General features: G+C 63.6%; 213 protein-coding genes, 6 tRNA genes and 1 riboswitch. Of the genes, 108 read left to right on the top strand and 111 right to left on the bottom strand.

What is annotated here, in order from left to right:
- The first annotated feature begins 119 nt into the window (after positions 1 to 119).
- Both LB520_RS02410 and LB520_RS02405 read left to right on the top strand, forming a co-directional pair.
- On the top strand, positions 120 to 419 hold the full coding sequence (locus LB520_RS02410; RefSeq protein WP_224543752.1) for a DUF3572 domain-containing protein: 300 nt from the start codon (positions 120 to 122) through the stop codon (positions 417 to 419).
- The gene (locus LB520_RS02405; RefSeq protein WP_224636297.1) at positions 416 to 1069 is read left to right on the top strand and encodes a hypothetical protein; all 654 of its coding nucleotides are present in this window, start codon (positions 416 to 418) and stop codon (positions 1067 to 1069) included. The genes LB520_RS02410 and LB520_RS02405 overlap by 4 nt, the downstream gene beginning before the upstream one ends.
- 9 nt (positions 1070 to 1078) lie before the next feature.
- Here LB520_RS02405 and LB520_RS02400 read toward each other — a convergent pair whose 3' ends face one another.
- Positions 1079 to 2656, bottom strand: a complete 1578-nt coding sequence (locus LB520_RS02400) for a hypothetical protein (RefSeq protein ID WP_224636295.1) — start codon at positions 2654 to 2656, stop codon at positions 1079 to 1081.
- A 149-nt stretch (positions 2657 to 2805) separates the two neighbouring features.
- Positions 2806 to 3381 (bottom strand): GNAT family N-acetyltransferase, encoded by a 576-nt coding sequence (locus LB520_RS02395; protein WP_224602668.1) that lies wholly within the window; start codon positions 3379 to 3381, stop codon positions 2806 to 2808.
- Between the two features lie 65 nt (positions 3382 to 3446).
- Here LB520_RS02395 and LB520_RS02390 point away from each other — a divergent pair, with 65 nt between their 5' ends.
- Positions 3447 to 4775, top strand: coding sequence for a DNA polymerase IV (locus LB520_RS02390; RefSeq protein ID WP_224636294.1), 1329 nt, complete (start codon positions 3447 to 3449; stop codon positions 4773 to 4775).
- 4 nt (positions 4776 to 4779) lie between these two features.
- Here the strand turns inward: LB520_RS02390 and LB520_RS02385 are convergent, their stop codons facing one another.
- On the bottom strand, positions 4780 to 5283 hold the full coding sequence (locus LB520_RS02385; RefSeq protein WP_095765098.1) for a hypothetical protein: 504 nt from the start codon (positions 5281 to 5283) through the stop codon (positions 4780 to 4782).
- 177 nt (positions 5284 to 5460) lie between these two features.
- Here LB520_RS02385 and LB520_RS02380 point away from each other — a divergent pair, with 177 nt between their 5' ends.
- On the top strand, positions 5461 to 6348 hold the full coding sequence (locus tag LB520_RS02380; protein ID WP_224543741.1) for a DMT family transporter: 888 nt from the start codon (positions 5461 to 5463) through the stop codon (positions 6346 to 6348).
- Between the two features lie 146 nt (positions 6349 to 6494).
- Here LB520_RS02380 and dnaE read toward each other — a convergent pair whose 3' ends face one another.
- Positions 6495 to 10019, bottom strand: a complete 3525-nt coding sequence (dnaE, locus tag LB520_RS02375) for a DNA polymerase III subunit alpha (RefSeq protein ID WP_224636293.1) — start codon at positions 10017 to 10019, stop codon at positions 6495 to 6497.
- A 112-nt stretch (positions 10020 to 10131) separates the two neighbouring features.
- Positions 10132 to 12144, bottom strand: coding sequence for an acetyl/propionyl/methylcrotonyl-CoA carboxylase subunit alpha (locus LB520_RS02370; RefSeq protein ID WP_224636292.1), 2013 nt, complete (start codon positions 12142 to 12144; stop codon positions 10132 to 10134).
- Between the two features lie 248 nt (positions 12145 to 12392).
- Here LB520_RS02370 and LB520_RS02365 point away from each other — a divergent pair, with 248 nt between their 5' ends.
- From LB520_RS02365 to LB520_RS02335, 7 genes are all read left to right on the top strand, one after another.
- On the top strand, positions 12393 to 13520 hold the full coding sequence (locus tag LB520_RS02365; RefSeq protein WP_140627385.1) for an S-(hydroxymethyl)glutathione dehydrogenase/class III alcohol dehydrogenase: 1128 nt from the start codon (positions 12393 to 12395) through the stop codon (positions 13518 to 13520).
- Positions 13521 to 13585: 65 nt separating this feature from the next.
- On the top strand, positions 13586 to 14155 hold the full coding sequence (gene gfa / locus LB520_RS02360) for an S-(hydroxymethyl)glutathione synthase (protein WP_224636291.1): 570 nt from the start codon (positions 13586 to 13588) through the stop codon (positions 14153 to 14155).
- Between the two features lie 65 nt (positions 14156 to 14220).
- Complete coding sequence (locus LB520_RS02355; RefSeq protein WP_224636290.1) at positions 14221 to 14691, top strand: YaiI/YqxD family protein; 471 nt, start codon at positions 14221 to 14223, stop codon at positions 14689 to 14691.
- Positions 14692 to 14717: 26 nt separating this feature from the next.
- The gene (locus LB520_RS02350; protein WP_095765091.1) at positions 14718 to 15389 is read left to right on the top strand and encodes a DUF1345 domain-containing protein; all 672 of its coding nucleotides are present in this window, start codon (positions 14718 to 14720) and stop codon (positions 15387 to 15389) included.
- A 98-nt stretch (positions 15390 to 15487) separates the two neighbouring features.
- Positions 15488 to 16360 (top strand): cytochrome b/b6 domain-containing protein, encoded by an 873-nt coding sequence (locus LB520_RS02345; protein WP_224636289.1) that lies wholly within the window; start codon positions 15488 to 15490, stop codon positions 16358 to 16360.
- A gap of 1 nt (position 16361) precedes the next feature.
- Positions 16362 to 17153, top strand: a complete 792-nt coding sequence (locus LB520_RS02340; protein ID WP_095765089.1) for a molybdopterin-binding protein — start codon at positions 16362 to 16364, stop codon at positions 17151 to 17153.
- Entirely contained in the window at positions 17153 to 17584 is a 432-nt protein-coding gene (locus tag LB520_RS02335) for a GNAT family N-acetyltransferase (RefSeq protein WP_224636288.1), read from the top strand. The genes LB520_RS02340 and LB520_RS02335 overlap by 1 nt, the downstream gene beginning before the upstream one ends.
- Here LB520_RS02335 and LB520_RS02330 read toward each other — a convergent pair.
- Positions 17581 to 18585: a hypothetical protein gene (locus LB520_RS02330; protein ID WP_224636287.1), complete on the bottom strand. Its 1005-nt coding sequence runs from the start codon at positions 18583 to 18585 to the stop codon at positions 17581 to 17583. The genes LB520_RS02335 and LB520_RS02330 overlap by 4 nt on opposite strands.
- A gap of 223 nt (positions 18586 to 18808) precedes the next feature.
- Positions 18809 to 18895, top strand: a riboswitch (glycine riboswitch).
- 149 nt (positions 18896 to 19044) lie between these two features.
- On the opposite strand from LB520_RS02330, the gene gcvT reads away from it, so the two are divergent.
- The 3 genes from gcvT to gcvP are packed head-to-tail and all read left to right on the top strand — an operon-like array spanning position 19045 to position 23348.
- Positions 19045 to 20145 carry a glycine cleavage system aminomethyltransferase GcvT gene (gene gcvT, locus LB520_RS02325; RefSeq protein ID WP_224636286.1) on the top strand — a complete coding sequence of 367 codons (1101 nt, stop codon included), beginning with the start codon at positions 19045 to 19047 and terminating at the stop codon, positions 20143 to 20145.
- Positions 20146 to 20152: 7 nt separating this feature from the next.
- A complete protein-coding gene (gene gcvH, locus LB520_RS02320) occupies positions 20153 to 20521 on the top strand; it encodes a glycine cleavage system protein GcvH (RefSeq protein ID WP_095765085.1) in 369 nt (122 codons plus the stop codon).
- 16 nt (positions 20522 to 20537) lie between these two features.
- On the top strand, positions 20538 to 23348 hold the full coding sequence (gcvP, locus tag LB520_RS02315) for an aminomethyl-transferring glycine dehydrogenase (RefSeq protein ID WP_224636285.1): 2811 nt from the start codon (positions 20538 to 20540) through the stop codon (positions 23346 to 23348).
- Positions 23349 to 23355: 7 nt separating this feature from the next.
- Here gcvP and LB520_RS02310 read toward each other — a convergent pair whose 3' ends face one another.
- The 9 genes from LB520_RS02310 to cpaB form a co-directional block, all read right to left on the bottom strand.
- Complete coding sequence (locus LB520_RS02310; protein WP_095765083.1) at positions 23356 to 24528, bottom strand: GGDEF domain-containing protein; 1173 nt, start codon at positions 24526 to 24528, stop codon at positions 23356 to 23358.
- Positions 24529 to 24702: 174 nt separating this feature from the next.
- Positions 24703 to 25176 carry a hypothetical protein gene (locus LB520_RS02305; protein WP_095765082.1) on the bottom strand — a complete coding sequence of 158 codons (474 nt, stop codon included), beginning with the start codon at positions 25174 to 25176 and terminating at the stop codon, positions 24703 to 24705.
- Positions 25177 to 25404: 228 nt separating this feature from the next.
- A complete protein-coding gene (locus LB520_RS02300) occupies positions 25405 to 26367 on the bottom strand; it encodes a type II secretion system F family protein (RefSeq protein ID WP_224631835.1) in 963 nt (320 codons plus the stop codon).
- Between the two features lies 1 nt (position 26368).
- Positions 26369 to 27334, bottom strand: coding sequence for a type II secretion system F family protein (locus tag LB520_RS29240; protein WP_095765080.1), 966 nt, complete (start codon positions 27332 to 27334; stop codon positions 26369 to 26371).
- A 4-nt stretch (positions 27335 to 27338) separates the two neighbouring features.
- Positions 27339 to 28760: a CpaF family protein gene (locus LB520_RS02290; protein ID WP_140840376.1), complete on the bottom strand. Its 1422-nt coding sequence runs from the start codon at positions 28758 to 28760 to the stop codon at positions 27339 to 27341.
- Positions 28757 to 29971, bottom strand: a complete 1215-nt coding sequence (locus LB520_RS02285; protein ID WP_140542187.1) for a CpaE family protein — start codon at positions 29969 to 29971, stop codon at positions 28757 to 28759. Before LB520_RS02285 ends, LB520_RS02290 begins: the two co-directional genes overlap by 4 nt.
- Positions 29972 to 29984: 13 nt before the next feature.
- Positions 29985 to 30257 carry a hypothetical protein gene (locus LB520_RS02280; protein ID WP_224636284.1) on the bottom strand — a complete coding sequence of 91 codons (273 nt, stop codon included), beginning with the start codon at positions 30255 to 30257 and terminating at the stop codon, positions 29985 to 29987.
- Between the two features lie 3 nt (positions 30258 to 30260).
- The gene (locus LB520_RS02275; RefSeq protein WP_224636283.1) at positions 30261 to 31700 is read right to left on the bottom strand and encodes a type II and III secretion system protein family protein; all 1440 of its coding nucleotides are present in this window, start codon (positions 31698 to 31700) and stop codon (positions 30261 to 30263) included.
- A 29-nt stretch (positions 31701 to 31729) separates the two neighbouring features.
- Positions 31730 to 32644, bottom strand: coding sequence for a Flp pilus assembly protein CpaB (gene cpaB, locus LB520_RS02270; RefSeq protein ID WP_224636282.1), 915 nt, complete (start codon positions 32642 to 32644; stop codon positions 31730 to 31732).
- A 255-nt stretch (positions 32645 to 32899) separates the two neighbouring features.
- Between cpaB and parE the strand changes: the two genes are divergently transcribed.
- From parE to LB520_RS02255, 3 genes are all read left to right on the top strand, one after another.
- Positions 32900 to 34954: a DNA topoisomerase IV subunit B gene (gene parE / locus LB520_RS02265; protein WP_224636281.1), complete on the top strand. Its 2055-nt coding sequence runs from the start codon at positions 32900 to 32902 to the stop codon at positions 34952 to 34954.
- A gap of 42 nt (positions 34955 to 34996) precedes the next feature.
- Positions 34997 to 37078 carry an FUSC family protein gene (locus tag LB520_RS02260; protein WP_224636280.1) on the top strand — a complete coding sequence of 694 codons (2082 nt, stop codon included), beginning with the start codon at positions 34997 to 34999 and terminating at the stop codon, positions 37076 to 37078.
- Between the two features lie 80 nt (positions 37079 to 37158).
- Positions 37159 to 37596, top strand: coding sequence for a VOC family protein (locus LB520_RS02255; RefSeq protein ID WP_224631831.1), 438 nt, complete (start codon positions 37159 to 37161; stop codon positions 37594 to 37596).
- A 16-nt stretch (positions 37597 to 37612) separates the two neighbouring features.
- Here LB520_RS02255 and LB520_RS02250 read toward each other — a convergent pair whose 3' ends face one another.
- Entirely contained in the window at positions 37613 to 38734 is a 1122-nt protein-coding gene (locus LB520_RS02250) for a DUF2336 domain-containing protein (protein WP_224636278.1), read from the bottom strand.
- A 152-nt stretch (positions 38735 to 38886) separates the two neighbouring features.
- On the opposite strand from LB520_RS02250, the gene LB520_RS02245 reads away from it, so the two are divergent.
- The gene (locus tag LB520_RS02245) at positions 38887 to 39339 is read left to right on the top strand and encodes a MaoC family dehydratase (RefSeq protein WP_224636277.1); all 453 of its coding nucleotides are present in this window, start codon (positions 38887 to 38889) and stop codon (positions 39337 to 39339) included.
- Positions 39339 to 40220: an HpcH/HpaI aldolase/citrate lyase family protein gene (locus LB520_RS02240; RefSeq protein WP_224636276.1), complete on the top strand. Its 882-nt coding sequence runs from the start codon at positions 39339 to 39341 to the stop codon at positions 40218 to 40220. Before LB520_RS02245 ends, LB520_RS02240 begins: the two co-directional genes overlap by 1 nt.
- Positions 40221 to 40222: 2 nt before the next feature.
- Here the strand turns inward: LB520_RS02240 and LB520_RS02235 are convergent, their stop codons facing one another.
- Both LB520_RS02235 and LB520_RS02230 read right to left on the bottom strand, forming a co-directional pair.
- Positions 40223 to 40897, bottom strand: coding sequence for a methyltransferase family protein (locus tag LB520_RS02235; protein WP_224636275.1), 675 nt, complete (start codon positions 40895 to 40897; stop codon positions 40223 to 40225).
- Positions 40898 to 40973: 76 nt separating this feature from the next.
- Complete coding sequence (locus LB520_RS02230) at positions 40974 to 41558, bottom strand: nitroreductase (protein WP_224636274.1); 585 nt, start codon at positions 41556 to 41558, stop codon at positions 40974 to 40976.
- Positions 41559 to 41720: 162 nt separating this feature from the next.
- Here LB520_RS02230 and LB520_RS02225 point away from each other — a divergent pair, with 162 nt between their 5' ends.
- Positions 41721 to 42686 (top strand): hypothetical protein, encoded by a 966-nt coding sequence (locus LB520_RS02225; protein ID WP_224636273.1) that lies wholly within the window; start codon positions 41721 to 41723, stop codon positions 42684 to 42686.
- Positions 42687 to 42695: 9 nt separating this feature from the next.
- Here the strand turns inward: LB520_RS02225 and LB520_RS02220 are convergent, their stop codons facing one another.
- The 5 genes from LB520_RS02220 to LB520_RS02200 form a co-directional block, all read right to left on the bottom strand.
- Complete coding sequence (locus LB520_RS02220) at positions 42696 to 43637, bottom strand: lysophospholipid acyltransferase family protein (protein WP_224543704.1); 942 nt, start codon at positions 43635 to 43637, stop codon at positions 42696 to 42698.
- Between the two features lie 83 nt (positions 43638 to 43720).
- On the bottom strand, positions 43721 to 45694 hold the full coding sequence (gene thrS / locus LB520_RS02215; protein ID WP_224636272.1) for a threonine--tRNA ligase: 1974 nt from the start codon (positions 45692 to 45694) through the stop codon (positions 43721 to 43723).
- A gap of 164 nt (positions 45695 to 45858) precedes the next feature.
- The gene (blaOXA, locus tag LB520_RS02210) at positions 45859 to 46671 is read right to left on the bottom strand and encodes a class D beta-lactamase (protein ID WP_224636271.1); all 813 of its coding nucleotides are present in this window, start codon (positions 46669 to 46671) and stop codon (positions 45859 to 45861) included.
- Between the two features lie 145 nt (positions 46672 to 46816).
- The gene (yidD, locus tag LB520_RS02205) at positions 46817 to 47191 is read right to left on the bottom strand and encodes a membrane protein insertion efficiency factor YidD (protein WP_411969850.1); all 375 of its coding nucleotides are present in this window, start codon (positions 47189 to 47191) and stop codon (positions 46817 to 46819) included.
- 71 nt (positions 47192 to 47262) lie between these two features.
- Positions 47263 to 47424, bottom strand: a complete 162-nt coding sequence (locus LB520_RS02200) for a hypothetical protein (RefSeq protein WP_224636269.1) — start codon at positions 47422 to 47424, stop codon at positions 47263 to 47265.
- A gap of 92 nt (positions 47425 to 47516) precedes the next feature.
- Between LB520_RS02200 and LB520_RS02195 the strand changes: the two genes are divergently transcribed.
- Positions 47517 to 48422 (top strand): LysR substrate-binding domain-containing protein, encoded by a 906-nt coding sequence (locus LB520_RS02195; protein ID WP_224636533.1) that lies wholly within the window; start codon positions 47517 to 47519, stop codon positions 48420 to 48422.
- A gap of 9 nt (positions 48423 to 48431) precedes the next feature.
- Here the strand turns inward: LB520_RS02195 and LB520_RS02190 are convergent, their stop codons facing one another.
- Positions 48432 to 48878, bottom strand: a complete 447-nt coding sequence (locus LB520_RS02190; protein ID WP_140627330.1) for an iron-sulfur cluster assembly scaffold protein — start codon at positions 48876 to 48878, stop codon at positions 48432 to 48434.
- A 237-nt stretch (positions 48879 to 49115) separates the two neighbouring features.
- Here LB520_RS02190 and folE point away from each other — a divergent pair, with 237 nt between their 5' ends.
- The 3 genes from folE (at position 49116) to LB520_RS02175 (ending at position 51300) form a co-directional block, all read left to right on the top strand.
- Complete coding sequence (gene folE / locus LB520_RS02185) at positions 49116 to 49748, top strand: GTP cyclohydrolase I FolE (RefSeq protein ID WP_095765060.1); 633 nt, start codon at positions 49116 to 49118, stop codon at positions 49746 to 49748.
- Positions 49749 to 49791: 43 nt separating this feature from the next.
- Complete coding sequence (gene hisI, locus LB520_RS02180) at positions 49792 to 50250, top strand: phosphoribosyl-AMP cyclohydrolase (protein WP_224631820.1); 459 nt, start codon at positions 49792 to 49794, stop codon at positions 50248 to 50250.
- An 84-nt stretch (positions 50251 to 50334) separates the two neighbouring features.
- Positions 50335 to 51300 carry a patatin family protein gene (locus LB520_RS02175; protein WP_140840548.1) on the top strand — a complete coding sequence of 322 codons (966 nt, stop codon included), beginning with the start codon at positions 50335 to 50337 and terminating at the stop codon, positions 51298 to 51300.
- Positions 51301 to 51326: 26 nt separating this feature from the next.
- Here LB520_RS02175 and recJ read toward each other — a convergent pair whose 3' ends face one another.
- From recJ to LB520_RS02150, 5 genes are all read right to left on the bottom strand, one after another.
- Positions 51327 to 53111, bottom strand: a complete 1785-nt coding sequence (recJ, locus tag LB520_RS02170) for a single-stranded-DNA-specific exonuclease RecJ (protein ID WP_224636268.1) — start codon at positions 53109 to 53111, stop codon at positions 51327 to 51329.
- A gap of 139 nt (positions 53112 to 53250) precedes the next feature.
- Entirely contained in the window at positions 53251 to 54234 is a 984-nt protein-coding gene (gene glpX, locus LB520_RS02165; protein WP_224543698.1) for a class II fructose-bisphosphatase, read from the bottom strand.
- 142 nt (positions 54235 to 54376) lie between these two features.
- Positions 54377 to 55690: a homoserine dehydrogenase gene (locus tag LB520_RS02160; protein WP_224636267.1), complete on the bottom strand. Its 1314-nt coding sequence runs from the start codon at positions 55688 to 55690 to the stop codon at positions 54377 to 54379.
- 57 nt (positions 55691 to 55747) lie between these two features.
- Positions 55748 to 56965 (bottom strand): LL-diaminopimelate aminotransferase, encoded by a 1218-nt coding sequence (locus LB520_RS02155; RefSeq protein ID WP_095765055.1) that lies wholly within the window; start codon positions 56963 to 56965, stop codon positions 55748 to 55750.
- Positions 56966 to 57006: 41 nt separating this feature from the next.
- Positions 57007 to 57411 (bottom strand): hypothetical protein, encoded by a 405-nt coding sequence (locus LB520_RS02150; protein WP_224636266.1) that lies wholly within the window; start codon positions 57409 to 57411, stop codon positions 57007 to 57009.
- A gap of 97 nt (positions 57412 to 57508) precedes the next feature.
- On the opposite strand from LB520_RS02150, the gene phaC reads away from it, so the two are divergent.
- The 3 genes from phaC (at position 57509) to LB520_RS02135 (ending at position 61352) form a co-directional block, all read left to right on the top strand.
- Positions 57509 to 59344, top strand: coding sequence for a class I poly(R)-hydroxyalkanoic acid synthase (gene phaC / locus LB520_RS02145; protein WP_224636265.1), 1836 nt, complete (start codon positions 57509 to 57511; stop codon positions 59342 to 59344).
- A gap of 325 nt (positions 59345 to 59669) precedes the next feature.
- On the top strand, positions 59670 to 60830 hold the full coding sequence (locus LB520_RS02140) for a YcbK family protein (RefSeq protein ID WP_224636264.1): 1161 nt from the start codon (positions 59670 to 59672) through the stop codon (positions 60828 to 60830).
- 447 nt (positions 60831 to 61277) lie between these two features.
- Positions 61278 to 61352 (top strand) — tRNA-Glu (locus tag LB520_RS02135).
- A gap of 464 nt (positions 61353 to 61816) precedes the next feature.
- On the opposite strand, the gene LB520_RS02130 is transcribed toward LB520_RS02135, so the two are convergent.
- A complete protein-coding gene (locus tag LB520_RS02130) occupies positions 61817 to 62002 on the bottom strand; it encodes a hypothetical protein (protein WP_141245283.1) in 186 nt (61 codons plus the stop codon).
- 1171 nt (positions 62003 to 63173) lie between these two features.
- On the bottom strand, positions 63174 to 63620 hold the full coding sequence (locus tag LB520_RS02120; protein ID WP_224636263.1) for a cupin domain-containing protein: 447 nt from the start codon (positions 63618 to 63620) through the stop codon (positions 63174 to 63176).
- A gap of 99 nt (positions 63621 to 63719) precedes the next feature.
- Here LB520_RS02120 and LB520_RS02115 point away from each other — a divergent pair, with 99 nt between their 5' ends.
- Positions 63720 to 64691 (top strand): LysR family transcriptional regulator, encoded by a 972-nt coding sequence (locus LB520_RS02115; RefSeq protein WP_140840422.1) that lies wholly within the window; start codon positions 63720 to 63722, stop codon positions 64689 to 64691.
- A 980-nt stretch (positions 64692 to 65671) separates the two neighbouring features.
- The gene (locus LB520_RS02110; protein WP_224636262.1) at positions 65672 to 66358 is read left to right on the top strand and encodes an aspartyl/asparaginyl beta-hydroxylase domain-containing protein; all 687 of its coding nucleotides are present in this window, start codon (positions 65672 to 65674) and stop codon (positions 66356 to 66358) included.
- 12 nt (positions 66359 to 66370) lie between these two features.
- Here the strand turns inward: LB520_RS02110 and LB520_RS02105 are convergent, their stop codons facing one another.
- The 3 genes from LB520_RS02105 to LB520_RS02095 all read right to left on the bottom strand — a co-directional run bounded on the left by LB520_RS02105 (position 66371) and on the right by LB520_RS02095 (position 67618).
- A complete protein-coding gene (locus LB520_RS02105) occupies positions 66371 to 66676 on the bottom strand; it encodes a DUF982 domain-containing protein (protein WP_224636261.1) in 306 nt (101 codons plus the stop codon).
- Between the two features lie 225 nt (positions 66677 to 66901).
- On the bottom strand, positions 66902 to 67138 hold the full coding sequence (locus tag LB520_RS02100) for a hypothetical protein (protein WP_224636260.1): 237 nt from the start codon (positions 67136 to 67138) through the stop codon (positions 66902 to 66904).
- Positions 67139 to 67249: 111 nt separating this feature from the next.
- The gene (locus LB520_RS02095) at positions 67250 to 67618 is read right to left on the bottom strand and encodes a hypothetical protein (protein WP_224636259.1); all 369 of its coding nucleotides are present in this window, start codon (positions 67616 to 67618) and stop codon (positions 67250 to 67252) included.
- A 197-nt stretch (positions 67619 to 67815) separates the two neighbouring features.
- Between LB520_RS02095 and map the strand changes: the two genes are divergently transcribed.
- The 8 genes from map (at position 67816) to LB520_RS02055 (ending at position 74714) form a co-directional block, all read left to right on the top strand.
- Positions 67816 to 68643: a type I methionyl aminopeptidase gene (gene map, locus LB520_RS02090; protein ID WP_140627307.1), complete on the top strand. Its 828-nt coding sequence runs from the start codon at positions 67816 to 67818 to the stop codon at positions 68641 to 68643.
- 34 nt (positions 68644 to 68677) lie between these two features.
- Positions 68678 to 69439, top strand: coding sequence for a RadC family protein (gene radC / locus LB520_RS02085; protein WP_224636257.1), 762 nt, complete (start codon positions 68678 to 68680; stop codon positions 69437 to 69439).
- Between the two features lie 148 nt (positions 69440 to 69587).
- Entirely contained in the window at positions 69588 to 70472 is an 885-nt protein-coding gene (locus LB520_RS02080) for a cytochrome c oxidase subunit II (protein WP_224636256.1), read from the top strand.
- 21 nt (positions 70473 to 70493) lie between these two features.
- Entirely contained in the window at positions 70494 to 72263 is a 1770-nt protein-coding gene (gene ctaD / locus LB520_RS02075; RefSeq protein WP_095765041.1) for a cytochrome c oxidase subunit I, read from the top strand.
- Complete coding sequence (locus LB520_RS02070) at positions 72260 to 72964, top strand: cytochrome c oxidase subunit 3 (protein WP_224636254.1); 705 nt, start codon at positions 72260 to 72262, stop codon at positions 72962 to 72964. The genes ctaD and LB520_RS02070 overlap by 4 nt, the downstream gene beginning before the upstream one ends.
- Positions 72965 to 72974: 10 nt before the next feature.
- Entirely contained in the window at positions 72975 to 73694 is a 720-nt protein-coding gene (locus tag LB520_RS02065) for a heme-copper oxidase subunit III family protein (RefSeq protein WP_095765039.1), read from the top strand.
- A gap of 27 nt (positions 73695 to 73721) precedes the next feature.
- Entirely contained in the window at positions 73722 to 74111 is a 390-nt protein-coding gene (locus LB520_RS02060; RefSeq protein WP_224636252.1) for a cytochrome C oxidase subunit IV family protein, read from the top strand.
- A gap of 129 nt (positions 74112 to 74240) precedes the next feature.
- Positions 74241 to 74714, top strand: coding sequence for an aminoacyl-tRNA deacylase (locus tag LB520_RS02055; RefSeq protein ID WP_224636532.1), 474 nt, complete (start codon positions 74241 to 74243; stop codon positions 74712 to 74714).
- Between the two features lie 345 nt (positions 74715 to 75059).
- On the opposite strand, the gene LB520_RS02050 is transcribed toward LB520_RS02055, so the two are convergent.
- The 3 genes from LB520_RS02050 to tig form a co-directional block, all read right to left on the bottom strand.
- Positions 75060 to 75440, bottom strand: coding sequence for a c-type cytochrome (locus LB520_RS02050; protein WP_224636531.1), 381 nt, complete (start codon positions 75438 to 75440; stop codon positions 75060 to 75062).
- A gap of 214 nt (positions 75441 to 75654) precedes the next feature.
- Complete coding sequence (locus LB520_RS02045; protein WP_224628202.1) at positions 75655 to 76164, bottom strand: hypothetical protein; 510 nt, start codon at positions 76162 to 76164, stop codon at positions 75655 to 75657.
- Positions 76165 to 76359: 195 nt separating this feature from the next.
- Complete coding sequence (gene tig, locus LB520_RS02040; RefSeq protein ID WP_224636249.1) at positions 76360 to 77874, bottom strand: trigger factor; 1515 nt, start codon at positions 77872 to 77874, stop codon at positions 76360 to 76362.
- A gap of 443 nt (positions 77875 to 78317) precedes the next feature.
- On the opposite strand from tig, the gene LB520_RS02035 reads away from it, so the two are divergent.
- A tRNA-Leu gene (locus LB520_RS02035) sits at positions 78318 to 78402 on the top strand.
- A 323-nt stretch (positions 78403 to 78725) separates the two neighbouring features.
- Positions 78726 to 79658, top strand: coding sequence for a hypothetical protein (locus LB520_RS02030; protein ID WP_224636248.1), 933 nt, complete (start codon positions 78726 to 78728; stop codon positions 79656 to 79658).
- Between the two features lie 46 nt (positions 79659 to 79704).
- Here the strand turns inward: LB520_RS02030 and LB520_RS02025 are convergent, their stop codons facing one another.
- The gene (locus tag LB520_RS02025) at positions 79705 to 80286 is read right to left on the bottom strand and encodes a GDYXXLXY domain-containing protein (RefSeq protein WP_224636246.1); all 582 of its coding nucleotides are present in this window, start codon (positions 80284 to 80286) and stop codon (positions 79705 to 79707) included.
- Positions 80283 to 81401 carry a DUF2157 domain-containing protein gene (locus LB520_RS02020; RefSeq protein WP_224636245.1) on the bottom strand — a complete coding sequence of 373 codons (1119 nt, stop codon included), beginning with the start codon at positions 81399 to 81401 and terminating at the stop codon, positions 80283 to 80285. Before LB520_RS02020 ends, LB520_RS02025 begins: the two co-directional genes overlap by 4 nt.
- A 235-nt stretch (positions 81402 to 81636) precedes the next feature.
- Here LB520_RS02020 and LB520_RS02015 point away from each other — a divergent pair, with 235 nt between their 5' ends.
- The 4 genes from LB520_RS02015 to LB520_RS02000 all read left to right on the top strand — a co-directional run bounded on the left by LB520_RS02015 (position 81637) and on the right by LB520_RS02000 (position 84305).
- Positions 81637 to 81777, top strand: coding sequence for a DUF1127 domain-containing protein (locus LB520_RS02015; protein ID WP_095765031.1), 141 nt, complete (start codon positions 81637 to 81639; stop codon positions 81775 to 81777).
- Positions 81778 to 81828: 51 nt separating this feature from the next.
- Positions 81829 to 81969 (top strand): DUF1127 domain-containing protein, encoded by a 141-nt coding sequence (locus tag LB520_RS02010; RefSeq protein WP_071031998.1) that lies wholly within the window; start codon positions 81829 to 81831, stop codon positions 81967 to 81969.
- A 404-nt stretch (positions 81970 to 82373) separates the two neighbouring features.
- Positions 82374 to 83783 (top strand): methylenetetrahydrofolate--tRNA-(uracil(54)-C(5))-methyltransferase (FADH(2)-oxidizing) TrmFO, encoded by a 1410-nt coding sequence (gene trmFO / locus LB520_RS02005; RefSeq protein WP_140840446.1) that lies wholly within the window; start codon positions 82374 to 82376, stop codon positions 83781 to 83783.
- 3 nt (positions 83784 to 83786) lie between these two features.
- The gene (locus LB520_RS02000; RefSeq protein WP_140840448.1) at positions 83787 to 84305 is read left to right on the top strand and encodes a hypothetical protein; all 519 of its coding nucleotides are present in this window, start codon (positions 83787 to 83789) and stop codon (positions 84303 to 84305) included.
- Positions 84306 to 84315: 10 nt separating this feature from the next.
- On the opposite strand, the gene LB520_RS01995 is transcribed toward LB520_RS02000, so the two are convergent.
- From LB520_RS01995 to yajC, 6 genes are all read right to left on the bottom strand, one after another.
- Positions 84316 to 85266: a sterol desaturase family protein gene (locus tag LB520_RS01995; RefSeq protein WP_224636243.1), complete on the bottom strand. Its 951-nt coding sequence runs from the start codon at positions 85264 to 85266 to the stop codon at positions 84316 to 84318.
- The gene (locus LB520_RS01990) at positions 85266 to 85691 is read right to left on the bottom strand and encodes a hypothetical protein (RefSeq protein ID WP_095765027.1); all 426 of its coding nucleotides are present in this window, start codon (positions 85689 to 85691) and stop codon (positions 85266 to 85268) included. Before LB520_RS01990 ends, LB520_RS01995 begins: the two co-directional genes overlap by 1 nt.
- Positions 85692 to 85768: 77 nt before the next feature.
- Complete coding sequence (locus LB520_RS01985; RefSeq protein WP_411969849.1) at positions 85769 to 86641, bottom strand: phytoene/squalene synthase family protein; 873 nt, start codon at positions 86639 to 86641, stop codon at positions 85769 to 85771.
- On the bottom strand, positions 86642 to 87031 hold the full coding sequence (locus LB520_RS01980; protein WP_224636242.1) for an Mth938-like domain-containing protein: 390 nt from the start codon (positions 87029 to 87031) through the stop codon (positions 86642 to 86644).
- 28 nt (positions 87032 to 87059) lie between these two features.
- Positions 87060 to 89600, bottom strand: coding sequence for a protein translocase subunit SecDF (secDF, locus tag LB520_RS01975; protein ID WP_224543651.1), 2541 nt, complete (start codon positions 89598 to 89600; stop codon positions 87060 to 87062).
- Positions 89601 to 89654: 54 nt separating this feature from the next.
- The gene (gene yajC / locus LB520_RS01970; protein ID WP_095765024.1) at positions 89655 to 89993 is read right to left on the bottom strand and encodes a preprotein translocase subunit YajC; all 339 of its coding nucleotides are present in this window, start codon (positions 89991 to 89993) and stop codon (positions 89655 to 89657) included.
- A 267-nt stretch (positions 89994 to 90260) separates the two neighbouring features.
- Between yajC and LB520_RS01965 the strand changes: the two genes are divergently transcribed.
- On the top strand, positions 90261 to 91133 hold the full coding sequence (locus tag LB520_RS01965) for an ATP-binding protein (RefSeq protein ID WP_140840456.1): 873 nt from the start codon (positions 90261 to 90263) through the stop codon (positions 91131 to 91133).
- A gap of 10 nt (positions 91134 to 91143) precedes the next feature.
- Here the strand turns inward: LB520_RS01965 and LB520_RS01960 are convergent, their stop codons facing one another.
- Positions 91144 to 91965: a helix-turn-helix domain-containing protein gene (locus LB520_RS01960; protein WP_411969848.1), complete on the bottom strand. Its 822-nt coding sequence runs from the start codon at positions 91963 to 91965 to the stop codon at positions 91144 to 91146.
- 111 nt (positions 91966 to 92076) lie between these two features.
- Between LB520_RS01960 and LB520_RS01955 the strand changes: the two genes are divergently transcribed.
- Positions 92077 to 92967, top strand: a complete 891-nt coding sequence (locus LB520_RS01955) for an NAD-dependent epimerase/dehydratase family protein (RefSeq protein ID WP_224636240.1) — start codon at positions 92077 to 92079, stop codon at positions 92965 to 92967.
- Between the two features lie 109 nt (positions 92968 to 93076).
- On the opposite strand, the gene LB520_RS01950 is transcribed toward LB520_RS01955, so the two are convergent.
- The 13 genes from LB520_RS01950 to LB520_RS01890 form a co-directional block, all read right to left on the bottom strand.
- On the bottom strand, positions 93077 to 94606 hold the full coding sequence (locus tag LB520_RS01950) for a peptidoglycan DD-metalloendopeptidase family protein (RefSeq protein WP_224636239.1): 1530 nt from the start codon (positions 94604 to 94606) through the stop codon (positions 93077 to 93079).
- A 136-nt stretch (positions 94607 to 94742) separates the two neighbouring features.
- On the bottom strand, positions 94743 to 95396 hold the full coding sequence (locus LB520_RS01945) for a protein-L-isoaspartate(D-aspartate) O-methyltransferase (protein WP_224636238.1): 654 nt from the start codon (positions 95394 to 95396) through the stop codon (positions 94743 to 94745).
- Positions 95397 to 95427: 31 nt separating this feature from the next.
- Positions 95428 to 96186: a 5'/3'-nucleotidase SurE gene (surE, locus tag LB520_RS01940; protein ID WP_224636237.1), complete on the bottom strand. Its 759-nt coding sequence runs from the start codon at positions 96184 to 96186 to the stop codon at positions 95428 to 95430.
- Positions 96187 to 96190: 4 nt separating this feature from the next.
- On the bottom strand, positions 96191 to 97495 hold the full coding sequence (gene serS, locus LB520_RS01935) for a serine--tRNA ligase (protein WP_224636236.1): 1305 nt from the start codon (positions 97493 to 97495) through the stop codon (positions 96191 to 96193).
- Between the two features lie 184 nt (positions 97496 to 97679).
- Positions 97680 to 98543 (bottom strand): twin-arginine translocase subunit TatC, encoded by an 864-nt coding sequence (gene tatC / locus LB520_RS01930; protein ID WP_224525243.1) that lies wholly within the window; start codon positions 98541 to 98543, stop codon positions 97680 to 97682.
- The gene (gene tatB, locus LB520_RS01925) at positions 98540 to 99247 is read right to left on the bottom strand and encodes a Sec-independent protein translocase protein TatB (RefSeq protein WP_224636235.1); all 708 of its coding nucleotides are present in this window, start codon (positions 99245 to 99247) and stop codon (positions 98540 to 98542) included. Before tatB ends, tatC begins: the two co-directional genes overlap by 4 nt.
- A gap of 83 nt (positions 99248 to 99330) precedes the next feature.
- On the bottom strand, positions 99331 to 99549 hold the full coding sequence (locus LB520_RS01920; protein WP_224636234.1) for a twin-arginine translocase TatA/TatE family subunit: 219 nt from the start codon (positions 99547 to 99549) through the stop codon (positions 99331 to 99333).
- A gap of 179 nt (positions 99550 to 99728) precedes the next feature.
- The gene (gene scpB / locus LB520_RS01915) at positions 99729 to 100484 is read right to left on the bottom strand and encodes an SMC-Scp complex subunit ScpB (protein ID WP_095765016.1); all 756 of its coding nucleotides are present in this window, start codon (positions 100482 to 100484) and stop codon (positions 99729 to 99731) included.
- On the bottom strand, positions 100481 to 101281 hold the full coding sequence (locus LB520_RS01910; RefSeq protein ID WP_095765568.1) for a segregation and condensation protein A: 801 nt from the start codon (positions 101279 to 101281) through the stop codon (positions 100481 to 100483). The genes scpB and LB520_RS01910 overlap by 4 nt, the downstream gene beginning before the upstream one ends.
- Positions 101282 to 101343: 62 nt before the next feature.
- On the bottom strand, positions 101344 to 102363 hold the full coding sequence (gene nagZ, locus LB520_RS01905; protein WP_224636233.1) for a beta-N-acetylhexosaminidase: 1020 nt from the start codon (positions 102361 to 102363) through the stop codon (positions 101344 to 101346).
- A 133-nt stretch (positions 102364 to 102496) separates the two neighbouring features.
- On the bottom strand, positions 102497 to 105985 hold the full coding sequence (locus LB520_RS01900; RefSeq protein ID WP_224636232.1) for an SPOR domain-containing protein: 3489 nt from the start codon (positions 105983 to 105985) through the stop codon (positions 102497 to 102499).
- A 103-nt stretch (positions 105986 to 106088) separates the two neighbouring features.
- Positions 106089 to 107846 carry an arginine--tRNA ligase gene (gene argS / locus LB520_RS01895; protein ID WP_224636231.1) on the bottom strand — a complete coding sequence of 586 codons (1758 nt, stop codon included), beginning with the start codon at positions 107844 to 107846 and terminating at the stop codon, positions 106089 to 106091.
- Between the two features lie 61 nt (positions 107847 to 107907).
- Positions 107908 to 109137 (bottom strand): deoxyguanosinetriphosphate triphosphohydrolase, encoded by a 1230-nt coding sequence (locus LB520_RS01890; protein ID WP_224636230.1) that lies wholly within the window; start codon positions 109135 to 109137, stop codon positions 107908 to 107910.
- Positions 109138 to 109207: 70 nt separating this feature from the next.
- Here LB520_RS01890 and erpA point away from each other — a divergent pair, with 70 nt between their 5' ends.
- The 5 genes from erpA (at position 109208) to LB520_RS01865 (ending at position 111631) form a co-directional block, all read left to right on the top strand.
- Entirely contained in the window at positions 109208 to 109555 is a 348-nt protein-coding gene (gene erpA / locus LB520_RS01885) for an iron-sulfur cluster insertion protein ErpA (RefSeq protein ID WP_042644753.1), read from the top strand.
- Positions 109556 to 109559: 4 nt separating this feature from the next.
- Positions 109560 to 110075, top strand: a complete 516-nt coding sequence (locus tag LB520_RS01880) for a hypothetical protein (protein ID WP_224636229.1) — start codon at positions 109560 to 109562, stop codon at positions 110073 to 110075.
- Positions 110072 to 110464 carry a VOC family protein gene (locus LB520_RS01875; protein WP_224636228.1) on the top strand — a complete coding sequence of 131 codons (393 nt, stop codon included), beginning with the start codon at positions 110072 to 110074 and terminating at the stop codon, positions 110462 to 110464. Before LB520_RS01880 ends, LB520_RS01875 begins: the two co-directional genes overlap by 4 nt.
- Positions 110465 to 110471: 7 nt before the next feature.
- Entirely contained in the window at positions 110472 to 111266 is a 795-nt protein-coding gene (gene xth, locus LB520_RS01870; protein WP_224636227.1) for an exodeoxyribonuclease III, read from the top strand.
- A 71-nt stretch (positions 111267 to 111337) separates the two neighbouring features.
- Positions 111338 to 111631 carry a hypothetical protein gene (locus LB520_RS01865; RefSeq protein WP_095765009.1) on the top strand — a complete coding sequence of 98 codons (294 nt, stop codon included), beginning with the start codon at positions 111338 to 111340 and terminating at the stop codon, positions 111629 to 111631.
- 323 nt (positions 111632 to 111954) lie between these two features.
- Here LB520_RS01865 and LB520_RS01860 read toward each other — a convergent pair whose 3' ends face one another.
- From LB520_RS01860 to LB520_RS01820, 9 genes are all read right to left on the bottom strand, one after another.
- Entirely contained in the window at positions 111955 to 112782 is an 828-nt protein-coding gene (locus tag LB520_RS01860) for a tetratricopeptide repeat protein (RefSeq protein WP_095765008.1), read from the bottom strand.
- Positions 112769 to 114493 carry a dihydroxy-acid dehydratase gene (gene ilvD / locus LB520_RS01855; RefSeq protein ID WP_224601726.1) on the bottom strand — a complete coding sequence of 575 codons (1725 nt, stop codon included), beginning with the start codon at positions 114491 to 114493 and terminating at the stop codon, positions 112769 to 112771. Before ilvD ends, LB520_RS01860 begins: the two co-directional genes overlap by 14 nt.
- Before the next feature lie 291 nt (positions 114494 to 114784).
- Positions 114785 to 116053 (bottom strand): OmpP1/FadL family transporter, encoded by a 1269-nt coding sequence (locus LB520_RS01850; RefSeq protein WP_224601729.1) that lies wholly within the window; start codon positions 116051 to 116053, stop codon positions 114785 to 114787.
- A gap of 361 nt (positions 116054 to 116414) precedes the next feature.
- Positions 116415 to 119198 carry a valine--tRNA ligase gene (locus LB520_RS01845; RefSeq protein ID WP_224636226.1) on the bottom strand — a complete coding sequence of 928 codons (2784 nt, stop codon included), beginning with the start codon at positions 119196 to 119198 and terminating at the stop codon, positions 116415 to 116417.
- A 210-nt stretch (positions 119199 to 119408) separates the two neighbouring features.
- A complete protein-coding gene (locus tag LB520_RS01840) occupies positions 119409 to 120206 on the bottom strand; it encodes a PopZ family protein (protein ID WP_224636225.1) in 798 nt (265 codons plus the stop codon).
- Positions 120207 to 120485: 279 nt separating this feature from the next.
- A complete protein-coding gene (locus tag LB520_RS01835) occupies positions 120486 to 121868 on the bottom strand; it encodes a TolC family outer membrane protein (RefSeq protein ID WP_224636224.1) in 1383 nt (460 codons plus the stop codon).
- A gap of 186 nt (positions 121869 to 122054) precedes the next feature.
- A complete protein-coding gene (locus LB520_RS01830) occupies positions 122055 to 122729 on the bottom strand; it encodes a protein-L-isoaspartate O-methyltransferase family protein (protein ID WP_224636223.1) in 675 nt (224 codons plus the stop codon).
- A 92-nt stretch (positions 122730 to 122821) separates the two neighbouring features.
- Positions 122822 to 122895 (bottom strand) — tRNA-Cys (locus LB520_RS01825).
- Between the two features lie 163 nt (positions 122896 to 123058).
- On the bottom strand, positions 123059 to 123319 hold the full coding sequence (locus LB520_RS01820; protein ID WP_095765002.1) for a hypothetical protein: 261 nt from the start codon (positions 123317 to 123319) through the stop codon (positions 123059 to 123061).
- 208 nt (positions 123320 to 123527) lie between these two features.
- Here LB520_RS01820 and LB520_RS01815 point away from each other — a divergent pair.
- A tRNA-Asn gene (locus tag LB520_RS01815) sits at positions 123528 to 123602 on the top strand.
- Between the two features lie 339 nt (positions 123603 to 123941).
- Here LB520_RS01815 and LB520_RS01810 read toward each other — a convergent pair.
- Positions 123942 to 124229: a hypothetical protein gene (locus LB520_RS01810; RefSeq protein WP_095765001.1), complete on the bottom strand. Its 288-nt coding sequence runs from the start codon at positions 124227 to 124229 to the stop codon at positions 123942 to 123944.
- Between the two features lie 251 nt (positions 124230 to 124480).
- On the opposite strand from LB520_RS01810, the gene LB520_RS01805 reads away from it, so the two are divergent.
- From LB520_RS01805 to LB520_RS01785, 5 genes are all read left to right on the top strand, one after another.
- Positions 124481 to 124738, top strand: a complete 258-nt coding sequence (locus LB520_RS01805) for a hypothetical protein (RefSeq protein ID WP_176476901.1) — start codon at positions 124481 to 124483, stop codon at positions 124736 to 124738.
- A gap of 24 nt (positions 124739 to 124762) precedes the next feature.
- Complete coding sequence (locus LB520_RS01800) at positions 124763 to 125533, top strand: AAA family ATPase (RefSeq protein WP_224631782.1); 771 nt, start codon at positions 124763 to 124765, stop codon at positions 125531 to 125533.
- Positions 125534 to 126577: 1044 nt separating this feature from the next.
- Positions 126578 to 127795 carry an HlyD family secretion protein gene (locus LB520_RS01795; RefSeq protein WP_224636221.1) on the top strand — a complete coding sequence of 406 codons (1218 nt, stop codon included), beginning with the start codon at positions 126578 to 126580 and terminating at the stop codon, positions 127793 to 127795.
- A complete protein-coding gene (locus tag LB520_RS01790; protein ID WP_224522632.1) occupies positions 127792 to 129408 on the top strand; it encodes a DHA2 family efflux MFS transporter permease subunit in 1617 nt (538 codons plus the stop codon). The genes LB520_RS01795 and LB520_RS01790 overlap by 4 nt, the downstream gene beginning before the upstream one ends.
- Before the next feature lie 69 nt (positions 129409 to 129477).
- Entirely contained in the window at positions 129478 to 129909 is a 432-nt protein-coding gene (locus LB520_RS01785) for a cupin domain-containing protein (RefSeq protein WP_140840507.1), read from the top strand.
- Between the two features lie 42 nt (positions 129910 to 129951).
- Here LB520_RS01785 and LB520_RS01780 read toward each other — a convergent pair whose 3' ends face one another.
- A complete protein-coding gene (locus LB520_RS01780; RefSeq protein WP_095764997.1) occupies positions 129952 to 130407 on the bottom strand; it encodes a carboxymuconolactone decarboxylase family protein in 456 nt (151 codons plus the stop codon).
- Between the two features lie 192 nt (positions 130408 to 130599).
- On the opposite strand from LB520_RS01780, the gene LB520_RS01775 reads away from it, so the two are divergent.
- The 4 genes from LB520_RS01775 to LB520_RS01760 all read left to right on the top strand — a co-directional run bounded on the left by LB520_RS01775 (position 130600) and on the right by LB520_RS01760 (position 132956).
- Positions 130600 to 131355, top strand: coding sequence for a copper homeostasis protein CutC (locus LB520_RS01775; protein WP_140840508.1), 756 nt, complete (start codon positions 130600 to 130602; stop codon positions 131353 to 131355).
- Between the two features lie 11 nt (positions 131356 to 131366).
- Complete coding sequence (locus LB520_RS01770) at positions 131367 to 131861, top strand: GNAT family N-acetyltransferase (RefSeq protein ID WP_140840509.1); 495 nt, start codon at positions 131367 to 131369, stop codon at positions 131859 to 131861.
- Positions 131862 to 132011: 150 nt separating this feature from the next.
- Entirely contained in the window at positions 132012 to 132374 is a 363-nt protein-coding gene (locus LB520_RS01765; RefSeq protein WP_140840510.1) for an Imm8 family immunity protein, read from the top strand.
- Between the two features lie 93 nt (positions 132375 to 132467).
- The gene (locus tag LB520_RS01760) at positions 132468 to 132956 is read left to right on the top strand and encodes an SRPBCC family protein (RefSeq protein WP_140840512.1); all 489 of its coding nucleotides are present in this window, start codon (positions 132468 to 132470) and stop codon (positions 132954 to 132956) included.
- Positions 132957 to 132962: 6 nt separating this feature from the next.
- On the opposite strand, the gene LB520_RS01755 is transcribed toward LB520_RS01760, so the two are convergent.
- From LB520_RS01755 to LB520_RS01740, 4 genes are all read right to left on the bottom strand, one after another.
- Complete coding sequence (locus LB520_RS01755) at positions 132963 to 133985, bottom strand: acyltransferase family protein (protein WP_140840514.1); 1023 nt, start codon at positions 133983 to 133985, stop codon at positions 132963 to 132965.
- Between the two features lie 206 nt (positions 133986 to 134191).
- Positions 134192 to 134989, bottom strand: a complete 798-nt coding sequence (locus tag LB520_RS01750; protein WP_224636219.1) for an FAD binding domain-containing protein — start codon at positions 134987 to 134989, stop codon at positions 134192 to 134194.
- A gap of 108 nt (positions 134990 to 135097) precedes the next feature.
- On the bottom strand, positions 135098 to 137443 hold the full coding sequence (locus tag LB520_RS01745; RefSeq protein WP_224636218.1) for a xanthine dehydrogenase family protein molybdopterin-binding subunit: 2346 nt from the start codon (positions 137441 to 137443) through the stop codon (positions 135098 to 135100).
- A 133-nt stretch (positions 137444 to 137576) separates the two neighbouring features.
- The gene (locus LB520_RS01740) at positions 137577 to 138077 is read right to left on the bottom strand and encodes a (2Fe-2S)-binding protein (protein ID WP_224636217.1); all 501 of its coding nucleotides are present in this window, start codon (positions 138075 to 138077) and stop codon (positions 137577 to 137579) included.
- A 262-nt stretch (positions 138078 to 138339) separates the two neighbouring features.
- On the opposite strand from LB520_RS01740, the gene LB520_RS01735 reads away from it, so the two are divergent.
- The 3 genes from LB520_RS01735 (at position 138340) to LB520_RS01725 (ending at position 141359) form a co-directional block, all read left to right on the top strand.
- Positions 138340 to 139524, top strand: coding sequence for an FIST signal transduction protein (locus tag LB520_RS01735; RefSeq protein ID WP_224636216.1), 1185 nt, complete (start codon positions 138340 to 138342; stop codon positions 139522 to 139524).
- A 6-nt stretch (positions 139525 to 139530) separates the two neighbouring features.
- On the top strand, positions 139531 to 140868 hold the full coding sequence (locus tag LB520_RS01730) for a hybrid sensor histidine kinase/response regulator (RefSeq protein ID WP_224636528.1): 1338 nt from the start codon (positions 139531 to 139533) through the stop codon (positions 140866 to 140868).
- 68 nt (positions 140869 to 140936) lie between these two features.
- Positions 140937 to 141359: a hypothetical protein gene (locus LB520_RS01725; protein ID WP_224636215.1), complete on the top strand. Its 423-nt coding sequence runs from the start codon at positions 140937 to 140939 to the stop codon at positions 141357 to 141359.
- 62 nt (positions 141360 to 141421) lie between these two features.
- Here LB520_RS01725 and LB520_RS01720 read toward each other — a convergent pair whose 3' ends face one another.
- Positions 141422 to 142105, bottom strand: a complete 684-nt coding sequence (locus LB520_RS01720; RefSeq protein WP_224636214.1) for a response regulator — start codon at positions 142103 to 142105, stop codon at positions 141422 to 141424.
- Positions 142106 to 142313: 208 nt separating this feature from the next.
- Here LB520_RS01720 and LB520_RS01715 point away from each other — a divergent pair, with 208 nt between their 5' ends.
- The 4 genes from LB520_RS01715 to LB520_RS01700 all read left to right on the top strand — a co-directional run bounded on the left by LB520_RS01715 (position 142314) and on the right by LB520_RS01700 (position 145887).
- Positions 142314 to 143012 carry a fumarylacetoacetate hydrolase family protein gene (locus LB520_RS01715; RefSeq protein ID WP_224636213.1) on the top strand — a complete coding sequence of 233 codons (699 nt, stop codon included), beginning with the start codon at positions 142314 to 142316 and terminating at the stop codon, positions 143010 to 143012.
- Positions 143009 to 143659 (top strand): maleylacetoacetate isomerase, encoded by a 651-nt coding sequence (gene maiA / locus LB520_RS01710; protein ID WP_224636212.1) that lies wholly within the window; start codon positions 143009 to 143011, stop codon positions 143657 to 143659. The genes LB520_RS01715 and maiA overlap by 4 nt, the downstream gene beginning before the upstream one ends.
- 18 nt (positions 143660 to 143677) lie before the next feature.
- Positions 143678 to 144718: a zinc-dependent alcohol dehydrogenase family protein gene (locus tag LB520_RS01705; RefSeq protein WP_224636211.1), complete on the top strand. Its 1041-nt coding sequence runs from the start codon at positions 143678 to 143680 to the stop codon at positions 144716 to 144718.
- Between the two features lie 107 nt (positions 144719 to 144825).
- Positions 144826 to 145887, top strand: a complete 1062-nt coding sequence (locus LB520_RS01700; protein ID WP_224636210.1) for a hypothetical protein — start codon at positions 144826 to 144828, stop codon at positions 145885 to 145887.
- Between the two features lie 32 nt (positions 145888 to 145919).
- Here LB520_RS01700 and LB520_RS01695 read toward each other — a convergent pair whose 3' ends face one another.
- Entirely contained in the window at positions 145920 to 146783 is an 864-nt protein-coding gene (locus LB520_RS01695) for a DMT family transporter (RefSeq protein WP_224636209.1), read from the bottom strand.
- Positions 146784 to 146885: 102 nt separating this feature from the next.
- Between LB520_RS01695 and LB520_RS01690 the strand changes: the two genes are divergently transcribed.
- Positions 146886 to 148307, top strand: coding sequence for a PLP-dependent aminotransferase family protein (locus LB520_RS01690; protein WP_224636207.1), 1422 nt, complete (start codon positions 146886 to 146888; stop codon positions 148305 to 148307).
- A 174-nt stretch (positions 148308 to 148481) separates the two neighbouring features.
- On the opposite strand, the gene LB520_RS01685 is transcribed toward LB520_RS01690, so the two are convergent.
- The 3 genes from LB520_RS01685 to LB520_RS01675 form a co-directional block, all read right to left on the bottom strand.
- Positions 148482 to 148976 (bottom strand): MaoC family dehydratase, encoded by a 495-nt coding sequence (locus LB520_RS01685; RefSeq protein ID WP_224636206.1) that lies wholly within the window; start codon positions 148974 to 148976, stop codon positions 148482 to 148484.
- Positions 148977 to 149155: 179 nt separating this feature from the next.
- Complete coding sequence (locus LB520_RS01680) at positions 149156 to 149584, bottom strand: phasin family protein (protein ID WP_140627182.1); 429 nt, start codon at positions 149582 to 149584, stop codon at positions 149156 to 149158.
- Between the two features lie 65 nt (positions 149585 to 149649).
- The gene (locus tag LB520_RS01675; protein WP_224636204.1) at positions 149650 to 150945 is read right to left on the bottom strand and encodes a DUF445 domain-containing protein; all 1296 of its coding nucleotides are present in this window, start codon (positions 150943 to 150945) and stop codon (positions 149650 to 149652) included.
- 200 nt (positions 150946 to 151145) lie between these two features.
- On the opposite strand from LB520_RS01675, the gene rirA reads away from it, so the two are divergent.
- A complete protein-coding gene (gene rirA, locus LB520_RS01670) occupies positions 151146 to 151607 on the top strand; it encodes an iron-responsive transcriptional regulator RirA (RefSeq protein ID WP_140543679.1) in 462 nt (153 codons plus the stop codon).
- Here rirA and LB520_RS01665 read toward each other — a convergent pair.
- The 5 genes from LB520_RS01665 to hemP are packed head-to-tail and all read right to left on the bottom strand — an operon-like array spanning position 151604 to position 155733.
- Entirely contained in the window at positions 151604 to 152392 is a 789-nt protein-coding gene (locus LB520_RS01665; protein ID WP_224636202.1) for a heme ABC transporter ATP-binding protein, read from the bottom strand. The genes rirA and LB520_RS01665 overlap by 4 nt on opposite strands.
- 7 nt (positions 152393 to 152399) lie before the next feature.
- The gene (locus tag LB520_RS01660; RefSeq protein WP_224636201.1) at positions 152400 to 153497 is read right to left on the bottom strand and encodes a FecCD family ABC transporter permease; all 1098 of its coding nucleotides are present in this window, start codon (positions 153495 to 153497) and stop codon (positions 152400 to 152402) included.
- Positions 153498 to 153503: 6 nt separating this feature from the next.
- Positions 153504 to 154397: a hemin ABC transporter substrate-binding protein gene (locus LB520_RS01655; protein WP_224636200.1), complete on the bottom strand. Its 894-nt coding sequence runs from the start codon at positions 154395 to 154397 to the stop codon at positions 153504 to 153506.
- A gap of 14 nt (positions 154398 to 154411) precedes the next feature.
- Entirely contained in the window at positions 154412 to 155473 is a 1062-nt protein-coding gene (locus LB520_RS01650; protein WP_224636199.1) for a hemin-degrading factor, read from the bottom strand.
- Positions 155474 to 155526: 53 nt separating this feature from the next.
- Positions 155527 to 155733, bottom strand: a complete 207-nt coding sequence (gene hemP / locus LB520_RS01645; RefSeq protein ID WP_040981784.1) for a hemin uptake protein HemP — start codon at positions 155731 to 155733, stop codon at positions 155527 to 155529.
- Between the two features lie 200 nt (positions 155734 to 155933).
- Here hemP and LB520_RS01640 point away from each other — a divergent pair, with 200 nt between their 5' ends.
- The 3 genes from LB520_RS01640 to LB520_RS01630 all read left to right on the top strand — a co-directional run bounded on the left by LB520_RS01640 (position 155934) and on the right by LB520_RS01630 (position 159716).
- Positions 155934 to 158150, top strand: coding sequence for a TonB-dependent hemoglobin/transferrin/lactoferrin family receptor (locus tag LB520_RS01640; RefSeq protein WP_411969847.1), 2217 nt, complete (start codon positions 155934 to 155936; stop codon positions 158148 to 158150).
- A 251-nt stretch (positions 158151 to 158401) separates the two neighbouring features.
- Entirely contained in the window at positions 158402 to 159358 is a 957-nt protein-coding gene (locus tag LB520_RS01635) for an energy transducer TonB (protein WP_224636197.1), read from the top strand.
- 43 nt (positions 159359 to 159401) lie between these two features.
- Complete coding sequence (locus LB520_RS01630; RefSeq protein ID WP_224601780.1) at positions 159402 to 159716, top strand: antibiotic biosynthesis monooxygenase family protein; 315 nt, start codon at positions 159402 to 159404, stop codon at positions 159714 to 159716.
- A gap of 348 nt (positions 159717 to 160064) precedes the next feature.
- Here the strand turns inward: LB520_RS01630 and putA are convergent, their stop codons facing one another.
- Entirely contained in the window at positions 160065 to 163673 is a 3609-nt protein-coding gene (gene putA, locus LB520_RS01625; RefSeq protein ID WP_224636196.1) for a bifunctional proline dehydrogenase/L-glutamate gamma-semialdehyde dehydrogenase PutA, read from the bottom strand.
- A gap of 165 nt (positions 163674 to 163838) precedes the next feature.
- Between putA and LB520_RS01620 the strand changes: the two genes are divergently transcribed.
- A complete protein-coding gene (locus LB520_RS01620; protein ID WP_040981793.1) occupies positions 163839 to 164291 on the top strand; it encodes an Lrp/AsnC family transcriptional regulator in 453 nt (150 codons plus the stop codon).
- Position 164292: 1 nt separating this feature from the next.
- On the opposite strand, the gene LB520_RS01615 is transcribed toward LB520_RS01620, so the two are convergent.
- Together LB520_RS01615 and LB520_RS01610 are read right to left on the bottom strand one after the other, a co-directional pair.
- Entirely contained in the window at positions 164293 to 165501 is a 1209-nt protein-coding gene (locus tag LB520_RS01615) for a cytochrome-c peroxidase (protein WP_224636195.1), read from the bottom strand.
- Between the two features lie 7 nt (positions 165502 to 165508).
- Entirely contained in the window at positions 165509 to 165952 is a 444-nt protein-coding gene (locus LB520_RS01610) for a FixH family protein (RefSeq protein WP_224609327.1), read from the bottom strand.
- Between the two features lie 158 nt (positions 165953 to 166110).
- On the opposite strand from LB520_RS01610, the gene LB520_RS01605 reads away from it, so the two are divergent.
- Entirely contained in the window at positions 166111 to 167028 is a 918-nt protein-coding gene (locus LB520_RS01605) for a sugar kinase (RefSeq protein WP_224636194.1), read from the top strand.
- Positions 167029 to 167073: 45 nt separating this feature from the next.
- Here the strand turns inward: LB520_RS01605 and LB520_RS01600 are convergent, their stop codons facing one another.
- The 3 genes from LB520_RS01600 to LB520_RS01590 form a co-directional block, all read right to left on the bottom strand.
- On the bottom strand, positions 167074 to 168099 hold the full coding sequence (locus LB520_RS01600) for an aldose epimerase family protein (protein ID WP_224636192.1): 1026 nt from the start codon (positions 168097 to 168099) through the stop codon (positions 167074 to 167076).
- Between the two features lie 184 nt (positions 168100 to 168283).
- Positions 168284 to 169741 (bottom strand): NAD-dependent succinate-semialdehyde dehydrogenase, encoded by a 1458-nt coding sequence (locus LB520_RS01595; protein WP_224636190.1) that lies wholly within the window; start codon positions 169739 to 169741, stop codon positions 168284 to 168286.
- 170 nt (positions 169742 to 169911) lie between these two features.
- Complete coding sequence (locus LB520_RS01590) at positions 169912 to 170862, bottom strand: AEC family transporter (protein WP_224636189.1); 951 nt, start codon at positions 170860 to 170862, stop codon at positions 169912 to 169914.
- 173 nt (positions 170863 to 171035) lie between these two features.
- Between LB520_RS01590 and LB520_RS01585 the strand changes: the two genes are divergently transcribed.
- A complete protein-coding gene (locus LB520_RS01585) occupies positions 171036 to 171584 on the top strand; it encodes a histidine phosphatase family protein (RefSeq protein WP_224609313.1) in 549 nt (182 codons plus the stop codon).
- 1 nt (position 171585) lies between these two features.
- Here LB520_RS01585 and LB520_RS01580 read toward each other — a convergent pair whose 3' ends face one another.
- Positions 171586 to 172050, bottom strand: coding sequence for a hypothetical protein (locus tag LB520_RS01580; protein WP_224609310.1), 465 nt, complete (start codon positions 172048 to 172050; stop codon positions 171586 to 171588).
- On the bottom strand, positions 172034 to 172300 hold the full coding sequence (locus LB520_RS01575; RefSeq protein ID WP_224601798.1) for a hypothetical protein: 267 nt from the start codon (positions 172298 to 172300) through the stop codon (positions 172034 to 172036). Before LB520_RS01575 ends, LB520_RS01580 begins: the two co-directional genes overlap by 17 nt.
- Before the next feature lie 253 nt (positions 172301 to 172553).
- On the opposite strand from LB520_RS01575, the gene LB520_RS01570 reads away from it, so the two are divergent.
- The 8 genes from LB520_RS01570 (at position 172554) to LB520_RS01535 (ending at position 179379) form a co-directional block, all read left to right on the top strand.
- A tRNA-OTHER gene (locus LB520_RS01570) sits at positions 172554 to 172628 on the top strand.
- Between the two features lies 1 nt (position 172629).
- Positions 172630 to 172695, top strand: a tRNA-Thr gene (locus LB520_RS01565).
- Between the two features lie 360 nt (positions 172696 to 173055).
- Entirely contained in the window at positions 173056 to 174198 is a 1143-nt protein-coding gene (locus LB520_RS01560; RefSeq protein ID WP_224631752.1) for a slipin family protein, read from the top strand.
- Between the two features lie 229 nt (positions 174199 to 174427).
- Positions 174428 to 174709, top strand: coding sequence for an acyl carrier protein (locus tag LB520_RS01555; RefSeq protein WP_027167184.1), 282 nt, complete (start codon positions 174428 to 174430; stop codon positions 174707 to 174709).
- Between the two features lie 55 nt (positions 174710 to 174764).
- The gene (locus tag LB520_RS01550) at positions 174765 to 175952 is read left to right on the top strand and encodes a beta-ketoacyl-ACP synthase (protein ID WP_224636188.1); all 1188 of its coding nucleotides are present in this window, start codon (positions 174765 to 174767) and stop codon (positions 175950 to 175952) included.
- Between the two features lie 77 nt (positions 175953 to 176029).
- Positions 176030 to 177301, top strand: a complete 1272-nt coding sequence (locus tag LB520_RS01545; protein WP_095764965.1) for a beta-ketoacyl-ACP synthase — start codon at positions 176030 to 176032, stop codon at positions 177299 to 177301.
- Positions 177302 to 177337: 36 nt separating this feature from the next.
- Positions 177338 to 178366: a zinc-binding dehydrogenase gene (locus LB520_RS01540; protein ID WP_224636187.1), complete on the top strand. Its 1029-nt coding sequence runs from the start codon at positions 177338 to 177340 to the stop codon at positions 178364 to 178366.
- 20 nt (positions 178367 to 178386) lie between these two features.
- The gene (locus LB520_RS01535; RefSeq protein ID WP_224636186.1) at positions 178387 to 179379 is read left to right on the top strand and encodes a lipid A biosynthesis lauroyl acyltransferase; all 993 of its coding nucleotides are present in this window, start codon (positions 178387 to 178389) and stop codon (positions 179377 to 179379) included.
- Between the two features lie 22 nt (positions 179380 to 179401).
- Here the strand turns inward: LB520_RS01535 and LB520_RS01530 are convergent, their stop codons facing one another.
- On the bottom strand, positions 179402 to 179833 hold the full coding sequence (locus LB520_RS01530) for a L,D-transpeptidase (protein WP_224636185.1): 432 nt from the start codon (positions 179831 to 179833) through the stop codon (positions 179402 to 179404).
- A 259-nt stretch (positions 179834 to 180092) separates the two neighbouring features.
- Between LB520_RS01530 and LB520_RS01525 the strand changes: the two genes are divergently transcribed.
- The 5 genes from LB520_RS01525 (at position 180093) to LB520_RS01505 (ending at position 186532) form a co-directional block, all read left to right on the top strand.
- Positions 180093 to 181370 (top strand): acetylornithine deacetylase/succinyl-diaminopimelate desuccinylase family protein, encoded by a 1278-nt coding sequence (locus tag LB520_RS01525; RefSeq protein ID WP_224636184.1) that lies wholly within the window; start codon positions 180093 to 180095, stop codon positions 181368 to 181370.
- Positions 181371 to 181487: 117 nt separating this feature from the next.
- Positions 181488 to 182969: an ABC transporter substrate-binding protein gene (locus tag LB520_RS01520; protein WP_224636183.1), complete on the top strand. Its 1482-nt coding sequence runs from the start codon at positions 181488 to 181490 to the stop codon at positions 182967 to 182969.
- A 28-nt stretch (positions 182970 to 182997) separates the two neighbouring features.
- Positions 182998 to 184047, top strand: coding sequence for an ABC transporter permease (locus LB520_RS01515; protein WP_224636182.1), 1050 nt, complete (start codon positions 182998 to 183000; stop codon positions 184045 to 184047).
- On the top strand, positions 184044 to 184913 hold the full coding sequence (locus tag LB520_RS01510; RefSeq protein ID WP_224625977.1) for an ABC transporter permease: 870 nt from the start codon (positions 184044 to 184046) through the stop codon (positions 184911 to 184913). Before LB520_RS01515 ends, LB520_RS01510 begins: the two co-directional genes overlap by 4 nt.
- Positions 184910 to 186532 carry an ABC transporter ATP-binding protein gene (locus LB520_RS01505; RefSeq protein ID WP_224636181.1) on the top strand — a complete coding sequence of 541 codons (1623 nt, stop codon included), beginning with the start codon at positions 184910 to 184912 and terminating at the stop codon, positions 186530 to 186532. Before LB520_RS01510 ends, LB520_RS01505 begins: the two co-directional genes overlap by 4 nt.
- Before the next feature lies 1 nt (position 186533).
- Here LB520_RS01505 and LB520_RS01500 read toward each other — a convergent pair whose 3' ends face one another.
- On the bottom strand, positions 186534 to 186965 hold the full coding sequence (locus tag LB520_RS01500) for a TerB family tellurite resistance protein (RefSeq protein ID WP_224636180.1): 432 nt from the start codon (positions 186963 to 186965) through the stop codon (positions 186534 to 186536).
- Between the two features lie 110 nt (positions 186966 to 187075).
- On the opposite strand from LB520_RS01500, the gene LB520_RS01495 reads away from it, so the two are divergent.
- The 4 genes from LB520_RS01495 to LB520_RS01480 all read left to right on the top strand — a co-directional run bounded on the left by LB520_RS01495 (position 187076) and on the right by LB520_RS01480 (position 189507).
- Positions 187076 to 187861, top strand: coding sequence for a TSUP family transporter (locus tag LB520_RS01495; RefSeq protein WP_224636179.1), 786 nt, complete (start codon positions 187076 to 187078; stop codon positions 187859 to 187861).
- A 53-nt stretch (positions 187862 to 187914) separates the two neighbouring features.
- Positions 187915 to 188085 (top strand): hypothetical protein, encoded by a 171-nt coding sequence (locus tag LB520_RS01490; protein ID WP_224636178.1) that lies wholly within the window; start codon positions 187915 to 187917, stop codon positions 188083 to 188085.
- Positions 188086 to 188169: 84 nt separating this feature from the next.
- Positions 188170 to 189003 carry a helix-turn-helix domain-containing protein gene (locus tag LB520_RS01485; RefSeq protein WP_224636177.1) on the top strand — a complete coding sequence of 278 codons (834 nt, stop codon included), beginning with the start codon at positions 188170 to 188172 and terminating at the stop codon, positions 189001 to 189003.
- Between the two features lie 84 nt (positions 189004 to 189087).
- Complete coding sequence (locus LB520_RS01480) at positions 189088 to 189507, top strand: VOC family protein (RefSeq protein ID WP_224636176.1); 420 nt, start codon at positions 189088 to 189090, stop codon at positions 189505 to 189507.
- A 274-nt stretch (positions 189508 to 189781) separates the two neighbouring features.
- Here LB520_RS01480 and LB520_RS01475 read toward each other — a convergent pair whose 3' ends face one another.
- On the bottom strand, positions 189782 to 191257 hold the full coding sequence (locus LB520_RS01475; RefSeq protein WP_224636175.1) for a cobyric acid synthase: 1476 nt from the start codon (positions 191255 to 191257) through the stop codon (positions 189782 to 189784).
- Positions 191257 to 191862 (bottom strand): dimethylsulfonioproprionate lyase family protein, encoded by a 606-nt coding sequence (locus tag LB520_RS01470; RefSeq protein WP_224636174.1) that lies wholly within the window; start codon positions 191860 to 191862, stop codon positions 191257 to 191259. Before LB520_RS01470 ends, LB520_RS01475 begins: the two co-directional genes overlap by 1 nt.
- A 138-nt stretch (positions 191863 to 192000) precedes the next feature.
- Here LB520_RS01470 and LB520_RS01465 point away from each other — a divergent pair, with 138 nt between their 5' ends.
- Together LB520_RS01465 and mmsB are read left to right on the top strand one after the other, a co-directional pair.
- Positions 192001 to 193167 (top strand): isobutyryl-CoA dehydrogenase, encoded by a 1167-nt coding sequence (locus LB520_RS01465; RefSeq protein WP_224636173.1) that lies wholly within the window; start codon positions 192001 to 192003, stop codon positions 193165 to 193167.
- Between the two features lie 20 nt (positions 193168 to 193187).
- Positions 193188 to 194072 carry a 3-hydroxyisobutyrate dehydrogenase gene (gene mmsB, locus LB520_RS01460; RefSeq protein WP_224636171.1) on the top strand — a complete coding sequence of 295 codons (885 nt, stop codon included), beginning with the start codon at positions 193188 to 193190 and terminating at the stop codon, positions 194070 to 194072.
- Positions 194073 to 194498: 426 nt separating this feature from the next.
- Here mmsB and LB520_RS01455 read toward each other — a convergent pair whose 3' ends face one another.
- From LB520_RS01455 to LB520_RS01440, 4 genes are all read right to left on the bottom strand, one after another.
- A complete protein-coding gene (locus tag LB520_RS01455; RefSeq protein WP_224636170.1) occupies positions 194499 to 195878 on the bottom strand; it encodes an aspartate aminotransferase family protein in 1380 nt (459 codons plus the stop codon).
- 51 nt (positions 195879 to 195929) lie between these two features.
- Positions 195930 to 196052, bottom strand: coding sequence for a hypothetical protein (locus LB520_RS01450; protein WP_040969798.1), 123 nt, complete (start codon positions 196050 to 196052; stop codon positions 195930 to 195932).
- 617 nt (positions 196053 to 196669) lie between these two features.
- Positions 196670 to 198733, bottom strand: a complete 2064-nt coding sequence (locus tag LB520_RS01445; protein WP_224636169.1) for a prolyl oligopeptidase family serine peptidase — start codon at positions 198731 to 198733, stop codon at positions 196670 to 196672.
- Between the two features lie 72 nt (positions 198734 to 198805).
- The gene (locus LB520_RS01440; RefSeq protein ID WP_224636526.1) at positions 198806 to 199966 is read right to left on the bottom strand and encodes an MFS transporter; all 1161 of its coding nucleotides are present in this window, start codon (positions 199964 to 199966) and stop codon (positions 198806 to 198808) included.
- 310 nt (positions 199967 to 200276) lie between these two features.
- Between LB520_RS01440 and LB520_RS01435 the strand changes: the two genes are divergently transcribed.
- From LB520_RS01435 to LB520_RS01420, 4 genes are all read left to right on the top strand, one after another.
- Entirely contained in the window at positions 200277 to 201854 is a 1578-nt protein-coding gene (locus tag LB520_RS01435; protein ID WP_224636168.1) for a trimethylamine methyltransferase family protein, read from the top strand.
- A gap of 50 nt (positions 201855 to 201904) precedes the next feature.
- Positions 201905 to 204487, top strand: coding sequence for an FAD-dependent oxidoreductase (locus LB520_RS01430; protein ID WP_224636167.1), 2583 nt, complete (start codon positions 201905 to 201907; stop codon positions 204485 to 204487).
- Between the two features lie 193 nt (positions 204488 to 204680).
- A complete protein-coding gene (locus LB520_RS01425; RefSeq protein WP_224636166.1) occupies positions 204681 to 206084 on the top strand; it encodes an ArnT family glycosyltransferase in 1404 nt (467 codons plus the stop codon).
- 16 nt (positions 206085 to 206100) lie between these two features.
- On the top strand, positions 206101 to 207441 hold the full coding sequence (locus LB520_RS01420; protein WP_224636165.1) for a M24 family metallopeptidase: 1341 nt from the start codon (positions 206101 to 206103) through the stop codon (positions 207439 to 207441).
- Here the strand turns inward: LB520_RS01420 and LB520_RS01415 are convergent.
- Together LB520_RS01415 and LB520_RS01410 are read right to left on the bottom strand one after the other, a co-directional pair.
- Complete coding sequence (locus LB520_RS01415) at positions 207409 to 208245, bottom strand: phosphate/phosphite/phosphonate ABC transporter substrate-binding protein (RefSeq protein WP_224636164.1); 837 nt, start codon at positions 208243 to 208245, stop codon at positions 207409 to 207411. The two genes, LB520_RS01420 and LB520_RS01415, sit on opposite strands and share 33 nt — an antisense overlap.
- A 76-nt stretch (positions 208246 to 208321) precedes the next feature.
- Complete coding sequence (locus LB520_RS01410) at positions 208322 to 209302, bottom strand: fatty acid desaturase (RefSeq protein ID WP_224636163.1); 981 nt, start codon at positions 209300 to 209302, stop codon at positions 208322 to 208324.
- A gap of 270 nt (positions 209303 to 209572) precedes the next feature.
- On the opposite strand from LB520_RS01410, the gene LB520_RS01405 reads away from it, so the two are divergent.
- Positions 209573 to 210430: a helix-turn-helix domain-containing protein gene (locus tag LB520_RS01405; RefSeq protein WP_224636162.1), complete on the top strand. Its 858-nt coding sequence runs from the start codon at positions 209573 to 209575 to the stop codon at positions 210428 to 210430.
- A gap of 155 nt (positions 210431 to 210585) precedes the next feature.
- Complete coding sequence (bmt, locus tag LB520_RS01400) at positions 210586 to 211608, top strand: betaine--homocysteine S-methyltransferase (RefSeq protein ID WP_224636161.1); 1023 nt, start codon at positions 210586 to 210588, stop codon at positions 211606 to 211608.
- A gap of 8 nt (positions 211609 to 211616) precedes the next feature.
- Here bmt and LB520_RS01395 read toward each other — a convergent pair whose 3' ends face one another.
- The 6 genes from LB520_RS01395 to LB520_RS01370 form a co-directional block, all read right to left on the bottom strand.
- Positions 211617 to 211901: a hypothetical protein gene (locus LB520_RS01395; RefSeq protein ID WP_224522689.1), complete on the bottom strand. Its 285-nt coding sequence runs from the start codon at positions 211899 to 211901 to the stop codon at positions 211617 to 211619.
- A 139-nt stretch (positions 211902 to 212040) separates the two neighbouring features.
- Entirely contained in the window at positions 212041 to 214248 is a 2208-nt protein-coding gene (locus LB520_RS01390; RefSeq protein ID WP_224636159.1) for a vWA domain-containing protein, read from the bottom strand.
- A 2-nt stretch (positions 214249 to 214250) separates the two neighbouring features.
- On the bottom strand, positions 214251 to 214811 hold the full coding sequence (locus LB520_RS01385; RefSeq protein WP_224636157.1) for an RNA polymerase sigma factor: 561 nt from the start codon (positions 214809 to 214811) through the stop codon (positions 214251 to 214253).
- 211 nt (positions 214812 to 215022) lie between these two features.
- Positions 215023 to 215754 (bottom strand): dienelactone hydrolase family protein, encoded by a 732-nt coding sequence (locus tag LB520_RS01380; protein ID WP_224636156.1) that lies wholly within the window; start codon positions 215752 to 215754, stop codon positions 215023 to 215025.
- A 104-nt stretch (positions 215755 to 215858) separates the two neighbouring features.
- Positions 215859 to 216548, bottom strand: coding sequence for a 4Fe-4S dicluster domain-containing protein (locus tag LB520_RS01375; protein WP_224636155.1), 690 nt, complete (start codon positions 216546 to 216548; stop codon positions 215859 to 215861).
- A gap of 89 nt (positions 216549 to 216637) precedes the next feature.
- Positions 216638 to 218212, bottom strand: a complete 1575-nt coding sequence (locus LB520_RS01370; RefSeq protein ID WP_224636154.1) for a trimethylamine methyltransferase family protein — start codon at positions 218210 to 218212, stop codon at positions 216638 to 216640.
- 270 nt (positions 218213 to 218482) lie between these two features.
- Here LB520_RS01370 and LB520_RS01365 point away from each other — a divergent pair, with 270 nt between their 5' ends.
- Positions 218483 to 219181, top strand: coding sequence for a corrinoid protein (locus LB520_RS01365; RefSeq protein WP_095764935.1), 699 nt, complete (start codon positions 218483 to 218485; stop codon positions 219179 to 219181).
- 84 nt (positions 219182 to 219265) lie between these two features.
- Here LB520_RS01365 and LB520_RS01360 read toward each other — a convergent pair whose 3' ends face one another.
- Entirely contained in the window at positions 219266 to 219400 is a 135-nt protein-coding gene (locus LB520_RS01360) for an entericidin A/B family lipoprotein (RefSeq protein ID WP_041003961.1), read from the bottom strand.
- 53 nt (positions 219401 to 219453) lie between these two features.
- On the opposite strand from LB520_RS01360, the gene LB520_RS01355 reads away from it, so the two are divergent.
- Positions 219454 to 220095, top strand: coding sequence for a DUF1638 domain-containing protein (locus tag LB520_RS01355; RefSeq protein WP_224636153.1), 642 nt, complete (start codon positions 219454 to 219456; stop codon positions 220093 to 220095).
- 3 nt (positions 220096 to 220098) lie between these two features.
- On the opposite strand, the gene LB520_RS01350 is transcribed toward LB520_RS01355, so the two are convergent.
- A complete protein-coding gene (locus LB520_RS01350) occupies positions 220099 to 221010 on the bottom strand; it encodes an NAD-dependent epimerase/dehydratase family protein (protein WP_224636152.1) in 912 nt (303 codons plus the stop codon).
- Positions 221011 to 221248: 238 nt separating this feature from the next.
- Between LB520_RS01350 and LB520_RS01345 the strand changes: the two genes are divergently transcribed.
- From LB520_RS01345 to LB520_RS01320, 6 genes are all read left to right on the top strand, one after another.
- Positions 221249 to 221824, top strand: coding sequence for a DUF4893 domain-containing protein (locus LB520_RS01345; protein ID WP_224636151.1), 576 nt, complete (start codon positions 221249 to 221251; stop codon positions 221822 to 221824).
- Positions 221825 to 221918: 94 nt separating this feature from the next.
- Positions 221919 to 222701 (top strand): formyl transferase, encoded by a 783-nt coding sequence (locus tag LB520_RS01340; protein ID WP_224636150.1) that lies wholly within the window; start codon positions 221919 to 221921, stop codon positions 222699 to 222701.
- Between the two features lie 135 nt (positions 222702 to 222836).
- Positions 222837 to 223139 carry a virulence factor gene (locus tag LB520_RS01335; protein ID WP_041003951.1) on the top strand — a complete coding sequence of 101 codons (303 nt, stop codon included), beginning with the start codon at positions 222837 to 222839 and terminating at the stop codon, positions 223137 to 223139.
- Entirely contained in the window at positions 223132 to 223722 is a 591-nt protein-coding gene (locus LB520_RS01330) for a methylenetetrahydrofolate reductase C-terminal domain-containing protein (protein WP_224522699.1), read from the top strand. Before LB520_RS01335 ends, LB520_RS01330 begins: the two co-directional genes overlap by 8 nt.
- The gene (locus tag LB520_RS01325; protein ID WP_095764929.1) at positions 223719 to 224810 is read left to right on the top strand and encodes a methylenetetrahydrofolate reductase; all 1092 of its coding nucleotides are present in this window, start codon (positions 223719 to 223721) and stop codon (positions 224808 to 224810) included. The genes LB520_RS01330 and LB520_RS01325 overlap by 4 nt, the downstream gene beginning before the upstream one ends.
- A gap of 143 nt (positions 224811 to 224953) precedes the next feature.
- A complete protein-coding gene (locus tag LB520_RS01320) occupies positions 224954 to 225928 on the top strand; it encodes a methyltetrahydrofolate cobalamin methyltransferase (RefSeq protein WP_095764928.1) in 975 nt (324 codons plus the stop codon).
- A gap of 79 nt (positions 225929 to 226007) precedes the next feature.
- Here the strand turns inward: LB520_RS01320 and LB520_RS01315 are convergent, their stop codons facing one another.
- Entirely contained in the window at positions 226008 to 226250 is a 243-nt protein-coding gene (locus LB520_RS01315; protein WP_224636149.1) for a hypothetical protein, read from the bottom strand.
- Positions 226251 to 226326: the final 76 nt, after the last annotated feature.

Here is a 226326-nt window from a genome sequence, read left to right as displayed (position 1 = left end):
AAAGCTGCACCAATTCCACCTTCGGACGTTGCATGGGAAAGAGCGGAGGCTTGCCGCAAGCGACGCTTGCCGTTACTGCGGAAGGAGACTCGAAAAAATCCACCATTGCAAAGGTAACGATGGCGAACGCAGCGTCAATGCGCGAGGAAGCGGAAACCATTGCCGTCAAGGCCCTGGCCTTCGTCGCCGCCGACCCGGAGCTTCTGCCCCGCTTTCTGGCGATCACGGGCATCGAGGCGAACTCGATCCGCAGGGCCGCAGCTGAGCCGGGCTTCCTTGCCGGCGTTCTGCAATTCATCCTGGCACACGAGCCGACGCTTCTGCGCTTCGCCGAGGAAACCGGCACGCCGCCAGCCGCCGTCGGCAAGGCATTGCGCGCCCTTCCGCTCGGCGACGACGATCACGAGCGCTCGACATGAGCGACGATCCCGAGACGGCGCGGCAGATCGAAGAGCTTGCCGCGGATGACCGGCCGCTGCTGGTGCTCGACGTCGACGATGTCGTGCTCGAATTCGTCCGGCCCTTCCCGCATTTCCTGAAGTCGCGCGGCTTCGGGCTGACGCTGGCTTCCTTCCGCCTCACCGGCAACATCGCCGAGACGGCGAGCGGGCGGCTGATCGAGCAGCCGGAAGTGACGGCGCTGCTCGGCGATTTCTTCGACGCCCAGGCGGACTGGCAAAGCATCGCAGAGGGTGCGGCGGACGCGCTGGCGATGCTCGGCCGAAGCGCCGAGATCGTCCTGCTGACTGCCATGCCGCACAAGCACCGCGCCGTGCGCCGTGCGCATCTCGATGCGCTGGGGCTCAATTACCCGCTGCTGACGACGGAAATGGCCAAGGGACCCGCCATCGCGAAACTGCGCGGCGTCGGGGGCCGGCCTGTCGCCTTCGTCGACGACCAGCCTTCCAACCTGGTTTCGGCGCGCAACTCCGTGGCGGATGCCCATCTCTTCCATTTGATGGCTGACAACTCGCTGCGCGCCTTCCTGCCACCGACGCCGGAAGACATTATCTCGGTCGACGACTGGTGCGATGCGACGCCAAAGATCGCGGCCGCGCTCGGGCTTTAACTCAAGCACTCAGGGCTTCAGCTTCGCTCCGGCCCCACCATTGTCGCCGCCGTCCGAATCGTCTCCGCCGGTGGAATCATCCGTTCCGTCCGCGCCGTCATCGCCTGAGTTGTCATCCTGACCGGCGCTGTCGTCCTGGGCGGCGTCCGGTCCCTTCAGCATCGCGCCGTTGACCGTGACTGATCCATCGGCCTTGGTGTTGATCGTCCACTCCAGCCGGCCATCCGGCAGCGTCTTGCCAAAGCCTTTGACGGCCAGGGCAAAGGGGAAGGCCTGCGCCATCTGCTCATCGCTTTTGGCGGCTTCCTTCAAGGCATCGACGATCTTGTCATAGCCGGCGACATCGACGGTCACGCTCGCATCGGGTTTCTCGCCGGGAAAGGTCATCTCGCCTTCCAGCGCGACTTCGATGGCGCCGTTCTTCACCGTGCTGTGCCCGATCACGACCTTCGGATTCTTGGCCTTGAAATCGGCGACCAAAGCTTTGCCGAATTCGTCCGACAGCGGCGGATTCTTATTGAGATCAAAGCCTTCGATCGCCTTTTTCGCCATCGTATCGAGATCGATATTGGCGCCGCCGAAATGCAGGTCGATGTCGGTGGGCAGCAATGGGGCGGTCCATTCCGGCAGGGTCTGATGCGGGATCGTCAGACCGGCGGCCTTGATCGCGTAATCGACCTTGCCGTTCTGGGAGATGCCGTCCATGCCGAATGCGGTGCTGAATTGCGTGGCACCGAACTTACCGACAGGGCTGTCGACCTCGAAATTCTTGAAGCCGTAATTGCCGTCGATCCTTTCCCAGATGGGCAGCGCGGCCAGCATCAACGATTTGAGCTCAGCCTGGTTGGCCTTGAGCTTGGCTTCATCCTCATTGGCCACGGCAAAGGCAAGCAGGTCGAGCAGCGGCTTCGTCCGCACGCCCTTGCCGTTTGCGTCCACCGAAAGTTCCGGTGTTTTCAGCGTGACCGGGAAGTTCAATCCTTTTTCGGGATCATCGACCTTGATCATCTCGACGAAGTCCGAGACTTTCTGCGTGGCCGTGAAGTCGACGCCGCCATTGGCGGATTTGGTCGCGGTAACGGTGGCGGTGCCGGCGCCAGTCGAGATATCTGCCTGCTGCTTGGCTTGCCGCGACGTCATGGTCATTCCGGCCAATGAGCTGGTCGCGCTGGTGAAGGCGGCGAGGGCCGGATCGTAGATGCTGGTCAGCTTGCCCTCCTTGATCGTGAACTCCATGCTCTGACGGCCTTCCGGTCCTTCGAACTCGAAGGATGCGCCTTGCGAGAAATTCGACGAGACGTCCCAGGATCCGTCGCTGCGCGGCTTCACCATCAGCGCGTATGGCGCCATGTCGAATTTCAGGAGCTTCTGTTCCGGCAACGCATTGACGAGCGCCTTGACGTCAAGCGCAATCTTGTAGGCGTCGCCCTCGACCGAAACCTTGAGCACGCCCTTGTCGAACGCCTGCTTGCCGAAATAGCGCGCCAGATTGTCGGAAAGATCTTTGGCGCCTTGATTGTCGACGGTCTGGGCAAAAGCCGGCGCGCTGAGCGCGAGGGCAAAGGCAAATGGCAAAATACGCTTCACGTCAGTTCTCCGTGATTTCGGAAGACGAAATATTCATGCTTCTGGTAGGCAAGAAGCGTAACAGCCGCAAGACGCCGACTGTAGGCCAAAAGCTCATTCGGCTAAAGCGCCAGGCGCATCAGCGCCCAAAGCACAAGGCGCATCAGTACCTAAAGCACAAGGCGCATCAGCGGCCGGCCGGGCTTGCGCTCCACCAGCCTCTCGAAGCCGGCCTTCTCGAACACCCGCGACGAGCCTACGAAAAGCCCGATCGAGCGCGAATCGCGCGACAGATCGATCGGGCAGGCCTCCAGCAGCCTCGCTTTATTCTCGCGGGCGAAAGCGATGCCGCCCTCGACAAGGCGATGCGTGATGCCCCGCCCCCTCGCCCTGGGGCGGATGAAGAAGCAGGAGATCGCCCAGACGGCCGGGTCGCCGGCATCGGCGGGATCGACCGGGGCCGAGCCCCTGCCCTGATTGTTCCACTCGGGGATGTCGGCGCGCGGGCCGACCTGCATCCAGCCGACGGCCTTGCCGTCCTCGAGCGCCAAGAGCCCCGGCGGCGGGCCCGTCTCGATTCGCGCCTTGATGAGATCCTTGTTCCGCTCCTTGTCGCTGGCGCGGCGCTCCGCCGGCGACAACCGGAAATGCGTGCACCAGCAGCCGTAGCAGGCACCCTGCTTGCCGAACAGGTCCTCGAAATCAGGCCAGTGCTCAGGAGTCAGCGGTGCGATGGTCGTGCTCATGCGTTCTCCCCAAGCCAAGCTTGTTGCCGGCCCTGCGCTGTCGTACCATTGCGTTTGTTCTCTTTATGTTCGCAGCGATGGCGGCTCCTGTCAACAATCCCGAACACGGTTTTTGCCGTGACTGCCTGGCGCTCCAGCGCGGCGAGACGCGTCGCTGCGATCGCTGCGGCAGCCCGCGCCTTGTCCGTCACGCCGAGCTCTACCGGCTGCGGATCGCCCATATCGATTGCGACGCCTTCTACGCGGCGGTCGAGAAGCGTGACAATCCCGCGCTGAAGGACAGGCCTGTCATCATCGGCGGCGGCCGGCGCGGCGTCGTTTCCACCGCCTGCTATATCGCCCGCATCCAGGGCGTCCGCTCGGCCATGCCGATGTTCAAGGCGCTCGAACTGTGCCCCGAAGCGGTGGTGATCCCGCCCGACATGGAAAAATATGTCGGTGTCGGCCGCCAGGTGCGCGCGTTGATGCAGGCGCTGACGCCGCAGGTCGAGCCGCTGTCGATCGACGAGGCCTTTCTCGACCTCGCCGGCACCGAGCGGCTGCACGGCATGCCGCCGGCGCTGGTGCTTGGGCGCTTTGCGCAGACGGTGGAAAAGGAGCTCGGCATCACCGTTTCGGCCGGCCTCTCCTACTGCAAGTTCCTGGCGAAAATTGCCTCGGACTTCCGCAAGCCGCGCGGCTTTTCCGTGATCGGCGAAGCCGAGGCGCCAAGCTTCCTCGCCGCGCAGCCGGTGACGATGATCTGGGGTGTCGGCAAGGCGCTGGCCGCGACGCTGGAGCGCGACGGCATCCGCATGATCGGGCAGCTGCAGCGCATGGAGCGCGGCGACCTGATGCGCCGCTATGGCGTGATGGGCGACCGGCTCTACCGCCTCTCGCGAGGCGAGGACGACCGCCTGGTCGATCCGGACGGTGATGCCAAGAGCGTCTCGGCCGAAACCACCTTCGACAACGACATCGGAGCCCTGGCGGAGCTGGTGCCGGTGCTGCGCGGGCTGTCGGAAAAGGTCTCGGCCCGGCTGAAGAGATCCGGCATCGCCGGCCGCACCGTGGTGCTGAAGCTGAAGACGCAGGATTTCAAGATACGGACCCGCAATCGCCAGCTCGGCGACCCGACGCGCCTGGCCGACCGCATTTTCCAGACCGGGCTCGACCTGCTGCGCCGCGAGGCCGACGGCACAAAATTCCGCCTGCTCGGAATCGGCGTCAGCGACCTCTCCGACGACCAAAAGGCCGATCCGCCGGATCTGGTCGACGTGCAGTCGCGCAAGCGCGCGCTTGCCGAAGGCGCGATGGACACGCTGCGCGACAAGTTCGGCAGGAAAGCCGTCGAGACCGGCTATACATTCGGCAAGGGCCGCGCCGCCAATCCGCCCGAGCCGCTGGAAGATTGAAGGGTCAGGTCCGCTTGAGGTCGATCCGGCTCGTCACCACCATCTTGCCGGTTGCCGGATCCATGTCGGTCACCGTCATGCGCATATTGTCCGGCCCGATCTTTTCTACGGTCAGCTCCGCATTGCGGTCGCCATTGACGACTTTCGCCCAGTGGATGTCGAGGTTGATTGCGTCGCCCTTGCGGCTTCCGCTGAGCCCGGCAGGTCCGCTGCGCGAACCTATGTAAGTGCCAGTGTAGCTCGCCCCGTCGACCTTCAGGTCGGCGCGGATTTCCCGCGACATGATCAACAACGCACGACAGGTGCCGTCAAGCGAGAGCGAGTCCGCCGTCGCGTCCGAAGTGAAGTTGCAGTTGATATTCATCACCGGCGTGTTCGTTCTGATCCTGACCGTCCCCTTGCCGGCGAACTTCCCCTGCAGCGATCGCAGGAAGGCCGCCTCGTCGGCATGCGCGCCCGTCGCGCAGAAAAGACAGGCGGCGGCCAGCAAAGCGGCGGTGGATTTCATCAAGACGTTTCCCTCTCGCGATCATGCGCCCTCCGACGGAAGGCGTGGACTTAACGGATGCCCAGGCGCCAGGTTCCGCTGCGACGATGACGGTTTTGACGCTCGCTCCGCTGGCCCAGTGGAATGACGCCACTAACGGTTGCGGCCCGGGTCCGGGCTTGCGACATAGGGCCCCAAATGGCGTCCGCTCCCTCGATCCCAAAAGCCGCGTTCTGGATGGCTCTGTCAATCGCCTCGATGCTTGCGATGTCGGTTGCCGGCCGCGAGACGACGGCCGAGCTCAACGTCTTCCAGGTGCTGGAGCTGCGCTCGGTGATCGGTTTCTTCATCCTTTTGCCGCTGGTGATGATGAGCGGCGGTTTTGCCGCGATGCGCAGTGAGCGCCCGTTCGCCCATGTTGCCCGCAACATGATCCACTATACCGGCCAGGCCGCCTGGCTCTACGCGCTGACGCTCATTCCGCTCGCCGTGCTGATCTCGATCGAGTTCACCACGCCGATCTGGACGGCGATCCTGGCGGTCAGCTTTCTGGGGGAAAGACTGTCCCGGTCGAAACTCACGGCGATCGTGCTTGGCCTGATCGGCGTGGTCGTCATCGTGCGCCCCAGCGCCGGCTCGATGGATCCCGGCCACCTCGTCGTCTTAGGCGCCGCGGTCTGCTTCGGCATCTCGATGGTGCTGGTCAAGTCGATGACCAAAACCGAAAGCGTGGTGCGCATCATCTTCTGGATGCTGATCATCCAGTCGGCGGTTGGCCTGATCCCGGCTCTCTACAGCTGGCACAACCCTTCGCCAGGGCTCTGGCCATGGATCTTCGTCATCGCCTTCACCGGCATGTCGTCGCATTTCTGCCTGGCCCGTGCGCTGGTCCATGCTGATGCCACGATCATCTCGCCGATGGACTTCCTGCGCGTGCCGCTGACGGCGCTGGTCGGCTGGCTGCTCTACCATGAGCAGATCGACGTCTTCACCGCCGGTGGCGCGGCTCTGATTCTCGCCGGCAATTTGCTCAACCTGCAGAAGAAGACGCCGCGGGTGGCAGAGGCGGAGGCGGCAACGCCCTGAGCTCGGGTGTGTTGAGATTCAGGTCAGGCCAAGCCGAAAATGGTGGCTTTCGAGAACCGGAGCGGAGCGGACATTCGGGTCCGTGAGCACCGGAAGCGCAGAAAACCAGCATTTGCAGGCTGGCATCACCTGAATATCAACACAACCTAGACCAGCTCCACGTCCACCACGCCCTGCACCGCGCGCATGGCGGAGGCGATCTGCGGCGAGACGCGATAATTACCCAGGCCGATCTCAATCTCGCCCTGCGCCTCTCCCTTGAGAACGATGATGCTGACTTGACTGTCGCCACGCTGTTTGAGCTGCGATTGAATGATCGACGATGGTCCATCATCCCTGACAAATATGCGCAGCGCTTTCTGGATGCGGCTGGCTTCATCGTCCAGTGATTGCACCGAGTTGATGCGCAGGTTCACGCCCTCAGGCCTGTCTTCGGCTGCAACCATAATCACCACCGAACTGCCGGGCTCCAGCATGTCGCGATACTGCGCCAGGCCTTCGGAAAACAGTACGGCCTCATACTGTCCCGTCGTGTCGGAAAACTGCACCACGCCCATCTTGTTACCCGTGCGGGTCTTGCGCTCCTGCTTGGAGGTGACCGTGCCGGCAAGACGCCCGGCGGCGGCGCCGCGTTTGACCGCAGCCGAGAATTCCGCCCAGTTCTGCACCCGCATCTTCTGCAGCGCGGACTTGTACTCATCGAGCGGATGCGCCGAAAGATAGAAGCCGACGATCTGGAATTCACGGTGCAGCTTGTCGGCAGCAAGCCACGGATCGGTCGCCGGCAGGTTGAGAGCCTGCGACTGGCTCCCAAGCGAAGCGCCGAAAATGTCGGCCTGGCCGGAGATGGCGTTTTGCTGTGCCAGCGAGGCCAAGCCCATCATCCGCTCGACGCCGGCCATCATCTGCGCGCGGTCATGGCCGAAGCAATCGAGCGCGCCCGCCATGATTAGGCTTTCGAAGACGCGCTTGCCGACGATCTTGGGATCGACCCGCTCGCAGAAATCGGCAAGGTTCTTGAACGGCTTCTCGCCGCGTTTCTCGACGATGTGCTCGACCGCCGCGTCGCCGACGCCTTTCAGCGCCGCCAGCGAATAGAAGATCTTGTTCTCGCCGACCTCGAAGGGACGGAAACTCGACATCACTGACGGCGGCACCACCTCGATGCCGAGGCGCATGGCGTCCTGGCGGAAATCGGCCAGCTTGTCGGTATTGCTCATGTCCAGCGTCATCGACGCCGCAAGGAACTCGACCGGGTAATGCGCCTTGAGATAGGCGGTCTGGTAGGAAACGACCGCATAGGCCGCGGCGTGCGACTTGTTGAAGCCGTAGTCGGCGAACTTGGCCAGGAGGTCGAAGATGAAATCGGCCTGCGGCTTTGAGACGCCGCGCTCGACTGCGCCCGTGACGAAGCGCTCTCGCTGCTTGTCCATCTCGGCGCGGATCTTCTTGCCCATGGCGCGGCGCAGAAGGTCGGCTTCGCCGAGCGAATAGCCGGAAAGCTCCTGCGCGATCTGCATCACCTGTTCCTGGTAGACGATGACGCCTTGGGTCTCCTTCACCAGATGGTCGATCTTGGGATGGATCGAGGCCATCTCCTCCTCGCCATGCTTTCTGGCATTGTAGGTCGGGATATTCTCCATCGGGCCGGGGCGATAGAGCGCCACCAGCGCGATGATGTCCTCGATGCAGTCCGGCCGCATGCCGATCAGCGCCTTGCGCATGCCGGCACTTTCAACCTGGAACACGCCGACCACCTCGCCGCGCGACAGCATCGCGTAGGTGTCGGGATCGTCGAGCGGTATCTTGGCGAGATCGATGTCGACGCCGCGCCGCCGTATCAGCTTCACTGCCGTTTCCAGCACCGTCAGCGTCTTCAGGCCGAGGAAGTCGAACTTCACCAGCCCCGCCTGCTCGACATATTTCATGTTGAACTGGGTGACCGGCATGTCCGAGCGCGGATCGCGGTACATCGGCACCAGCTCGGACAACGGACGGTCGCCGATGACAATGCCCGCGGCATGCGTCGAAGCATGGCGATAGAGTCCTTCGAGCTTCTGCGCCGTGTCGAGCAGCGTCTGCACGATCGGCTCCTTCTCCGCCTCCTCAGCGAAGCGCGGCTCGTTGGCGATGGCGTCCGCCAGCTTGACCGGATTGGCCGGGTTCTGCGGCACCATCTTGGAGAGCTTGTCGACCTGACCGTAAGGCATCTGCAGCACGCGGCCGACATCGCGCAGCACCGCGCGCGCCTGCAGCGTTCCGAAGGTGATGATCTGCCCGACCTGATCGCGGCCGTATTTCTGCTGGACGTAGCGGATGACTTCCTCGCGCCGGTCCTGGCAAAAGTCGATGTCGAAGTCCGGCATCGACACCCGGTCCGGATTGAGGAAGCGCTCGAACAGCAACGAAAAACGCAGCGGGTCGATGTCGGTGATGGTGGTCGAATAGGCGACCAGCGAGCCGGCGCCCGAACCGCGCCCCGGCCCGACGGGAATGCCTTGCGCCTTCGCCCATTTGATGAAGTCGGCAACGATCAGGAAGTAGCCCGGGAACTTCATCTTCTCGATGATGCCGAGCTCGAATTCGAGCCGCTCGCGATATTGCTCCACCGTGTAGCCCGGCGTCGGCCCGTGCGCGGCCAGCCGCGCCTCCAGGCCTTCGCGCGCCTGCCGGGCAAGCTCGGCCGCCTCCGCCTTCTCGGCTGCGTCCTTGTCGGCAGCGTCGGCGCCGGTGAAGCGCGGCAGGATCGGGCTGCGGGTCTTCGGATAGTAGGAGCAGCGCATCGCGATCTCGACCGTGTTGTCGATCGCTTCGGGCAAGTCGGAAAAGAGGCGCGCCATCTCGGCCTGGCCGCGCAGGAAATTGTCAGGCGAAAGCCGCCGGCGGTTGTCGGCGGCAACCACCGAGCCTTCGGCAATCGCAATCAGCGCGTCATGCGCCTCGTAATCCTCGCGTTTGGAGAAGAAGGCCTCGTTGGTGGCGACCAGCGGCAGGTCATGCGTATAGGCAAGGTCGACGGTCGATTTCTCGACCATGCGATCGTAGCCGGCGACCCGCTCCAGCTCGACATAAAGCCTGTCGCCGAACAGGCCTTTGAGGAACAGCAACCGCTGTTCGGCGAGATCGCGCCGGTCCGCTTTGAGCGCACTGCCGATCGGACCGCGCGGCCCACCGGTCAGACAGATCAGCCCGTCGCACCGATCTTCCAGCATAGCGCTGGTCAGATGCACCGGCTCGCCTGGCGGCGTCTCCAGATAGACCTTGCTGATCAGCCGCACGAGATTGCTGTAGCCGTCCTCACTGGCGGCGATCAGCACGACCGGCGACATCTCCGGCCCATGGCGGCGGCGGTCGCGCTGGCCGTCGCTCGCTTCCCCGGAAAAGGCCAGATCGATCTGGCAGCCGATGATCGGCTGGATGCCGTCCTTGACCGCCTTCTGGGCGAATTCCAGCGCGCCGAACAGATTGTTGGTGTCGGTGACCGCGATCGCCGGCGCCTCGTCCTTGACCGCATGGCCGACGATCGCGCCAAGCTGAAGCGCGCCTTCGAGCAGCGAATAGGCCGAATGCACGCGCAGATGGATGAACCTACGCGCCGGCGTTTCGGGCCGGCTGGCCTTCACTGCCGCTTCGCGCTGCAAAGGATCGCGTGGAAGTCGTTCATCCGCCATGTTTTTTCACGCTGTGCCAAGACTCATCGGTGCAGATGTATTGTCCCGGACGGGGCCATGCCAGTCCAGCACAATCGACCGCAGACCACAGGCGGTCCCGCACCGCCCCTTCTCAGGCAAACTCCATGATCACCGCATCGACCGCCAGGCTGTCGCCGGGCTTGGCGTTGAGTTTTGCTATCGTTAGGTCGCGTTCGGCGCGCAGCACGTTTTCCATCTTCATCGCCTCGACCACGGCCAGAGTCTCGCCGGCCTTGACCTCCTGGCCCTCGGCCACGGCGATCGAGACGACGAGACCAGGCATCGGGCAAAGCAGCATTTTCGAGGTGTCGGGCGGCAGCTTCTCCGGCATCAGCCTTTCGAGCTCCGCGATGCGCGGCAGCATGGCGCGCGCCGTCACGGACATGCCTTTCCAGGCGATGCGCAAACCATTCAGCGTCGGACGGATCTGCGCCGCGACCTTGTCGGCGCCGATCGTGCCCTGCCAGATCGCGTCGCCCGGCCGCCAGTCCGAGGCGACGGTCAGCGGCTTGCCGCCGTCGATCGACAAATCGACCTCCATCGGGATGGAAATCATGCCGTCGACGACCTCGACCGGGAGATAGTCCGCGCCGATCTTCACTACCCAGTCGCGCTTGAGATGTCCGGAATGCGGTGCCAGCCGGCCGCTGAGGCGGTCGAGCCGGTCGCGGCGCAGCAGCTCGATCGCCGTTGCGACGGCGGCGAATACCGCCCTCTCCTCGCCATCCGGCCCGACCGGCGCAAAACCGTTAGGATATTCCTCGGCGATAAAACCGGTCGACAGACGCCCCTCGCGCCAGCGCGGGTGCTGCATCAGCGCCGAAAGGAACGGTATGTTATGCTCGATGCCGTCGACGATGAACCTGTCCAACGCCTCTGACATGGCGTCGATGGCTTCCAGCCTTGTCGGCGCCCAGGTGCAGAGCTTGGCCACCATCGGGTCATAGAACATCGAGATTTCCGAGCCTTCGGTGACGCCGGTGTCGTTGCGGATGACGGTGCCGCCGAACGTACCCTCCTCCGGCGGTCGATAGCGCGTTAGCCGGCCGATCGACGGCAGGAAGTTGCGGAAGGGATCCTCCGCGTAAAGGCGGCTCTCCACCGCCCAGCCGTTGAGCTTCACGTCGCTCTGCTTGATGCCGAGCTTCTCGCCGGCGGCAACGCGGATCATCTGTTCGACCAGGTCGATGCCGGTGACCAGCTCGGTCACCGGGTGCTCGACCTGCAATCGCGTATTCATTTCAAGGAAATAGAAATTCTTGTCCTTGTCGACGATGAACTCGACGGTGCCGGCGCTCTGGTAGTCGACGGCCTTGGCCAGGGCCACCGCCTGCTCGCCCATCGCCTTTCTGGTCTTGGCATCGAGGAACGGCGACGGCGCTTCCTCCACCACTTTCTGGTTGCGGCGCTGGATCGAGCATTCGCGCTCGCCGAGATAAACTGCCGTGCCATGCGCGTCGGCCAGCACCTGGATTTCGATATGGCGGGGATCAACAACGAACTTCTCAATGAAGACGCGGTCGTCGCCGAAGGAGCTTTTCGCTTCCGAGCGCGCCCGCTCGAAGCCGTCGCGCACCTCCGATTTGCTCCAGGCGATGCGCATGCCCTTGCCGCCGCCGCCGGCCGAGGCCTTGATCATGACCGGATAGCCGATCTCGCCGGCGATCCTTACGGCATGGTCGGCGTCTTCGATGACGCCCAGCCACCCGGGCACGGTCGAGACCTTGGCCTGGCTGGCAAACTTCTTCGATTCGATCTTGTCGCCCATCGCCTTGATGGCCTTGGGCTTCGGCCCGATGAAGACGATGCCTTCCTTCTCCAGCGCCTCGCAGAAAGAGGCGCGCTCCGAGAGGAAACCATAGCCCGGATGCACGGCTTGCGCGCCGGTTTCCTTGCAGGCGGCGATGATCTTCTCTGGCAGCAGATAGCTCTGTGCCGCCGGCGGAGGCCCGATATGCACCGCTTCGTCGGCCATTTCGACATGCATGGCATCGCGATCGGCATCCGAATAGACCGCAACGGTGGCAATGCCCATATTGCGCGCCGTCTTGATCACGCGGCAGGCGATCTCGCCGCGATTGGCGATCAGGATCTTCTTGAACATTCGGATGTCGTCCTCCGGCGAAGCGGTCCAGTTCTATGGACAATTCCGGTGCGCCTCAAGAGCCCACGGCCGGCTCCCACGGCTGGCACCGATTGCAGGAACCGCGCCGAAAAACGTCGCAAGAGACGTTGGCCGCCAGCGCGGAACTCGCTAATGTTATCCCAACACCAAAGGGGCGGCAGGCTGGCATTCGCTACCGACAGCTTGCCGTTAGCTGAAACTTACAGATCGCTTGGGAGGAGTGCCTCATGAAAACGCGTGCCGCAGTCGCCGTCGCCGCCGGAAAGCCGCTGGAGATCATGGAGGTCGACCTCGAGGGGCCGCGCGAAGGCGAAGTGCTGGTCGAGGTCAAGGCGACCGGCATCTGCCATACCGACGAGTTCACGCTGTCGGGCGCCGATCCGGAAGGGCTGTTTCCGGCCATCCTCGGCCATGAGGGCGCCGGCGTGGTCGTCGATGTCGGCAAGGGCGTGACCTCGGTCAAGAAGGGCGACCATGTCATTCCGCTCTACACGCCCGAATGCCGGCAGTGCCCGTCGTGTCTATCGCGGAAGACAAACCTCTGCACCGCCATCCGCGCCACGCAGGGACAGGGCCTGATGCCCGACGGCACCTCGCGCTTCTCGATGGGCAAGGACAAGCTGTTTCATTACATGGGCTGCTCGACCTTCTCCAACTTCACCGTGCTGCCCGAGATAGCGGTGGCCAAGGTCAATCCCGACGCCCCCTTCGACAAGATCTGCTACATCGGCTGCGGGGTCACCACCGGCATCGGCGCGGTCATCAACACCGCCAAGGTCGAGCAGGGCGCAACCGCCGTGGTCTTCGGCCTCGGCGGCATTGGCTTGAATGTCATCCAGGGTCTTCGCCTTGCCGGCGCCGACATGATCATCGGCGTCGATGTCAACAACGACAAGAAGGCCTGGGGCGAGAAGTTCGGCATGACGCATTTCGTCAATCCGAAGGAGATCGACGGCGACATCGTGCCTTACCTGGTCAACCTGACCAAGCGCGGCGCCGACCAGATCGGCGGCGCCGACTACACTTTCGACTGCACCGGCAACACCAAGGTGATGCGCCAGGCCCTGGAAGCCTCGCATCGCGGCTGGGGCAAGTCGGTCATCATCGGCGTCGCCGGCGCCGGCCAGGAGATTGCGACCCGGCCCTTCCAGCTGGTCACCGGCCGCACCTGGATGGGCACCGCCTTCGGCGGCGCGCGCGGCCGCACCGATGTGCCGAGGATCGTCGACTGGTACATGGAGAAAAAGATCCAGATCGATCCGATGATCACGCACACGCTGAAGCTCGAGGACATCAACAAGGGCTTCGACCTCATGCACGAGGGCAAGTCGATCCGCAGCGTAGTGGTTTACTGAGGAAACAAGCCGCCGACCTATGGCCAGCGACTGAAGTTGCACAGGTTCAACAAGGGAGGAACTCAATGCCTGAAAAACTGCATCCGAAGATCGACAACGGCTTGCCGAGGGAGAGCGCGAGCTTTGCCGGCGGCACGCTGGTCTGCGCCTGCACCAGCAATCCGGTGAAGGTGAAGGTCAAGGGCCAGATCGCCCACAACCATGCCTGCGGCTGCACCAAATGCTGGAAGCCGGACGGCGCTATCTTCTCGGTCGTGGCCGTCGCCGGCACTGGCGATGTCACCGTCACCGAGAATGGCGACAAGCTGAAGGTGGTCGATCCCTCGGCGCTGATCCAGCGCCATGCCTGCACAAGCTGCGGCGTTCACATGTACGGCCCGGTCGAGCGCGACCATCCCTTCAAGGGCCTGTCCTTCGTCCATCCCGAGCGCTTTGAGGAGGATGGCTGGTCGCCGCCGGGCTTCGCCGCCTTCGTCTCCTCGATCATCGAATCCGGCGTCGACCCGAGCCGCATGGCTGGCATCCGCGGCCAGCTGAAGTCGATCGGGCTTGAGCCCTATGACTGCCTCAATCCCGGCCTGATGGACTATATGGCCACTTGGACCGCCAAGAAGTCCGGAGCCTTGGCGGCCTGACAATTGCGAAATTTCATGCGAAGGGGCCGGCCTATGTCGGCCCCTTCGTACATTTGGAGATAAGGTTGCCTGCCCCCATCATCATTTATGTCGACGCGGATGCCTGTCCGGTCAAGGCCGAGGTCGAGAAGGTCGCGGAGCGCCACGGCGTCGTCGTCACCTATGTCTCCAATGGCGGCCTGCGGCCGTCGCGCGATCCGATGATCCGCAACGTCGTCGTCTCCAAAGGCGCGGATGCGGCCGACGACTGGATCGCCGAGAACGCCAGGGCAAACGATGTCGTGATAACGGCCGACATTCCGCTTGCCGCGCGCACGGTGGCGCTCGGTGCGCATGTGCTCGGCCCCACCGGCCGCCCCTTCACCCCGGAAACCATCGGCATGGCGGTGGCGATGCGCGATCTCAAGCAGCATCTGCGCGAGACCGGCGAAAGCCGGGGCTTCAATGCCTCCTTCACACAGAAGGACCGTTCCCAGTTTCTGGGCGAGCTCGACCGCATCTTGCGGCGCGCGCTCAAATCCGTCACACCGGGCTGATCCAACGTCTTCAAGGGCCTCGGGCCATGGGTGACGATCTCAAGACGCCGATGCATCGGCACATGCAGTTCGCCCTCGCCGCGGCCATCGGCATCGTGGCACTGCTGCTTGCCTTGTTGCTGCGCTGGCCGCTCCCCTACTCGATCGGCGCCAATGTGTTCTTTGCAAGCTATATCGCCCTGGTGCTGACCCTGATGCCGAGCCTTACCGGCCGCTATCTCCGCAAGAATGCGCGCGCGACCGACCTGCCCGTGCTGCTGATCTTTGCCGTCACGCTCTTTGTCGTCGGCGCGGCCATCGTCTCGCTGTTCCTGCTGATCAACCGCAAGGATGCCGCGCATCCGCTGCAGCTCGCCTTCGCCATATTGTCGATCCCGCTCGGCTGGTTCACAATCCACGCTATGGCGTCGCTGCACTACGCGCACGTCTATTGGAAGGATGGCGACGGGATCGACGAGAAAACCCACAAGAAGATGCCGGTCGGCGGCCTCGATTTTCCGGGCGGCAAAAGACCGGAAGGATGGGATTTCCTCTATTTCGCGACGGTCATCGGCATGACGGCGCAGACGGCGGACACGGCCGTCACCACCTCGCAAATGCGGCTGGTCGTGCTTGTTCATTCGATCCTGACCTTTTTCTTCAACACGGTGATCGTCGCGGCGGCAGTCAATCTCGCGGTCAGCCTGGGCTCTCCGTAATAAATCCGTGATCGCATGAAACATTGCCTTGTGCGGCGACGTATTGAGGGGGAGACAATGACCTGAGAAGCCGCTTGCTTGAGGCGGCCGGAGGCAAGATGGACACTGTTGCCAACAACCATTCCGCCGTCGAGGCGGACGGCAAGGACACGACCCTCATCTACCGGCAATCGCGCTGGACGCGGTTGACCCACTGGATCTGGGCTTTCTCGCTCTTCTTCATGCTGCTTTCCGGCCTGCAGATCTTCAACGCGCGGCCGCAGCTCTATGTCGGCAAGCAGTCCGGCTTCGAGTTCAACAACACGATCCTCCAGATCGGCGCCGAAAACACCGCCAACGGTCCGCGCGGCTTCACTGAAATCTTCGGCCATCGCTTCGACACAACCGGCGTGCTCGGCTGGTCGGGTCCTCCGGGACAAGAGACGCCCCGCGCCTTCCCTTCCTGGGCCACGATCCCGTCCTATTACGACCTCGGCACCGCCCGCGTGGTGCATTTCTTCTTCGCCTGGATCCTGACCACGACCCTGCTCATCTGGCTGATCGCCAGCCTGGTCAACGGCCATATCCGTCGCGATCTTGCCCCTCGCGTGTCAGACCTGCGCAAGCTGCCGCGCGACATCGTCGATCATGCGAAGCTGAAGTTCCACCACACGCGCGAATACAACACGCTGCAGAAAATGGCCTATGGCGGCGTGCTCTTCGTGCTTTTGCCGCTGATGATCGTCACAGGCCTCGCAATGTCGCCGAGCATGAATTCGGTATTGCCCTGGCTCAACGAAATCCTCGGCGGCAGGCAGACGGCGCGCACCATCCACTTCACCGTCATGGTGCTGCTCGTGCTTTTCTTCATCGTCCACATCCTGATGATCCTCGCCGCCGGCCCGATCAACGAGCTGCGTTCGATCATCACCGGCTGGTACCGCACCGACCCGCCTGCGAAGCACGTTGAGCCGACCGAGAGGAGCGCCTGACATGGCAAAATTCCAGATCAGCCGCCGCAAATTCCTCACCTCCGCCAGCCTCGGCCTGTCCGGCATCGCGCTGTCTGGTTGCGACGTATTCGACAGCGGCCTCGGCATCGGCGGCGGCCTGCGCAGCTTCCTCGAAAACGCCAATAGCCTGACCTGGCGCGCGCAGCGCCTGCTTGCCGGGCGGGACGCGCTGGCGCCGGAATTCACCGAGGCCGATATCCGCCAGCCGCAACGGCCGAACGGCGTTACAGCGCCGGACGACGACACCTACAAGGGCCTGCTGGCCAACAATTTCGCAGACTGGCGCCTCGAGGTTTCAGGCCTCGTAGAGAAGCCGCTTTCGCTGACCCGCGAGCAGCTTCAGAACATGCCGAGCCGCACGCAGATCACCCGCCACGACTGTGTCGAAGGCTGGAGTTGCATCGCCAAATGGACCGGCACGCCATTGTCGCTGGTGCTGGACCAGGCCGTGGTCAAGCCGCAGGCCCGCTATGTCATGTTCCACTGCCTCGACACGATCGAGCAAAGCCTGTCCGGCGACATAAAATATTACGGCACCATCGACCTGATCGACGCCCGCCACCCGCAGACGATTCTTGCCTACGGCCTGAACGGCAAGCCCCTGCCGGTCGAGAACGGCGCGCCGCTGCGCGTGCGGGTCGAGCGCCAGCTCGGCTACAAGATGCCGAAATACATCTACAAGATCGAGCTGGTCGACAGTTTCGCCAATGTCGGCGGCGGCCGCGGCGGCTACTGGGAGGACAATGGCTACGACTGGTATGGCGGGATTTGATGGCCCCTCGCCTGCAGGCCGAGCATAGTCTAGCAGCCGCCGAGCTTGGTGCCGTCGAGGAGCGTCTCGACAAAGACAACCGGCGGCTGACCGGTCGTGGCGACGACCGTGCTTTGGTCTTTGCGCTGCGGGATGAGCAAGGCCGCGCCGTCGGGGCGGCCGCCGGGTATTCCTGGGCCGGCATTGCCGAGCTCACGCTGATGTGGGTCGACGAAGCCTATCGAGGCCTTGGCCTCGGCAGGAAGCTGCTCGATGCCTTCGTCGCGGAAGCCGCCGCTCGCGGCTCGCTGCGGATATGGGTTTCGACCCATGACTTCCAGGCGCCGGGCCTTTACGAAAAGGCCGGCTTCGAGCGCATGGCCGAATTGACCGGCTGGCCCGAAGGCCATTCCAACATCATTCTTTGCAAGACGATTGCAGGAAACGCCTAAGCCACTTTCTCAAGCAGCGGCTTCAGCGTCGGATGGATTTCCGGCGCCGCGTGCTTGATCAGCGTCAGCAGCGCGCGCTCGTTGTCGCGCAGCGGCCGCCGGCCGCCGCCGACACGCTCGGCAAGCCATTCGGCCTCGCTGGCGTCGATCGTCTCGGCGCGGCGAGCAAGCGCTTCAGCAGCCCGGTTCCTGGCTTCCCATTCGGCCTCGATATCACCGGGCGAATGATAGGCTTCGAGGATCGCCGCGAAACCACCCGACACCATCCGGCTGAAGAAGCCGCCAAGCGTCGGCGCTGCCTCGTCGAGGAAGTTCTCGTGGCGCAGCGCCACTTCCCGCGTCGGCGGCTCGTAGCCGGTCGAGCACATGACGTAGTTGGCGATCGCCTTGACGAAGAGGTCGCTCCAGGACGGATCGTTGTCGGCTGCCGCGGTCCGGTCGTTGATCCTGAACAGGACCTCCGCCTCGGCCTTGCTGATGGCGATGTTGCCGTCGCCGCCATAGGCATAGAGGATGCGCCGCAGCAGATCGACCTCGGCCTTGGCGATATGGCCGGGAACCAGGCTGCCGCCATGCATCAGCGGACCCTTGCCGTCTATTACCGCATGCGCGACCTGTTCCAGCGCATAAGCCGAGAGCTCGCTGGGGGAGGACCTCGCTTCCTCCAGCACATGCACCAGCAGTTCAAGCTCGGTGCGGCCGTCGACTATGCCGTCGCGCGAGACGGTTCGGACCAGCCAGTCGGCATTCTGCTCGGAGATATAGCCCTCCGGCTTTTCCTGGTGGACGATGTAATCGGTCACCGCCTCGACGAAGAACGGCGCCCATTCGCCGCACTTGTCGCGTGCCGTCTGGTCGAGCGCGAACAGCGCCTCCGCCTCGCCGCGACTTACCACGCCGTCGGCGAAGACCTCTCGCCGCAGCATCGTCACGTCTTCGGCCGTGATCTTGTTCTTCGAGATCAGCCCCGCCACCGGAGCGCTCATGATCAATTCGCCCATTTGCAGTCCCTGCCCGTCGCCCGTTGCCGGCGAACTGAGTGCGTTACCCCGCCAAGCTTTATCAGCATTGTCTTGAGAAACCGGCAAACGGCGTGGTTAGCGAAGCCTTGTCGGCCAATCCATGTCGCTGAAAAGCAGGGCGCGCTTAAAATGTCGCTGGGAGGTGACAAGGTGTCGCCGACGGGCTATGGATGACACGTCGAGGACTCAGGCGACTGAGTCCTACCTGTTTGCGGGAGAGAGCAGCGCAAGCTGTCGCCGAAGGGGAAATCGCCCGAAATCTCTCAGGCAAAAGAACCGTGGACGGGAAAGACAACTCTGGAAAGTCGGGAATCTTCCCGCGCCGAAGGTGTAAGCGCTGCCGACAGAGTTACGGGGCGCGAGTCTCTCAGGCTTCAGACAGAGGGGCACGACTAGGCCGCCAATGGCGGTCGATCGCCGTGCGACTCTGGAGAAGACATGACAGGCCAAGACACCAGACACCTCCCCTTTGAGGATTTGCATCAGGCCGCGGGCGCGCGTTTCGGCGCCTTCGCCGGCTGGTCGATGCCGCTCACCTACCCACCCGGCGTGATGAAGGAGCATCTTCACACGCGCGAGCATGCCGGCCTGTTCGACATCTCGCATATGAAGCTGTTCGAGGTCTCCGGTCCGGGGGCCATCGCTTTGTTGAACCGCGCCTGTCCGCTCGATGCCGGCGCGCTGGAAATCTCGCAGTCCAAATACACCTTCTTCCTCAACGAGGCTGCCGGCATCATTGACGACCTGATCGTGACGCGCCTGGGCGATAACCGGTTCATGGTGGTGGCCAATGCCGGCAACGCGGTGGAGGATGAGAAGCATCTGCGCGCGCTTGCTGCCGGTTTCGATGCCAGGGTCGATCCGCTCGACCGCGTCTTCCTGGCGATCCAGGGGCCGGACGCCTGGGCAGCTTTGGCGCGGGCTGGCATCGAGACCGGCTCGCTGCTTTTCATGCATGGGGTCGAGCCCCGGCAAAACTGGTTCATGAGCCGCTCCGGCTACACCGGCGAGGACGGATTCGAGATCGGCCTGCCGGAAGCGGATGCGCGGGATCTGGTCGCCAGGCTGCTGGGGGATGAGCGCGTGCAGTGGATCGGACTTGCCGCCCGCGACAGCCTGCGGCTCGAGGCCGGGCTTTGCCTGCACGGCCAGGACCTGACGCCCGAGATAGACCCGGCAAGCGCGGGATTGATGTGGGCAATTCCCAAGGAAGTTCGCGCTTCCGGCCATTTCATCGGCGCCGACGCGCTGCACTCGATCCTCGAGCGCGGGCCGTCGCAGAAGCGCGTCGGCCTGAAGCCCGATGGACGCCAGCCGGTGCGCGCGGGCGCCGCGTTGATCGATGCCGACAGCCATCCGGCCGGTCATGTCGCTTCGGGCGGCTTCGGCCCCTCGGCGGGCCACCCGGTCGCCATGGGCTATGTCAACACCGCGCTGGCCAAGGCCGGCACGAAGCTCTTTGCCGATGTCCGCGGGACGAAAATCCCGGTGGACGTCACGCCCCTGCCCTTCACCCCACATCGCTACCGCAAAGGATGATTTCCAGATGGCAAAGACCTATTTCACGGAAGACCATGAGTGGCTGCGCGTCGACGGCGGCGTCGCTACGGTCGGCATCACCGACTATGCGCAGGAACAGCTCGGCGATCTCGTTTTCGTCGAGCTGCCGGAAATCGGCCGCAAGCTCGCCAAGGGCGACACCGCCGTCGTGGTCGAATCCGTCAAGGCGGCCTCGGACGTCTACGCGCCGGTCGACGGCGAGATCACCGAAGCCAACGCCTCCCTGTCGGCCGACCCCTCGCTGGTCAATTCGGCAGCGACCGGCGACGGCTGGCTCTGGAAGATGAGGCTGGCCAACGAAAGCCAGCTCGACAGCCTCATGGATGAAGCCGCCTACAAAGCCCATATTGGCTGATATCAGGATCCTGGAAATGACCGCAGCACCTATTCCCTTCTCGGCCCGCCACATCGGCCCAGGCGTCAACGACGTCAGGGCAATGCTCGCCGTCATCGGCGTTCCATCCGTCGAAACATTGATTAGCCAGGCCGTGCCGAGATCGATCCGCCTCGACCTGCCGCTCAATCTGCCCGCTCCGGCGAGCGAAGCCGAAGCGCTGGCCGAATTGTCGGCTATCATGGCGAAGAACACGGTGCTGAAGAGCTTCATCGGCGCCGGCTATCACGGCGTCTTCGTGCCGCCGGTCATCCAGCGCAACCTGTTCGAGAACCCGGCCTGGTACACGGCCTACACCCCATACCAGGCCGAGATCAGCCAGGGCCGGCTGGAGATGCTGTTCAACTTCCAGACCCTGGTCGCCGAGCTCACCGGCCTGCCGGTGGCGTCGGCCTCGCTGCTCGATGAAGCCACCGCCGTCGCCGAAGCCGTCGGCATTGCGCTGCGCCACCACCGCGACAAGCGCACCAAGGTGGCGCTTGCCGGCACGCCGCATCCGCAGACGCTGGACGTCGTGCGCACCCGCGCCGAGCCGCTCGGCATCGAGGTCGACGGCGAGACGATCGACGATAACACCGCCGCCTTGCTCGTCTCCTGGCCGGACACGTTCGGCGTCTATGGCGACCACAAGGCGGCGATCGAGAAGGCCCGCGCCGCCGGCGCGCTGGTCGTCTTCATCGCCGATCCGCTGGCGCTGACGCTGACGGATGCGCCGGCGAAGCTCGGCGCCGACATCGCCGTCGGTCCGATGCAGCGCTTCGGCGTGCCGATGGGCTTCGGCGGCCCGCACGCCGCCTATTGCGCCGTCTCCGACAAGCTGACCCGCCTGATGCCCGGCCGCCTCGTCGGCCAGTCGACCGACACCAAAGGCCGCCCGGGCTACCGGCTGGCGCTGCAGACGCGCGAGCAGCATATCCGCCGCGACAAGGCCACCTCCAACATCTGCACCGCGCAGGCGCTGCTGGCCAACATGGCCACGGCCTATGCGATCTGGCACGGCCCCGCCGGCCTGCAGGCAATTGCCGGGCAGATCCACGCGTTGGCCAGCCGCCTCGCCTCGGGCCTCAAAGCAACCGGTGTTTCGGTGCTCGGCGCGAGGCGCTTCGATACGGTCACGGCCGAGGTGAAGGGCAAGGCCGCTTCGATCGCAGAAGCCGCCGAGAAGACCGGCCGGCTGTTGCGCGTCATCGATGCCGACCATGTCAGCATCGCCTTCGACGAGACCTCCACGGAAGCCGATCTCGAGGCGATCGCTGCCCTGTTTGGCGCCAAGCCCGGCGCGGCTGAAGGCAGCTCCATGCCGGGCAAGCCGCGCGGCAAGGAGTTCCTCACCCAGCCGGTCTTCCACGACAATCATTCCGAGACCGAGATGATGCGCTTCCTGCGCAGGCTGGCCGACAAGGACCTGGCGCTCGACCGCACGATGATCCCGCTCGGCTCCTGCACCATGAAGCTCAACGCAGCCGCCGAGATGATGCCGGTGAGCTGGCCGAGCGTCGCCAATCTGCATCCCTTTGCGCCGGCCGGCCATTCGGCGGGCTATCGCAAGATGGCCGCCGACCTGGAGGCATGGCTGTCGGAAATCACCGGCTTCGACGCCGTCAGCCTGCAGCCCAATGCCGGCAGCCAAGGCGAATATGCCGGCCTGCTCGCCATTCGCGCCTATCACCGTGCGCGCGGCGAAGGCCACCGCACCATCTGCCTGATCCCGTCTTCCGCGCATGGCACCAATCCGGCAAGCGCCGCGATGGCCGGCATGAGCGTCGTCGTCGTGCGTTGCCTGGACGACGGCAATATCGACATGGACGATCTGCGCGCCAAGGCCAATGAGCATTCCAAGAACCTCGCGGCACTGATGTTCACCTATCCTTCGACGCATGGCGTCTACGAGGAAGGTGCGCGTCATCTGTGCGCGCTGATCCACGAGCATGGCGGCCAGGTCTATTTCGATGGCGCCAACCTCAACGCCCTGGTCGGCCTCGCCCGTCCCGGCGACATCGGTGCCGACGTCTGCCACATGAACCTGCACAAGACCTTCTGCATCCCGCATGGCGGCGGCGGCCCGGGCGTCGGTCCGATCGGCGTCAGGGCGCATCTGAAACCCTATTTGCCGGGCCATGTCACCGAAGGCTCGGCGCATGCCGTGGCGGCGGCGCCCTTCGGCAGCGCCTCCATCCTGCCGATCACCTGGATGTATATCCGCATGATGGGCGGCACCGGCCTGAAGCAAGCGACGGAGACGGCGATCGTTTCGGCCAACTATGTGGCGACACGGCTCGCGCCGCACTACCCGCTGCTTTACAAAGGCAGAAGCGACCGCATCGCCCATGAGTGCATCCTCGACACACGCGTGCTCAAGGATAGCGCCGGCATCAGCGTCGACGATATCGCCAAGCGCCTGATCGACTATGGCTTCCATGCGCCGACGATGTCGTTCCCGGTTGCCGGCACTCTGATGGTCGAGCCGACCGAGTCCGAGCCCAAGCGTGAGCTCGACCGGTTTTGCGAGGCGATGATCGCCATCGCCGCCGAGGCGGCGAAAGTGGCGAGGGGCGAGTGGCCGTCCAGCGACAACCCGCTGGTCAACGCCCCGCACACCGCGGCGGAAGCGCTTGCCGGCGAATGGAAGCATCCCTATTCGCGGCTGGAGGCGGCCTATCCGGCGGGCGATGCCGATCTGGCGGCGAAATACTGGCCGCCGGTCTCGCGCATCGACAACGTCGCCGGCGACCGCAACCTGGTCTGCTCCTGTCCGCCGCTGTCGGAATATCTCGGCGCGGCCGAGTAGCGTCTGCTCAGGCAGACTTCAGGGCCGGCCCGGCATCGGGCTGGCCCGCTCCGTCCTGAACGACGACACGGTTGCGCCCGGCACGCTTGGCCGCATAAAGCGCGGCGTCGGCCTGCGCCAGCACCTCATGGAGCGGACGGCCCGCGATCGACCCGAAACCCATGCCGCCGCTGACGCTGCTGCGCAGTGGCCCGCGATGGGTCGCGACGACCTCGGTGCCGAAAGCGACGCCGATCCGGCTTGCAATGTCGTGCGCTTTCTCCGGTGTCACGCGCGACATGACGAGCGCGAATTCTTCGCCGCCCAGCCGGAACGCGTCGATCCCTGTCCTGCCATATTTCCTGATCACCGCCGCGAAGCGGCAAAGAACTTGGTCGCCAACGGGATGACCGAAGACGTCGTTGGTCATCTTGAAATGGTCCAGATCGAACATGGCGATCGCCATGAACGGACCGAAGCTGCGCTCGCCATAAAGCTCGGTGAGCGCCCTGCGGTTCATCAGGCCGGTCAGCGGATCGGTCATGGTTTCGGCCTTGAGCTCGATCTGCGCTTGCAGATGGTGCAGTGAAAGCGTCAATGCGCCGAGGCCGGTCATGCAGGCGACCGCGACGACGGAGTTCAATCGCTCCGCCCAATTGTCGGGCGCGGCGCCGAGAACCCATTGCTCTTGCGTCAGCAACGCCAGGCCGCACAGCACGAAGGACAAGCCGCAGGCGCCGCTGAGGAACGAAACGACGAGCAATATCCGGCGGTCGTGATCCCCCTTCATCCAGAACATCGCCCCGATCGCCGCAAGCAACGCCGTCACGGCCGCATAGGTGATCTGAAAGCCGATGCCGTCGAAACCGAGAAAGGTGAAGATCGCGCAGGCAGCCATCGCGGCCAGCGTCGGCACGATGGCGCGGCGGTAGTCGCGAAAGCCGAGATACTGCATCGCCGACAGGCAGAGGACCAGGAAACCCAGGGTCAGCAGCGCGAGCACGACCTGGCACAGCCAGGGATCGGCATTCTTGGTATAGCGCCAGAACGCGACGACATGGGCGACGAGCACGAGGATGCCGCAGGCGACCGTGAGCACGAAGCGCGCCCTCGGTGTGGCGAGCCAGATCGCAAACATAGTGATGCTGAGGCATGTACCCGACAGCGCCGCCGCGAGCAGGAGCGAACTGAAATCCAACATCCTGAAGAACTGCCTCTAGCGGGTGCCCGTCGCTCCTCAATGTAGACTGGCGGCGCCCGGCGCAAACCGTTTTCGGCGGACACCCAACGCTACCTCGACACAGGGTTTACAAAGCGTCGACATGTGAGGCGAAATCCCATGACGGCACACGGAATACGCGAAGCGGGAGCAGGATCAGCCCTTGTCGAGCAGCGCCAGATTGGCATCGACCACTGTCTGATCGGCCATGCCGGCCTTGGCCTCGAGCAGCAGCGCGCGCGCTTTTTTCTTGTTGCCGCGCAGAAGCTGCGAATAGCCCATATTGTTGACGATCTGCGGCTTGCGCCCGGCGACCTTCAACAGCTGCATATAGGCGCGATCGGCGAAGTCGAAGCGGCCAAGCTCGTCATAGGATGCGGCAAGCCCCATCCAGGCCTCGGCATTGTCGGACTTGAGCTCGACCGCCTTGCGGAAATGCTGTTCGGCAAGGCCGAAATTCGCCTCGCGGAACTGCGCCTTGCCTTCAACGAGGTCGTTGGCGCTTACGTCCTTGGCTACCGGCTGGATCGCCGTGGTCTTGGTCGTGTCGACATCGTTGTTCGTCGTGCAGCCGGTAATCATCAAGACGGCCGCCAATGCCGCCGCTGCCCTGGGAAGTCTCTGACGCATGCCCCTGCCCCATCGCCCGATTTGCCGGGTCGTTCTTCAGGAAAAACGATACAGGACAGCGATTAAGCTTCGGTGCCGAAATGCAGATAAAATTCGGTTGCGCGCCAAGGAGGCGTTAACCACGGCTATGTCCTGGATTCAGGTCAGGCCGAGTCGAAAATGGCGGATTCCGAGAACCGGGGCGGAGCGCAGGAAGCTGCCGTTTGCAAACCGGCCTCAGCTGAATACTCAATGCGCGGTCAGCTTCACGATGATCGGAATGATGGCGATCATCAGCACCACCGGCAGGATACAGACCGTCACCGGGACCGACATCTTGGCCGGCAGGGCATGCGCCTTCTCCTCGGCCAGCGACATGCGCTTGTGCCGCATTTCGTCGGAAAAGACGCGCAGCGAGCCCGACAGGCTGGTGCCGAGCTCCTTGGATTGCTGCAGCAGCGTCGCGAAGGAGCGAACCTCGTCGAGGCTGAGGCGGTCGGCAAGCGCCTTCAGCGCGTCGTCGAGGCTGCGCCCGGCCCGCAACTCCAGCGACACCAGGATCAGGTTCTGGCTGAGCGACGGATAGGTCCTGGCAAGCTCTCTGGAGACCCGCTCGATGCCGGCCTCCATGCTCATGCCGGCATCGGAGCAGACGATCATCAAATCCATGAAATCGGGAAAGCCGTTGCGGTATTCGCGCATCTTTTCCCGAATTTTCTGCATCAGCACCAGGCCAGGCAGGAAATAGCCGCCGGCAGCCGACAGGATAATGAAGGTCCAGCGGCTGGTCATGGTCGACTCGGCGCTTGCCGCCCAGTGATTGACCAGGAATGCGCCGAGCGCCGCGCCGACCAGCGCGGCGAAACGGATGAGGAAGAACATGCCGACGGCGCGCGGTTCCATGTAGCCGGCCTGGATGAGCTTCAGGCGCAGCCGCGCGACATTTTCCGGATCGCTCTTGGCGTAGAACTCCTGTGCCCGTTTCACCGCCTTCTCGCGCACGGCATTGGTGCTCTTCTTGGGCGCGGGCTCCGCCTGCTCGGCCGGTTGCAATGTCTCCACCTTCAGCCGGCGCTTGACCTCGCCGCGATCGCCCTTAGCGAGCACCAGCGGCCAGGCGACGGCGCCGCCGCCCAGCACAAGGAGCAGCACGGCGAACGGCACCAGCGAGGTCGGCGCGAGCGAGGCGAGGAAGCGGATCACGTCTTCCATCTCAGAACCTGAAATTCGACATCTTGAACATGATGGCGTTGCCGAGCAGCAGCCAGATGATGGAGCCGCCCATCATGTACCAGGTCTTCGGCACGTCCCAGACATCCTGATAGAACTGCGGCATCAGCACCATGATGGCGGTGAACAGAAGCACTGGCACCGCGGTCAGGATGTAAGCCGACATGCGCCCTTCCGTCGAAATGGCGCGCACCTTGCGGCGCAGCTTGCCGCGGTCGCGGATCGTCGCCGACAGGCCATCGAGGATCTCGCGCAGATTGCCGCCCGAACTGCTCTGGATCGAGACCGCCGTGACGAACAGCGGCAAGTCCTCATGCCCCACCCGGTCGAAAAGATTGTTCAACGCCGAGACCAGGTCGGAGCCGTAGGTCACCTCGTCGGCCACGACGCCGAACTCGGTGCCGATCGGATCGGCCATCTCGCGCGACACCATGGCAATCGCCACCGGCACCGGATGGCCTGCCTTCAGCCCGCGCGTGATCAATTCAAGCGCCTCAGGCAGTTGCATCCCGAAACGCTTGTGCCGGCGCTTGCGCATCCAGCGCAATGCCATGACCGGCAACACCGGCAACAGCAAGAGAAGCAGGATAAGGCCGAACAGGAGCGGCAAGCCCTTCCAGATCGCCACGAGCGCCAGGGCGAGAGCGATCCCCGATGTGATCGTCAGGAATTTCGGCAGCGGCGTGCTTATGCCGGACTGCGTGCGCAGGGCGCGGAAGCGGTCGAGGGAAAAGATGGAGGTGCCGCCGTCGATCCCGCGTTCCTTGCGCAGTTGGATCAGCACCTGCTCCTGGCTGATCTTGTTCTCCGCGAGCTTCATGCGGCGGTTGATGGCCGTGCGCTTGTCGCTGCGCCCGGCATAGAGCAGATAAAGGCCCTCGGCGATCATGATGCCGGTGAGCGCCGCCGCGGCGTAGACGACGTAGACCGGGCTGAATCCCTCGAACACCGGCCTAGTCCTGCGGCCGGCCGGGTTCGAAATACTTGCCCGGGAATTCGATGCCCATGTTGCGCAGGTCCTCGAGGAAGCGCGGGCGGATGCCGGTCGCCTCGAAGTGGCCGAGGATCTTTCCGTCCGCCTCCATGCCGGTGCGCACGAAGCGGAATATCTCCTGCATCTGGATGACGTCGCCTTCCATGCCGGTCACTTCGGCGACGCTGGTCACCTTGCGCTTGCCGTCGGAAAGGCGCGTCAGCTGGACGATGATGTCGATGGCGCTGGAAATCTGGCTGCGGATCGACTGCACGGTCATCGGCATGCCGGTCATCCCGAGCATCTGTTCCAGACGCGAGATGGCATCGCGCGGCGTGTTGGCATGGATGGTGGCCATCGACCCTTCATGGCCGGTGTTCATCGCCTGCAGCATGTCGAAGGCTTCCTCGCCGCGACATTCGCCGAGGATGACGCGGTCGGGGCGCATGCGCAGCGCGTTCTTGACCAGGTCGCGCTGCTTCAATTCGCCCTGGCCCTCGATGTTGGCCGGACGCGTCTCCATGCGCGCGACATGCGGCTGCTGCAATTGCAGCTCGGCCGCGTCCTCGATGGTGATCAGGCGCTCGTCTTCCGGAATGAAGGCCGACAAAGCGTTGAGCATCGTCGTCTTGCCCGTGCCGGTGCCGCCGGAGATGATCGTGGTCTTGCGGGCATGCACCGCCGCCGCCAGCACCTCGGCCATGTTCTGGGTAATGGCGCCGAATTCGACGAGCTTGTGCAGGCCGAGCTTGTTCTTGGAGAACTTGCGGATCGACACCAGCGGGCCGTCGACGCCGACGGGGCGGATCGCCGCGTTGAAGCGCGAGCCGTCGAGCATTCGGGCGTCGACCATGGGCTGCGATTCATCGACGCGGCGGCCGACCGCCGCGACGATTTTATTAATGATTCTAAGCAGATGCGCCTCATCCTTGAACGGGATGTGGACCTGCTGCAGCTTGCCGCGCTTTTCGACGAAGCAGTTCTGGTGGCCATTGATCAGGATATCGTTGATCTCGGGATCCTTGAGCAGCGGCTCCAGCGGGCCGAGGCCGACCATCTCGTCGACGATGTCATCGACCAGTGCGTCGAGCTCGGCATTGTTGATCGCCATCCGCTCCTGGCGCGTCTTTTCCGAGACGAAATCATGCACCTGCCGGCGCATTTCATCCCGGGGCAGCCGCTCCAGCGCCACGAGGTTGATCTCCTCGAGCAGCATGCGATGGATGCGCACGCGTGCGTCCAGCACCTTGTTGGCGCTCTTTGCGGGGGCGGCCTCAGGCCTGGGCGGCGCCGGTTTGCGGGTCGTCGGGATGATCACTGCATTGTGCGTGACCGGCGCGGGTTCGGGCGCCCGCTGCGGGCGGACGTCGCGGCTCTGCAGGTTGGAGAAGCGGCTGGTCATCCTGCCTTCCTCTTCAGCAAGCCCTTGCCCAGGCCGAACAGCGACCTCGACTTGGCCATCGTCTGGACGGCCTCCTCGGGCAGGATGATCTTCTTCAGGTCGTTGACGACATTGGCGTTGGGGTCGATTGCGTGCAGCGGTACGCCGCGGTCGACCGCCTCGCGCACCAGCCGGTAATTGTTGGAGATGCCGCCGACGAAATGCTCGCCGAGTATCTCCTGAACGTCGGCCTGCTTGATGCCGTTGTCGAACATCTTCTGCTCGAAGCGGTTGACGATGACGTTGGGCTTCACTTCCTTGCCGGCGGTCTCATACACGGCCTGGATGAGACGCTGCGTATGGCGCAGGCAGGGCACCGTCATCTCGGCGACGATATAGAGCTTGTTGGAACCCAGCAGCACCGTCTCGGTCCAGGGGAACCAGGTGCGCGGCATGTCGATGACGACATTGTCGAAATAGGCCGCCACGAGGTCGAGCATGCGCACCACGACATCGGTCTTGAACGAGCGCATGTCCGAGGGTCGCGTCGGCGCGGCAAGCACGCACAGCCCGCTCGCATGCTTGGACAGCATCACGTCGAGCAGTTGCCGGTCGAGGCGCTCCGGCTGGTTCTCGATTTCGGTGATGTCGAACCGCGGTTCGAGATCGAGATATTCGGCGCAGGCGCCTTGCTGGAAATTGAGGTCGACGACGCAGGTCGAGGCGCCCCGCATCACCGAATGATGCAGCTGGAAGGCCGTCTGCAAGGCGAGCGTGGTGGTGCCGACGCCGCCGGCTGCCGGCATGAACGTATAGATATGCGATTCGGTATTCTCTTCTCGCCCCGGTCCTTGCAGCGCACGGATGACGGAACGCACGAGGTCGGCCGTGGTGATCGGCTTGACCAGGAAATCGGCGACCTTGAGCTGCACCAGGATGCGTACCGCCGCCGCGTTGAATTCCTGGGTGACGACGACCACCGGAACGCTGCCTTCCAGCCGCCGCATGACACGCTGCAGCGACTCGATTTCCTCGAGCTTGGCTGCATCCATGTCGACGATGACCGTGCCGAAGTCCGCCTCGAGGATCTCGCCGCGCAGTTCGTTGACGCTCTTTTCCAGAGTCAGAAGCTCGATGACCTCGGAGGCCGCAAAAGCCGTCCGCGTGTCCTGCAAGAACGTCCTGTCCGTCGAAACGAGCAGGATCTTCTTGGTCTTGCTACCAGATGCCATCCTCGCCAGCCCATCAATTCGATGTTGTTGATGATGTCGTCGGTGACGACACGGAGCTGGCCTTCGCACCGACGCCAGCGCTCTCGGAACCCTGACGCTGGGCCGGCACCAGAAGCCTTGTGTTTTGCACGCCATACTTCCAGGGATCGACCATCTGCATGGCAGTGTTGGATGCCTGCGCGTTGCCGGCCGCCAAGGTCACCCCTTCGGCGCGTACATAGTCGTCGCTGGTGCAACCGCCGGCGAAACCGGCGAGCAGCAAAGCGATGCAAACGGGGATGCGCATGCCTTAATCCTTTGGCAGATCGAGGAAGTGGCCGGACGTGGCGGCAGCCACCGGGCGGGCGGCGCTGCCGTCAGCCAGCGCCACCGGACGCTTTGACGCCGAGGCGTTCACTTCTTCGGTGTTGTTCAGGAAATAGTCGGCGGGACTTGCCGGCTGGGTGCCGTCGGTCGGCTCGACCATCTTCTTCGAGGGATCGACCGGCTTGACCAGGTAGGGCGTGACGATGATCACCAGATCGGTCTCGCGCCGCTGATAGGACTTCGAGGAAAACAGCGGGCCGAGCACCGGCAGCTTGCCGATCCCCGGCACCCGCGATGTCGTGATGTCGTTCTGCGACTGCAGGAGGCCGGCGATCATGAAGCTCTGGCCGTTCTTGAGGTCGACCGATGTCCTGGCGCGGCGCACGATGAAGGCCGGAATGGAAATGCCGCTGCTGACCTGGATGGAAGCGGACGGGTCGATCGAGGACACTTCCGGCGCGATGTCGAGGCTGACCAGCCCGTCCTTCAGCACCGTCGGCGTGAAATCGAGGCCGACGCCGTACTTTTTGTAGGTGACGCTGATCTTGCCATTGTCTTCGGAAACCGGGATTGGGAACTCGCCGCCGGCAAGGAAGCTCGCCGTCTGGCCCGAACGCGCGATCAGGTTCGGCTCCGCCAGCCGCCGCGCCAGACCGCGTTCCTCCAGCGCCTTGATGGCGATGTCGATGGAAACGCCGTTCGACAGCAGGCTGCCGATGATCTCGCCTGTTCCGGCAGCCGTCAGGTCTCCTCCATCCGGGTTCAGCACGACTTTGCGGTTGCCGATGCCATAGGCGAAATTGGCTGCGTATTTGGCGCCGAGGTCCTGGCCGGCCTGGCGGTTGATCTCGACGAAGCGGACATTGAGCTGAACCTGCTGCGAGGACGAGATGTTGACCGAGTTGATGACTTCCTCATTGCCGGAAAAGCGTGACGCGATCTTGCTGGCTTTGTCGGCGGCGACAGCATCATCGGCTTCGCCCGACAGCACGACGCGCCCGTTCGCCGAGCCAACCTTGATCTTGGCGTCGGGCACGCTGGCGCGGATGGTGCTGGCAAGCTGATCGGTGTCCAGCGTCACCTCGATGTCGATGGTGCCGACAAGCTGCTTGTTCTGGTCGAACAGGGCAATGCCGGTGGTACCCAGGTTGTTGCCCAGCACATAGAAGGATTTGTCGGTCAGCGGGTTGACGTTGGCGATCTCCGGGTCGCCGATGACGATCTGGTAGAAGGCGGCGCTCGTCATGATCGTCTTCGGCTTGCCCTTGGCGACCTTGATCGAGGCGTTCTTGTTCGCCGAGACATAGACGACGTCATTGCCCGCCCTTGCCGGCGCGGCGACGGCAAGCACTGTCGCCGCCAGCGCAATCACGCCGAGAAGAAGCCATCCCCCGGTCGTCCGAAATGCATCAAACCCGAACATCTTGCCCCGTCCCCGCCGGTCCCCACCGGCTATTGCTGCAGTTCCTGCGGCGGTTGCCGCGAAGGAACCTTGTATTCCTCGACCTTGTCGCCGCGCGTCACGATCACCGTCTTGAATTTCGGCTCGTCCTGGTCCTTCGTCACCGCATTGACGAGCGAGGCGGCGCTCGCCTGCGCATTTGCGGCAACCGAGCCGCCGAAGGACGAGATGGTCGTCAGCCCGCTTTCGCTGGCGCTGGCGTCGGCGGCCGACCGCAGCGACAACGACAGCGTGCCGACGGTGCGGGCAAGCGCCACCTTCTGCGCCCCGTCGTTGGTCACCTCGATGGTCACCGAATTGGCGACTTGCGGCTCGGTCTTGCGTTCATCGGCGCCCTGTCCGACCGAGAGCACCTTGGCATCGGAGACAACGATCTCGGACGTAACGGTCGAGCCGGCAGCCCCTTGAGCATTCTTGGACACTTCCTGGATGTCCCCAGCATCGCGCGTCAGCACGACGTCGACGCGGTCTCCCGGCGTGATGAAGCCGCCGACGCCGGCGATCTCGTCGGTGCGGATGGTGACGGCCCGCATTCCCGCCGACAGCATGTTGGAAAGCGTGGCGCGGCCGTTCGGTCCCGACAGCTTGGTGAGCAGCACCGGTTCGTTGACCTCGATCGGCGACAGCACGACCCGGCTGCCGTCCGCAAGCAGCTTGTCGATCGTCGGGAAAGCGCCCTGCGGCAGCGAATCCTGCGGCCACGGAATCTCGGCGAGTTGCGGCCGTCCAAGCTCCATGCCGTAGCGCAGCGGCGCGTGCGCCACCACGATGGTCTTGAACTCGACCTTGGGCTGCTGCGGCGCCACGACGACCTTGACCTCGGCCTGAGCCTTCGCCTGGCTCTTGACCCAGAAATCCGCCGCAAAGATCGAGATCGCGCCGAAAACGGCGGCGATGCCGATCATGGTTATGGCCTTGCCCCTCACAATGGAACCCCTGACGCCCGTGGTCTTTTGTTAGTTGGGTCTCACGCTAGGCGTTAATGTTAAAGAATCAGGAATCCCGCGACCCGCCGATCGCCCTATTTCGGCCGGCTTGGTTATCGAATGGTTTTGAAATAAGAGACAGTTTGAATCCCTGAACGGAACAGGAACTCGTTCGCCCGCCAAAAGCGTGGCAGTATCGAGGAATGATTCGCATTACCGGACGCTAGGCCCAGCATGGACGACAGCAACGACCTCTTCGGCAAGATGGAAAAGCCGGCACAGCCGGTGCGCGCGCCCTCACGGCCCGCCGATCCGCTGGTGCAGGCAGCGAAGCGTACGACCGCCACCCGCGACGGCAGCGAGGGCTACAGCGCCGCCGATATCGAGGTGCTGGAAGGGCTCGAGCCGGTGCGGCGCCGTCCGGGCATGTATATCGGCGGCACCGACGACAAGGCCATGCATCACCTGTTCGCCGAGGTCATCGACAATTCGATGGACGAAGCGGTGGCCGGCCACGCCACCTTCATCGACGTCGAGCTTTCTGCCGACGGCTTCCTGACCGTCACCGACAACGGCCGCGGCATCCCGGTCGATCCGCATCCGAAATTCAAGAAGCCAGCGCTCGAAGTCATCATGACCACGCTGCATTCGGGCGGCAAGTTCGACTCCAAGGTTTACGAGACCTCCGGCGGCTTGCACGGCGTCGGCGTCTCGGTCGTCAATGCGCTGTCCGACCACCTCGAGGTCGAGGTCGCGCGGGGTCGTCAGCTTTACCGCCAAAGATTCTCCCGCGGCGTCCCGGTCAGTGGATTGGAGCATCTCGGCGAGGTCCACAACCGCCGCGGCACGAAGACCCGTTTCCATCCCGACGAGCAGATTTTCGGCAAGGGCGCCGCCTTCGAACCGGCGCGCCTTTACCGCATGACGCGCTCGAAGGCCTATCTGTTCGGCGGCGTCGAGATCCGCTGGACCTGCGATCCGTCGCTGATCAAGGACAAGGATCAGACGCCGGCAAAGGCCGAGTTCCATTTCCCCGGCGGCCTCAAGGACTATCTCAAGGCGACGCTGGGCGACGAATTCCAGGTCACGCGCGAGGTTTTCGCCGGGAAGAGCGACAAGCAGGGCGGCCACGGTTCGCTCGAATGGGCTGTGACCTGGTTCGGCGGCGACGGTTTCCTCAACTCCTATTGCAACACCATTCCGACCCCGGAAGGCGGCACGCATGAGGCCGGCTTCCGCAACGTGCTGACGCGCGGGTTGCGCGCTTACGCCGACCTCATCGGCAACAAGCGCGCTTCGATCATCACCACCGATGACGTGATGATCTCGGCCGCCGGCATGCTGTCGGTGTTCATCCGCGAGCCGGAATTCGTCGGCCAGACCAAAGACAGGCTGGCGACGATCGAGGCAATGCGCATCGTCGAAAACGCCCTTCGCGACCCGTTCGACCACTGGCTGGCAGACAATCCGCAGGAAGCCTCCAAGCTTCTGGACTGGGTCATCGCGCGCGCCGACGAACGCGTGCGGCGCCGCCAGGAAAAGGAAGTCTCCCGCAAGAGCGCGGTGCGCAAGCTGCGCCTTCCGGGCAAGCTTGCCGACTGCACGCAGAACGCCGCCGCGGGCGCCGAGATCTTCATCGTCGAGGGCGACTCGGCCGGCGGCTCGGCCAAGCAGGCGCGCGACCGCGCCAGCCAGGCAGTGCTGCCGCTGCGCGGCAAGATTCTCAATGTCGCCTCCGCCGGCAACGACAAGCTTGCCGCCAACCAGCAGATTTCCGATCTCATCCAGGCGCTCGGCTGCGGCACGCGTTCCAAATATCGCGACGAGGATCTGCGCTACGACCGCGTGATCATCATGACCGACGCCGACGTCGACGGCGCGCACATCGCTTCGTTGCTGATCACCTTCTTCTATCAGGAGATGCCGAACCTGATCCGCGGCGGCCACCTCTACATGGCCGTGCCGCCGCTCTATTCGATCCGGCAAGGCGGCAAGGTCGGCTACGCCCGCGACGACGCGCACAAGGACGAACTGCTGCGCACCGAGTTCACCGGGCGCGGCAAGGTCGAGATCGGCCGCTTCAAGGGCCTGGGCGAGATGATGGCCTCGCAGCTCAAGGAGACCACGATGGATCCGAGGAAGCGCACGCTTTTGAGGGTCGACGTGATCGACGCCGAGCAGGCCACCAAGGATGCCGTCGACGCGCTGATGGGCACCAAGCCCGAGGCGCGCTTCCGCTTCATCCAGGAGCGCGCCGAATTCGCAGAGGCGGACGTGCTGGATATCTGATCGCCTGCCGGTCCATAACAGGCTCCGGCACGGAGAACCGGTGTGACCTGGACGCGGTTTAAAGAGCTTGTCGAGAGGCCCTTAAGCGGTCTGACGCAGCCGACCCGTTCGGACTGGATTTTTGCCCTGCGCACGGTTTCGGCCGGACTGGTCGCGCTGCTTGCCGCCTATGCGCTGAAGCTCGATCATCCGCAATGGGCGATGATGACGGTGTTCATCGTCGCGCAGCCGGTCGCCGGCATGGTGCTGGCAAAGGGCTTCTACCGGCTGCTCGGCACGCTGGCCGGCGGTCTCGCCGCAGTCGGCATCACTTCACTGTTCGGCGCCGACCCGTGGCTGCTTGTCACCGTGCTGGCGCTCTGGATCGGCGTCTGCACGCTGGTCTCGTCGCTGTTGCGCAATCCGGAAGCCTATGGCGCCGCGCTTGCCGGCTACACGGCGATGATCATCAGCCTGCCGGCCCTCGGACAACCGCATATTGTCGTCGACCTCGCCGTCGCGCGTTGCGCGGAGATCGTGCTCGGCATCGTCTGCGCCGGCGTCACCAGCCGGTTGATCCTGCCAAAGCTCGCGGCCGACGCTATCATTTCCAGGTTGAAGCGCAGCATCCTCGACCTTGCCGAATATGCCGGCGGCGCCTTTTCCGGCGGCGACCCGGCGAGCCTCGCCGCGCTCCAGCGCAAGCTGATCGCCGATGCCCAGACGCTCGCCGAGATGCGCACCTATGCGCGGCTGGAAGCGCCGAGCTTCGCCACCCGCGCCCATCCGGTGCGGCGCACGATCGGTCAGCTTCTGTGGGCGCTTTCGGCGGCGCGCGCATTGCACAGCCACCGCAGGCCGAAGAACGCAGCGCTCATTCCCATGCGCAGCGAATTGAAAGCCTTCGTCGGTGAACTGGCGGCGACGCCCGGCGCGCTCGATGACACAGGGCCATGGGTGGCAAGGCTCGACGCTATCGCGAGCAAGGCCAGGGAGATGCCCGAACTGCCCAACGATACCGGCTCCAACGATAACGGCGAAGACAAGGTCGGCACCATCACCCGACTGACCATCGCCGGCGATTTCGCCGAGGCGCTGAAACAGGTGATACGCGGGCTGGAGGCGCTTCGCTCGCCTGTCTCCAGCAAATCGAGCGAGCGGGGCCAGCCGGCGCTGGTTGTCCACCGCGACTACCAGGCCGCATGGCGCAATGCCGTGCGCGCAGCGCTGGCGACGTTGCTCGTGGCGATTTTTTGGCTGACGACCAGATGGTCGGAAGCCGCCGGCACCGTCATCCTGGTCGCCGTCGTCTCCAGCTTGTTCGCATCGCGCCCGGATCCCGTGCAGTCCGCCTGGGGTTTTTTCACCGGCACGCTGATCGCGCTGCCTTTTGCCTTCCTTGTCGGCCAGGTCGCGCTGCCGGCGCTGCCGGGCTTCGGCTGGTTCACCCTCTTCGTCGTGCCGATCCTGGTGCCCGCAGCGCTCGGCATGGCCAATCCGCGCCATGTCGGCGTCGCCACCGCCTTCGCCATCAACTTCCTCGCCTTCCTCAGCCCGCATCAGCAGATGATCTACGACCCCGGGCCGTTCTTCGCCGGCTCGGCCTCGATCCTGGTCGGCATCCTGATTGCCATCGGCGTCTTCATTGTCGTGCTGCCCGCCGATCCCTGGGTCACCGTGGAGCGCATCTCGCAGGCGATGCGCGAGGACCTGGCCCGGCTTTGCCTGCATGAGCGCATTCCCCGCCGTTCGGCCTTCGAAAGCCTCGCCTATGACCGGATCAATCAGTTGATGCCGCAGGTCCAGCGGACGGGCCGCAAGGGCGATCCCATTCTCGGCGGAAGCATCGCGGCCGTCACCGTCGGACTGGAAGTGCTGCGGCTGCGCCACGCGCAACTGAACTCCGCCGTTCCGCATGAAACAGTCGAGTCCATCGGCAATTTCCTGCGCGCCCTGGCGCGCGAATTGCTGTTTCGGCAACCGGGCGAGCCGCAGACCGCGACCATCGCGGTGGCGAGGCAATACGCCGCCAGCATCGCCCAACGCAGCGATCGGCTCGAAATACTGCAGATCGCCGCCTCGCTGCGCATCATTGCCGCGGCGATGGAAGATTACCCGGATTTCTTTGCGAAGGGTCGCGCTTAACCGCCTCGGGACGTGTCTGGTTTGGGCCTTCCCGAGAATGGGTCCTTGCTGGACTGGTCGACACCTTTTAGGGTGGACACATGGCGCTCAAGCGGATGGACAACATCGGAATCGTCGTTGAAGACCTCGACGCGACGGTTGATTTCTTTCGTGAGCTTGGCCTTGAACTCGAAGGGCGTGCCACGATCGAAGGAGAATGGGCCGGGCGTGTCACCGGGCTCGGCGATCAGCACGTCGAGATCGCCATGATGCGCACGCCCGACGGCCACAGCCGACTCGAGCTGTCCCGCTTCATCAAGCCGCCCGTCATCGCGGATCACCGCAATGCCCCGGTGAACGCATTGGGTTACCTCCGCGTCATGTTCGCCGTGGACGACATCGACGACACGATTGAGAGGCTCCGCAAGCGCGGCGCCGAGCTCGTCGGCGAAGTCGTCCGGTATAAGGACGCGTATCGGCTTTGCTATATCCGTGGGCCTGAAGGGCTTCTCATAGGACTCGCCCAGGAACTCAGCTGAGGCCTGATATGTGTCCCTAGGCCGCGGCGATGGCCAGCGCATGTCCGCGCGCGTTTTCGCGCAGCGCGTCGAGATGGATCGACTTCACCAGCCCTGCGAGATCGCCCTCGGCCGCTTGGCCGCCGAGTTCCTTCAGCATCAGCCAGCTCACTTCCTGCACGCCGGCGACACGCCGGCCATTGGCGACCTCGCGCCAGACTTTCAGCGCCCTCAGGATGATGCCATGCGTGGCCGGCGCAAGCCCGGCGCTGCGGAACAGCGCCTGCAGCGCAACGTCGTGCCCGCCGGCGAGAAGTGCCGTCACCCGTTGCTCGGATTGTCGGGCTAAGGCCACCAGCGTCGAGCCGAAGAAGTCCACCTTGCCATGCGCGATGGTGCGGATGATGAAACCGGCGGTGAGGTCGCCGCGCAGCCGCAAATGCTCGATCAGCGCCGCATGCTCCTCCATGCGCGTTCCCTCGATCAGCGTCACCGAGGCTTTCACGCAGGCATCACGCAGGACGCGATCGGCGCGCGCCGCCCCCATCATCGCCAGCACCAGCGGCGAACCTTTCAAGGTCTCGCCGAGCTTGACCAGCAACATGTGCCGGCAGTCGGCCGGCAGGCGCCGATCGGCAATCAGCGCCTCGCGCACCAGCGGCAGGTGGCCGTGCCGCTCGGCCATGCGGCGGAAGCTCAGCGAAGCGATCTCGGCGCCGCTGTTGCCGATCAGCGCGGCGCACGCTTCCGGTTCGCCGATCTCGGCGATCGCCGCCGCCAGCGACATCGAGACGACCGGACGGTTGGCGATCAGCTTCTGCGTCACCTTCTGGCCGCAGGCGACGCGCTCGACCAGATCGGCATCGGTAAGCAGCGGCGAACGCGCGAGCACCAGCGCCGCCACTTCCGGCTGGTCGGCGGCCAAGGCGCTGATCACCTGCGGCGGCGCGTGATGGCTCATCGACAGCGCCTCGGCAAGCGCCAGGCGCACCTTGGACGAAGCGTCGTCCAGAAGCAGAGTCAGCGCCGCCTCGGCGGCACAGCGATCCTCGAACGGCAGATCGGAGTTGATATAGGCGCGCGCCAGCGCGCTCGCGGCGGCGGCACGCTCGGAAACCCTTGCCGTATCAATCCATTTTAGAAAATGCGAAACAACCATACCGACCAGCTGCGCCCTTGCCGGAAAGGTCCCGGCCCCGTTGTGAACGGTAGGCTGCAAATGGTTTACGAACGGTTCACCATGTTTCTTAACCGGCTTGATGGGGGCGCAGCCAACGCCTATCAAGCAAGGACATCGGAGGAAATCGAACCATGGCCGGGCTTTATCTGGAAGAGTTTGTCGTCGGCCATGTCTTCCGCCACACGCTGCGCAAGACTGTGACCGAGAGCGACAACATGCTGTTTTCGGTAATGACGTTGAACCCGCAGCCGTTGCACATCGATTTCGACTTCGCGGCGAAAACCGAGTGGGGCAGGCCGTTGGTGAATTCGCTGTTCACGCTCGGCCTGATGATCGGCATCTCGGTGAACGACATCACCGTCGGCACCACGGTCGCCAATCTCGGCATGAAGGAAACGGTGTTCCCGCACCCCGTCTTCCACGGCGACACCATCCGGGTCGAGACGACGGTTGTCTCCGTGCGCGACTCCAAATCGAAACCCGATCGCGGCATCGTCGAGTTCGAGCACCGCGCCTACAATCAGAACGACATTCTTGTCGCCAAATGCACCAGGCAGGCGATGATGCTGAGGAAGGCGGCCTGATGCGCTCGCTGCTGTTCGTGCCCGGCGATTCCGAGCGCAAGCTGGAAAAGGGATTCGAGGCTGGCGCCGACGCGGTTATCGTCGATCTCGAGGATTCCGTTGCCGCCGCCAGCAAGGCGGCGGCGCGCGCGACCGCGGCCGGGTTCATCTCGAGCCAAAGAGACCGGACGGGTTCGGCAATCTATGTGCGAGTCAACGATCTTTCCACCGGCCTGGCAGACGACGATCTTGCGGCGCTCGTCGTGGCGAAGCCCGACGGCATCATGCTGCCGAAGTCGAACAGCGGGCAAGACGTCCAGCAGATGGCGGCAAAGCTGCGCGTGCACGAGGCCGAGAACGGGCTTCCGGACGGCGCCATAAGAATCCTGCCGATCATCACCGAGACCGCGGCGGGCGTGCTGGCGGCGGCGAGCTATGCCGGCGCAAGCGCGCGGCTTGCCGGCCTGACCTGGGGCGCGGAGGATTTGTCCGCGGCCATCGGCGCGCGCGCGACCCGCGACGAGAGCGGCCGCTACACCGACGTGTTTCGTCTGGCGCGGACCATGACCATTCTGGCGGCCGGCGCGGCCGAAGTCGCCGCCATCGACACCGTCTTTCCCGATTTCCGCGATATGGCCGCCCTTGGGAAGGAATGCCGCGAGGCCGAGCGCGACGGCTTCACCGGCAAGATGGCGATCCATCCGGCGCAGGTGCCGGTCATCAATGCCGCCTTCACGCCGTCCGCCGAAGCGGTCGCGCGATCGCGGGCGATCGTCGATGCCTTCGCGGCGGCGGGAAATCCGGGCGTCGTCGGCATCGACGGCAAGATGTACGACAGGCCGCATTTGCGTCTGGCCGAGCATTTATTGGCTCGCGCCCGAGCGGCGGGCAGCCTTGCCTGAGGTTACCAGACCATCGGGATCAGCTTGTAGCGCACGCGCGCGGCATAAACGTCATAGCCCTGCAGGCCGGTTCGCAACGTCTTTTCCTCGATGAAGGTGCGGATGCCGAGCAGGACGATGAAGACAAGCACCGACGCCAGTCCCCACCAGGAACCAAGCAGCAGCGCCGTGCCGGCGAAATAAAGTATGGCGCCTGCATACATCGGATGGCGGACATAACTGTATGGGCCGGTCGTGATCACCTTCTGCCCGCGCTCGTCCTGGATCTTTACGACAGGCGCCGCGAAGCTGTTTTCCAGCATCGTCAGATAGCAGACCCATATCCCGACAAGCAGGACCAGCGCACCTATCACCTGCACCCACACGGGAGCTGCCGACCAGCCGAAACGGTAGTCGAGCCCCATCAGGACCAGCCAGGCGAAGATGCCGAGCAGCAATATGCTCAGCAATATCTTGTCGGCGGCCGTCTGGGTCTTCTGGATCGGCGGGCGGAGACGCTCATTCATCAGGCCTGGATCGCGGCGGGCGAGCGCGACGCCCATGGTCAGGCTCAGCCCGACCATCACGACTATGTACACCCAAGCTCCGGTCCAGTGCAGCGTGCCGGCCGACAGAAACAGCAGCACGCCCATGATGCCGACCCATACGAATGTCTGGAAAACCAATCTCGAGATCATGACCAACTTTCCGTGACGTCCCCCACCACTATTGGCCGCCCGCTGCCGCCGTTCCTCCGAAAACCCGCAAAAGCACCTAACCGGCCCAGGGACCGGCGTAATCGCCATAGAGCTTTGCCGGATCGGGCCGCGGCCGCTCCGGCGCCGGTCCCTGATAGGAGCCGATATGGACGAAGCCGATGACACGCTCCTGCGGCGACAGCCCGAGGATCGCCCTGCCCTCCGGAACGTCGGAATACCAGTTGCTGATCATGTTGGTGCCATAGCCCAGCGCGTTCGCCGCGATCATCAGGTTCATCGCCGCCATGCCGCCCGACAGGAGCATCTCCCATTGCGGGATCTTCGGGTTCTCCTTCGGCACCGACACGACGCCGATCACCAGCGGCGCGCGCGAGAAGCGTGCCAGTTCCTGGTTGCGCCGGCCTTCCGGCAGCGGTCCCTCGCGCTGTTCGGCAAGCGCCGCCAGCTTCTTGCCGATCTCGATGCGCGCCTCGCCGCGATAAAGGATGAACCGCCATGGCTCGAGCCGGCCGTGGTCGGGAACGCGCGAGGCGGCTGCGATCATCGTCGCGATCTCGGCATCGCTCGGCGCCGGCTCCTTGAGGTCGGGTATCGGCGCAGAATTGCGGGTGAGCAGAAAGTCGATGATCGGCGACGCCATGGGCGCAAGTCTCCTGAAGGCATTCGATTTTGAGCTGAAGCACGCCATCGGGAGGTCGGGCGGCTCGGGCGGTGGCGTTTTGCGCCTGATAAGAAGCCGCCGCGCCGGGCGGCGCGCTTCTAGGCCTTGAAATTGCCACCGCCTTGGGCTTCAACGCAAGGCATGTTTGAGGGGATCTTGCGCCTTTTCGTGATCGCACTCGTCGCTGCGTTGTTCGCGGTGCCGGTTTCCTTCGCGCTGGCCCAGGACGCCAACGACATCGGCGACATCAAGCTTCCAGGCATTTCGAGCTACGCAACGCCGAAGGCCGGGACGCCGCTGGCGCTTGGCAACGGCGGCGCCATCACGCTGTCGGCGCAGTTGACCGACAAGGGCGCCGACATCACCCGCGGCATCGTCTGGCGGGTTTTCAGGCCGCAGCCCGCCAGTGATGGCAAACTGCCGATGGTAGCATCCGCCCATGGCGGCACAGCCGTGTTCCAGCTCGACCCCGGCAGCTATCTTGTCCATGCCTCCTACGGACGCGCCGGCGCCACCAAACGCATCACGGTCGGCAAGGAGGCAAAGCGCGAAAGCCTTGTGCTCGACGCCGGCGGCCTGAAGCTCGACGCGGTGACGTCGGGCGGCGCGCCCATCCCGCCGAAGAAATTGCGCTTCTCGATCTATGAAGGCCAGGCCGCGGCCAATGGCGACCGGGCGCTGATCGCCCCCGACGTCGCGCCGAACACCGTTGTGCGGCTGAACGCCGGCACCTACCATGTCGTCTCCACCTATGGCGCGGTCAACGCCGTGATCCGCTCCGACATCCGCGTCGAGGCCGGCAAGCTGACGGAGGCGACCGTCGAGCACCGCGCTGCCGAGATGACAATGAAGCTGGTGCGCGAGCCCGGCGGCGAGGCCATCGCCGACACGTCCTGGTCGCTGCTCAACGAGAGCGGCGATCCGATCAAGGAAGCGGTCGGCGCCTTCGCCTCGATGGTGCTGGCCGAAGGCCAATACACCATCATCGCCAAGAACCGCGACCGTATCTACCAGAAGGATTTCACGGTCGTTGCCGGCCAGAACCAGGAAATCGAGGTCGTGGCCAACGAATCCTCAGCCATCGACCCCGAGGAAGGCGCGGACTGATCGGGCTGATCAGGCTGCCTTGCGCATCCGCTTCGGCAGGAACGGCACGCGGCCACGCTGCGCGGAAGGCGTGGCCAGATCGAAGACCGCGCGATACAGGCGATCGAGCAGCGCCTTGCGGTCGCGCAGCGGCTCGAGGTCGCTCCATCTCAGCACGTCGCCGATGCGCACCTCAATCGCCTTGCCGGACAGTCGCGCGAATTCGCGGATAAGCAAGGAGGTGCGCAGCGTCAGCGACGCCTTGCCGATGAATTTCGCCACGCGGTTGTCGCGCTCGGCCATATTCATCGGGCCGCTGACGAGATGGAATAGGCGGCCGTTCTGGCCGGAGAAATGCATCGGGATGACCGAGGCCTTGGCGTCCTGGACGAGCTTGGCCGGGAACATCTTCCACGGCAGGTCGATGGCGCGGCCGAAACCCTTCGGCGCCGTGGCGACGCCGCCGGCCGGGAACACGACGATGGTGACGCCTTCCTTCAACAGCCGCACCGCTTCATGGCGCACCGCCATGTTGTTCTTCAACGCTTCCTTGGTCTCGGAAAAATCGATCGGCAGCGAATAGGGCTCCATCTCGCGGATCCTGAGCAGATCCTTGTGGATCATGACCCGGAACGGCCGGCCGAGCTGCTCGGCCAGCGACAGCACCGCAATGCCGTCGCCGATGCCGAAGGGATGGTTTGCGACGATGACCAGCGGCGTGTCCGGCAGCGCTGGCGGCGGCCATTGCACAGCGTTGCGGACCTTGACGTCGATCAATTCCAGCATGCGGCTGAATACGCGGTCGCCTGTCGGCACAACCTGGCGACGCCAGAAATCGTAGAGCACGGCGAAGCGGTCGCGCCCCGACAGGCCCTCGACCGAATGGATGAACCAGCGCGTCAGCACCGGTTGATGCGGGTTGGCGTAGGAAAGCTCGGGAAACCGTCTTTCCCGCAGTTTCAACTTGAGCATGGCGGCTCGTTACAAGGCTGGCGTGACAGGCATATGAAAACGGCGGTGGACACGCCACCGCCATTCAAGGAAGCGCTGGTAAGTCAGGCTGCGCGACGCTTGCGGTCGGGCGAGACCGCCTCGTCGGAAAGCTGCTTCACCGCGTCGTCGAGCTTCAGCGATTCCTGGTCGCGGGAGCCAAGCCGGCGGACATTGACGGTTTCCTCTTCCGCCTCGCGCCTGCCGCAGACGAGGATGACCGGCACCTTGGCGAGCGAATGCTCGCGCACCTTGTAGTTGATCTTCTCGTTGCGCAGGTCGGCTTCGGCGAGTAGCCCCGCGGTCTTCAGCCGCTCGACCACATTCAAGGCGTACTCGTCCGCATCCGAGGTGATCGTCGCCACCACCACCTGCAGCGGTGCGAACCACAGCGGGAAATGGCCGGAATAGTTCTCGATCAGGATGCCGAGGAAGCGCTCCATCGAGCCGCAGACGGCGCGATGGACCATCACCGGCTGCTTCTTCTCCGAATCCGAGCCGATATAGAAGGCGCCGAAGCGCTCCGGCAGGTTGAAGTCGACCTGCGTGGTGCCGCATTGCCATTCGCGGCCGATGGCGTCCTTCAGCACATATTCGAACTTCGGCCCGTAGAACGCGCCCTCGCCCGGATTGATCGAGGTCTTGATGCGGTTGCCGGAGCGCGTGCGGATCGTCTCCAGCACGTTGCTCATGATCGCCTCGGCATGGTCCCAGGCCTCGCCGGTGCCGACGCGCTTGTCCGGCCGGGTCGACAGCTTCACGCTGACCTCCTCGAAGCCGAAATCGGCATAGGTCGACAGGATCAAATCGTTGATGCGCAGGCATTCGGCCGCGAGCTGCTCCTCGGTGCAGAAGATATGCGCATCGTCCTGCGTGAAGCCGCGCACGCGCATCAGCCCGTGCAGCGCGCCCGACGGCTCGTAGCGATGCACATTGCCGAACTCCGCAAGCTTTACGGGCAGTTCGCGGTATGACTTCAACCCGTGCTTGAAGATCTGCACATGGCCCGGACAGTTCATCGGCTTCAGCGCGAAGACGCGGTCATCGTCGGTGTCGTCGCCGGCGACCGTGACCTTGAACATCGCATCGCGATACCAGCCCCAGTGTCCCGACGTCTCCCACAGGCTCTTGTCCAGCACCTGCGGCGCGTTGACTTCCTGATAGCCGTGCTCGTCGAGGCGGCGGCGCATGTAGTTGATCAGGTTCTGCACCATCTTCCAGCCTTTGGCGTGCCAGAAGACGACGCCCGGACCCTCTTCCTGGAAATGGAACAGGTCCATCTCGCGGCCGAGCTTGCGGTGGTCGCGCTTCTCGGCCTCTTCCAGCAGGGTCTGGTAGGCATCGAGCTGCGCCTGGTCGGCAAAGGCTGTGCCGTAGATGCGCGTCAGCATCGGATTGTTCGAGTCGCCGCGCCAATAGGCGCCCGCCACCTTCATGAGCTTGAAGGCATTGCCGATCTGCCCGGTCGAAGCCATGTGCGGACCGCGGCACAGGTCGAACCAGTCGCCCTGAGCGTAGATCTTGAGGTCCTGGTCCTCTGGAATCGCGTCGATCAGTTCGAGCTTGTAGCGCTCGCCCTTCTCGGCGAAGACCTTCTTCGCCTTCTCGCGCGACCACACTTCCTTGGTGAACGGCTTGTTGCGCTGGATGATCTCGCGCATCTTCTTTTCGATCACCGGAAAATCGTCCGGCGTGAACGGCTCGTTCCTGGCAAAGTCGTAATAGAACCCGTTCTCGATGACCGGACCGATCGTCACCTGCGTTCCCGGCCACAGCTCCTGCACGGCCTCTGCCAGCACATGCGCGGCATCATGGCGGATGAGCTCCAGCGCGCGCGGATCCTCGCGGGTGATGATCTCGACCTTGCCGGACGTGCCGAGCGGATCGGAAAGATCGCGAACGATGCCGTCGAGGCTATAGGCCACAGCCTTCTTGGCCAGCGACTTGGAGATCGATTCGGCAAGACCGGCGCCGGTCACCGCCGCGTCGTACTCGCGGACCGAACCATCGGGAAAGGTCAGGGAAACGGAATTCGGCATCAGGATTCTCCTATCCAGTCCCGCAAACGAGCGCGGGTGGTGAAATGCATGTCGCAGGATGCGTGCGGCTTGCAGAGGGTTAGCCGGAGGCGTCCGGCGCGGCAGTCTTTTATGAGGAGTTTCCGCCGCCGTAAAGCCGCCAGCCATCTATTTGATAGGCTGTTCTATTTGATGAGGTCGGGCAAATCCTTCAGGAACGCCGCCCGCGTCGCGAGACCCTTCGGCTCTCCGGTACGCTTGGCATCGACGACCAATTTTGCAAAGACGATGCGACGGCCGTCCTTCTCGGCCCAGCCGACGAACCAGCCGAGCGAGCGCTTGCCGTCCTGGCCGAGCCTGGTGCTTCCCGTCTTGCCTTGCACCGTCCAGTCCCCTGCCGCGAAGGTCGGCAGGATCGCTCTGGTCATCTCATGCGCCTTCGCCGACACTGGCATCTTGCCGGCGAGCAGCTGGCGCAGAAACGCCGTCTGCTCGACCGGCGATATTTCAAGCGAGGAATTGATCCAGGATTGCGTCAGCCCGTTGTCCTTGCCGGCATCGCCCGAGACGTCCTTGTTGCCATAGCCGAATTTCGCCACATAACCGGCGAACTTCTCGGCGCCGAGACGCCGCGTGATCTCGCGCGAATACCAGACGATGGAATCGCGCTCCCAGATCGTCGGATCGACGGTCTTTTGGTCGCGCTTCGCCGCCTTGAACTCCGGCTTGTACTCCCAGTTCGGCGTATGCTCGTCGCTCAGGATGCCGGCATCGTAGCCGATCAGCGCCAGGGGCACCTTGAAGGTAGACGCCGGGCTGACGCGCTGCTCGCAGACGCCGTCCTGGTAAAGTGTTGCGCCGCTTTGCTGGTCCTGGATCAGCGTGCAGTGGATGTCGCCGAGCGGCGCCGATTGCGCCCGCACCGGCAAGCCCAGCATCCAGGCCAGCAGGAAAAGGACGATGGCGAAAATGAAAGGATAGCGGTCCATCTGGCGCATGGCGAAGTCACTCCGGAATGAGATTACAGGAGCGGCTTAGCGAGGCGACTTGTCTCGATTTTGTCTCAAATTCGCAGTGTTCGTGCAGCTTCGCGTTAACCCTACCGGACCGTTAAAATCCGCATCGCGCGGGACGGCGAAGCGATCAGATTTCGGGCTCGCTGTGCCTTTTGCCGATCCGCCAATAGCGCCAGGGCATGAACCAGACATAGCGCTGGGCAAGCACCTCCGGCACGCTGTCGATGCCATGCGTCCCAAACGGCCCGCAGCGCAGCACCCGGAACAGTCCCATCCAGCCGCCCGCCCACAGGCCATGGCGGGCAATCGCCTCATGCGCATATTCGGAGCAGGTCGGCAGATGCCGGCAGCTGTTGCCGACAAAGCCGGACAGCGTCAGCTGGTAGAGGCGCACGAGCGAGGTCCCCAGGATGCGCCCGGGCGTCTTGCGCCAAGGCCCCGGCCAGTTGCGCCCGCGCTGCATTGGCCGGCCATCATGCGTATGTCCGGGATGGTCGCCCACCCGCATCTCCGCGGTTGTTTTGCTACGCGATAGATGTGTCCTTCCGACCTCGAACGCAACGCCCTTTCTCCTCATGGCCTGCGGCGACGGACAGGATGCCGGTCGGCCACTGGCGCATGGCGCGTGGAACTGCCGGACCTTTCCTCGCACCAGCCGGGGTGCCGGCTCGTGTCGCGCCACTGAAACGTCGCGATCAGCATGACGTCGCTCAGAATGGCCAGGAACTGATTCATGGCAGTGCTCCTTTGAGCACCGATTAGACTGCCACTGGCCTTCCCTCTCAAACGAGTATAATTTCCGCTTCGGATAACCTGAGGTTATGCAATTGAAGCGAGGGCGGCTGCCGCTGACGGCTCTCAGGAGTTTCGAATCTGCCGGCCGGCATTTGAGCTTCAGCCGTGCGGCCGAGGAGCTTTACGTCTCGCAGGCCGCGATCAGCCGGCAGATACGCGAGCTCGAGACCTTTTTGGGCAGACCGCTGTTTCTGCGCCTCCATCGCCGCGTCGAGCTGACGGATGCGGGACATCTGCTACTCGACCGATTGGTCAGAAGCTTCGACGACATCGATCGCGTGCTTTCGGAGCTTACGGCCTCGCCCGCGCAGGCGATTGTCCGCGTCAGCGTCGAACCGTCGCTTGCCGCCGTATGGCTGGTGCCGCGGCTCAATCGCTTCCGCCAATTGCGGCCCGATATCGATGTGTCGCTAGAGGTCGATCCGCGCCTGATCGAGTTCCGCAGCGATCAGCCCGAGCTCGCCTTGCGTTTCAGCGCCCACGCCACGTCATGGCCGCGTGCCGAGGCCGAGCGCCTGGCCTCGACTGTCGATTCACCGGTCCTGTCGCCGGCGCTGCTCGCCTCCGGCCCTCCGCTGGAAAGGCCGATCGACCTTCGCCATTACACGCTGCTGCATGAGGAAAACCGCCAGGGTTGGGCGCGCTGGTTCCAGGCCGCCGGTGTGCCCGCCGACGCAGTGCCCGCGCGTGGCCCGATGCTGGCCGACATCTCGCTGTCGAAACAGGCCGCGCTGCTCGGACATGGCGTGGCGCTCGGCGATCTCTTGCAGATCGGCGAGGACCTTGCGTCAGGCACTTTGATCAAGCCGTTCGATATCGATGTGGCTTCCGGCGCCTACTGGCTGGTGGCCAGGAGCCTGCGGAATCTGCCGGAACCCGCCAAGGCATTTGCCGACTGGATACGAAGCGAATTCGCCGTGACCAGGGAAGCGGCCTGACCGCTGCGCTCAAGCCGCCTGTTCGGCGCGCTTCTTCTCGATCTGGCCGATCGCGTCGACCACCGCGTCGAAGGTCAGCATGGTCGAGGCATGGCGCGCCTTGTAGTCGCGCACCGGCTCCAGATATTTGAGGTCGGCGAAACGGCCTTCCGGCGGCGCGCCGTTCTCCTTCAGCATCTTCAGCATGGTTTCGCGCACGGCGCGCAATTCGTCGGCGCTGGCGCCGACCACATGCTGGGCCATGATCGAGGACGAGGCCTGGCCGAGCGCGCAGGCCTTCACGTCATGGGCGAAATCGGTCACCACGTCGCCGTCCATTTTGAGGTCGACGGTGACGGTCGAGCCGCACAATTTGGAATGCGCCCTGGCCGTCGCGTCGGCATCGTCGAGCCGGCCGATCCGCCCTATATTCCCGGCGAAACCGAGAATTTTCGCATTGTAGACGTCGTCGATCATATTTTTCCAATCCGTCGGCGCCAAGCGAACAGGCTTTGCCGCTCTCGCGTCTTCCTTTCGCGCCGCTCGAACCATATATAATGGTCGCAGTCGGGCATCGACAAGGCGACGAAAAAGCCGTTGTCCCTGCTCATCTGTTCACGCCGCTTGCGGGATGGAAATGGGCGATTTTCACCCAAAAGGTCGTGGTCCGTTCAACTCGTTCCACCTTTGAGTGGGACTACGGGAGACGCCTTTATGGATGCCGTCATCAAGAAAATCATGCCCCCGTCCGAATATTTGGAAAAGCCCGTCACCGACCGGCCGAGCGAAGCCGAGGTCGAGGCCGCCGTGCGCACGCTTTTGCGTTGGACCGGCGACAATCCGGACCGCGAAGGCCTGATCGACACGCCCAAGCGCGTCACCAAAGCCTTCCGCGAAATGTTCAACGGCTATGACATGTGCCCGGCCGACGAGCTTGGCCGCACCTTCGAGGAAGTCGCCGGCTATGACGATCTCGTCATCGTCAGGAACATAAAATTCCATTCGCATTGCGAGCATCACATGGTGCCGATTATCGGCAAGGCGCATGTCGGCTATCTGCCTGACGGCAAGGTCGTCGGCCTGTCGAAGATTGCGCGCGTCGTCGACATCTTCGCGCACCGCCTGCAGACGCAGGAGGCCATGACCGCGCAGATCGCAGGCGTCATCCAGGACGTGCTCAACCCGCGCGGCGTCGCCGTCATGCTCGAGGCCGAGCATATGTGCATGGCCATGCGCGGCATCCGCAAGCAGGATTCGACCACGTTGACCTCCACCTTCACCGGCGTCTTCAAGGACACGCCGGAGGAGCAGGTCCGCTTCGTCACCATGGTGCGCGCCGGCGGCTGATCGCCGGCCATCGCCGGCCACTAGAAAGAAAGATCTACCGGCGATGTCGGCACTGCAATTCCCCAAAGCCCCATCCGATAAGAAATCGCTGGAGGAAGGCTCCGTCCTTTCTCCGCGCTTCGATGCGGCCGGCCTCGTCACCGTCGTCGTCACCGATGCCGGCGACGGCATGCTGTTGATGGTCGCGCATATGAATGCCGAGGCGCTGGCGCTGACGCTGGAGACCGGCATTGCCCATTACTGGTCGCGCTCGCGCAACGCGCTGTGGAAGAAGGGCGAAACCTCGGGCAATTTCCAGCAGGTCGTCGAGATGCGCACGGATTGTGACCAAGACGCGATATGGTTGCGCGTTAAAGTGTTGGGCCACGACGCAACCTGTCACACCGGACGGCGTTCCTGCTTTTATCGGACGGTGGGGCTGAATGACGGCAAGGCGACGCTTGCCGGCGACGGCAGCAGGCCGCTGTTCGATGCGGACCAAACGTATCGGAAGCCGGTGTGAACCATTCAATATTCACAAACCACTCAGATTCACTATTCTCAAATATCCTTGCGATAGAAGGGATACGGGACAAGGGAGATCATGATGCTCGAATGGGCGTCATTGCGCAGCAGACCTGACGTTCGGGAGGCCAACGGCCCCGCATCGTCCGGCGGCGCGTCTGACCCGACCTCTCAGAAGAAAATCGGCATTTCGCTGGCGCTCGGCGGCGGTTGCGCCAGGGGCTGGGCCCATATCGGTGTGCTGCGCGCGCTCGACGAGGCCGGCATCGAAGTATCGATGATTGCCGGCACCTCGATCGGCGCGCTGGTCGGCGGCTGCTACCTTGCCGGCAAGCTGGACGAGCTGGAGGAGTTTGCCCGAAGCCTGACCAAGCGGCGCATCTTCGGCCTTCTTGATCTCAATCTGCGCGGCAGCGGCCTGTTCGGCGGCATGAAGCTCGATGCGCGGCTGCGCGAGCATCTGGCCGGCGTCCGCTTCGAGAACTTGTCGAAGCCCTTTGTTGCCGTCACTTCGGAAATTCGCACCGGCCATGAGATCTGGCTGTCGAATGGCTCGCTGATCACCGCCATGCGCGCCTCCTACGCGCTGCCGGGCGTTTTCGAGCCGGTGAACTGCAACGGCCGCATTCTGGTCGACGGCGCGCTGGTCAATCCGGTGCCTGTGTCGGTCTGCCGCGCCTATGAGCAGCCGCTCGTGGTCGCCGTCAACCTGCACTACGACCTGTTCGGCCGCGCCGCCGTGATAAAGCACAGCGCCGGCGAACTGGTCGTGGAGAATGACGCGCCGAGACTCGGCCAGCCCGAGCATCAGGCCCATCATACCCGCCTTGGCATCACCGGCGTGATGGTCGAGGCTTTCAACATCATTCAGGACCGGATTTCGCGCGCCAGGCTTGCCGGCGATCCGCCGGACATGTCGCTGCAGCCCAAACTCAGCCATATCGGCCTGACGGAATTCCATCGCGCCGACGAGGCGATCAGCCTCGGCTATCAAGCGACGAAGTCCCAGATCAACGAACTGACCCGGCTGCAGTCCGTCCTGGTCTGATCGCAATCCTTGAGTTGTGTTGAGATTCAGGCGAGTGCCGCATCGCTGATGCGGAACTGCACCATGCGGTTGCCGTTCCAGTAATTGCCCGACAATGAACCGGCGATATGCACGGTCCTGCCCCTGTTCTTAAACAGGAATTCGCCGAGCGCGGTGTCGACCGCACGGAACGCTATGGCTTGGATGTTGCCGCCGCTTTGCGACTGCAGATCCACGCGGATGTGGTTGGTGCCGATCGCGCGCACGTCGGCCAGCCGATGGCGCGGCAGCACGAACACCGGCGCGATGTGCCCGGCCCCGAACGGCCCGGCTTTCTCCAGCGCGTCGAGCAGCGCGATCGTGGCGCCCTCGGCGGCCAAGGCGCCGTCGATCGCCAGGCTTTCCTCGTTCTGCAGGCGAAACACGTCGGCCGCGGCGCGCTCCTCAAAAAAGGCGCGCAGTTCGCCGAGCTTGGCGCGCTCGACAGTGATGCCGGCGGCCATCGCGTGGCCGCCGCCCTTGACGATCAGCCCGGCCTCGGCAGCCTCGCGCACCAGCCGGCCGAGATCGAAGCCGGTCACCGAACGGCCGGAGCCAGTGCCGATGCCGGTCGAATTGAAGGCGATGGCGAAGGCCGGCCGGCGCGCATGATCCTTGAGCCGCGAAGCGATCAGCCCGACGATGCCCGGATGCCAGCTGTTGCTGGCGGTGACGATGACTGCCGGGCCGTTGCCGCCCGCAAGTTCCGCATCGGCCTCGGCGCGCGCCTGCGCCAGCATCTCCTGCTCCATCTGCTGCCGTTCCTGGTTCAGCCGGTCCAGCGTCTCGGCAATGCCTGCCGCCTCGACGGGATCGTCGGTGGCCAGAAGCCGGCTGCCGAGCGCGGCATCGCCGATGCGGCCGCCGGCATTGATGCGCGGGCCGATCAGGAATGACAGATGGAAGGTGTTGATCGGCTCGCCGATGCGCGAGACCCGCGCCAGCGCCGCCAGCCCCTCATTCTTCTGTTGGCGCAACACCTGCAGCCCCTTGACGACGAAGGCCCGGTTGACGCCGGTGAGCGGGACCACGTCGCAGACCGTCGCCAGCGCCACCAGATCGAGCATCGAAAGCAGATCGACCGGCGCGGCGTCCGGCAGCCTCGCGCGCAGCACTTTGGCCGTCTGCACCAGGCACAGGAAGACGACGCCGGCCGCGCACAGATGTCCCTGCCCCGACAGGTCGTCCTCGCGATTGGGATTGACCACGGCGTCCGCCGCCGGCAACGGGCCGCCGACCTGGTGATGATCGAGCACCACGACATCGGCGCCGGCTTGCCTGGCCGCGTCGATCGAGGTCGCGCTGTTAGTGCCGCAGTCGACGGTGACGATCAGCTTCGCGCCGCGCGAGATCAAGTCCCGCATCGCTTCCGGATTGGGCCCGTAGCCTTCGAAGATGCGGTCCGGGATGTAGATTTCGGACGGCACCGAAAAATGCGTGAGAAAGCGTTTGATGAGCGCCGACGAGGCCGCGCCGTCGACATCATAATCGCCGAAGATCGCCACTTTTTCGTGGGCGACGACCGCATCGGCCAGCCTCGCCGCCGCTTTCTCCATATCGGTCAGCGATGCTGGATTCGGCAGAAGCTCGCGAATGGTCGGATCGAGGAAGCGCGCGGTCTGCTCCACGCTGACGCCGCGCCCGGCAAGCACCCGCGCCACGATGTCGGGCACGCCATGGCCCTGCGCCATGGCCAAGGCGGCCATGTCCTGGCGCTCGGTCAGCCGGTGTTCCCACGAAACACCGGTCGCCGACTGCCTGACATCGAGGAAGAACCGTTTCTCGCCCGTCATGCGACGCGCCGTCTGCACATCATCATTGCGCAGATATCAACATGCGACGGCCGGAGCAATTGCGGGGAAGCGGGCAATGCAGGGAAAGGTGTGGAACGTTTTTCCTCGAATTGCGGCAAAGCGCCCGGACGAAGGCAAATCAGAACTTATCCAGATCCTGGTGACGCGCCTTGATCTCGCGCACGGTGCGCGAGGACGAGCGCAGCACGATGGTGTGCGTGGTGATGAAGGTGCGGCCGAACTTCACCCCGTCGAGCAAATTGCCGTCGGTGACGCCGGTCGCCGCGAACAGCACGTCGCCCCGCGCCATGTCCTGGGCGCGATAGATCCGCTTTGGGTCGGAAATGCCCATTTGGTGCGCGCGCGCCACCTTCTCCGGCGTGTCGAGGATCAGCCGGCCCTGCATCTGCCCGCCGGTGCAGCGAAGTGCGGCCGCCGCCAGCACGCCCTCCGGCGCGCCGCCGGTGCCGAGATAGATGTCGATGCCGGTCTCGTCCGGATCGGTGGTGTGGATGACGCCCGCGACATCGCCGTCGCCGATCAGCCGGATCGCCGCACCCGTGGCGCGCACGGCGTCGATCAGCTTGGCGTGACGCGGCCGGTCGAGGATGCAGGCGGTGATATCGGAGACGCCCACGCCCTTGGCTTTGGCCAGATTGGCGAGGTTTTCGGCCGGCGAGGCGTCGATGTCGATCAGACCTTCGGGATAGCCGGGGCCGATGGCGATCTTGTCCATATAGACATCGGGCGCGAACAGCAGGCTGCCCTTTTCCGCAATCGCGATTACGGCAAGCGCGTTGGGCAGGTTCTTGGCGCAGATCGTCGTGCCCTCGAGCGGATCGAGCGCGATGTCGACGGCCGGACCCTTGCCGGTGCCGACCTCCTCGCCGATATAGAGCATTGGCGCCTCGTCGCGCTCGCCCTCGCCGATCACCACCGTGCCTTTGATGGCCAGCCGGTTGAGCTCCTGGCGCATGGCGTCGACCGCCACCTGATCGGCAGCCTTCTCATCGCCGCGCCCGCGCAGCCTTGCCGCCGCGACGGCGGCCCGTTCAGTTACGCGCACGACTTCCATCGTAAGGATCCGGTCGAGACCGGCGGTGATGTCCTGGGCTATGTTCATGGAGAGAAATTCCTCGTGAAACTCAACCTCCCGCCAGAGGTGGGCTTCTTCTGACAAAGCTCCATGACAACGGCAAGACTTGCCCCGTCAATTTTTGAAATGACAGCAAAATCAATCGATTGAAGACGAAACCGGACTTGGTTTATTCCGCCCGCTCGATGCGGATCACCTGCGGCTTGTCGGTCAGATGACCGTCCTTGGTGATGCCTTCGACGGCCTTGCGCACCGCCGCTTCCGTCGTCTCGTGGGTAACGAGGATGACCGTCTTCTGCGCCTGCGTTTCCGCGCCGGCCGCCTGCTGGACGATCGATTCCAGCGAGATGTCGTTGTCGGCCATGCGTTTGGCGATGGCCGCGAAGACGCCCGTGCGGTCATGCACGGTCAACCGGATGAAATAGCCGCCGGCATGGCTGCGCATCTGCGCTTTCTTGTAAGGCTTCAATTCCTTCGCCGGCCAGCCGAAGACCGGGCCATGCTGGAAGCCCGGTCGGCTCTTGGCGATGTCGGCGATGTCGCCGACGACCGCCGAGGCGGTGGCATTGCCGCCCGCGCCAGGACCCGAGAGCAAGAGCTCGCCCAGAATATCGGTCTCGATCGCCACCGCGTTTGTGACGCCATGCACCTGCGCGATGACCGACGCCGTCGGCACCATGGTCGGATGGACACGCTGCTCTATGCCGCTATCGGTGCGCTGCGCGACGCCGAGCAGCTTGATGCGGTAGCCGAGATCGCCCGCCGCGCGGATGTCGGCTTGGGTGATGTTGGCGATGCCTTCCATATAGATGTCGCCGGCGGCGATCTTCGTCCCAAACGCAAGGCTGGTCAGGATCGACAATTTGTGCGCCGTGTCATGGCCTTCGATGTCGAAGGTCGGATCGGCTTCGGCGTAGCCCAGCCGCTGCGCGTCCTTCAGGCAGACGTCGAAGGAGATGCCTTCGGCTTCCATGCGCGTCAGGATGTAGTTGCACGTGCCGTTGAGAATGCCGAAGACGCGGGTCACCGCGTTGCCCGCCATTGCCTCTCGCATCGTCTTGATGACCGGGATGCCGCCGGCCACCGCCGCCTCGTAGTTGAGCAGCACACCCTTCTTCTCGGCGATCTCGGCAAGCGCCACGCCATGCTTGGCAAGCAGCGCCTTGTTGGCGGTCACGACATGGCGCCCGGCCTCGAGCGCCGCTTTCACCGAGAGCCGCGCCGGCCCCTCGTCACCGCCGATCAGCTCGACGAAGACGTCGATATCGGCCTTTTCGGCCAGCTTGACCGGATCGTCGAACCATTTGGCGACGCTGAGATCAATGCCTCGGTCGCGTTTCGGATCGCGGGCCGAAACGGCGGTCACAACGATGTCGCGACCGCACTGCCGGGTAAGCTCGGCCGCCTTGTCGCGCAGCACGCGCGCCACCGAGGCGCCCACCGTGCCAAGGCCGGCAATTCCAACACGCAATGCTTCAGCCATGACCGGCGACGCCCCTCAACTTGCAAAAAATGTCAGGTGCAAAAAATGTTAGGCAACTCAACGATGAGCGGCTAAAGGCACCACATTGTTGGGCTGCTTGGCGGTGGTCGCGAGGAACTTCTTGATGTTGCGCGCGGCCTGGCGGATCCGGTGCTCGTTCTCGACCAGCGCCAAGCGCACATAGTCGTCGCCATGCTCGCCGAAGCCGACGCCCGGCGCCACCGCGACATCCGCATGCTCGATGAGCAGCTTGGAGAATTCCAGCGAGCCGAGATGGCGGAACGGCTCCGGGATCGGCGCCCAGGCGAACATCGACGCGGCCGGCGCGGGAATGGTCCAGCCGGCGCGGCCGAAGGAATCGACCATCACGTCGCGCCGCTTGTGGTAGACCTCGCGCACCTCCTCGATGTCGGCGCCGTCGCCGTTCAGCGCATGCGCCGCCGCAACTTGGATCGGTGTGAACGCGCCATAGTCGAGATAGGACTTCACCCGCGTCAGCGCCGAAATCAGCCGCTCGTTGCCGACCGCGAAGCCCATGCGCCACCCGGGCATGGAAAAGGTCTTCGACATCGAGGTGAACTCGACGCAGACATCCATCGCGCCCGGCACCTGCAGCACCGACGGCGGCGGATTGCCGTCGAAATAGATTTCCGAATAGGCGAGATCCGACAGGATGATGATGTCGTTCTTCTTCGCGAAGGCCACCACGTCCTTGTAGAAATCGAGCGAGGCGACAAGCGCCGTCGGGTTCGACGGATAATTGAGGATCAGCGCCAGCGGCTTGGGGATCGAATGGCGGATGCCGCGCTCGACCGCCGGGATGAAACCGTCATCGGGCTCGACCTGCAGCGAGCGGATCACCCCGCCCGACATGATGAAGCCGAAGGCGTGGATCGGATAGGTCGGATTGGGACACAGGATCACGTCGCCGGGCGCGGTGATCGCCTGCGCCATGTTGGCGAAGCCCTCTTTCGAGCCCAGCGTCGCCACCACTTGCGTGTCGGGGTTGAGCTTCACGCCGAAGCGGCGCTGATAATAATTGGCCTGGGCGCGGCGCAGGCCCGGAATGCCGCGCGAAGCGGAGTAGCGATGCGTGCGCGGATCGCGCACGACTTCGCACAATTTGTCGACGATGGCTTTCGGCGTCGGCAGGTCCGGATTGCCCATGCCAAGGTCGATGATGTCGGCGCCGCGCGAACGGGCGCTGGCCTTCAGCCGGTTGACCTGCTCGAACACGTAAGGCGGAAGCCGGCGGACCTTGTGAAATTCTTCCATTTCAGTTCCAGACCATCAGAGTTTCGGCGCGCGATATAGACCTAATTGCAGCTAGGGTCGAGGGCGGGGTCGCATTTGCCCTCGATCTGCTTCAGCGTGTCGGCGCCATGCGTCTTGGCCAAAGTGTTGAGCGCGGCCGAATTCGCCGGCGCCTTGACGCCGCTGCCCTTGGCAATCTGCGTCTGCTCCTCGGCCTTGAGCTGGGCGAGGTTCGCCGCGGTCTCTTCCTTGGTGAGCTGCTTGGCGGCCACCTTTGGCGGGATGTTGAGGTTTGGATAGGAACCGGTGTCCCTCGGACCTTCGGTCAATGCCGTCGGCGCATTGTTCGTGCTGGTGCTCGTGCAGCCGGCAGCGGGCAGCAGCATGCCGACCAGCCCCGCCATCAGCACCATGCGGCAAATCGAACCCGGCTTGAGAAAAAAAGTCCCGCCAACATTAATCGTCATATTGTTTTCCTGGCAGCCGGGTTAGAGCGAATTGGACCCGGTCAGATGTCCCATGATAATATGTCAAGAAAACGCTCCGGGAGGAACCCCGCGAACCATGTCCAAACCTGACGATTCGGACAAAGCGGAAAATGGCGGACCTTCGGCCATCGAGCAATATCTGGTGAAGGATCCCGAGCGCTTCGCCCTGAACATGGCGCGCATGGTTGAGCAGGCTGGCAAGGCGGCTTCCGCCTGGGCCGAACCGCGCGAGAAAGGCGAAGTGCGCGACCATGTCGCCGAACCCGTCGTCGACATGGTCAAGACCTTCTCAAAGCTTTCGGAATACTGGCTGGGCGACCCGCAACGCGCGCTCGAAGCGCAGACACGGCTGTTTGCCGGCTACATGACCGTCTGGGCGAACGCCATCCAGAAGGTCAATCCCAACGCCGAAGCGCCACGGGACGCGGTTCAGCCCGAGCGCGGCGACAAGCGCTTCCAGGACCCCGAATGGGGCCGCAACGCTTTCTTCGATTTTCTCAAGCAGGCTTATCTGGTCACCTCGCGCTGGGCGAACGAGCTTGTCGAGCATGCAGAGGGCCTGGATGAGCACACCCGCCACAAGGCGAGCTTCTACGTCAAGCAGGTGTCGAACGCGATCGCTCCGTCGAACTTCATCCTGACCAATCCCGAGCTGTTCCGCGAGACTATGGCCTCGAATGGCGAGAACCTGGTGCGCGGCATGAAGATGCTGGCCGAGGACATCGCCGCGGGCCGAGGCGACCTGAAGCTGCGCCAGGCCGACTACACGCCCTTCGAGATCGGCAAGAACATCGCCACCACGCCCGGCAAGGTTATCGGCCGCAGCGATGTAGCCGAGATCATCCAGTACGATCCGGTGACGGAGACAGTGCTGAAACGGCCGCTGCTGATCTGCCCGCCATGGATCAACAAATTCTATATTCTCGACCTCAACCCGCAAAAGTCCTTCATCCGCTGGGCGATCGAGCAGGGCCACACCGTCTTCGTCATCTCCTGGATCAATCCCGACGAGCGTCACGGCGCCAAGGGCTGGGAGGCCTATATCCGCGAAGGCCTGCAATTCGGCCTCGACATGGTGGAAAAGGCGACAGGCGAAAAGGAAGTCAACGCCATCGGTTACTGCGTCGGCGGCACGCTCCTAGCTGCCGCGCTGGCGCTATTGGCGCAGGAAGGCGATCACCGCATCAGATCGGCCACCTTCTTCGCCACCCAGGTGGACTTCACCTATGCCGGCGACCTCAAGGTGTTCGTCGACGAGGACCAGGTCGCCGCGGTCGAGCGCTCGATGAACGAAAAGGGCTATCTCGACGGCACCAAGATGGCCACCGCCTTCAACATGCTGCGCTCGGGCGACCTGATCTGGCCCTATGTCGTCAACAACTACATGCGCGGCAAGGAGCCCCTGCCCTTCGATCTGCTCTACTGGAACTCCGATTCCACGCGCATGGCGGCGGCCAATCACTCGTTCTACCTGCGCAATTGCTATCTCGAGAACAATCTCTCGCGCGGCACGATGGAGCTTGCCGGGCGCACCGTCTCGCTGGCCGACATCACCATCCCCGTCTACAACCTGGCCACGAAGGAAGACCACATCGCGCCGGCGCTTTCGGTGTTCCTGGGGTCGCAGTTTTTCGGTGGCGACGTCGAGTATGTAATGGCGGGTTCCGGTCACATCGCGGGCGTCGTCAACCCGCCTGCCGCCAGAAAATATCAGTACTGGACCGGCGGCAAGCCGGTGGGCGATTTCAGCGCGTGGCTTGCCGCGGCGCACGAGCATCCTGGTTCATGGTGGACGCACTGGCAGCACTGGATCGAGGCCCAGGACGATATCCGCGTACCCGCCCGCAAACCCGGCAAGCGTATGAAAACCTTGGGAGATGCGCCGGGCACCTATGTCAAGGTGCGTGTGTAACGGGCTGTAATGTGTGGTGAGTTGACGGGCCGCCAAAACAGGGCGAAATGGTGGCGTCAATCGTTCGGCGGCCTCAAATCACCTTCCGACGCAGAATAATTCCGAGGCTTGCAGATTCGACACACGTCCCGTTTCCGGTTGGGAACAGGAGGGTTATCGCGGCGCGGTACTGGAGTGCGCGGCGATGACGAACCGACCGGATATCGAGGGGGAATTTGTTTTGAAATCAGCAGGTTGGCGTCTTGCACGGAGGGGAAGCTGCAGCATTGCGGCAGCGCTTTTCTCCGTGCTCCTGGCCTCCTGCACATCGACCGGCGACCCGACGATGTCGGTCATTTCGCCTGCCTACAATTCAACCGCCGGCGAAATGAGCGCGACATCCAGCGCCAAGACTGCGACTTCGGCCGATTCGTCCTTGCAGGCATCGGCGCCGGCCGAAGCGACGTCGACCGTGATGAGCGAGGGCGATGCGCCTTTGCCCGAGAAGGTCGCCTATGTGCCGGAGACGCGGCCGGACGGCACGTTCCCCATCGCCATTCCTGCCGGCGCCCAGGCCATTGCCGGGAGCACGCCGCAACCGCTGGTTCAGCAGGCGCAAACGGCGGAACAGACGCTAGCCGTCGCCAAGCAGATCGCCGCCGGCGATGCCGCCACCGTCGCGTCGAAGGCGCAGGCGACCACGCAGGCCATGAGCAACGGCGTCTATGTGACCGCGGCCGAGCCGGCGCAGCCGCAGATCGCCGCGCCGAAGAAGAGCCTGTTCGCCTCGCTGTTCAGCACCACGCCGGCTTCGGCCGCCCCCGCCCCCCTGATCAACAATGCGCGCTCCGGCGACCAGCCCGCCGCGCAGGCCAAGACCACGCCGCCGCCGGCCAAGCCGATCGTGACGCTGGCCTCGGCGACCCCGGCCGAAAAGCCGGTGCAACTGGCCTCGCTCGACAACCCGAGCAATCACATCACGGGCGCTGACGCTCTTCCCGGCGTGCGCCAGACGGCGCTGTTCGAGATCAAGCGCAAATCCGGCATCGACGACGAGAGCGACGTCGACCTCAACGAGGACGAAGGCGGCGGCGGTTCCTACCAGGTGGCGTCGGCCGCCGGCTTGGCCAGGCTCGCGCCCAACGGTCTTTTGAAGCAGAACGAAAGCGTCGACGTAGCCTGCCTCAAGCCGTCGCTGGTACGGGTGCTGAAGACGATCGAGGGTCATTTCGGCCGCAAGATGATCGTCACCTCCGGCTATCGCGATCCCTCGCGCAACCGCCGCGCCAACGGCGCCAAGAATTCGCTGCACATGTATTGCGCCGCCGCCGACATCCAGGTGCCTGGCGTGTCGAAGTGGGAGTTGGCGAACTATGTCCGCTCGATGCCCGGCCGCGGCGGCGTCGGCACCTACTGCCACACTGAATCCGTCCATATCGACGTCGGCCCCGAGCGCGACTGGAATTGGCGCTGCCGCAGGCGCAGCGGCGGCGGCGAGGACGGCTGATACCTTCGGCTTGGTCTTGCGGGCATGGCCGTTTGACCGGTTGCGAGCCGGTCGCCGCCAATGCCGATATTAGTCTCAACACGCCATCACAGACGTCGGCGATCAGCCGAGGCATCCGTCGCCTCGTCATCCACGGTCGGAGCGGGAGCGAACGCGCAGACCCGAGGATCCATTCCGTGACCTTGACCGCGGAGTGCAGCGGCGCAAGTTCTGCACCGTTGCGGCACGTCAGCCTCGCGAAGTCTATGGTCTGCGCGCGTCGCTTCGCTCCTTGCTCCGCCACAGAATGACGATCGCGAGGATGTTCCGGCTAATCTCCAGGGATGCGCGGCCAAGCGAAACCGCCACCCGAGGGGCTTTGTGCCGCCTTTGAAAAAAGTTGTCGCATGTGGCGGCAGATGGGTTGCCGGTTGGCAACAACGCAATTATAAGCCGCTTCGTCTGAGCGCGCCCATCGTCTAGCGGTTAGGACACCGCCCTTTCACGGCGGTAACAGGGGTTCGATTCCCCTTGGGCGTACCAGACTTTTCAAGAACTTAGCGACGCTTATGCCGACTCTGTCCAATCTTTGGCCAATATCGGGCTCGAATCCGGCTTGGTCCGGTGTCGCGTTGACGGTTGGTTAACGTTACGTTACCCTCTCATTAGCTATTGCTAAAGAAGGGGTAACGCTATGAAAACGGCAATCGTTTGTGCGGCTCTCGTTCTCGCGGCGTCAAGTGCCGCTGTGGCCCACGATAAGAAGCCAACGCTCACTGCCCAAAAGACATGTGCAGGGCTGTCGATCAAGGCGACTGCAGCGGCCAAACTTGACTGTACTGCGACCGGAACCGCCAATTCACCACAGACCGAGGTGGGCAGTTCCAAGCCCCGCCTTGGCTACGAGACGAGCCGTCCCGAAGTGTTCTCTTTCGGACTTTAGTTACTGGCGTGCCCGCCCCAATGAGGCAGCGGGCCGCTCAAAGATCGGTGGTGCAGATTGTGGTTTAGTTGATTGCCGAATGCGTCTCGCCGGTCAGGCGCCGCGCCTCCTGACGGCCGAACGTCTCTGCCGCCATGGTTTTCATCGTCTCCGCAGTCACAATGAATTTCGCCACGCAAACGCGTTCCTGGCTCCCATCACAGGCGCGCTGGTTAACGAAGTAAGACACCCGGAACAGATTGGCTGCCATCGAGAACCCTCGCTGCCACCACCACCGCCGCCCGTCAGTAACGCTCTCCGCACTTATGAGCTTAGTTCAAGCCAGCCCCGTCATGTGGACGAGCCGAAAAACCCCATGGCCGATCGCGAGCATGAATTCACCATGGTTGGCGGCCAAATCCCAGCCGAAGAACGCAGCCCAACAAAAGAGCACCAAAGTAAAGCGCATTAGCGAATTCTAATGTGCGATAGTTGACCAAACCTTTACGCAATGACCGCATTCCGGCGCCTGGAAATCGGTGGAAAAGGTATAGAAACCTATATCAATGCAGAGATGCTAATTTAGCCTCGCTTTAGCCGACTCTACCCACCCCTACCGAGTCGGCTAGGGCCCGGCGGTTCACCCAACGCAAACCCCAACGCGGAACTGTCGGGCCGCTCTATGGCTAAGGCGTCCCCCTTACGCTGTGCTGGAATTCCGCGCGTTGCTGTATAATGACCCGGTCGCGGAAGGCGCGCTGCGTGTGTTGGATGTGGGCGGAGTCACCTTCAGCAAGCCAGCACGCCCGGCCACCTAAGCAGCCGCGTCAATTGCGACACATGTCGGGTTCTCACTAGACTAGGCATCACAGCTCAAGCCTTCGCTGTTTTGCATCTCGACAAGAACTTTGCGATCCGCGGCTCGATGGGCACTCGATAAAAGGCCCTCATATTTGATATCGGCCGCCGGAATCTGTTAGAGTTCGGCTCGACATAAAAAGCGAAATCCGACATGTGATCGTGATTAAATATCGTGCAGTAAATTACCTGCCCGACTACAGCAAAACCTCTTTTTCAGCAAATCCGCCGCTCACGAACTCACGCAATAGCTGATCATTCTTTGCGTTCAGCGTGACTGTAAGTTCGTCGCCAGCACCAATGGCCGTCGAGAGCTTCCAGGGTTGTGGCAGCGTTGACAATCAGGTTGCGCAGCGCGCGGCGGCGCAGGCCGAGCGCGCCGGAGCGCCGTTATCTCGGTCTCGATGTCGCGGATCAGCCGGTCCAGTTCCACCGCGTCCTGGTTCACCTCCTCGCGCACTAGGCGGATAGCGCTGTCGGCGATGCGGTCGAGCTCGTGAAGATCGCTCAGCCATTTTTCGCACTCCCTCAAGAAACTCGTCTCTGAGCCGCCAAGGACGCGCAGTTAGCTATCGCGCAGTTAGTTATCTAGCCGCGCCCAGAGGCGGGCCTGTGAAGGTCAGACCGAAACGCGCCCCGATTGCCGCGATCTGATCCATGTCATCCGGGATTCGGCACTTGTGTTTGGCCATCTCCACGAAGAAGCCTTCGAAGCCGCCGGGCGTCATGATGGTGAGCATTCTGGCGGGTCGATCGCCGATCACCCGAAATGCATGCTCGATTCCGCGCGCAACGTGCACGACACAGCCCGGGCCGACTATGCGCGTTTGACCGTTCATCCAGAACTCTACTTCGCCGGACTGGATCTGGAAGGTCTCGTCCTCGTTATTGTGGATATGGCGCGGAGGACCGTAACCGGGCTGATCGAGGCTTTCGAACATTCCGAGCCGCGAGGCCGTTTGCTCCGCCGTGAGGCAAATCCGGTAGGACGTGCCAAGCCACTGGACGCTGTAGGGTACCGACGCAGCCACCGAAACCTCCCGCGATCCGACGCCATTTTCGATGCTGCGAAGTTGCCAGAACCGATTTCATAATTGAAATCGATAGCTACTATAAAATATATCCGGCGAATGAATTTATCGAGCTTCGACCTCAATCTCCTGCGGGTACTCGACGCGCTGCTGCGCGAGCAATCGACCGTAAAGGCCGGAGAACGCATCGGCCTGTCGCAACCGGCGATATCGGCCAGCTTGGGACGACTTCGGAATTTTCTCGGCGATCCGCTGTTCGTGCGCCAGGGACAGCACATCGTGCCGACACAATACGCCCGGAACCTCGAGCTTCCGCTTCGCCGCATCCTCGATGAACTGTCGGCGCTGCTTGCCGGGCCTGGCAGCTTCAATCCGGCCGAAGCCGAGCAAAGCTTCAAGATCGCAGGTTCGGATTTCTTTGCCGAGATGCTGATGCCTGCCCTGGCCAATGCAATCTCCGGGCTTGCTCCCAAAATACTGATCCAACTGGTGGATCTTGTGCCCGACGACTATGTCGGCACGCTCGAAAAGCACGGTATCGACCTTGCCCTCGTTCCCAAGGTCGATTTCCCCAGTTGGATCGACTATCTTCCTGCCTTCCGGTCGACATTCGTGACGATCGCCCGCGCTGGGCACCCAAGACTCGAGCGGGCGAAGGTGAGCCCCGGAGACGTCATTCCGATCGACCTTTTCTGCGACCTCGGCCACGTCGTCTTCTCGCCCGAGGGCAAGCTCAAGGCCATGGGCGACGCGGCGCTGGCCCGGATGGGGCGCGAACGGCGGGTGGCCATGACGATGCCGGTGTTCGGCGGCGTCTGTAGCGCAGTGGCGGGAAGCGATCTGGTCGCTCTCGTTCCGGAACAGCTCGCGCGCAAGGTAGCATCTCGCTTGGGGCTGGCGATCTACAGTCCGCCCATGCCGATCGATCCTGCCCTCATCTGCATCGTCTGGCATAAACGCAACACAACCGATCCTACGCACCGATGGCTGCGGGAAATCGTGTTGAAGCTGCTCTCGCAACTGAGCGCCGGCGAAGCCGGCAGCAGCGCCCATAAACCACGCCCGGTCTGAATGGCGGGCCAGCGTCGTGCCTTGTCGGTAACAAGACAGGACGCAAGCGGAAACGCGCTGTTAACGCCGTTCGCGGACGACAGGAGCCGTCCTCGACTCGAAAGTGTAAAATTCCCTCCGCTCTCGGCCGTGGAGGCGGGAATGAAGATGCTTCGGACAGCGCTCTTATGCGCGGCAATGACCGGCCTGGCAGGCGTGCCGCTCGTTCACGCAGACGATCAGCCTGCCCAGCCGAATAGCCAAGCAATGCCGCGGCCGCCGGCAGTCCATTGCCAAGGGCAAAATTGTCTTCCTCCGGCTGACGATCCGGTGCTGGATTGCAAGGGCCCGGATTGCACGCCGGCCCCGGCAACTGATCAGACGCCGAGCCCGGAGATTCAACCGGAGATTCAAAAGGTCAAGTAAGCCGCATCGGCCAGTGTCTGAGGCTCCCGTGAAAAGCCGGGAGAGCTCACAGGCCTTCGGTCAATCCGGAACCATTGGAGCCGGCTCCTCGCACCGGTAAACCATGCACCGGCCGGCGCTGGTCGGAAAACATAGTCGGCCATCGGCGCGTAAGGAGCGTCGCACTCATTGCCGAATTGGCGGACATAGCGGTGATAGGTATTCGGTCCCGTGCTCAGCACCGCAGCGTGCTGGCTCTGGATCAGTGCCTGCGTCTGTTCACACGTCATCTTGCGCGTATCGGATCGGGCGTCGGCGAAATTTGAAGCAGCAACAGCATGGCTGCCGCGCAAAGCATAATCTTGCGTCCGGGCATGGTGGCGTCCTGGCAAAACATCGTATCGCCAAATTCGCATCTTGTGTCGCAGTTCCGCAATGATCGCGCTGTCACGATGCAGCGAGCGAGACCGACATCGTTTCGATTTTGGCATGGCAGCCTGCGATGTCCATCTCCGTGTTGACGGCCCGAGCAAATCTCCGTGAGCGATGGCCGCAAGCAATATCGCACTATATAACAGCATCGTTGAGGTAATGAGATGTCAGGCGCCTACGATCTCGGAACCAATCTGGTCCGCCGTATCTATGAAAAACGCATAGATGCACCGGCCATTCTTGATGCCGCCACGCATTTTCCCAATGCCGCGAAATTCACCGCCGCCTGGCGCAATATCCGCGATGAGGCGCTGGCGGCGAAGCTGAACAAGGCGCCGCGCTTCCACGACATCATGCCGGAACAGGCCAATATCTCGGCCAATGACGGTCTCGACTGGCGCATGTTCGTGCTCAAGGCCTATGACATGACGATCCCGGCGAACCTCACGCGCATGCCGGTCCTGAGCCGGCTGCTTTCGGAATGCCCCGAGGTCAAATCGGCCGCCGTCTCGTTCCTCGCCCCGCGCAAGCACATCCCGCCGCATCGCGGACCCTTTCGCGGCATCATGCGGTTCCATCTCGGCCTGGTCATCCCCCAACAGCCTGACGGCCGTCCGGCAACGATCATGATGATCAATCATGAGGAAAGGCGCATCGCCGACGGCGAGTGCTTGCTGTGGGACGATACTTTCGAGCACGAAGTGATGAACAACTCGGATCAGCCCCGCGTCGCTCTCCTGCTCGACGTGTGGCGTCCGCAAATGCCGCTGGATATGGAAATCCTGTCGCGCGTGATCGTGCGCGGCGTGCAGGTGGGAATGCGCTATCGGGGCGTGTCGTTCGGCGGCTGAACCGATCGAAATCTACGCTCTCGCCTCGCGATACGTCCCTGCCCCGCTGCGACGCTTGCCGGGAAACATCGCGTCCCTCGCCAGCAATCCGCTGACGCGGCAGAAGGCTGCGAACGCGCGGCAGGCTTCCTCGGCGCTGGCGACATCGACCGTCGCGCCGAAGCAGGCATTGAACGCGGCTTCGTAGACCTTGCCTTGGCGGCGCTTCGGCCAATCCTGCAGGAAATCGAGCGCCTGCTCGACGCTGTAGATTTCCTCGATCGGCAGGCCGGGCGCGGGCGTGATGCGCACCGGCACCTCGAATTGCAGTCTGTCCATCCCCTGTCTCCCGAACTGGCGTAGCCGGAGCAACGCCGTTCGTTCTGAAAAGTTGCTTTTGCGGCCTTCTGACTCGCAAATGTGACCTCAGTGCGATGAAGAATCGGTTCGCCGGTGCGGCGGATCCGGGTCAGTCCGCATCGATGCCGGCTGCATTGCCAATGCCGGATTTCCACCGTACTGCCGGCCATCGCAGCCCCTTGTCCCTCTCCCACGCCCTTGCCGCTATTGGTTAGCCGGGTCGGTCTCCGCATCATAGGCCATGCGGGTAACCACCATCAGCACATAAGCGGACGGCAGCGCGAAGATGGCGCCGAGCACGATCGCCGCTGTTCCTTCTATGCGAAGGGTGGCGGCAATGGCCCAGTAGAGGGTACCGATGCAGATTGCCGCCTGGACCGCCAGAAAGCAGGCCGCCGCGACCGCGCAGGTGAGTGTCTTGAATGTCTTGATGCGTTGCATTGAACAGAATCCGAACTGACGCGCACGCGACCGGCGGACGACCGGCGGCCGTCGCCGGATCACGGCGCAAAGGAATTTTTGGTTTGAATGCCGCGCCTAGCGGCTAAGGCTTCACGCGGCCGGCGGCGCGCGCGGTTGGTTGGTGCGCGAAGCGGTAGCGCTTGCCGATACGGGCGTGGCGCTAATCTCGGACGGCAACGCCCGGCCGATAACCAGGAAATCGGAAGCATGGGCGAGCGCGCCGGAATTGCCGCCGACGAGCTTTGTCGCGAGCGGCCGGCTGGCCCGGACCTCAAGCGCCTGCGCCTTGCCGGTCGTTCTGAGCAGCGCGATCGTATCGCCCTGACGAACGGCGCTGATGCTGGAACCGCCCGAGAACGGGGTCGCGGACGCGGAGATTTCGGCCTGAGCGAAGCCCAGCAGCGCGAGCATCAGCAGCGCCATCAGGCCCGCAAAAGCGGTCCTGGCCGGCAGCAGCATCGATCTTTCGCGTTCAGGCGCCGTCAAGTCGGTCTCCGGATACCAAGGCCCGACCTAGCCCATGGGGTGGCCGAAGGAAAGCCGCAATGGAGGCCGCAATCGCACTTCGTCCTTGAACCTTGCGGCTTCCGGTGCCAAATCTGGAGCAGATTTTTCGCGTTCGGCTCCTTTGAAGCCTACGCCGGCAAACGGACAAAATGGTTACCTATCTCGACGCCTCCACGGCTCCTCTTCGAAATACCGGTCAGATCCGCCTCTATGGCGAGGAAGGCTTCGCCGGCATGCGCAAGGCCTGCGATCTCACCGCGCGCTGCCTCGACGAGCTTGTGCCGATCGTGAAGCCCGGCGTGACCACGGAAACGATCGATCGCTTCGTCTTCGAATTCGGCATGGACCATGGTGCGCTGCCGGCAACGCTCAATTATCGCGGCTACACCAAATCGTCCTGCACCTCGATCAACCATGTCGTCTGCCACGGCATCCCCGACAACAAGCCGCTGAAGGAAGGCGACATCGTCAACATCGACGTCACCTATATCCTCGACGGCTGGCATGGCGATTCCTCGCGCATGTATCCGGTGGGCACGATCAAGCGTGCCGCCGAGCGCTTGCTCGAAGTGACCTATGAGTGCCTGATGCGCGGCATAGCCGCGATCAAGCCCGGCGCCCGCACCGGCGCCATCGGCGCCGCGATCCAGACCTATGCCGAGGCCGAGCGCTGCTCGGTGGTGCGCGACTTCTGCGGCCACGGCGTCGGCCAGCTTTTTCACGACGCGCCCAACATCCTGCATTACGGCACCGTCAATGAAGGCGTCGAGATGCGGCCGGGCATGATCTTTACCGTCGAGCCGATGATCAATCTCGGCCGGCCGCATGTGAAGGTGCTGTCGGACGGCTGGACGGCAGTCACGCGCGACCGCTCGCTGTCGGCGCAGTATGAGCATACGATCGGCGTCACCGACACAGGCTGCGAGATCTTCACGCTGTCGCCGAAAAAGCTCGACCGCCCCGGCCTGCCGGCGTAGCACTTCGACCTAAGCCTGAGGGAGCGGGCGGACCATGGGCAAAGTCGAGGACGAGCGGGCATTCTTTTCCGAAGGCTGGATTGAACCGCCTAAGGCAGCGCAAAAGAAGGCGGCACCTACCGAGAAACCGCATTATCACGGCCATCGCGACCGCCTGCGCGAGCGCTTTGTCGCCGGCGGACCGGACGCCCTGCCCGACTATGAACTGCTCGAGCTGCTGCTCTTCCGGCTGATCCCGCGCGTCGACACCAAGCCTATCGCCAAGGCGCTCATCGCCCGCTTCGGCTCGCTGGCCGAGGTGCTCGGCGCGCCGGCATCCCTGCTTGCAGAAGTCAAAGGCATCGGACCGGTCGTTGCGGCCGATCTCAAGGTCATCGCCGCGACGGCCCAGCGCATGGCGCGCGGCGAGGTGCGCGGCCGCGAAGTCCTGTCCAACTGGACGCAATTGCTCGACTATTGCCGCTCCGCCATGGCCTTCGAGAACCGCGAGCAGTTCCGTATCCTGTTCCTCGACAAGAAGAACGGGCTGATCGCCGACGAGGTACAGCAGACCGGCACCGTCGACCACACGCCGGTCTATCCGCGCGAGGTGGTCAAGCGCGCGCTCGAGCTCTCAGCCAGCGCCGTCATCCTGGTGCACAACCATCCTTCTGGCGACCCCACACCTTCCCGCGCGGACATCGAGATGACCAAGCAGATCATCGATACGGCCAAGCCGCTCGGCATCGCCGTGCACGACCACATCATCATCGGCCGCAAGGGCAACGCCTCGATGAAGGGTTTGCTGCTGATCTGAGGCGTTTGCCCGGCATTTCGGGATTGCCGGGACATCGTCGCCTCATCAGATAGTCGGCTCTGGAATTTCAGCAGGAAATCAAGCATGATGGCACTTGGTATCTTCCTGGGATGCTTCGCGCTCCCGTGAAATACCGGGAGGACGGGACATGGCCATTGTGCTTGTACTCGTTTTGATCGTTGTGGGCTCGGTGCTGTTCCACCTCCTGAGCCCATGGTGGTGGACGCCCATCGCCTCGAACTGGGACTACATCGACAACACCATCACCATCAGCTTTTGGATCACCGGCATCGTCTTTGCCGCTGTCGTGCTCTTTATGGCTTATTGCGTCTTCCGCTTCCGGCATCGGGAAGGCAATCGCGCGGCATATCAACCGGAGAACAGGCGGCTCGAATCGTGGCTGATGATCGCAACGGCGGCCGGTGTCACCGCCTTGCTGGTTCCCGGCCTCTTCGTCTGGAGCCGCTTCGTCAACGTTCCCGGCGAGGCCGCCGATATCGAGGTTGTCGCCCAGCAATGGCAATGGAGCTTCCGTCTGCCCGGCAAGGACGGCAAGCTCGGCACCTCCGACACCCGCATCGTCTCGACTGAAAACCCGCTCGGCATCGTACCCGGCGACCCGAACGGCCAGGACGACGTCGTGGTCGAGGCGGCGGACCTGCACCTGCCGGTCGGCAAGCCGGTCAAGGTGCTGTTGCGCTCGATCGACGTGCTGCACGATTTCTACATCCCGGAATTCCGCGCCAAGATGGATATGATTCCGGGATCGGTCACGTATTTCTGGTTCACGCCGACGCGGACCGGAACCTTCCAGGTCTTGTGCGCCGAGCTGTGCGGCCAGGGACATCCGCTGATGCATGGCGTGGTCATGGTCGATACCGAGCAGGACTATCTGGCCTGGCTCGGCCAGCAACAGACCTTTGCGCAATTGTCCGCGCCCCAGCAAACGGGCTCGGCGAACCAACCGTCGGAAAAGACGATGGCGTCCAGTTTGGACGTCGCGGCAAAACTCGAAACGCTCGAGGCCCGCTGAACAGGGTGCGGAGGTGCTCCCATGGTCGACGTCACACCCGCAGATGCCGTTCCACCCGCCGAAGTCGCGGAGATGGAACTCTATCATCCGCACAGTTGGTGGACGAAATACGTCTTTTCACAGGACGCCAAGGTCATAGCAGTCCAGTATTCGGCGACGGCCATGGCTATCGGCCTCGTCGCGCTGATGCTGTCCTGGTTGATGCGCCTGCAGCTCGGCTTCCCCGGCACGTTCGATTTCATCACTCCGGAGGCCTACTATCAGTTCATCACCATGCACGGCATGATCATGGTGATCTATTTGCTCACCGCGCTCTTCCTTGGCGGCTTCGGGAATTATCTCATTCCGCTGATGGTCGGCGCCCGCGACATGGTCTTTCCCTATGTCAACATGCTGAGCTATTGGGTCTATCTGCTTGCCGTGCTGGTCCTGGTGTCGAGCTTCTTCGCGCCCGGCGGGCCGACAGGCGCCGGCTGGACGCTCTACCCGCCGCAGGCGATCATGACCGGCACGCCGGGCGGTCAGGACTGGGGCATCATCCTGATGCTCTCTTCGCTCATCCTGTTCATCATCGGCTTTACCATGGGTGGCCTGAACTATGTGGTGACGGTGCTGCAAGGCCGCACCCGCGGCATGACCTTGATGCGCCTGCCGCTCACCGTCTGGGGCATCTTCACCGCCACGGTCATGGCGCTTCTGGCCTTCCCGGCACTGTTCGTTGCTTGTGTGATGATGCTGCTCGACCGTCTGCTCGGCACTTCCTTCTTCATGCCGGCAATCGTCGAGATGGGCGAGCAACTTCAGCACAATGGCGGCAGCCCGATCCTGTTCCAGCATCTGTTCTGGTTCTTCGGCCACCCGGAGGTCTACATTGTGGCGCTGCCGGCCTTCGGCATCGTGTCCGACCTGATCAGCACGCATGCGCGCAAGAACATCTTCGGCTATCGCATGATGGTCTGGGCCATCATCGCCATCGGCGCGCTGAGCTTCGTGGTCTGGGCGCACCACATGTATGTCAGCGGCATGAATCCTTATTTCGGCTTCTTCTTTGCCACCACGACGTTGATCATTGCGGTGCCGACCGCGATCAAGGTCTATAACTGGGTGCTGACGTTGTGGCGCGGCGACATCCACCTCACCATACCGATGCTGTTCGCGCTCGCCTTCATCGTCACCTTCGTCAATGGCGGCCTGACGGGCTTGTTCCTCGGCAACGTCGTCGTCGACGTGCCGCTGTCGGACACGATGTTCGTCGTCGCACATTTCCACATGGTCATGGGCGTCGCGCCGATCCTGGTGATCTTCGGCGCGATCTATCACTGGTATCCGAAGGTCACCGGACGGATGCTGGACGAGACACTCGGCCGCTTCCATTTCTGGATCACCTTCCTCGGCGCCTACCTGATCTTCTTCCCCATGCACTATCTCGGCCTGATGGGAGTTCCGCGGCGCTACGCCGAACTGACCGACATGAATATCATGACGGAATCGGCCCACCATCTGAACTCGTTCATCAGTATCATGGCCTTCATCGTCGGCTTCGCCCAGATGGTGTTCCTGTTCAACCTGATCTGGAGCATTCGCCATGGCCGTGAGGCCGGCGGCAATCCGTGGCGGGCAACGACGCTCGAATGGCAAACGCCTGAGACGCCGCCGGCGCACGGCAATTTCGGCAAGGAACTGCCGATCGTCTATCGTTGGGCCTACGACTACAGCGTGCCGGGTGCCAAGGAGGACTTCATCCCGCAGAACGTGCCGGGCTCCTTCGGCCCCTCCAGGGAGCCGGCATGAGCGTCATCCTGGTCTTCATGTTGGTGATCGCCGGCTTTGCCGGTTGGTGGCTTTCGCACCAGCGGTTGACAGCCAAGCCGTGGCTGGAGCAAGGCGAGGCCGCGGACGTCGTCGGCTTCGACCGGTCGTCCCTGCCCACCGCCAAGATCGGCCTCGGCGTCTTCCTCGCCGTCGTCGGCTGCCTGTTTTCGCTGTTCACCAGCGCCTATTTCATGCGCATGGGCCTGTCGGACTGGCGGCCGCTGCCGCTGCCGCGCCTGCTTTGGCTCAACACCGGCGTGCTGGCGCTGAGCAGCGTCGCGCTGCAATGTGCGGTGGTCGCCGCGCGCAGAGGCCAGGTGGACATGGTAAGGCTCGGTCTTGCAACGGCGGGATTGACCGCCCTCGCCTTCCTCGCCGGCCAATTGATTGCCTGGCGGCAGCTGACCGAGGACGGCTACCTGTTGGCCTCCAACCCGGCCAACAGCTTCTTCTATCTGATCACGGCGATGCATGGCCTGCACATACTCGGCGGGCTGGTCGGCCTTGGCAGGACGAGCGCCGGCGCCTGGAACGGAACGCGGCGGGAGCGGCTGCGCCTCAGCGTCGAGCTGTGCGCCATGTACTGGCATTTCCTGCTTTTCGTCTGGCTATGCATCTTCGCCGTCCTGGCCGGTTGGGCGGCGACGTTCGTGAGCATTTGCCAACGGCTGCTGACCTAGGAGACTGGCGATGGCCGAGACCACACTGACGCATACCAGCCAGATGGATCGCCCCCAGGGCTTGCGCGGGATCGCCGCCGACTGGGCCTCGGATCAGCGCGCGTTCAAGAACGTGTCCTGGGGCAAGGCCATGATGTGGATCTTCCTGCTCAGCGACACCTTCATTTTCGGTTGCTTCCTGCTTTCCTATATGACGGCGCGGATCTCCACGCGCGTGCCGTGGCCGAATCCAAGCGAGGTCTTCGCCTTGCGCATCGGCGGCTCGGAGATCCCGCTGATCCTGATCGCCATCATGACGTTCGTTCTCATCTCGAGCAGCGGAACCATGGCCATGGCGGTTAATTTCGGCTATCGCCGCGATCGTCGCAAAACCGCGATCCTGATGCTATTGACCGCCGCGCTCGGCGCGACCTTCGTCGGCATGCAGGCCTTCGAATGGACCAAGCTGATCACCGAAGGGGTCCGGCCGTGGGGCAATCCCTGGGGAGCCGCGCAATTCGGCTCGTGCTTTTTCATGATCACCGGCTTCCACGGCACGCACGTCACGATCGGGGTGATCTTCCTGATCATCGTGGCGAGAAAAGTCTGGCGTGGTGACTTCGACACCGGCCGGCCCGGCTTCTTCACCAGCCGCAGGGGCCGCTACGAGAATGTCGAGATCATGGGGCTCTATTGGCACTTCGTCGACCTGGTCTGGGTGTTCATTTTCGCCTTCTTCTATCTGTGGTGAGAAGGCAGTCTTTGTTGAGAGGCAGACATGGCTGAAGCAACCGCAAACGGTCTCGGACAACACGCGCTGCATCCCAACGACGCAGCGATCGTCGCCAAGACGGAGACGCATCAGGAGCACCCGATCAAGCTCTATCTGGTCGTCTGGGCGTGGTTGTTCATTCTCAGCACCTGCTCCTATCTGGTCGACTATTTCGGCCTCCACGGCTATCTCAGGTGGTCGCTGATCCTGATCTTCATGATGCTCAAGGCAGGACTGATCGTCGCCGTCTTCATGCACATGGCCTGGGAGCGGCTGGCGATGATGTATGCAATCATCCTGCCCCCGATACTGGTGCTGGTTTTCGTGGCGATGATGGTCTTCGAGGCCGACTATACGCTGCTGACTCGTATCGCGTTTTTCGGGCCTGGCCCCTGACACCCGATGCGGGGTCCAGCCGCAGCATGACGGGCCGGGGACGGCCGGTTCCGATGCCTTGAAACAACAGGCCGCCGGCCCATTTTGGTTTGGCGTATGCGCCGTGAACTCAAGCAAAGGACGCGGACAATGACGATAGCAAACAGACTGAGAAACTTTATCGACCGCAAGGGCATCTCCTACGATACCGTGGGGCATCATCGAACTGCCACCAGCAGGCAGGCCGCCATTGCCGCGCACGTGCCCGGCAGCATCATGGCGAAGTCCGTGGTCGTTCACCACGAACTCGGTTATGCGCTGGCCGTGGTGCCAAGCACCCACAGAATCGAACTCGGCAAGCTGCAGGACGTCATGGACAAACGCCTCGGCCTCGCTTCCGAAGACGAAGTGGTATCGCTCTTTGACGATTGCGACGTCGGCGCCATACCGCCGATCGGTGCGGCTTATGATGTGCCGGTCATTCTGGACGAAAGCCTGCGTGATGCCGCCGATATCTATTTCGAGGGCGGCGACCACAAGACGCTTGTGCATGTCAGCGGCAAGGATTTCTGCAACCTGACGACGGACGCGCGCCAGGCGCGGTTCAGCTATCCGGCCTTCTGACGCATAGAGGCTCCCGCCGCTACGTCACGGCAGGGCCTGATTGCTTCGACGGTCTGGGGCAGCCGGCGGCTCTACGACCTTGCGGTAAAAACATGCCAGGCGAGGACCAGCAGCACGACCGCCAGTCGTCCAGGGCTACTTTTTCGGTATTCTCAAGATGCGAAGGTGAACGTCATGGACACGCGGACGCTTCTCATACTCGGCCTTGGCATAGTCATTCTGCTGCTATTGGGTTTTTTTGCGCTCCCGGCGTGACGGTGCTGGGGGCGATATTCATCTGCGCAACTGCCGGCGTCTTCCTTCCGGATAAGCAGGCGACCATCAAAAGAGTCTGGACCGCGGTGTTTATTTAGAAAACTGCTTCAGGTAGGCGATGACGTTGGCTATGTCCTGATCGTTCTTGAGGCCGGGAAACGCCATCTTCGTCCCTTTGACCATCGCCTTGGGGTCGTGAAGATATTTTGTCAGCGTAGGCTCGTCCCATTTGATGCCGGATTTTCCGGCCTCGACCATGGCCGTGGAATAGGTGAAACCGGGATGCGTGCCCGCGGTGCGCCCGATGACGCCGTGCAGAGACGGGCCGACCTTATTCTGGTCCTGGTCGGCAATGTGGCAGACCTTGCACTTGGTGAACACCTTCTCGCCTGCGGCGGCGTCTTGCGCCTGCGACGGACTTGCAAAAAAGGTCGTAGCTGACAAGACGATGAAAAGTGCGGTTACGCGCATGGCACTTCCTCTCTGATCGTCATTTACGTCGGACGGCCCGCGCCACGCTGGCGTATCCCGCATGGCGGGCGACCGCGTCTCTTCAGTGGAATTGCGGCACCTACATACCACAGAATCGAACCAATAGGCAAAAATTGCCGGCCTGCGAAGGCTTAGGCCATGCGCCGAGGACTAACTGCCCAAAAAGCGGTCCAAGCCTTCTGAACGGCGACGGTCAGGGCGGGTCGGTATTGCAGCTTGCCGCGATCTGCCCGATCACGTCCGAAAGGCCCGCAAGCTCGAAATCGGCCTCGCCGCGTCCCGACAAAAGGCCGAAGCGCCACGACAGCGTCAGCCGGTTCGCTGAAGCCAGACGCTTGATGCCGTCGTCTCCATCCCTGACCAGTGTTCTGCCGCGCGGGCCGACCGACCAGCTTTCATCGGTTTTGCCGCCGCCGTCGACCGCGACGGAGATGGTGATCTTGCGGCTGGCGGAGACAGCATCGTTGAGCTGGAGCCACTCGCTCCAGCGTGGTTCGCCGTCGGGCCGGCAAGCCAATGTCAGCACAGGGCTGTAGCCCAACGCTCCGCCGCCGGTGATCAGCTTGTTGCTGGCGTGGAGCGACGCCGTGATCTGACCATCATTGCCGGCGCCAACGCTCCAGTTGCCGAGAGCCGGCTCGGCCCGAGCGACACCGGCGGCTGCGGCAAACATGAGCGCCGCGGCGACGACCACGTCTCTCATCGTGAATCCCAGCCTCACCAATGCCTCCAAACACCCGCGAATGCGATGAAGCGCAGATAATGTTCAACCGTTGGTATCGCCAGCGGCAGGCCTTCAAGACAAGTTGTCTGTGTTGCCGCGCCGCCACAATAAAGTAGCTCCTAATGAAAAAGGCCGCCCGGAGGCGGCCTTTCGAAGTCTCGGCATTGAAACCTGTTACTCGGCTTCCTTGGCGGCTTTTTTCTTCGGCGCGGCCCTCTTCTTCGGCTCTTCCGCCTCGCCGGTGGCTTCGCCTGCCTTTGCTTCGCCAGCCTTTGCGTCGCTTGCCTTGGCTTCGGCCTTCTTCGAGGAAGCCTTCTTGGCCGGCTTCGCCTTAGTCGCGGTTTCGGCCTCCTCGTCGTCGGCCATCAGCTCGTCCTTGCCGACCTTGACGTCGTTGACCGAGATCTGGCCAAGCAGATAGTCGACCACCTTCTCCTCGAACATCGGCGCGCGCAGCGCGTTGATGGCTTCCGGGTTGCTGCGATAATACTCGAAGGCTTCCTGCTGCTGGTTGGCCGGGAAGCGGCGCACCTGCTCGAACAGGCCGCGCTGCAGTTCCTCGTCCGACACGGTGACGCCGGCCTTCTCGCCGATCTCGGCCAGGACCAGACCGAGACGCACGCGGCGCTCGGCAAGGCGCATATATTCGGCGCGCGCTTCTTCTTCCGTCGTCTCTTCGTCGGCGAAAGTGCGGCCGGCGGCTTCCAGGTCGCGGTTGACCTGGCCCCAGATGTTGTTGAACTCGGCCTCGACGAGCTTCGACGGCGCCTCGAAGGAGTAGGATGCGTCGAGCTGGTCCAGCAACTGGCGCTTCACCTTCTGGCGGGTCATGGAGCCGAACTGGTTCTCGATCTGGCCGCGCACGATCTCGCGCAGGCGCTCGAGCGATTCCAGGCCGAGATTCTTGGCCGTCTCGTCATTGATCTCGAGCGCGCCGGGCGCCGACACTTCCTTGACGGTGACGTCGAAGGTGGCTTCCTTGCCGGCCAGATGCGCCGCCTGGTAGTTTTCGGGGAAAGTGACGGTGACCTGCTTCTCGTCGCCGGCCTTCGTTCCGATCAGCTGCTCCTCGAAGCCCGGGATGAACTCTTTCGAGCCGAGGACCAGCGGCTGGTCGGTGCCGGCGCCGCCGGCGAAGGCCTCGCCGCCGATCTTGCCGACATAGTCGATGGTCACACGGTCGCCCTCGGCGGCCTCGCCGGTCTTCGGCTCGTAGCTGCGCGCCGATTCAGCGACGCGTTTGACCTGATCCTCGACTTCCGCGTCCGGCACGTCATAGACCTGGCGCGTCACCTTGATGTCGGAGAAATCCTTGATCTCGATCGGCGGGATGACTTCGTAGTTGAGGCTGAATTCGAAATCGGCGCCGCCGGCCAGGATCTTCTCGGCCTCCTTCTCGTCCTCGGTCATGATCACTTCGGGCTGCATGGCGGCTTTTTCGCCGCGCCCCGAGATGATCGAACGGGTCGAGTCGTTGAGTATCTCGTTGACGACCTCGGCCATGAACGACTTGCCGTACACCTTGCGCAGGTGCTGCACCGGCACTTTGCCCGGGCGGAAGCCGTTGATGCGCACCTTGCCGCGGGCATCGGTCAGCCGCGCCATCAGCTTGGCTTCCATGTCACCGGCCGGCACGGTGATCTTGATCTCGCGCTTGAGACCGGAGTTGAGCGTTTCGGTGACCTGCATCCTAGAACCTTTGTTTTCAACAATGAGACTGCCGAACGGTTTTAGCCGTTTACAGCCTGCCGGTATGATCTTGCCGGAAATGGCTTTTGGGACGGAACCTGGCAATTTGACCGCGAATGCGGCTCAAATTCTCCTGAACTGCGCCTTGCCGGATGCGAATAAGTCTTTGTTTTTCCTATAACTTTTCACATCTTGCGAAAGCGGAAACTCACTTTCCGTCACATTCGACACGCCTTTTGTCACAGGCTAGGCTAATTTTCAACTATCTTCGCTCCAATGCATGCCGCCCAAAACTGCGCAGCGGTTTTGGGAGAACGGCATGCATCAAGACTAGGCCTGAAGCGCGTCACCCGAGCCGTTTCGACACGACCCGCTTTAGCCGGATAAGCATACTTGAGCGCCGACATTGACAGAATGATGGCTACATGGGATTGCCGGGGAAAGCGGATGTGGCGGAATTGGTAGACGCCCTGGATTTAGGTTCCAGTGCCGAAAGGCGTGGGGGTTCGAGTCCCTTCATCCGCACCATCCTTCGCTCTTCGAGCTTCGGACGGCAGGACCACCACCTCGAAGAGCCGAAGGTGTCCTCCGAAGTCTTGGCGAAGGAGGACCGCAGCTATCTCCTGGGGGCGCAAGCAAGGCCCTCACGCTCTCAGAGACAATCCCGCTTTGCGCATCCGATGCGCTTGAAATAGTCCTTTAACAGGTTCTTACTTGCAATAGGCGGGTCGGGGCTCGGTCAGATTGTGCGTGTAACTTCTCTAATTGTGGGGGTTGGGTCAGCTCTCGCGGCGGCGTCTCAGGTTGAGGCTTTGGAGTACACTTCGGCTTCTCTTCCGGGTCAGCTGCCAATGCTCATTGTCTCCGGTGAGTTTAGCGCCAATGAGTCCTTGAACGGCTTCAGCCGCGCGGTTGCGAGCAGCGGGGCCAAGGTGATTGTATTCAACTCCCCTGGTGGCAATGTCGGCGGTGCTATTCGTTTGGGGCGTATGATCCGCGCAGCAGGGTTGGATACGCTTCAGGTTGGTCAATTGCAGTGCGCTTCAGCCTGCTCACTGGCCTTCCTGGGTGGCATCCACCGTGTTGCCGAACCAAGTTCCATCGGCATCCACCGGGCGTTTCTCAAACCGGCTGACGGGATGTCCACCGAAGAAGCGAAGGCCCGCGTCCAGCTCGGAACGGCTGCAATCACGTCTTATGTGGTCGAGATGGGAGTGGACCCCAAGCTGATAGAATTGGCTTCGAGCTATGGCAAGCATGACATAAGATATCTATCGGCCAGCGAAATGGCTGACTTGCATGTGACCAATGCCGCAGCGAACCAGTCGCCGGCAGATATTTCACAGGTGTTAACGAGGCCAAATCCTGCGCCCGTGTCCGCTCCTGCACCCGACGCCAGGCAACTGCCGGAAAGCATTGCGGTCGCCTTCGTCAGGGATCTCATCGAGCATCATGGCGACAACGACGATTTCGCTCTTGCCCAAGTTCAGGCATCCTACGCTCCCAACGTCGATTATTATGGCAAGCTGACGAACTTGAGGTCGATCGTTCAGGACAAGAGGAACTATTACCGGCGATGGCCTGAACGCGGATATAGCGTCCGCAAGGACAGCATCGTGGTCAACTGCACTAACGATCGCTGCATGGTCTCGGGCGTCTACGACTGGGTTGTGCGCAGTCCCTCGATACACAAGCAGGAAAAAGGCGTGGCAAACTTTAGCTACGCGATTTCGATCGGTCCCTATCCCAAAATTATCGCAGAGACAGGGAGTGTCCAGCGATAAGCGGGACCACCGTTAGCGCGGACACAGACGTAAAGCCCCTATACACTTAATAAAGCGGCTCCTCGAACAGCGTCTTGTCGCCGTCCATCAGCGCCTTGATCTGTGCCGTGCCGTCTGCCGACAGCGCGAGCTTGAGGCCGAACGGCCGCACGCGCATGTCGTCCTGGATCGCCATTCCTTCGCCTTCCGGCAGATAGAAGCGGTCGATCCCGTAGTCGGGCGCGATCGTCGCTTCCGGATCGCTGAGGCCCCAGCCTTCCCCGACATGGCCGGCAATGTCTGCTTCGTCCGCGCCGGCCGGTACCGGCGCTTTGCCGAACCACGCCGCGGTCGGCTGCCAATAGCCGTCGGAGCCCTTCTTCAACCGCACCACGATCGCTGTGTCGTCGCTGGAGAACTTGCCTTGCGGAAGGTTGACGATCAGCTTCACCGGGATGCGCGAAATGTTGTTGTTGAGCGAGATATAGTCGCCGCGCAGGAGGTCGCGCGGGTCGACCGGTTGGACTTTCAGCAGCACTTCCTTGCCGTTGCGCAGGATCGCGGCCCGGCCGGCTATGATCCAGCTGAGAAAGCCGATCTGGACGAGCGCCAGCACCAACGCCGAGATGATCAGCTTCTTGCCGGTCATGCTGCTGCTCCTGTCTCGGCGGGCGCTCTCATGCGCTTCTCGATACGGATGATGATCAGCGCCAGTACGCCGAGCAGCACGGCAGCCGCCAGGAAGAAGCCGGCCGTATCCAGCATCGAAAGCAAGGTGACGCTATAGATAATGGCGAGTTCGAAGGCGAAGCCGGCATAGGCCAGCCAGCGCAGGCCCCTGCTCTCGCGGCCGGCCAACATGATCGCCGCCACGATGCCGGCAAGCGCTACGATCGAGGCGAGGGCGAAACCGCTGTTGTAGGTGCTTTCATCCGCCAGCTCGAACTGGATCATCGCCATGCCGGTGACGAAGCCGAGCAAAGCGTGCAAGGACAGCCGGCCGCCGAGTTGCAGGATCCTGTCGATTGGATCGCCGGCAAAGACCGCGGCCGCAAAGAGCAGCATTGACGCAATGGCCAGCGACACGGCCACCGGCAGCGTGTCGTGATCCGTCGCCAGCAGAACCAGATAGAGAATGACAGACAGAATGATGAGGTGGCGCGCTGCCCGGCTGCGCGTCCAGAACGAAACGGCGAACAGGATGATCGCCATGACGATGAAGAGATGAGGAATTTCCGCGCGCCAGTAGAAGCCGACCCCCTTGAGGACCAGCCAGGCATCGGCAATGCCAACCGCAGCCACCGTCAGTGGGTTCGAACGCAGCGCTACTGCCGCCAGCGCGGTGCCGGCGCACCATGTCACCAGCGCCGAGGCCTCGTCGCCAGAAAGATGGTACATCTGGCCGATCAGCGCGATCGATCCGCCGAAGGCGGCGGCTGCAATGATCCACAGCGCCTCGCCGATCGCGGCATGGTCGCGCGTCTTCAGCACCGCGCCGCCGACATAGCCGGCCAGGATGACGGCGAAAAGCGCCGCCACGCGAACGACACGCGGAATGGCCTCCCAGTTGGCGGCGACGAAAATCAGGATCGCTGCGCCGAACAGAAGCGCCGCCATCATCGCCAGGATCGAGCCGAAACTCAGCGGCGCGCGCTCGTTGGCAGCGACGTCGAGCGTCAATGCCTCCGCCGTGGCGGGATCGATCAGCCCTCTCTCCCGCCAGCGGGCGATATCCGCCCTTAGCCGTGTCGTATAGCTCGCCATGCTTTCCCCCAAAGCCTGGTCATTTCCTCAACCGGGGCAGCCAAACCGTTGACGCGGCGGCACTTTCCGATTCGGCCTTCTTTGCGACGCAGGCGTGAACGGCCGTTAATGTTGCATTGCACAATTTGCATTGCTGCCATGCGCCAACGGCACTTTTAAACCGATATGATCCCACCTATTTTCTGTTCGTACACAAACGGAATGATCCGAAGTTAAAGACGAAACGAGAACTACCATGAACCTGATCCGCAACTACCGCAACTGGCGCCGCTACCGGGACACCGTCTCCGAGCTGAACCGCCTGTCGAACCGTGAACTGACCGACCTCGGCATCAGCCGCAGCGACATCCACTACGTCGCCCGCAAGGCGGTCTAATCCGCTTCGGACCGCAAATGGTCCGAACCAGTTTTGAAGAGAGTTAAGACAATGAACCTGATCCGCAGCTATCGTAACTGGCGCGTCTATCGCGACACCGTTGCTGAGCTGGGTCGGCTTTCGAACCGCCAGCTCCACGATCTCGGCATCGTTCGCGACGAGATCAAGATGGTCGCCCGCAAGGCGATCTAAGCAAGGCATTTCGCCAGGGTCGACCTCCTCCCCGACCCTGACGGATACGGCCAACCCTCACCTCCTCCCGAGGGTTGACCACCAAAACGGCGCCCGCCGGACCTCCTCCCCCGGCGGGCGTTGTTCCCGAAGCGAACGCAGTTCGTCTTCGAAGGCTTCGCCCCTTCTCAAAGGCGAAAAGAATTTTCGTCCTCAAGGGCGAAAGAGATTTCGTCAAAGCCGACCTCCTCCCCGGCGATGACGAATATGGTCGATCTTCACCTCCTCCCGAGGATCGACCCCCAAAACGACACCCGCCGGACCTCCTCCCCCGGCGGGTGTTGTTGTTTCTGGCGCAGGCACCGGCCACCTGCGTTCTCGGCCGGCAATTGCAATCGCGTCCCCAAGCGATTATTCCGGCGCTCATGAGCAAAAATCCCATACACGTCATCGGCGGCGGCCTCGCCGGCTCCGAAGCCGCATGGCAGATCGCGCAAGCCGGCGTCCCGGTCGTGCTGCATGAAATGCGCCCGGTGCGCGGCACCGACGCGCACAAGACCGACGGCTTGGCCGAGCTGGTCTGCTCCAACTCCTTCCGCTCCGACGACGCCGAAAACAACGCTGTCGGCCTGTTGCACGCCGAAATGCGGCTTGCCGGCTCGCTGGTCATGAGTGCCGGCGATGCGAACCAGGTGCCGGCCGGCGGCGCGCTGGCAGTAGACCGTGACGGCTTTTCCGACGCGGTCACCGCGAGGATCGAGGCGCATCCGCTGATCACCATCCAGCGCGAGGAAGTGCCGGGGCTGCCGCCCGAGGATTGGGACCAGGCGATCATCGCCACCGGCCCGCTGACGGCGCCTTCGCTGGCGCAGTCGATCGCCGAAGCTACCGGCGCCGATGCGCTCGCCTTCTTCGACGCCATCGCGCCGATCGTGCATTTCGACACGATCGACATGAACACAGCCTGGTTCCAGTCGCGCTACGACAAGGTCGGTCCAGGCGGCACCGGCAAGGACTACATCAACTGCCCGATGGACAAGGAGCAGTATCTCGCCTTCGTCCAGGCGCTGCTCGACGGCCAAAAGACCGAGTTCAAGGAGTGGGAAGGCACGCCCTATTTCGACGGCTGCCTGCCGATCGAGGTGATGGCCGACCGCGGTGTCGAGACCCTGCGCTACGGGCCGATGAAGCCGATGGGGCTGACCAACGTCCACAATCCGTCGGTCAAGGCCTATGCGGTGGTGCAGCTCCGGCAGGACAATGCGCTGGGCACGCTCTACAACATGGTCGGCTTCCAGACCAAGCTGAAGCATGCCGAGCAGGTGCACATCTTCCGCACCATCCCTGGGCTTGAGAACGCGGACTTTGCGCGTCTCGGCGGCCTGCACCGCAACACCTACATCAACTCGCCGACGCTGCTCGATCCTTCGCTGCAGCTGAAATCGCGCCCCGGCCTGCGCTTTGCCGGCCAGATCACCGGCTGCGAAGGCTATGTCGAAAGCGCCGCCATCGGCCTGCTCGCCGGCCGCTTCGCCGCCGCCGAACGCCTCGGCCAGGCGCTATCGCTGCCGCCCTCGACCACCGCCTTCGGTGCGCTGCTCAACCACATCACCGGCGGTCATATCGTCTCGGATGACGAGCCCGGCAAGCGCTCCTTCCAGCCGATGAACGTGAATTTCGGCTTGTTTCCGCCGGTCGAGGCGCCGAAGACCGAAGGCAAGCGCCTGCGCGGCAAGGACAAGACCGTCGCCAAGCGCCATGCCATCACCTCGCGCGCTCTGGCCGATTGCAGGGCATGGTTGGGGCTGCCCGCACGGGCCGAGGCGGCCGAGTAACTTATGGCTGCCGTCTCCAGGTTGCCTCAGCTCCTGCCGCCGGGTTTGCCGGCAAGTGAAGAACCCTTCGCGGGGGGCTACGAGATTGTCTGGAGCGTCTATATTCGCTGCAAGAGCCTCCAAAAATTGCGCGAGGTTCATATCCCAGCGCTCGAAGCGCTGATCGGCCAGCCACATGGCGGCAACGGCTGGCTGTACGACAACGAACGCTACATCAAGAACCGGGACCGGAGGCTGAAGAGGATTATTGCCTTAAAGCGCGTCCCAGGCCCCTACACCGATCAGATCCTCGTCGATTTCATGAAGACGCTTTATTCGCTCTCTTCGTATTGGACAATTCAAGCCCGGCTGGACCCGTCGCACCCCCGCGGTGTGTACGTGTGCGCCAGCTTCAGATCCGAACCTCCGCCCTCAGAGACACCGGCGGTCGTCGACGCGCAGGTTGAATTGGAGGCCAATTTCACCGATGCGATGGGCGGTGAATCAGGACGCTATCTCGGCTCCGGTCAGCGCATCAGCTAGTGATTTCCAACTATTCCGCCGGCTCCGCGCCTGTCCTCGGCAACCCCGGCTTGCCCGCCTCTCCCGGATTCCTTCGCACATAAGCCGACTTCAGCGTCTCGGACGTATCGCGCGAACCGTCATGGCTCCAGCCTGGCGGCTGGATGAGATAGTTGACACGCTGACCAGGCGTCAGCCCCGGCGCCAGCGCATCCTTGAACATGCCGATCCATTCGTGGAACGCAACCTTCAGCGGATTGAAGGTGCCGATGTTCTTTACGATGCCGTAGCGCGGCCGGTCCTCCTCCAATTCCTCGACGAAGGTGCCGAACATGCGGTCCCAGACGATCAGCGTGCCGGCATAATTGGCGTCGAGATAGCGCGGATTGGTGGCGTGGTGGACACGGTGGTGCGAAGGCGTGTTGAAGATGAATTCGAACCAGCCCCACGTCTTGCCGATCGTCTCGGTGTAGATCCAGAACTGCCAGACCAGGTTGAAGCCGAAGACGAACGCGATCACCGCAGGATGGAAGCCGAGCAGCACCAGCGGCGCCTGCAGGATGAAGGTGAAGGTGAACAGCCCTGTCCAGCTTTGCCTCAGCGCCGTCGAGAGATTGTAGTGCTGGCTGGAATGATGGTTGACGTGCTCGGCCCACACCCATCGCACCCGGTGCGCGATGCGGTGATAGACATAGTAGCGCAGGTCGTCGAGCAGGAAGGCGGCGACGAACACCCAGATCGACAGGCCGAGGTTGAAGAAGCGGAATTGCCACAGCCACAGCAGCGCCCAATAGGACACGACGCCGAGCAGCAAGCCTGCGACGACATTGCCGGTCCCCATCATCAGGCTGGTCAGCGTGTCGCGCGTTTCGAACGATCCCCTGGCGCGGCCGGTGCGCACCAGCCAGAGCTCGATCAGGATCGCCGCGACGAAGAACGGGATCGCAAGCTGGGTGACCTGCGGGAAATTATACTCGTCCATCACGCCGCCTCCCGGATCCGATCATGGCTTTGCAATGCCGCCGCCACGGCCAGCGCGCCGGCTTCGTCGGCAAAAGCAAACCGCCCGCCTTTCCAGGTGAAATCATTGAGCCGCAGCGAGACCACATTGCCTTCCCTAGTCAGCGCCAGAATGTCGTGGGGCGTGACGATGCGCGTCAGAAAACAATCGCCTATGCTCCGGACGATGCCGCAGCGCTGCGGGCCAAGATCGAGAAACGCGGCATGGCTGTCGGCTGTCAGCCGTATTGAACCCGGTCTTTCGTCGGGAAAATCCTCGGCAAAGCGTGCGAGCGCATGATCGGCGCCGGCAAGCGTCGCGGTCGTCGTGCCGCCGGTGAAATGCACGGCCGCGACCGACAGCGCGATGCCGAACACGACAAGGACGACCAGGACTGGCAGGCTCATGGAAAGACGGCTCCTCCGGCGGCCCGCATTTCTTCGACGCGAGTCCAGATGGACGGAATCCCTAGCACGGTTGACGTTTACGTCAAAGGGGGCGTCCAGCCCCGCATCGCATGACGCAAGAGCAGCCAGTGCCGGGGCAAGGTTGAGAGCGTTGCCGTCGCACTGAGCGGCGACCTGCCCGTCTTCTCCATCCTGTCGAGATAGGCATCGGTCAGCGCTAGCGGCAGGAAGGCGGGCCGCAGCGCAACGGGAAGCGCTGGCGCACCTTTCTCGAAGGCGTTGAGATGCTCGCGCGCCAGCGCAATCATCGCCGCAACCGCGCGCTCGGCGGCTGCCCCGCCTTCGCCTTTGACGAACTCTTCCGGCGTCGTGCCGGCCGCCGAAAGGATGTCGGCGGGCACAAAACACTGTCCGCGCCGACGATGGAGCGGCAGAAGCAACAACAGGCCGGTGATCGCCTGCGCGCAGCCGGCCCTGCCCGTCAGTTCGGCAAAGCCGGGCGCCGCGGCGGGATCGAGCACCATGGCCGCAAGCTGGATCAGCGCCGCGGCCGTCTCGCCGCAATAGCCCTCGAGATCGGTCCGCGACGGCATCGGGTCGTCGTAGAGATCGAAGATGCGCGCCTCGAGCATGTTCTCGAAAGCAGCCTTCGGCAACCGGCAGGCGGCGATCGTCGCGCGCAGCGCATCGGCGGTCGGGTGGCCTGTCTCGGCATCCCCTTCGGCGGAAATGACGTCTCGCCACCATTGCAGCCTGACCTCGCCCGGCAGCGGCTCATGGATGCGATCGCGCACGCCGGCGATCTCGGCATTGAAGGCGTAGAGCGCGAGCAGCGCGTCGCGCTTGTCGGCCGGCGCGTAAAGCGCCGACAGATACCGGTCATGGTCGACGGCGCGCACCGCACCCATGACGATGTCGCCATTCTTGATGATCTTGGACCTGCCGGCCATTCAATCGACGGCGATCAGCGCCGCGGCCACGGCGCGGTCTTCGGCGAGCAGCACATTGTAGGTCCGCACCGCCGCTCCCGTCGACATCGGATCCGCCGAGATCCCGGCCTCCTTGAGCGCGGCTCGCAGCGCCGCCGGCAGCGGCCGCAGTTCCTTGCCCATCCCGACCAGCAGGATCTCGACTTTGCCGGCCTCGGCGAACAGCTTGTCGAAATCCGTGGCCTTCAGCGCCAGCGGATCGGCGGGCTCCCAGCCATGGATGCCCGACGGCAGGACGAGCAGCGATCCGCGATGCGACATATCGGCAAAGCGAAAGCCGCCATTGCCATAGGCCTCGATCGGCGCCTTGCCCGGGAAATGCGCCTCGCGGATGATGATGCCTTTGGCCATGGCTCTAGAACATGATGCCGAAACGGCGTCAGGTCGCCACCGCCTTGCCGTTCACCGGCTCCTCAGCCGAGGCCTGCGGCCTCAGCTTGAAGAGGATCAGCAGCGGCGCGGCGATGAAGATCGACGAATAGGTGCCGAACACCACGCCGAACAGCATCGCCAGCGTGAAGGAACGGATCACCTCCCCGCCGAACAGCACCAGTGCCAACAGCGCCAGCGAGGTGGTGACGGAGGTCAGCGTGGTTCTGGACAGCGTCTCGTTGATGGCATTGTTCAAGAGCTGCGGCAGCGGCATTTTCTTGTATTTTCGCAGATCCTCACGAACGCGGTCATAGACCACGATGGTGTCGTTCAGCGAATAGCCGATGATGGTCAGGATGGCCGCCAGCGACGACTGGTTGAACTCCAGCCCTGTCAAGACGAAGAAGCCGATCGTCATCACCACATCGTGCACCGTGGCCACGATGGCGCCGACGGCGAACTGCCATTCGAAGCGGAACCAGACATAGAGCAGGATGCCCGCCAGCGCGATCAGCATGGCGATCGTGCCCTGCTTGGCCAACTCGCCTGAGACCGTCGGCCCGACCACCTCGACGCGGCGGAAGTCATACTGGTCCTGCAGTTCGCCCCGCACCTTGTCGATCACAGTCTGCTCGGCATTCTCGCCGGCATCCTGCGTGCCGACACGGATCAGCACGTCGTTCGGCGCGCCGAACTGCTGCACCTGGATCTCGCCGATATTGAGCTCCGACAGCCTGTTGCGGATGTCGCCGAGATCGGCATCGCCCTTCTTGGACTGCACCTCGATTATCGAGCCGCCTTTGAAGTCGATGCCGTAGTTGATGCCAAGTGTCAGGAACCCGACGACAGACAGGATCGACAACGTGCTGGAGAGAGCGAAGGTCCAGCGGCGGATGCCCATGAACGGGATCTTCGTGCCCGGCGGAATGAAGGTGACCGGCGCGCGCGGCAGTTCCTTCGGCCGGGCGCGGCGCAGCCAGATCGACACCAGCATGCGGGTGAAGGTGAAGGCCGTGAAGACCGTGGTCAGAATGCCGATCGCGTAGGTGATCGCAAAGCCCTTGACTGGCCCTGTGCCCAGCCAGAACAGCACCACGGTGGCGATCAGCGAGGTGACGTTGGAATCGATGATAGTCGCCAGCGCCTTGGAGAAGCCGGTGTCGATCGCCTGGATCACCGAACGGCCGTTGCGCCGCTCTTCGCGGATGCGCTCATAGATCAGGACGTTGGAGTCCACCGCCATGCCGATGGTGAGCACGATACCGGCGATGCCGGGCAAGGTCAGCGTGGCGCCGAGCAGCGACAGCGCGCCGACGATCATTGCCACGTGCACGGCCAGAGCGATGTTGGCCAGGAAACCGAGGAACCCATAGGCGACGAACATGAAGGCGACGACGAGAATTGAGCCGATCACGCCAGCCACCTTGCCGGCGTGGATGGAGTCCTGACCAAGGCCCGGGCCGACCGTACGCTCTTCGATGATCGTCAATTTGGCCGGCAGGGCGCCTGCGCGCAGCAAGACGGCGAGGTCGTTGGCGCTCTCGGTCGTGAAATTGCCGGAGATCTGGCCGCTGCCGCCAAGGATCGGCTCGCGGATCACCGGTGCCGAAATCACCTGGTTGTCGAGCACGATGGCGAACGGCTTGCCGACATTCTGTTGGGTCGCCTGACCGAACCTGGTCGCCCCGCGGGAATTGAAGGTGAACGAAACCACCGGCTCATTGGTCTGTGAATTATACGTCGGCGTCGCATTCGACAGGTCTTCGCCCGAGACGATAACGCGGTTCTCGACGAGGTAAGGAACCGGAGGGTCGTCCTGCGAATAAAGGACCGAGTCGCCAGCCGGCGGGCGATTCTTCATCGCGTCCTGGACCGGCACTGACGTGTCGACCATCTGGAACGTCAGCTTGGCGGTCTGGCCGATAATGTCCTTGAGCCTTTGCGGGTTCTGGAGCCCGGGCACCTGGACCAGGATGCGGTCGTCGCCCTGCCGCTGCACGATCGGCTCGGTCGTGCCAAGCGCGTTGACGCGTCGCTCCACCACCTCGATCGCCTGCGAGAGAGCGGTCGTGGTGCGATATTTGATGCCCGCATCCGTGACGGTGAACTTCAACAGCCCAGGCTCGGAATCGTCCAGCGCCATCGACTGCACGGAACCGCCGGCAAAGAGGCCGGCTGTGACCGGGTTGGTTATCGGCTTCAGCGCTGTCTTGGCGGCTTCGACCTGGCTCGCATCGTTGATGCGCACCTGCACGGTTCGGCCTGTTCCGCCAAGGCCGGTATATTGGATCTTGGCGTCGCGCAGCAGCGTCCTGATCTCGTCACGCGTCGTCTGCAGCTGATCCTTGATCAGGTCGTTCTGATCCATCTGCAGCAGGATGTGCGAGCCGCCCTGAAGATCGAGGCCCAGCGTCATCTGCCGCTTCGGCACCCAGCTCGGCAATTGCGCCAGCATGCTTGCCGGGAAGAGATTGGGCGCGGCGAGGATCACTGTGACGGCCACCGCGAGCCAGATCAGGATCATCTTCAGGCGCGAGAAATAGAGCATTCGTTTTATCCGTTCAGGCGTACAAGCGGCAGCGTTCCGCCATCGAGGTTAGGATTACTTCTTGGCGTTCTGGTTCGCCACCGGCTCGCCCTTGACGCGCACGTCCGAAATCGTCGAGCGCAGCGCCGTCACCTTGGTTCCGCCGCCAAGGTCGATCTCCAGCTCGTTGTCGTCGATCACCTTGGTCACCTTGCCGACGAAGCCGCCGCCGGTCACCACCGTGTCGCCGCGGCGCACCGCCGACAGCATTTCCTGGCGCTTCTTCAACTGCGCACGCTGCGGCCGGATGATCAGAAAATACATGATCACGAAAATCAGGACAAACGGCAAAATCGAGATCAACATGTCTGGCGAGGCGCCGACGCCCTGGGCGTATGCCGGTGTAACGAACATCAAGAAACTCCTGGATGGTGAAATACCGCTGCGGCGGCCCCGCGAAAATTTGGCCGGAATATAGTCGGTAAACTTGCCAATGCAACTGCGCTGCGAGCCCGATCCGTTGCTTTTCCAGCCGTTTGCGGCGTGCTAGAGCGTCGCAGCGGAAGCGGCTTCGAGGCCACCGAAAAGATCATGCTCCAACAAAAGCTTGGACCTGGTTCTTGCAGCGATGTCATGGAAGCTGCTCCCACACGCTGAAATGCCTAAACAAAAAGACCTGATATGACCGACAGCCTGGACGCATTGAACAAGAAACTCGATCGCCTGATCGAGGCAGTCGCTCGCCTCGCTCCGCCGCCGGTTCCTCAGACCGATCTCGGTGTTGCCGACTGCTTCGTGTGGCAGGCAGACCCCGGCTTCCTGGAACCGGTGCGCAAGGTCAACCGCGTCGACATCGGCCTGATCCGCGGCGTCGACCGCGTGCGCGACATCCTGCTCGACAACACCGAGCGTTTCGCGTCCGGCTATGCGGCCAACAACGTGCTTTTGTGGGGCGCGCGCGGCATGGGCAAATCGTCCCTGGTCAAGGCCGTGCATGCCACGGTGAACGCATCCGACAAGCTCGAGCGGCCGCTGAAGTTGATCGAAATCCACCGCGAGGACATCGACACACTGCCCAAGCTGATGGGTCTCCTGAAGGCCGCCCCCTGGCGCTTCATCCTGTTTTGCGACGACCTTTCCTTCGATCACGACGACACGTCGTACAAGTCGCTGAAGGCGGCGCTCGAAGGCGGCGTCGAGGGCCGGCCCGGCAACGTCATCTTCTACGCCACGTCCAACCGGCGGCATCTGCTGCCGCGCGACATGATCGACAATGAGCGCTCCACCGCCATCAACCCTTCGGAAGCGGTCGAGGAAAAGGTCTCGCTTTCCGACCGTTTCGGCCTGTGGCTCGGTTTCCACAAATGCTCGCAGGACGAATATCTCGACATGATCGACGGCTATGTCCGCTACCACGATCTGGCGATCGACCCCGAGCAGCTGCGCGCGGAGGCACTGGAATGGGCAACCACGCGCGGCAGCCGTTCCGGCCGTGTCGCCTGGCAATTCACGCAGGACCTCGCCGGGAGGCTCGGCAAGCCGCTCAAGGATTGAAACGTTAATGTCACTTGGGCGAGATAGTCCGTCGCAAGTCGCGCGGCGTCTGGCCGATTTCGCGGCGCATCCAATGCGCCAGATGTGACTGATGCGCGAAGCCCGTCAATGCTGCCACCTCGCTCGTGCTCAGATCGCCTTGCTTGAGCAGAACGCGCGCCCTTTCCACGCGGCGTCGCAGCACGTAGCGATGCAGGGTGACGCCCGTCGCCACCTTGAACCATGTCCGCAAGTGCGAGCTGCTCGCGCCGGCAACCCGGCTCAGCCGGTCAATCGAAAGCGGCTCGTGGAGAGCGGTCTCGATGTGTTCCAGAACCCGCTTGAGCTGCGCATCCGACAACCGGTTCACTCGAACCCTGTCCGGCCCATCGAGACCGAGCAGCCTCACCGCAAGGGCGGCGCCGATGCTGTCGGCAAACAAAGGGCCGCTCGGCGCGCCGGCATTGAGGTCGCTCTGCAGCGCCTGGGCGAGATGTTCGATGCGCTGGTCACGAAGCAAATGGCGCGTGTCGAGCCGCGACGCTCGCGCCCTGCCGCCCAGTTCCGCGGCGACCCTTTCCATCAAGGCCGGCTGCAAGATGATCTCGATCGTATCGAACGGGGTTTCGGCGTCGAAGCCGCCCTCCTCCCCAGCCGGCACCAGGTCGATATCGCCGGCGCGCCTGACGAAATATCGCCCAACCTGGTTGCAGTAGGAGCGCGTTGCCGCGCTTGCATGCACCATGATGCGATGGTGTGGCGCCCGGGACAGGCGATGGACGCCTGCTTCAACACGGCGGGAGACCATTGCTACGTCGGACGAGGATCGGGCCGGCTCGAATTGCGAAGGCATGCTCTCTCGATTCATGGCGGAACCTGTCCAAGATTTGGCAATTCCCGCGCGATTTTCAACGCCGTGAACTCGTACTCACGCCTCTCCATCAAGCTTGGAAGAGAGGTTGCAATGAGTTTCTATGTTGTTGTCGGCGCGGGCCCCGTTGGGCGCGAGACGGCTCGTCGTCTTGGCGAAGAAGGACACGATGTCGTGCTCACAAGCCGAAGCGTCGGTTCGAACGCGTTGCCGAATGTGCGGACGATACGGGCTGACGCCACGGACGCCGCGGAGCTGTCACGCGTTTGCCGAGGCGCCGATGCCATTTTCATGTGCGCCATGGCCACATATCATCGGTGGCCCACCGACTTTTTCCCCATAATCGACGGCACCGTGCGCGCGGCGGAAGCCGTCGGCGCGAAGCTCGTCGTGCTTGGCAACCTCTATGGTTATGGGGGACATGCCGACCGCCCGCTTCGCTCTGACATGTCTTTAGACCCGACTTCGAAGAAGGGAACCGCCAGGACCATCATGTGGCAGCGGGCGGTCCGCGCCAGTGTGCCGGCGATCGAAGTGCGGTCCAGCGACTATCTCGGACATGGCGCGATCAGCTACTTCTCGCTGGTCGCGCTGCCTTCCATTATCGAAGGCAAGCCCACCGCCTTCATTGGGGACCTCGACGCAACTCATGCCTGGGCCTTCACCAAGGACGTCGCGAGCACGCTTGTCGCGGCCTCCCGCTACACGGGTGAATGGGGACGGGCGTTTCATGTTCCTTCGCAATACGCCTCGCCCCGCGAGCTTATCCGGAAAACCGCGGCTATGCTCGGACACGAGACCCCAGAGACACGCTCCTATTCCGTCCCCGAGATGGAAGCCCTTGGCATGCATGAGCTCGTCGAGATGCGGTACCTCTTCGAGAGCCCCTTGCTCGTTGATAGCTCCGACGCGGAGACACTTCTTGGCGTGAAGGCCAGCAGCCTTGAAGAGATGATCGCCGATACGCTCCGTGATTATCTCTGAACCTTGCGGGCAGGCATGTTGCACGAATCTGAAAAGCCCGCTCCTTGCGGAGCGGGCTGAAGACGGCGGGCCGGACTGGAGGTCAGGCGGCCCGCAAACGGTTCTTGTTCTATTCGAGGTAGCCGCTCGGATCGACCGGGGCCGAGTTCTTGCGCACTTCGAAGTGCAGCTTGGGCGAGTCGGTGGTGCCGCTCATGCCGGAGAGCGCGATTTCCTGACCGCGCTTGACCTTCTGGCCGCGCTGCACCTCGATCGAGCTTGCATGGCCATAAACGGTGACCAGGCCGTTCTCGTGCCGCACCAGCACGGTGTTGCCGAACTCCTTGAGGCCGTCGCCGGCATAGATGACGACGCCGTTCTCGGCCGCCTTGATCGGCGTTCCTTCCGGCACCGCTATGTCGACGCCGTCCTTGCCGGAGCCGAAGCCCGAGATGACCCGGCCGCGCACCGGCCAGCGCATCTTGCCGATCCCGGTCGCGTCGGGTGCCACCGCATCGTTGTCCTCGGCCTGCTGGATGACCTTGGCGTCCTTCTTCGGCGGCGTATAGGAGGCGAGCGTCTCGGTGGTCTTGGCCGCCGGCGGCGTCGTTGCCGTCGTCACCGGATCGACCGCCGGCTTGGTGGCCGCGGGCTTTGCCGCGGCAACGGCGACCGTGCCGCCGGCCGGAACCTTGAGCGTCTGGCCGATCTTGAGCAGGCCGTCCTGCATGCCGTTGGCCTGCTTCAGCGCCACGACGCCGACGCCGGTCTTCCTGGCGATCGACGACAGCGAGTCGCCCTGCTGTACCGTGTAGGAGCCGCCGGCGCCGGCCGGCTTGGCCTCGGCCCTCTGCGCCGCTGGCTTGGGGTTCTTCGAGCCGCTGGTCGCGGCCGACGTATCGACCTGAGCGGCCGACTTGCCGTCCTTGATTTTCGGCTGCTGCGGCAGCACCGCGACCTTCTCCGGCGCGCCGGCAGGCTGCTTCGGCGTGTTCACCGGCTTGCCCTCGGCTACCTTCGGCTCTTTGCTGGAATAGGCATAGGCGGGAATGACGATCTTCTGGCCGCTGCGGATGCCCTTCTTCGGATCGATCCCGTTGACCTTGGCGATGGCATCGGCAGGCACGTGATAGTGCTGCGCCAGGCCCGAAAGCGTCTCGCCGTCCCTGACCACGATTTCGGTCGCATGCGGGGCAGCACTGGCGTTGCGCACGGCGTCGGGCTCGGCCGTCTTGAACGGCTTGGCCGGCGCGACGGTGTTGGTGGTCGTCCTGTCGACATGTGGTGCGGGGGCAAGCGCGGGAGCCGGAGCAAGGGCGGGGGCTGACGCTGTGCGCATCGGCCTGGCCGGCGCGGCGGCAGGCTGCGAGGGCGGCGGCAGCTGCTGCGCCGTGACCGGCTCGAGGCTCGAGCGGCTCACCGACTGGGTGTGGGTGCCGTCGACCGGCGCCGGCGCGACCGTGTCGCCCGGATAGGGCTGGTCGACATTCTGCTTGTTTATGATGGCGCGCTGATTGTTGGTGGACGACGTGAACACGTCGTCGACACCGTTGAAGCGCATCGACTGGGAACTGCACCCGGCCGCCGCGCCGGCAATCATCAGGACAGCGCAACCGCGCGCCAGATTACGTCTGTTTGCCTTCAAGTGATTGAATTGCATCGCACTAACCCGCACAGACCCGGTACAAACTGGTCACGATTAAAGCGCGTTAATGTTACTGGGCGGTTAACCCATTAGAATCCGACAAAAATTTTCTTAAAACATTGGCGGAAATTTTGGCGGGGGCTGTGAGCCCTTAAATCACCATCGCGACGCTGCGCAGGATCGGCTGCAGCCTAACCATGCCGATGTCCTCGCGCTCGAAGCGGCTGCCGACCTTGGTGAGCTTGGCCAGCACCTGCTCGCCCTCTTCCGGACCGATCGGCGCGATGACGATGCCGCCGCTCGACAGCTGGTCGAGCAGGAAGCGCGGCAGGCTGTCGAAGGCGGCCCAGGCGACGATGCGGTCGAACGGCCCTTCATTGGGCAGGCCATTCGAGCCATCGGCCTGGCGGACGATGACATTGCTGATGGCCAGCGCCTCGAAGCGCTGCTTTGCCTGCTCGGTCAGGGTCTTGTAGCGGTCGACGGTGATGACGCGCGCCGCAAGCCTCGACATGACGGCGGCCGTGTAGCCCGAACCGGTTCCGATCTCGAGCACGCGGTTGCCCGGCTCGATGTGAAGCGCGGCGATCACCGCCGCCTGCAGATCGGCGCCCTCGATCGCCTCGCCGCATTCGATCGGCAGCATGCCGTCCGACCACGCGACCGCATGGAACTGCGCCGGCAGGAAACCACGCCGCGGCGTCGCCTCGAAGGCGGCGACCAGCGCCTTGGGCGCCGCGCCCCTGCCCCGCAGCCTGAGCAGGAAAGCGGCAAAACCTTCGCGGTCGTCGATGCCCGTATTCATGCCAAAACCGTGTTCATGCCAAAACCCTATTTTATGACAGCGCCTTGGTCAGTTGGTCGCGGAGCTCATGCGCGGTGAGGTCGAGCTGCAACGGCGTCACCGACACCAGCCGGTTGCGCAGCGCATGGAGATCCGTGCCCTTCTTGCCTTCGACCGGCTCGCGGCCGAAGCGCAGCCAGTAGTAAGGCAGGCCGCGCCCGTCGCGCCGCTCGTCGACCCAAAGGCTGTGCACCAGCTTGCCCTGCGCGGTGACGACGGTGCCCTCCACCTCGTTCGGCGCGCAGTTCGGGAAATTGACGTTGAGCAGCACGCCGTCCGGCAGCGGCGTCTCCACCAGCCGCTTGAGCAACGCCGGCGCCAGCGCCTCGGTCGTCTCGTAAGGCACGACGCGATCCTCGCCGACATAGGAATAGGCCTGGCTCACCGCGATCGAGCGGACGCCGAGCAGCGCGCCTTCCATGGCGCCCGCAACGGTGCCCGAATAGGTGACGTCGTCGGCGATGTTGGCGCCGGAATTGACGCCGGACAGGATCAGGTCCGGCGGTCCGGGCAGGATTTTTTTCGTGCCCATGATGACGCAGTCGGTCGGCGTGCCGCGCACGGCATAGTGCTTCTCGCCGATCTTGCGCAGCCTGAGCGGCTCCGAGATCGACAGCGAATGCGCGTAACCGGACTGGTCCTGCTCCGGCGCAACCACCCAGACGTCGTCCGACAGCGTGCGAGCGATGCGTTCGAGCGACGCCAGCCCCTCGGCATGGATGCCGTCGTCATTGGTCAGCAGGATGCGCATCAAGTCACTTCGCTTCGATCTTGGCGAGACCACCCATGTAAGGCCGCAGCACTTCAGGAATGGTTACGCTGCCATCCTCATTCTGGTAGTTTTCGATGACGGCGATAAGAGCCCGGCCGACCGCGGTGCCCGAACCGTTGAGCGTGTGGACGAAGCGATTGCCCTTGCCGTCCTTGTCCTTGTAGCGGGCATCCATGCGCCTGGCCTGGAAATCGCCGCAGACCGAGCAGGACGAGATTTCGCGATAGGCGTTCTGCCCCGGCAGCCAGACCTCGATGTCGTAGGTCTTGCGCGCGCCGAAACCCATGTCGCCGGTGCAGAGCGTGACGGTGCGGAACGGCAGGCCGAGCCGCTTCAGCACTTCCTCGGCGCATTGCGTCATGCGCTCGTGCTCGGCAATCGAGCTTTCCTGGTCGGTGATCGAGACCAGTTCGACCTTATAGAACTGGTGCTGTCGCAGCATGCCGCGCGTGTCGCGGCCGGCCGAGCCCGCTTCCGAGCGGAAGCACGGCGTCAGCGCCGTATAGCGCAGCGGCAGCTTCTCATGCGCGGTGATCTCTTCGCGCACGAGATTGGTGAGCGGCACTTCCGCCGTTGGAATGAGACCAAGCCGACTGTCGCCATGCGGCGTGAAGAACAGGTCGAGCTCGAATTTCGGCAGCTGATTGGTGCCGAACAATACCTCGTCGCGCACCATCAGCGGCGGGATGATCTCTTCATAACCGTGCTCTGTCGTGTGCAGGTCGATCATGAACTGGCCGAGCGCCCGCTCCATGCGCGCCAATTGGCTCTTCAGCACCGTGAACCGCGAGCCGGACAATTTCGCCGCCCGCTCAAAATCCATCATGCCCAGCGCTTCGCCTATCTCGAAATGCTCCTTCACCCAATTCGGACGCGTCGGCACCTCGCCGACGATGCGCTTGACGACATTATCGTGCTCGTCCTTGCCGACCGGCACGTCATCAAGCGGCACGTTGGGCAGAACCGCCAGCGCGTCGTCCAGCGCCTTGTCGAGTTCGCGCTCGCGCGCCTCGCCATTCTGGATGAACGCCTTGATCTCGCTGACCTCGCCCTTGAGCTTCTCGGCGAGCGCTGAATCGCCTGAACGCATGGCGTTGCCGATCTCCTTCGAGGCGGCGTTGCGGCGTTCCTGCTTGACCTGCAATTCGCTGAGATGCGAACGCCGCGCTTCGTCCTTGGCGACCAGGTCGTCGACCGTGGACTGCGCTTCATCCGCCGGCCACGAGCGCTTCACCAGCGCTTCGACAAGGGCCTTGGGGTTGTCGCGAATCCATTTGATATCAAGCATGGTCGATCCTCAAAGCAATGCATGTCGCCCAGAAGTATGTCGCGGTTCTGGGACAACGACATGCATCAAAACTAAGACTTAAAGCGATGCGCTTTAAGGATCGAGGGCGTAAACCGCATCCGTCATCGATGCAAGACGGCGGTCAGGACGACAGCCGCGATTTTCCCGGCTTGACGCCTTTCGCCTAGGCCGACGGCGCGTCCGGCGTGTTGCTGGCGGCAGAGCTCCCCGCCTCCGCCTGCTCGCGCGCCAGGCGGTCGCGCGCCTGGCTGCGCTCGATCATGCGCGAGGACCAGATGGCGACCTCATAGAGAATGATGGTCGGGATGGCGAGGCCGCACTGGCTCATCGGATCGGGCGGCGTCAGCACGGCGGCGACGACGAAGGAAAGGACGATCGCCCATTTGCGCTTCTCGGCCAGCGCCTGCGACGACAATATGCCGACGCGCGTCAAAAGGCTGGTCACCACCGGCAGCTGGAACACCAGGCCGAAGGAAAAGATCAGCGTCATGATCAGGCTGAGATATTCCGACACCTTCGGCAGCAGCGAGATCTGCACCTGGTCGTTGGTGCCGGTCTGCTGCATGGCCAGGAAGAACCACATGACCATCGGGGTGAAGAAGAAATAGACAAGCGAGGCGCCCATCAGGAACAGGATCGGCGAGGCGATCAGGAACGGCAGGAAGGCGCTGCGCTCGTTCTTGTAGAGGCCGGGCGCGATGAACTTGTAGATCTGCGTTGCGATCAGCGGGAAGGCGATCACCATGCCGCCGAACATGGCGAGCTTCACCTGGGTGAAGAAGAACTCCTGCGGCGCGGTATAGATCAGCTCGACCTTATGCGGGTCGAGCCCTGCCCACTGCGTCGCCCATTTGAAGGGGACGACCAGAAGGTTGAACAGGCGCTTGGCGAAGAAGAAGCAGACGAGAAAGGCGACGAAGAAGCCGCCCAGCGACCAGATCAGGCGGCGGCGCAACTCGATAAGATGCTCGATCAGCGGCGCTGACGATTTCTCGATTTCTTCCCGCTCCTTGTCCGAAACGCTCACTTGGTGCCGCCCGTCATCTTCTTGCCGTCGGTTGCCCTCTTCGCGGCCGGCTTCTTCGCCGCGGCAGGCTTTGCCCCAGCCTTCGGCGCTGCCTTCGTTGCAGGCGCTGCGGCTTTGGCCGGCGCTTTTGCTGCCGGTGCCCTAGTTGCCGCGACCGGTTTGGCCGCCGTGCTGGCGGTCCTTGCCTTGGCGGTCACCGCCTTTTTCGCCGGCCTGGCCGGCACGGCGGTGTCAGAAACCGGTGCGGTGACGGAGGCGTCGGTCATGGCCGGGAAAGCTGGAGCGGCAGAGCTAGCCTCGGGGCCACCGACGCCAGGCAGGTCCGTCGCACCGTTCTTGAGCGGCTCGGCGGCCTGCGGCGTTTCCGCTGCCGGCGCCGCCGGATCGGCGGCCGGCTTGGGCTTCATCATCGTATCGACGCCGGCGCGCACATCGGCCGCGGCCTGCTCGAACGGGTTGAGCTGCTTGCGCACCTCGTTCATCGGATTGAGGCCGCGAAGACTATCGATCGAGCTCTTCACATCGTCGAGCTCGGCTTCCTTCAGCGCTTCGTTGAACTGCTTCTGGAAGTCGCCGGCCATGGCGCGCAATTTCGCCGCGGTGCGGCCGAAGGTGCGCAGCATGTTGGGCAAATCCTTCGGCCCGACGACCACGATCATGACGACCGCGATCACCAGCAGCTCGCTCCAACCGACTTCGAACATGACAATCTATTCCGACGGGTGCCTGCTGCCCAAAAATGCGAAGCGGTTTTGGGACAACGGCATGCTCAAAGCAACAACCAAGCTCAGCTCTTGCTGACCTTTTCCTTGGCCGGCGAAACAGTCTCGTCAGCGCGATGCTCGACGGTACGCTTGTCGTCGGCCTCGTCGTCGGCCATGCCCTTCTTGAAGCTCTTGATGCCTTTGGCCATGTCGCCCATCAGTTCCGGGATCTTGCCGCGGCCGAACACCAGAAGCACGATGACCAGCACGATCATCCAGTGCCAAATCGAAAATGAACCCATAACAATCTCTCTCGAATGGTTTCCCTCGGCGATGATCTATGCGTTTTCGCTCAAGGATTCAAACACAACCGCTACGAAGTTGATAAAATGGCTAGCGGATGTCACGCACTTTCGGCGTGAGCGGCTTGCTACGAATCCGCGCAGCCTCTGCTAATAGACCATTCGCGGCGATTTGATGATCACTCGTCGGTGACGCGCGGCGTCAGCAGCCCGAGCTCCTCGAGGTCGATATCCGTCAGCGCGTCCTCGTCTTCGGCGAGCGCGTCCGGGTCGGCCGGCGGCACCGGCATCGAGAAATTCGCCGGCATGCGCGTCGAGAGCAGGCCAGCGCCCTTCAGCTCTTCCATGCCGGGCAGATCGCGGATCTCCTCCAGCGCGAAATGATCGAGGAAAGCGTCGGTGGTGCCGTAGGTCACCGGCCGTCCGGGTGTGCGGCGGCGGCCGCGCATCCTGACCCACTCCGTTTCCAGCAGCGTGTCGAGCGTGCCCTTCGACGTTTCGACCCCCCTGATGTCCTCGATCTCGGCGCGCGTCACCGGTTGGTGATAGGCGATGATCGCCAGCACTTCGAGCGCCGCGCGAGAGAGCTTCCTTTGCTGCACGGAGTCCCGGCTCATCAGGAAAGCCAAGTCGCCGGCGGTGCGGAAGGCCCAGGCATCGCCCACCCGTACCAGGTTGACGCCGCGCTTGGCATAGATTTCCTGCAGATCCGCCATTGCGGCGGCAATGTTGACGCCTTCCGGCAGGCGCGCGGCAAGCTGCTTTTCGCTGACCGGCTCGGCACTGGCGAATATGATCGCCTCGGCCATGCGCACGGCTTCCGACAATTGCAGCCGCTCGGCCGGGTTTTCGATGGAACCCTGCTCGGCCATCTCGTCTTCCGGTTCGTCCTCGACCTTGAACGGGATGACCGACGCGTTGGCGCGTTCGCTCATGATACCACCTCGACTGCCCTTACCCCTTGCGCGCGGCCGCGCAGATAGATCGGCGCGAACACCTGATCCTGCCGAACTTCCAATTTGCCCTCGCGCACCATCTCGAGCGTCGCCGCGAAGGAACTGGCCATCGCCGTGCGCTTCTCTTCCGGCGCCGCCAGATATTCGATCAGGAAGCTGTCGAGCGTCGTCCAGTCGCCGACCGAGCCGATCAGCCGCGCCAGCACCTCGCGCGCATCCTTGAGCGACCACACGGCGCGCCGGGCGATCGTCACATTGTTGATCGCCTGCCGCTGGCGCTGCTGCGCATAGGCGGTGAGCAGATCGTAGAGCGAAGCCGAAAAGCTGTTGCGCTTCTCGACAATGACCATTTCCGGCATGCCGCGCGCAAAGACGTCGCGGCCAAGGCGGTTGCGGTTCACCAGCCGCGCCGAGGCGTCGCGCATGGCTTCAAGGCGCTTCAGCCGGAATTGCAGCACCGCCGCCAGTTCCTCGCCGCTTTCGCCCTCCTCGCCCGGCTGTTTCGGGATCAAGAGCTTCGACTTCAGGAAGGCCAGCCACGCCGCCATCACCAGATAGTCGGCGGCAAGCTCGAGCCTCAGGGCCCGCACCTTTTCGACGAAGGCCAGATATTGCTCCGCGAGCGCCAGGATAGAAATGCGCGCCAGATCGACCTTTTGGTTGCGGGCAAGATGCAAAAGAAGATCGAGCGGGCCTTCGAACCCCGCCACGTCGACGACCAGCGACGGGTCGCCGGTCAGGCGTGAATCGTCGTTCTCGGCCCACAGGCGGTCCATCGGTGCGGCCTTCGCGGCCTTGCCTTCCAATGTCTCCGCCACTTGCCCTTCGTCCCTTCGGTTCAGGCCACCGCTTCGAAATAGGTGGCGAATTCTGCGCGTATGGCCGTTTCATCGGCGACGTCGCGATCCTTTATATAGGTCAGCGCCCGCTCGGCGCGCTGCAAAGACTTGCCTGACAGCGCCGTCGTGCGCGACGCGATCCCCGACATCTCCTCGAAAACGCCGTTGCAGTGAAGGACGAGATCGCAGCCGGCCGCAAGGATCGAGGCCGCCTTTGTCGGGAAATCCCCAGAAAGTGCCTTCATCGACGTGTCGTCGCTCATCAGCAGCCCGTCGAAGCCAATCTCGCCGCGGATCACCTGATCGACGACCTTGGCGGACGTCGTCGCCGGATTGTCGGGGTCGACCGCGCTGTAGACGACATGCGCCGTCATCGCCATCGGCAGCTCGTTCAACGCCTTGAACGGGGCAAAATCATGCCGTCTGAGTTCATCGAGCGGCGTATCGACGGTCGGCAGCGCGAAATGCGTGTCGGCAAAGGCGCGGCCATGGCCGGGAATATGCTTCATCACCGGCAGCACGCCGCCCGACATCAGCCCCTCGGCCGAGGCCCGGCCAAGCTCGATCGCGGCGTTGGGCTCCTTGCCATAGGCGCGCGCGCCGATGACGTCGCTGGCGCCTTCGACGGGCACATCGAGCACCGGCAGGCAGTCGGCGGTGATGCCGAAGCGGGAGAGATCGAAGGCATGCAGCCGCGCCATCAGCCAGGCGGCGCGGCGGCCGGCCTCGCGGTCGTCGCGCCACAATGCGCCAAGCGCGCCGCCGGCCGGGTAGTTCGGCGCCAACGGCGGACGCAGGCGCTGCACCCTGCCGCCTTCCTGGTCGATGAAGACCGGAGCCTCCGGGCGACCGACGCAGTCGCGCATCGAGGCGACGAGGTCGCGGATCTGCCCGGCTTCGCCGATGTTGCGCGCAAACAGGATGAAGCCCCAGGGACGTTCGTCCCGATAGAAATGGATTTCGTCCTCTGTGAGGGATTTCCCGGCGCAGCCGAGGATCATGGATTTTGATTCGCTCATGCCCGGAAGCTTAAGGCTTTGAGCGAGCAAAGGGAATCACCCCTGCCCTCGGACCAGCCAAAGCCCGCAACCGTCCACAACGAAAAGCCGGCGCGGCCTTTCGGCGGCGCCGGCTTTGATAGGCTTGATTTAATCAGCGCGATACGAAGCAGTTGCCGCCGGCCGCCTTGTAGCTGGTGCAAAGGCTGATCGCATCGTTGCGCGACTGGGCCGCAACGCGGACGCGGTAGAAGGTACCCTTGCCCGCGACCTCGGCCTTGACGATGTTGGCCGTGCGGCCGGACAGCACGCCGCCATAGCGGCGCTGCAGGTCCTGATAGGTCGACTGCGCGCTTTCGACCGTCGGCTGCGATGCGATCTGCATCGACCACGAGCCGCCGCCGGCGGCCGCCGCCGGATCGATCGAAGCGACCTGGTCCGGCTTGACCTCGCCGACGATATCGACCGGCTGGTCGGACGGACGCGCCGGCGCCACCGGCGCCACTGCCGGCGTGTTGGCCGACTGCGCCTTGGCTTCAGTCTTCTTCGCGGGTTTCACCGGCTTGACGGCCGGCGCATCGGCCTGGTCCGTAACGGCCTGGCCCGCGTCGGAAGCCACCGTTCCCGTCTGCTGGCCGTCGGAGGCCGGCGCGACATGTTGCGGCGCCGGATCGCTCGGTTCGGCCGCGGCGACCTTCGGCGCAGCGGCTGGAGCCGGGTCCTCGCGCGGCACCAGCGAGCCGTCGGGTTTCACCATCATCGTCTTCACCTTGCGCGGCGCGACGGCGACGACATCGTTGTTGGCGGTGTTCTCGGCATCCTGCTGCAGCACCTGGGCGATGCGGTCTTCCGACTTCGGCGCCGGTGCCGCCGGCTGCGCGCTTGCCGGCGCGGTAGGCTGCGCACTTGCCGGCGCGGCAGGTTGCGCGCTTGCGGGCACAGCCGCTTGCTCGACGCCGGGCAATGCTGTGCCCGGATCGCTGGCGGCGTCGATGCCGGCCGCGGCGCCATTGTCGTTGGGCGAAAGGTCAACCACACGGCTCTGCGGCGGTTCCTTCGATGCCAGATCCACGGGCTGCTCGGTGGTGTTCACCAGCTTCTGCTGCACCGGCTCGGCCGGCTTGGCCGCGCCGCCGCCCTTGGCGACCGCGTCGTAAACCTTGTTGTCCTGGTTCGGCACCACCGTGCCGCCCGGATTTTCGGGCTTCACCTTGATCGGCGAATTGTCGGCCTTGACGATCACCGGGGCCGCGCTGCCGCCTTTGCCGCCGAAGGAGAAGGCCAGCGCGCCAAGGCCGCCGAAAACCACCACTGCGCCGACGAGCGCCGCGATCATCACGCCGCGCCTGCGCGGCTGCGCCGCTTCGCGCTCGGCAAGCCCGGGGATCGCCATCGCTTCTTCGAGCTCGGGATCATAGTCGAGCTCATCGGCGGCGAATTCGTCCGCCTGCGAAACCGGCCGGCTGCCGGGCAAATCATCGGCATCGTAATCATTCGCGGCGGCAAGCGCAGCCGGGGTCACCGGAGCCGCCGGAGCCTCGGCACGCAAGTCGCGACGATCATAGCCACTGAAGCCGGCATTATAGGATTCGTCGTCATAGCCGCGGCTCTGTGTCGGCGCCGACGCGATCTCCGTCGCGTTCATGTCGGTGAGCAGGCTGGCGAATTCCGCATCGAGATCGTCATATGCGGGTGCGGCCGGCTGGTCCTCTTCGAAGCTGAGCTCCGGAATGTCGAGGTCGTCCGCGAGCGCGACCACGCGCTCCGGCACGTCGACCGTCTCGACGTCGGGCATGTCATCATGCTCACGGGCTTGCGGCACAGGCGCCTGCACCGGCTTGGCGTAGGCGGAAGAATCCGTAGCCGGTTCGCTGCGGTAGGCCGGCGCCGCCACCTGCATTGGCGCTGAAGGCGCGGCCATCTGCATCGGCGCCGAGGCTGCCGGCTGCGCAAACGAAGCCTGCACCGGCGGAGCGGCGGTCGGGGTCGAGCGACTCCACGACCTTGCCGGCTCGGCGTTCGTCGAATGCAGCCAATCGGACGAATTTGCCTTCGCCCGGGCGGCCTCCTGCTCGGCCTCGATACTCCGGGCGAAAGCGGCGCCGAATTCGTCGTCATCATCAAAATCGACCGCGGGCTCTGCCTTGGCCGAGGTTGCGAAATCCTGGTGATCGAGCTCGCTGGCGAGCAGGTCGTCCAAGTCGCTTTCAACCGGCTGACCGCCCTGGCCGCTCTGCGACGGCTGCTGCTCGTCAAGATTCCAGTCGAGATCGTCGGTCTCGGTCTTCTCGCTTTCGTAGCTCGCAGGTTGCGCAACCAGCCGGGGCGCGGGAGCAGGCTCCCTGACAGCCGGCATCGGCCGCGCAGTCATGGCGCCAAGCAGCGCATTGAGCTCGTCTTCCAGGCTGCGCTCGCTGGCGGCCGGTTTCACGGGCTCAACGGCGGCGCTCGGCGGAACCGGAGCGGCGACGACGGAAGCCGCCTCGGCGACGGTCGGCTGCAGCGCGGCAACAGGCTCGACGGCCGGAGCTTGCGGCTCCTCGTTCAACGCATCGCGAAAACTCAGCTCAAAATCGTCATCGAGGGTCAGCGCGGCGGCAGGTTCGGGCGCGGCGAGTTCCGGCTCGGCGGCGGCCGTCTCGGCCGGCGCCTCGACAGCCGGCGCAGACTCGTCGTCAAGCGACAGCTCAGGCTCTTGAAGATCCTGACCCTGGCCGAGATCCATATCCTGGCCGAGATTGATATCGACATCGGTCATCGCCTGATCGAAATGACCGGCAAAATCGTCCTGGGAAATCAGCGGGGCGGCTGCGTGAGCTTCGACCGGCTCGGCGGCCTGCGCATGCTGCTCCGGCTCGTGGCTCTCAAACGACAGCTCGTCTTCGAGCGACATCTGGACCGCGTTGTCGAAATCGGCGTCGAACGCCGCCTCGCTTGCGGCCTGCATGGCCTCGACTGCGTCCTGACGCGCGTCAGCGGGCTCTTGATCGTCGAGGTTGGCGAGCTCTTGATCGTCGAGGTTGGCAGGCTCGTAATGGTCGAGCTGGAAATCCTGGTCCAGCGAAGCCGCCATTTCCCGGTCGATCGCAAGATCATCTTCGACCGGCGAGACATCGAGCGAACTGGCGACCGCCTTGTCGAAATCGTCGTCGAAAGCGACTTCCGGCTCGGAAGCTTCTTCTGGCACCGGCGCGAAATGCGCCTCTGGCGCGACTTCCGGTTCGGGCGCCGCCTGCGGCTGCGGCGCAAAATCCGGCTCCGGCGCACGGGCCACGGCGAAGTCGGCATAATCCGCCGCGTCGTCGAATACGAAATCCTGCTCGAAGGAAGCGGTAAGCTCGTCGTCATTCGCGGCGGCGCTGGCAGCCTCGAAGGCCGGCTCTTTGCTGATCTGATGCAGTGCAGCCTGCTGAGCGACCGGCGCGCTTTCCTCGACGGTGTCGAACTCGCCCATCAACTCCTTCTCGAGGTCGATGTCGAAATCGTCAGCCTCCACGGCCTGATTGGCCTTTTCGGCCGCGGGGGCCGGCTGCCGCACCGGCTGGCGCGGATCGAAACCCATGATCCGGGTCAGTTCAGCGAACGGATCATCGTCGGCGATGTCGTTGTGGTCGGCTACTTTCAGCGGGGTTCTGTCTGCCATTATTGTTCCCGAACTCGCACACAGTCGGACGCCATGGACGTCGCGCAGGGTTGGCCCTTACCAGCGCAATGTGGGCAAAAGGTGACAGGTTTTTTAGTTAAACCTAACGCATTTCGATGGGCGCGTCTGCCCCGATCAGCGTCAGGCCGGAAGTCAAAACATCCGAAACAGCCTGCACCAGCCCTAGTCTGGCATAAGTTGATTCTCGGTCGTTAACCTTAACAAAACGTAAGTCCTGGTTGTCGTTGCCGCGATTCCACTGTGCATGGAAGCTGGAAGCCAGATCGTAGAGGTAGAATGCCAGCCGGTGCGGCTCCAGCGAAAGCGCCGCGGATTCGATCAGCCGGGGATATTCGGCCAGCTTCCGGATCAGCGCGATCTCGCCCTCGTCGGCCAGCGCAGCCACCGAGGCCGCGAGCCGGTTGCGATCGAAGTTCGCCTCGCCGAGCTGCTCGCTCGCCTGCCTGAAAACGGAATGGCAGCGCGCCGACGCATACTGCACGTAGAACACCGGATTGTCCTTCGACTGCTCGGTGACCTTGGCGAAGTCGAAATCGAGCGGCGCGTCGTTCTTACGGTAAAGCATCATGAAGCGGATCGGGTCGCGGCCGACCTCCTCCACGACCTCGCGCAGCGTGATGAAATCGCCGGACCGTTTCGACATGCGGACCGGCTCGCCGTCGCGGAACAGTTTTACGAGCTGGCAAAGCAGCACGGTGAGCTTGACGGCATCGCCGGCAACCGCGCGCGCCAGCGCTTCGAGCCGCTTGACGTAGCCGCCATGGTCGGCGCCGAGCACATAGATCAGGTCGACGAAGCCGCGGTCGACCTTGTCCTTCAGATAGGCGACGTCGGCGGCGAAATAGGTGAACGAGCCGTCTGACTTGACCAGCGCCCGGTCCATGTCGTCGCCGACCGCGGTCGAGCGGAACAGCGTCTGCTCGCGGTCTTCCCAGTCGTCCGGCTTCTCGCCCTTGGGCGGCGGCAGCTTGCCTTTGTAGATGTGGCCCTTCAGCGTCAGGTCGGCGATCGCCGCCCGGATCTTCTTGGCGTTGTCGGCATGCAGCGTGCGCTCGGAGAAGAACACGTCGTGATGCACGTTCAGCAGCGCCAGATCCTCACGGATCATCGCCATCATCGCGTCGACGGTGCGGTCCTTGACGATCGCCAGCGCCTCTTCTTCCGGCATCTCCAACAGGCCGCGGCCGAATTCCCCGGCCAGCGCCTGGCCGACGGGGACCAGATAGTCGCCCGGATAAAGACCGGGCGGGATCTCGCCGATATCGTCGCCGAGCGCCTCGCGATAGCGCAGCAACGCCGAGCGGCCGAGCACGTCGATTTGCGAGCCGGCGTCATTGATGACGTATTCCTTGGTCACGTCGTAGCCGGCGAAGGCCATCAGATTGGCCAAAGCATCGCCGACCACGGCGCCGCGGCAGTGGCCGACATGCATAGGACCGGTCGGGTTGGCCGAGACATATTCGACATTGGCCTTGCGGCCGCCGCCGATGGTCGAGCGGCCATAATTGCGCCCCTCGCCGAGCAACGCCGCCAGGTGCGTGTGCCAGAATGCGTCCTTCAGCCTGAGATTGACGAAGCCCGGCCCGGCGATCTCGGCCGAGGCAATATCAGCGTCGCCCCGCAGCGCTTCGGCCAGTTTCTCGGCAAGCGCGCGCGGGTTCTGTCCGGTGGGTTTGGCCAGCACCATCGCCGCATTGGTCGCGAGGTCGCCATGGCTGGCGTCACGCGGCGGCTCGACCGCGATACGCGACAGGTCAGGCGCGGCCCCATCCTTGTCTTTCAGGTCAAGGGCTTCGACGGCTTTTATGATCCGCGCGTTGAAATCGGCGAAGATATTCATCGGAAGTGCTCTGGGCTTTAAGAGGCGACCGGCTCGATGGCCGGCAAAATCGAGGCTCGCCCTAGCTCAAATCGGGCGTATGGTCAAACAGACGCCGATGTTCCTTGAGCGCATAGGTGTCGGTCATGCCGGCCAGGAAGTCGGCGACGCTGCGCGCCTTGATGCGGTCCTCGGCCCGGTCGAGCCCTTCGCGCCAGCCGTCGGGCATGGCGCGCGGATCGGCGAAATAGACGTCGAACAGCTCGCGCACGATCTGTTCTGCATCGGCCCGCACCCGCATAACCTCCGCATGCCGGTAGAGATGCTTGTAGAGAAAGCCCTTCAATTCCTTTTCGGCCGCCGCCATGCTGGCCGAGAAGGTCACCAGGGTCTCGCCGGCCGCGCGCACCGCATCGGCGCTGTCCGGCTTGAGCCGCTCGATATTGGCGATGGTCGATGCGATGACATCCTCGACCATCAGCGTGATCTGCCGGCGCATCAGCTCGTGGCCGGTGCGAACATCGTCGAGCTGAGGATATTTGGCACGCACGCTGTCCAGGATCGAGCCGGGCAGACCGACCTCTCCAAGCATATCCAGCGTCAGCAGGCCGGCGCGCAAGCCGTCGTCGATGTCATGGGCGTTGTAGGCAATGTCGTCGGCGATCGCCGCACACTGCGCCTCGATGCCGGCGAAGCGGTCGAGCTCGAGATCGTGCAGCTCCGAATAGTCGCGGATCGCCTGCGGCACCGGGCCCTTGAGCCCCTTCCCGCTCGCGTCGGTCAGCGGGCCATTGTGCTTGACCAGCCCCTCCAGCGTTTCCCAGGTGAGGTTCAGCCCGTCGAATTCGGCATAGCGCCGCTCGAGCCGCGTCACGATACGCAGCGACTGGGCGTTGTGATCGAAGCCGCCCCAGGTCGCCATCTTCTCGTTGAGCGCGTCCTCGCCCGTATGCCCGAAGGGCGTATGGCCGAAATCATGCACCAGCGCCACGGCTTCGGCGAGATCCTCGTCGCCGCGCAATGCCCGCGCCAGCGCGCGGGCGATCTGCGCCACCTCGATCGAATGCGTCAGCCGCGTGCGGTAGTGATCGCCCTCATGGGCGACGAACACCTGCGTCTTGTGCTTCAGCCGGCGAAAGGCGGTGGAATGGATGATGCGGTCGCGGTCGCGCTGGAACGGTGTGCGGGTCGGGCTTTCCGGCTCGTCGAACAGGCGGCCGCGCGAGCGCGCCGGATCGCTCGCATAGGCCGCGCGCGGCCGGTCGCCGAACCCGATGTCGCCGAGAGCATCCTTGCCCTGCCGCTCGTCCATTGATCCACCAGTTGACTTGGCCCCGCCCGCTTCATACCTATCATGTGAAACCGAAAGCAAGGTGACGCCGATGGGCGCGGATGCCAAGACTGCCATGAAGGTCGAGATGACCGATGCCGCGGCGAAGCGGATCGCCAGGATTGTTTCCGGCGAACCGGGCAAGACGGCGCTGCGCGTTTCCGTCGAAGGCGGCGGCTGCTCCGGCTTTTCCTACAAGTTCGATTTGGTAGGCGACCGCAACGATGACGATGTCGCCATCGAGAAGGACGGCGCAACCATCCTGATCGACGACCTGTCGCTGGTCTATATGGGCGGCTCGGTGATCGACTTTGTCGACGATCTGATGGGCCAGTCCTTCCAGATCAGGAACCCGAACGCGGTCGCCTCCTGCGGCTGCGGTACGAGCTTCAGCATTTGAAGATATGAAGCCGCTTCTCGAGGGCCACGAGGATCCGGTTGCGGTCCTTGTCGCCCGCGAGATTGAGGCCGTTTCCGATGTCGACATCGTCGCTTGGGCTGGCCGTCACGCCGCGCCGCCAAGCTATGCCGAAGACAGCGACTATCTCCAACTGGTGCGCTGCGATCCGAGAAATGCCTTGGCGCTAGATAAAGCGCGTGCCCATCTGAGGTCGATGGTCGCGCGGCGGTTTCCCGATTTCGACCCTGGTTCTGAGCAAGCCGGCGAAATAGCGCGCCAGCTTTTCCTGCGGCGAATCCGCACCTATCTTCACAGCGACATCGAACCGCTCCAGATCTGCCGCATGGTCCCTCTCATCGAGGAAAAATACGACTATCCGCGCTGGCTCGGCGGCCTCTACGACGCTTGCGACTGGATGGACGAACGCACGAGCCGCGACCGGGCATTGCATCTCAGGGACGCCATTGAGCATGTGCTCTCGGACAACGGCGGGAGCCAGCTTCCAGGAGCGATTGAATGAGCGCCATCGGCGCGGTCCGTCAGGTCGCGCTCTCGGCTGGCCGCGATCTCGATGCGACGCTTGCTTTCTGGCGCGACGTGCTTGGTCTGAACGTGCACGCCCGCTACGACCCGCCCGGTATTGCCTTCATTATGGCCGGTGACGTGCGCCTCCTCTTCACCGACGGCGTTCCGGCCGGCACCGTCTATTTCGACATCGCCAGCCTCGAAGCCTTCCACGCCGAGGCGAAAGCCGCGGGCATTCCCTTCACCGCGCCGCCGACACTCGTCCACCGCGACACCGAGGGGCGGTTCGGCCCGGCGGGGGAAAGCGAATGGATGGCCTTTCTAAAGGACCCCGCAGGCAATACGATCGGCCTCGTCGAACGTCTGCCGTCCGAAGAGCATTGAGGTCCTCATGAAGATCGTCACCTGGAACATCAACGGCGTTCGCGCCCGCATCGGCAACCTCACCCACTGGCTGACCGAAAGCGCACCGGACATCGTGTGCCTGCAGGAGATCAAGACTGTCGACGACCAGTTCCCGCGCGCCGAGATCGAGGCGCTGGGCTACAATGTCGAGACCAACGGCCAGAAGAGTTTTAACGGCGTCGCTCTTCTGTCGAAGCTTCCCTTCGACGAGGTCAATCGCGGCCTGCCGGGCGATGATGCGGATGACCATGCCCGCTTTATCGAAGGCGTTTTTTCCACCGACCAGGGCGCCTTGCGCGTCGCTTCGCTCTATCTGCCGAACGGCAATCCGGTCGACGATGAACGGAAGTTTTCCTACAAGCTCGCCTGGATGGCGCGGCTGGAGCGTTGGGCGCAGGAGCGGCTGCGGCTCGAGGAAGCGCTGGTGCTGGCCGGTGACTACAACGTCATTCCCGAACCCGCCGATGCCCGGTTTCCCGAAAATTGGCTGGGTGACGCGCTGTTCCAGCCACAGACGAGGCAGGCCTTTCGCCGGCTGAAGAATCTCGGCTTCACCGAAGCGGTGCGCGCCGTGACCGACTCGGCCGGCGTCTACACCTTCTGGGATTATCAGGCCGGCGCCTGGCAGAAAAGCAACGGCATCCGCATCGACCACCTGCTGCTCTCGCCCGAAGCCGCCAACCGCTTCTCGTCGGCCTCGGTGGAAAAGCACGTCCGCGCCTGGGAAAAGCCGTCCGACCACGTGCCGGTCGCCATCGACCTCAGCCTGCAGCCCGCCTGAGACGTTGCCAGGCACCCTGACCCAGTATCGCCACAAATCCCGTCTTTGATGCGGCTTGCTGTGGGGGTTGAATGGCGATCCGATTTCTTTTCTGGCCAGCCGGCCTTGCCTTGGCGCTTGCCGCGCCGGCGCCGTTGCTGGCGGCGCCAACCTGTCTTGCCAACGGCAAATCCTTCAACGTCGGCGAGACGGCGTGCCTGACGCTGGCCGGCGAGAGTTACCTCGCCCGCTGCGACATGGTTCTCAACAACACGTCCTGGACCAGGATCAAGGACGAATGTCCGGGCGAAGCGCCAAAGCCGCACCCGACATCGCTTTCGACCCCGACGCCCGGCCAGACGCCGACGGAGCCGACCGAGAACTGAGGCCTCGTTGATCTCCCCACCATCCAGGTTACGCTATGCACACATCTTCTGTGACTGGCGCGACTGATCAGGCCGAGGCTTGATTGCCAGGTGGTTCCCCCAATCCGTCGCTGCTTCGCAGCGCCACCTTTCCCCCCTCCGGAGGGAAAGGAAGGGAGCCTTGCTGGACGGGCGTTGACGGCAAAAAGCTTGGCGCCCTTCCTCTACCCCGTCGATCGGGGGAGAGGTGGCTCGGCGAAGCCGAGACGGAGTGGGGGGTCGACCAGCGCTACATTAGCCAATGCATGCGCAAAGCTGCCATGCACGCTATCGCCAACCTGCGCTTACTGGTCGCCGTTGTTGCCCTTGGTCAGGATATCGTCGGCGAGCGAGATCGCGGTCCGGCGATCGGCCTCGCCGGCCGCGGCGAAAGCCTCTTCCTGCATGTTGCGGATCCAGGGCTGGTCGGCCGCCGGAGCCCGCGCCAGCGCCGCGGTCATCATCGCCAGGCCGCGCACGACCTTGCCGCTCTGGAACAGTAGATTGCCGAGCGTCGCCTGCGCGCCGGCATGGCCCTTCTCGGCCGCGAGCTGCAGCCAGCGGCCTGCCTGCTTGACGCTGGCCTTCACGCCACCCTCGCCCTTGAGGAACATTTGGCCGATCTCGAACTGGGCGTTTGGATTGCGGTAGTTGGCGGCGGCGCGCATGTAATATTCCTGCGCCGCGACGTCGTTTTCCTCGACCGGGGTGCCGGGAATGCCCTTGCGAAGATAGTCGCCGAGCGCCACCAGCGCGTCCGACACATAGCTTTCTTCCGGCGAGCCGGGCTCGACATCCTGATCGACGATTTCCGAGAAGAACTTGAAAGCAGCGTAATCGTCGCGCGTCACGCCGTCGCCTTCGGCATACATGCGCGCAAGCTTCCAGGTGGCGCCGATCTGGCCGTTCTCGGCGGCGTATTTATAGGCTTCGACCGCCTGATCCTTATGGCCGCTCTTGTAGGCGGAGAACCCGAACTGGAACACCGCCCAGGGGCTCGACTGTGGCTTCACGCCGGTCTTGTCGTCGAACACCTTGTCGTCGAAGGCCATGGCCTGCCCGACGGCGCCCAAGGTCGCCAGAGCGACCAGTGCCGAAAAGACAGACGACCTCAACACCTCAGATGTCCGCATAGCAGTGCGTTTCTTTGGCGGCGCCCGGATGGGTCACCGCGCCGTCGCGGGCCGACCCGACGGCCTGCGCATATTTCCAGATCGCGCCGGACTGATAGTCGGTCTTGCGCGCCTTCCAACTCTTTGCCCGGGTCGCCAGTTCGGCATCCGACAGGGCCACCTCGATCGTGCCTTTCACGGCGTCGATCGAGATCACGTCGCCATCCCGGATCAGCCCGATCGGCCCGCCGACCGCCGCCTCGGGCCCGACATGGCCGATGCAGAAGCCGCGCGTGGCGCCGGAGAAGCGCCCGTCGGTGATCAGCGCCACCTTGCCGCCCATGCCCTGGCCGTAGAGCGCCGCCGTCGTCGACAGCATCTCGCGCATGCCCGGACCGCCGCGCGGCCCCTCGTAGCGAATGACGAGAACCTCGCCTTCCCGGTAGTTGCGCTGCGTGACCGCCTCGAAGCACTCTTCTTCCGAATCGAAGCAGCGCGCCGGACCGGAGAATTTCAGTTCCGACATGCCCGCGACCTTCACGATCGCGCCTTCGGGGGCAAGGTTGCCCTTCAAGCCCACAACGCCGCCTGTCTTGGTGATTGGCCGATTGGCGGGACGCACAACATCCTGGCTTTCATTCCAGGAAACGTGCTCCATATTTTCGGCCAAAGTGCGGCCAGTGACCGTCAAGCAGTCGCCATGCAGATAGCCGTGGTCGAGCAGCGTCTTCATCAGAAGCGGAATGCCGCCGGCCTCGAACATATCCTTGGCGACATATTTGCCGCCCGGCTTGAGGTCGGCGATATAGGGCGTCTTCTCGAAGATCGCCGCCACGTCGAACAGGTCGAACTTGATGCCGGCCTCATGCGCGATCGCCGGCAGGTGCAGCGCCGCGTTGGTCGAGCCGCCGGTGGCCGACACCACGGTCGCCGCGTTCTCCAGCGCCTTGCGCGTGACGATGTCGCGCGGCCGGATGTTCCTGGCGATCAGCTCCATGACCTTTTCGCCGGAGGCGAAATTGAAGCGGTCGCGCATCTCGTATGGGGCCGGCGCGCCGCAGGAATAGGGCAGCGCAAGACCGATCGCCTCGGCAACGGTCGCCATGGTGTTGGCGGTGAACTGGGCGCCGCAGGAACCGGCCGAAGGACAGGCCGCCTGCTCGATCTCGAGCAATTCGGCGTCGCTGATCGATCCGACCGAATGCTGGCCGACCGCCTCGAACACGTCCTGCACGGTGATCTGCCGGCCGCGATAGCTGCCGGGCAGGATCGAGCCGCCATAGATGAAGATCGACGGCACGTTGAGGCGCACCATCGCCATCATCATGCCGGGCAGCGACTTGTCGCAGCCGGCGAGCCCGACCAGCGCATCGTAGCAATGGCCACGCATGGTGAGCTCGACCGAATCGGCGATGACCTCGCGCGACACCAGCGACGACTTCATGCCCTGGTGGCCCATGGCGATGCCGTCGGTGACAGTGATGGTGCAGAACTCGCGCGGCGTGCCGTTGGCGGCCGCAACGCCCTTCTTCACCACCTGCGCCTGGCGCATCAGCGAGATGTTGCAGGGGGCAGCCTCGTTCCAGCAACTGGCGACGCCGACCAAAGGCTGCGCGATCTCGGCCGCCGACAGGCCCATGGCATAGAGATACGAACGATGCGGCGCCCGCGCCGGACCTTCGGTCACGTAGCGGCTGGGCAGCTTGGCCTTGGAGATTGCCTTGGCGTCCATCATCGTCCTTGCCGCACACCCCGCGGCCGGTCCCATCGCCGCGCCAACCTGGCACGCATCCCGGGACATATCTCGGGTGCTCCGGGTTTATGGCGGGAAATGGGCAGTCCCCTCTCTCTGACTTCTACAGCAGGGGTTGTTCATAAACTGTTGCTGAAACGTCACAATCGTATCGGGCGCCGGATGCGCGGCGAATCTGCCGTAGCGAGTTGAGCACTGAAAATTACGATCGCTGTCATCAACGAAAAGGGCCGGGCAATGCCCGGCCCTTTTCCGTTCAAATTTAGGCAGTTACCACTTGACCTTGAAGGATCCTGAAATGGCCGACACGAGGTCGTTGCCGAAGTCGGCGGTATAGTCCGTGCCGTAGGTAACGCCGTCAGAACCAACGACCGAGTGGATATGCCCGCTGGTTAGCACGCCCAAGGCGCCGCCTAGACGGACTTCCACATTCTGAGTCGGCGTATAAGCCACGCCAGCGCTGAGCGTCCAGGTATCTGTCTGAGCGCTGAGACCGGTAGTCGTGCCGCGATCCCAAGTGATCCCTGCAGCCCCACTCCATTGATCGTTGAACTTGTGGCCGATGCCTGCGGCAACCGTCCAGCCATCACGATAGAGCAAGTCGAGAGATGTAAGCCGCGTAGGACTGGTCGTCGTGCAAACTGCCACACCCGTCGGGCAGAAAGGAATGCTCTGCAGCACGCTCCAATCCACCCATTTGATGGACCCAAAGGCCAACCAGCCGGGAGCTATGCCGGACTGCAGCTTGAGCTCCACTGACTGCGGGACCTCCGAGGAACCGCTGACATCGGTGACCCTGCCCAAAAATGGGTTTAACGGATTGATGAACCCTGGAACCTGGGTCAGATCAAGCGTTCCGCTTAGATCATCGAGCTTGACAGCCGAATTATAAACCAGGCTGGCACGCAGCGCGATGTCTGGAATCTCATAAGCTACGCCCGCGCGCCATCCCCATCCGTCTCCCTCAAGATCAAGACGTCCGATGCCCGTACCGAATATTGCCGGAATGGGAGCAACCAGCTGTTCCTTGAAGCCCGAAACATCCTCGTGGAACACGCCGCCAATGAAGCGAAACTGGCCCTTGCCGAGGTCCATTTTGTACGAGCAGGTCGCACCAAAGGCTTCGCTCTTTACCTGCGTATTGACGTTCCCTTGTGCACCCGCCCAGTTGGCGCCCGGATTGCTGGATGCACCGATCGGTTGGGAGTAGTCCCCCAAGCAATCGATCGGACCCATGCCAACCTTGATACCCACGCTCGGCACCCAATAGCTTTCAGTGTCGCGGGCTGTGCTCGATCTACCCAGTGCATTGAGATTGCCGTCAGAAGGATCCGCATCCCTCACATTCTTGAGGTCGCGTTGCGGCATCACATAGGTGCCGGTGACCTCGCCCGTGACCTGTGCCGGATCGAAAAGCAGATCGATGTCGTACCAGCCACGCTCCAGGCCGCCGGCATGCGCCGGGACGACTGCGGCGCCGGCCAAAGCGATCGAAAAGCACCCTGCCCCCAGCAGCGCTTTGACTCGCAAAATGTTCATGGAAATCCCTCCCCAAATACAAGTCGCTCAAGCTAGAACCAATTCGGGTTAACGACGCAACAACGATTTCAGGAGCTGTACATGTACATCTTGACAGCACCTATTTTTGCCATGGTCATCGACGCCGCAATCGGCGCCTAAGTCGCGCGAACCGGCGTCAAAGGCTCGAAAGAATCCGGGGAAACTGCCAAAAACGGGGCAAAAACAGCCGGTTTTGGGTCTGACGGCCCTCATTGTTACATTATGGCAACAATGGGGCGCAAACTTTCCGTTTACGTCAAAATTGACGTAGCGGCAGCCGCATTTTCGAGGCAGCTAACGTACCGGAAAGCGCCTTCGGAGCGGCGGCGAATCTTGCCGTTCAGCCGGCGTCGCGGACCCTGGTCAAAGCCACCGAAAGCTTCTCCTGCGCCTCGCGATATTCGGCGAGTTTCTCGCGCTCTGCCTCGACCACTTCTTCAGGTGCGTTGGCGACGAACTTTTCGTTCGAAAGCTTCTTGTGCAGGCGGGCGATTTCCTCGGTGACCTTCGCCAGTTCCTTCTGCAGCCGCGCGGCCTCGGCCTGGAGATCGATCAGGCTGCCGAGCGGCAGGCTTACCGTCGCCTCGTTGATCACGATCTGCGCCGAACCTTGCGGCGGCGCATCGCCGAGCGCGATATTGCCGACACGCGCCAGCCGCTTGATCGCCTGCGCGTGGCGCTCCAGCCGCTCCTGCGTCAGCGTGTTGGCGCCGATCACCGTGAGCGGCGCGATTGCCGCCGGCGGCACATTCATCTCCGAGCGCACTGAGCGGACGCCCGAGACGAGATCGACCAGCCAGTTGATGTCGGCGGCGGCCTCCTCATCCTCGAAGTCGGGCGACGGCCACGCGGCGTGGCAAAGCAGCGACGAGCGCTCCTTGCCCTCGCCCGCGGTCTGCGCCCACAATTCCTCGGTCATGAACGGCATCATCGGATGCAGGAGCTTGTAGATTTCGTCCAGCACGAAGGCGACGCAGGCCCGGCTCTCGGCCTTGGCAGCCTCGTCCGTGCCCATGAAAACCGGCTTCAATAGTTCCAGGTACCAGTCGCAGAACAGGTTCCAGACGAAACGGTAGGCAGCACCCGCCGCTTCATTGAAACGATAGCTGGTGATGCCTTCGGTGACCGCGCGCGCCGCCCGCGTCAGCTCGGTCAGGATCCAGCGGTTGACCGGCAGCTTGGCGTCGTTCAGCCAGAACTCGTCGTTGCGCGCGACCTCGTTCATCTCGGCGAAGCGCGTCGCGTTCCACAGCTTGGTGCCGAAATTGCGGTAGCCGGCGATGCGCGCCGGATCGAGCTTCACGTCGCGGCCTTGCGCCGCCATGACGGTCAGCGTGAAGCGCAGCGCATCGGCGCCATATTCGTCGATCAGGTCGAGCGGATCGATGACGTTGCCTTTCGACTTCGACATCTTCTGCCCGTTCTTGTCGCGCACCAGCGCGTGTACATAGACGGTGTGGAACGGCTCCTCGTCCATGAAGTGCAGGCCCATCATCATCATGCGGGCGACCCAGAAGAAGATGATGTCGAAGCCGGTCACCAGCACGTCGGTCTGGTAATAGGTCTTGAGCTCCGGCGTCTGGTCGGGCCAGCCGAGCGTCGAGAACGGCCACAGCGCCGACGAGAACCAGGTGTCGAGCACGTCCTCGTCGCGGGTCAGGATCTCGCCGGGCTGGAAGTTCTCGAGCTTGTCCTCGACCCAGCCCTTCCACGGCCCTTCCAGCGCCAGGTAATATTCGATTGCCGCAGCAAGCGCCTCTTCCCCGGTCTTCTCGACGAAGACGTGCCCGTCCGGTCCGTACCAGGCCGGAATCTGGTGACCCCACCACAGCTGGCGCGATATGCACCAGGGCTGGATGTTCTCCATCCAGTCGAAATAGGTCTTTTCCCAATTCTTCGGCACGAAGTTGGTACGGCCCTCGCGCACCGAGGCGATCGCCGGCTTGGCGAGCTCGGCGGCATTCACATACCACTGGTCGGTCAGGAACGGCTCGATCGGTACGCCGCCGCGGTCGCCATGCGGCACGGTGTGCCGGTGCGGCTCGATCTTGTCGAGGAAGCCGCCGGCCTCCATCAGCTCGACGATCTTCTTGCGCGCCGTGAAGCGATCGAGCCCATCCAGCTCGTCCCACACCGCCTGGCGCTCCGGCGTGACCTCTAGGCCGGCCAGGAAGTCCTCATTGTCCTTCAGCTTGATGGCCGCTTCGACCGTCAGGATGTTGATCGCCGGCAGCTTGTGACGCTTGCCGACCTCGAAGTCGTTGAAGTCATGCGCCGGCGTGATCTTGACCGCGCCGGAGCCTTTTTCCGGATCGGAATACTCGTCGGCGACGATCGGTATCTTGCGGCCGACGATCGGCAGCACGACGTTGCGGCCGACCAGACCGGAGAAGCGCTCGTCATCGGGATGCACGGCCACGGCCGTGTCGCCGAGCATCGTCTCGGGACGCGTCGTGGCGACCGTGATGAAGGTCTTCGGGTTCTCAGGGTCGAACGCTTCGCCGTCGATCGGATAGCGGAAGTGCCAGAGATTGCCGTTCACCTCGTGCTGCTCGACCTCGAGGTCGGAAATGGCGGTGAGCAGCTTCGGGTCCCAGTTCACAAGGCGCTTGTCCTTGTAGATAAGGCCTTCCTTGTAGAGGGTGACGAAGACTTCGAGCACGGCCTTGGACAGGCCTTCGTCCATGGTGAAGCGTTCGCGCGACCAGTCGGCCGAAGCGCCGAGCCGCTTCAGCTGGTTGAAGATCGCGCCGCCGGATTCGGCCTTCCACTCCCAAACCTTCTCAATGAACTCTTCGCGCGTCAGATCGCGGCGGTGGATCTGCTTTTCCATGAGCTGACGCTCGACCACCATCTGCGTGGCGATGCCGGCGTGATCCATGCCGGGCTGCCAGAGCACGTTCTTGCCGCGCATGCGCTCGAAGCGCACCAGAATGTCCTGCAGCGTATTGTTGAGCGCATGGCCCATATGCAGCGAGCCGGTGACGTTCGGCGGCGGGATGACGATGGTGAAGGCTTCGGCCCCTTCCTCCGCGCCGGCGCCGGCCCGGAAGGCGTCTGCCTCTTCCCAGATTTTGGCGATCTTCGGCTCGACGGCTTTGGCGTCGTAGGTCTTATCAAGCATGGAGGAGGTCCGAACTGTCGGGAACAAGCGTCCGGTGTAAATCGGAAGGTCTTGGCCGAGTCAACCGCGAGAGCAGCGATCGCTTTCCACAGATAGGTCTGCCGCGGCCAGCGGCAATGCCGGCTAAGCCAGGACAGACGCGTTCATCCAAGCACCTTAAACAAAAGCGCCGCCCCAAGGCGGCGCTTGTCAGCCTGCATGTTGCGGCGGTTACTGCGCCCCGCGCGCCACGCGCTCGATCTCCTCGCGTACCAGCCTTTCGACCAGCGTCGGCAGGTTGTTGTCGAGCCAATCCTGCAGCATCGGCCGCAGCATCTCCTCGGCCATCTCGTCGAAGCTTTTCTTGCCGCGGCTGGCAAAAGCATCGGAAAGCTCGCCAAAGGCTGCTGCGACCTGCCGGCCCGTATGCTCGGAAAGGATCGCGGGCCGGGCCGGCTGCGCCTCCGGTTCGGAGGCCCGGGACGCGCCTACAGGCGCGGAATCTTCGAACGCCGGCTCTTCCTTCTCGACCTCGGCCTTCGGCGCGGCTTCCGAGACCCGGATGGCCGGTCTCGCGGTGACCGTGCTGCCGCCGACCGCCGCTATTTCGCGCCGCCAGTCGGCGACAATGGTCTCGGCCGTCTGCGGCGCATTTGCCGCGGCTGGCTTGCCTGCGGCCGCTTGCGCGCCCGGCGCAGTACTCTCAAGCTCAACCGTCGGCGCAGCCGTAGGCGCAGTCTTCACCGGCTCGGCGCGGGCGGCGCGCGGCAGCACTGGATCGGTCGCCGCAAGCTGGGCCTGGACCTCGGCCAGCGTCGGCGGCTTGCGGGTGTCGGCATGCAATTCGGAACGAAAGGCATCAACCTCGACAACCGGCGCGCCAGCCGCGGCCGGCTCCAAATCCTGGCGCAGCTCGCCGGCCTCGGCCGGTTGCTTGCGCCCGGTGTCGCTGTCTTCGATGATCCTTCGGATGGAAGCCAGTATCTCTTCCATGGAAGGTTCGCGCTGCGCGCTGCTTGCCGTCGCCATCGTCACATCCGCCGCCCTAGTGACCTGTCCAAGAACTTGACCTGTTCCAGAACCGACCGTTCAAGAACTTGACCCGCCCAAGAATTCCGTCCTGCCCGGGCCGGAATTCGAATCAATGGAAACAGCGTAACCGACCGATCGTCATCCGAGAATCCCCAATCTGGGGACACGTTGGATTTCAACAGATTAGGCGGCGCGCAGCCGAATGAGTCTCCCGGAAAGACAAACGCCGCGCGTCCATCGGACACGCGGCGCTCGCAGGAAGCATGCTGTCGGCAATCAGCGCCCGTCGGGCGTGCGCAATCCGATCCACTTGTCCTTGACGGCGTTGTAGTGCTCTTCCGGCCGGTATTTGGCGACTGCCAGGCCAAGACGGTCGACCGACAGCCGGCCCATCGCCGACAGGATGGCATAGCTCGCCACCACCACGTCGCGCTCGGAACTGGCCTGGTTGATCTTGGCAGTGATGACGGCGTTCTGCGCGTTCAACACGTCCAGCGTCGTGCGCTGGCCGACATTGCGCTCCTCGATGACGCCGTTGAGCGCCAGTTGCGCGGCATCGATCACCTGCCTGTTGGCATCCACGCTCTGGCGCGCGGCGACATATTGCGTCCAGGCCGAGACCACGGCCTGGCGCACCTGGTCGCGGCTGACATCGACCTGGATGCGCGCCTCGCCCAGTGATTCCTTGCTCTGCCGCACCAGCGCCGAGGTCCGGCCACCCGAATAGATCGGAATGGTGAGCGAAGCGCCGATATTGGCCGATGTCGAACTACCGTTAGGACTGGTGATGGAACTGGGAACGGTGTGGGTGTAGTTGTCCGAAACGCCGGCGGAAGCCGTAAGCTGCGGCAGCAGTGCGCCTTCCGACGACTTCACCGCAAAAGCCGCGGCATCGACGAGGTGCTGTGTGGCAAGAATGGCGGGATGTTCGGCGGAAGCGATGGCCAAGGCGGAATCGACGCTACCCGGCAGCAGCTTGCCAAGCGGCGAGGCTGCCTTGAGCTTGCCCGGCTCGTCGCCGACGATCTGGTGATAGGTGGCGGCGCTCGCCAGCGCCGTCGCGCGGGCGGCGCTCAGCTGCGCCACGGCCGTCGCGCGCGAGGCATCGGCCTGGGCCACGTCGGTGCGGGTGCCCTCGCCGACCTCGAAGCGCGAGCGGGCGGCGCGCGCCTGCTCGGTCAGGAACTGCAGGTTTTGCTCGGTCAACGCCGCGACCTGGCGGTCGCGAATCACGTCCATATAGGCGCTCGCCGCATTGAACAGGATATTCTCTTCGGTGTTGCGCAGGCTTTCGACCGAGGCCTTCACCTGCGATTCGGCGGCGGCGACATTGTTCTTGGTCTGAAACCCGTCGAACAGCGTCTGGTTGATCTGCACTCCGAAGCTGCCCGTCGTTAATCTCCGGCTGGTGCCAAAGCCATGTATGTTGGTGTAGTCGATGTTAGCCGAACCGGTGACGGTCGGGCGCCAGCCCGACTTGGCGATGGCCACGCCCTCATCGGTGACGCGAACGCCGGCGCGGGCCGCGTTGAGCTGCGAATTGTACTGATAGGCTTTGGCGAGCGCGCCCGTGATGGTTTCGGCGGAGGCGGCCAGCGGCGCAAGCGCGGTGGCCGAAACAAGGATAGCTACTAAAATACTCTTGCGTAGAGGCGGCACGTTATATCCCTCATTCGTTTTGCATGGGAACCACGCCACGCCAACCTACCCTTACGGATCGGCCAGCGCCGCGTTGTTTATCGTTCCCCCGCTGACGGCCTCCCAAAAACACCCGGTTAACCAAATCAGCAACGATTGTCAGGCGCAAGCGATCATGACAGCGCCTTCGCTGCAAGGCAAAAACGCTCAGAATTCAAATGCGTGAGCACGTTCGAAGCCCGGTAGTGGCTTAATTGCCGCATTAAAGGCACGCCTTCCGGTTACAACCCCCCCTGCCTTGACAAACAGCCGGGCCACGCCAGAGTTGCCACGCCCTTCGACCGCAACCAGGCGTCCATCTTCCGCGAGCTGGTCAAGCAATGCCTGCGGCACTTCCTCGACGCTGCCGCCGATGAAGATGACGTTGTAGGGCCCTTTGGCGGCCTGCCCTTGCGGCAGCGGCCCGGTAACGACCGTGACGTTTTGGCAGCCAAGGCTGGAAAGTGTTGATTTCGCGGCCTCCGCCAGCGCTGCATCGCTCTCCAGCGCGACGACGGAACGCGCGAGCCTGGACAGCAACGCGGCGGAATAGCCGGTGCCGCAACCGACATCGAGCACCGAATCGCTCGCGTCGATCTCGGCCAGCTGCAAAAGCTTGGCGAGCGGCGACGGCTCCATCAGGTAGCGTGCGCCGCTGCCATTGGCGCCGTCGGAAATGCGGATGTCTTCGTCGATATAGGCCAGATCCTGCTGTCCGGCGCCGACAAAGGCCTCGCGCGGAACGCTCAGCATCGCTTCGATGAGCGGCGCGCTGGTCACGTCTGTGGTGCGGATCTGGCCGTCGACCATTTTCACGCGGCGTTCGGAGAAATCAGCGTTCATGTCCCAACAATCCGCTCCCCGCGCCAGGCGCGCGGCCAAAACTTCAACCGGAACCCCGCTCCGGCGCGATTGCGCTGGAGCCCGCAAGCATCTGGAGGCCTCGCCCGGAATCGAACCGGGGTGCAAGGATTTGCAGTCCTCTGCGTAACCACTCCGCCACGAGGCCTCGCAATGCTCCCGGCGTTCCGAGCGAACTCATTATGTTGGCGCTCAAAGGTCGTCAAGCGCTCGCGCGTCATTCCCGGCGCTTTCGCATCGAGCGCCAAAGTGGTGATTACCAATCGGTTTCATGGGTCCGGAATCACTGCGGCAGAGGCCGCCCCGTGCTCTCAGTCGGGCCGCCGCCGGCGTTCCCACCAGACGACGAAACGCCGCCGGTGGCGTCGGATCATCGCGAATTCATAGGATAGAACCAGGAGACCGAGCGGAATCATCCAGAAACCGAGAATCGGCAGAAAGCCCAGAAGCCCGCCGAGCGTAAGCAGCATGCCGATCGCGATTCGCCAGCCGCGCGAGCGCGGCATGGTGAACTCGCGGCCGAAGATCGAAATCTTCCGCGCCGGGGCGTTGTCATCATCCGCTGCGGTCATTCAAGCCAGATCCCATCTGCTGCCTAAGCCATATCAAGACGACAACCGGCCACCTTGTTCCGCGCCGGTGTGAAGCCCTTCATATGTGGGCGCGCCGAACGATGGCACAAATAGCCGCATCAAAAACTGGAGAAAAATTGCGAAATGCTTCTTTGCAAAGCCGAAAGGTGTTTGCTATAGGCTGCGCCACTCACGTCAGAGCCTCCGTTCCCCGGTAGCTCAGTGGTAGAGCAACCGGCTGTTAACCGGTTGGTCGCTGGTTCGAATCCGGCCCGGGGAGCCAAGTTCCACTCGGAACGCCTTGTATCTCGACGTTTTCAAAGCCCGGCCTTTCCCCAGCGGTCCACATTCCGGCACGCTCGAGGTTCAACCTCAAGGTAATGTCCGTCAAGCGCATCCACGACTGTGCCGAAACCGTCTGATTGTTGTCTGTTTCCAGATGCTGGCGATGCAGAATTGAGGGCAGGCGCCCGCCAAAAAAACCCGCCGCCCCATGGCAAGGCAGCGGGTTTTAAACGGCGGCCGCATCCATGCGGAATCGACCGCCTCAACCCGTCACCCGAGCGCATTGGGATCATTCCCTAGCGGGAGAACGGTGTGATGTGCTCATAGAGGGGAGGCTTCAGCCTCCCATCTTCTTGGCCATCGCGCAGAAGTCCGCGTGCGCCTTGTTGATGGTTGCGTCGCCGCAGTCTTTCAAAATCGCTGTACGCTCATCCGGCTTCATGGCCATCCAGGCAGTCTTGAAATCCGCCTCGGTTCTCAATGTTTTCATGCCAGCGTCGGTGAAGAACGGCGACATCTTGGCCGGGTCGTCGAGCGCAGACGTGCCGGTGCTACTACCGGCCATCGCGGCACTACCCATCATTGCGAGCGCAACTGCGCTCATGCAGAGCATCTTGATTTTCATTTGAATATCCTCCGGTTAGGTCCCAATGAAATGTGACCGTGACGAAAGAACGCGCAGTCATTCGAGACGTTCCCACGCGTTGCAAACAACCAAGGCGGTTGCGCCCGAATTACAGTGACGGTGCAGCCTCACATTGCTCCAGGAGCGCTGGCTCTGATCATTAGCCACCGTAATTCCGCCAAATCTGAAGCCTGGCATCTCGATTGCTCACCAATTGAACTAACGCAGACAACGACGTTAGGCCCAACGGAATGGGCATTCAGTCCAAATTGCTGGTCTTCACGAGGCCAAATAACCTTGCGAAGGAAAGGCAGGGGCAAATGGCCTGGAAACGAGCGATTGCTGTCAAAGACTGGTCTTGCGCCATGAGTGACGAGATTGGCCGCGTGGTCTTGGCCATAAACTCGACCGAAGGTGAAACGACCTACGTTCTGATGACAACCTTCCAGGCGGCGAAAATGGCTCAGGAGCTGCGGTCGCCGAAGATGGTCCCCCGATACGACATGTAGCCAGGCCAGCGGGGTTCCTAACGCATGATTGTTGAATTCGCAGGTCCGGCTGGGTCAGGCAAAACGACATTTGCGCATGCGCTCTATGAACAGTTGCGGGCTCACGGACACCCTGCACGGATTGTTCTCACTGACCGGCGGGTTGTTCACCGATCCATGCTGGACCCCGGCGGCATTGTCACTGCGATGTGTCGAGTCGCTCGCGCGGCTGCACGCTCGATTGGCATGGCCTGTCGCCCATCCGCAAATGCCGTCGACTTCAGAATTCGCGCAAACCTGGTGCACACACTGCCTCCCAGAAACGTGATCTGGCGCATCAGGCTAAGTCAATACGTTCTCCGCCTTGCCCGCGCATGGCGCCAATCTGCCGCCAGCGAGGAAATTCTTATTTTCGACGAAGCCTTCGTTCAGGCGGTTTCGATGCTCGCCTGCTTCAGTGGAACAGCAGATGAGACGTGCCTTGCACACGCGCTGGATTTCATCCCGGAGTCGGACGTGGTGGTTAGAATCGACGCCTGCGAGCAACTTCTCATCGAGCGGCTTCACCGGAGACAGAAGAGCCACACCTTTGCCGAGCGTTTGTTCGAAACCGGATTGGACAAAAGGCTTCAGTCGGCCACCGTCGTGGCGCGCGTATGCGGCTTGCTGACGGCACGCGGCCGGTCGATCATTGACGTCGACGCCAACAATCAACGTGCACTAACGCTGGCGATCGACGAAATCGAAGAGGAAATCTTGGCGAGGTACAAACGCAGCTTGCACTCAGCAGCCTATCCGCCAATCCCGTTGGATTGAGTGGCGGCCTACACGGACTTCCATTCACCGTCGGCGAAGACGGCTGCAGCCGCCAAACGTCTACACCCGCACGGGCAGTTCGGTCACCGTAGTTCCAGGAACAACCGTCGATTTATTGGCAAGGCGGGTCTTGGTTTCCCACTGGCTGGCTAGGCATCCTCCATTCGTATGGCAAGAATCTTGGGTCGGGCTGATAGGCTCGATCTCAGCCGGAGCGTTGCGAGCCTTGCTGGTCAGGCCCGGCCTGACTGGTTCTACCCCGCCAGCCTTGCCGGGCCGCTTCGCCGAGGTGACGACCCGCTGTCGTCGCCGGCTAGGCCTCGTCCTCTTCGATCCCAATGCTGTCCCCATCGCCATGGACCTTGTTCCGGTCCCATTCGTTGGTGCTGTCGGGCGGCAGCATTTCGGATTTCGCGTTGCTTGTCCTTGCACGGCTTGGGACCTGTCAGATCGCGCGATGATTTAGGGTCGATTGAGCTTATCCCCGCGGTCGAACAGAATGCCAACGGCAGGCGGGCTCGAATGTCCTGCTGTGGGATGCAGCCGCCTGACTTGTAAGCGTTCGCCGCTGCTTGCCAGGGCCGGCGGCCCCGGTGCGAGGCTAGCAAGCCAGGTGGCTTGGGAGCGCGGCGGTTCGCCGTCGATGTCCGTCGTTGCCTTCATTCAACAGTTCCAGCAGCGCGGTACAATCGATCAGATCGTGAAACTGGGCGCTTGGGTCAAGCCGAAGGCAGGAGCCGTAAGATCGCAGGCTTCGCAGCCCCTGCATTTTTTGCAGCCTGGCCCGACGTTCCGCTTCTCCCGGCAATGGCCGAGTTGAGCTTTTGTCCTTTTCCATCGGAGACTGCATGAGCAGCCCCTCCCTGAGGTTTCGGTCGCAGCGACGATCCTATTACTCGCGCAGCGACGCTGCCATCATCCATTTGCAGGCCAATGCCTCCGGCGGGACTGAGGTGAACCCGGCATCCGGCGACAGGAACCTTTGCGGAAAACACCCGTTGACCCTGCTGCGAGAGGGGTCGACGATATCTGGGATCCGTTGCCTTGGACGCAAAAACTGCCAGAAAAGAGCGCGAAACCGCTCCCGCCGAAGAATCGCGTGCTCAGCCGCGGTCCGATCGGCAGCAACGCCCGCCGGGCGACGACAAGCGCGTCGAAGACAGACCCGTAGAAGACAAGCGCGACGACGAGCAGGCGCAAGACAGGCAGGCGAATGACGGTTCGCCCGACGGCAACAAGCCCGGTCTCATCAAACGCCACCCCTACATAGCGACGCTCATCGCGATCCTCGTCTTGTTGGTCGTCGCGGCGGTGGTGATCTGGTGGATCAACGCACGGCACTATGAATGGACCGACGACGCCTTCATCGACGCGCGAACGGTAACGGTCGGCGCGGAAATTGCCGGGCGCATCACCGACGTTGCCGTGACCGACAACCAGCCGGTCGAGGCCGGCGCCGTGCTTCTGCGCATCGACGACAGCGACTACCAGGGCTCGCTCAAGCAGGCACAAGCCGGCGTGGCGGCGGCGCAGGCCGAGATCGCCAACGTCCAGGCCCAGACCCAGGCGCAGAACGCCAAGATCGATGTCGCCGGAAAGCAGGTGGCCCAGGCGCAGGCCGCGTTCGAATTCGCCAAATCCGAGGACCAGCGCAACCGCGAGCTGCTCGCCAAGGGCACGGCGACGCAACAACAGGCACAGCAGGCCGCTTCGACCTTGCGCCAGGACCAGGCAGCGCTCGATGCCGCCAACGCCAATGCCGAGGCGGCGAAAAGCCAGGTTGCGGTTCTGCAGGCACAAGGCAAGAGCGCCGAGGCCAAGCTTCGGCAGGCTGAAGCCACCGAGGATCAGGCCAGGACCACTCTCGCCCGCACGATGATCACGGCGCCCGTGGCGGGCCATGCCACCAACATCACGGCGGCGAAAGGCACCTATGCGCAGCCCGGCCAGGTGCTGATGATGTTCGTGCCCAAGGACGTCTGGGTGAAAGCGAATTTCAAGGAGACGCAGCTCGACCTGATGCGGCCGGGCCAGCCCGTCGACATCGCCATCGACGCCTATCCGGAAAAGACCTTCCATGGCCATGTCGACAGCGTCCAGGCCGGCAGCGGCACGGCGTTCAGCCTGCTCCCGGCCGAAAACGCCACCGGCAATTTCGTCAAGGTGGTGCAGCGCGTGCCGGTCAAGATCGTCTTCGACCAACCGCCGGGCGTCTATCTCGGTCCCGGCATGTCTGTGGTGCCGACGGTCAAGGTCAGATGAGCGATGCCGCAACAGTCCAGGGCGACCAAAGCCGGTCGGCGGCCGGCGGGCGCAACCCATGGCTCATCGCGATCGTCGTCTCGATCGCCACCTTCATGCTGGTGCTCGACACCTCGATCGCCAATGTCGCGCTGCGCAACATTGCCGGCAGCCTGGCCGCCGGCATGGATGAAAGCACATGGGTGATCACCACCTATCTCGTCGCCAACTCCGTCATCATTCCGGTCAGCGGCTGGCTCGCCAGCGTCATCGGCCGCAAGCGCTATTACATGATCTGCGTGGCGACCTTCACGCTCGCATCGCTGCTGTGCGGGCTGGCCCCCAATCTGCCGACGCTGATCGCCTTCCGCATCCTGCAGGGACTCGGCGGCGGCGGCATGGCGCCGAGCGAGCAGTCGATCCTCGCCGACACTTTTCCGCCGGAGAAGCGCTCCCAGGCTTTTGCCCTCTACGGCATTGCGGTCATCGTTGCGCCAACGGTCGGCCCGACCATCGGCGGCTGGCTGACGGACAATTTCTCGTGGCATTGGATCTTCTTCATCAATGTGCCGTTCGGCATCATGTCGCTGGCGCTCGTGCAATGGCTGGTGATCGAGCCCGACATTCTCGAGCGCGAGCGCCGCGAGCGGCTGAGCAAGGGGCTGAAGGTCGACTGGATCGGCTTCATCCTGGTGGCGATGGCGCTCGGTTGCCTCGAAGTCTTTCTCGATGAGGGCCAGCGCAACGACTGGTTCGCCTCGACCTTCATCACCATCTTCGCCGTGATCTCGGCGGTGTCGTTCCTGCTGCTTGTTCCTTGGGAGTGGACGAGGCGCGATCCGATCGTCGACATCCGCCTGCTTTTCAGCCGTCAGTTCGGCATGTCGTTCCTGGTCATGATGGCGGTGGGCGCGGTGCTCTTCAGCACCACCCAGCTTTTGCCGCAGCTGCAGCAGACGACCTTCGACTACACCGCCACCCTATCCGGCCTGTCGATGATGCCGGGCGGCATCGCCATGCTGATGCTGATGCCGATTTCGGGCTTTGCCGCCGGTATCGTTCAGCCGCGCTATCTCATCATGCTGGGCATGTCGGTGGTCGCGGTCGCGCTCTGGCACACGACTTCGCTGACGCCCGATGCCAGCTTCGGTTTCTTCGCCTATGCGCGCGTCTATATGATGATCGGCCTGCCGTTCCTGTTCATCCCGATCTCGACCGCCGCCTATGTCGGCCTGCCGCCGCAGAAGACCGATCAGGCGTCCTCGCTGATCAATGTCGCGCGCAACCTCGGCGGCAGCATCGGCGTGTCGCTGTCCAACACGGTGATTGCCCAGAACGCCCAGTTCCATCAGTCGGTGCTGGTCAGCCACACTGCACAGTCGAGCGACACCTATCAGCAGACGCTTCGCCAGGTAACCGACCATTTCGTCGCCGAAGGCTCGCCGCTGGCCGAGGCCAGGCAACAGGCCGTGGGTTGGATCGGCCAGGAGATCGGCCGCCAGGCTTCGCTGCTCGCCTATGTCGATGTCTTCTTCTATTGCGCGGTAGCGACGGCGCTGCTCGTGCCGCTCGCCCTGCTGCTGCGGCCGCCGAGGCCCGGGGCAGCCAAACGGCAGGACAGTCCCGCCGTGTGACAGAGCCGCTTGCAAAAGGATGCTTGTGCGTCAATGTCGGGCGATGGTGCGGCAAATTTGGAGGGGACTATGCGCAACATCACAATATCGGCACTGCTGGCGATAGCCGCCGTCTACGCGACCGCGGCCAACGCTTTGGACAGCGGCAACACGCCGGTCGTGGTGACGCCGCTGGCGGCGAAGACGACGACCGCATCGGGCCAGCCGATCACGCTGCCGCAAAAGAATGTCGAGGTTCAAGTCTCGTCATACCAGATAGCCCCCGGCGCTACCCTGCCGGTGCACAAGCACCCCTTCCCGCGCTATGCCTATGTCGAGCAAGGCACGCTCAGGGTCGCCAATGTCGAGACCGGCGCCGCCAACACCTACAAGACCGGCGACTTCATCGTCGAGATGATCGGCCAGTGGCACCAGGCCACCAATATCGGCACCGATCCGGTAAAGCTGCTGGTGATCGATCAGGTCGAGCAAGGCGCCAAGAACACGATCCTGAAACAGTAGCCGGCGAGAGGCCCGCTTCGGAGCGGGCGCCCTCCTCCCACCTTATCCCCAGGCGCCCACGGGTTGCCGCGTGGTGGCGTTCAGGCGGTTGAACGCATTGATCAGCGCGATCTGGATCACCAGGGCGGCGAGCGCCTTGTCGTCATAGTGGCGCGCCGCTTCGTCCCAGACGTCGTCCGGCACCGCATCGGAACGGTCGGCCATGCGCGTCGCGGCTTCAGCAAGCGCAAGCGCCGCGCGTTCGGCTGCGGTGAAATAAGGCGTCTCCCGCCATGCCGACACGGCGAAGATCCGCTCGTCCTTCTCGCCGGCCTTCTTCAATTCACGCGCATGCATGTCGACGCAGACGGCACAGGCATTGATCTGGCTGGCACGCAGATGAACGAGCTTGCGCGTCACATAAGGCAAGCCGCCGGCTTCGGTCGACTTGTCGAGCGCCAGCAGCGCCTGCAGCGCGCCGGGAATGAGCATCACCGGATTCTTCAATCTTGCTTCCATCGTCGGTCTCCTCGGGTTCTTGCGGCCGGCAGGGCACGCAGAAATCAATAACCTTACAGTTATGAGTTATCCATAACTTTGCAGTTATGCATTGTCAAGCGGCTTCCATGGCTGGACCGATGGTTGCGGCTTTCGCGGCGGCGCGCCCGGTGCTAGGGCTGCCCATCTCATCGAAAGCACGGATGGAAGCCGGTGGCGGACACGCAAAGACCCCTGATTGAAATCTGCGTCGAAGGCATTGACGGGCTGCTCGCCGCGCAGGCCGCCGGTGCCGACCGGGTCGAGCTCTGCGCCAGCCTGATCGAAGGCGGCATCACACCGAGCATGGGTACGGTGCGCGCCGCGCTCGAAAGCGCGACCATTCCCTTCCATGTCATCGTGCGCCCGCGCGGCGGCGATTTCCTTTACAGCGAGGCCGAATACCGCTCGATGCTTGCCGATGTCGAAACGCTGCGCGAGCTGGGCGTCGCCGGCGTCGTCGTCGGCTGCCTGACCGCCGACGGCGCCATCGACGAGGCGCGCATGAGCGCACTGGTTGAGGCTGCCGGCCCGCTCAACGTCACCTGTCACCGCGCCTTCGACATGACGCGCGATCCGGCCGAGGCGCTCGAAGCCCTGATCCGCTGCAAGGTCGGCCGCGTGCTGACCAGCGGCCAACGCGACACGGCGGTCGAAGGCGTCGGGCTTCTGGCGGAACTCGTTCGCCAGGCCGGCTCGCGCATCATCATACTCGGCTGTGGCGCACTCGCCCCCGACACGATTGGCGAGGTCCGCAGGCGTACGGGACTGACCGAGATGCATTTTGCAGCACTTGCGGACGTGCCGAGCGCCATGCGCTACCGCAACCCGAATGTCGGCATGGGCGGCACCGACCTCGACCGCGAATACCGCAACACGGTGACCGATCAAGCCAAGGTGGCTGCGACGATCGCGGCCGCGAGAGCTTGATGGCGCAAGTGATGAGCAAGGAATTGTTGCCGATCGAACGCGTCTCACCCGCCGACGAGCCCGCGATCCTCGCGCTCAACAACCAGCATGCGGCGGAGCTGTCCTGGCTCGAGCCGGAACGGCTTTCCTTCCTGCTCGGCGAGGCTTTCTACACCCGCCGGATCGGCGCGCTCGAAGCCTTCATCCTATGCTTCGACCAAGACGCAAGCTACGACAGTCCGAACTTCCTCTGGTTCCGCGAGCGCTATACGCGCTTTGTCTATGTCGACCGTGTGGTGGTTGCGGCCGGGGCGCGCGGCCGTGGCCACGCCCGACGACTTTACGAGGATCTGTTCGAGCATGCCCGGCGCGCCGGCCAAGCAATCGTCACCTGCGAGGTCAACGCTGATCCGCCCAATCCGGCTTCCGACGCCTTCCACGCAGCGCTCGGCTTCGCCGAAGTCGGCGATGCGGTGATCCACGGCGGCAAGAAGTCGGTGCGCTATTGGGCGAAGCCCGTCGCCTGAAGGAGAGCCTGCGTAGTGTCTCACGCGGGCAATGGCGGCTGGCGTTTCGCAGACGCTTTGGTCGATGGACGATCTGTGCGAGAAGATGGAAGCCATTGCGCCTAAGCCAGGAAAGCGTGGTCCCTATCAGAAGCAGGAACAGCGAGTTTCATGAAAGCGGAGTATAAGGGTCATAGGATTGTGGACGCCGATAAACTCGCGTTCGATCTCTCTACATGGCGTCCGTCCGATCCAACTGATTTTTCGGTCACCATTGATTTCTACGCGGGAGAAGAGGGCAAAGAAGGGTCGGATGCTTTCACGGCCACGGTGTGTTCGCCGACATGGTTTCTTCGGTCCCACACAGAAGCGGTATTTTCTGGTGAAAGCGTGATTTTCATGCGGACGTTCGATCACCTTCAACTGGAAAAATTTCTCGTCGCTCGATGTGCTTCGGCTAAGGGCAATAGCTGGAATGAGATAGCCTTTGAGCTTTCGCGGGTCGGGCTATGGGAATTCGAATACAAGCTCTGAATTTCAAACTGAGACACTACCAGAGCCTGAGCCCGCTGGTCAGCAAAACAAGCAACAGCTAATATAGCCGCTCCGCTGTTTGGGGACGACATCATGGCGAGCAATGTCTTCCGCTTCGACGAGAGCTGGGACATCCCGGAAGGCACCCCGCAGGAAGTGTGGGACGTGCTGTCGGACGCGCAGCTTCTGCCGCTCTGGTGGGGCGATGCCTATAAGGAGGTCGAGCCGCTCGACAGGAAGGGCAAGGGCGTCGTCGGTGCGCGCGCCAAAGCGAGAGCGCGCGGTGCCCTGCCCTATGAGCTGAACTTCATCATCGAGGCGGCCGAGCTCGACTCCGGCCGGCTGGTGGTGGTGAAGACCTTCGGCGATTTCGACGGCTTGTGGCGGGCGGAGCTGTCGCCGTCCGGAGGAGGCACCCATGTCGATCTTACCTGGCAGGTCACGGTCGAGCGGCCGCTCCTCAAGCTGCTGGCGCCGATTCTGAGACCAGCCTTCGCCTGGAATCATCGCTGGACCACGCCGCGCGGCGAAGCCGGGCTTCGCCGCTATCTCGCCGCGCAGAAGGCGGCCACGCCAGGCTGAGAGCGCTCACCAATTGCGGTTGAGCCACCCGCGCGCGGGCTTTTCAACGATGTAGTAGCTCGCGAGCGCGCAGGCGAACGCGGCCGCCAGCATCGGGATTGTCGCGCTGCCGCGCTCATCGACGAATTTGTAGAAAGGCTGCTGCCACAGATAAAGCGAATAGGACCAGAGCCCCAGCATCACCATCGGCCGCGACGACAACGGCCCCGTCAGGTAGCCCCCCGCCAAGTCGAGCGTGTTGACGGCGAGCGCCAGCAGCGGCACGCCGACAAGATAGTGGATCGTGGTCGGCACCGGATCGAGGAACAGCAACACGCCGCCAACCGCCGCCGCAAGCGCCACATGCTGGTTTTGCAGGAAAGCCGGCAGCCGCCCGTCGGCCTTGAGCAGGCAGATCGCGGCCGATAGCAGGATCGAGGCGATATGCACGTCCGTGCGCCAGTAGGTAGTCTCGTAGCCCATGCCGAGAACCCCGTACGAAATGGCGCCGTTGGCCATCGCCAGCAGCGCCAGCACCACCAGCAGCCGCACGACATTCGCCCGACCGGTAACCACCACGCTGATCAGCGCCAAAAGGATATAGGAATGCTCCTCGACGCAGAGCGACCAGATGTGGTCGAGCGCGCCGGCGCGGGTGATCAGGACGCCGGCGTAATTGTAGGTGAAGGTCAGCGCCGTCAGCGCCGCTTTCCACTTGAAGGCGATGAAGGTTCCGGTCAGGCCGATCATGGCGGCAATCACGAAGATTAGCAGCGCTGGATAGATGCGCGAGAAGCGGCGCTTGAAGAATTTCTTCAGCGGAAAGCGCTCGATGAACAGGATTTCACCCATCAGCCGGCCGCTCAGCACGAAGAAGAACTCGACGCCGAGCACGCCGAGATTGAGCCCTGGGACCGGAAAGAAATGGCCGACCAGCACCATGGCGATCGACAGGCCTCGCCAACCGTCGAGATAGGCCAGTCTTGCCCTGGCTTCCCTGTCGGTCGCGGCCCGCGGCAGGACAACGGACGCTGCGGAGATGTCGGTCATACCGTGCCTTCGCGACTCGAGGTCCGCATGCGAGACATTGCCCGCAGCCTGGACCACCTGGTATTCCCGCCGGATTTATTTTGCAGTGCGGGATAACTTTGTGCAAGTGCGAAGCCGCAATTCGACAGGCGTTTGCGCCTAAACCATTGCCGCGGCGAAAGAAAAAGGGGCCGCGAGGCCCCTTCTTTCATGCATGGCGTCGCCGTTCAGGCGTTGGCTGCGGCCACGGCGCGCTTGGCCATCACCGCGATCAAATTGGCGCGGTAATCGGCGGAAGCATGGATATCGCTCATCAGCCCCTTTGCCGACACTTTGAGGTCGCCGAGCGCCGCGACGTCGAAATTCTTCGCCAGCGCTGCCTCGATTTCCTTGGAGCGGAAGACGCCGTCCTCGCCGGCGCCTGTCACTGCCGCCCTCACCCCGTCCTTGCCCTTGGTCACGAACACGCCGACGATGGCGTAGCGCGAAGCCGGGTTGCGGAATTTCTGGTAGGCCGCCTTGGCGGGAGCGGTAAAGCTCACCGCCGTGACGATCTCGCCGTCCTTCAGCGCTGTCTCGAACAGGCCCTTGAAGAACTTGTCCGCCGCGATCTCGCGCTTGTTGGTGACGATCGTCGCGCCCAGCGCCAGCAATGCCGCCGGATAGTCGGCCGCCGGATCGTTGTTGGCGATCGAGCCGCCGATCGTGCCCTTGTAACGCACCGCCGGGTCGCCGATCAGCGATGCCATATGTGCAAGCGCCGGGCAGGCCTTCCTCAGCTTCTCGTCGGTGGAGACGTCGTAATGCGTCGTCGCGGCACCTATAGTCACGGTCTTGCCGGACACCTTGATGCACTGCAGGTCCCTCAGCCGCGAGACGTCGACGAGGTCCGACGGTGCCGCGAGCCGCGTCTTCATCGCCGGGATCAGCGTCATGCCGCCGGAGAGCAGCTTGGCGTCGCCGTTCTTCAGCAGCCTTGCGGCGTCGGCGACGGAGGAAGCGCGATGGTAGTTGACGGAATACATGGGATCCTCCCCTACAGTGGTTAGGCAGTAGTGAGTAGTCAGTAGTCGGTAGGCCCGCTGCCGGAGGTGGCACGGTTCCCTATTCGCTACTCACTACTCCCTACTCGCTCATTTCTTCGCCCGAATGGCCGACCACACCGTGGCGGGCGACGCCGGCATGGCGATGTCGACGACGCCGAGCGCATCTGTGATGGCGTTGATGACCGCCGGCGGCGAACCGATGGCGCCGGCCTCGCCGCAGCCTTTGACGCCGAGCGGATTGCCCGGGCACGGCGTGTTCGAGGTCGAGACCTTGAAGGACGGCAGATCGGCTGCGCGCGGCATGGTGTAGTCCATGTAGCTTGCCGTCAGGAGTTGGCCGCTGGCGTCGTAATGCGCGCCTTCCAGCAACGCCTGGCCGACGCCCTGGGCGATGCCGCCATGCACCTGCCCCTCGACGATCATCGGATTGATGATGTTGCCGAAATCGTCGGCCGCGACGAACTGGACGATCTCCGTCATGCCGGTTTCCGGATCGATCTCGACCTCGCAGATGTAGCAGCCGGCCGGGAAGGTGAAGTTGGACGGATCGTAGAAGGCCGTCTCCTTCAGCCCGGGCTCCATGCCCGCCGGCAAGTTGTGAGCGGTGTAGGAGGCAAGCGCCACCTGGAACCAGGGCAGGCTCTTGTCGGTGCCCGCGACCTTGACCTCGCCAGTCTCGATGACGATGTCGCCCTCGTCCGCCTCCAGCAGATGCGCGGCGATCTTCTTGGCCTTGGCCTCGACCTTGTCGAGCGCCTTGACGATGGCCGACATGCCGACGGCGCCGGAACGCGAGCCGTAAGTGCCCATGCCCATCTGCACCTTGTCGGTGTCGCCATGCACGATCGAGACGGAGTCGATCGGCACGCCGAAGCGCTGGGTGACCAGTTGCGCGAATGTCGTCTCATGGCCCTGGCCATGGCTGTGCGAGCCGGTGAGCACCTCGATCGTGCCGGCGGCATTGACGCGCACCTCCGCCGATTCCCAGAGGCCGACGCCGGCGCCGAGCGAGCCGACCGCCGATGACGGCGCCAGGCCGCAGGCCTCGATATAGCAGCTCATGCCAATGCCGCGCAGCTTGCCCTCGTTAGCGGCGTCGGCGCGGCGCTTGGTGAAGCCGGCATAGTCGGCGGCTTTTATCGCCGCATCGAGTGAAGCGTTATAATCGCCGGCGTCATAGTTCATGATCACCGGCGTCTGGTGCGGGAAGGACGTGATGAAGTTGCCGCGTCGGAGTTCCGCCGGCGACACGCCAAGCTCGCGTGCCGCGGTCTCCATCGTGCGCTCGAGCACATAGGTGGCCTCCGGCCGCCCAGCTCCGCGATAGGCATCGACGGGCGCCGTGTTGGTGTAGACGGCGCGCACATTGGCGTGGATCGCCGGGATGTTGTACTGGCCCGACAGCAGCGTCGCATAGAGATAGGTCGGCACACAGGACGAGAACAGCGACATATAGGCGCCGAGATTGGCTATCGTATCGACCTTGAGGGCGGTGATGCGGTTGTCCTTGTCGAAGGCCATCTCGACGGTCGAGACATGGTCGCGGCCATGCGCGTCCGACAGGAAGCTCTCGGTGCGGTCGGCGACCCATTTGACCGGAACGCCGGTCTTTTTCGATGCCCACAGGCAGACGATCTCTTCCGGATAGATGTAGATCTTGGAGCCGAAGCCGCCGCCGACATCGGGCGCGATCACGCGCAGCTTGTTTTCCGGAGCGACGTTGTAGAAGGCGCTCATCACCAGTCGCGCGACATGCGGGTTTTGCGACGTCGTCCAGCAGGTATAGTGGTCTTCCGCCTTGTCGTAGTGCCCGAGCGCCGCGCGCGGCTCCATCGCATTCGGCACCAGCCGGTTGTTGACGATCTTCATGCGCGTGACATGGGCCGCCGACTTGATCGCCGCGTCGGTCGCCTTGGCGTCGCCGAGCTCCCAGTCGAAGATCAGATTGTCCTCTGCCTCGGCATGGATCTGCGGCGCGCCGGGTTGGATCGCCTTCGTGGCATCGACCACGGCCTTCAGTTCCTTATAGGTGATCTCGACCGCTTCGGCCGCGTCGCGCGCCTGGCCTTTGGTCTCGGCGACGACGACCACCACGGCGTCGCCGACATAGCGCACCTTGTCGACAGCGAGCGGCGACCACGCGCCCATCTTCATCGGCGTTCCGTCCTTGGAGTGGATCATCCAGCCGCAGATCAGATTGCCGATGCCGTCGGCCTTGAGCTCCTTGCCCGTCAGGACGCCGACGACGCCCGGCATGGCCTGCGCCTTCTTAACGTCGATTTTCTTGATCTGCGCATGCGCGTGCGGGCTGCGCACGAACACCGCATGCTTCATGCCGGGGACCACCATGTCGTCGACATAGCGGCCGCCGCCGGTGATGAACCTCTTGTCTTCCTTGCGCGCCACGCGGGCGCCGACGCCTTCGATACCCATTGCGGAAATTCCTCCGGAATTTAGGGGAGTAGTGAGTAGCGAATAGTGAGTAGGAAAAGATTTGGAGTAGGGGTCGGTCACAGAGACGCCGACCATTCGCTACTCACTATTCGCTACTCACTACTCACTCATCTCACGCTGCCTGCTTCGCCTTGCCCTTGGCGCCCTTCGACATCGTCTCCGATGCGGCGAGGATCGCCTTCACGATGTTGTGGTAGCCCGTGCAGCGGCAGATATTGCCGTCGAGCTCGGCGCGCACAGTCGCCTCGTCGAGGCCTTGCGGGTGACGCGCGATCATATCGGTCGCGGCCATGATCATACCCGGCGTGCAGAAGCCGCATTGCAGCCCGTGATGCTCCTTGAACGCGGCCTGAACCGGATGCAGCTCGGCACCGTCGGCCAACCCTTCGATGGTGACGATGCTCGAGCCGGAAGCCTGAACGGCGAGCATCGTGCAGGACTTCACCGCCCGGCCGTCGACATGCACGACGCAGGCGCCGCATTGCGAGGTATCGCAGCCGACATGCGTTCCGGTCAGGCCGAGATGTTCTCGCAGGAAATGCACCAGCAACGTTCGGTCTTCGGTACTACCGCTGACCCGTTTCCCATTCACAGTCAACGACACGTCCGACATGCAGCCTCCCTGGGTATTAACCTTGGTCCTCGCCTTGCCGATGCCGTGCCTGTGCTTCGGCAGCGCGCTATTTGCGTACCGTACAACGGGCAAAACAGTGCTGCCAGCGCTGCGCCCCTTGTACTTTCGGTCATGGCCGACAAGCTGTTGAGCGTGCCGCCCGGCCCATTGCCAAAACAGGGATTGAGGGCAAAGATGCCCTCGACGCGAAGCGTGCCTGACACGCATAAGAAAAGACACGCATAATCAGCGTTGGAGGAAATTGCGGAGAAGGCGGCTGGCCAGTTCTAGCACACGCTATGCATCGGGCCTTTCGGCGCTCACCACGGATGAGCCCGATCCGAATGTTTTTGCCCGGGCCATCGCGGCCGAAGCGGCGATCGTCGACGCCGGCTTCGCGCTTTTGTTCTTCTCCCAGAGCCTGGTCGACGCCGCGGCGCTCGCGCAGGCGTTGAAGGTACACGCTCCGTCGCTTGCCTATGCCGGCTGCTCGACCGCCGGCGAGATCACGCCGCAGGGGCTGGAGGAAGGACATGTCCTTGCCCTGCTTCTGCCATCGGCATCGTTTTCGACCGTCGCCACCATGGTCGAGAACCTCTCCTCGTCGGGCATGGACCGGATCACCGGCGAGGTCGCCTCGCTGCGGCGCCTGCTGCGCGGGCGCGTCGGCCAGGATCGGGCCAAGAACATATTCGCGCTCTGCTTCATCGACGGGCTGTCCTATGCCGAGGAAGCGGTTACCTCGGCCATCCACTGGGGGCTGGACGACATTCCGCTGATTGGCGGCTCGGCCGGCGACGACCTGAAATTCGAGACGACGAGGCTGATCGCCAACGGCACGGTCGCGTCCGACAGCGCCATCGTCGTGCTGGTCGCGACCGAGATCCCCTTCCACGTCTTCAAGACCGATAATTTCATTCCGACCGACGAGAAGCTGGTGGTGACGGCGTCCGACCCGGACCATCGTGTCGTGCGCGAGTTCAACGCCACCAACGCAGCGGAAGAATATGCCGCCTCCGTCGGCATCGTGCCGCAAACGCTGACGCCGCTGAGCTTTGCCTCGCACCCCGTGGTGGTGAAGGTCGGCGGCGAATATTATTGCCGCTCGATCCAGCGCATGCACCCTGACGGCTCGCTGTCCTTCTTCTGCGCCATCGACGACGGCGTGGTGCTTTCCATCGCCCAGCCCAAGAACATGGTCGAAGCGACGCGCACCGCGCTCCAGGATGTCGAGCATCGTCTCGGCGGCATCGACATGATCCTCGGTTTCGACTGCGTGCTACGCCGGCTCGACGCGCGCAACCGCCAGGTTTTTCGCGATATCTCCGAGCTCTACCGGACCAACAAGGTCATCGGCTTCGGCACCTATGGCGAGCAGTATCGTTCGATGCATCTCAACCAGACCTTTACCGGCATCGCCTTCGGCGAGCGCCAGGCAGCCGAGTGAGTGCAGATGCCGCTTCGCGACATCGACGACCTCGAAAGGCTGAAGAAGATCAACGCCGCGCTGGTCAGCCGCGTCGAGCGCTCGATGGACCAGCAGGGCAACGCCTTCTCGCTGTTCCAGACCGCGATCTCGCTGGAAAACCGGGTGCGCAACCGTACCGAGGAACTGCACGCGACGCTGCGCCGGCTCGAGCAGTCGAACATCGACCTCAGCGCGGCGAAGGAGAGCGCCGAGTTGGCGAACCTCTCCAAGACCAGGTTCCTGGCCGCCGCCAGCCACGATGTGTTGCAGCCGCTGAATGCCGCGCATCTGTCGGTCTCGGCGCTGGCAGAGGTCCAGGCCAGCGATGAAGGCAGAAAGCTGGTGCGCCAGGTCGAGCGCTCGCTGGAGACCATGGAAGACCTGCTGCGCACGCTGCTCGACATCTCCAAGCTCGACGCCGGCGTGGTGCAGCCCGAGATCGGCGACGTCAGCCTGGAGGCGCTGTTTTCCTCGCTGCGCTCGGATTTCCTTCCCGAGGCGGCAAAGAAAGGCCTGTCGCTTAAATTCCGGCCCGTCAATGTCGCGGTGCGTTCCGACCGCACGCTGCTCAGGCGTATCCTGCAGAACATCCTCTCCAACGCGCTGCGCTACACCCGCTCCGGCGGCGTCCTGGTCGGCACAAGGCATCGCGGCGACACCATCCGCATCGACGTTGCGGATACTGGCTGCGGCATCCCCGAGGACCAGCGCGAGGCGGTGTTCGAGGAATTCCACCGCGGCACCTCCACGCTTGCCGACGCCGGGCTCGCCGGCGGGCTCGGGCTCGGCCTCGCGATCGTGCGCCGCATGGCGGCCGCCCTCGGCCACCCTGTGACCTTTTCCTCCAAGGTCGGGCGCGGCACCATCTTCCATATCGACGTGCCGGTCGGCATGGCCGCGGCCGAGCCGGCGATGGCTGCCGCCGACATTGAGCGGCCGCGCGGCTACGGCCTGTTCGGCACCAAGGTGCTCCTGGTCGAGAACGACGCCGACGTGCTCTCGGCAATGACCTCGCTGCTCGAGCGCTGGCAATGCCTGGTGCGCCCCGCGACCTCGACCGACGATGCGCTCGACCTGCTCGGCGACACCGCCTGGGTGCCCGACATCGTCATCGCCGACCAGCATCTCGACGGCGGCGACCTCGGCACGTCAACGATCGCCGAAGTGCGCGACTATCTCGGCCGGACCGTGCCGGCGCTGATCGTCACCGCCGACGGCTCCGAACCCGTCGCCAAGGCCGCCCGCGCCGCCGGCATAGAGCTGATGCGCAAACCGCTGAAGCCGGCGCAATTGCGTGCGCTGCTGGCGCATTTGCTGGCTTAAAGACGGGCTCAACCCAGCCGAAGCCACCGTCTGAAAGAAATGCCAATCAGAATGACCAACGAAACCAAATGAGGATACAATTCTATGGCATCACCTTGGACCTTCCCGACGAATGGGAAGATATAACTGACGATCTTCCCAACAAGGGGCCACCTACCTTGGCCAAAACATCAGGTGTCGGCGCGCTTCAATTTACTATTGCCAGATACAGTGGCGGCGAGAAACCAAACGCAGATTTCGACGTTCTTAGATCGTTTATGATTCAATTTTGTCAAAATAACCACATAGCTGCCGATCATATTTCTACGCAGAAATTCGGCAACATAATGTGCGCCGGAGTACTATCAAAGACAATTGATAAAATATTATCGGTAGGGTACTTATCGAATGGAAATGACTTTGCGTTAGCGACATACTTGGCTTTAGAAAGCGACCTTGTAAGCAAAGAATTAGAGGAAGCGAGAGCAATAATCTCATCTATATCTTTTTAGCGTCATGATAGAGATCAGGATTGCGCAGGGATTACGGCGACAGTTCACTTTTCAGCCAGCGTTCAAAACCCCGCCTGATCCCGAAACAGTTCCGCATTGTCGAGCTTCGACACCTCGATCACCGCCTGCGTCCTGCTATACACGTTGAGCTTGCGCAAAATCTCCGAGACATGCGCCTTGACCGTGGTCTCGCCCACCTGCAGCTCGTAGGCGATCTGCTTGTTGAGCATGCCCTGGCGCAGCATCTGCAGGACCCTCAGCTGCTGCGGCGTCAGCCTGGCCAGCCGCTGCACCATGTCGGCGCGGTCGGTGCTGTCGGGGTCGGGCGGCTGGCCCTCGTAATTCTCCGGCACATAGACCGCGCCATCCATCACCGAACGGATGGCGGCGGCAAGATCGCTCTTGCGGGCCGATTTCGGGATGAAGCCGGCGGCGCCGTAGGAAAGCGCCTCGGAGATGATCTTCGGCTCCTCATAGCCCGACACGATCACCACCGGCAGGCGCGGATAGCGCGTCCTCAGTTGCAACAGCCCCTCGAAGCCATGCACGTCGGGCATGCTCAAATCGAGCAGCGCGAGGTCGAACGGCTTGGCGTCGGCAAGAAGCTCGATCGCTTCCCTGATCGAACGAGCCTCGACCGTATCGACGTCCGGATAGGCCATCTGCACGGCGCTGTGCAGCGCCTCGCGAAACAGCGGGTGGTCGTCGATGATCAGGAAGCGGGCGCGATCGTTGACGGCGGTCATTGCTCAGGATCAGGCATCGGTTCGGTTTCGGCCGGCACAGGATAGTCTCGTGACCATGGTCAGATTATTGGCAAATAGTATATCGGCCAATGGTATATGGCATTGTCGGTGAAGCGACAGGGCCAACATATTCGCGGCCATAGAGCCTTGCTCGCCCGTGGAAATCGGCTGAAGGTGCGAACGATTCATGCCAGCACGGAGACCGCCCATGCCAGAGTTCGTCCTTCCGCCCCCGGCGATTGCCTCGGTTGCCGTCGCAGGCTCGGCGGAGCGGTTCGCCGTGCGCCGCATCTTCTGCGTCGGCCGCAATTACGCTGCGCATGCACGCGAGCTCGGCAATGACGAGCGCGACCCGCCCTTCTTCTTCACCAAGCCGGCCGACGCGGTGGTCGACAGCGGCGCCGAGATCCCCTACCCGCCGCTGACCTCGAACCTGCACCACGAGATCGAGCTGGTTGTGGCCGTCGGCAAGGCCGGCTTCCGCGTTCCGCGCGAAGACGCGCTCGCCCATGTCTGGGGCTATGGCGTCGGCGTCGATCTGACCCGCCGCGACCTGCAGGATCAGGCCAAGAAGGCGGCGCGGCCCTGGGATTGGTCGAAGGCGTTCGACCAATCCGCGCCTTGCGGGCCGCTGGTTCAGGCCGCGAAATCGGGGCATCCGGAAAAAGGCCGCATCTGGCTTGCCGTCAACGGCGGGGTGAAGCAGGACGGCGACCTTGCCGAACTGATCTGGCCGATCGCCGACATCGTCGCGATCTGCAGCGAGGCGGTTGAGCTGCAACCCGGCGACCTGATCTTCACCGGCACGCCGGCCGGCGTCGGCGCGGTCCAGGCCGGCGACAGGATCACCGGCGGCGTCGACGGCATCGGCGAGATCGCGGTGACCATCGGGCAGCCGAGGCCATGAGCGACCTCGTCCTTCATAACTACTACCGCTCCTCCACCTCCTACCGGGTGCGGATCGCGCTGGAGATGAAGGGCCTGAGCTACACTTATGTGCCGCACCACTTGCGCCATGGCGAGCATCTCGAGCCCGCCTATCGCGCCGTCAACCCGCAAGGGCTGGTGCCGGCGCTGGTTCTGGACGGCGGCACGCTTTTGACCCAGTCGCTGGCGATCATCGAATATCTCGACGAGATACAGCCTGAGCCGCCGCTGCTGCCGAAGGATGCGCTGGGTCGGGCTCGCGTCAGGATGCTGGCGCAGATGATCGCCTGCGACATCCACCCGGTGAACAATCTGCGCGTGCTGACCTCGCTGCGCAGTTTGTTCGGCGCCGGCGACGAGGATGTCATCAACTGGTTCCGGCACTGGGTGAACGAAGGTTTCCAGCCGCTTGAGAAGATTCTGGCTTCGTCGCCGCAGACCGGAACCTTCTGCCACGGCGATGCGCCTGGCCTTGCCGACATCTGCCTTGCCGCGCAGGTCGCCAACAATGCTCGCTTTGGCGTCGACATGGCGCCCTATCCGGTGATTGCGCGCATCAACGCCGCCTGCATGGCGTTGCCGGCATTCCAGAAGGCTGCGCCGCAGAACCAGATCGATGCCGAGTAACGAACTGAAGGACCCCCCATGAAAGCTGTCGTCTTTGAAAAGTTCGGCGAGGCGCCAACGATCCAGACCGTGCCCGATCCGAAGCCGGCCGCCGACGGCGTCGTCATCAAGGTCGAGGCGACTGGTCTTTGCCGCAGCGACTGGCATGGCTGGATGGGCCATGATGACGGCATCACGCTGCCGCACGTCCCCGGACATGAGTTGGCTGGCGTCGTCGTCGCCGCCGGCAAGCAGGTCGGCCGCTGGAAGGCCGGCGATCGTGTCACGGTCCCCTTCGCCGTCGGCTGCGGCCGCTGCTTCGAATGCACGTCTGGCAACCATCAGGTCTGCGAGCACCAGTCGCAGCCGGGCTTCACCGGCTGGGGTTCGTTCGCCGAATATGTCGGCATCGAGCACGCCGACACCAATCTGGTGCGCCTGCCCGAAGAGATGGAATTCGCCACCGCCGCGAGCCTCGGCTGCCGTTTCGTCACCTCCTTCCGCGCCATCGTCGACCAGGGCCGGGTGACGCCGGGCGAATGGGTGGCGGTGCATGGCTGCGGCGGCGTCGGCCTCTCGGCGATCATGATCGCCAGCGCCATGGGCGCCAATGTGATCGCCATCGACCTCACCGACGAGAAGCTGGAATTCGCTAAAAAGATCGGCGCGGTCGCGACCATCAATGCCTCGACGACGCCGAACGTCGTCAAGGCCGTCAAGCAGATCACCAATGGCGGCGCGCATATGTCGATGGACGCGCTCGGACACCCGACCACCTCGTTCAACTCGATCGCCAATCTGCGCCGCCGCGGCCGTCATGTTCAGGTCGGCTTGATGCTGGGCGAGCATGCCCGGCCGCAGGTGCCGATGGACAAGGTGATCGCCTTCGAGCTCGAAATCCTCGGCAGCCACGGCATGCAGGCCTACCGCTACAACGCGATGATGGAGATGATCCGCACCGGCAAGCTGAAGCCCGAATTGCTGGTCGGCAAGAAGATCAGCCTAGATGAAGCGCCCGCCGCCCTGATGGCGATGGGCGGCTTCGAGGGCATCGGCATCGGGGTGGTGACGAGGTTTTAGCAGGCGTCGCGGCGAATATTCGCGCTTATTATGCTTGCAGTATTTTTCTTAGGAACATAAAGTGAACAAGAGATTGGGATAAGCCAACGAATGTCGGGTTGAGGGCAATGAGGCTTGCTTCGTACTTATTTTTGTTTGCGTTGCTGGTTTCTACGGCTGATGCGGCTGCTGCAGAGAAAGTAAGCCATGGGGCCACTCCAGATTGGCCACCCGCCCCTGCAGCATCGCCAGGGTGGGATGCTCCGCGCTTTGAGAAATATCTCGCAAAGCTTAGCCCTGAGGGCTCTAGAGCGAAGCCTCGCTTCAACGGATCAAACTGGACGCCGGAAACCAAGGCCAGGATTAGGGAGGCGGTGAAATCCGGCTACAATTTCGCCGGACATTATACGATCGTCGAAATGGGATGCGGTACTGAATGTAAATCAGCTTGGATTGTCGACGGACGAAGCGGCGCGATCCACGCCTTCCCATTGGGTGGCGAAGGCACAAGCAGCCTGAAACTGGTCTATAATGTGAAAAGCCGATTGATAAAGTCCGCATGGCTTAACAGCGAAAAGGTTCTGTGCAGGCAGCAAGATTTCGATTGGGACGGCAAGGATTTCAATAACATTGTTGGCATGGACCATACCGACAAAGGCACCTTCTTTCGATGCGACGTTCTCGATTCGAGCGTATCGATGGAGTGGCCGTCCGATGAGGCGAAGACATCACCAAGCGAAGAATTGCGCTTCGAAACCTTTCCGGCGAGGGTTTTTCAAAACGGACCCGTTAAGTTGCCTCAGTTTGACGGCAGAGACCGCGGGGCGCGGGAATACCGCACAAGGATATCAGATGCGATGAAATCCGGTGCTAATTTTGCCGGGCACTACAGGATTGTCGAAATCGGATGTGGTACGGGTTATTCATGCGTTTATATCGCAGACACAAATAGTGGAAAAGTTTGGGATTTCCCACTGGGCGGCATGGAATACTTGAATTTAGATTTGAAATACTCGCCGGATAGTCGCCTGATAAAGGCCCGGTGGATAGACGGACTAAATGGCGATCAGGCTGACTGTGCGGAGTCGGTCGCTGAATGGGATGGTCGCAGCTTCAACAGCTTCGGTAAGACGCACCGCGGAGTGGCCGACGAAACCTATTGTTCGTTTGAACCACCCCAAAACGAGTAGGATCGAGCAAGAACCAATCGCACTCGCCTCCCCTACCGCGCGAACTTCTTCGCCCCGAACACGCAGGCCACGACGCCGAGCGTGACGACCACCATCATCGGGCTGACCTTTTCGTGCAGCAGGCTCGCCGCCAGCGCCAGGCCGAAGAAAGGCTGCAGCAGCTGCAGCTGCCCGACGGCGGCGATGCCGCCTTGCGCCAGGCCGCGATACCAGAACACGAAACCGATCAGCATGCTGAACAGCGAGACATAGCCGAGGCCGATCCACGCGCCCGAACCGATGGCGGCGAAGGATGGCGGCAGCGTCGCGAAGCTCAACGCCAGCATGACCGGCAGCGACAGCGCCAAGGCCCAGCAGATCACCTGCCAGCCGCCGAGCTTGCGCGACAGCTTGGCTCCTTCGGCGTAGCCCAGCCCGCAGGCGATGATGGCGGCGAGCATCAGGCCGTCGCCGACCGGCGACGCGGTCACGCCTTGCGCCAGGGCGAAGCCTGCGACCAAAGCGCTTCCCAGGCACGAGAACAGCCAGAAGGCCGGGCGCGGACGGTCGCCGCCGCGCAGCACGCCAAAAATCGCGGTGGCCAGCGGCAGCAGGCCGACAAAGATGATGGAATGCGCCGAGGTGACATGTTTCAGCGCCAGCGCCGTCAGCAACGGGAATCCGACCACGACCCCCAGCGCAACGACGACGAGCGAGATCAAGTCGCTGCGCTCCGGACGCTTCTCGCGAAACAGCAGCAGCATCGCAATCCCGAGCAGACCGGCGATCGCCGCCCGGGCCGACGTCAGGAAGGTCGGGTCGAAATCCATCACCGCCACCCGCGTCGCCGGCAGTGACCCGCTGAAGATCAGCACCCCGATGAAGCCGCTGAGCCAGCCGTCGAAACTCTTTTCCATGATCCGCTCCGTTTGCGCTTCCGTACCGGCGCGGGCCATGGTGTTGCCAGGTACAATGGAGTACAATTTGACAAAACTGTAATGGCCTACAGAGAAGTACAGATGGACGCATCAGGCCCAAATGCCAGTGGCGCCACCCTCGTCGAAACCGTCATGGCGGCAATCCGCCAGCGGATCGCGGCGCGCATGCTGACGCCCGGAGCCCGCCTGCCGTCGATACGGGCCATGGCCAGATCCATGCAGGTTTCAAAATCGACCGTGGTCGAAGCCTATGAGCGCCTTGCGGCGGAAGGCACGATCCGTTCGCGGCCTGGCTCCGGCTTCTACGCCGCCGGCCAGCTCGCGCCATTGTCGCTCGCCGAGATCGGCCCACGGCTGGACCGAGCCGTCGACCCGCTCTGGGTGTCGCGGCAATCGCTCGAAGCGGGCGAGGAGATGCTGAAACCCGGCTGCGGCTGGCTGCCGGCGTCCTGGATGCCGCAGGCCGCCTTGCGCCGGGCGCTGCGCACCGCTGCCCGTGCTGACGACGTGGCGCTTGCCGATTACGGCACGCCGCTCGGCCTGCCGTCGCTGCGCCAATTGCTGGCAAGGCGCATGGCCGACCATGGCGTCGAGGCCTCGCCGGACCAGATCATGCTGACCGACTGCGGCACCCAGGCGATCGACCTTCTGTGCCGCTTCCTGATCGAGCCCGGCGATGCGGTCCTGGTCGACGATCCCTGCTATTTCAACTTCCATGCGCTGCTGCGCGCGCATCAGGCCAAGGTTGTCGGCGTGCCTTACACGCCTTCGGGGCCGGACATCGAGCTTTTCGCCGAGGCGCTCGCCGAGCACCGGCCACGCCTCTACATCACCAATTCCGGCATCCACAACCCGACCGGCGCGATCCTGTCGCCGGTCACCGCGCATCGGCTTTTGAAGCTCGCCGACCAGGCGGACCTCACCATTGTCGAGGACGATATCTTCGCCGACTTCGAGCATAGCCCTGCTCCGAGGCTCGCGGCCTTCGACGGGCTGCAGCGCGTCGTCCAGATCGGCTCCTTCTCCAAGACGCTGTCGGCCTCGGTGCGCTGCGGCTTCATCGCCGCGCCCCGCGACTGGATGGAGGGGCTTACCGATCTCAAGATCGCCACGACATTCGGCGGCGCGCGGCTATCCGCCGAGCTGGTGCTGACCCTGTTGAAGGACGGCAGCTACCGCAAGCATGTCGAGCAGTTGCGCACGCGCCTGTCGCGCGCCATGGCCGAGACCGGCGGCAGGCTGAAGGCGATGGGCATCGTTCCCTGGATCGACCAGCCAGCCGGCATGTTCCTATGGTGCCGGCTGCCCGACGGCATCGACGCTGCCGATATCGCCCGCCATGCGCTCTCGGACAATGTCGTGCTGGCGCCCGGCAATGCCTTCAGCCTGTCGCACACCGCCGGCCGCTTCATGCGCTTCAACGTCGCGCAATGCTGGGATCAGCGCATCTTCGGAGCGCTTGAGAAAGCGATGTCGGCATCGCGCCGCAACAAAGCTGCATAGATGACTTTGATCAGCCTGATGAACCGACGCCGCCAGGTCTGTCGAGATTCAGGTCAGGCCGAGTCGAAAATGGTGGGTTCCGAGAACCGGAGCGGAGCGTACTTGAAGTACGTGAGCACCGGAAGCGCAGGAAGCCGCCATTTGCAGACCGGCCTCACCTGAATATCGGCGGACCTAACCTGCCCGTTTGCGGCGCTCATACATCATCACCAGCGTCTCGGCGGTCAGCGCCGGCTTCTGCTCGCCTTCGATCTCGACGGTGTTGGCGGCCTTCATCAGATACTGGCCGGGGCCGCGATCTTCCATGGAAAGCAGTGTGGTGCGCAGCCTGATGCGCGCGCCGGCCTTGACCGGCGCCAGGAAGCGCACCTTGTCGAAGCCGTAGTTGAAGGCGGCCTGCGTGTTTTCCGGCACGATGCCCATCTCCAGCGCCAGCGCGCCGATGATCGACAAGGTCAGATAGCCATGCGCGATCGTGGTACGGAACGGGCTCTGCCGTTTCGCCCTTTCCGGATCGACATGGATCCACTGGTGGTCGCCCGTGCATTCGGCGAACTGGTCGATGCGCTGCTGGTCGACCATCGTCCAGTCGGACACGCCGAGCTCCTGCCCGGACATCATGCGCAACTGCTCGAAGGTCGGCGGCGTTCTCGGCCGTGTTTCCGTCATTCCGGCTTTCCCATCACTCTTGCCTGTCTCCCGACCATGAAGCGGCGGCCTCTGTCAATTCGCCGCCCCGCGATTTTCGCCGGTAGAGTTGATGCTTTGGGGCAGGCCGAGAACGCTCGGACGCCTGCGCCGGTTGCATCGGATATCGGTCGGTGATGGGTCCGAAATCGCCAGGTAGCCTATTTCTTTTCGTAGCCGGCGCGGATTTCCGCCATCGCATCCCGGATCCGGTCGCGCAGGATCTCGACCGATTCGGTGCTGGATTTGCGCACAAGGTCGGCCACTTCGCTGGCATTCTTCAGCGTCGTCTCGAACGACCTGCGGGCAAACTCCGCCTGCTTGCTCATCAGGTCCTGCGGATTGCCGGGCGTCTGATAGTTCTGCGCCATCCGCGTGATCTCATGCATGGCATTCTGGACCATCTCATGCTGCCTCGCCAGCACCGAGGATGCGCCGGCCGCACTTGCCCTCGCCGATTTTTCCAGGGCTTCGAGGTTTTTGCGGTGATGGTCGAGGATCGCCTGGACGTCGACATTCGGCAGCTTGAGGTCGCGGCCGAACCTGCTGAACATGTCGAGGAACGAGTCCGATTCCGGTTGTCTTGCCATGCCCTGCCTCCCTGCCGGCCGCCATGCGGCGCCCTTGAAGGAGAATAGTGCTCCTTGGGCCAGCGTCAATTGACGAGGAACAGCCGCTCCGCCGTATGGAGCGCCAGCCCGGCAAGCCCGCCGACGATCATGCCGTTGAAGCGGATATATTGCAGGTCCCTGCCGATATTGGTCTCGATCAGCCGCGTCAGCTGCGCCAGGTCCCAGCGCTTGACCTGGTCGGCGATGAATGTCGACACCCCGCTCTTCTGGCTTTCCACGAACGAAGCCAGCGCCACGACAAAACCCTGGTTCATGTCGGCCCTGATCTGGGCGTCGTCGGCCAGATGCCTGCCGACCTCGACGAACATGTTGGCGAGGTGCTCGCGGATCGTCGAATTCGGCGCATTGACGTCCTGCTCGATGAACAGGCGCAGGCTCGTCCACGCATCGCCGGCCAGCGCCCGCACTTCCGGACGGCCGAGGAAATCGCGCTTCAGCTTCTCGGCGCGCCTTGCATATTGTTTCGAGGTCCTGAGCCGCTCGATGAAGCCAAGCACGAAACCGTCGAATTCGGCACGCATCGGATGGTTGGGATCGGCCCTGACCTCATCGAGCAGCGAGCCTGCCGAAGCGACGATCTTCTTCAAAAGATAGGCGTCGGCGCGAAACAGGTTGAACAGCGACGGCAGTTCCTCGCGGATCTTTTCACGCATCGTTACCAGCGCCTGCTCGTCATTGAGGAAACGTCCGACGACTCGGATGAACTCGTCGAACAGCTTTTGGTGGCGGCGATCGTCGGTCAGCGCTGACAAAAGATCGGCCGCGAGCGGCGCCAGGGGCACCTTCTCGATCTGCTCCAGCATGCGGCTGGTGACGAAGTCACGGAGACCTGATTGTTCCACCGCCGTCAATGTCTGCGGCACCAGGCGTACGACGAATCGCGACAGATCGGAGGCGCGTTCGGCGTCGGCCAGCCAGTCGGCGACCAAAGCGGCGAAATCGACCTCGGTGAGCTTCTCGCGCACCGGCTCCGGCGCCAGGAAATTGGCCTCGATGAAGCGGCCGAGATTGTCGGCGATCCGGTGCTGGTTCTCCGGAATGATGGCCGTGTGCGGGATCGGCAGCCCGAGCGGCCGCCGGAACAGCGCCACCACGGCATACCAGTCGGCGAGGCCGCCGATGGTCGCCGCCTCGGCGAAGGCCGCGACGAAGCCGAGCCACGGATGGCCGCCCTCGAAGGATTTGGCGAGCGCAAAGACGAGGACGCACAGCGCGAGCGCCGCGGCGGCGACGAACTTGGTCCGCCGCAACGCCGAGAGCTTCGCCTTGGCATCGGCGTCGAATCGAACCGGCGCGAGGGCCGAAGCTGACTGTGGCATGGAAAGGCCGTTTCCTGTTTGCACCCGCTTCTATCTAGTGGCTGCGCCGGCAAAACGCTCGTTCGAAGCGCGGGAGCACCAATCTGCGCCGGCATGCACAAAAAGTTGACACGATTATTCAGCTATGTGCCGGTCCAGTCTGGAATTGTTCCAAACTATGGGCCATATTCGGCTTCAAGCTAATATTTCGCGAGGATACCATGCGGCTCACGCGCCAGACCAATTATGCGATGCGCATCCTGATGTATTGCGCCGCTAACACTGAAAGGCTGAGCCGCATCCCCGAGATCGCCGCCGCCTATTCGGTGTCCGAGCTGTTCCTTTTCAAGATCCTGCAGCCGCTGGTCGAGGCCGGCCTGGTCGAGACCGTGCGCGGCCGCAACGGCGGGGTGCGGCTCGGCCGCGCGGCGGAACAGATCAACCTGTTCGATGTCGTGCGCGTCACCGAAGAGAGTTTCGCCATGGCCGAATGCTTCGAGAACGACGCAGCCGAATGCCCGCTGGTCGACAGCTGCGCCCTGAATTCGGCGCTGCGCGAGGCGCTCAACGCCTTCTTCGCCGTGCTTTCCCGCTACACGATCGCCGACCTCGTCGCCGCGCGCCCGAATGTGCGCAGCCTGCTCGGCATCGACCTTCTCGAGCAGCGCGCCCCGGCAGCCTAAGCCACCGACTGCGGCAGCACGAACGGCACGCTGCCGGCGGGCAGAGCACCAACCTTCAGCCTGCAGTCAAACACCTTTTCGATCATCTCGTCGTTCAGCACGTCCGCCGGCGACCCCGCGGCCGCCAGCTGGCCGCCATGCAGCACAAAAATTCGGTTGGCATACATGGCCGTCAGATTGAGGTCGTGCAGGATCGCTACCACGCCGCCGCCGCGCCGGGCAAAATCGAGCGCGATGTCCATGATGATGAGCTGGTGCTTGATGTCGAGGCTGGAGACCGGCTCGTCGAGGAACAGATAGCGCGGCCGCCCTTCGAGCACCGGCGCCCAGACCTGGCAGAGCACGCGGGCAAGCTGCACGCGCTGCTGCTCGCCGCCGGAAAGCTCCTGGTAGAAACGGCCGGCAAAGCCGTCGAGATCCACCCGCGCCAGCGCCCGCTCGGGCAAACGCGCATCCTCGCCGGGCAGCACGCCGGAGCGTCCGCCGATCAGGCCGAGGCGAACGATCTCGCGCACGGTGAACGGGAAGGACAGCGTCGTGGCCTGCGGCAGCACCGCGCGCAGCGTGGCTGCCTCGACCGGCTTCATGACCGACAGATCGCGGCCGTTGAGGGTGACGGTGCCGGTATAGGCGAGCTCGCCCGTCAGCGCCTTGAGCAAGGTCGTCTTGCCGGATCCGTTTGGCCCGACGAGGGCTGTTACTTCGCCGGGCCGCGCCGCGAAATCGACATGGGAGACGATGCGCTTGCCGCCGATCGCCACCGTGATGTCGCGCGCTTCGATCATGGCGACCTCATAGATCAACGACGCCGCGCTTGCGCAGCAGGATCCAAAGGAAGAACGGCGCGCCGGCGACCGCGGTGACGATGCCGATCGGCAGTTCGGCCGGCGCGACGATGGTGCGGGCGACCGCGTCGGCGATGAGAAGCAGCGATGCACCGAGCAGGGCCGAGGCCGGCAGCAGATAACGGTTGTCCGGCCCGATCGCCAGCCGCAGGACATGCGGCACGACGATGCCGATGAAGCCGATGCCGCCGCTGACCGCGACCGATGCGCCGACCGCCGCCGACACGCCGACGATGGCCGTGTATTTCAGCCGCTGCACCGCAATGCCGAGATGGCCCGCGGTCGCTTCGCCCAGCGCCAGCGCGTTGAGGCCGCGCGACAGGAACGGCGTCGCCGATAGCGCCAGCGCGATCACCGGCCCCACGGTGCCGATCTTCGGCCATGTCGCGCCCGCAAGCGAGCCGAGCTGCCAGAAGGTCAGGTCGCGCAGTTGTCGGTCGTCGGCCATGAAGATGAGGATGCCCGTCAGCGCCATGGCAAGAGCGCTGATGGCGATGCCGGCAAGCAGCATCGTGGCGACCGACGTCCTGCCCTGGCGCGTGGCGATGGCGTAAAGCAGCAACGTCACCGCGAGCCCGCCGCAGAATGCCGCGAGTGGCAAAGCGAGCGTGCCCAGCGCAAGCGTGACGGGCGCAAGCCAGGTCGTGCCGACCACGATGATCGCCACCGCACCGAGACTGGAGCCGGCGGAGACGCCGATAAGGCCGGGATCGGCAAGCGGGTTGCGGAACAGCCCCTGCATCACCGCGCCGCAGACGGCGAGCGCCGCGCCAATCAGCACACCGAGCAGCACGCGCGGCATGCGGATGTCATAGACGATCAGCCGGTCGCGCGCCGCAAGCGCCGCGTCGGCAGGCATGGTGCTCGTAAACCAATCGCGGATGACGCGGACTGCGGAGGCGTCGGAGGCGCCCGATGTCAGCGACAGGAATACGGAAAGGGCCAGCGCCAGGCACAAGAGCGCTATGACGAACCTTGCCCGGGCCGAGCGATCGCCATCGACCGCCATCACCCTGCCCGCCCCGGCAATGGACTGTTCGGCCATCGCCACTCAGTCCGCAACCTGGTTGCCATAAAGCGAAACGGCAAGATCATGGATGGCTTCGGCGGTGCGCGGCCCGAAGCCGAGCAGGTAACCGCCCGCCATGCTGATCATCTTGCGGTCGGCGCCCGCCGGTGTTGAAGCGACGGCAGGGTTGGCGAACAGCTCCTCTTCCGAGATCGGCGGTCCGCCGCCCTTCATCGTCAGGATGACGTCCGGCCTGGCGCTGACGATCGCCTCGTCGGTCATCGACTTGTAGCCGGAAAAACCCTCGACCGCATTGACCGCGCCGGCCAGCTTGACGATGCCGTCGGCCGCCGTGTCGCTGCCGGCGGCAAGGATCTTGCCGCCCTGCGTCGACAGCACGAACAGCACGCGCTTGCGATCCTTAATCGCAGCCGTCTGCTTTTCGGCCGCCGTCAGCTTCGCGTCCGTCTCGGCGGCGAGCTTCTCCGCCTTGGCCTCGACCCCCAGCGCTTTTCCCACGACGCGGATCTTTTCGAGAATGCCCTCATGATTGTAGTTGTCCGGCACCTCGACGAAAGGCACGCTCGACTTCTTCAGCACGTCGACCGCTTCTTTCGGGCCGCTGCCCTGCAGCGCCAGGATCCCGGTCGGATTGACAGACAGGACGCCCTCGGGCGACAGCGCGCGCATATAGCCGACATCCGGCAGCTTCGCCGCCGCCTCGGGATAGCTGCTGGTCGAGTCGCGGGCGACGAGGCGGCCTTCCTCGCCGAGCGCATAGACGATCTCGGTGATCGAGCCGCCTATGGAAGCGATCCGCGAGCTGTCCGAAAAGACTGTCATGCCTTCGTCCGCCTTGGCCGGCTGCAGGGCGACGGCAAGCAGGACGCCGAGCATCGGCGCGAGCGCTGCCCGGAAACTGAGAGCAAAGCGCATTGGGTGCTACCTCCTCACGCAGCGGTCGGATTGGGAATGCGGGGCAGGTTCTCGGCGAGAAAACGCCAGTCTTCCCGCTCGCCTTCGCCTTCATGGCGCTTGCCGAAGAACTGGATGATCATGCCGCCATTGGCGTCATAGGCCTCCAGCGAGGTGACATGGCCGTCCTTGGTGGGTTTGCGCACCGCCCAGACTTCGCGGATGTGGTCGGTCCTCAGATGCAGATGGAAAGTCTCGTCGAGCACGTTGAGCCACGGACCCATCGGCTTGACCGACTTGATCGGGCCGGAATGGATCTGGATGCAACCGCGGTTGCCGACGAAGCACATGATCGGCATCTCGCTTGCCGCAGCGTGGTGGAACATGGCGATGACCGCATCATTGTCGAGCAGCCAGGCATAGTCCTGGCCCACCATGCGCACCGCCTCGCGGCGGCTGAGCTTCAGCGTCTTCAGCATGCCGAAGAACTGATGCACGTCGGTAAGCCGGCTCCAGCGGTCGCGCAGATCGCCGATCGAGGCAGCCGCGCCCCGCCCTTCATCCTCTCCTTCCGCGGCGCTTGGGAGGATCGCGATGGTCGGTTCCTGGTTCGACGATTCGAGGCTCGCCACCAATTTCTGGTAGGCATAGAGGTTGGATGCGGGCTTCAGATGCACCTTGTGCACCGCCTCGCCCGCCGCGTCGAAGAACTGCAGGCTGCGGCGGATCTCGCCGCCGTCGCGCTTTTCGACGGCAAAGCCATGCGCCCAGACCTTCGGGAAGATGCGCAGGTCGATGTTTTCGCCAAGCACCATGGCGTTGTGGTTGCCGGTCACGACCTTGTCGTAGACGCCGATCTTCTCGTGCACGGCGCTTTCGTTTCGGGTCAGCGCCATCACCTCGCCGACCGCCTCGAGCCCGGTCAGCAGATCGCTGACACGGGGCTCGACACGGACAGTGCCGAAGCCGCAGTGCGCTGCAACCAGTTCCGCTTCCGAAATGCCCAATTGCGCCGAGAGATCGCGCTCCCGCATTTTCGGATTTTCTTCTCGCGCCCGCCGGATTTCCTCCGGCGACGGCTTAACGCGCTGGTCCATTTCGCCCATCTGTATCGTCTGATCTCTGCTCGTCTGCCGCCCGCCGGTTCCGATCACTTGTTGAGGATCAGCTTGCCCTGGCGGGTGATCTTCAGGCGGTAGAGCGCGCCGTGATGCTCGATGCCGATCTCGTGCTCGCCCTGGAACAGCGTGTTGCTGGAGAGCGTCCTCACCGCCAACGGTACCCTTTCGTAACGCATCTGCGTGTCTTCCGGGCGGCGGACGCGATAGCGGAAATCGTTGGGATTGTGCGTGTTCATCGGGTCGGTCCTTTCCTCTGACGGCCACCTTGGCCGCAGCCTCATAAAATGCCGATTCAATTCTTGACTCTAATAATCATGTTTACTAGGTCGTGCATTACCGGAGTAAATGAGTCAAGATTTAAGACGCCGGATGTGATCAAAAATGCGAGCGAGCCAACGGCCAGCCAGCTGCGAGCCTGAAATCTGGAGTTGGGGCAATGGGGTTGGCGACTTGGGGACGGACGGGCCTTGCAGGCAATAGTGCGGGGCCGGGCTTTCGATCGATTGCAAAGACAATCGCCGCATTGATGGCCGGAGCGGCGGCGATCGCGCTCAGCGCGCCCGCCGCGCAAGCGCAGCAAGCCGCGCAGCCGGCCAACCAGCAGCAGTCCGATCAGAAAAAGAACGCCGACGAGAAGGCCGCGGCCGAAGGGACGCTGCTCGACAAGATCCTCGTCATCAGCCGCACGGGCGAAACGGCGATCCAGTCGCTGGCTTCCGCCAGCCATGTCGACCAGGAGCAGCTCGACCGCCGCATGGCGACGACGCCGAACGAGATGCTGCTCGGCGTGCCGGGCGTCGCCGTCCAGGCCGACGCGCGCCGCGTCAGCTCCAGCATCAACATCCGCGGATTGCAGGATTTCGGCCGTGTCGCGGTGATCGTCGACGGCGCAAGGCAGGATTTCCAGCGCTCGGACCATGGCACGCAGTCGACCTTCTATGTCGATCCCGAGCTGATCAAATCCGTCGACGTCATCCGCGGCCCGACCGCCAACACCTATGGCTCCGGCGCCATCGGCGGCGTCGTCTTCTTCGACACCAAGGACGCGGCGGATTTGCTCAAGCCGGAAGAGACCTGGGCCGGATCACTGACCGGACGCTATGAAAGCAACGGCAAGGGCTGGACCACCAGCGCGACCGGCGCTTACCGGATCAACGAGAACTGGGACGTTCTCGGCAACATCGTCTACCGCGACTATGGCGACTACAAGAACGGCGGCGGTGACACCGTTGCCGGCACCGGGTTCGACGTGCTGAGCGGCTTGCTCAAGACCACCATCCGCTCGACCGAGAACAGTGAATTGAAATTAGGTTGGGTCGGCTCGAAGGACGGCTGGACCGAGACCAGCGGCGGCGTGCCGGCGAACGACGTCGACCTGAAGTCGAACACGTTCACCGCCCGCTACAACATCACCGACGATGCCAGGAGTTGGCTCGACCTCCACATCAACGCCTCCTACAACAGAACCAATCTCGACCTGACGACGCTTACTGCGCAGAACCGCTTCGATCCGGTGACCGGCCTGCCCGTGCTGCTGCCCGCCGGCTCGCTGTCGACCTTCGATGTCGGCACGACCGGCATCGACATCTGGAACACGTCGCGCTTCGAGACGGCGAGCGTCGCCCACGAACTGACCTATGGCGGTGACTGGGTTGGCGACGACGTCGATACCGGCGGCACGGCCGGCGGCGACTCCTTCTACACGCCGTCGGGCAAGCGCAACGTCTCCGGCGCCTACATCCAGGACAAGCTGACTTGGGAGTGGCTCGAGGTCATTGGCGGCCTGCGCTACGACCATTACAGTCTGAAGGACGACACGAATGAGACCTCGGGCGACCGAGTATCGCCGCGCATCACGGTCGGCGTCTCGCCCTTCGAAAACGCCGGACTGGCCGGCCTGCAATTCTACGGGACCTATGCGGAAGGTTACCGCTCGCCCTCGCTGACCGAGACGCTGATCAGCGGCAACCATCCGGCCGGGGTCAGCTTTCCCTTTCTGTCCAACCCGAACCTGAAGCCCGAGACCGGCAAGACCGTCGAGTTCGGCGTCAACTACCAGCAGAACGACGTCGTCGAGGGCGGCGACGCGCTACGGCTCAAGGCAGCCTACTTCCACAACAACGTCGACGATTACATCGACGGCGTGACGCTCTCGCCCTTCGATCCAACCAGCGGCTGCCCGTTCGGCCCGGGCATTCCAATCTGCTTCCAATACCAGAACTTCGCCAAGGCCAAGATCGACGGCTTCGAGGTGGAAAGCGTCTATGACGCCGGCTGGGGCTATGCCGGCCTGTCGGCCTCCATCATCGACGGCCACACCATCTCCTATGAAGGCGAGCGCGCCGACCTCGCGACCATCCCCTCCTCGCAGGTGACGGCCCAGCTCGGCCTGCGCTTCCTCCAGGACAAGCTGACCGTCGGCGGCGAGTTCCAGTACAACGGCAAGCCCAAGGGCAATCCGGTTGCCAAGGATTTTACGCTGGTCAACGCCTTCGCCAGCTACCAGGCGACGGATAATCTCAAGCTCGACTTCCGCGCCGACAATCTGTTCGACGTCAAATACACCAACCCGCTCAACGGAAGCACGACCGCCGTCCTCTATGAGCCCGGCGTCACGCTGAAACTGGCGGCAACCATGCGTTTTGGGGGCTGAGGAATGAAAAGCTTGACGGCATCGCTTCGTTTGCTGACCTCGGCGCTGGCGATGTCGCTCGGCCTGGCGCCGGCGTGGGCCCAGTCCACGCCGGCTCCGGCCTAAGGCGCTTTCGGCGTATAGCGATGGGATTGCATCCGGCCATTCCACATGGCGCCGTGGCGAGGCCTGCATCCGGCCCAGCGCCATGGGCGGCAACCGATCTTGATTTGACAACTCCTTGTCGCGTGCGGCAGGTCTCGGCGCGAGACATGCAGGACATCAATCACCGTTCCGATGCAGGCAGTGAACCGGCGATCAAGCCGGACGCGCCGCTCATGCAGACGCGGCAATCCGCGGGAGACCGCAGATGGGCAGTGGCGATCATCGCCTCCGGCCTGCTCCATGGCGCCTCCGCGGCGGCGTTTCTGATCGCACCCGCGGGGACATTCGATCCTGCGGACGCGATCAGGGCTGAGGGCGCCGACCAGTCCGGCGCCAACGTCATCGGCAGCGCCTTGGACGACCAGGCGTCTGGCGCGGTGGATGTTACCCTGGTCCCGGATCCGCAGCCGGTGAAGCGCCAGGCCGCGAAACCCGCTCCGCCGGCCGAGGCGACGCAGCCGGCAAGTGAGCAAGTGGCGCGCCAGCCTCCGCCGGAAGCCGTCAACGAGCCGGCCTCGGATATCCTGGCGGCCGCCACACCGCGCCAGGATGATCAGAGCGTCCCCACGGACAGCAAGCCGACGCCTGCGATCGAGCCGCAAAGCCCACAAGCGCCTCCTGCCGAGCCCGAGCAATCGCCGGTCCCGAGCGCGACATCGAGCGCATCAGCCGCGCCGGCGGGGCCAAGCGAAACCGTTGAACCGCGAGGCACGGCGGATGGCGATACGCGCGACGCGCCGGTCGTCGCCAGCAAGGGCAAGAAACAGGCCGCCGGCAATGCCCTGGAATCCCGCTACAGCGGTGAAATCCAGAAGAAGCTTGCCCGCGCCAACCGTCGCGTTTCCAAATCGATCCAGGCCAAGGCTCGCAACAATGCCAGGGTGGTTTTCGTCGTCGCGGCCGACGGCAGCGTCAGCGACCTGCAGCTCGCCGAAAGTTCAGGGTCCGCCGAGCTCGATCAGTTCGCTTTGACTCTGGTGCGCAAGCAGGCACCGTTCCCTCCCATTCCGCCCGAGACCGGGAGATCGAGCTGGGTGTTCAAGGCGCGGATCGGCCCCTTTTAAAACCTTCCCATCCTAAGAATTCGTCCATTTCGAAAGGAAGCCAATGTACATCGCCATGAACCGCTTCAAGGTCCAGAACGGCTCGGAAGAAGCATTCGAGAATGTCTGGAAGAACCGCGATTCAAGCCTCTCCGAAATGCAGGGTTTTAAGGAATTCCACCTGCTGCGCGGCCCGGTCAATGAGACCGAGGGCTACACGCTGTTCGCCTCGCACACGGTCTGGACAAGCCAGGAGGATTTCGTCGCCTGGACGAAATCGGAGAACTTCCGCGCCGCCCATCGCAATGCCGGCGGCTCGAAGGTGCACTATCTGGGCCACCCGCAGTTCGAAGGATTCTCGGTCGTCGAAGGCGCTTGAACATGCCTTTGCCAACGAGACTGTTTCGCGCCAGCTAGTTTCTCGACACAGGGATTCTCAAAGTTGTCGGCGGGTCAATCTCGTCATCCACGGGCGAAGCAGCCGCGAAGCGGCGTCGCGGAGACCCGAGGATCCATTCCGTGACCTTTATCGAAGGGTGCAGCGGAGCAGAATTCTGCACCGCGGCGGCGCTCGAACGTTACGGAATGGATCCTCGGGTCTACGCGCGTCGCTTCGCTCCTTGCTCCGCCCGTGGATGACGATCGCGATGAGCGTTCCGGCCAATCGCCAAGGCATGTAACTGCCTAAGCAGACATAGCCGACTGGCCAAAATCGCCGTACTGGGAACTATGCTGCGGCGAGCAAACTGGCGTTCCCGCCCGCCGCCGTGGTGTCGACGCAGACCGCGCGTTCATGCGCATAGGCCGCCGGGTTGAGCACCTCGCTGACCAGCGGGACGATCGGCCCGGAGCGCTCGGCAATCACCTTGCGCACGATGCGCGCCGCCTCCGGCGTGCCGGAGAAGGCGACGACATCGACGCGCAGCGAACGCGCCTCGACCGGATCGGGCCGGCCGTCGATCGCCGCCAGCGGCAGGCCCTTGCCGGTCAGCGCCGACAGCGCCGCCGGCGCGCCCGGCGCCACGGCCAGCACCGCATTGCCGGCCGCAAGCGCCTGGATCGTCTGGGCAAGCAGCGTCTCGGCATCCGGACCGAGGCACAGCACTCGGCCACGCGGTGCCAGCGACAGCGTGTTGGCCTCGCCGGTCGGCCCGGGCAGGTCGACCTGGCCGAAATCGAGGCTGGCAGCTGCGGCGATCGCCGCCGCGCCCTTGCCGCGCAGATGCTTCCTCAGGATCGCCACGCGGTCCGGCCGCGTCGACCAGCCGCCCAGCGCCGGATCCGGCAGATTGTCGGCAAGCTCGGTCGCGGTCACCTTGTGGCCTTCCCCAAGCTCGGTACCGGCCTCAGGCCCCTTGCGGAAGCGGCGCAGATAATGCGGTCCGCCGGCCTTCGGGCCGGTGCCTGAAAGCCCCTCGCCGCCGAAGGGCTGCGAACCGACGACGGCGCCGATCTGGTTGCGGTTGACATAGATGTTGCCGGCATGGATGCCATCGACAAAATGCTGAACACGCCCCTCGATGCGGGTGTGCAGGCCGAAGGTCAGCCCATAGCCCTTGCGGTTGATGGCGGCGATCACCGCGTCGATCTCGTCGGCGTCGAAGGTCGCGACATGCAGCACCGGGCCGAACACCTCGCGCTCCATCTCCTCGATACCTTTGACCCGGAAGACATGCGGCGCGACGAAACGGCCGCTTGTCGGCGCTTCCAATTTCGCGATCAGCCTGCCTTCCAGCCCCTTCTTCTTGCAATAGTCGCTGATCGAAGCTTGCGCCTCGTCGTCGATGACAGGGCCGACGTCGGTCGAGATGGCCCAAGGATTGCCGACATTGAGCGCTTCCATCGCGCCCTTCAGCATCTCCAGCATCTTCTTTTCGACGTCCTTCTGCACGTAGAGAACGCGTAGCGCCGAGCAGCGCTGGCCGGCGCTCTGGAAGGCCGAGGCGAGGATGTCGCGCACCGCCTGTTCCGGCAGCGCGGTGGAATCGACGATCATTGCATTCAAGCCGCCCGTTTCGGCAATCAGCATGGCGTCCGGCGCAGCGGTCTCGGCCAGTTGCCTCTCGATCAGCTTGGCGACCTCGGTCGAGCCGGTGAAGCAGACGCCGGCAATGCGCGGATCGGCCGTCAGTGGCGCACCGACCGAGGCGCCATCGCCCGGCAAAAGCTGAATGACGTCTTCCGGCACGCCGGCCTCGCGAAGCATTTCCACGGCGCGGAAGGCGATCAGCGGCGTCTGCTCGGCCGGCTTCGCGATCACCGAATTGCCGGTGACCAAAGCTGCCGCGATCTGGCCGGTGAAGATCGCCAGCGGGAAATTCCACGGCGAGATGCAGACGATCGCGCCGCGCGCTTGCGTGCCAGCTTCGGCGTTGGCCGCCTCGGCCGCGTAATAGCGCAGAAAGTCGACCGCTTCGCGCACTTCGGCGACGCCGTCTGCCAGCGACTTGCCGGCCTCGCGGGTGGCGAGCGCGAAGAACTCGACCGCATTGGCCTCGTAGAGGTCGGCGGCGCGATTGAGGATCGCGGCGCGCTCGGCAACCGGACGCTTCGCCCAGGCGGGTTGCGCGTCGACGGCGATGCGCACGGCGGTCGCCACCTGCTTGGCTGCCGCCTCATGCACCGTGCCAACGATCTCGTCGGGCTTGGCAGGATTGACGATCTGGCGCGGCTGGCCGTAGCCGGCGGCGCGCGTGACCGGCTTGGCGTGCCAGCGATCCGTTCCGGCGAACGCCGCCCGCGCCTTCTCGATAGCCGCGAGCGTCACCGGATCGGTGATGTCGAAGCCCTTGGAATTGCGGCGCCCGGGGCCGAAGATCGCGGCCGGGCGCGCGATCGCCGGATTGGCGGCCGGCCCCTGCGTCTCGACCACCGCGAGCGGATCGCGCGCGATCTCCTCGGGCTCGACCTCCTCGTCGGTCAACTGGTGAACGAAGGAGGAGTTGGCGCCGTTTTCCAGCAGACGGCGCACCAGATAGGCGAGAAGGTCCGAATGCGCGCCGACCGGCGCATAGATGCGACAGCGCGTGCCCTCGGCCTGCCGCACCGTCTCGTGCAGCGCCTCGCCCATGCCGTGCAGGCGCTGGAACTCGAAGCTGTCGCGGTCCTTTGCCATCGATAGGATGGCGGCAACCGTGTGCGCGTTATGTGTGGCGAATTGCGGATAGATGCGGTCGGTCATCGACAGCAGCTTCTTCGCGCAGGCGAGATACGAAACATCGGTGTTGGCCTTACGGGTGAAGACCGGATAGCCGGACAAGCCAAGCGTCTGCGCCCGCTTGATCTCGGTGTCCCAATAGGCGCCCTTCACCAGCCGCACCATGATTTTGCGATCGTATTTCCTGGCAAGCGCATAGAGCCAGTCGATGGCGAAAGCCGCCCGCGGGCCATAGGCCTGGACAACGACGCCGAAACCGTCCCAGCCGGCAAGTTCCGGCTCTGCCAGCACGCGTTCGATGACGTCGAGCGACAGGTCAAGCCGGTCGGCCTCCTCGGCATCGATGTTGAGGCCCATGCGCGAATGCCGGGCGGCAAGCGCCAACGACAGAAGCCGCTCGGCCATCACTGGCAGCATCGTCTCGCGCTGCGCCACCTCGTAGCGTGGATGCAGCGCCGAGAGCTTGACCGAAATGCCGTGATTGTAGCGGATGTCGGGACCGTTCGACCCGGCGTCGAGCGAGGAGATCGCGTCGGCATAGGCGCGGTGGTAGCGCAGCGCGTCGGCTTCGGTGCGGGCCGCCTCGCCCAACATGTCGAAGGAATAGAGATAACCCTTCTGCGTCATCGGCCGGCCGCGCTTGACGGCCTCGGCGATGGTGCGGCCAAGCACGAACTGCTCGCCCATCTCGCGCATTGCCGCGGCGACCGCCTTGCGGATCACCGGCTCGCCAAGCCTGCGCACCATGGCGCGCAGCGTGCCTTCGATGCCGCCCTCGCCTTCGTCGAGCACTCGGCCGGTCAGCATCAGCGCCCAGGTCGAGGCGTTGACGAAGATGGAGCTCGAGCCGCCCGAATGCGCCGACCAGTCAAGCGGCGCGATCTTGTCGGCGATGAGATCGTCCATCGTCTCGGCATCGGGCACGCGCAGCAGCGCTTCGGCCAGGCACATCAGCGCCACGCCTTCCTTGGTCGACAGGCCGTAGGCCGAGAGGAAGACCTCCATCAGCCTTGGATCGGTGGAACCGCGCACCGCACGCACCAGATCGGCCGCGCGCGCCGAGATCGCCTTGCGCTCTTCGGCTGACAAGCCCGCCGCCGCCGATAGGCGCTTCACCGCCTCGTCTTCGTCGGGCAAATAATTGGCGCGGATCTGCTGGCGGATGGCGTCGAGCGGCATGTCGGGGTCCATGAAAGCGAGCGTGAGCGAACGGTCTGGCGGTCGCCGGACCGAATGGCGCAAGCTAGCACAGCTGCAGATTCCAGTCGGTCCAAAGAATTCGACATGGCAGACTGATCGATCTAACATATAGCGACTAGCCCCATCATTTCGACTGCAATTTTGATGACCGAAGACCAATTGGACCGCATTGACCGCAACATCCTGTCCGCGCTCGGGCGCGACGGTCGGCTTTCGATGTCTGAACTGGCTTTGAAGGTGGGCTTGTCGAAGACGCCGGTGCAGGCGCGCGTGAAACGGCTGGAGAAGGACGGCTATATCAGAGGCTACCGCGCCGTCATCGACCGCGAGCGCATGGGCGAAGGCCACGTCGCCTTCGTCCAGGTGAAGCTGTCGGACACCCGCTCGGCGGCGCTCGACGCCTTCAACCGCGCGGTGCAGGGCGTGCCCGAGATCGAGCAATGCCATATGATGGCGTCGAGCTTCGATTATCTGCTGAAGGTCCGCACCACCGACATCGCCGCCTACCGCCGGGTGCTCGGCGAGCGCATCTCCGCCCTGCCCCACGTCGCCCAGACGTCGACCTTCGTGGCGATGGAGACGGTGAAGGATCGCTAACCTACTCGGACAAGGTCTTGAGGAAAGCCACCAGCGCGGCCCGCTCGCGCTCGGACAGGTCGAGCGGGTGCACTTCGGAGACCCCTTCCACGCTGGGCGGCGCCTTCGAATAATGCGCCACCGCCTCCTCGAGTGTCGCGAACTGGCCGGCATGCATGTAGGGCGGCCGGCTTGCGGCCCCCCTGAGCGACGGTGTCTTGTAGGCACGCATGATTTGCGGACCGTCCTTGACCATGAAACGCAGCTCGCGGCAGGCGCTCTCGTCGCCGTCGCGGAACTTGCCGAAGCAGTTGAAAGGATCGACCCCGACCTGCGCCACCGCATCGACGCGCCCGCGGTCAGGCGGCAGGCCGTCGACCGGCGGCACGCCGGTGTTGTGGAAGGAGTTGTCGGTGAAGCGCGGGCCGTTGTGGCAGGTCACGCAATTGGCCTTGCCGATGAACAGCTTCAGCCCAAGGACTTCCTCCGGCGAGAATGCCGCGTCCCCTTCCGGCTTGGCGCCGGTCGCCAGATCGATGGCGAAGCGGTCGAAGCGCGTCTGCTCAGGCTCGATCGAGCGCTCGAAGGCGGCGATCGCCTTGCCGATATTGGCGAAGACGCGGTTGACGTCGTCTTGCCGGCCGGCAGGCATGGCGTTCCACGCCGCCTTCTCGGCATCGCTGCTGAGCGGGCTGGCGTTGGCCGGCACCGCCGAAAGATCGGGCAGCGGTCCGAAGATGCGCTCATAGCGCTCGCCGAACCGCTTCTTGATGTAATGCGCGAAGGCGGCCCGGTTGCCGGCCTGCTCGAGCGGGTTTTCAAGCGGCGTCAGCGCCTGCGCCCACAGGCTGTCGCGCCTGCCGTCCCAGAAGAACCATGGATCGCGCGCCACGCCCGCCAGCGGCATCGTGCGGCGGTTGGTGTCGCCGACGCCGACCGCCTGCGGCAGGTCGTCCTGGAACTGACGGTCGATCTTGTGGCAGGTCGAGCAGGACACCGTGCCGTCGCGGCTCATGCCGGCATCGAAGAACAGCGTCGAGCCGAGCGCGGCAGCCGCCGGCACATCCGCATACTGGTTCGTGGTGTCGGGTTTCAATGACGGCAGCGTGTTCAGCGCCAGCGACGCGATGGTCTTCTTCTCGGCGTCGCTGAACTGCGGCTCGCCGCAGCCGCCCAGCAAGGCGAGAGCGGCTAAGGCCGAGAGGCTCGCAACGCTGATCAGCCGCCTCATTGCCCGCTCACAACACGATGTTGAAGACGACGGAATCGGAGCCCGCCGCCGCCGAGATACCGAAGTGCAGCTGCCACCAGCCGCTCATCGTGAACTTCACGCCATCGATGCGGTAGCGCCCCTGGCCCAAATAGTCGGTCGCCTGCGGACTGGTCGGCAGGCCGTGATCGTGCCGCGGCATCCCGCCGGAAACGGTGATGGCCGCTCCTTCCACCGGCGCGCCGGCGGCGGTCTTCAGCGTCAGCAGCCAGGACTGCAGCTCGCCCTGCCGGACGACGCCGCGCTCCGGCTCGAAGCTCGCGACGAACAGGCCGTTCGCCGTCTTCTTCGAGCGCGACAGGTCCGGTCCGGGCGCCGATTGCGGCAGCGTCAGATAGACTGCGGCCACGATGCCGACCAGCAGCACGGCCAGACCGAGACCCGCAAGAATGTAACGCCATATCGATGCCAAGCCCGTTCCTCTTCGGCTGCTAACGTCGCGGGCCGCTTGTCGCGTCCCGCCCTGCCTGTGGGAAATCGCTTCTGGCGCAAAATTCGCCGGTAGCCAAGCATGGCGCTGCCGGCCGCAAAAAGCTACAGCAACAATATCTTAGGAAGGGATAAGCCCGCATGGCCAATGGTATCGCATCGATCGGCGAATGCATGCTGGAACTGTCGGGCCAGGCCGGCCCGAACTGGCGCATGGGTTTTGCCGGCGATACCTTCAACACGCTCTGGGCATTGCACGCCTTGAGCCCGGATCGCCCCGCGACCTATGTGACGGCCTTCGGCGACGATCCCTTCTCGCACGACCAGATCGCTTTCTTTGCCGAGAACGGCATCGGCATAGGCAACAGCCCGGTCATTGCCGGCGCGCGCCCCGGCCTTTACGCCATAACGCTTACAGGAGCCGAGCGCGCCTTCACCTACTGGCGAAGCGACGCGGCCGCGCGCCAGCTCGCCTCGGATCCGGCAGCACTGGCAAAAAGCCTTGAAAACCAGGCGCTTGTCTATTTTTCCGGAATCACCCTGGCGATTCTGGACGCAGCGGCGCGCCAAACCCTCCTCTCGGCCGTGGCGACTGCCCGCAAGGCCGGCTCGCTCGTCGCCTTCGACCCGAACTACCGGCCGCGTCTGTGGCCTAGCCGCGAGGCGGCGCAGGCCGCGATCCTGGAAGCGCTTGCGGCGGCCGACATTGCGCTGCCGACTTTTCCGGACGAGCAGATGCTGTTCGGCGATGAGACCCCGGAGGTCACAGCCAAGCGCCTGGGCAAGCTGACCGGCGAGGTCGTGGTCAAGAATGGCGAGCAGCCGGCCCTGATTGCGCTGAACGGCGCTTCACAAGCTGTCGACGCGGTGCATGTGGCTGCCCCCGTCGATACCACGGGGGCTGGCGATTCCTTCAACGGCGGCTATCTCGCCGCCCGGCTTGCCGGCCACGCGCCTGCCGACGCGACACGCCGGGCGCACAAAGTCGCCGCCGCGGTGGTGCAGGTTCGCGGTGCGCTGGCGCCGTTTGAGACCTTGCGGATCGCCTTCGACAGTTAAGCGCTATCGAAGCTTGGATGGACTTCACTTCAATATTGGAAAACTTTAGGACAAGCGGAACCGATATTCCGTCACCTGATGATAGATCTGCCCGGGCCACAGCGTCGCCTGCGGGAAATAAGGCCGGTTCGGCGCATCCGGCCAGGTCTGCGCTTCGAGGCAGAGGCCTGAAAACGCCTTGTAGCGGCGGCCGTCGAGCCCCGGCGATGTCGGCGCGACGAACTGACCACTATAGAGCTGCAGTCCCGGTTCGGTGGTCCACACTTCCATCTCGACGCCGGAATTGGCGCCTTGCACCCAGGCAGCCTGGTGCAGCGGCCCGCGGCTGGAGGCCAGGCAGTAATTCAGGTCATAGCGAAGCTGCTCGCCTTCCATTTCCATGCGCAGCGGCCGAGCCTGCCGGAAATCGTAGGGCGTGCCGTCGACCGGCTTTACCACGCCGGTCGGGATCATCTCGTCATCGACCGGCGTGTAGGCGCCGGCGTTGAGCATCAGCCGGTGGTCGAGGATGTCGCCGGCGCCGCCGTCGTCGAGATTGAAATAGGAATGCTGCGCGAGGTTGCAGAGCGTCGGCTCCTCGCAGGTCGCGGTCAGCTCCATGCTGAGCGTGCCTGGGATCTTCAGCCGATACGTGCAGGTGACGTCGAGCGCGCCGGGAAAGCCCATAGCGCCGTCCGGATCGTGCAGCGTCAGCGTTACGAAATCGCGGCCATGCAGCGAGACGGCCCATGGCCGGCGGAAAAAGCCTTCCGAGCCGCCATGCAGCGTGTGCTTGCCGAGAAAATTCTGCTCGGTCTGGAAGCGGTTGCCGGCGATGGTGAAGCGGCCGCCGCCGATGCGGTTGGCGAAGCGGCCGACGACGGCGCCAAAGAAGGCGCGGTCGGTCTCGTAGGGCTCGAATCGGTCGTAGCCCAGCACCAGCGGCGCGTCATGGCCGCTCAGCCTGAGGTCCTGAATGATGGCGCCGAGCCCGATGATGTTGGCCGTGATGCCGCCGCCGCGAATAGTGAAGCGGCGCACGGCCTCGCCCGCCTGCGTCGTGCCGAAGACCTCGCCGTCTTTCATTGCCATGCCCGAAATGTCATTTCCGATCCGTGGATTTAGGCCGGCTGCGTATCATCCGGCAAGCGCAGGGTAAGGCAATTCCAGGAAAAGTGCGCAGCGGCTTTGCGCCAAGACAAGGCGATAGAGCAGTCCACCGTTGTCTGAAACGGTGGACTGCTGGGCGCGCCTGCCCCTGTTCCGGGGATCGATATCAGAGCCCTAGGCCGCCGAAGCAGGCATATTTGGTGTCGAGATAGTCCTCGATGCCCTGATGCCCGCCTTCGCGGCCGAGACCGGATTCCTTGACCCCGCCGAACGGCGCCTCGGGCGTGGTGATCAGGCCTTCATTGACGCCGACCATGCCGTATTTCAGGCCTTCCATGACGCGGAAGGCGCGGCCGAGATCGCCGGTGTAGAAATAGGCGGCAAGGCCGAACTCGGTGTCGTTGGCCAGCGCGATCGCCTCTTCTTCGGTCTCGAACTTGAACACCGGCGCGATCGGCCCAAAAATCTCTTCCTTCATGAAGCGCATGTTCGGCGTGGCGCCAGAAATCACCGTCGGCTGGAAGAACGAACCGCCGAGCGCATGGCGCTTGCCGCCGGCGACGACCTTGCCGCCCTTCGACGTCGCATCGGCGATGAATTCTTCGACCTTCTCGACCGCCTTCTCGTCGATCAGTGGCCCCTGCTGCACGCCTTCCTCGAGGCCCGAGCCGACCTTGAGGTTGTTGCTGGCGGCAGCCAGCTTCTCGACGAATTTGTCGTAGATGCCGGCCTGCACCAGGAAGCGGTTGGTGCACACGCAGGTCTGGCCGGAATTGCGGTACTTGGCCGTGATGGCGCCGGCAACGGCGCGATCGACATCGGCGTCGTCGAAGACCAGGAACGGCGCGTTGCCGCCCAGCTCCATCGACACTTTCTTGACCGTCGCGGCCGATTTCCGGATCAGGATCTTGCCGACCTCGGTTGAGCCGGTGAAGGTGATCTTCTTGACCAGCGGGTTGGCGCAGATCTCGTCGCCGATCTCGCCGGCCGAACCGGTGACAACGTTGACGACGCCTTTCGGGAAACCGACCTCCTCGACAAGCGCGCCCCAGGCGATGCCCGAATAGGGCGTCTGCGAGGCGGGCTTGACCACCGCGGTGCAGCCGGCGGCCAAAGCCGGGCCGATCTTGCGGGCAAGCATCGAGGACGGGAAATTCCACGGCGTGATGGCTGCAATGACGCCCACCGGCTCCTTGGTCACCAGGATACGGCGGTCGCCCCATGGCGACGGAACGATGTCGCCATAGACGCGGCGGCCTTCCTCGGCGAACCAGAGGATATAGCTGGCGGCAGAGCCGATCTCGCCCTTGGATTCGGTGAGCGACTTGCCCTGCTCGATGGTCAGCAATTCGGCGAGCACGTCCTGATTGTCCATCATCGCGTCATGCAGCTTGCGCAGCAGCTTCGAGCGCTCGAGCGCGGTGGTCTTGCGCCAGCTCTTGAAGGCTTCCTCGGCGGCCTCGATGGCGCGGCGGGTCTCGGCCTTGCCGGCCTTAGGCACGGTGCCGATCTTGAGGCCGGTCGCCGGATTGTTGACGTCGATGGTCTGACCGCTGTCGGCCTGCACCCATTCACCATTGATGAGGTTGGCCTGGCGCATGAAATGGCTGGTTTTCTGAAGCATGGTCTGGCCTCCGTTCGGCGCGCTGATCGGCCGTTTTTCTGGATATCCGTTGAAGCGTGCTTCAAGAGCCGCACGCCGGCGCATTGCTCTTACCTAGGGAAAGGCGGGCAAGCAATCACAAGATGGCATATAGGGGTTGGGCCAGCAAAAGCGAGCCGCCTTCAGCGGCTCTATCCGAAGACGTGGATCACCACCGTCAGCCAGAACGACGTGGTTACCACCGCGCTTGCGGTGGCAAGCGTCATCTGGTTCGAGGCCAGCGCCTGGCCGGTGTTGAACTGGACGGCGATCAGATAGGAGTTGATGCCCGAAGGGAGTGCCGCAACCACCACCGCGACCTTGGCCGTCAGCGGCGGCAGGCCGAGCAGCCAGACGAAGGCCAGCACCAGCGCCGGCATCGCGAACAGTTTCAGCACCGACAGCGCCAGCGCCGGCCTGATATTGCCGGAGATGCCGAAGCGGCGCAGGCTGAGCCCCATGGCGAACAGCGCCACCGGACCGGCCGTGTCCGCGAGCGTATTGACCAACCGTTCGACCAGGGCCGGCAGCGGCGCGCCGGTGAGGCGCCAGGCGAGCCCCACCAGGATGCCGATGATCAGCGGATTGAGGAACAGGCGCCTGAGGAAGTTTTTGACGACGCGCAGCGGATGCACCGTCTCGCCGCTGCCGCGCCCGAACATCTCGAACAGCACGATCGAGGCCATCATCATGATCGGCAGGTGGACCGAGACCAGCAGCGACAGCACCTCGAAGCCGCTGGCGCCGAATATGCCGAGGACGAAGGGCGCGCCGAGCAGCACGACATTGGAATAAGCCGAGGACACGCCGCCGACGATGCCCGCGCGTGCATCCCGCTTGAAAACGCGCGTCATCATCAGATGGCCCGTGGTCCAGGTGATGGCGGCGGCCGCAAAATAGGCGCCCCACAGCGACCAGGGTGTTACGCCATGGAAATCCGATTTGACCATGGTCCGGAAGAGCAGCAGTGGCATCGCCACGCTGACGGCGAATTCCGAAATGCCCTCCCCGCTCGCCGGCTTCAGATAGAAGGTGAGCCCGGCCAAATAGCCGAGCGCCACAAGGCTGAAGACGAAGAGGACGGTTTCGGTAAGCGGCGTCATTTCTTGGGCGGAGATATTTTTCCCGTGATAGGCGGGCCCTGACTGCGGTGCAATCGCACCGAACGGAACGGCGCTCCATTTGCTCTGCTGCCCCGGCGCTTGTCTTTCAGCCTGCTTTGCGGTCCCTATATGCCAATCACGACCTTGCCTTTGCGGGCTGCCATAGGACTCCGATGCTGCGACTTGCCCTGGCGCTCTTCCTGCTTGCCGTTCCCACCCTGGCCCACGCGACCGATGCGGGCTGGGCGTTGCTGCGCGACGGCGGCCATGTCGTTCTGCTTCGCCATGCCTTCGTCACCGGAGCTGCCGACCCGGCCAACTTCGACATCGGCAATTGCGCCACGCAGCTCAACCTGTCGGAGCGCGGCAAGCAGCAGGCAAGCCGCATCGGCGCGCTGTTCGCGGCGCGCTCGGCGCCGATCGATCACGTGCTCTCCAGCCGCTACTGCCGCTGCCTCGATACTGCCCGCATCGCTTTCGAATCCGAGCCGCAGCCTTTCGCGCCGCTCGATCTGCTCAAAACCGACCCGGCCGAAAAGGCCGCGCAAATGGCCGCGATCATGAAGGAGATCCGTGGCTATTCCGGCTCCGATAATCTGGTGCTGGTCACGCATGTGGAAAACATCGAGGCGCTCACCGGCGTAGCGCCGCGCGAGGGCGAGGCCGTGGTGGTGGCACCGGACGGTGATGGTCTCAAGGTGCTCGGCCGCGTGACTTTTTGAGTCAGGCCGGACTGGCCGCCCCATTCTTCGACAGCCAGGCGTTGATGCCGATCTTCCAGCTTTCGATCATATCGACGAAGGCGTCCTCCGTCAGCTCTGACAGATATGATTGTCCGGTCTCGCCCAGAGCCGTGAACGTATAGGCAATCGACGCCTGCGTGCTCTCGCCGCCGGTGTCTCGGCAGGTCACCTCGACAAATCCGAAACGCGATCCCGGCGTCACCCTTGCATAACGCACGCGATGCTCGCTAGGCTGCCAGTCGGTGCAGGCCCACAGCGTAGTCTCGTCGCCGTGGCTCGTCCGGAAGACCATCCCCTCCTGTGTTTCGCCGCCGCGCGGATGGAGGAATTCGGGATCCCAGCCCTCGACCCACAAGGTCTCTCCGATCGGCGTGAACAGGGGGAAGACGCGATCGATGGGGCCGGCAAGGTCGATGCTGTGGCAGCGCTCAAGATGGTTCGTCATTTGCTTTCTCCGTCGTTTCCACCAGCCGGTGGCTGTCGGCCGCGCCGAGTTCCAAGCCGTAGATGCGCTTCAACTGCCCGATCGTTTCGAGCGTCCCGGGCGAAAACGGCGTTTGCCCCTCGAAGGCATGCAGCACGATACCTTCGATCAGATCGCCAAGACTGATGTCTTGATGCTCGGCCAAAGCCTTGAGCACCTTCACCAGCCGCTTTTCCAGCCGCACACCGGTCTGCACACGTTCTATCGTCATGCGTTCGATGTACCATGGTACATTGGTACATTCAAGCCTGGGATGTGATCGGCGCCACTGTTGCCGAAACGGCACAGTCGCAAGAAGCCGCAAATCCGCCGCGACAATGCCGCTTGCGACAACCCGTCGCAGGGTCTATAGGCGCGCTCCCGGTCACGAAAACCGAAGCGAGCACAACGGTTGGAGCTTTCGTCTCCGCCCGCGCAGCCGGCTCTGCCGCGCTGTGTGCGGCGCCGTTTCGGGTGTTGGGATCGCCGATGTAGCTCAGAGGTTAGAGCGCCGGATTTAGGTCCGGAGGTCGAGGGTTCGAGTCCCTTCATCAGCACCACGGATAGCTCAGTTGGTAGAGCATCAGATTTGTCATCTGACTGTCGAAGGTTCGATTCCTTCTCCAACGGCCTGATAAGCCGACACCTTCAGGTGGTGTTATCCAAACGGTCCGGGGACCGGAATGCGAGGATTTCACGGACGGCAAGGCTTCGGCCACGCCGGGCGGTGACATTCTGCGCCATCGGCTCGCGGCCAGGTTCGCGGTGACGATCAAGGCGCGGCGCGGCCGGCAAAGGAAGCTTCGGCTTCCGGCGCCCGCTTCGCCGCCCCGCGATCCGCTCCCACGGGCCCGCCACGCGCCGATGCCACCGGTCCCCGGATCATTCGTGCCCAGGACAGTACGACGACGTGAAACGAGAAACGAAAGGATGATCGACGCATGACGTGACGCCTCACATGGGGCCATGCCCGACAGGAGTAAGACAATGAAGACCATTCTCGAAAAGGCTCTTGGACGCCAGCGCGTCCTGGTGAAGGAAAGTGAACGTGCCGTCACCCTCTACAAGGGTGAGATCCAGGCGATCCTGATGCCAGGCGAGCATTGGCTCGCCAACCGGCGCGGCAACCTGGAAATCTCCAGGCACGACCTGAAGAACCCGGAATTCGTTTCGGCTTACGAGAAGGCGTTGTTCGACAAGCTCCCGGATGTGGCCGCGCGTCACCTCACCGTCATCCGCACCGGGCGTACCGACGTCGCCGTCGTCGAGCGCGACGGCGCCTTGCATGCCGTGCTCAACCCGGATCGCAAGCTCGTGCTGTGGACGGATGCCGGCCCGTGGAAGGTCACGTCCGTCGACACGGCGGCCGATCTCGCCGTCGATCCGGCCTTGATGCGCCGGATCGGCCAGGCCCGGAAGACGGAACATGTGTTCCTCTATCCGGTCGTGGACGGCCAGGTCGGGTTGCTGTTCGTGGATGGCGTCTACACCCGCACGCTTGCCGCGGGTGTGCACGCCTTCTGGAATGTCGGGCGCATGGTCCAGGTGAAGGTTGTCGACGTCAAGCGCCAGTCGCTCGATGTTGCCGGGCAGGAAATGCTGACCAAGGATCGCGTGACGATCCGCGTCAACATCGCCGCCGAATACCGGGTCGTCGATCCGGTGACGGCGGTGAGCACGGTGAAGGACTTCTCCGAAGCCCTCTACCGCGCCCTGCAGTATGCCTTTCGCAAGACGCTTGGCGCGCTCACGCTCGACCAGATCCTCGACAAGAAGGTCACGGTCGACGAGGACGCGGCTGCCAAGGTGCGCGACGACATGGCCGTGATCGGCGTCGAGGTCAGCGATATCGCTCTCAAGGATGTGATCCTGCCGGGCGACATGCGCGAGATCCTCAACCAGGTGGTTTCGGCCGAGAAGCAGGCCGAGGCCAACGTCATCCGCCGCCGCGAGGAGACGAACGCTACCCGTTCGCTGCTCAACACGGCCAAGGTGATGGCCGAGAACCCGGTGATGCTGCGACTGAAGGAGCTCGAGGCTCTCGAAGCCATCGCCGGCAAGGTCGAGCGGCTCACCGTCCACAACGGGACGGGCGGGTTGCTCAACGACCTGGTCAAGCTCCGCGACTGATGCATGTCGCCCAAAGTGGTTCCGGCTTTGGGAAGACGGCATGCGAAACAAAAGCTGACGCCGCGTCAAATGGGAGGGGCCGCCGGGCAGGCGGCGGCCCCTCTTGCGCTCCCAAAGCCCACACCCCATCTGCCCCGGCGCGTCAGGCCTTTTCCTGCCGGGAAAAACCGATTAGACAGCGCCCAAACAAGATGCGGACAGATTCCGCCCGCAACCGAAGGAAGAGCCCTTGTCCACCACGTTCGAGAAAGTCGCCAAGATCATTGCCGACACCAGCGAGATCGATATCGACACCATCACGCCCGAGAGCCACACGATCGACGATCTCGGCATCGACAGCCTCGATTTCCTCGACATCGTCTTTGCCATCGACAAGGAATTCGGCATCAAGGTGCCGCTCGAGAAGTGGACGCAGGAGGTCAATGACGGCAAGGCCTCGACCGACGACTACTTCGTCATGAAGAACCTGTGCGCCAAGATCGACGCGCTGGTCGCGGCCAAGGCCGCCTGAGCCGGCTCGGGCGCGGTCTTGACGCGCCCCGCCAGCTGACCCACAACAGCCGCCCATGAGTTCTCACGACGTCGTCATCACCGGCATCGGCCTTGTCTCTTCGCTTGGAGAGGGCCCTGATGCGCATTGGCAGAAGCTCACCCGACCGGGCCTTGAGCCGGTGCTCGAGGCAGAGCGCTTCGCGCCCTACACCATCCATCCCCTGCCCGAGATCGACTGGAACCTGCAGATCGCCAAGCGCGGCGACCAGCGTCAGATGGAAACCTGGCAGCGTCTCGGCACCTACACCGCCGGCCTGGCGCTCGACGACGCCGGCATCAAAGGCAATGACGAGCTTTGCGCCACGATGGACATGGTCGTGGCGGCCGGCGGCGGCGAGCGCGACGAAGCCGTCGATGCCGCAATCCTTGCAGCCTCCGAAAGCCGCAACGACCGCGACGTGCTGCTCAACGAGAAGCTGACGACGGAACTGCGGCCGACTTTGTTCCTGGCCCAGCTCTCCAACCTGCTCGCCGGCAACATCTCGATCGTCCACAAGGTCACCGGTTCGTCGCGCACCTTCATGGGCGAGGAAGGCGCCGGCGTCTCGGCCGTCGAGACGGCGGCCGCGCGCATCCGCTCGGGACAGTCGACCCATGTTCTGGTCGGCGGCGCCTTCCAGACCGAGCATTCCGACATGCTGCTCGGCTACGAGCTTGCCGGCTACCTGCATCGCGGACCGTGGAAACCGGTCTGGCAACGCCAGGGCTCAGAAGGCGGCGGTGTGGTGACGGGCTCCGGCGGCGCCTTCCTGGTGCTCGAGCAGCGCGAGCACGCAAAAAGCCGCGGCCGCAAGATATACGCCGAGCTTGGCCATGTCGTCTCCGGCCGCGCCAGGCGCCGGCGCGGTGAGCTGAATGCCGAAATCGCGGCGCTGCTGGAGCAGGCCGACCTTCCCGACGGCGATCTGCTCACGATTTCCGCTGCCTCCGGCGCCCACGCCGCGACGGCGGCCGAAAAGGCCGTTCTCGATGCCAACCCGGCTTTGGCCGTGCGCGCCTTCTCGACGCTGACCGGCCATATGAAGGAGGCTCAATTCCCCTTTGCGGTTGCGCTCGCGGCAATGGCCGTCGATCGCGGAGCCGGTTATCCTGCCTTCGATGCCACGGTGGAGCGCCCATTCGAAGGCGCCCCCAATTCCGTCCTTGCAACCGCGATCGGCTATCACCAATTCGAGGGCCTGGGGCTGGTTAAAGCCGCTTAGATCGGTTTTTCGCAATTCCGGGCGGAAAACAGCTACACACCTTTCCTGGAATTGCTCGATAACGAGGCAGACAAAGCATGGCCAATCTTCGCGACCACATGGGCAGGCCTATCGTCGCCGTTACCGGTATCGGCGTGGTGACCTCGCTCGGCGTCGGCAAGGCCGACAATTGGGCGGCGCTGACCTCGGGCAGATCCGGCATCCATCCGATTACCCGCTTTCCGGTCGACCACCTCAACACCCGCATTTCCGGCATGGTCGACTTCCTGCCGTCGAGCTCGAAGGGCGCCAGCCACCTCACCTACGAACTAGCCGAGACGGCGGCCCAGGAGGCCGTCTCGGAAGCTGGTTTGGAGTCCGGCGATTTCGGCGGCCCGCTGTTCCTGGCCTCACCGCCGGTCGAGCTCGACTGGATCGACCGCTTCTCGCTCTATAATTCCGACAAGCAGGACGCCGGTGCCGAAAGGTTGCTGCGCGTGGCGCGCGGATTGAAGGAGCTGGATGTCTTCGAGACCACGCAGTTCGGCTCGATCGCCGATCGCCTGGCCGACCGCTTCGGCACGCGTGGCCTGCCGATCACCCTGTCGACCGCCTGCGCCTCGGGCGCCACCGCCATCCAGCTCGGGGTCGAGGCGATCCGGCGCGGCGAGTGCGACAAGGCGCTGTCGATCGGCGCCGACGGCTCGGCCACCGCCGAAGCGCTGATCCGCTTCTCGCTGCTCTCGGCCCTTTCCACTCACAATGATATCCCCGAAAAGGCCTCAAAGCCCTTCTCCAAGGACCGCGACGGCTTCGTGCTGGCTGAAGGCTCCGGCGCGCTGGTGCTGGAATCGCTGGAAGGCGCCCTTGCGCGCGGCGCAACGATCCTCGGCATCATGCGCGGCTGCGGCGAGAAGGCCGACGATTTTCACCGCACCCGCTCCAAGCCCGACGGCTCACCGGCGATCGCGGCGGTGCGCGCCGCTCTTGCCGATGCGGGCCTTGGCGAAGACGAGATCGACTACGTCAACGCGCACGGCACCTCGACGCCCGAAAACGACAAGATGGAGCACCTGTCGCTGTCCACAGTCTTCGGCGAGCGCATCGGCTCGATGCCGATCTCGTCTAACAAGTCGATGATCGGCCACACCCTGTCGGCCGCCGGCGCGGTGGAGGCCGCCTTCTCGCTGATGACCATGCGCGAAAGCGTCATCCCGCCGACGATCAATTACGATAATCCCGATCCGGCCATCGTGCTCGACGTCGTGCCGAACAAGAAGCGCAACGCCGAAGTGGGCACGGTTTTGTCGAATTCCTTCGGCTTCGGCGGCCAGAACACCTGCCTTGTCATGGCGCGGGAACCGGTCTAAGCGGACTTTTCCGCTCTTACAGACCCGACAGGCCACATGCGCGCATTGCAACTTATCGAGGACCGCCGCCTTGAAACGGTGGACCTGCCGCCTCCCCCGCCGCCTTCGCTGGGCGAAGTGACGCTCCGCATCAAGGCGGTGGCGCTCAACCATATCGACGTCTGGGGCTGGCGCGGCATGGCGTTTGCCAAGCGCAAGCTGCCGCTGGTCGTCGGCGCCGAGGCCGCCGGCGAGGTCGAGGCGGTCGGCCCCGGCGTCTCCAACCTGCTGCCGGGACAATTGGTGTCGATCTACGGCGCGCGCACCTGCGGGCTTTGCCGCGCCTGCCGCGAAGGCCGCGACAATCTCTGCGAGCATGTTTCCGGCGTCCATGGCTTCCATCTCGACGGCTTTGCCCAGGAAAAGATCAACCTGCCGGCGCGTCTTCTGGTGCCTGCGCCTCCCGGCGTCACCGAGACCGGCGCGGCGGTCGCTCCGGTCACTTTCGGCACGGTCGAGCACATGCTGTTCGACAACGCCAGGCTGGAACCGGGCGAAACCGTCCTCGTCCATGCCGGCGGCTCCGGCATCGGCTCCGCTGCCATCCAGCTCGCAAAGAAGATGGGCTGCACTGTCATCACCACGGTCGGCTCGAACGACAAGATCGACAAGGCCACGGCGCTTGGCGCCGACCATGTCATCAACTACCGCGAGGACCGTTTCGAAGGCGTCGTGCGCAAGCTGACCAGGAAGAAGGGTGTCGATGTGGTGTTCGAGCATGTCGGCGCCGATACCTTCGCGGGCTCGATGCTGTGCTTGAAGCGCGGCGGTCGCCTCGTCACCTGCGGCTCGACCTCGGGCGTGTCGACGCAGGTCAACCTGATGCAGCTCTTCCAGCAGCAGCTGAAGCTGCTCGGCTCCTTCGGCTGCCGCATGGAGAACATGGCCAATGCCATGCAGAAGATGGCGGCCGGCCTCGTTGCCCCGGTCATCGATACCGAAGTCGGCTTCGACGACATCGACGCCGCGCTGAAGCGCATGGAAGGCCGCGACGTCTTCGGCAAGATCATCCTGCGCGTTTCCTAAAGCAGTTCCAGGAAAGGCGGATGGTCGGCACGGTGTTCAGGAAAGCCCGCCGGGACTTGATGTTCCGCTACGGGCGGCGGCTGCGCCAGTTGGAGCACTGGCTGGTCGCCAAGCTTGCTATCGTCTTGCTCTCGCTGCTGCGGCTTCTGCCGCCGGACAGCGCGCTCAACTTCGCCGACCGCGTCGCCCGCCGCATCGGCCCGATGGTCGGGCGCCACCGCGTTGCGGTCAACAATCTGCGCCTTGCCTATCCGCAAAAGAGCGACGCCGAGATCGAAGCCATCGCGCGCGACATGTGGGGCAACATGGCCCGCCTCGCGGCCGAATACATCTTCCTCGACGCGCTGTTCGACTTCGATCCGAACGCTTCGAAGCCGGGCCGGGTCGAGGTAGGCGGCGTCGAGCATTTCCACGAGATCGCCGGCGAGAAGAAGCCGCATATCCTGTTCACCGGCCATCTCGGCAATTTCGAGCTGCTGCCGGTGGCCGCGGCCACCTTCGGCATGAACATCACGGCGCTGTTTCGCCCGCCGAACAATCCCTATCTTGCCGACTACATCCACTCGACGCGCCGCTCCTCGATGGGCGCCCTGCTGCCCTCCGCCGCCGGCGCGTCCTTCGCCCTTGCCGCCATCCTCGAAAAGGGCGGCAATATCGGCGTGCTTGTCGATCAGAAATTCTCGGGCGGCGTAGACACGACCTTCTTCGGCCGCCCATGCCAGAGCAACCCGATGCTCGGCATGCTGGCCCGCCACTATGACTGCGATGTCTATCCCGCCCGCTGCGTCAGGCTGCCGGGCAACCGCTTCCGCCTGGAAATCGAGGACAGATTGACCTTGCCGCGCACCGAAGGCGGTAGCGTCGACGTCAGCGCCACCACCCAGCTGCTCACCGATGTGGTCGAGCGCTGGGTGCGTGAGGACCCCGGCCAGTGGATGTGGTTCCACAAGCGCTGGGAAATCAGCGGCCGCCGCCGCAAGCGCGGACAGTCGAAGGCGACAGTCGGCCTGTAACCGGTCGGCCCGCCGACCAGGCTCAGTTGGTGACGACGATCCGCGTGTTGCCGTAACCGACTTCCTTGACCATCGAATAGAAGGTCGCGGCGTTGGACGGATGCAGGCGCACGCAGCCATGCGAGGCCGGGCGCCCGAGATTTCTTACCGACCCGGTGCCGTGAATGGCGTATCCGCCGTGGAAGAACACCGAATAGGGCATCGGCGAGTTGTCATATTTGCGCGAATACCACATCCGGGCGGTCCATTGCGGCCGGTAGCTGCCGCGCGGCGTGAAGTAGCCCTTGCGCGCGGTCGACACGCTCCAGCGATAAACCACCTGGCCGTATTTGCTGACGGTCATGGTCTGTGACGAGACGTCGATATTGGCGACCAGCGTGGCCGCCCGGCTTGCGATGGACATGCCGAACAACGCGGTTGCCAGCACGGTTGCCGTGAGAACGAACTTCTTCATGCGATCAAACCCCTTTGATTGCCCCCTGCCATCCACGCGGTTTTCCATCTTTTTGCCGGCAGGTGCGTTAAGTACCACACACTCATTGACGAAACCGCCAATCCAATGCGGTGAATTTGAATGATTTCCCGGTATAGTTGCCGCTGCGACACGCACCCTCTGGGGTTTAGGCGGGGGCGTTGGGCCATGCCTGGATCGTCGTGTGGCAATGAGTGACTGCTGCTTGCAAAAGTGCTGCGTTCCTTCTTCAATCCACCGCATGGACGAACAACTTCTCAAGGCGGTCGAGGACCGGGCCGACGACCTCGTTGCGCTGACCGCCGACCTGATCCGCTTCCCGACCGTCAACCCGCCAGGCGAGGCCTATCGGCCATGCGCCGAGTTTCTTGGCGCGCGCCTGAAGAAACGCGGCTTCGAAACCGAATTGATCCGTGCCGAGGGCGCCCCGGGCGACAGCGACCGCTACCCCCGCATCAATGTCGTCGCCCGCTTGGACGGCCGCTCGCCCGGCCCCTGCGTGCATTTCAACTCACATATCGACGTGGTCGAAGCTGGCGAAGGCTGGACCGTCGATCCCTTTGCCGGCGTGGTGAAGGACGGCAGGGTCTATGGCCGCGGCGCGTGCGACATGAAGGGCGGTCTGGCGGCCTCCGTCATTGCCGTCGAAGCCTTCATGGAAGCCTATCCCGATTTCCCCGGCGTCATCGAGATATCGGGCACGGCGGACGAGGAATCGGGCGGTTTCGGCGGCGTCGCCCATCTGGCGAGGCTCGGCTATTTCTCGAAGCCGAAAGTCGACCACGTCATCATCCCCGAGCCGCTGAACAAGGATCGCATCTGCCTTGGCCATCGGGGCGTGTGGTGGGCCGAGATCGAGACCAAGGGCGAGATCGCGCATGGCTCGATGCCTTTCCTCGGCGACAATGCGGTGCGCCATATGGGCGCCGTCCTGAAGGCCTTCGAGGACGAGCTGTTCCCGGCCCTCGACCGCAAGATGACGCGCATGCCGGTGGTGCCGGAAGGCGCCAGGCGCTCGACCATGAACATCAATTCCATTCATGGCGGCCAGACCGAGGATTTCCGGCCGGGGCTTCCCTCGCCCAACGTGCCCGATTGGTGCCGGCTCACCATCGACCGGCGTTTTCTGCTCGAAGAAGACATCGCCTCCGTCAAAGGCGAAGTCACCGGCATCCTCGAACGGCTGAAACGCGAGCGCGAGAAATTCGACTACGAGATCCGCGATCTGATGGAGGTGCTGCCGCTGATGACGGAGCGCGACGCGCCGGTGGTGAAGGCCGTCGCGAAGGGCATCATGGAGGTGTTCGACCGCGAACCGGATTATGTGATCTCGCCCGGTACCTACGACCAGAAGCATGTCGCGCGCATCGGCCACCTCTATGACTGTATCGCTTATGGCCCGGGCATCCTCGACCTCGCCCACCGGCCGGACGAATGGGTCGGCATCGCCGACATGGTGGAATCGGCCAAGGTGATGGCTATCGGCCTCAATGTGCTCTTGCGCGGTGCAACCGGCTGATCCGGAAAAACATTCCGCCTGGCGCCGCCCGGCAGCACGAAACGCAATTTACTCGCAGGCCAAATCACGCTTCTATCCGCCAGCTTGAGCGCATTTTGAGCAAATGGGAGTTCAGCGATGAAATTGTGGAAGACCATCCTGGCCGCGGCTACCCTGTCGCTTGCCGCCGCCACGTCGGGCTTTGCCGCACGCACCGACCTCACGCTCGGCATCGTGCTCGAGCCGCCGCATCTCGATCCGACCGCCGGCGCGGCCGCGGCCATCGGCGAAGTCACCTATGCCAATGTCTTTGAAGGGCTGACGCGCATCGACGACAAAGGCCAGGTTCAGCCCGCCCTCGCCGAGAGCTGGGCCGTCTCCGACGACGGCAAGGTCTACACGTTCAAGCTGCATTCCGGCGTGAAGTTCCACGATGGCTCGGCCTTCGGCGCCGCCGACGTGAAATTCTCGCTGGACCGGGCGCGCGCCAAGGATTCGCTCAATCCGCAAAAGCCGCTCTTTGCGCATATCACCGATGTCACAGCGGTCGATCCGGCAACGGTCAAGGTCACGCTCGACGGTCAGCAGGGCGATTTCCTCTATGACATGGGCCAGGTTGCGGCGGTGATCGTGGCGAAGGCATCGGCCGACGGCAACAAGGACAAGCCGATCGGTACCGGTCCGTTCAAGTTGGATCATTGGGCCAAGGGTTCCGAGATCACGCTGGTCAAGAATCCGGACTACTGGGGTACGCCCGCTGCGCTCGACAAGGCGACATTCCGTATCGTGCCAGACGCGGCCGCGGCTGTTCCTGCATTGCTCTCGGGCGACATCCAGGCTTTCGCCAACATGCCCGCACAAGACGCGCTCGAGCAACTTCAGTCCGATCCGCGCTTCAGCGTCGTGATCGGCTCGACCGAGGGCGAGACGATCCTGTCGATCAACAACAAGAAGCCGCCCTTCGACAAGCTCGCGGTGCGGCAGGCGCTCGCCTCCGCAATCGATCGCAGCGCCATCATCGCCACGGCCTCGAACGGTCTTGGAAAGCCGATCGGCTCTCATTTTTCGCCAGGCGACGCGGGCTATGTCGATCTCACTGGCGTCTATCCGCACGACATCGCTAAGGCCAAGGAGTATCTGAAGGAGGCGGGGCTGGAGAACGGCTTTTCGGCCACGATCAAGCTGCCTCCCGTACCCTACGCACGCGACGGCGGCCAGGTGATTCAGTCCCAACTGAAGGAGATCGGGGTCAATCTGCAGATCATTCCGGTCGAATGGGCGGAGTGGCTGAGCCAGGTCTTCACCAACAAGGACTACGACCTGACGATTGTGTCCCATGTCGAGCCAAACGACATCGATATCTATTCGCGGCCCGGCTACTATTTCCAGTATGACAATCCGAAGTTCAACGATGTCATCAAGGAGCTCGGCACCACGGTCGACAAGGACAAGCGGCTGGAGTTGCTGGGCGAGGCGCAGAAGATTCTCGCGCACGACGTGCCCGCCGTCTACCTGTTCGAGCTGCCCAAGATTGGCGTCTGGGATGCCAAGCTGCAGGGCATGTGGACGAACTGGCCGATCGAGGCTGACGATCTGACCAAGGTGAACTGGACGGATTGAGGCCGGCGCGATCGCCCGATCGCCTCCCATGACCGCCTATCTCCTGAAACGCATCATCATCGCCGCCCTCACCCTGGTGCTGGCCTCGATCGTGGTGTTCGCGGTCATGGAGATCCTGCCCGGCGACCCGGCGCGCCTGATGCTGGGCCTCAATGCCAGCGCCGATCAGGTCGAGGTGCTGCGCAACCAGATGGGGCTGAACGCGCCACTGGTGCTGCGCTATCTCCACTGGGCGGCAGGCTTGCTCAGCCTCGATTTCGGCCGCTCCTACACCTATTCGGTGCCCGTCATCGACCTGGTGCGCGAACGCGTCGTCGTCTCCCTGCCGCTGGCGCTGATCGCTCTGGCGCTCTCGACCATCATCGCCATTCCGGTCGGCGTGTTCTCCGCCAGCCGCCAGGGCCGCGCTGGCGACACGCTCGCCATGGGCGCCGCCCAGCTCGGCGTCGCCGTGCCGAATTTCTGGTTCGCGCTGATGCTGATCTATCTGTTTGCCGTATGGCTGCATCTGGTGCCGGCCGGCGGTTTCCCCGGCTGGAGCGCCGGCATCTGGACGGCGCTGAAATCGCTGTTCCTGCCCGCCATCGCGCTCGCGCTGCCGCAGGCGGCGATCCTCGGACGCGTCGCCCGCTCGGCGCTGATCGAGGTGCTCAACGAGGACTATATCCGCACCGCGCGCGCCAAGGGCCTGCCCTACCGCGCTGTGCTCTGGCGCCACGCGTTGCGCAACGCCATGATCCCGGTGCTCACCATCCTCGGCCTGCAATTCGCCTTCCTGCTTGCGAGCACCATCATCATCGAGAATGTCTTCTACCTGCCAGGCCTCGGCCGATTGATCTTCCAGGCGATCACCCAGCGCGACCTGATCGTGGTCGAGAGCATCGTCATGCTGCTGGTCGCCGCAGTGATCCTCATCAACCTCCTTGTCGATTTCTCCTACGCCCTCGTCGACCCGCGCCTAAGAGCAATTCCAGGAAAAGTGCGTAGCGGTTTTCCGTCCGGAATTGCGCCAAAACAAATACTGAGAGCGGTTCAGCGATTCCGCGAAACGCGGAACCGCTCGAGAGGCCGGCAATGACCATGCGCGTCGACCTGCCCGAGGAAACGCTTGCCGGCGTGCTGGCCAAGGCCTTCGGCAACCGCTCCTTCCTGATCGGCTTGATCATCACGCTGCTGGTTGTGGCCGTCGCGCTCCTCTCCTTTGCCTGGACGCCTTACGACGTCACCAGGCTGGTGATCGCCGACAAGACGCAGGCGCCCTCCTGGGCGCACTGGTTCGGCACCGACCATTTCGGCCGCGACATCCTGTCGATGATCATGGTCGGCGCCCGCAACTCGATTGCGGTGGCGTTGGTCGCGGTCGGCATCGGCATGGGCATCGGCGTGCCGCTCGGCGCCGTCGCCGCGGCGCGCGGCGGATTGATCGACGAGGCGCTGATGCGCCTCAACGACCTGGTCTTTGCCTTTCCGGCGCTGCTTTCGGCAATCATGATCACCGCGATCTTCGGCCCGGGCGCCGTCAACGCCATCATCGCCATCGGCATCTTCAATATCCCTGTCTTCGCGCGTGTCGCCCGCGCGGGCGCGCTGGCCATCTGGCCCCGCGAATTCATCCTTGCCGCGCGCGCCGCCGGCAAGGGCATGACACAGATCACCGTCGAGCACATCCTGCCCAACATCGCGACGCTGCTGCTGGTCCAGGGCACGATCCAGTTCGCGCTGGGCATCCTCGCCGAAGCCGGGCTTTCCTATGTCGGCCTCGGCGCCCAGCCGCCGATGCCGAGCTGGGGCCGCATGCTGTTTGACGCGCAGACGCGCATGGTGACCGCGCCCTGGATGGCGATCTTCCCCGGCATGGCGATCGTGATCACCGTGCTTGGGCTGAACCTGCTCGGCGACGGCATTGCCGACATCCTCGATCCGAAATCGCGGCGGCGTAGATGAACCTGCTCGAGATCGAAAACCTGTCGCTTTCGATCGGCGATACGCCGATCCTGAAAGGCGTCGAGCTGACAATCGCACCGGGCGAGGTCGTCGGCCTGGTCGGAGAATCCGGCTCCGGCAAATCGATGACGGCGTTGACCATCATGCAGTTGCTGCCGCATCTGGCCCGCGCTGACGGCCGCGTCGCCTTCGACGGCATCGACATCCTCGCTGCCACCGAGGACCAGATGTGCGCCTTGCGCGGCGACGATATCGGCATGGTCTTCCAGGAGCCGATGACGGCGCTCAACCCGGTCAAGACGATCGGCGAACAGGTCGCCGAAGGCATCCGCTGGCACACCAAAGCGAGCCGCGCCGAGGCCGAGGAGCGCGCGCGAAAAATCCTCGACCGCGTCGGCCTGCCCGAGGCCAAATTCCCGCTGTCGCGCTACCCGCACGAACTGTCCGGCGGCCAGCGCCAGCGCGTCGTCATCGCCATCGCCTGCGCGCTGAAACCGAAGCTGCTGATCGCCGACGAGCCGACGACGGCGCTCGACGTGGTGCTGCAGGCGCAGATTCTTGATCTTTTGCGCGACCTGGTCAGCGAGAACCGCATGGGGTTGCTGCTCATCTCGCACGACCTCGCCGTGGTGACCGAGATGGCCGATCGCCTGATCATCCTGCGCAACGGCGAAGTGATGGAAGCCGGCGACACCGCCCGGACCTTGTCGGAGCAACAGCATCCCTACACGCGCGAGCTGGCGCTGGCCTCCACGCACGTGCCGGCGCGCCCGAAACCGCACCTTGCCGGATCGGCAAAACCCTTGCTCGAAGTCCAGGGCGTCGGCCGGGACTATCCGGGGCGGCGCAAATCGCTATTCCGGCCGGCACAACCGATCCGCGCCGTCGACGATGTCTCGCTCACCATCGAGCCCGCGCAATCGGTGGCGCTCGTCGGCCGCTCGGGCTGCGGCAAGTCTACGCTTGCCCGCATGATCCTCGCCTTGGACAAGCCGACGGCGGGCACGATCCGCTTTCGCGGCGAGCCCATCACCGGCAAGCCGGAGTCGACACTGAAGCCGGCCCGGCGCGATATGCAAGTCGTGTTCCAGGATCCTTACGGCTCTTTCGACCCACGCCAGAAGGTCGAGAAGCTGGTGGCCGAGCCGCTGCATCTTCTGGAAAAGCCGCCGGCAAAGGCCGAGCGCCGCGAGATGGTCGCGCATGCGCTGCAGGAAGTCGGCCTTAGCCAGCGCGACATGGACAAATACCCGCATGAATTCTCCGGCGGCCAACGCCAGCGCCTGTCGATCGCCCGCGCCATCATCACCCGTCCGAAGCTGGTGGTGGCCGACGAGCCGGTATCGGCGCTGGACGTCTCGATCCGCGCCCAGATCCTTGACCTTTTCGCCGAGCTCAACCAGAAGCTCGGCATCGCCTATCTCTTCATCACCCATGACCTGACGGTCGCCCGCGCCATGGCGGACGAGGTGCTGGTTATGCATGAAGGCAAGATCGTCGAACGCGGCCGGGCGGCCGAGGTGCTCGACCATCCGCGCTCAGAGGCGGCGCAGGCGCTGGTCGCGGCGGCACCCGACCTTCACCGCGCGATCGCGCGCAAAATGCAGGAACAGGGGTAGTTCAGCTCTCCGGCTTCACCAAATCGACGGGGCTGATGTCGAGCAGGTCGAGCGTGCGACGCAGAAGCTTCACCTCGCTCTCCGCCAGCTTGGAATCGGCCTTGGCGATGTCGGCCATGTGGCGCGCAAGCAGCTTTCGGCGCTCGACATCGAGGTCGCGGAACAGCGCGATCGCCTGCGAGCCGTTGGTCTCGTAGCCATAATCGTTGAGATATTCGATGACACTGTCGATGCTGGCCTCCGGAATGCCGAAGGCTTCCTTGCAGATATGCCGGAAGACGACCATCTCGCTCTCCGAGACCGAGCCGTCGGCCAGGATCATGCGGAACAGCATCAGCAATTCCGCCGACAGCACAGGGTCGTCCGCCACCTTGCGCACACCCGGGTCACCGTCGAAGATCGAACGTATCTGGTCGAGCAGCGCCATCGCCACCAAGCTCCCTTTGCGAGTCTGATCTGATTGTTAGCTTGGAATCGCTCTTGCGCAAACGGGGCGAGCGTGATGGAAGCTGCGGCTCCCTCCCTCGCCTCACTCCCAGCCCGATGATCGACCTTACCCTGCAGTCCGTCTTCATACTCACTGCCGCCGCTTTTGCGGCGGGTTTTGTCGACTCGATCGCCGGCGGCGGCGGGCTGATCACCATCCCGGCGCTGCTGCTTGCCGGCTTTTCGCCGGTCGCAGCCCTTGGCACCAACAAATTGCAGGGCATGTTCGGGTCCGGCTCGGCTACCATCCACTACGCCGCCAAGGGTCAGGTCGACCTGCGTCGCCAGCTGCCGTCCGCCGCGCTGGCGCTTGCCGGCGGCGCGGTCGGGGCGCTTTTGGCGACCGTCGTGCCGGGCGATTTCCTGCGTGCCCTGCTGCCGCTGCTGCTGATCGCCATCGCGCTCTATTTCGCGCTGAAGCCGAACATGGGCGACGTCGACCGCGCCGAGCGGCTGTCGCCCTTCCTATTCGGACTGAGCGTCCCGCCGCTGATCGGCTTCTATGATGGGCTCTTCGGTCCGGGCGCCGGTTCCTTCTACATGCTCGCCTTCGTCACCCTTGCCGGCTACGGCGTGCTCAAGGCGACGGCGCACACCAAGCTGCTCAATTTCGCCTCCAACATTGGCGGCTTCGTCGTTTTCGCCGCCGTCGGCGTCATCGACTGGAAGATCGGCCTGATGATGGGCGTGGCGCAGTTCATCGGCGCGCGCGTCGGCGCAAGCCTGGCCATCCGGATCGGCGCGAAGCTGATCAAGCCGCTGCTGGTGACCGTGTGCGTGGCGCTCGCGATCAAGCTCTTGGCCGACCCCGCCAATCCTTTGCGCCAACTGGTTGGTGTGTGAGGCCTCCTCCTGTTAGAGTTCTGGTGTTGCGAATCATGTTGGAGGGACCAGACATGAATCTCAGTGCGCCCACCCAGATCGTGTTCATTATTTCGTTGGTTATCGCCGTCATCGGCCTTCTCGCCGCGCTTGGCGTTCTTGCATTCATTCCGCTTGCGTCCGTTTGGATCATGCTTATCGGCTACATCGTGCTCGCCGCCGGCTGTTTGATGCGCGGCACCTGAGCACAGCACTCTCAGGCAACTCGGAGCGCCCGGCCCTGCCGGGCGCTTTTGATTTTCGAAGGGGTGTTCTGCTAGGCTCGGATCATGTCCGACGAGCCAGAGCGCCATCGCCAGGATAATCGCTCTCCCGCCCTCCATTTCGAGATGGTGCGGCGCAAGCCCGCCGCCTCGCTTGCGGGCGTCGTCACGGATATCTGCGGCTATCGCGAGACCCGCCTCGGCCATTTCCGCATCGTCGAATATGCTTCGCTGACCGTGCCGCTGGTGATCAGCTTCGCCGAAGCCTTTGCCATTGGGCTCGGCCACAGCCCGGGCGACAATGACCGCTACGCCAGCTTCGCCGCCGGCCTCTATGCCGGGCCGGTCATGATCGAATCCTTCGGCGGCGCGTGCTGCGTCCAAGTTAACTTTACCCCGCTCGGAGCCAGGCAATTCTTCGGCCTGCCGATGAGCGAGCTGCGGGATCGCATGGTCGGGTTGGACGATGCGCTGGGCTTTGACGGCATCGCATTGCGCGAACGGCTCGGCGAGGCATCGGATTGGAACGCGCGCTTCGACATTGCCGAGGGATTCGTTACCAGCCGCCTTGTCGAGGCGAATGCGCTTTCACCGGAAATCGCCTGGGCCTATAGGGCAGTCATTGCGTCGGGCGGCCGCACCCGCATTTCGGCGCTCGCCGGCGAGATCGGCTGGAGCCGCAAGCATCTGGCGGCGAGATTCACCGACGCGATCGGCATCGGCCCGAAGACATTGTCGCGCATCGTGCGCTTCAATCGCGCGCTGTCCCTGTCGAAGCGGCAGGACAATGACTGGGCCGGCATCGCCGCCGATTGCGGCTACGCCGACCAGGCGCATCTGGTGCGCGAGTTCCGTCAGTTGGCCGGCGAAACGCCGACCGGTCTCGCGGCGTCGATGTAGGCCTGACCCGAGTAACATTTCTTCAAGACGCCGAGACCGCCTTTGCGCAGACTGGCATTCATCAACCGATCCAGGGAGATTGTCATGCCGACAGCAAACGAAGCACCCCGTCTCTATCCGGCTCTGCGCTACAGAAATGCCGCCAAGATGATCGACTGGCTGTGCGAGGCCTTCGGCTTCGAGGCGCGCGCTCGCTATGGCGAGGGCGACATCGTCCACCATGCCGAGCTCACTTTCGGGTCCTCGATGATCATGCTGGGTACGGCACGCGACGACGATTACGGCAAGATGGTCGGCGCGCCCGGCGATGGCGGCGGCAAGTCGATCTACATCGCCGTCGATGACGCCGACGCCGCCTATGCGCGTGCCAAGAAGGCCGGCGCGAAAATCATCCAGGAACTGGTCGACCGCGACTATGGCAGCCGCGAGTTCATCTGCCTCGACCCGGAAGGCAATGTCTGGTCCTTCGGCACCTATTGGCCGAAGGCGGGAGAGAAGGCTTGAGGCCATCAGTGACGCTGGAGATTGGCCGCGATCTGCCAGCTTCGTCATCCACGGGCGGAGCGGGAGCGAAGCGGACGCGCAGACCCGAGGATCCATTCCGTTACCTCACGCGAGGGGTGCAGCGGAGCAGAATTCTGCACTGTTGCAAAGCCTTGACGTCACGGAATGGATCCTCGGGTCTGCGCTGCGTCGCTTCGCTCCTTGCTCCGCCCGTGGATGACGACCCGAGGGGCGTTTTCGCCAATCACAAACCCTGTGGGTTCGATAGAGCTATCTATCGCGCGATGGCAAAAATCGCGTCGCAGTCGAGATGCCTCTCCAGCTCGGCCGCGACCTCGTCCAGCGCCTTCTCGACATCCGCGCGATAGTCGATACCGCCTCCCCTGACGCCAAGGCTCTCCAGGTATGCGGCGCGAAAAGCGTCGGCGGAAAACAGGCCGTGCAGATAGGTGCCGATCACCTTGCCGTCGGCGGAAACCGCGCCGTCCTCGGCGCCGTTGAGGATCGTCGATGGCCGCGCCGTGTCGGGGCCGGTGGTGCGGCCGAGATGGATTTCGTAGCCTGCGAGCGGCAGGCCGAACTGCACCGAATGCGCGCTTGAATTGCGCACAGTCTTCTCAGGCTCCATCACCGTTTCGATGTCGAGCAGGCCAAGACCTTCGGCCTCAGTGACACTGCCTTCGATGCCGTCGGGATCGCGCACCATGCGGCCGAGCATCTGGTAGCCGCCGCAGATGCCGACGACATGGCCGCCGCGCTTGTGATGGGCGAGGAGATCGCGGTCCCAGCGGTTCTCGCGGAATTTCAGGAGATCGCCGATCGTCGATTTGGAGCCGGGGATGACCACCAACCCGGCATCTTCCGGCAGCTTCTTGCCAGGCGGCACGAACACCACCTCGACCTGCGGCTCGGCTTTCAGCGGATCGAGATCGTCGAAATTGGCGATGCGCGCCAGCATCGGCACCGCCACCTTCAGCGCCCGCTTCTCGCCGGAAGCGAGGCGTTCGAGCACCACCGAATCCTCGGACGGCAGCCGCCCGGCCGCCTTCAGCCACGGCACGACGCCGAAGCAGCGCCAGCCGGTGAATTTTTCGATCGCGCTGATCCCGTCGTCGAACAACGAGACATCGCCGCGGAACTTATTGATGAGATAGCCGGCGATCATGCGCCGGTCTTCCTCCGGCAGGATCAGATGCGTGCCGGCCACGGACGCAATCACGCCGCCGCGGTCGATGTCGCCGACCAGGATCACCGGCACATTGGCGCGCGTGGCAAAGCCCATATTGGCGATATCGCGGCTCCTGAGATTGATTTCGGCGGGCGAGCCCGCGCCCTCGACGATGACCAGGTCCGCGCCCGCGCCGACCTTCGCCCAGGAATCCAGCACCGCGTCCATCAGCCCGGCTTTCATCGCCTGGTAGTCGCGCGCCCGCGCCTCGCCATAGACTTGGCCCTGCACCACCACTTGCGAGCCGATATCGCTCTGCGGCTTGAGCAGCACCGGGTTCATATGCACGGTCGGCCTCACGCCGCAGGCCAGCGCCTGCAGCCATTGCCCGCGGCCGATCTCGCCTTCGCCGGCCTTGTCGTCGCCCGGAATATCGGCAACGGCAGCATTGTTCGACATGTTCTGCGGCTTGAATGGCCTAACCTTCAGCCCGCGATTCTTCGCAACGCGGCAAAGCCCCGCCACCAGCACGGTCTTGCCGACATCCGAGCCGGTGCCCTGCAGCATGATCGCTTTCGCCATCAGCCCCTGCCCCCTGAGCCAATGGTCGATTTCTGTGCCAGCGGCCCGCCGCGCCAGAGATAGAGCGCCATCAGCGGTTCCTTGCCCGTGCGCATGGCATGGCTGACATTGGACGCGTGGTGAATGACCTCGCCGGCGTCGCGCGTATGAAAGTTCTCCTCGCCCATCCGCCACTCCGTGCCGCCGGTCAGCGGGATATAGATCTCCTCGGCGAGGTGATGATGGTCGGGATAGACGATGTCAGGCCCGAGGATCAGCAGGCCAGCCGCGGCTTCGTCATTGACGAAATGTCCGCGCGTGCCGAACACTTCCAGCCAGCCGTAATTGTCGACAAAACTCTGCCCGAAATCGGCGGCGCTGTAGGTCTGCCCCCAGCGCAACTCGTCCCGATGGTCGGCAACAAATCGCGTCAATGGCCCGGCGTCGGCCGGAGCCAACTCGGCGATGCGATCGAGATGGCTAAGGCAGCCAAGCGCACGCGGCCCGAGAGAACGTGCAGGCATGTCCCAGCCGATGCGCGCGACTTCATCCGTCACCAGATCGTTGTCGACGCCCGCGAGATAGGCTTGGAATCGCTCCAGCAACTCATCGAAAATTGTCGGCACGCAAGAGCTCCGTTAGTCATTCCACGCACAGCCGGTTCTCAACGGCCCGGGTTGCGCGGCGGCATCATTGGTCTAGATTGAACGGCGCGCAAAGCCAAAAACGACAGGCCAGAAGGCCTGAACGACAGGGAGCACGCCATGGACGCGGCAGTCGATGCGGGCACTGGCCAGTTCGAACTCAACGAGGAACAGCGCGCCATCCAGGAGATGGCCCAGGCTTTCGCGGCCGACCGCGTCGCGCCCAATGCGCTCGACTGGGACAAGGCAAAGCACTTCCCCGCCGATGTGATCCGCGAGACCGGGCCGCTCGGCCTCGGCGGCATCTATGTGCGCGACGATGTCGGCGGCTCGGCGCTGGGGCGGCTGGATGCCGTGCTGATCTTCGAGGCGCTTGCCCACGCCGATCCGGCATTCTCCTCTTTCATTTCCATCCACAACATGGCGGCCTCGATGATCGACCGCTTCGGTAGCGACGAGCAGCGCCAGCGCTTCCTGCCGAAACTGACCTCTATGGAGTGGCTGGCGAGCTATTGCCTGACCGAGCCCGGCTCGGGCTCGGATGCGGCTGCGCTGAAGACGCGTGCGGTGAAAAGCGGCGGCGATTATGTCTTGAACGGCGCCAAACAGTTCATCTCCGGCGCCGGCGACAGCGACCTCTATGTCGTGATGGCGCGCACCGGCGGCGACGGCCCGAAAGGCATTTCGACCTTTGTCGTGCCCAAGGATGCGGCCGGCCTTTCGTTCGGCGCCAACGAGCACAAGATGGGCTGGCACATGCAGTCGACCCGCCAGGTCATCTTCGAGGACTGCAAGGTGCCGGCCGAGAACCTGCTCGCCGCAGAAGGCGCAGGCTTCGGCATCGCCATGGCCGGGCTCGACGGCGGGCGGCTCAACATCGCCGCCTGTTCGCTCGGCGGAGCGCAGTCGGCGCTCGACAAGGCGCTTGCCTACACGGCCGAGCGCAAGGCCTTCGGCTCCAAGATCAACCAGTTCCAGGCGCTGCAGTTCAGGTTGGCCGACATGGAAACGGAACTGCAGGCGGCCCGCATCTTTCTCTACGCCGCCGCTTCCAAGCTCGACCGCAAGGCGCCGGATGCCGGCAAATGGTCCGCGATGGCCAAGCGCTTCGTCACCGATATCGGCTTCGACATCGCCAACCAGGCGCTGCAATTGCACGGCGGCTACGGCTATCTGCACGATTACGGCATCGAGAAGCTGGTGCGGGATCTGCGCGTCCACCAGATCCTCGAAGGCACCAACGAGATCATGCGCGTCATCATCGCGCGCTCGTTGATTGGGCGCTGACGCAAAATCGGGAGAAAACGATGGCAACCATCGCCTTCATCGGCCTCGGTAATATGGGCAATCCCATGGCCGCCAACCTCGTAAAGGCGGGGCATGCGGTGCTGGGCTTCGACCTTGTGCCCGAAAACCTTACGGTCGCGAAAGAGCATGGTGTGACCGTCATGGCGAACGCCGTCGCCGCGGTGAAGGACGCTGACGTCGTCATCACCATGCTGCCGGCCGGCAAGCATGTGCTGTCGGTTTATGAGGACATCGCGCCCAAGGCCCGGAAAGGCGGGCTGTTCATCGATTCCTCGACCATCGATGTCGAATCGGCGCGCAAGGCGCATGCCATTGCCGCGAAGCATGGTCATCCGTCGATCGACGCACCCGTCTCCGGCGGCACGGGCGGCGCCGCGGCCGGCACGCTGACCTTCATGGCCGGCGGCTCGGATCAGGCGTTTGCCGCCGCCGAGCCGATCCTGAAGCCGATGGCCGGGCGCGTCGTTCATTGCGGCGGCGACGGCGCCGGCCAGGCCGCCAAGATCTGCAACAACATGATTCTCGGCATCTCGATGATCGGCGTCGCCGAAGCCTTTGTGCTGGCCGAAAAGCTCGGCCTGTCGCACCAGGCGCTGTATGACGTCGCCTCCACTTCCTCGGGCCAATGCTGGTCGCTCACCACCTATTGCCCGGTGCCCGGCCCTGTTCCGGCCTCGCCGGCCAACCGCGACTACAAGCCGGGCTTTGCCGCCGCGCTCATGCTGAAGGACCTGAAATTGTCGCAGGAAGCCGCGCAGAACGCAGGCGCCGTGACCCCGCTCGGCGCCGAAGCCACGCAACTCTATGCTTTGTTCAACGCGCAAGGCCACGCCGGCGCCGATTTTTCCGGCATTATTAATTTCCTGCGCGGAAATCCGGCATAAGTCTCTGCTTTTGAAGGGTTATTTCCAAGATTTGCCGCTACGAAGCCGGCAAATTTAGATTTGCTTAAGGTCTTGCTAACGCACCGGTAACGATGTGCCTTTAAAACGGACTGCGAGGCGGACATCGCGTCTGCCCGGCGCTCCGGATCAGGTCTCGCGTACCGGAGCCCGTAAATTTCGCAAGTATTCTCGTAGCGAAATGCCATGTGTATCTGGCAAAGCCGCGTTCCCGCAGGGACGCGGTTTTTGCGTTTCGGAGACGCCCTCCACGAGCCGTCCAGGAATGGACCGGGCGCTTAGAGCAATTCCAGGAAAAGTGTGAGCGGTTTTCCGCCCGGAATTGCGTCAAAACAAGGAGATAGGGCATTTCGCCGTTTCCGTGAAACGGTGAAATGCTCTAGCCAGGAGCGCCCGGAGAATATCCGCTTAGCGCTTGCGCAAATCGGCATCCGCGAGATCGAGTGCCCTGGCGATGCGTTCGCAAGCCATGTCGATCGTGTCGCGCGTCCAGATCAGCGGCGGCGAGAGAATCATAGTGTCGCCGGTGGCTCGCAGCATCATGCCCTGCGCGATCGCGTGGTCGCGAACGACGACCGCCGCACTTCCCGATGGCAAATAACGTTCCTTGGTCGCCTTGTCCTTGACGATCTCGATCGCGCCCATCAGGCCGATCGAGCGCACCTCGCCGACCAGCCTGTGCCTGGCGATCCGCTCCTGCAGCGCCTGCGCGAAATAGGGACCGGTGTCGTTCTTGACGCGCTCGACCAGGCCTTCCTTCTCGATGATCTCGAGGTTCTTGAGCGCCACCGCGCAAGCCACCGGATGACCGGAATAGGTGTAGCCATGGTAGAACTCGCCGCCTTTCTCGACCAGCGTCTTGGCGATGCGGTCGCCGACCAGCAGCGCCGAGAGCGGCTGGTAGCCCGAGGTCAGCGCCTTGGCGGTGGTGATGGTGTCGGGCTCGATCCCGAACGTCTGCGCCGCGAACCATTCGCCGGTGCGACCATAGCCGGTGATGACCTCGTCCAGCATCAAAAGCACATCGTATTTGCGGCAGATGCGCTCCACTTCCGGCCAATAGCTCATCGGCGGGATCTTCACGCCGCCCGCGCCCATCACCGGCTCGCCGATGAAGGCGGCGACCTTGTCGGCGCCGGCTTCGAGGATCGCGTCCTCGACCGCCTTGGCCGCGCGGATGCCGAAATCATGGTCGCTTTCGCCGGGCAACGCGAGCTCATAGGCATAGGGCATCATCACATGGACGATGTTGGGCACCGCGCCGCCGAGCTGCTTGTGCATCGGCTCCATGCCGCCCAGCGACGTGCCGGCGACGGTCGAGCCGTGATAGGCCGACTTGCGCGAGATGACGCGGTTCTTCTCGGGCTTGCCTTCAAGCGCCCAATAGTGGCGCACGAGCCTGAGCGCCGTGTCGTTGGCCTCCGACCCGGACGAACCGTAGAAAACCTGGCTGACATGCGTCGGCGCCAGCTCCGCCAGCTTCTTCGACAACAGCACCGGCGTCGGCGTCGAGCATTTGAAGAAGGAGTTGTAGTAAGGCAGCTCCTTCATCTGCGCGTAAGCCGCCCCGGCCAGCTCGTCACGGCCGTAGCCGACATTGACGCACCACAGGCCCGCCATGCCGTCGAGGATTTCGGTGCCGTCGGCATCGTAGATGAACGGGCCGTTGGCATGGGTGATGATGCGCGAGCCCGTCTCGCGCAGCTCCTTATGGTCGGTGAAGGGGTGCAGGTGATGCGCGGCATCGATCTGCTGAAGCTGCTTCAGCGAATAATTCTGATAGGTCATGGATTTGATCTTTCCTCTTGAATCAATCCGGCAGCGGCCGGGGCGGATTCGTCAGAGGAAGCGGGGCGGCGAATAGCCGATGCGGGCGCACAGCCGCAGCAGCTCGGCGCGCAGCGTGCGCGGTGACGGCGTCACCGCGACCCCGAAGGCGCCTGATGTGCTGAAGCGGATCATGGCAGCAGCTTACGCCGCCTGACGCCCAGAATTCAAGCTAGGACGGCAAGCGGTAGTCTCAGTTTGGTGACATGTTGGCGGCGCGCCTCTTTTCGCCCTTCGAGCCAAGACCATTGGCGGCGGCGCTCTTCGATCGTCCTGCAGGTCGTTGGCTTCCTCGCCTGTGGCAATACGCATGACGCGAACGGCGTTGCCGATCACGTCGGCGGGGCGCTCCTGGCCCTTAGGTCCGGTCGGTATTTGAGGACTCCTCTAAGGTCGCTATATAGTGCACCGGGCTCCCACTGGAGTACACAGTATAGCTCTTATTGCCAAAGCGGTCGTTCTTAACTGTGATCGAGGTGGTGTAGGGCGGGAAGCCTCTTTTCGGAGGTATTTTGGGTATAGGCGGGCAATGGCTCGTTGCCAACCGACCAAGAAGCACGGCCAACTCCGCTGTCGGCATCTCGTCCTCTGGGATGGACTGTTCCCAAGGCTGCTCCGAACCGCGCCGGACAATCTTCCAAATTCGCACCATCTCTCGCCCATGCTTTCCACTAAGCATATAGGCGGTTCCGTCTATATGGGCAAACTCGGCGAGGCGCTTTCGACTGGCTGTCAAATTTCAAACTGAGACACTACCCGGCCAGCGCTCGCTGCAGGAATATGTAGCGCATCGCCGTCTGCGCCGCCTGCGGCCGGCGGTCGCCGCGCCCGCCATGGCCGCCTTCGGTCTCCTCGAAGAACAGCGTCCTGCCGTGACCTGCCTCCTGCAGCCGCGCCGCCATCTTGCGCGCATGTCCGGGATGGACGCGATCATCGGCGGTGGACGTCATCAGGAGCACCGGCGGATAGGCAGCGCCCGCCTTGACATGCTGGTAGGGCGAATAGGCGCCGAGCCAGGCCGCCTCCTCCGGCTTCGACGGATCGCCATATTCGGCGATCCACGAGGCGCCCGGGGGCAGGTCGGTGTAGCGCAGCATATCGAGCAGCGGCACGTCGATGATGACCGCGCCGAACAATTCCGGCCGCTGCGTCAGCGATGTGCCGGTGAGCAGGCCGCCATTGGAGCCGCCCTGGATGCCGAGCTGCGCCGCCGTCGTGATGCCGCGCCGGACCACGTCCTCGGCCACCGCCGCGAAATCGTCGAAAGCGTTCTGGCGCTTGCCCTTGAGCGCCGCCTGGTGCCAGGCCGGACCGAACTCGCCGCCCCCGCGGATGTTGGCCTGGACATAGGCATTGCCCCTGTCCAGCCAGAGCCTGCCGCGAATGCCGGCATAGCCGGGTAGCAGCGGCACTTCGAAGCCGCCATAGCCGTAGAGCAGCGTCGGCACCGGTCCTTTCTGGTCGCGCCGCCGCACCACGAAATAAGGGATCATCGTACCGTCCTTCGAGCGTGCCTCGAACTGCTCCGAGATATAAGGCGAGGCGTCGAAGCGGGCCGGCTGCGATTTCACGGTTTGGAGCGTCTCGCCATCGTCGTCCGACCAGATGATAGAGCTCGGCGTCAGGAAATCGGTGAAGGAGAAGGAGACGCTCGAGCCGAAATGCTCGACATGGCTGATGCCGACATTGCCGTTGTCGGGCAGCGCTATCCGCTTCAGCGACCAGCCTTCTGCGGCGCGGTCGCAGGCGATGATCTTGCCGCGAACATTGTCCATCAGGTTGACGAACAGCCGGTCCTGCGTCCTGGCGAGGCCGGCGATCGAAACACGGTGCGCCGGCTCGAGCACGGTCTGGAACGGACCGAAGGCACCGTTCTCGATCCAGCGATCGAAATCGACCGAATAGAGCCCGTCGGGCAGGCAGCGCGTGCCGTCCGGCGCCGTCCAGGGGCTGCGCACGCCGAAGATCAGTTGGCCCTTGAAGACCACCGTGTCGGTGGCGTCGTCGGGCAGCGGGATGCGCCGGTTCTCACCCGAAGCCAGCCGCAGGAAACTGTGCGAGGTGAAGAAGTCGAGCGTCTTGCCGAGCAGCACGTGCCGCTTGTCGCCGTCATATTCGACGCCGCCGCCGACCGCGAGATGTTGTTTCTCGCCTTCGAGGATCGGCGTGGCGTCCTCGAGCTTGGCGCCGCGCCGCCACAGCTTGATCACGCGCGGATAGCCGGACTGCGTCTTGTCGTCTTCCTCGAAAGCGGCGGAGACGATCACCGTATCCTCGTCCAGCCAGGAAAAGCCCGACTTGGAAGCGGGAGCGCGAAACCCGTCCTCGACGAAGGATTTCGTCGCGACATCGAATTCGCGCATCTCGCTGGCATCGCCGCCATCGGGCGACATGTAGAGCAGGCAGCGGTTGAAATCGGGATAGAGCCGGCTCGCCCCGCCGAACACCCACTTCACGCCTTCCTTCGCGGAAAGCTGATCGAAGTCGATGATCGTCTCCCAGTCGGGCTTGTCGGTCTTGTAGGACGCGACCGTCGTGCGCCGCCAGAGACCCAGCGCATTGGTCTTGTCCTGCCAGAAATTATAGACGTAGCCGGCAAGCGCAGCCCCGACGGGCATATTGTCCTCGGCGGTCATCAGGTCGAGCGCGGTCTCGAACGCGGCCTGATAAGAAGGATCGCCCTGCAGTTCGGCGACCGTCAGCGCATTCTGGCGATGAACCCAGTCCAGCGCTTCCTTGCCATTGCGATCCTCAAGCCAGAGGTAGGGATCGTCGGCGGTCAATTCGAGCTGGGTTTTGGTCATCGTGCTGGTCATGCAGGTCTCCATCCGGCGGCCCCGCCTACATCGCGTTCGCTGCCTTGATATTCAAGAGCCATTCGGGGCCGATTACAAAACCCGCCTGCGCGCGATCGTCGCCGCCGCCAGCGCCGCGGAGATGGCGCCAAGCGTGACCGGCAGGCCGGCGGCGCCGATGACATCCATGACGCCGCCGGTGAGCGGCGGCACGACGATGCCGCCAAAACCCCACATCAGCGAGAAGGCGGCATTGCCGGCAACCAGCGCCGACCCGGTGAAGCGCTCGCCGAGCTCGATGATCGACATCGTGTAGATGCCGTAGGAAACGGCGCCCCAGATTAAGACGCAAGCCCAGATCAGCGGCGTCTCGATCAGCGCCGGCAAAGCCACGCATCCAAGGACGGTCACCGCCACGCAGCCGAACCGCACCAGGCGCGCCGTCAGCCTTTCGGCGAGCAGGCCGAGCGGCACCTGCATGGCGATGTTGCCGGCGATCATCACGGAAAGCAGCGCCGACATACGCGCTTCGGGAATGCCGTGATGCGTCCCATAGACCGGCAGCAGCGCCAGTATCGCCTGCTCGAACCCGGCCGCGACGATCACGGCCGACATAAGCAGCCAGGCCATTGGTATGAAGCCCAGCACCGAAACTTTGTTCTCGGCCTCGTCGACGTTCGGCAGCCTTTTCACCACCACGGCCAGGCAGCCGCCGCAGAAGAGGAAGGCAAGAATGCCGACAAGGAAAGGCGGCCAGCCTTCCGTGCCGACGCCGAGCAGGCAGAGCGGCCCGGCCGCGAAGCCCGCCGAGATGATGGTTGAATAGATGCCCATGACGCGGCCGCGCCGCGCCGGCGGCGCCAGAGCGATCACCCAGATTTCACTCAGGACATAGAGCGGGTTGGTCACCACGCCGATCAGGAAGCGCAGCGGGAACCACAGATAGACGTTTTGCGTCCAGCCGATTAGCGCCAGCACCAGCGCCGAAAGCGCCGCGCAGGTCAGCGCGGTCCGCCCCGCCCCGAACCGGCGCGCCAATCCCGGGATCAGCGGCGAGGACAGGATGAAGCCGACCGGCGTCATCGCCGCCGACAGTCCGATCATCGCCGGCGAAATGCCTTGCCGCTGCAGGATGAAGCTCAGCAGCGGATAGGAAAGCCCTTGCGCTATGGCGAAGACGGAAACCGTCGCGATCACGCCGGTGATCGCCGCCCACTGCACCGTCTCGTCGCTTTCCGAGCCCGCCAGCGCCATCATTGCCGCTCCGATCTTCGGAGCCTTAGCCGCTACCGGCGACAGCCGTAAGGGCCAACGGCGGCTAAAGCGCATGCTCCAGCCGGTCCCTGTCAGGAGCGCTGGCGCTGCAAGGAACAGCACAAGGTAGCGGCACCCAGCAACGCATCGAGCCCGACGATGACGGCAGGCAGCCGAGCGGCCGATCGCCTGCGGCCGCCTCCCCTTCCGTCATGTCGCTTCCCTCGCCCTAGTGGTCGCCGCCTCCTCACCGGCTGCATTGCTGCCAGTCCATTATGCCGGCCAAATTCGCATCCTCACGAGGCTTCTCATGACTGCCGCCCTTCATCCCGCCGAGCCGGCACTGGCAACCGATCGCGCCCGCCGTGGCGGCCGCGCGGGAAAGCGCGCCGGCGGCTCGGCCGCCTTCGAGCAGCCCGCCTTCCGGCAATTGAAGAACCCGCTGACGCCGACCAGGCTGGTGTCCGACGACGAGCTGGAATCGATCCACCTCGCCTCGCTGCGCGTGCTGAGGGAAATCGGCGTCGACGTTCTGCACGATGAAGCCCGCCGCATCATGAAGGCGCACGGCGCCGACGTACGCGAAGGCTCGGAGCGCGTGCGCTTCGACAGCGACATGATCCTCGAGCTTGTCTCGCACTGCCCGTCGGAATTCACGCTGCATGCCCGCAACCCGGCGCATAATCTGCGCTTCGGCGGCAACAACGTCATCCTGTCGATGATGGCTTCGGCGCCGAACTGCTCCGACCTCGACCGCGGCCGCAGGCCCGGCAACCAGGCCGATTACCGCAACTTCCTGCGCCTGGCGCAGATGCACAACATCCTGCACTGCACCGGCGGCTATCCGGTCGAGCCGATCGACATTCATCCGTCGGTGCGGCACCTGGAATGCATTCGCGACCTCGCCATGCTGACCGACAAGGTCTTCCACATCTATTCGCTCGGCAAGGAACGCAACGTCGACGGCATCGAGATCACCCGCATCGCGCGCGGCATCAGCCGCGAGCAGCTGATGCAGGAACCGTCGGTCTTCACCATCATCAACACCAATTCGCCGCTCAAGCTCGACGTGCCGATGATGGAAGGCATCATCCAGATGTCGAGCATGGGCCAGGCCGTGATCGTCACGCCCTTCACGCTGTCCGGCGCCATGGCGCCCGTCACCGTCGCCGGCGCGCTGGTGCAGCAGAACGCCGAGGCGCTCTCGGGCATTGCCTTCGCGCAGATGGTCAAGAAAGGCGCGCCGGTCGGCTATGGCGGCTTCACCTCCAATGTCGACATGAAGTCCGGCGCGCCGGCCTTCGGCACGCCCGAATATATGAAGGCGCAGCTCGTCGGCGGCCAGCTTGCCCGCCGCTATCAAATTCCCTACCGCACCTCCAACACCTGCGCCGCCAACACGGTCGACGCCCAGGCCGCCTATGAAAGCGTGTTCTCGCTATGGGGCGCGATCCAGGGCGGCGGCAATCTGATGATGCACGGCGCCGGCTGGCTGGAAGGCGGCCTGCGCTGCTCCTATGAAAAGACCATCCTCGACATCGACCTGCTGCAGATGGTGGCCGAATTCCTCACCCCGCTCGACCTCTCCGAGGATGCGCTCGGCTTCGACGCCATGCAGTCGGTCGGTCCTGGCGGTCATTTCTTCGGCACCCAGCACACGCAGCAGCGTTACAAGACCGCCTTCTATTCGCCGATCGTGTCCGACTGGCGCAATTTCGAGACATGGGCCGAGGCGGGCTCGCCGACGGCGATGGAGCGGACCAACAAGGTCTGGAAGGAGCGCCTTGCCTCCTACGAGGAGCCATATATGGATCCGGCCATCCGCGAGGAGCTCAACGACTTCGTCGAGAAACGCCGCGCCGAAGGCGGCGCGCCGACGGATTTCTGATCGTTGATCTCAATTTCTGACTCCACATTGCACAACACGGATCTATCTGCATGAAATCCCACGTAAAAGCGGTTGTCATCGGCGGCGGCGTCGTCGGCTGTTCGGTGCTTTATCATCTCGCCAAGGCTGGCTGGACCGACATCATGCTGATCGAGCGCTCGGAGCTGACCTCCGGCTCGTCCTGGCATGCGGCGGGCGGCTTCCATACGCTGAACGGCGACCCGAACGTCGCCAAGCTGCAGGCCTATACCGTCCAGCTCTATAAAGAGATCGAGGAACTCTCCGGCCAGTCCTGCTCGCTGCATCTGACCGGCGGCGTCATGATGGCCGATACGCCCGAGCGCATGGACTTTCTGCGGCTGGCTCACGCCAAGGGCCGTTATCTCGGCATGGATACCGAGCTGATTACGCCCTCGGAAGCCAAGGCGATGTTCCCGCTGATGGACGAGACGAACTTCGTCGGCGCCATGTGGGACCCGGTCGAAGGCCATCTCGACCCGTCCGGCACCACCATCGCCTATTCCAAGGCGGCCAAGAAGCTCGGCGCCGAGATCGTGCTGCGCAACCGCGTCGTCGACCTGACGCAGCAGCCGGACGGCACCTGGAACGTCGTCACCGAGCAGGGCACGGTCCATGCCGAGCACGTCGTCAATTGCGGCGGCCTGTGGGCGCGCGAGATCGGCCGCATGGTCGGCGTCGAGCTGCCGGTGCTGGCCATGGAGCACATGTACCTCTTGACCGAGCCGATGCCGGAGGTCGAGGAGTTCAACAAGTCGACCGGCCGCGAGATGATCGGCGTGCTCGACTTCAAGGGCGAGATCTACACCCGCCAGGAGCGCAACGGCGTCCTGCTCGGCACCTACGAGAAGGCCTGCAAGCCGTGGTCGCCGGTCAACACGCCGTGGGATTTCGGCCATGAGCTCCTACAGCCCGACATCGATCGCATCGCGCCGTCGCTGGAGATCGGCTTCAAGCATTTCCCCGGCATCGAGAAGGCCGGCATCAAGCAGATCATCAACGGTCCCTTCACTTTCGCGCTCGACGGCAATCCGCTGGTCGGCCCGGTGCAGGGCCTGACCAATTTCTGGTGCGCCTGCGCCGTCATGGCCGGGTTCAGCCAGGGCGGCGGCGTCGGCCTCGCGCTCTCCAACTGGATGGTGCATGGCGATCCGGGCTTCGACGTCTGGGGCATGGATGTCGCCCGCTTCGGCGAATGGGCGAGCTTGCGCTACACCAACGCCAAGGTGCGCGAGAACTATTCGCGCCGCTTCTCGATCCGCTTCCCGAACGAAGAACTGCCCGCAGCCCGTCCGGCGCAGACGACGCCACTCTACGACACCATGCTCGCCAACAACGCCGTCATGGGCGATTCGTGGGGCCTGGAAACGCCGCTCTGGTTCGCGCCGAAGGGCACGGAGCCGAAGGACATCGTCTCCTTCCACCGCTCCAACGATTTCGGCCCGATCGGCGAGGAAGTGCGCGCCACGCGCGACAGGGTCGGCGTCACCGAGATCGCCAACTTCGCCAAATACGAGGTGTCCGGTCCGGGCGCGGAAGATTTCCTCAACCGGCTGATGACCAACCGCATGCCGAAGGTTGGCCGTATCGTGCTGACCCCGATGGTCAACGAATTCGGCAAGCTGATCGGCGACTTTACCATCGCCAAGGCCGGCCCAAGAAATGGAGAAGACCGTTTCATGATCTGGGGCTCGTCCGCAGCGCAGAAATATCACATGCGCTGGTTCGAGAAGCACCTGCCGAAGGACGGCTCGGTGCGCATCCACCGCTTCGACCAGACGCTGGTCGGTCTCTCGATCGCCGGGCCGAAATCGCGCGACCTGCTGCAGAAGCTCGTCGATGTCGACGTCTCGACAAAGGCCTTCCGCTTCATGGATTTCCGCGAGATGGCCGTTGGCGGCGCGCCCTGCATGGTCAACCGCATCACCTACACCGGCGATCTCGGCTACGAGATCTGGATGGCGCCCGCCTACCAGCGCCTGGTCTACAAGGCGATCAAGGAAGCCGGCGCGGAATTCGGCATCGTCGACTTCGGCATGCGTGCGCTGCTCTCCATGCGCCTGGAAAAGAATTTTCCGACCTGGTTCCGCGAGTTGCGTCCGATCTACGGACCGTTCGAAGGCTCCATGGACCGCTTCATCAAGCTGGAGAAGAACGACTTCATCGGCCGCGAGGCGTCCGCCAGGGAGCATGCCGAAGGGCCGAAGCTGCGCCGGGTCTCCTTCATCGTCGACGCTGCCGATGCCGACGTGATGGGCGACGAGCCGATCTGGGCCAAGGTCGGCAAGGACTACGGCACGGTCGAGAAGCCGCATGGCTACGGCGCGCCGCGTTTCGACACATCCGGCAAGGAAGTGCGCGGCTCGAAGGCCGCCGAAGGCGCTTCGGCCGTGCGCGGCATCGTCGATGGCGACTGGCGCGTCGTTGGTTGGGTGACCTCGGGCGGCTATGCGCATTACGTGCAGAAGTCGATGGCACAGGGCTATGTGCCGGCCGCTCTTGCCGAGGACGAAAGCGCCGGCCTGTTCGAGATCGAGATTCTCGGCCACCGCCGCCCCGCCCGCATCAATGTCGAACCGCCTTTCGACCCGAGCGGCGAGAAGATGCGAACCTGAAACCCCGCGAATTGTTGGATTGCGTCGGTAGCTATGGCATGGTCCGAGCCCACTACCGGCGCATCAGCATGAGAAGACCGTCCCCTTGCGACAACTAGAGAAATGGACCGATTGGCTCTGCGATGAACGGGTCGGTCCATTCAGCGCGGCGGTTGCGTCGGTCCTCCTCTACTGCCTGACCCAGATCGTCATGATGGCCCTGCTGTCCCATGTTGCGGGCACGGGCGTCGGTGTCGACGATGCAGAGCAATTGACGGAAATGCGGTTCCTGGCCGCCGGCTACGGCAGCTCGCAGCCGCCTCTATACACCTGGCTGGCGACGCTTGCGGCCTCGCTGGTCGGAACCAGCGTTCTTGCCCTCAAGATCGTCAAATACGGCCTGCTGGCCGCGGGGCTGGTCGCCTATTTCACCGCCATACGCCGCCTCGGCTACTCGAACCGCACCGCGGCGGCCGGCATGTTCGGATTGCTGCTGTTTCCTCAGATCTTCTGGGAGATGCAGCACGCCCTCACCCACTCGGTCGCCATATTCTGTTTCACCTCGGTGCTGCTTCTGGCGCTGGTCGAGGTGGAGAAGCGGCGATCGGCCGTTGCCTATGCGTTTTTCGGCCTGGCGACGGCGGCCGCGATGCTGTCGAAATACAACATCGTCATCTTCCTTGCCGCCCTGTTCCTGGCATCTCTCTCGGTTCGCGAAACGCGTGAGGCGATCTTCGACCGCCGTTTCGCAATCAGCGTGGCGGTGGCGGTCCTTGCCTGCCTGCCGACGCTTTATTGGAGCCTGACACATCTGGAAGACCTGCTCGCGCACCAAGGGGGCCTGGGCGTCGCCGAAGGCGGCAGCGTTGCGAAAACGGCGCTTCTCGGCATCCGCAGACTGGTCAACGCGATCGTCAATTTCGCTGGACTGCCGGTCGTGATTTTTGCCGTCGCCTACGTCCTGGCGACAAGAAAACGGACGGATCCGCCTCAGCCGGTACGGTGGCCGGAAAAGCTGTTGTGGCGGGCGATCGTACTTGGTTTTGTGGTCATGGTCACAGTCGTCTTGGCGGCCGGAATCACCCAGTTTCGCGACCGCTGGATGCTACCGATCTTCATCCTCTTGCCCGCGGCGCTCGCCATGCGCTTCGACGCCATGGGCCAGAAAGGCCGAAAGACGCAAGCCACCATTGTCTTCGTCGGCGCTCTCCTTGCCATATTGGTGCTGCCGCTGAGCTGGTATATGCATCTGCACGGCGGCGACAGCCGCGGCAGCATCGTGCGCATGGATTACCGCTCGCTTTACGACCAGATCAACACCGACGGACCGGTCAAGACCGTGGTCTCGAGCTGGTTCTGGGTCGGCAATCTGCGCCTGGTCGATGCCGACCTCATCGCGCTCGATGACGAGACGCCGGACTTCGCCAGGTCGATCCGCGAGCCGGCGGTGCTCGTGCTTACCGATGACAGGGAATCGTCCTCTGAGGTTTTCGAAGAGTTGGCGAAGGCCGGCTACATGATGGACACCATCCACCGCACGATTGAAGTGCCGCAGGCACTCGGCTTTCCGGCCCGCAAGGTCACGATTACCAGACTGCACAAGAAGCCCGCGCAGTAAGCTTCAGGTGGGACGAATGGACAAGCTAGGCTTCGGCCGCCATCGCAAGATCATGCCCTTCGAGCCAAGCTCGGTCGAAGCGCTGCGCGAGGCCTCGCGCGAAAAGGCGGCCTCCCTCAACCAGCATCTGCTGGGCTATGGCGCGACTGCCGAAGCCGAGTGGGCGACGGCGGGCATCGCCGCGCCCGACTTGGCCGAAATGCGCAGATACCGGCTGGACCGCATCCGCGCCGAGCTGAAGCGCCGCGACTATGCCGGCGCCCTGCTCTACGACCCGGTCAACATCCGCTACGCGACGGATTCGACCAACATGCAGCTCTGGGTCGCGCACAATTCGACACGCCACTGTTTTGTCGCCGCGGAAGGGCCGGTGGTGCTGTTCGACTATTTCTCCTGCGAGCACCTGTCCGATCATTCGGGTGTCGTCGACGAGGTGCGTCCCGCCGTGTCGTGGATATATCTCTACAGCGGCGAGCTCACCGAGCAGAAAGTCCGGCGCTGGGGTGCCGGTATCGCCGAGCTCGTTGCCGAGCATGGCGGCGGCAACCGCCGCATTGCCGTCGACCGCATCAACCCGGAAGGCGTTGAGGAACTCGCCCGCCGCGGCATCGCGATAGGCAATGGCGAGGCGGTGATGGAGAGTGCACGCCTCATCAAATCGCCGGACGAGATCCTCGCTATGCGCCGCGCCATCGTCGCCTGCGAGGCAGCGATTGACGAGATGGAGACAGCGCTGAAGCCCGGCATCTCCGAGAACGAGCTCTGGGCGGAACTGCATCGCGGCAACATCGCGCGCGGCGGCGAATGGATCGAAACGCGTCTTTTGTCATCGGGACCGCGCACCAATCCCTGGTTCCAGGAATGCTCCTCGCGCGTCATCGAGGATGGCGACCTCGTCGCCTTCGACACGGACCTGATCGGTCCCTACGGGTTCTGCGCCGATCTTTCGCGCACATGGCTTTGCGGCGACGGAAAGCCGTCGAACGAGCAGCACAACCTCTTCCGCATCGCCGCCGGTCAGATCGCTCATAACACCGAACTGATGCGGCCGGGCATCTCCTTTCGCGATCTCGTCGAGCGCTCGGCGGTGCCGCCGGACGACTGCTATCCGACGCGCTACGGCGTGCTCTATCATGGGGTCGGCCTTGCGGACGAATATCCGACGCTGCCGCATGCCGGCGACTGGACCGACGACACGCCGGACGGCGTGCTCGAACCCGGCATGGTGCTTTGCGTCGAAAGCTATATCGGCAGGCTTGGCGGGCACGAAGGCGTCAAGATCGAGGAACAGATCCTGATCACCGAAACCGGCAATGAGAAGCTTTCAGCCTATCCGCTGGACGAGCGGCTGCTCTGATCCGCCTTCGACAGCCGCGACTGCATCGCGCATCGCGGCAACGATCTTTTCCGGCGTCGTTCGGGCGGTGATATAGGGCAGGCCCTTGCGCCGAGCCGTCCAGCCGACCACCTTCACGCCTCTCGCCGCCGCCTCGAAACGTTGCGCCAGCGCCCAGCTTTCGCAGTCGATGGCCGCAACATCGGCCCTGCCTTCCGCGATCGCCACGATCGATGACCGGTGGCCGCCGCTTTCGCCGCGCGAGGCGAAGATGTCCAGGCTTTCGCCCATCGCCTCCAGGTCGCGCTGCAGGCCGATCAGCCCGGACATCGAATCCGGATTGTTGAAGATGAAGCGCTTGCCGCGTAGAAGATCGATCGGGATGAGGGCCTTGCCGTCCGCGGGCGAGGCAATCCCCGGTCCGCCATCCGCCGTTATCACCAGCGCGCTGGAATAGAGCTCTCCCTGCCCGCCCTCGAACGCATCGTAGCTCGGCTGCGCAATCACCTGCACATGCCGCGCAAGACCGAGTTCCATCGGCCCCCAGCAGGTTTGCCCGAAGAGCAGCGCCGGGCTCAGCCAGAGCTGGTGAAAGTCCAATTCTTCCGGGGGCAGCGTCGCCGGGTCGGGTGCGATCGGCTTGCCGGCGCCGTCGAGTATCCCGCCTGGAACCCCTGGCAACTCGCGATTGCTGCGCACGACCGCCTCCGGCGCATCGACGCCCCTTTGCCGGAAAGCGTCGCGGAGCCGCGCCCATTGCGCGTCGACTTGGCCACGCGCTTCGGACCAATCATACATAGGCAGGGCCGCAACGAACTTGCTCATGTCGAATAGCTTTCAAAGGCAAGCGGCCTTCGGCGCCTGCGTTCCGCCGCGGAAAAAGCGTAGCGGAAAGTCGAAATTACTCCTTCGGCGGCTCGGCGGGAACCGGCGCCGTGCCAAGTCCGCTGACATTGCGCGCCCTGACGCGCGGCTTGAAGGCGCGGCCCGGTTCCGGCGTGCGCCGCAGCACCGGATGGACGATCGGCTCTTTGGCCCTGAAGGCATGGGCTTTCAGCATCGCAAAATAGTTCGGATAGGCATAACCGTTGTTCATCCGCAGCCATTCCTCGCGGCGCTCGCGAAAGAGCTTCGGCAGCCGGTACCAGGCAATGGTCGGGCTCTTGTGATGAACGAAATGCAGATTGTTGTTCAGGAACAGGAAGGAGAGCGGCGAGCGCTCGACGATTACCGTTCGCCCCTCCGGATGCTCCGACCACTGGTGCTCGGCATAGGTGCGGATCGAGATCAGCGACTGGCCGAGCCACACCGGCACCAGGATATAGAGCCACAGCGGGATGCCGAAACCGAACGTGACGATCGGCGCGACAATTGCGAGACCGATGGCATGCAGCAGCCAGGCCTTGCGGATCGCTTTGTCGCCGGCAAGGATCTGCTTGGCATCGTCGATGAAGAAACCGACCGAGGACAACCACGGACCGAGGACGAGGCGGCCAACCATGGTGTTGTTGATCTTGAGCAGAAGCTTCATTGTCGGCGGCAGGCCCTCATGCATCCAGAGCGCCTGATAGTAGCTCTCCGGATCGTCGAGCGGATCGGTCAGGCGCTCGTCTGCATGATGGCGAAGGTGGATGGTCTTGAAGCGGCGGAATGGCCAGACCATGCCGATGGGCAGGAAGACGAAGGCTTCATTGATCCTGGCGTTGCGGGTCGGATGACCGTGCAGCACTTCGTGCATGATCGACGACTGCAGAGCCAGGATAAAGGGCAGGACGGCAAGCGCCAGAAGCGGATGGGATGGCCAGACAAGGAAACCGGTGGCGAGCCATGCGCCGTAGCAGAAGAGTGTGAGAAAGACTGTCGGCCATTCGACAGCCGGCATGCTGCTACGTCTCTTTTTCGTGCCGGTATTCACGCTTGCCATGCTCTCGACCACTGCCCCCCAGTCGCCGGAACCAACTCGATTCCTGACAACATTGTGTCAGGAGCCTGCCGTGACATCAATGCGACAATGCGCACAAACCGTTGCGAATGCGCATTTTTGGCGGCATATGTTACACATTGTAAACAGACATCGGGATTCATTTCCGCCTGAGCCACGTTCAGAACGGCTCCGGCGCAAATTTTTCCTCTCCGACACGGGAGCAGCGTGATGGACAAGCGCGATCTGTCGACGACCTTTCGGGAGCGCCTGAAATTGCTCTTGACACGGTCCGACCTGAACCAGTCGGCCTTCGCGACGGCGGTCGGCATCGACCGTTCGGCGCTGTCGCAGCTCCTCTCCGGCGCCTCGACCCGCCTGCCGCGCGCCGAGACCCTCCTCAACATCGCCGCCGAGTTCAAGGTATCGCTCGACTGGCTGCTAGGCCTGAGCCAGGACGAAGGTGTCACCGGCGAAATCAGAGAAAGCCTGGAGATCGAGGAGGCGCCCGACGGCTTCGACCGCACGCTTTTGGCCAAATGGCATGCCGAGGCGGCCGGCACCAAGATCCGTTATGTGCCCGCCGGCATTCCCGACCTTCTGCGGACTGAGGCGCTGGTCGAATACGAAGCCGGCATTGCCAACAAGAGCCGTGAGGCGCAGGCAGGCGAAACGCAATATCGCATCGACTACAACCGTCGGCCGGAGACCGACATGGAGGTCTGCATGCCACGCCACACGCTGGAGATCTTCGCGCGCGGCCTCGGTGTCTGGGATCGTTTCCCCGAGGCCGAACGGCGCAAGCAATTGCTGCACATGGCGGCGCTGCTTGACGACCTTTATCCGACCTTTCGCCTGTTCCTCTATGACGGCCGCATTCGCTATTCGATCCCCTATACGATCTTTGGCCCCTATCGCGCCGCGATCTATGTCGGCGACATGTATCTCGTGTTGAGCGCCACTCAGCCGATCCGCACGCTCACCAGCCATTTCGACAACCTGATCCGGGCCGCCGACATCAACGCGCACGAGGCCGCGAGCTTTGCGCAAAAGCTGGCCGCAATGTCCTTCCCATCAGGCTCTGCCTGATCGCGCGCATCGATATCATCTTGGCTGCCCCTGATCGTTCCAGCGAAACCCGTGGCCTTTCGCGGCCGCAAATTCGTTGACTGGACATAAAGACTTCTTTATATCGTTATTTGAATTTGAACGCGAAAGCCATTCCAGGCAGGAAATCCAGGGCCATGACCGCGACCAACCCTATTGACGCACTGCTTGCCGAGAAAGGCGTGCTTTTGGCCGATGGCGCTACCGGCACCAATCTGTTCGCGATGGGTCTGGAGGCCGGGGAAGCGCCTGAGCTGCTCAATGAGGCGGCGCCCGAGACCATCGCCAGCCTGCACCAGAACTTTGTCGACGCCGGCGCCGATATCATTCTCACCAACTCCTTCGGCGGCACCCGCCACAGGCTGAAGCTGCATCATGCGCAGGATCGCGTCCACGAGCTGAACAAGCGCGCCGCCGAGATTGCCCGCTCTGTCGCCGACAAGGCCGGCCGCAAGGTGATCGTCGCCGGCTCCGTCGGCCCGACCGGCGAATTGCTGGTGCCGCTCGGCGCCATGACCTATGACGAGGCGGTCGAGGCCTTCGCCGAACAGATCGAGGGCTTGAAGGCCGGCGGCGCCGAAGTCGCCTGGATCGAGACCATGTCGGCGCCGGACGAGATCCGCGCCGCGGCTGAGGCCGCCATCCGGGTCGGCCTGCCCTATACCTACACCGGTTCCTTCGACACGGCCGGCCGCACCATGATGGGCCTGCTGCCGAAGGATATCCACGCCGTCGCCGATGGCCTGTCGCAGGCCCCTCTCGGTGTCGGCGCCAATTGCGGCGTCGGCGCTTCCGATATCCTGGCGTCGCTGCTCGACATGACCGAGGCGAAGCCCGATGCGACCGTGATCGTCAAGGGCAATTGCGGCATTCCGGAGTTCCGCGGCACGGAGATCCATTATTCCGGCACGCCGGAGCTGATGTCCGATTATGTGCGGCTGGCGGTCGATGCCGGCGCCAAGATTGTCGGCGGCTGCTGCGGCACCTCGTTCGCGCACCTTGCTGCCATGCGCAAGGCGCTGGACGCGCACACCAAGTCGACCCGCCCGACCGTCGAGACGATCGTCGAGCGCATCGGCCCGATGCGCAACAAGGCGGCGACGGCAAACACCGCCGAGACCAGCGAAGCCCGCCGCGAGCGCCGGCGCAGCCGCGCCTGATACGTTTTCTACTTGCTGTTTTCAGCGTAGCGCGACAGCGCAGTATTGAGATCGGTGCCGGCACTGCCCTGGTTGTCGGCGCCCATCGTCATCAGGGCGCCCGATGCGCCGGGGTCGCTGATCTGCTCAAGCATCGAGCGAAAACGGTCGTTGTTGAGGGCCGAAAGCGCTGTGTTGCGCGCCGCGTCGACATCGTTCCTGATTCGCGCGGCTTCCGCTGAAGCAGCGGACGGTCCGCGCACCGGGGCATTGGCCGCCGTCGAGTTCACGTTCCCCATTGTCGTGATATGCACTGCTGATCCCTCAAACCCTTGTCAGCACCGACTAACAGAAGCTCGTTGCGGCAAGGTTCCGGAAAACCCGTGCAATTTAATGATCGAAAAAAGGCCGGCAGGATCTGTCCCGCCGGCCTTTCCTTCAATCCGCAATGGCCTACTTGTTGCCGTCCAGCGATGAGGCCAGCCGCACCAGCGACAGGAACTCCGCCCGATAGCCGAATGGATCGGCGCCGCGCGCGGCATTGGCGATCTCTGCGATGCGGTCATAGCTGAAATTCGCGGTCTGATCCTCGTCGCGCAGCTTCTGCCCGAAGGCCGCGACGGCAACCGAAAAACGTTGGTCGGCGCCGGCCGCATCGAAGGACGAGACCTCATTGGCGGCGGTCACCGGTGTGGTGATGAGTTTCGAGACGTTCTCGTCCGGCAGCTTGTAGCGGATCTTGACGAAGGCATATTCGCCCGCATTGGCGACGCCGCCATTGTCGACCTTGGCCTGGCCGTAGCGCAGCGGATCGACCTGCTCGCCGCCGCTGCCTTTAGGCGTGATCTCATAGACCGCGGTCACCGAATGGCCCGAGCCGATATCGCCAGCATCGACGCGGTCATTGTTGAAATCCTCGCGCTTCAGGGCGCGGGTCTCATAACCGACGAGACGGTATTCGGAGACCGTGGTTGGGTTGAACTCGACCTGAATCTTGACGTCCTTGGCGATGGTGAACAGCGTCGAGGAGGCATCCTCGACCAGCACCTTCTCGGCTTCGGCCAGCGTGTCGATATAGGCCGCCGTGCCGTTGCCATTCTGCGCGATGGTCTGCATCATCTGGTCGTTCAGATTGCCGCGGCCGAAGCCGAACACCGAGAGGAACACGCCCGTCTTGCGCTCCTTCTCGATCAGCCGCTTGAGGTCGTCGTCATCGGTCTGGCCGACATTGAAGTCGCCGTCGGTGGCAAGCATCACACGGTTGACGCCGTCCTTGACGAAGGATTGCTGCGCAAGCTTGTAGGCCTCGCGGATGCCTTCTTCGCCGGCCGTCGAGCCGCCGGGCGCCAGATTGTTGATTGCCGCAAGGATCTTCTGCTTTTCCGCCCCCTTGGTCGGCATCAGCACCGTGCCGGCATTGCCGGCATAGGTGACGATCGAGACGGTGTCGTCTGGCTTCAGCTTGCTCACCAACAAGCGGAAGGCGGATTTCAGCAGCGGCAGCTTGTCGGGCTCGTCCATCGAGCCCGAGACGTCGATCAGGAAGACCAGATTGGCCTTCGGCTGCTCAGCCGGCTTAACGTCGAAACCCTTGATCGCGACATGCATGAGCTTGGTATGCTCGTTCCACGGCGTCGGCATGACGGTGACGGTCGAGTTGAACGGCGTCTTGGTCGAATCCGGTCCCTTCCAGTCATAGGGGAAGTAGTTGATCATCTCCTCGACGCGGACCGTGTCCGGTTCGGGCAGACTGCCTTCCTTCAGCGAGCGACGCACGAAAGAATAGGAGGCGGTATCGACGTCGATCGAGAAAGTCGAGACCGGATCCTGGGCTGTTTCATGCACCGGATTGGTTTTGAAATTCTCGACGCGATCGCGGTTTTCCTCCTGCGGCTGCAGTTGGTCGACCGGCATGGGCGCGGGCTGCACCATCAGCTTGGAATCGGCGACGGCGGGCGGAGACGCCGGAATGGCGGGCGGAGACGCCGGAATGGCGGCCGCGCCGCCTGCCGGCGCCTTGTCGGCCCGCTCAGCCTCATCGACGCTAGGCGGTGTCATCGACATGATCACTCTGTTTGACGACCCGTCCTTGCCGCCGGCCGCGAGCTGGCCGCTCCCCGCCGGCGCAGGCTGCAGAGCGCGCTTGCTCTCCGGCGCTGCCTCCTGCTTGAGCAGGCCGTCGACCTCTGTCGCCGGCTTCGGCGCCGCCACTTGTGAATTGGCCCGAGTCTCGGCGTCGGCGTCTGTCTTCTTCTCCTTGGCCGGCGCCGCTGCCAGCGGCTCGTTGATCGCGGGCTGTTCCGGCGCAGGCTTCTGCGCCGTCGGTTTGTCGGCCAAGGTCTCGGTGACCGTGCCGTTGCCGCCCAAGACGGGCGGCTGGTCCTTCAGCATTTCGAAAGCGGCATAGCCGGCGATAGGCAGCGCGACCAGCGCAGTGATGGCCGGCGTGGCGATGAGTTTCCGTTGCATGATGTCTCTCCAGAGCATTCTTGCTCGCTCCGTGAGACGAAGGCCTGCGGACGTTCCTTGGCGAACAGGCGAGATTTTTTCGTCGAGGTCGAAGGCCTGCATCGCGGCGGCGAACGCGCGCGCCTTGGCCTCGCCATCCGGCGCCGGTACCGCGATGTCGCGCAGCCTTTCGAGTTCGTTGTCGTCGACCATGGTCACACTTCCCCGGCTGAGCGCATCAGCAGCTTCAACCGTTTCTTCGCTTCATGGATGTGCCAGGACACCGTCGTCTCCGAGATCGCCATCACCTCGGCGGCCGCCGCGTGGTTGAGACCTTCGCCATAGACCAGCAGCACCGCGTCGCGTTGCTTGTCGGGCAGCATCCGCACCGCCGCCCACAGCGCCTCGGCCGGATCGTCGACCTCCGCCGACGCTTCGCCCGCGATCAGCGCATAGGCGCCGTAGGCATCGGTCTTGGCAGTGTCGCGGGCGCGCTTGCGCATCATGTCGCGCGAAGCGTTCAGCGTCATGGCATAGAGCCATGTCGTAAAGGCGCCGCTGCCCTGATAGTCGCGGATCGCGCGGCCGAGACGCACGCAGACGTCCTGGGCGATGTCCTCGGCGTCGGCTTTGCGGCCGCACCAGCGATAGGCGGCGCGATAGACGAAGCCGTAGTGCCTTTCGAGCAATCTGCCGAAAGCACCCCTGTCTCCGCCCCTCGCCCGCCCGATTAGTTCGGCATCGGAGGCTTCGCCGTCGTCCAGCATCATCGCCATCATTTGCCTGTTGGACGAAGGCTAATGGCCAATCCTTGGGGCGATGGAAAGATTTTTTTGAGAAGGCAATTAGGCGCGATGGACGAGGTGTGTCGAGATTCGGGTCAGGCCGAGCCGAAAATGGTGGTTTCCGAGAACCGGAGCGGAGCGTACTTAAAGTACGTGAGCACCGGAAGCGCAGGAAGCCGCCTCACCCGAATATCGGCACACCTTATCCCAGCGTCTCTTTGAAGAACGTCGTCAGCCGCTTCCAATGCCTCTCGGCGCCCGCCTCGTCATAGACGCTGTGGTCCTTGACGCACCAGCCGTGGTCGACGCCGACATAGTTTTCGATGACGTGGTCAACCTCTGCCACCCTGAGCGCCTCTGCCAGCCGCCCCGACTGCTCCGGCGGGAAGCTGCGGTCGACGCCGGCGACGCCGACATAGACGCGCGCCTTGATCGAGGCCGCCTTGCGGTGCGGGCTGTCGGCCGCGTCGCTGGCGAGATTGCCGCCATGGAAGCTCGCCGCGGCAACGATCCGGTCCGGATAGCTCGCCGCCGCGTTCAGCGCCCGCGCGCCGCCCATGCAGTAGCCGACGACGCCAGTCGGTCCGGCGATCCCCTCGGCGGCCAGAGCATCGAGGAAGGCGCTGCCGTCGCGGATGGTCATGCCCTGCGTCGTGCCGCCGCTGAGCATCAACAGCAGGGCCTTGGTCTTTTCCTCGGCAAAGGCGGTTTTGGGATCGAACGGGCCATATGGCGCATAGCGGTAGAAGAGATCGGGCACCAGCACGGCATAGCCATGCTCCGCGAGGCGCTCGGCCATCTGGTCGAGCGCCGGGCGCGGACCGAAAATATCCATATAGAGTATGACGCCAGCCTTGGCCGGCGCGGCTGGACGAAACAGCCGTGCCTTCGCCGTGCCGTCCAGGGTCTTGATCTTGATGTCCTGCCTCGTCATTGCGCGCTCCGCCGGTTGCCAGGCGATAGATATCCGCACCGCCCGGCAGGGCAAGCCGCAACCTCTCGATCGCGGTCAAGTTTCCGTGCGGTTCGGAAGAATGCCTACAGTCCGGCGAACGCCGCCATATGGAAAGCCTGGACATCGGCCGGATAGCGATACTCAGCGCCGTAAGGACAGGCGTTGCGGTCGAGGCAGCCGCCGGCGCGGCAGGGCGCACCATCCGCGCCACGCACATGCACCAGGCACGCCTCGTGCGCAAAGCCAGCCACCGAATATGCGCCGACCGGACAGGATTTCAGGCAGGGTTTTTCGACGCATGCGTCGCAAAGATGATTCATCTCATGAGCTTCTGGAAGAGAAATCTCGTCCTCGAACAGCAATGCGCCGCGATAGGCATGCCAAAGTCCATAGGTCGGATGCATGAGGATGCCGAGCGGCGAAGGCTTCAGCCCCTCCGCCCGCATCGCCCATTGCTGGAACGGCAGATAGGGCCGGTCCGAAGGCGACACCGCGCGGGCGCCGAATTCTTTCGCCACCGCGCCGATCACCTCCCGCGACCAGCTGTCGAGCGGATCGGCGATATCTCTCGCCTGTCGTTCCCGCCAGCGCGGGAAATGCGGCCAGGGCGCCGCGCCCGCCTGTCCGACAAGCAGCACGGATTTGGCCGGCGCGCCGGAAGGCCCGGCTGGCGCCACCTCATCGTCACCGAAGCTGAAACCGCCGCGGAGAATCAGGCCGTTGGCCGCGAGTGCGGCCGCAATCTCCTCGACCGTGCCGCGGAAAAAAGTCATCCCTTCCGGTCCGGGTCGGAGAACGCGCTCCTCCAGACTTCCTTGTGGATGATGTCGGCCACTTTAGCCCGGCCTGACTCGGGCTCCTTTCACGTGAAGGCGTCGGCCATCGAGCCCTTCTTCCTGGCGATGAAGTCCTTCAGCGCCTCGTCGATGGCCGGATCGAGATGCGGCGCCTCGTAGCTTTCCAGCCAGCGGCGAGCGAGCTCGTTGGCGCGCTGCGGGGCGGTCTTCTCGCCTTCGGCCAGCCACTGCTCGTAGGAATTGTTGTCGGCGATGCTGGAACGGTAGAAGGCCGTCTGGAAATTCGCCTGCGTGTGGTCGCAGCCGAGATAGTGGCTGCCCGGACCGACCTGGCGGATGGCGTCCATCGCCTGGCCGTTTTCCGACAGGTCGACGCCTTCGGCAAACTTCTGCTGCATGCCGAGCTGGTCGATATCCATCATGAATTTTTCGTAGCAGGAGGCGAGACCGCCCTCGAGCCAGCCAGCCGAATGCAGCACGAAATTGGTGCCGGCAAGGATCGTCGAGTTGAGCGTGTTGGCGCTCTCATAGGCTGCCTGCGCGTCCGGGACCTTCGAGGCGCAGAGCGAGCCGCCGGTGCGGAACGGCAGGCCGAGCCGGCGCGCGAGCTGCGCGGCGCCGTAGGAAACCAGCGACGGCTCCGGCGTGCCGAAGGTCGGCGCGCCGGACTGCATCGAGATCGACGAGGCGAAAGTGCCGAACAGCACCGGCGCGCCAGGCCTGATCAGCTGGGTGAACGAAGCGCCGGCGAGCACTTCGGCCAGCACCTGCGTCAGCGTGCCGGCGACGGTTACCGGACTCATCGCGCCGGCCAGGATGAACGGCGTGACGATGCAGGCCTGGTTATGGCGCGAATAGACTTTCAGCGCGCCTAGCATGGTCTCGTCGAACACCATCGGCGAGTTGGCGTTGATCAGGCTGGTCAGCACCGTGTTGTTCTCGACGAAGTCGTCGCCGAACACGAGCTTGGCCATCGCCACCGTGTCCTCGGCCCGTTCCGGAGCCGTCACCGAGCCCATGAACGGTTTATCCGAATACCGGATATGCGAGTAGATCATGTCGAGGTGGCGCTTGTTGACCGGCACGTCCACCGGCTCGCACACCGTGCCGCCCGAATGGTGGATCGACGGCGCCATATAGGCGAGCTTCACGAAATTCTGGAAATCCTCGATCGTCGCGTAGCGGCGGTTGCCGTCGAGGTCGCGCACGAAGGGCGGGCCGTAGACCGGCGCGAATACGGTCGCGTTGCCGCCGATCTGCACCGAGCGCTCCGGGTTGCGCGCATGCTGGGTGTAGATCGAAGGCGCGGTCTTCAACAGCGAGCGGCAAAGACCTTTCGGAAAATGCACGCGCTCGCCCTTGACGTCGGCGCCCGCTTCCTTCCAAAGCGCCAGCGCCTCGGCGTCGTCGCGGAAAATGATGCCGATTTCTTCCAGCACAGTCTCGGTATTCTTCTCGATCAGCGCCAGGCCTTCCTCGTTGAGGACCTCGTAGACGTTGATCTTGCGCTTGATATAGGTGAGCTGTGTGCCCGGACCGCCGCCCGAGCGCGCCGCGCGCCGGGCCGCCGCGCCGCCGCTGGCACCGCGCCCACGCCGTGCGTTTGACGCTTCCTGGTCGACTGCCGCGTTCTCGCTCATGATCGTGCTTCCTATAAAACCTGGTCTGGATTAGCTCGCGGCCCGTAACCGCCGCTTCTCGCCGGATCGTAACCATGCACCCTATTGGAAACGGCCCGCCAGCGCCAACGCCTGTCGCAAAATCGACAAGAAAAGCGCCAACTTTCCAGTCGCTTTCCTTTTGCGGGAAGTCGCAAATCAGCTATGGCTAGCTTGCCCTCGCGGGTTAGGTATTGGCGCATTGATTTTTAGGCTGCCGCAGTCATTCCGAGCAGCAAGGAGCCCGAGAAAATGTCCGACGACGAGATCATCCTTTCCGAGCTTTCCGACGACGAGCTCGTGCAGCAGATGCACGACGACCTGTATGACGGCCTGAAGGAAGAGATCGAGGAAGGCACCAACATCCTTCTCGAGCGCGGCTGGGCGCCTTACAAGGTGCTGACCGAGGCGCTGGTCGAAGGCATGCGCATCGTCGGCGAGGATTTTCGCGACGGCATCCTGTTCGTGCCGGAAGTGCTGCTCTCCGCCAACGCGATGAAGGCCGGCATGGCCATCCTGCGCCCCTTGCTCGCCGCCACCGGCGCGCCGAAGCAGGGCAAGATGGTGATCGGCACCGTCAAGGGCGACATCCACGACATCGGCAAGAACCTGGTCGGCATGATGATGGAAGGCGCCGGCTTCGACGTCATCGACCTCGGCATCAACAACGCCGTCGAGAAATACCTGGACGCCATCGAGCAGCACCAGCCCGACATCATCGGCATGTCGGCGCTGCTCACCACCACCATGCCCTATATGAAGGTCGTGATCGACACGATGAAGGAAAAGGGCATCCGCGACGACTATGTCGTGCTGGTCGGCGGCGCGCCGCTCAACGAGGAATTCGGCAAGGCCGTCGGCGCCGACGCCTATTGCCGCGATGCTGCGGTGGCGGTCGAGACCGCCAAGGACTTCATGAAGCGCAAGCACAACGTTCGCGCTTCCGCCTGACCCAAGGCATCAGGATGGATCGACAAGAAAAGCCGCGCCTTGCAGCGCGGCTTTTTTGTACCAGATGATAGGCGAGGCTGCCGATCAGTTGACGGTGTCTTTGACCGCCCTTGCCGTCGATTTGACGTCCTTGCCGACGCCCCGGATGGTGTTGGCGCAGGCCGTGAGTGCAAGCGCGCAGGCCAGGATGGCGATCGGCGCGATGCGTAACAGTTTCATGGACGGTGTCTCCCTCGACAGATATTAAGCCCCGCAGCGAAAGCCGGCCCGACTTGGTCAAGACGCAAAAAACGGAACCGAATCAAACAGACAGGCTGCTCGTCATCGCCTGCGGGATGATTGCGCGCGAAGTTTTGGCCGTCAAGCAACAGCTAAAGCTCGACCATCTCGATCTGACCTGCCTGCCGGCCGAGTTCCATTTCTATCCGGACCGCATCGCGCCGGCGATGGACAAGGCGATCGAGAAGGCCAAGGCGGAAGGCTACCGGCACATCTTCGTCGGCTATGCCGATTGCGGCACCGGCGGCCTGCTCGATCGCGTCATCCAGAAGCACGGCGTCGAGCGAATGGCCGGGCCGCACTGCTTTGCCTTCTACCAGGGCATGGACGCCTACGCCAAGGTCGCCGACGACGACATGATGTCGTTCTACATGACTGATTTCCTCTGCCGCCAGTTCGAGGCCTTCTTCATCAAGCCGCTCGGCCTCGACCGGCATCCCGAGCTGATCAAGGATTATTTCGGCAATTACGAGAAGCTGATCTATCTCGCCCAGACCGACGATCCGGAGCTCGACAAGGTCGCCGAGAAAGCCGCCGCCATGCTTGGCCTCGCCTATGAGCGCCGCTCGACCGGCTATGGCGACCTGACCGGCGAGCTGGCGCGGACGGCACAGGGCGCCGCCCGAGACGCCTAGCCGTCACGCCTCTTCCAGCGCTGCAAGCACATCGGCGAAGCTGGTCCTGCAGACGAAGCCCAGCCGCTCCCTCGCCCGCGACGGATCGTACACGCGGTCGATCGAGGAAAACATCGTCCAGCCCTTCCTCGCATAGAGCCTCGAATAATCCGGGAAATAGCGCGCGACGACGGACGGCGCGTCGGCGATCAGTTCGGCGCAATCCTGCGGCCGGAACGGCGTCGGCGCCGAGATGATGAAGATGTCGAAGCCAAGGCTCGGCGCCTTCTCCAGGGCCGCCACATGGGCTTCCGCCGCATCCTCCACCGTCAGTCGCCGGAACAGCAACTCGTTGGCCTTGGTGTTGGCATCGGACTGCTCGATGGCATGCGCCATGTCGTCCGCCTCGGGAAAGAAGCGTGCGGTGCGCAGCACCACCACCGGCAGTCCATGCTCGATATGGTAGAGGCGACAGAGATGCTCGGCCGAGAGTTTCGTCACGCCATAGATGTTGCGCGGCTCAGGCGACATCTCTTCCGTCAGCCAGGCGGCCCTGCGCGCGCCGCCCTGGAACCCTGCGCGGATTGCCTGCGAGATCATAAGCGACGTCGTCGAGGTGAAGACGAAGCGTTGCACGCCGCAGGCCACGGCAGCATCGAGCAGATTGAGCGTGCCTTGCACATTCGTGGCGATAAAGGCCGTGTTCTCATGATGCTCGATATTCGGCTTGTGCAGCGCCCCACTGTGAATAATGGCCTCGATGCTGTTCTCGCGGACGGTCTTCAGGACAAGATCGCGATCCGCGATCGAGCCGACGACCTGCGTGCGCGCCGAGGCAACCGGATCGAGACCGACCACCTCATGGTCGAGCGCTTCGAGCCTTGGCTGAAGCGCGCTGCCCAACCAGCCGGACGATCCCGTGAGCAAGATTCGCATCGATCAACCGCCATTTTTCAGAGCATGATGCCGAAAAGTGTGGAGCGGTTTTCGGACGACATCATGCTCTATCTCTTTGATTTGGAGCCGGATTCAGATTTCAGGTCGACCCGACCTGAAATCATCCGGCTCTGGCTCACGCTGTTAAGCATGGATGACAGGTGAGCGCGAACCGGTAAGTTGTGCGCCAGCGATAGAAAGAACTTTGTTCCAGTCATTGATTTGAGGAAACACGTTCATGATGCCTCGCCTGTTCCTTGCCGCACTCGGTCTCGTAGCCCTCACATTGCCGTCCCTTGCCGACGGCGAGGTGCAGAAGCTGATAACGGCTGCCGACAAGGCGCGATTGGACAAATATGGCGATACGCGCAAGGCGGCTCTCGAGGAGGCAAGAGCCGGCGATCCGTCCGAGGTCAAGCAGTTGGACGAACTGCTCGCCAGACCTCTCGTCGCCTTCTCCGACAAGGATCTCACCGGCAACTGGAAGTGCCGCACCATCAAGGCGGGCGGCCTGAGCCCGCTCATCATCTATGGCTGGTTCAAGTGCAAGGTGACCGACGACGGCTCCGGTTGGCGCCTCGCCAAGATCAGCGGTTCGCAGCGCACCGCCGGCCGCTTCTTCGACGACGGCGAGAAACGCGCCATCTATCTCGGCTCGTTCTCGGTCAATGACGACAAGGCCAAGCCCTATGGCAGCGGTCCCGAAAGCGACCAGGTCGGCTACGCTTTCCGCAACAGCGCCACCGAGTGGCGGATCGAATTCCCGGCGCCCTATTACGAATCGAAACTCGACATCATGGAATTCAAGCGCTGAGCCCGTCCTTTGCTGCCTCGTTGAAACGGCGCCGGCACACCAAGGATTAACCTGCTCCGCCTAGCATGCGCGCGATTTCAAGCGGGTGGGTGCCGTGGCAGCGTCGGACTCGAATACGCGACCGGTCGTGGTCGTCACCGAAGGTGGCCCGCATATCTGGGCCATCGTCAATGCGATTGCCGACCGCGTCGGTCCCGTCAGCGTCATCCTCGAATCCGCCGAATCCAAAAAGCGCCTGCTCATCCGCCGTGCGCGACGTCAGGGCTGGATCTCGGCCATAGGCCAGCTCGGCACGATGGTGCTGACCAGGCTCGGCAAGCGGTTCCTCGCCGGTCATGCCGAGAGGCTGATCGCCGAGGAGAAGCTCGACACTGAACCGCGGCAAGGTCAGGTGATCATCCATGTGCCATCCGCCAACGGGCCCGAATGCCTCGAGGCGGTCGCCAGGATCAATCCGGGCGTGGTGCTGCTTGCCGGCTGCAGGCTGTTGTCGAAGAAAACGCTGGCAAGAATGCCTTGCCCGGTGCTCAACTACCATGCCGGCATCGCGCCGAAATATCGCGGCATGAATGGCGGCTACTGGGCGCTGGCCTTCGGCGATCGAGGGAATTTCGGCACCACCGTTCACCTGGTCGATGCCGGCGTCGACACCGGCGGCGTGCTGAAGCAGGCGCGCGGCAGGCCCAGGACCGGCGACACGATCGCCAGCTACGCGCTGCGGCAGGCAGCCTTTTCGCGCGATATCTGCGTCGAGGCGGTCGGCAATGCGCTGGCCGGCAGACTGGAAACGATCGATCCGGGCCTGCCGTCCAAGCAATGGTATCACCCGACGATCTGGTTCTACCTCTGGACCGGCCTGACCAAGCGCGTCTGGTGATCAGCCGGCAACCGATTCCAGCATTCGCTTTGCGTCATGGCCAGCGTCGCTTTTGAAGGCGCGCGCGTCGTCCCATAACAAGCGGCTCAACCACGCATGCGGCAATGCTCCATGACTTCGAGGAGTTGAGAATTCATGGCCGATCTGATCGTCGTCTACTGGCGCGATATCCCTGCCCAGGTCATCGTCAAGAAGGGCCGGCAGAACGCCAAGCGCGAATTGCCGCTGCGCTTCACCGAGGCGATCGACATGTGCGCCATGCGTACCGGCGCCGGCGGCACCGACGACTATCTGGCGGAATGGCGCAAGGCCGACCCGGTTCCCGTCGGCGACGACATCGAGGCCGAGGTTGAGAAAGCCTATCAGGAACTCGACGCAAAATATGACCGAGAGCGGCTGGTCGCTCTGGTCAAGGCTGGCGGGAAAGAAAATGTCTGAGCAACAGCCGGCGGTCACCCAGGCCACCTTGGTCAAGAAGGCCGCGCCGAAATCCGATTACAAGCCTGCCGACGTGTCGCCGCAGCGCCGCGTCCAGCGCACTTTTGCCGTGCGGCTTTGGTCGGTCCGGCACTCGCGCTTGCTCGAATGGTTCTACAGCCGGTTCGCCGACGTCTTCCTGCTCTTGCACCCTCTTTGGAAAGGCATCGGCTACGGCCGCGTCGAAGCCCCGGTGAAATTCGTCGAGAAGCGGGTCAAGGGCTTCATGTTCGACTGCCGCATGTGCGGCCAATGCGTGCTCTCGTCCACCGGCATGTCGTGCCCGATGAACTGCCCCAAGCAACTGCGCAACGGTCCTTGCGGCGGCGTGCGCGCCAACGGCAATTGCGAAGTCGAGCCGGACATGCCCTGCGTCTGGGTCAAGGCCTGGGAAGGCTCGCGCAACATGGTCCACGGCGACAAGATCCTCACCGTGCAGAAGCCGGTCGATCAGTCGCTGCGCGAAACCTCGGCTTGGCTCCGCGTAACCGCGCAGGCCGCCGCCGCGCGCGAAGCGGCCAAGAATCCCGGAGCTTCGGCATGACCATCCGCCAGATCGACGAGAACCCGGCCGGCATCCACCTGCCACTCGAGCCCCTGCCCGGCCACACGTCGCGCGGCCGGCTGGAGCGTGTGCTGCGCCGCGGCGAGTTCGCGGTAACGACCGAGCTCAACCCGCCAGACAGCGCCGATCCGGAAGACGTCTATAACCGCGCCAAGATCTTCGACGGCTGGGTCGACGCCATCAACGCGGTCGATGCCTCGGGCGCGAACTGCCACATGTCCTCGGTTGGCATCTGTGCGCTGCTCACCCGCATGGGCTATGCGCCGATCATGCAGATCGCCTGCCGCGACAAGAACCGCATCGCCATCCAGGGCGACGTGCTGGGCGGCGCCGCGATGGGCGTCGCCAATATGCTGTGCCTCACCGGCGACGGCGTGCAGGCCGGCGATCAGCCCGGCGCCAAGCCGGTGTTCGACCTCGATTCCATGTCGCTGCTCGAAACCATCCGCATCATGCGCGACAATGGCAAGTTCCTGTCCGGCCGCAAGCTGACGACGCCACCGCAGGTCTTCCTCGGTTGCGCGGTCAATCCCTTCGCGCCGCCCTACGACTTCCGCCCGATCCATCTCGGCAAGAAGATCGCCGCCGGCGCGCAGTTCGCGCAGACGCAGTATTGCTTCGACGTGCCGATGTTCAGAACCTTCATGCAGAAGGCGCGCGACCTCGGCCACACCGAAAAGCTCTTCCTGCTCTGCGGTGTCGGCCCGCTCGCCTCCGCCAAGACCGCGAAATGGATCCGCTCCAACGTGCCGGGCATCCACATCCCCGATGCGGTTATCAAGCGGCTGGAGGGCGCGCAGGATCAGAAGAAGGAAGGCAAGCAGCTCTGCATCGACATCATCAACGAGGTGAAGGAAATCCCGGGCGTCGCCGGCATCCATGTGATGGCCTATCGCCAGGAAGAATATGTCGCCGAGATCGTCGATGAATCCGGCGTGCTGAAAGGCCGCCAGCCTTGGAAGCGGGAGATCCGCCGCGACGACCAGCTGGTCGCCGACCGGCTCGACCACCTGCTGCATGACGAGATTACCGAAACCCAGGTGGACATGGTGAAGACCGCGCATTGATGTGTGTCGCCCCAAAGTGGTGGGAACCGGTTTGGGCAACGACACACATGAACTTAGAGTCTAGAGCGCGGACGGCACGCATTCACTTGAACCAAATCAGATAACGATATAAAGAAGTCTTTATATCCCGACGGAGAGATCGCATGACCCGCACCATCGTCGCCTCGGCGACCCGAGAAATCGTCATCGGCTTCGATCAGCCCTTCTGCGTGATCGGCGAGCGCATCAACCCGACCGGCCGCAAGAAGCTCGCCGCCGAGATGGTGGCCGGCAATTTCGAGACCGTCATCAAGGATGCGCTGGAACAGGCCGCCTGCGGCGCCACTATGCTCGACGTCAATGCCGGCGTCACCGCCGTCGACCCCAATGCGACCGAGCCGGCGCTTCTGGTGCAGACGCTGGAGATCGTGCAGGGCCTAGTCGACCTGCCGCTGTCGATCGATAGCTCGGTCAGCGCCGCGATCGAAGCCGCGCTGAAGGTCGCCAAGGGCCGCCCTCTGGTCAACTCCGTCACCGGCGAGGAAGAAAAGCTCGAGGCAATCCTGCCGCTGGTCAAGAAATACAACGTTCCGGTCGTCGCCATCTCCAACGACGAGACCGGCATCTCGATGGACCCGGACGTCCGCTTCGCCGTCGCCAAGAAGATCGTCGAGCGCTGCGCCGATTTCGGCATCCCGGCGCATGACGTCGTCGTCGACCCGCTGGTGATGCCGATCGGCGCGCTGGGCGATGCCGGCCGACAGGTGTTCGCGCTGCTGCGTCGGTTGCGCGAAGAGCTCAAGGTCAACACCACTTGCGGCCTCTCCAACATCTCCTTCGGGCTGCCGCACCGCCACGGCATCAACGCCGCTTTCATCCCGATGGTGATCGGCGCCGGCATGACCTCGGCAATCATGAACCCGGTCCGTCCGCAGGAAATGGAAGCCGTGCGCGGCGCCAATGTGCTGAACGGCACCGACGAGAACTGCACCAACTGGATCCGCACCTACAAGGATTATAAGCCGGCCGAAGGCGGCCAAGCGGTTGCGGCTCCGACCGCCGTCAATGCGCCGGGCGAAGGTAACGGCAATGGCGGCCGGCGCCGCGGCGGCCGCGAAGCCCGCATGGCCAGAGGATAAGCGCGCAATCGTGAGCCGCACCGCAAACAAGGCTGGTCCGATCGCATCGTGGATGCGGCCGGACAGCTCTGCTTTGCGTTCAGGCCACGCCCAATATGGCGTCGAACAACGCAATTCCCGCCCACGATCCGAAAATGCCTGTCACGCCGCCGACGATGAAATCATCGTCATAGGCGGGCCAGAACGCGTGCAGCAGCAGCGCACCGACGATCGCGCCGAGGATCCCGGTGGCGAGATATTGCGGATTGCGCAGCCACGAGCCCTTGATCACGCGCACCATGGTGAACGCGGTGAAGGTGGCGGAGAGCAACAGATCCGACATGGTTGGCCCCTGGACCAACGGACTCTCCGCCCAATAGTAAAACGATCCGTTAAACGGCATCGGCGATTGCCATCGA

Source organism: Mesorhizobium sp. CA12 (genome assembly GCF_020165255.1).
In the GTDB taxonomy this organism is placed as follows: Bacteria; Pseudomonadota; Alphaproteobacteria; order Rhizobiales; family Rhizobiaceae; genus Mesorhizobium.
The sequence above is the reverse complement of the archived record's forward strand: the minus strand, read 5'-3'. Positions and strand labels throughout refer to the sequence as shown.

Excerpts from the sequence above, each read along its gene's own strand:
- LB520_RS02410 (WP_224543752.1), top strand. The coding sequence starts at position 120 with ATGGCGAACGCAGCGTCAATGCGCGAGGAAGCGGAAACCATTGCCGTC.
- LB520_RS02405 (WP_224636297.1), top strand. The coding sequence starts at position 416 with ATGAGCGACGATCCCGAGACGGCGCGGCAGATCGAAGAGCTTGCCGCG.
- LB520_RS02395 (WP_224602668.1), bottom strand. The coding sequence starts at position 3,381 with ATGAGCACGACCATCGCACCGCTGACTCCTGAGCACTGGCCTGATTTC.
- LB520_RS02390 (WP_224636294.1), top strand. The coding sequence starts at position 3,447 with ATGTTCGCAGCGATGGCGGCTCCTGTCAACAATCCCGAACACGGTTTT.
- LB520_RS02385 (WP_095765098.1), bottom strand. The coding sequence starts at position 5,283 with ATGAAATCCACCGCCGCTTTGCTGGCCGCCGCCTGTCTTTTCTGCGCG.
- LB520_RS02380 (WP_224543741.1), top strand. The coding sequence starts at position 5,461 with ATGGCGTCCGCTCCCTCGATCCCAAAAGCCGCGTTCTGGATGGCTCTG.
- dnaE (WP_224636293.1), bottom strand. The coding sequence starts at position 10,019 with ATGGCGGATGAACGACTTCCACGCGATCCTTTGCAGCGCGAAGCGGCA.
- LB520_RS02370 (WP_224636292.1), bottom strand. The coding sequence starts at position 12,144 with ATGTTCAAGAAGATCCTGATCGCCAATCGCGGCGAGATCGCCTGCCGC.
- LB520_RS02365 (WP_140627385.1), top strand. The coding sequence starts at position 12,393 with ATGAAAACGCGTGCCGCAGTCGCCGTCGCCGCCGGAAAGCCGCTGGAG.
- gfa (WP_224636291.1), top strand. The coding sequence starts at position 13,586 with ATGCCTGAAAAACTGCATCCGAAGATCGACAACGGCTTGCCGAGGGAG.
- LB520_RS02350 (WP_095765091.1), top strand. The coding sequence starts at position 14,718 with ATGGGTGACGATCTCAAGACGCCGATGCATCGGCACATGCAGTTCGCC.
- LB520_RS02345 (WP_224636289.1), top strand. The coding sequence starts at position 15,488 with ATGGACACTGTTGCCAACAACCATTCCGCCGTCGAGGCGGACGGCAAG.
- LB520_RS02340 (WP_095765089.1), top strand. The coding sequence starts at position 16,362 with ATGGCAAAATTCCAGATCAGCCGCCGCAAATTCCTCACCTCCGCCAGC.
- LB520_RS02335 (WP_224636288.1), top strand. The coding sequence starts at position 17,153 with ATGGCCCCTCGCCTGCAGGCCGAGCATAGTCTAGCAGCCGCCGAGCTT.
- LB520_RS02330 (WP_224636287.1), bottom strand. The coding sequence starts at position 18,585 with ATGGGCGAATTGATCATGAGCGCTCCGGTGGCGGGGCTGATCTCGAAG.
- gcvT (WP_224636286.1), top strand. The coding sequence starts at position 19,045 with ATGACAGGCCAAGACACCAGACACCTCCCCTTTGAGGATTTGCATCAG.
- gcvH (WP_095765085.1), top strand. The coding sequence starts at position 20,153 with ATGGCAAAGACCTATTTCACGGAAGACCATGAGTGGCTGCGCGTCGAC.
- gcvP (WP_224636285.1), top strand. The coding sequence starts at position 20,538 with ATGACCGCAGCACCTATTCCCTTCTCGGCCCGCCACATCGGCCCAGGC.
- LB520_RS02310 (WP_095765083.1), bottom strand. The coding sequence starts at position 24,528 with ATGTTGGATTTCAGTTCGCTCCTGCTCGCGGCGGCGCTGTCGGGTACA.
- LB520_RS02305 (WP_095765082.1), bottom strand. The coding sequence starts at position 25,176 with ATGCGTCAGAGACTTCCCAGGGCAGCGGCGGCATTGGCGGCCGTCTTG.
- LB520_RS02300 (WP_224631835.1), bottom strand. The coding sequence starts at position 26,367 with ATGGAAGACGTGATCCGCTTCCTCGCCTCGCTCGCGCCGACCTCGCTG.
- LB520_RS02290 (WP_140840376.1), bottom strand. The coding sequence starts at position 28,760 with ATGACCAGCCGCTTCTCCAACCTGCAGAGCCGCGACGTCCGCCCGCAG.
- LB520_RS02285 (WP_140542187.1), bottom strand. The coding sequence starts at position 29,971 with ATGGCATCTGGTAGCAAGACCAAGAAGATCCTGCTCGTTTCGACGGAC.
- LB520_RS02280 (WP_224636284.1), bottom strand. The coding sequence starts at position 30,257 with ATGCGCATCCCCGTTTGCATCGCTTTGCTGCTCGCCGGTTTCGCCGGC.
- LB520_RS02275 (WP_224636283.1), bottom strand. The coding sequence starts at position 31,700 with ATGTTCGGGTTTGATGCATTTCGGACGACCGGGGGATGGCTTCTTCTC.
- cpaB (WP_224636282.1), bottom strand. The coding sequence starts at position 32,644 with ATGATCGGCATCGCCGCCGTTTTCGGCGCGATCTCGATCTTTGCGGCG.
- parE (WP_224636281.1), top strand. The coding sequence starts at position 32,900 with ATGGACGACAGCAACGACCTCTTCGGCAAGATGGAAAAGCCGGCACAG.
- LB520_RS02255 (WP_224631831.1), top strand. The coding sequence starts at position 37,159 with ATGGCGCTCAAGCGGATGGACAACATCGGAATCGTCGTTGAAGACCTC.
- LB520_RS02250 (WP_224636278.1), bottom strand. The coding sequence starts at position 38,734 with ATGGTTGTTTCGCATTTTCTAAAATGGATTGATACGGCAAGGGTTTCC.
- LB520_RS02245 (WP_224636277.1), top strand. The coding sequence starts at position 38,887 with ATGGCCGGGCTTTATCTGGAAGAGTTTGTCGTCGGCCATGTCTTCCGC.
- LB520_RS02240 (WP_224636276.1), top strand. The coding sequence starts at position 39,339 with ATGCGCTCGCTGCTGTTCGTGCCCGGCGATTCCGAGCGCAAGCTGGAA.
- LB520_RS02235 (WP_224636275.1), bottom strand. The coding sequence starts at position 40,897 with ATGATCTCGAGATTGGTTTTCCAGACATTCGTATGGGTCGGCATCATG.
- LB520_RS02230 (WP_224636274.1), bottom strand. The coding sequence starts at position 41,558 with ATGGCGTCGCCGATCATCGACTTTCTGCTCACCCGCAATTCTGCGCCG.
- LB520_RS02225 (WP_224636273.1), top strand. The coding sequence starts at position 41,721 with ATGTTTGAGGGGATCTTGCGCCTTTTCGTGATCGCACTCGTCGCTGCG.
- LB520_RS02220 (WP_224543704.1), bottom strand. The coding sequence starts at position 43,637 with ATGCTCAAGTTGAAACTGCGGGAAAGACGGTTTCCCGAGCTTTCCTAC.
- thrS (WP_224636272.1), bottom strand. The coding sequence starts at position 45,694 with ATGCCGAATTCCGTTTCCCTGACCTTTCCCGATGGTTCGGTCCGCGAG.
- blaOXA (WP_224636271.1), bottom strand. The coding sequence starts at position 46,671 with ATGCGCCAGATGGACCGCTATCCTTTCATTTTCGCCATCGTCCTTTTC.
- LB520_RS02200 (WP_224636269.1), bottom strand. The coding sequence starts at position 47,424 with ATGAATCAGTTCCTGGCCATTCTGAGCGACGTCATGCTGATCGCGACG.
- LB520_RS02190 (WP_140627330.1), bottom strand. The coding sequence starts at position 48,878 with ATGATCGACGACGTCTACAATGCGAAAATTCTCGGTTTCGCCGGGAAT.
- folE (WP_095765060.1), top strand. The coding sequence starts at position 49,116 with ATGGATGCCGTCATCAAGAAAATCATGCCCCCGTCCGAATATTTGGAA.
- hisI (WP_224631820.1), top strand. The coding sequence starts at position 49,792 with ATGTCGGCACTGCAATTCCCCAAAGCCCCATCCGATAAGAAATCGCTG.
- LB520_RS02175 (WP_140840548.1), top strand. The coding sequence starts at position 50,335 with ATGCTCGAATGGGCGTCATTGCGCAGCAGACCTGACGTTCGGGAGGCC.
- recJ (WP_224636268.1), bottom strand. The coding sequence starts at position 53,111 with ATGACGGGCGAGAAACGGTTCTTCCTCGATGTCAGGCAGTCGGCGACC.
- glpX (WP_224543698.1), bottom strand. The coding sequence starts at position 54,234 with ATGAACATAGCCCAGGACATCACCGCCGGTCTCGACCGGATCCTTACG.
- LB520_RS02160 (WP_224636267.1), bottom strand. The coding sequence starts at position 55,690 with ATGGCTGAAGCATTGCGTGTTGGAATTGCCGGCCTTGGCACGGTGGGC.
- LB520_RS02155 (WP_095765055.1), bottom strand. The coding sequence starts at position 56,965 with ATGGAAGAATTTCACAAGGTCCGCCGGCTTCCGCCTTACGTGTTCGAG.
- LB520_RS02150 (WP_224636266.1), bottom strand. The coding sequence starts at position 57,411 with ATGACGATTAATGTTGGCGGGACTTTTTTTCTCAAGCCGGGTTCGATT.
- phaC (WP_224636265.1), top strand. The coding sequence starts at position 57,509 with ATGTCCAAACCTGACGATTCGGACAAAGCGGAAAATGGCGGACCTTCG.
- LB520_RS02140 (WP_224636264.1), top strand. The coding sequence starts at position 59,670 with ATGTCGGTCATTTCGCCTGCCTACAATTCAACCGCCGGCGAAATGAGC.
- LB520_RS02130 (WP_141245283.1), bottom strand. The coding sequence starts at position 62,002 with ATGGCAGCCAATCTGTTCCGGGTGTCTTACTTCGTTAACCAGCGCGCC.
- LB520_RS02115 (WP_140840422.1), top strand. The coding sequence starts at position 63,720 with ATGAATTTATCGAGCTTCGACCTCAATCTCCTGCGGGTACTCGACGCG.
- LB520_RS02110 (WP_224636262.1), top strand. The coding sequence starts at position 65,672 with ATGTCAGGCGCCTACGATCTCGGAACCAATCTGGTCCGCCGTATCTAT.
- LB520_RS02105 (WP_224636261.1), bottom strand. The coding sequence starts at position 66,676 with ATGGACAGACTGCAATTCGAGGTGCCGGTGCGCATCACGCCCGCGCCC.
- LB520_RS02100 (WP_224636260.1), bottom strand. The coding sequence starts at position 67,138 with ATGCAACGCATCAAGACATTCAAGACACTCACCTGCGCGGTCGCGGCG.
- LB520_RS02095 (WP_224636259.1), bottom strand. The coding sequence starts at position 67,618 with ATGCTGCTGCCGGCCAGGACCGCTTTTGCGGGCCTGATGGCGCTGCTG.
- map (WP_140627307.1), top strand. The coding sequence starts at position 67,816 with ATGGTTACCTATCTCGACGCCTCCACGGCTCCTCTTCGAAATACCGGT.
- radC (WP_224636257.1), top strand. The coding sequence starts at position 68,678 with ATGGGCAAAGTCGAGGACGAGCGGGCATTCTTTTCCGAAGGCTGGATT.
- LB520_RS02080 (WP_224636256.1), top strand. The coding sequence starts at position 69,588 with ATGGCCATTGTGCTTGTACTCGTTTTGATCGTTGTGGGCTCGGTGCTG.
- ctaD (WP_095765041.1), top strand. The coding sequence starts at position 70,494 with ATGGTCGACGTCACACCCGCAGATGCCGTTCCACCCGCCGAAGTCGCG.
- LB520_RS02070 (WP_224636254.1), top strand. The coding sequence starts at position 72,260 with ATGAGCGTCATCCTGGTCTTCATGTTGGTGATCGCCGGCTTTGCCGGT.
- LB520_RS02065 (WP_095765039.1), top strand. The coding sequence starts at position 72,975 with ATGGCCGAGACCACACTGACGCATACCAGCCAGATGGATCGCCCCCAG.
- LB520_RS02060 (WP_224636252.1), top strand. The coding sequence starts at position 73,722 with ATGGCTGAAGCAACCGCAAACGGTCTCGGACAACACGCGCTGCATCCC.
- LB520_RS02055 (WP_224636532.1), top strand. The coding sequence starts at position 74,241 with ATGACGATAGCAAACAGACTGAGAAACTTTATCGACCGCAAGGGCATC.
- LB520_RS02050 (WP_224636531.1), bottom strand. The coding sequence starts at position 75,440 with ATGCGCGTAACCGCACTTTTCATCGTCTTGTCAGCTACGACCTTTTTT.
- LB520_RS02045 (WP_224628202.1), bottom strand. The coding sequence starts at position 76,164 with ATGAGAGACGTGGTCGTCGCCGCGGCGCTCATGTTTGCCGCAGCCGCC.
- tig (WP_224636249.1), bottom strand. The coding sequence starts at position 77,874 with ATGCAGGTCACCGAAACGCTCAACTCCGGTCTCAAGCGCGAGATCAAG.
- LB520_RS02030 (WP_224636248.1), top strand. The coding sequence starts at position 78,726 with ATGCTCATTGTCTCCGGTGAGTTTAGCGCCAATGAGTCCTTGAACGGC.
- LB520_RS02025 (WP_224636246.1), bottom strand. The coding sequence starts at position 80,286 with ATGACCGGCAAGAAGCTGATCATCTCGGCGTTGGTGCTGGCGCTCGTC.
- LB520_RS02020 (WP_224636245.1), bottom strand. The coding sequence starts at position 81,401 with ATGGCGAGCTATACGACACGGCTAAGGGCGGATATCGCCCGCTGGCGG.
- LB520_RS02015 (WP_095765031.1), top strand. The coding sequence starts at position 81,637 with ATGAACCTGATCCGCAACTACCGCAACTGGCGCCGCTACCGGGACACC.
- LB520_RS02010 (WP_071031998.1), top strand. The coding sequence starts at position 81,829 with ATGAACCTGATCCGCAGCTATCGTAACTGGCGCGTCTATCGCGACACC.
- trmFO (WP_140840446.1), top strand. The coding sequence starts at position 82,374 with ATGAGCAAAAATCCCATACACGTCATCGGCGGCGGCCTCGCCGGCTCC.
- LB520_RS02000 (WP_140840448.1), top strand. The coding sequence starts at position 83,787 with ATGGCTGCCGTCTCCAGGTTGCCTCAGCTCCTGCCGCCGGGTTTGCCG.
- LB520_RS01995 (WP_224636243.1), bottom strand. The coding sequence starts at position 85,266 with ATGGACGAGTATAATTTCCCGCAGGTCACCCAGCTTGCGATCCCGTTC.
- LB520_RS01990 (WP_095765027.1), bottom strand. The coding sequence starts at position 85,691 with ATGAGCCTGCCAGTCCTGGTCGTCCTTGTCGTGTTCGGCATCGCGCTG.
- LB520_RS01985 (WP_411969849.1), bottom strand. The coding sequence starts at position 86,641 with ATGGCCGGCAGGTCCAAGATCATCAAGAATGGCGACATCGTCATGGGT.
- LB520_RS01980 (WP_224636242.1), bottom strand. The coding sequence starts at position 87,031 with ATGGCCAAAGGCATCATCATCCGCGAGGCGCATTTCCCGGGCAAGGCG.
- secDF (WP_224543651.1), bottom strand. The coding sequence starts at position 89,600 with ATGCTCTATTTCTCGCGCCTGAAGATGATCCTGATCTGGCTCGCGGTG.
- yajC (WP_095765024.1), bottom strand. The coding sequence starts at position 89,993 with ATGTTCGTTACACCGGCATACGCCCAGGGCGTCGGCGCCTCGCCAGAC.
- LB520_RS01965 (WP_140840456.1), top strand. The coding sequence starts at position 90,261 with ATGACCGACAGCCTGGACGCATTGAACAAGAAACTCGATCGCCTGATC.
- LB520_RS01960 (WP_411969848.1), bottom strand. The coding sequence starts at position 91,965 with ATGCCTTCGCAATTCGAGCCGGCCCGATCCTCGTCCGACGTAGCAATG.
- LB520_RS01955 (WP_224636240.1), top strand. The coding sequence starts at position 92,077 with ATGAGTTTCTATGTTGTTGTCGGCGCGGGCCCCGTTGGGCGCGAGACG.
- LB520_RS01950 (WP_224636239.1), bottom strand. The coding sequence starts at position 94,606 with ATGCAATTCAATCACTTGAAGGCAAACAGACGTAATCTGGCGCGCGGT.
- LB520_RS01945 (WP_224636238.1), bottom strand. The coding sequence starts at position 95,396 with ATGAATACGGGCATCGACGACCGCGAAGGTTTTGCCGCTTTCCTGCTC.
- surE (WP_224636237.1), bottom strand. The coding sequence starts at position 96,186 with ATGCGCATCCTGCTGACCAATGACGACGGCATCCATGCCGAGGGGCTG.
- serS (WP_224636236.1), bottom strand. The coding sequence starts at position 97,495 with ATGCTTGATATCAAATGGATTCGCGACAACCCCAAGGCCCTTGTCGAA.
- tatB (WP_224636235.1), bottom strand. The coding sequence starts at position 99,247 with ATGTTCGAAGTCGGTTGGAGCGAGCTGCTGGTGATCGCGGTCGTCATG.
- LB520_RS01920 (WP_224636234.1), bottom strand. The coding sequence starts at position 99,549 with ATGGGTTCATTTTCGATTTGGCACTGGATGATCGTGCTGGTCATCGTG.
- scpB (WP_095765016.1), bottom strand. The coding sequence starts at position 100,484 with ATGAGCGAACGCGCCAACGCGTCGGTCATCCCGTTCAAGGTCGAGGAC.
- LB520_RS01910 (WP_095765568.1), bottom strand. The coding sequence starts at position 101,281 with ATGGACCGCCTGTGGGCCGAGAACGACGATTCACGCCTGACCGGCGAC.
- nagZ (WP_224636233.1), bottom strand. The coding sequence starts at position 102,363 with ATGAGCGAATCAAAATCCATGATCCTCGGCTGCGCCGGGAAATCCCTC.
- LB520_RS01900 (WP_224636232.1), bottom strand. The coding sequence starts at position 105,985 with ATGGCAGACAGAACCCCGCTGAAAGTAGCCGACCACAACGACATCGCC.
- argS (WP_224636231.1), bottom strand. The coding sequence starts at position 107,846 with ATGAATATCTTCGCCGATTTCAACGCGCGGATCATAAAAGCCGTCGAA.
- LB520_RS01890 (WP_224636230.1), bottom strand. The coding sequence starts at position 109,137 with ATGGACGAGCGGCAGGGCAAGGATGCTCTCGGCGACATCGGGTTCGGC.
- erpA (WP_042644753.1), top strand. The coding sequence starts at position 109,208 with ATGGGCGCGGATGCCAAGACTGCCATGAAGGTCGAGATGACCGATGCC.
- LB520_RS01880 (WP_224636229.1), top strand. The coding sequence starts at position 109,560 with ATGAAGCCGCTTCTCGAGGGCCACGAGGATCCGGTTGCGGTCCTTGTC.
- LB520_RS01875 (WP_224636228.1), top strand. The coding sequence starts at position 110,072 with ATGAGCGCCATCGGCGCGGTCCGTCAGGTCGCGCTCTCGGCTGGCCGC.
- xth (WP_224636227.1), top strand. The coding sequence starts at position 110,472 with ATGAAGATCGTCACCTGGAACATCAACGGCGTTCGCGCCCGCATCGGC.
- LB520_RS01865 (WP_095765009.1), top strand. The coding sequence starts at position 111,338 with ATGGCGATCCGATTTCTTTTCTGGCCAGCCGGCCTTGCCTTGGCGCTT.
- LB520_RS01860 (WP_095765008.1), bottom strand. The coding sequence starts at position 112,782 with ATGCGGACATCTGAGGTGTTGAGGTCGTCTGTCTTTTCGGCACTGGTC.
- ilvD (WP_224601726.1), bottom strand. The coding sequence starts at position 114,493 with ATGGACGCCAAGGCAATCTCCAAGGCCAAGCTGCCCAGCCGCTACGTG.
- LB520_RS01850 (WP_224601729.1), bottom strand. The coding sequence starts at position 116,053 with ATGAACATTTTGCGAGTCAAAGCGCTGCTGGGGGCAGGGTGCTTTTCG.
- LB520_RS01845 (WP_224636226.1), bottom strand. The coding sequence starts at position 119,198 with ATGCTTGATAAGACCTACGACGCCAAAGCCGTCGAGCCGAAGATCGCC.
- LB520_RS01840 (WP_224636225.1), bottom strand. The coding sequence starts at position 120,206 with ATGGCGACGGCAAGCAGCGCGCAGCGCGAACCTTCCATGGAAGAGATA.
- LB520_RS01830 (WP_224636223.1), bottom strand. The coding sequence starts at position 122,729 with ATGAACGCTGATTTCTCCGAACGCCGCGTGAAAATGGTCGACGGCCAG.
- LB520_RS01820 (WP_095765002.1), bottom strand. The coding sequence starts at position 123,319 with ATGACCGCAGCGGATGATGACAACGCCCCGGCGCGGAAGATTTCGATC.
- LB520_RS01810 (WP_095765001.1), bottom strand. The coding sequence starts at position 124,229 with ATGAAAATCAAGATGCTCTGCATGAGCGCAGTTGCGCTCGCAATGATG.
- LB520_RS01805 (WP_176476901.1), top strand. The coding sequence starts at position 124,481 with ATGGGCATTCAGTCCAAATTGCTGGTCTTCACGAGGCCAAATAACCTT.
- LB520_RS01800 (WP_224631782.1), top strand. The coding sequence starts at position 124,763 with ATGATTGTTGAATTCGCAGGTCCGGCTGGGTCAGGCAAAACGACATTT.
- LB520_RS01790 (WP_224522632.1), top strand. The coding sequence starts at position 127,792 with ATGAGCGATGCCGCAACAGTCCAGGGCGACCAAAGCCGGTCGGCGGCC.
- LB520_RS01785 (WP_140840507.1), top strand. The coding sequence starts at position 129,478 with ATGCGCAACATCACAATATCGGCACTGCTGGCGATAGCCGCCGTCTAC.
- LB520_RS01780 (WP_095764997.1), bottom strand. The coding sequence starts at position 130,407 with ATGGAAGCAAGATTGAAGAATCCGGTGATGCTCATTCCCGGCGCGCTG.
- LB520_RS01770 (WP_140840509.1), top strand. The coding sequence starts at position 131,367 with ATGAGCAAGGAATTGTTGCCGATCGAACGCGTCTCACCCGCCGACGAG.
- LB520_RS01765 (WP_140840510.1), top strand. The coding sequence starts at position 132,012 with ATGAAAGCGGAGTATAAGGGTCATAGGATTGTGGACGCCGATAAACTC.
- LB520_RS01760 (WP_140840512.1), top strand. The coding sequence starts at position 132,468 with ATGGCGAGCAATGTCTTCCGCTTCGACGAGAGCTGGGACATCCCGGAA.
- LB520_RS01755 (WP_140840514.1), bottom strand. The coding sequence starts at position 133,985 with ATGACCGACATCTCCGCAGCGTCCGTTGTCCTGCCGCGGGCCGCGACC.
- LB520_RS01750 (WP_224636219.1), bottom strand. The coding sequence starts at position 134,989 with ATGTATTCCGTCAACTACCATCGCGCTTCCTCCGTCGCCGACGCCGCA.
- LB520_RS01745 (WP_224636218.1), bottom strand. The coding sequence starts at position 137,443 with ATGGGTATCGAAGGCGTCGGCGCCCGCGTGGCGCGCAAGGAAGACAAG.
- LB520_RS01740 (WP_224636217.1), bottom strand. The coding sequence starts at position 138,077 with ATGTCGGACGTGTCGTTGACTGTGAATGGGAAACGGGTCAGCGGTAGT.
- LB520_RS01730 (WP_224636528.1), top strand. The coding sequence starts at position 139,531 with ATGCCGCTTCGCGACATCGACGACCTCGAAAGGCTGAAGAAGATCAAC.
- LB520_RS01725 (WP_224636215.1), top strand. The coding sequence starts at position 140,937 with ATGAGGATACAATTCTATGGCATCACCTTGGACCTTCCCGACGAATGG.
- LB520_RS01720 (WP_224636214.1), bottom strand. The coding sequence starts at position 142,105 with ATGACCGCCGTCAACGATCGCGCCCGCTTCCTGATCATCGACGACCAC.
- LB520_RS01715 (WP_224636213.1), top strand. The coding sequence starts at position 142,314 with ATGCCAGAGTTCGTCCTTCCGCCCCCGGCGATTGCCTCGGTTGCCGTC.
- maiA (WP_224636212.1), top strand. The coding sequence starts at position 143,009 with ATGAGCGACCTCGTCCTTCATAACTACTACCGCTCCTCCACCTCCTAC.
- LB520_RS01705 (WP_224636211.1), top strand. The coding sequence starts at position 143,678 with ATGAAAGCTGTCGTCTTTGAAAAGTTCGGCGAGGCGCCAACGATCCAG.
- LB520_RS01700 (WP_224636210.1), top strand. The coding sequence starts at position 144,826 with ATGAGGCTTGCTTCGTACTTATTTTTGTTTGCGTTGCTGGTTTCTACG.
- LB520_RS01695 (WP_224636209.1), bottom strand. The coding sequence starts at position 146,783 with ATGGAAAAGAGTTTCGACGGCTGGCTCAGCGGCTTCATCGGGGTGCTG.
- LB520_RS01690 (WP_224636207.1), top strand. The coding sequence starts at position 146,886 with ATGGACGCATCAGGCCCAAATGCCAGTGGCGCCACCCTCGTCGAAACC.
- LB520_RS01685 (WP_224636206.1), bottom strand. The coding sequence starts at position 148,976 with ATGACGGAAACACGGCCGAGAACGCCGCCGACCTTCGAGCAGTTGCGC.
- LB520_RS01680 (WP_140627182.1), bottom strand. The coding sequence starts at position 149,584 with ATGGCAAGACAACCGGAATCGGACTCGTTCCTCGACATGTTCAGCAGG.
- LB520_RS01675 (WP_224636204.1), bottom strand. The coding sequence starts at position 150,945 with ATGCCACAGTCAGCTTCGGCCCTCGCGCCGGTTCGATTCGACGCCGAT.
- rirA (WP_140543679.1), top strand. The coding sequence starts at position 151,146 with ATGCGGCTCACGCGCCAGACCAATTATGCGATGCGCATCCTGATGTAT.
- LB520_RS01665 (WP_224636202.1), bottom strand. The coding sequence starts at position 152,392 with ATGATCGAAGCGCGCGACATCACGGTGGCGATCGGCGGCAAGCGCATC.
- LB520_RS01660 (WP_224636201.1), bottom strand. The coding sequence starts at position 153,497 with ATGGCCGAACAGTCCATTGCCGGGGCGGGCAGGGTGATGGCGGTCGAT.
- LB520_RS01655 (WP_224636200.1), bottom strand. The coding sequence starts at position 154,397 with ATGCGCTTTGCTCTCAGTTTCCGGGCAGCGCTCGCGCCGATGCTCGGC.
- LB520_RS01650 (WP_224636199.1), bottom strand. The coding sequence starts at position 155,473 with ATGGACCAGCGCGTTAAGCCGTCGCCGGAGGAAATCCGGCGGGCGCGA.
- hemP (WP_040981784.1), bottom strand. The coding sequence starts at position 155,733 with ATGAACACGCACAATCCCAACGATTTCCGCTATCGCGTCCGCCGCCCG.
- LB520_RS01640 (WP_411969847.1), top strand. The coding sequence starts at position 155,934 with ATGGGGTTGGCGACTTGGGGACGGACGGGCCTTGCAGGCAATAGTGCG.
- LB520_RS01635 (WP_224636197.1), top strand. The coding sequence starts at position 158,402 with ATGCAGGACATCAATCACCGTTCCGATGCAGGCAGTGAACCGGCGATC.
- LB520_RS01630 (WP_224601780.1), top strand. The coding sequence starts at position 159,402 with ATGTACATCGCCATGAACCGCTTCAAGGTCCAGAACGGCTCGGAAGAA.
- putA (WP_224636196.1), bottom strand. The coding sequence starts at position 163,673 with ATGCCGCTCGACGCCATCCGCCAGCAGATCCGCGCCAATTATTTGCCC.
- LB520_RS01620 (WP_040981793.1), top strand. The coding sequence starts at position 163,839 with ATGACCGAAGACCAATTGGACCGCATTGACCGCAACATCCTGTCCGCG.
- LB520_RS01615 (WP_224636195.1), bottom strand. The coding sequence starts at position 165,501 with ATGAGGCGGCTGATCAGCGTTGCGAGCCTCTCGGCCTTAGCCGCTCTC.
- LB520_RS01605 (WP_224636194.1), top strand. The coding sequence starts at position 166,111 with ATGGCCAATGGTATCGCATCGATCGGCGAATGCATGCTGGAACTGTCG.
- LB520_RS01600 (WP_224636192.1), bottom strand. The coding sequence starts at position 168,099 with ATGGCAATGAAAGACGGCGAGGTCTTCGGCACGACGCAGGCGGGCGAG.
- LB520_RS01595 (WP_224636190.1), bottom strand. The coding sequence starts at position 169,741 with ATGCTTCAGAAAACCAGCCATTTCATGCGCCAGGCCAACCTCATCAAT.
- LB520_RS01590 (WP_224636189.1), bottom strand. The coding sequence starts at position 170,862 with ATGACGCCGCTTACCGAAACCGTCCTCTTCGTCTTCAGCCTTGTGGCG.
- LB520_RS01585 (WP_224609313.1), top strand. The coding sequence starts at position 171,036 with ATGCTGCGACTTGCCCTGGCGCTCTTCCTGCTTGCCGTTCCCACCCTG.
- LB520_RS01580 (WP_224609310.1), bottom strand. The coding sequence starts at position 172,050 with ATGACGAACCATCTTGAGCGCTGCCACAGCATCGACCTTGCCGGCCCC.
- LB520_RS01575 (WP_224601798.1), bottom strand. The coding sequence starts at position 172,300 with ATGACGATAGAACGTGTGCAGACCGGTGTGCGGCTGGAAAAGCGGCTG.
- LB520_RS01560 (WP_224631752.1), top strand. The coding sequence starts at position 173,056 with ATGAAGACCATTCTCGAAAAGGCTCTTGGACGCCAGCGCGTCCTGGTG.
- LB520_RS01550 (WP_224636188.1), top strand. The coding sequence starts at position 174,765 with ATGAGTTCTCACGACGTCGTCATCACCGGCATCGGCCTTGTCTCTTCG.
- LB520_RS01545 (WP_095764965.1), top strand. The coding sequence starts at position 176,030 with ATGGCCAATCTTCGCGACCACATGGGCAGGCCTATCGTCGCCGTTACC.
- LB520_RS01540 (WP_224636187.1), top strand. The coding sequence starts at position 177,338 with ATGCGCGCATTGCAACTTATCGAGGACCGCCGCCTTGAAACGGTGGAC.
- LB520_RS01535 (WP_224636186.1), top strand. The coding sequence starts at position 178,387 with ATGGTCGGCACGGTGTTCAGGAAAGCCCGCCGGGACTTGATGTTCCGC.
- LB520_RS01530 (WP_224636185.1), bottom strand. The coding sequence starts at position 179,833 with ATGAAGAAGTTCGTTCTCACGGCAACCGTGCTGGCAACCGCGTTGTTC.
- LB520_RS01525 (WP_224636184.1), top strand. The coding sequence starts at position 180,093 with ATGGACGAACAACTTCTCAAGGCGGTCGAGGACCGGGCCGACGACCTC.
- LB520_RS01520 (WP_224636183.1), top strand. The coding sequence starts at position 181,488 with ATGAAATTGTGGAAGACCATCCTGGCCGCGGCTACCCTGTCGCTTGCC.
- LB520_RS01515 (WP_224636182.1), top strand. The coding sequence starts at position 182,998 with ATGACCGCCTATCTCCTGAAACGCATCATCATCGCCGCCCTCACCCTG.
- LB520_RS01510 (WP_224625977.1), top strand. The coding sequence starts at position 184,044 with ATGACCATGCGCGTCGACCTGCCCGAGGAAACGCTTGCCGGCGTGCTG.
- LB520_RS01505 (WP_224636181.1), top strand. The coding sequence starts at position 184,910 with ATGAACCTGCTCGAGATCGAAAACCTGTCGCTTTCGATCGGCGATACG.
- LB520_RS01495 (WP_224636179.1), top strand. The coding sequence starts at position 187,076 with ATGATCGACCTTACCCTGCAGTCCGTCTTCATACTCACTGCCGCCGCT.
- LB520_RS01490 (WP_224636178.1), top strand. The coding sequence starts at position 187,915 with ATGAATCTCAGTGCGCCCACCCAGATCGTGTTCATTATTTCGTTGGTT.
- LB520_RS01485 (WP_224636177.1), top strand. The coding sequence starts at position 188,170 with ATGTCCGACGAGCCAGAGCGCCATCGCCAGGATAATCGCTCTCCCGCC.
- LB520_RS01480 (WP_224636176.1), top strand. The coding sequence starts at position 189,088 with ATGCCGACAGCAAACGAAGCACCCCGTCTCTATCCGGCTCTGCGCTAC.
- LB520_RS01475 (WP_224636175.1), bottom strand. The coding sequence starts at position 191,257 with ATGGCGAAAGCGATCATGCTGCAGGGCACCGGCTCGGATGTCGGCAAG.
- LB520_RS01465 (WP_224636173.1), top strand. The coding sequence starts at position 192,001 with ATGGACGCGGCAGTCGATGCGGGCACTGGCCAGTTCGAACTCAACGAG.
- mmsB (WP_224636171.1), top strand. The coding sequence starts at position 193,188 with ATGGCAACCATCGCCTTCATCGGCCTCGGTAATATGGGCAATCCCATG.
- LB520_RS01455 (WP_224636170.1), bottom strand. The coding sequence starts at position 195,878 with ATGACCTATCAGAATTATTCGCTGAAGCAGCTTCAGCAGATCGATGCC.
- LB520_RS01450 (WP_040969798.1), bottom strand. The coding sequence starts at position 196,052 with ATGATCCGCTTCAGCACATCAGGCGCCTTCGGGGTCGCGGTGACGCCG.
- LB520_RS01445 (WP_224636169.1), bottom strand. The coding sequence starts at position 198,733 with ATGACCAGCACGATGACCAAAACCCAGCTCGAATTGACCGCCGACGAT.
- LB520_RS01440 (WP_224636526.1), bottom strand. The coding sequence starts at position 199,966 with ATGGCGCTGGCGGGCTCGGAAAGCGACGAGACGGTGCAGTGGGCGGCG.
- LB520_RS01435 (WP_224636168.1), top strand. The coding sequence starts at position 200,277 with ATGACTGCCGCCCTTCATCCCGCCGAGCCGGCACTGGCAACCGATCGC.
- LB520_RS01430 (WP_224636167.1), top strand. The coding sequence starts at position 201,905 with ATGAAATCCCACGTAAAAGCGGTTGTCATCGGCGGCGGCGTCGTCGGC.
- LB520_RS01425 (WP_224636166.1), top strand. The coding sequence starts at position 204,681 with ATGGCCCTGCTGTCCCATGTTGCGGGCACGGGCGTCGGTGTCGACGAT.
- LB520_RS01420 (WP_224636165.1), top strand. The coding sequence starts at position 206,101 with ATGGACAAGCTAGGCTTCGGCCGCCATCGCAAGATCATGCCCTTCGAG.
- LB520_RS01415 (WP_224636164.1), bottom strand. The coding sequence starts at position 208,245 with ATGAGCAAGTTCGTTGCGGCCCTGCCTATGTATGATTGGTCCGAAGCG.
- LB520_RS01410 (WP_224636163.1), bottom strand. The coding sequence starts at position 209,302 with ATGCCGGCTGTCGAATGGCCGACAGTCTTTCTCACACTCTTCTGCTAC.
- LB520_RS01405 (WP_224636162.1), top strand. The coding sequence starts at position 209,573 with ATGGACAAGCGCGATCTGTCGACGACCTTTCGGGAGCGCCTGAAATTG.
- bmt (WP_224636161.1), top strand. The coding sequence starts at position 210,586 with ATGACCGCGACCAACCCTATTGACGCACTGCTTGCCGAGAAAGGCGTG.
- LB520_RS01390 (WP_224636159.1), bottom strand. The coding sequence starts at position 214,248 with ATGGTCGACGACAACGAACTCGAAAGGCTGCGCGACATCGCGGTACCG.
- LB520_RS01385 (WP_224636157.1), bottom strand. The coding sequence starts at position 214,811 with ATGGCGATGATGCTGGACGACGGCGAAGCCTCCGATGCCGAACTAATC.
- LB520_RS01380 (WP_224636156.1), bottom strand. The coding sequence starts at position 215,754 with ATGACGAGGCAGGACATCAAGATCAAGACCCTGGACGGCACGGCGAAG.
- LB520_RS01375 (WP_224636155.1), bottom strand. The coding sequence starts at position 216,548 with ATGACTTTTTTCCGCGGCACGGTCGAGGAGATTGCGGCCGCACTCGCG.
- LB520_RS01370 (WP_224636154.1), bottom strand. The coding sequence starts at position 218,212 with ATGAGCGAGAACGCGGCAGTCGACCAGGAAGCGTCAAACGCACGGCGT.
- LB520_RS01365 (WP_095764935.1), top strand. The coding sequence starts at position 218,483 with ATGTCCGACGACGAGATCATCCTTTCCGAGCTTTCCGACGACGAGCTC.
- LB520_RS01360 (WP_041003961.1), bottom strand. The coding sequence starts at position 219,400 with ATGAAACTGTTACGCATCGCGCCGATCGCCATCCTGGCCTGCGCGCTT.
- LB520_RS01350 (WP_224636152.1), bottom strand. The coding sequence starts at position 221,010 with ATGCGAATCTTGCTCACGGGATCGTCCGGCTGGTTGGGCAGCGCGCTT.
- LB520_RS01345 (WP_224636151.1), top strand. The coding sequence starts at position 221,249 with ATGATGCCTCGCCTGTTCCTTGCCGCACTCGGTCTCGTAGCCCTCACA.
- LB520_RS01335 (WP_041003951.1), top strand. The coding sequence starts at position 222,837 with ATGGCCGATCTGATCGTCGTCTACTGGCGCGATATCCCTGCCCAGGTC.
- LB520_RS01330 (WP_224522699.1), top strand. The coding sequence starts at position 223,132 with ATGTCTGAGCAACAGCCGGCGGTCACCCAGGCCACCTTGGTCAAGAAG.
- LB520_RS01325 (WP_095764929.1), top strand. The coding sequence starts at position 223,719 with ATGACCATCCGCCAGATCGACGAGAACCCGGCCGGCATCCACCTGCCA.
- LB520_RS01320 (WP_095764928.1), top strand. The coding sequence starts at position 224,954 with ATGACCCGCACCATCGTCGCCTCGGCGACCCGAGAAATCGTCATCGGC.
- LB520_RS01315 (WP_224636149.1), bottom strand. The coding sequence starts at position 226,250 with ATGTCGGATCTGTTGCTCTCCGCCACCTTCACCGCGTTCACCATGGTG.